This window comes from Paracoccus sp. M683 (assembly GCF_007096355.1).
Lineage (GTDB): Bacteria > Pseudomonadota > Alphaproteobacteria > Rhodobacterales > Rhodobacteraceae > Paracoccus.
The window spans coordinates 224855-449311 of the sequence record NZ_VKDF01000001.1 but is presented as its reverse complement, the minus strand read 5'-3'; the positions used below and the strand labels follow the sequence as shown (position 1 = coordinate 449311).

Below are 224457 nucleotides of genomic sequence, written 5' to 3'. Positions count from 1 at the left end.
AACGGTCGATATTCTCGGATGCGGGGATGCGAACGATATCCATGGCGCGGATGACCTTGGCGCGCCGCTCGGCGGCATTGCCGATGCCGTGGATGATCAGCGGCTCCTCGATGATCTGGCCGATGGTCAGGCGCGGATTCAGCGAACTGTAGGGATCCTGAAAGATGATCTGGGCCTGCCGGCGATACGCCTTCAGCCGGCGTCCCTCGACATGGGTGATGTCATCGCCGTCAAAGCTGATCTGCCCCGAGGTCGGCTGATACATTCGCACCAGCGACATCCCCAGCGTGGATTTGCCGCAGCCGGATTCGCCGACCAGCCCGACAATCTCGCGCGCGTTGATGGACAGGCTGACCCCGTCGACCGCCCGCGCCACCGCGGGCTTTGCGCCTGCCAGCGCGTTGAAAATGCCGGTGCGGCCCTGGAAATGGGTTTTCAGGTCGCGTGCCTCGATCACCGGGCGGGGGGTGGTCTGATCGGTCATCGTGATGGTTCCATGCTGCGCCATGTGTCGGGTTCGGCGGCGGCGACCCGAAACTGCGAGGCGCGCTCGACATAGTGGCAGGCCGCGGATTGCGCGCCGATCTGATAGGTCGGCGGCGCGACGCTGCGGCACAGATTGGTGGCAAAGGGGCAGCGCCCGGCAAAGCGGCAACCGGCGGGCGGCAGCAGCAGATTGGGCACCGTGCCGGGAATGGAAATCAGCGGCTTTCGCGGCTGCCCCCGGACCGGCAGACGTGGAAAGGCGTTTTGCAATCCCATCGTATAGGGATGCAAGGGCCGGTCCAGCACGTCCTGCGTCGGCCCGCTTTCGGCGACCTTGCCGGCATACATCACCACCACCGTTTCGCATGTTTCGGCAACAACGGCGATGTCATGAGTGACAAGGATCATCGAGCGGCGCATGTGATCATGAATGCCCCGGATGCGCGACATGATCTGCGATTGCATGATCGGGTCCAGCGCCGTGGTCGGTTCATCCGCCAGCAGCATCCCCGCATTCAGCGCCAGCGCCATGGCGATCACCGCCCGCTGCCGCATCCCGCCCGAGAACTGATGGGGAAATTCGCGCAGCCGCTCGGCCGGCAGCCCCACAAGCGCGAACATCTGTTCGGCCCGCGCCCAGGCCACCGTTTTGCCCACCGGCTCATGCGCCAGAATCGCCTCGCAGATCTGGTCGCCGATGCAATAGACCGGATCCAGAGAGTTCATCGCGCTTTGGGTGATCAGCGAGATTCGGTTCCAGCGCACATCCTGCAAATCCGCGTCCGACAGGCCCAGAATGTTCTGCCCGTCCAGCAGCGCCTGACCAGTCACCCGCGTCATCTCGGGCAACAGGCCCATCAGCGCCTTGACGACCGTGCTTTTGCCACAGCCGCTTTCACCCACAAGGCCAAGGTTGGTTCCGGCCGCGACCTCGAAACTGACATTGTCGACGGCGTTGAACGGCCCGCGCAGGGTCGAATAGTGGATCGACAGGCCGCTGACCTGCAAATGCGCGGCCGGCTTGGCGGCAAGGCGTTCGTTCAGTTGCCCAAGGGCGGTGGCCGCAGCCGGGCCGAGGGTTTGATGGCCTGTCATCAGCGCCTCCTCAGCCTTGGGTTGGTCTGTTCCTCATAGGCCCGGCCGATCAGGTAAAGCGATGACACCAGCAGCACCAGCGCCAGCGATGGCGGCACCACCCACCACCAGGCGGTCCGCAGGTTGCCGCTGCTGAAGGCGATGTTCAGCATCTGCCCCCAGCTGACCACCGTGGGATCGCCGAGACCCAGAAAGGACAGACTGGCCTCGGTCAGGATGGCGAAGGCGACCGACATGGTCACCCACAGGAACACGATCCGCACGATATTGGGCAGGATATGCCGCAGGATGATATGGGCATGCGAGGCCCCGGCCGCCCGCGCCCATTTGACATAGATCCGTTCCCTCTCGGTCAGGACGGCGGAACGGATGATGCGGGCGCCGTTGCGCCAGAACAGGATGGTGATGACCAGAATGATGTTCTCGATGCTTGGCCCCAGCAGCGCCACCGCGACAATCGCGAAAGGCAGCGTCGGGATCGACAGCGCGATATCGGTCAGCCGCATCAGCACATCGTCGACATAGCCACCGAAATAGCCCGAGAGGACACCGAACACGGTCGAGATGAACCCCACGGCCACCGCCGCCACCAGCCCCACGATCAGCGCGATGCGAAAGCCATAGAGGAACTGGCTGAGCACATCATTGCCAAAGGCCGTCGTGCCCAGCAGATGTTCGGCGCTTGGCGGTGCCAGCCGGTTCAGCCGGCCGGTTTCGGTCATCATCGCCTTGAACGGTTCATAAGGGGCAAGCCAGGGTCCGATCAGCGCCAGCAGCACGAACAGCCCAAGGATAAGCAAGCCGATGACGGCAAAACTGTCGGTCATCAGCAGCCGGACCGAGTCCCGCATCGCACTGAACAGCCCCCGGCCACGGATCGCGGTATCGTCGGTTGCCTGGGTCATTTGTAGACCACCCTTGGATCAAGTTTGCCATAGGCCAGATCGGCGGCAAGGTTTGCCAGCACGATCATCACGGCCAGAAGAAAGAAAGCAGCCTGCGCCAGCGGGTAATCCTGCCGTGTCACGGCCAGCACCAGCTCGCGCCCGACGCCGGGCCAGGAAAAGACGATCTCGATCACCACGATCCCGGCGATGGTCTCGGCCAGGGCGGGAAACAGCCAGGTGATCAGCGGCAGCATGGAATTGCGCGCCGCATGCCAGGCGACGCGGCGTTGCGGCACGCCCTTGGCGCGGACCAGTTCGATATAATCCTCGGTCCGGTTCTCGACCACGCCCGAACGCATCAGCAACAGGTTCTCGGGCAGGAAATAGATGGTGACGGCGATCAGCGGCAGCGCCAGATGATGCAGGAAATCCAGCGTGAAATAGCGCGCAAAGCCCGTGGTCGCGCCGGGATCGCCCATGCCGAAGCCCGGAAACCAGCCAAGCGTCGAGGAAAACACCGTCAACAGCGCGATGCCGATGACGAAATTGGGCACGCCCCGGATCACCGTGGCCAGAAAGATGCCGCTGCGTTCCAGCTTGCCACCGCGCGGTGCCCATCCGACGGCCGTGCCGATGGCCGCCCCCAGTGCCGCCCCCATCAGCAGGCCGGGGATCGCGATCCACAGCGTGTTGACGATCAGCGGGAACAGCACGTCCCAGACCGGCTTGCGATAGAAGAAGGAATTGCCGAAATCGCCCTGCGCAATGTTGCCCAGATAGGCGACATACTGATCCCACAGCGATCCGGTCAGCCCCCATTCTTCCATGAGGGCCAGTCTTGCCTCGTCGGACAGGCCGCGTTCCAGCAGGATGGCTGTGGGGTCGGCCGGCATCACCCGGAACATGAAGAACATGATCGTGGTGACGGCCCAGACGACCAACACGCTTTGGGCGAGGCGTCTCAGGATATACGCGCGCATGGTTCAACCTGGCTGATGATGCGGGATGTGGAAAGCGGGGTTGGTCACCCACCATGCGCCAGTGGTTCGCATGGTGGGTGATGGGGAACATGCCGGGGCGCGCGAAAGCCCCCGGCATGGTGGTGTCACTGCTTGGGATAATGCAGCCGGCCCTGATCGTCCCAGCCATAGCCGGCATCCTCAAGGATCTTGCGCGCGGCTTCGACGTCAAAGGCGATTTCGGGCAGGTCGGGATTATACCAGATGCCGATCTGTTTCGGCACTGGCCCCTCGCCTGCGGGAACGGCAAAGCCAAGCCATCCCTCGATCGCGGCCCGGTCCTTGGCGGTCGCCGCGCGCAGCGCCTTGCGGAAGGCGATATCGGTAAAGGGTGCCTTCTGGTTGTTCAGCCAGACCAGCATCGAGCCGTGCGACGGGATTTCAAGGAAATCCAGCTGCTCGTTCTGCGCGGCCAGATCGCTCATCGCGGCGACGGGCAGGACCATGGTGGCGATGTCGCCGGTGCCTGACAGCATGGCCGAGCGGATGGCATCGGCCTGTCCAAGCGCCAGCCGGCGCAACCCGTCATATTCGGCGGCGTTGAAATGTTCCTTGAAGGTGTCAAGCTCGTGCGTTTCGTTCACCCGCCAGCTTTTGAACTTGAACGGACCCGAGCCGATGACGGCACCGTCAGCCACCACATCGCGCGCGATCTTGTCGCCTTCGTAATTGGCCCAGACATGTTCAGGCATGATGAAGGCATAGGGCAGCACGGTGGTGACAAAGGACGCATCCGGCGCCTTCAGCTTTACATTGAAGGTCAGGTCGTCGATCTTTTCGGCACCCGCCAGATTGGCGATGCGTGACGACATGGCGGGCGGCTGCAATTCGACGACGGTGTTCAGCGTATAGACCGCATCATCGGCCGTGACCGGTTCGCCATCGTGGAAGGTCATCCCCTCGCGCAGGGTGATCTTGACGGTTTGCGGATCAGTGAACTCCCACGCGGTTGCGGCCCATGGGATCGTCTCGCCCGCCGAATTGTTCTTGGCAAAGGTGTCATAGACAAAGCGGATCCACCCCACCGCGCCTTCCTCGGCCATGGGGTTATAGGTGGTGACATCCTCGTAATGTGCCCAGTCAAGGATGCGATCATCGGTTTTCGGCTTGGCCGAAAGCCAGGGGTCGATCAGCCCCTCATGCGCGGCGACAGGGGCCGGGCTGGTCACATTGTCCCATTTGTCGCTGTTCCACAGAATGCCATAGACGGTGTTGGTCGCCGGCCACCAGGGCATCTGGTCATAGAAATACTGCTGCGCCTCATGGACGGCTTTCAGGCGCTCATCCTGATTGATCAGCTCGCGCTGTTTCTGGACCATCGCGGTATAGGTTTCGTCGCACCATTTGGCGCCGTTGCGGCGTGCCCCGCAGGCACCCAGATCGTGCAACCAATAGGTCGGGTCCACCCGGTCGGGGTCGGCGCCGACGGTAAAGACGGCCATATCCTCCAGCCCGCCGCCGACGACGATGTTGGAAATGAAGCTGCTGAACTGGACTGGCTGCAACTGGAACGACAGGCCAAGCTTGGCCCATTCCTCGCTGAGAACACGGGCCGATTGTTCATACATCGGCCCCATATCGGCAGCGTAATACGCAACCTGGATCTCGGGCACGATCTCGCCAAGATCCTGGGCCATGGCGGCCCCGTGAACGGCGGTAAGTCCGGCTGACAGGCAGGCAAAGCCGGCCATCATTCTGAAGGTGGCGGTCATCTTGTTTGTTCCTCCCAAAACGCCAAGCCGTCCCTTTTCTGTGGCAAGGCGGTTCTGCGCTTGCCTGGTTCCTCCTCTCAGCTGGCGTGAGATAAAGGTGTATACAGTATTGCTATCTGTCAAACATTTTTTGCTTGATTTTTCAGCATGACTGCAAAAAGTGAATGCAATCTGAGAGAGTGCCGGGATGTTGCGGCACAGATCCGCGGCCCGTCCGGGCGCGTGCAATCACAATCAGGAGGAAGCCATGCAACGTTCCTGGGTCGCGGGGGCCAATGCGCCGGGCGGGGATTTTCCGGTGGCAAATCTGCCTTACGGGGTCTTTTCAACGGCCGGCAGCGGCCCGCGCTGTGGCGTCGCGATCGGGGATCGGGTGCTTGATCTGGCGGCGATGACCGAAGCGGGGCTGCTTGGACGGGATGCCGGCGAATGGGGCTTTCACGAGGCCGGAATCAACCGGTTCATGGCCGCAGGGCCAGCGGCCTGGGCGTGGCTGCGCAGAAGGCTGACCGACCTGCTGGCCGAGGATGGCACGCCCGAACTGCGCGACGATCCTGCCCGCTGCGAACAGGCGCTGATTTCGATGGATGATGCCCGGAATCATCTGCCGTTCCGGGTCGCCGGCTATACCGATTTCTATGCCGGGCGACAGCATGCCTTAAATTCCGGTTCGATCCTGCGCGGCCCCGCGAACGCGCTGACGCCGAACTGGTCGCATATCCCCATCGGCTATAACGGGCGTGCATCCACGGTCGTCGTTTCGGGAACGCCGCTGCGCCGCCCGATGGGGCAGGTGCGGGACGATGACGCCGACGGCCCGGAAATGGTCGCCTGCCGCCGTCTGGATATCGAGGTCGAATTCGGTGCCGTCGTCGCCCTGCCGACCGAGATGGGGCAGAACCTGTCGGTGGCCGAGGCCTGGGAACATCTGTTCGGCTTCGTGCTGATGAATGACTGGTCCGCGCGTGACATCCAGCGTTGGGAAAGCGTGCCGCTTGGCCCGTTTCAGGCCAAGGCTTTTGGCACCACGATCAGCCCCTGGGTGGTGACCCGCGCCGCATTGGAACCGTTTCGCAGGGGCGCGCCGGAACGCGACAACCCCCTGCTGCCCTATCTGCACGAACCCGCCGATTACTTCTTTGACCTGACGCTAGAGGCGCATCTGACCCCCTCCAACGGCAACGCCAGCCGGATCGTCAGCACCAATACGCGGCATCTCTATTACTCGGCCCCGCAACTTCTGGCGCATCATGCGGTGGGCGGCTGCCGCATGGAAACGGGCGATCTGCTGGGGTCCGGCACGATTTCCGGGCCCGAGCGTCAGACATTCGGCTGCCTGATGGAACAAAGCTGGGGCGGGCGCGACCCGATCCGGCTGGAACAGGGCGGCAGCCGGACCTTCCTTGAGGATGGCGACAGCGTCACCCTGACGGGTTGGGGCCAGCTGGAAGGGCACAGGATCGGCTTTGGCCGGTGCGAGGGCACCATCCTGCCCGCATTGCAACAGATTGGGAGTGGAAAGAGATGAAACTGTGCCGCTTTGACGATAACCGCCTTGGCGTGGTCCGGGGGAATTGTGTGCATGATGTCTCGGATGTGCTGGGGGTGCTGCCGCAAGTCCGTTATCCGCTGCCGGACCATGATCCGCTGATCGCGGCGCTGGACCAGCTGCGCCCCCGGATCGAGGCATTGGCCGATGCCGCCGATCCGATCCCGCTGGACCGGGTGCGGCTGCTGCCGCCGGTGGCCTCGCCGCGCAAGATCATCGGCGCGCCGGTAAACTATCGGCTGCATCTGGACGAGGCGCTTGCCGATGAGACGATCCATCACGGCACCAATATCATGCCGATCGACAAGGCCGGGCTGTTTCTGAAAGCCACCAGTTCGCTGATCGGCGCGGCCGAGCCGGTGACGATCCGTTTCCCCGATTCGCGCAACGACCACGAGATCGAGCTGGTCGCCATCATCGGCCGCAAGGCTGACCGCGTGTCGCGCGCGGCGGCGCTGGATCATGTGGCCGGCTATGCCATCGGGCTGGATATGACGGTGCGCGGCACGCAGGAACGCAGCATGCGGAAATCCTGCGACAGCTATACCGTGTTGGGGCCGTGGATGGTCACTGCCGACGAAATTGCCGACCCTTCGGCGCTGGAGATGGAACTGCGGGTCAACGGCGCCGTCCGGCAAAAGGCGCGGACCTCGGACATGATCCGCGACCTTTCCACGCTGATCGAACGGGCCTCGGCCTTCTATACGCTGATGCCGGGCGATCTGCTGTATACCGGCACGCCCGAAGGCGTCAGCGAGGTAAAGGCCGGGGATCGCATGATTGCCAGCATCGAGGGCATCGGTGCGATGACAGTTGCGATCAACGGGCCGGAATAACGCGACGTCGGTGTTGGCTTGCGGCAGACCGCCATGACGGATCTGTCGCGGTGCCGGATGGTCGTGGGGGGGAATTGGTAGCGGAGGAGGGACTCGAACCCCCGACACGCGGATTATGATTCCGCTGCTCTAACCAGCTGAGCTACTCCGCCATAGGCTGGGGCGATTTAGGACGCCCGCCGCGTCGGGTCAAGCGGTTTTCTTGCGCTTTTCTGTTGCGATGATGATGGGGCGCGCGATTGCGGCCCGCGCCTTGCCTAGCGGCCGGGCTGGGCGCGGTTCCGGGCCAGCTTGCGTTCGATATATTCGCGCAATTCCTCGATCTCGGACCGGCTTTCGCGCAACCCGTCCATGGCGGCGCGCAATTCGGCCTCGGTGCCGATCAGCTTGGACCGCAGCTCGGCTTCGCGTTCTTCAAGCCGGGCGACGGCTTCGTCGCGCTGTTCCTCGGCGTCGTGCAGTTGCTGGGCCATGCGGTCCAGTTCGCCCATATCGGCGCGTGTGGGGCGGGTCAGCCGATGCAGCAACCAGCTGGCGAACCAGCCCAGCACAAAGGCCGTGAACAGGATGATGGCCGTAACGGTTATGAATTCGGTGCGGTTCATCGGGCCTTCACATGGGGTTAGTCGGCGGTGGCTGCCTGATCCTCGGCCTGATCCTCTGGGCGTGGCTGGGGCCGGGGCGTGTCATCATCGGGGGTCTGCACCGGTAGCCTAACGTTTTCTTCATCGGCGTCCAGCGCGGCTTGCCCGGCCCCGGTCACGATCTCGGTGGCGCCGACAACCGCCGGCGACTGGACCGAGGGACCGGCGGGCACCGGCGCTGCCTCGCCGTCTGTGGCTGGCGGCATGTCGGCAGGGGGCATGTCGGCAGCGGGCTGGCCCGCGCCATCCGCGTCATCGGCAGCGGCCGCCTGATCGGCCGCCTGATCCGCCGACGGCTCGGCACTGTCGGTCGATGCGGGCGTTTCGGTTACACCCGACACCACCACCGGCTCGGGCAGCGGATCGCGCCGGACCGGGGATTCGGACAGCAGCCGGAACTCGATCCGGCGGTTGGCTTCGCGGCCTTCTTCGGTCTCGTTGCTGGCGATGGGCTGGCTTTCGCCATAGCCGCGCGAGGTCATGTTGGCCGTGTCGATCCCGGCCCCGGCCATCGCGGTCAGCACGGCCTGGGCGCGGGCGCGCGACAGATCGGCATTGAAGCCTTCGGAGCCTTGCGAATCGGTATGACCGCCCAGCTCGACCTGGAAAACCGTGCAATTCGTCATCGCCTCGGACAGGCGCGACAGGGTTTCGGCCGGATCGCCGGCGATGACGGATTTGTTCGGCTCGAACCCGATGGCCGATTCCGCCATGATGGTGTTCAGCGACGCGACGCATTCGGCGCCACTTGGCAGCCCCAGCAGCGGATCAAGCCGCTCGTCATAGCGGATCGCCAGTTCATATTGCGCCCCCGCGCCAAGCCGGTGCGACAAAGAGGCCGCCGCCCGGTCTGAGGCCTGACGGTCGCCCGACGTGCCGGTGATCCGCATCATGTCCGGCGTGACGGTGACGGATCCGTTGGTCAGCGCCGTCATCGCCTCTAGCGCGGCGATGACGCGTACGGTCCAGCCGGCGGGCACGCTGTCATCGGTGCGCAGCGTGCTTTCCATCTTATCGAAACGGGCGCTGGCAAAGCTGTCGACGGCTTCGCGCATGCGTTCATCGGTGATTCGGCCACGCATGAAAAGCGTATGATCGGGCGCGACGCTGGCCAGGAACTCGGCCGGGCCGGCATCGGTATTCTGCGGCTGTTGCAGTTCAGCCTGAAGCGAAAAGACCGTGGGCAGGGCCTGCTCCAGCCGGCCAGCGGCGGCATCGAAGACGTCGCGATCGACCGAGGCCGGCACATATAGCGCGACATCGGCATCCGACAGGGTGACGGTGCCGGCGCCGATTTCCGCAACGGCGGCAATGGCGCTGACGGCTGCATCGGCCCAATCGGGCGAGGGCGAGCCAAGCCCGATGGTGCAGCCGGCCGGCCCGCCAACACCTGCGGCGCGCGCCGCAGCAAGGATGCGGTCGCGGCCTTCGTCATCCTCGGCGGCGCAGGCGTCAAACCGCGGGCCATCCTCGTCGATCAGAAAGCGCAGGGTAAAGGGGGCGATGACCGGGCGCGGGGCCGAGATCTTGCTGATCAGCACCAGATCCTTGGGCTTGATCCGCCGCAGCCCGGTTTCCAGCCGTGCCTTTTCGGCGGCGCTGTCGGTGATGGCATCCACAGCAACCCGCCCCGGCGCGACCGAGATCTTGGCCCGCCGGGCCAGTTGCGTGGCCCGCAGACCGTAATCCAGCGCCTCGGTCCAGCCTTCGGGCACGGGGAAATCGGCGGCCTCCAGCAGATCGGTGACCTGTGGCGCGGCGGTTTCGCTTTGCAGCAGGCGGACCACCGCCAGCCTGTCGGTTTCAGTGGGCACCAGTCCGATCAGCGAGATGCCCTCGTCATTGCGCAATAACTCGACGGCGAAATCGGGCGGCTCGATCGCATCGGGGCGGGCCACCTGCATCTCGTCCACGATGCGGCTTTGGTCCACGACGGCCGCGACCTGGGTGATGGCACGGAACCGCTGCACCTCGTTCGGGGCGGTGCCGGACAGCTGAACCTGCAAGCCGTTGGTGGCAACATCGGTCCAGTCATAGCCCCCTGCGCTCAATGCCAGGCTGACATCCTGCAACGATCGCTGTTCGATGAACCGCGCAGTCGCGGTCGCCGCCATCCAGCACAGCCCTCCGGCACCGGCAAGGACCACGATGGTAGCAAGGGCTGTCGAACGTCGATGCGGGTCGTCAGTCATATACGGGATTTCAGGCTGTTGCGGGATTTGCCCGGTCTAGCGGCAGGACCGGGTCTGCGCAATCAAACCAGCCCGGCAATGGCAAGAAACAGCGCAAGGATCAGCCCGGCATCGCGGTTGGACCTGAACAGCCGCAGACAGCCGGAATTGTCTTTGAGATCAAAGCGCCACCATTGCCAGGTCAGATGTGCGGCAAAGCCGGCAAGCCCGATCAGGCCGATCACCAGCCCCTCACCCGTCAGCACGATTGCGAGAGCCAGCAGCACGACCGCCAGCGATCCGAATCCCAGCAGGATGGTGGGGCTGTTGTCGCCAAACAGCCGCGCGGTGGATTTCACCCCGATCAGCGCGTCATCCTCGGCATCCTGATGGGCATAGATCGTGTCATAGAAGATGGTCCAGGCGATGCCGCCCAGCCAGGCGGCAAAGGGCGCCGCATCGACGCGGCCGGTATGGGCGGCATAGGCCAGCAGCACGCCCCAGTTGAAGGCAAAGCCCAGAAACACCTGTGGCCACCAGGTAAAGCGCTTGGCAAAAGGATAGATCGCCACCAGCGCCAGCGAGGCAAAGCCCAGCAGGATCGCCGTTCGCCCAAGCGTCAGCAGGATCAGAAAACTGATCCCGGCCTGCACACCCATCCAGATGGCCGCGCCCCGGACCGTGACCTGGCCCGACGGAATCGGCCGCGACCGCGTGCGTGCGACGCTGCCGTCGATGTCGCGGTCGGTGATGTCGTTCCAGGTGCAGCCCGCCCCGCGCATCAGCAGCGCACCGATGCCGCAGGCGATGGCGATCCACAGGTCGAACCAGCGCGGGCCTTCGGCCATCATCGCCAGCCCTACCCCCCACCAGCAGGGCAGCAGCAGCAGCCATGTGCCGATCGGCCGGTCGGCGCGTGACAGGCGCAGCCAGGGCCGCCAGGATTCGGGCGCATAGGCGTCGACCCAGTTGCCCGGCGGGGCATCCGCGACGAAGGCTGGTCTTTCCGGCTGGGTTTGCATAGCGTCTGCCCATCATGGCGAAGGTTCGACTGTTCATAGATCACCCGCTGGCAGCGGGACAACCCGTGCCGCTGGATGCGGCGCAGGCGCATTACCTTTCAGGGGTGATGCGCCTGGGCGCGGGTGACGAGATTGCCGTGTTCAACGGCAGCGATGGCGAATGGTCCGCGCGGATCACTCAGGCCGGAAAGCGCGGGGGCGAATTGCTGGCGCTGGCCCGGACCGCCCCGCAGCGGAATCCGCCCGATCTGTGGCTGCTTTTCGCGCCGATCAAGAAGGCGCGGACCGATTTCATCGTCGAAAAGGCGGCCGAGCTGGGCGCCGCGCGCATCCTGCCTGTGCAGACCGATTTCACCAATTCCGAACGCATCCGCCAGGATCGTCTGCAAGCCCATGCCGTCGAGGCCGCCGAGCAATGCGGTGGCACCTTTGTCCCTGCCGTCACCGATCTGGCACCGTTGTCGCGCCTGTTGGATGGTTGGGATCCTGCGCGGCGGATCCTCTGGGCTGACGAGGCCGCCGCCGGGCCGGCGGAATCCCTGGCGGGGCTGACACCCGGCCCCTGGGCGGTGCTGATCGGCCCCGAAGGTGGCTTTTCCGATGCCGAACGGGGGCGCCTGCGTGCCTTGCCTTACGTCAATCGGGTCAGCCTGGGGCCTCGGATATTGCGGGCCGATACGGCAGCCGTGGCCGCGCTGGCCTTGTGGCAGTCAGCGATCGGGGACTGGAAATCCTAGGAAATCAACCGCTTCCCGCAGCAGATTTGTTTGCGATAACGCTGCATCGCGGAAAGTTTAAACATATTGTAAACAGTTGTTTATGCGCTGTGTGCAAGGCGGCTTTGACGCGGTGTCTGTAGAACTGTGCAGGTGCAGCATTTATCTTTCTTCCTGTGAAAACGGCCCGACCCATCGGGACGCCACATCGAAGGACATAGACAGATGACAGCCATTGCCACGAATAACGGCGCCGCTATCGAGACGCTGTTCACCGAGATTGCCGCTCGCTTTCGCAGCTGGAACGCCCGTCGGCGCACGCGCGGCGAACTGAACCAGCTTTCGGAACGCCAGCTGGAAGACATCGGCATGTGCCGCGCCGATATCGACACGGTCGTGAGCGCCCTCTGACATGCGACCAGACGGCAGGACGACCAAACCCGACCGAACCCCCATCGACCGATAAGGCGTGGGGGTTTTTCTTTGCCCGTCCGGGTCTAGCCGGCAGCGGTGTTGCGGCCAGTTTCAAGGCCCGAGCGGATCGCGGCGCAGATGAAATCAAAGCTGGCGCGGGCAAGCGTGCTGGCATGCCGGGCGCGCAGATAGCCGTGAACCAGCTGCGCCTCGTTGCGCAGGATGGTGTCCACACCCGCCGCTTTCAGCCGGGCCGCATAGATCACCCCGTCATCGCGCACCGGATCCAGATCCGCAGTGATGATGACCGCAGGCGGCAGGCCCGCCAGATCGGTTTCCAGCAGCGGCACCAGATCCTTGTGCTTGCGCGCCAGTGAGGGATCGCCGCCGGTGACGGTCCGGGTGAAGTTGCGGCAATCCGCCGTGGTCAGCAATGGCCCGTCGCGATTGTCGCTATAGGATTGCGGCATCTGGTCGCCGGCCAGCGCATCACCAACCAGCCAGGGATAGATCAGCACCTGCGACAGCGGCATCGGCCCGCCCAGATCGCGCATTCGCAGGCACAGGCCGGCCGCAAGATTGGCCCCGGCGCTGTCGCCGATCACCACGCCGGTCCTGCCCGATGCGGTCAGCGCCATCCAGACGGCCTGTGTGTCATCCTGCTGGGCCGGATAGATATGTTCGGGGGCCAGCCGGTAATCGGCCGAAAAGACCTGTGCCCCGCTATCCGCCGCGATCTCGGCGCAGATGTCGTCATGGCTGTCCAGCGAGCCAAGGACAAAGCCGCCACCATGCAGATACAGCACAAAGGGCCGCGCCCCGGCATCGCCGCCCGGATCGTAGCAGCGCAGCGGCACGCCACTTGCCAGCCCGTCGGTGACTGTCAGGCCAGCGGGGCGAGGGGCGCGGAAAAGGGCGCACATGTGATTGTAATAGGTCCGGGTCTCGACCGGGCCGCCGGTCGCGGTCGCGGCTGCGGGCGGATAGGCGGCCTTGGTCCGGGTGACGAAGGCAAGAATTTCGGCGTCGGTCAGCGCGGTTTCGGTCATTCGCCACCCGCCTCGATCCGGCGATGGGCGACGACCTGCTCCAGCCAGCCGGGGCGCATTTCGGGGACCGAGCTTAGCAGCAGGTCGGTATAATCGTCGAAGGGCGGCGACAGCACCTGTGATTTCGGACCATAGCGCACGACCTTGCCGCGATGCATCACCGCGATGGAATCGGAGATGGCGCGAACGGTGGCAAGGTCGTGGGTGATGAACAGATAGGCGACCTGCCGATCCTTTTGCAGTTGCAACAACAGCTTCAGGATTCCATCCGCGACCAAGGGGTCCAGCGCGCTGGTCACCTCGTCGCAGATGATCAGCTTTGGTTCGGCGGCAAGGGCACGGGCGATGCAGACGCGCTGTTTCTGGCCGCCCGACAGCTCGGCCGGATAGCGGTCCAGAAAATCTGCGCCCATCTCGATCTGGTCCAGCAGCGCGACGACCCGGTCGCGGCGCTGGCGCCCCTTCAGGCCGAAATAGAATTGCAGCGGCCGGCCGATGATCGTCTCGACCGTCTGGCGCGGGTTCATCGCCACATCGGCCATCTGATAGATCATCTGCAACTGCCGCAGATCCTGGCGCGGGCGCTGGCGCTGTGCGGGCGTCAGGTCATGCCCGTCGAACCCGATCCTGCCTGAACGCGGTGGCAGAAGTCCGGTGATCACGCGCGCCAGCGTCGATTTGCCCGACCCGCTTTCGCCCACAATGGCCAGCGTCTGACCGGGCGACAGGGCGACATTGATGTCCGACAGCACGTCGTCATGCATGCCGGAATAGCGGGCGCTGATCCCGTCAACCGACAGCACGGGCGTCGGCGTGGGGGGCTGTTCGTCGTGGCGGATCTCGCGCACGGAAACCAGCGCGCGGGTATAATCCTGCCGGGGTGCGTTGATGATCTGATCGGTGGCGCCATGTTCGACCATCTCGCCATGGCGCAGCACCATGATGTCATCGGCGACCTGCGCGACAACCGCCAGATCATGCGTGATGTACAAAGCTGCCACCCCGGTCAGCGCGATCACGTCCTTGATTGCCTTCAGCACGTCGATCTGGGTGGTCACGTCCAGCGCCGTGGTCGGTTCGTCGAACACCACCAGATCTGGCTCGGGACACAGCGCCAGCGCGGTCATGCAGCGCTGCAACTGGCCGCCCGACACCTGATGCGGATAGCGCTGGCCGATCCGTTCCGGGTCGGGCAGGCCCAGCTTGCCAAACAGGTCGATCGCCCGGGCCTGGGCCTGTTGGCGGGTGAATTTGCCATGCAGGATGGCGGCCTCGGTCACCTGTTCCAGAATGCGCCGCGACGGGTTGAACGAGGCGGCGGCCGATTGCGAGACATAGGTGACCTCATTCCCGCGCAGGCGCCGCAAACCGGAATCGCGCAGCGTCAGCACATCGCGGCCATTGACCAGAACCTGACCGCCGGTGATGCGCACCCCGCCCCGGCCATAGGCCATCGCTGCCAGGCCGATGGTCGACTTGCCGGCCCCGGATTCCCCGATCAGCCCCAGCACCTTGCCGCGTTGCAGATCCAGATCGACGCCCTTGACGATCTGGATTTCACGGGCGGCTTCGCCGGGCGGATAGACCGTGGCGTCGATGCGCAGGTCGCGAATCTTCAGAAGGGGTTCGGTCATCCGCGGCCGCCTTTCAGGCTGGAGGTGCGGCTTAGCACCCAATCAGCGATCAGGTTCACGCTGATCGCCAGCGCGGCGATGGCCACGGCAGGCCACAGCGCCGCGCCGATGCCATAGACGATGCCATCCTTGTTTTCCTTCACGATCCCGCCCCAGTCGGCGGCGGGGGGCTGCACGCCAAGGCCAAGAAATGACAGGGTCGAGACGAACAGCACGATGAAGATGAAGCGCAGCCCCATTTCCGCCACCAGAGGCGACAGCGCGTTTGGCAGGATCTCGCGAAAGACGATCCACATCCGGCCCTCGCCGCGCAGGCGGGCGGCCTCGACATAATCCATCACGGCAATGTCGACGGCGACGGATCGCGACAGGCGGTAGACGCGGGTGGCCTCTAGCAACCCGATGACGATGATCAGAACCGGCATGGTGACCGGCATGACCGACAGGATGACCAGCGCAAAGATCAGCGGCGGAATCGCCATCAGCACATCGACACAGCGTGACATGACCTGATCGACCCAACCACCGACGGTCGCCGCCGTCAGCCCCAGAAAGGTGCCGGTGACAAAGCTGATCGCGGTGGCCAGCGTGGCAACAAAGATCGTCGTTCGCCCGCCGTAGATCAGCCGCGTCAACAGATCGCGTCCGATATTGTCTGTGCCCAGCAGGTGTTCGGCCGAGGCCGGTTCCCACACGTCGCCGACAATTTCCGACGGGCCATAGGGCGCGATCACCGGCGCAAGGATGGCGGCGGCGAAGAACAGGCCTGTGATCAGCAGACCCAGCAGCGCGGCAAGGGGGATCCGCCTCATTTCGGGTGCCTCAGTCGCGGATTGGCGATGATCGCGACGATATCGGCCACCATGTTCAGCAGGATATAGACCGAGGCAAAGATCAGCCCGCAGGCCTGCACCACGGGCACATCGCGCTTGGCCACGTGATCGACCAGGAACTGCCCCATGCCGGGATAGACGAAAACCACCTCGACCACGACGACGCCGACCACCAGATATGCCAGGTTCAGCATCACCACGTTGACCACCGGCGCGATGGCGTTGGGGAAGGCGTGACGCCAGATGATGCGGAACATGCCCAGCCCCTTCAGCTCGGCCGTTTCGATATAGGCCGACTGCATCACGTTCAGGATCGCTGCGCGGGTCATGCGCATCATATGGGCCAGCACCACCAGCACCAGAACCGCGACGGGCAGCGCAATGGCCTGCAACCGCGCCAGAAACGGCATGCCTTCGGTGACCATGGAAACCGAGGGTGCCCAGCCCAGCATCACCCCGAAATAGAACATCAGCACATAGCCGATCAGAAATTCCGGCACCGAGATCGCCGCCAGCGACAGCCCCGAGATCAGCTTGTCAGGCCAGCGATTGCGATAAAGAACCGAGATCAGCCCCAGAAATATGGCCAGCGGCACGGCGATGATCGCGGCGCATCCGGCCAGAAACAGCGTATTGCCCAATCGCTGCCCGATCGCCTGGGCAATGTCGCGGCCATTGGTCAGCGAGGTGCCCAGGTCGCCCCGCAGCACGCCCCCAAGCCAGTTCAGATAGCGGGTGTGGGCGGGCTGATTCAGCCCCAGTTCCTGCCGCAGGTTTTCCAGCGCCTGCGGCGTGGCCGAGCGGCCCAGGATCGACTGGGCCACGTCACCTGGCAGAATCTGCGTGCCCAGAAAGATCAGGATCGAGACCAGAAACAGCAAAAGCAGGCTCAGCGCAACGCGCTGAGCCAGGATCTTCAGGATAAGCGGATTCACTAGCGCGACCTGTCAGGCGAACCAGCATTTGCTGGGCGAAAGCCCGTTCATCAATTCCAGCACGCCGTTTTCTTCCCAGCCCTGAACATCGTCGCGGACGCCCTCGACGAAATCGTTGAACATGGGCAGGATCAGTCCGCCATCATCGCGCAGGATCATCGCCATCTGGCTGTAAAGCTGTTTGCGCTTGTCCTGATCCAACTCGCCGCGGGCCTCGACCAGCAGGCGGTCGAACTCGGCATTGTTGAAGCGGGTGTCGTTCCAGTCCGCCGTCGACAGATAGCCGGTCGAATACATCTGGTCCTGCACGGGGCGGCCGCTCCAATACGAGGCGCAGAAGGGCTGCTTGTTCCAGACCTCGGACCAATACCCATCGTCCGGCTCGCGCTTGATCTCGATCGGGATGCCGGCGGCGGCGGCGCTTTGCTGGAACAGCTGTGCCGCGTCGACGGCGCCGGGAAAGGCCGCCTCGGCTGTGCGCAGCACGATCGGCGTGCCGTCATGGCCGGACTTCTTGTAGAATTCGGCCGCCTGTTCGGGGTCATAGACGCGCTGCGGCAGGTCCGCGTCGAACAGCGGATAGGCAGCGTTGATCGGAATGTCATTGCCGACGGTGCCATAGCCTTGCAGGATCTTTTCGACCATCTCCTCGCGGTTGACGGCCAGTTTCAGCGCCATGCGCAGATCGGCATTGTCAAAGGGCGCGGTGTCGCAATGCATGACAAAGACGTTATGCCCGCGGCCGGCTACGCGCTTGACCTGCAAGCCGGGCGCGCGTGACAGCAGCGCCGCGACCTTGGGGTCGACCTTGTTGATGATATGGACCTGACCCGATTGCAGCGCCGCGTTGCGGGCGGTGGCATCATTGATGACGACCATTTCCACGCCCTCGAAATGGCCCCGGCTGTCATCCCAGTAATTCGCGAATTTCTCGAACACATGGCGCACGCCGGGTTCGTTCGCGGTGACCCTGTAGGCGCCGGTGCCGATGCCGGCGGCCGGGTCGTCCATGCCGCCATTGGGCTGGATGGCCAGCTGATAGGTCGACATCAGATAGGGCAGGTCGGCATTGGCCGTCGTGCTTTCGATGATGAAATTATCGCCATCGACGCGCATATCCGCGATGCCCTGCATCACCCCAAGCGCGCCGGATTTGGTGTTCTCGTCCGAATGCCGCCGCATGGTCGCCAGCACGTCATCGGGGGTCAGGGTCTTGCCGTCATGGAACTCTACCCCCTTGCGGATACGGAACACCCAGGTCTTTGCATCCGCGCCCGGCTCGACCGCCTCGGCAAGGCGGTAATCCAGGCTGCCATCGGCGTTGACATCGACCAGTGTTTCGCCAAAGCAGCGGGTAAAGTGGAAGGGCACCTGACTAAGCGCCGCCGCCGGGTCCAGCGAGTTCGTGCTTTCGCCGCCGCCCAGACCCATCTTCAAGACGCCGCCCTGCACCGGCTGCGCCCGCGCAACGCCGGCCAGCAACCCGTTGGCCGCCACCGCACCGATGCCAAGCGCGCTGGCACGGCCAAGGAAATCGCGCCGCGACATGCCGCCCAGGCGGGTCAGTCGGGCAAGGCGTTGTAGTTCATCAGTCATTTCGGTGGCTCCCTGAGATCTTGTTTTTTTATCTTGCCGCCCGGTTCCGGGCGTGGTGGCCAACAGTAATGCCGGGCATCTGCAAAGCAACCGTTTTAAGCGAATGCGTCAGGGAAACGCTGCGGCGGGTCTGTCAGAGACAGCGATACCTGCCGTTTTCGTCGCAAAGCCAAAGCACTTGCAGGTGCCATTGGCCGGCGGCACGAAACAACTCGTAAGTGTAGTCATGCGTGATGAAGTCAAACTTGCGATCCTGAAACCGGGTCCGAACTTCGGCGGTATCGCCGGTTTCATGGACGGAAATGATGGTTTCCTGATCGGGCGTGTGGTCGGCGTCGGACCCATAGGCAATGCCTTGATAGGTCTTGTCCGGCAGGCAATAGCGAGTGATCAGATTGTCATAGGCCTGACGCTGGTTCCAACGGGCCTCGGGATCGTCGATCTGGCTTTCTGCAAAAGCGTAATCGTTCCAGATTTCATAGTCCCTGATGAAGTCTTGAACCAGCGCGCTGGCGTCTGACCAGACCGGGCGGCCGTCGCGGGACATCGCGCGGGCCTCGTCGGGGAAGGTGTCGCCGACGATCCGGTGAAAATCCTGAACTGGGTTTTCCGTCAAAGGCAGGAATGCGCCCTGCACCTGATAATCAAGGCGCAGAACGGCCTTTTGGCCGCGCCGCCGGACGATGACGCAGGCCGATTTGAAGGTCTTGCGCCGGAACAGCCCCGATTTCTGGCTGGTCTGTCGCGCCAGCTGCGCAAACTGTTCGAACGGCGCCGCGCCTGCCTTCAATTCGGTGCGGATTTCCAGCCGGCGACCGCCGAAGATATAGGCGACGATCTTGTCCCCGTCCGGCATCAGCGCGGCGAATGTCCAATCGGGAAGCTTGTTTCGGGCGATAGCGATCGCGGCACCGCCCAGGGCCTGCACCAATTGATCCGATGACATTGCAAACCCTCAATACTGACAACCGGGAAAAACCATATCGGTCACGGAAGAATAACCGACCCAGAATGGCGGGTATCGTGGCCTTGCGCAATTGCTGCGGGCACGAAAGACCGGGGCGCCAGCGGCTGAAAGCCTTACCTCGACATTTCCCCGTAAATGTTCAAATAAGCGCCGCGCCGCCGTCCCGTCGGGCGGAATCGGGCGGAATAAAGTGGCGCGGGCCGCGTTGGCGTGCAAAACGGAGGACATCATGACCCGGATCGAAGACGAAGCCCGACATCTTGAAACGCTGGATCGCGACCTTGGGCGCTTTTCCACGCTGGAGGCCTCGGCCGCCTATGCCACCCGACCCCTGGTCGCGCCTGGTATCGCCTTTGTCTTTGTCGTGCTGGCGGCGCTGCTGGCGGCACTGTTTTTCGGACAGTCCGGCAATACGCTGATTGTCGTCGCAGCCGCAGCCTTTGGCGCCTATATGGCGCTGAACATCGGCGCCAATGACGTGGCCAACAACATGGGTCCGGCGGTGGGGGCCAATGCGCTGACGATGGGCGGGGCCATCACCATCGCCGTGATCTTTGAAAGCGCGGGCGCGCTGATCGCGGGCGGCGATGTGGTGTCGACCATCGCCAAGGGCATCGTCGCGCCCGAGGCCATGGCCTCGAACGAGGTTTTCATGTGGGCGATGATGGCGGCGCTGCTGTCCTCGGCGCTTTGGGTGAACCTGGCGACCTGGATCGGCGCGCCGGTGTCGACCACGCATTCGGTCGTGGGCGGCGTCATGGGGGCGGGGATCGCCTCGGCCGGGCTGGCGGTCGTCAACTGGTCGACGATGGGCGCGATTGCCGCCAGCTGGGTCATCTCGCCCTTGCTGGGCGGGCTGATCGCGGCGGGTTTCCTGTGGTTCATCAAGGCCCGGATCATCTATCAGGACGACAAGATCGCCGCTGCGCGTGTCTGGGTGCCGGTGCTGGTGGGCATCATGGGCGGGGTGTTCGCGGCCTATCTGGCGCTGAAGGGGCTGAAGCAGCTGGTGGATCTGTCCATGGGGCAGGCGCTGCTGGTCGGTCTGGTTCTGGGCCTGGTAATCTGGGCGGTGATGATCCCGGTCGTGCGCCGCCAGTCGGAAGGGCTGAGCAACCGCAACAAGTCGCTGAAAGTGCTGTTCGGGATTCCGCTGATCGTCTCGGCCGCGCTGTTGAGTTTTGCTCATGGCGCCAATGACGTGGCCAATGCGGTCGGCCCGCTGGCCGCCATCGTCCATGCGGCGCAATCGGGCAGTCATGATGGCGCGGTTGGCATTCCGGTCTGGGTCATGCTGATCGGCGCCTTTGGCATCTCGTTCGGGCTGTTCCTGTTCGGCCCCAAGCTGATCCGCATGATCGGCAACCAGATTACCAAGCTGAACCCGATGCGCGCCTATTGCGTGGCGCTGTCGGCGGCGCTGACGGTGATCGTGGCCAGCTGGCTGGGCCTGCCGGTCAGTTCAACCCATATCGCGGTGGGCGGCGTGTTCGGCGTCGGCTTCTTCCGCGAATGGGATGCCGAGCGGCGCCTGCGCATGGCCCGGCAGGCCGTGCCTGACCGGCCGGTGCTGGCCCCCGAGGAACGCCGCCGCCGCAAGCTGGTGCGCCGGTCGCATTTCATGACCATCATTGCCGCCTGGGTCATCACCGTGCCTGCCGCCGCGGGCCTGTCGGCTGCGATCTTTCTGGTGATCAACGCCATCGCAGGCTGATCCGCGCCGGGGTGACATTGCCTCCTGCGCTGCGTATAGGTCGGGCTGATCGAGTGACAGGTGAGATGCATGCAGATTGACCCGACCAGCCTTCCCGGCGTTCTGATCCTGACCCCGGCGCGTCACGGCGACGACCGGGGCTTTTTCTCGGAAAGCTGGAACCGCAGGACGCTGCGCGAGGCAGGCGTTGAACTGCCCGAATTCGTCCAGGACAATCATTCCCTGTCGCGCCAGACCGGCACGCTGCGCGGGCTGCACTATCAGGCGCCGCCCCATGCCCAGGGCAAGCTGGTGCGTTGCGGGCGGGGCAGCCTGCTGGATGTCGCCGTCGATGCGCGGCGGGGCAGCCCAACCTATGGCAAATGGGTCGGGGTCGAGCTGTCCTTCGAAAATGGCCGTCAGCTTTGGGTGCCCGCCGGTTTCCTGCATGGCTTTGTCACGCGCGAACCAGATACCGAAATCGTCTATAAGTGCACCGACCATTATGACCGGGCCAGCGATGGCGCTGTGCGTTGGGATACGGTCGGCGCCGATTGGGGCGTCGATCTGCCCTTTTTGTCCGACAAGGACCGCGACGCCCCCGCCTTCGATCAGTGGGAATCGCCCTTTGACTACAAGGATTTCCAATGAAACTGCTTGTTACCGGCGGGGCGGGCTTCATCGGTTCGGCCGTGGTGCGGCTGGCCGTTGCACGCGGGCACGAGGTCGTCAATCTGGACGCGCTGACCTATGCCGCCAATCTGGAAAACGTGGCCCCGGTCGCCGACAGCAACCATTACAGCTTTGAACAGGCCGATATTCGTGACCGTCAGGCGCTGGATCGGATATTTGCCGCCCATAACCCCGATGTGGTGATGCATCTGGCCGCCGAAAGCCATGTCGACCGGTCCATCGACGGGCCGGGTGCCTTTGTCGAAACGAATATCCTGGGCACCTATAACCTGCTGGAGGCCGCGCGCGCGAACTGGCTGGCACGCGGGAAACCCGTTGGTTTCCGCTTCCACCATATTTCGACCGACGAGGTCTTCGGTTCCCTGGGCGAGACCGGGCAGTTCACCGAAACCACGCCCTATGACCCGCGCAGCCCCTATTCGGCCAGCAAGGCGGGGTCGGACCATCTGGTCCGCGCCTGGCACGAGACCTATGGCCTGCCGGTGGTGCTGACCAATTGTTCCAACAATTACGGCCCCTACCACTTCCCCGAAAAGCTGGTGCCGGTGGTCATTCTGAAGGCATTGGCGGGCGAGCCCATCCCGGTCTATGGCGATGGCGGAAATATCCGCGACTGGCTGTATGTCGAGGACCACGCCGACGCGCTGTTGCTGGTGGCCGAAAAGGGCGAAACCGGCCGCAGCTATAATATCGGTGGCGAGAACGAGGCCACGAATATCGACCTCGTCCGTACCATCTGCGCGCATATGGACCGGATGAACCCCGCCGGCGCGCCGCATGACCGGCTGATCACCTTCGTCACCGACCGGCCCGGCCATGACCGGCGCTATGCCATCGACCCGACGCGAATCCGCGACGAACTGGGCTGGCGGCCCTCGGTCACGGTCGAAGAGGGGCTGCGCCGCACTGTCGAATGGTATCTGGCCAATCGCGACTGGTGGCAGCCGCTGCTGTCGCGTGATGGAGTGGGTAAACGTTTGGGGCAGGGCTGATGGACGGATTGCTGATCTTTGGCCAGACCGGACAGGTGGCGCGGGAACTGGCGCGGCTGGCCCCCGATGCGCGCTTTCTGGGCCGCGATCAGGCTGATCTGACAGACCCGGCGGCCTGTGCTGCGGCGATCACGGGCAGCGATTGCCGCGTGGTCGTCAATGCCGCCGCATATACGGCCGTGGACAAGGCCGAGGCCGATGCGGACACCGCGCGGCTGGTCAATGCAGCCGCCCCCGCCGCCATGGCCCGCGCGGCGGCGGCAAAGGGGGTGCCCTTCCTGCATGTCTCGACCGATTACGTCTTTGATGGCTCGGGCGATCAGCCCCGCGCCGAGGATGCGCCGACCGCGCCTTTGGGTGTCTATGGCGCAACCAAGCTGGCGGGCGAGGCAGGCGTGGCCGAGGCCGGCGGTCAATGGGCGGTGATGCGGACATCCTGGGTGTTTTCCGCCCATGGCGCGAATTTCGTGAAAACCATGCTGCGTCTTGGGGCGGAACGCGACCGGCTGACCATCGTGGCCGACCAGATCGGCGGGCCGACCCCGGCGGCCGATATCGCGGGTGCGCTGCTGTCCATGGCCGGGCAGATGATTGCCGACCCGGCCAAGGGCGGGCTTTACCATTTCTCGGGTGGTCCCGATGCCAGCTGGGCCGACTTCGCGCGTGCGATCTTTGACCAGCCAGGGCTGACCTGCGAGGTCGCCGATATTCCCAGCAGTGACTATCCGACACCTGCGCGCCGTCCGCTGAATTCGCGACTGGACTGCCGCCGCATCGGCGCCGATTTTGGCATCGACCGCCCCGATTGGCGGCAGGGTCTGGCCCGCGTTCTGACCGAACTGAAGGAAACGACATGACCGATCGCAAGGGCATCATCCTGGCCGGTGGCTCTGGCACACGGCTTTACCCCATCACCATGGGGGTCTCGAAACAGCTTCTTCCGGTTTATGACAAGCCGATGGTCTATTACCCGATTTCGGTGCTGATGCTGGCCGGCATCCGAGAGATCGCCATCATCACCACGCCCGAGGATCAGGCGCAGTTTCAGCGTCTGCTGGGCGATGGCACGCAATGGGGTCTGCGTTTCGAATGGATCGTGCAGCCCAGCCCCGACGGGCTGGCCCAAGCCTATCTGCTGGCCCGCGATTTTCTGGCCGGTTCACCATCGGCCATGGTGCTGGGCGACAACATCTTTTTCGGCCACGGCCTCAGCGAGGCACTGGCCGATGCCGATGCCAAGCAGGTCGGCGGCACGGTCTTTGGCTATCGGGTGGTCGACCCGGAACGCTATGGGGTCGTGGATTTCGACGCTGACGGCAATGTCAGGTCTATCATCGAAAAGCCGAAAGTTCCGCCCTCGAATTATGCCGTCACGGGGCTGTATTTCCTTGACGGCACCGCGCCCGATCGTGCGGCGCTGATCACGCCCTCGGATCGTGGCGAGCTGGAAATCACCTCGCTGCTGGAAACCTATCTGGCCGATGGGCTGCTGACGGTGCAGAAGATGGGGCGTGGTTATGCCTGGCTGGATACCGGCACCCATGGCAGCCTGCTGGATGCCGGGAATTTCGTGCGCACGCTGGAGCGCCGTCAGGGGTTGCAGACCGGCAGCCCCGAGGAAATCGCCTTCGAGCAGGGCTGGATCGACGCCGATCAACTGGCCGAACGCGCTGCGCTGTTCGCCAAGAATGAATACGGCGCCTATATGAACCGCCTGCTGGCCGAACGGCGCGAACACGAGTGATCGCAGCCTAGCCGCGCTGCCGCAACCGGCCCATGGCGGCGGCGGCCATCAGCGCCGCATTGCCGCCCGCCGTCTGCCGATAAAGACCCAGCCTGCGCAATTCGCGCAGGGCGGCAGGGCCGGGCAGATCCAGCATTCGCCTGAAACGCGCAAGAATATCGCGATTTTCGGGGCTTAGCAGGGGCGCGCCCTCTGTCAGCGCTGCGGTATTGGCGGTCAGCCAGTCGCCATATTCGCCCTGCATCAGCATTCCCATCCGCCGCAACATGCCGCGCGGAGTGTCATTGCGCCCCATCACATTATTGTCGTGCTGGCGATACAGCAGCACCGGCTCGGCATCGAAGATCACCGTGCCGCCCGCGCCGCTGACCAGCTGATAGGCCCACCAGTCATGCGCCGGCAGATCATGGCGCATGGCAGCTTGCACACCCCGCTTCAGCAGCGCGGCGGCGGCAAGGTTGAAGACGCTGCTGTTGCCGGGCGTGCAGGCCTGGACCAACGCATTCCTGAAGCCGTGGGGTCGCTTGAACAGGCGCGAGGGCTGGCGGTTCTGCAAGGCCTGATCGCAGATCAGCGTGCGGGCGCAATAGAGGGTTGGCCCTTCGGCATCTGCCAGCTGCGTCATGGCCCGCGTCATCTTGTGTGGCAGCCAGACATCGTCCTGATCCGAAAAGGCCAGCGGCACGCCATCGGGGGCCTGATCCACAAGATGCAGAAAATTTCGTGTCGGTCCGGCGCGCGGCCCGTCGATCAACTGCACCCGATCTGCCCCCATGCGATCACGGAAGCCCGCGCAGATCACCCTGCTGTCATCATCAGACCCGTCATCCGAGATGATCAGCCGCCATTCCCGATGATCCTGCATGGCGAAACTGTCCAACTGCTGGGCCAGATGCGCACCACCATCATAGACGGCCATGAGGATGGTAACGGGGGCAAGGTCGGGCATGGATAGAAGGTCCGCGATTTCTGACGTCCATTGCCCGTTCCCGGACCGATTTGCAATCAGGGCAGGGGATAATCGTCCCATGGCCCGACCACCTGCCGGAAACCGTGGCCCCCGGCTTACCTGTCCGAACGGGCCAGGTCCTCGATCAAAACGGCATGCGCATCGGCCCCTGCCACCTTGGTCGCCGTAGTCAGCAGCGATTCGCGCAACTGCTGCATCTTCGGATCAGCCGTGTAGTTCCCTGCAAAACCGCCTGTATTCGCGTGGATAATCAGGCTGCGCAGCAAGGCGTCGCGCAGCCGATGCTCTTGTGCCTCGATCGCGGGTTTGCCCTTTTCGGTGGTTTCGACCGTCAGCGTCAGTACCATCATGCCGTCGATCTCGCCGCGCCGGACGATAGGTACGAAGAACTGGTTCGGAAACTTGAACCAGGCTGCGGGGCTGACATCCTTTTCCGGGGCGCTTGCTGTCTTTTCACCCGTTTCACCATCAAGGGACGGGCCGTCTTCTGCATCCGCGGTCGCTTCGGGTTGGCGCACCATCAGGTTTCCTGCGGCCGCCCCGCCCAGCAGCGCAAGGACCGGCACGGCCCAGATCAGTCGCTTCGTGTTCATTCTGCCCCTTCCTCAATATGGCAGGACGATATCGGCGATCTGCTGACCATAGCGTGGCTGCTGCACATCGGTGATCTGGCCGCGACCGCCATAGGAAATGCGCGCACCGGCGATCCGGTCATAGGCGATCTCGTTTCGGCCGCTGATATCTGACGGACGAACAAAGCCACTGACCGTCAACTCGCGCAGTTCAAAGTTCACCCGCACTTCCTGGCTGCCCTGAATGTGCAGCACGCCATTGGGCAGCGTATCCAGAACGGTTGCAGCAACCCGCAGCGTCAGCTTGTCACGCCGCGAGATATTGCCTTCACCCGAATAGCTGGTCGAGGATTTGGCATCGACCATATCCGCCATGCTCGCACCTTCCGGCAGGCGCTGGTCGATACGCTGCGGCAGGCCGGCCAGCGCCGGGATGCCCACCTTGTCACCCGCACTGCGCGAGCGTTCCGAACTGTTCGAGATTTCGGCCCTGTCGTCGATTTCGATCACGACGGTCAGGATATCGCCCCGCATCGTGGCCCGACGATCCGCCACAAGCGAGGCCGATTGCCCCGACCACAGCGACGCCGCCGATTCCGGGCGCCCCGATGTGCGCGGCATGATCAATGGCGGCTCGGTCATGGCGACAAACTCGGCACTTTGGCGCGGCGGGCTGATTTCGGGGGCGCGGCCCAGATCGGCGGCGCGACCGCAGGCCGTCAATGCGATCAGCAGAATGACGATAGAAAGTTTTTTCATTGGATTCCTCAGCGGGTGATTCGCAGGGTGCCGTCGGGTGCGACCAAGGCGCTGACGGTCTGGCGCGAACTGAGATTCATGACCGGAATCATGTCGCCGGCCGAACCCTCGGACAGGGCGCGGCCGCTGATTTCGATGCGCAGCGACCCCTGACTGAAGACCAGCGGCACGATCTGGTTACGCGCAACCAGCCGCGGTGCCCGCAATTGCGTGGCCGCGACCGGCCTGCCGGCATAAATGGTGATGCGCGTTTGCTGGCCGATCAGCGCGTCGGCATCCGCCATATCGGCATCGGGAGGCAGGACCAGATCGGCAGGGCCGATGATCGTGCCCGCAGGCAAGGTGCGGCTGGCACTGACCGGGGCGGAAAGGGCCTGAAGGGGCCAGCACAGGGCGATGATAACGACGAGAAACCGCATCACCGCACCTGCACCGTGGCGCCCAGCATCTGATCGGCTGCGGTAATCACCTTGGCGTTCAATTCGTAGCCGCGCTGCGCCTTGATCAGCTCGGTGATCTCGCGCACCGCATCGACAGAGCTTTCTTCAAGATAGCCCTGCCGCAATGTTCCCAGCCCGTCCTGTCCGGGCGTTGCCACCGCAGGTGCGCCCGAAGCACCTGTTTCAAGAAACAGGTTCGAGCCGATTGCCTCCAGCCCTTTTTCGTTGGTGAAATTCGCCAGGGTGAACTGGCCCAGCAGTTCGGGTTCGACCTGATCGTTGAAATAGGCGTGGACTTCGCCAGCAGCATTGATGCTGATCGAGCGGGCATCGTCGGGAATCACGATTTCGGGGGCGACGGCATGGCCGTCCGAGGTGACGATCAACCCATCGGCCGAGCGTTTAAGCCCGCCATCGCGCGTATAGGCCGAGATACCCGAGGGCAACACCACCTCAAGATAGCCGTCGCCCTCGATTGCGACATCCAGATCGCCGCCGGTCGCCGTCAGCGAGCCCTGTTGCAGGTTTACGGTCACGGCGGTCGGGCGCACGCCCAGGCCCAGCTGAACGCCAGCGGGAATGACAGTGCCATCCGAGGCGGCGATGCTGCCGGGGCGCGTTGCCTGTTGATAATGCAGGTCCGCGAATTCGGCGCGGCGGGCGTTATAGCCGGTGGTCGACATGTTCGCGAGGTTGTTCGAGATCACCTCGACGCGGGTTTGCTGCGCGCTCATGCCGGTGGCGGCGATTTGCAATGCTCTCATGATGGGGCCTTTCAGCGGGACATGGCGGTGATGACCGAGCGGATCCGCTGATCCTCGCGGTCCAGGAAGGACTGGCCCAACTCATAGGCGCGCTGGACCTCGATCATGCGGCTGATCTCGAACACGGGGTCGACGTTGGATTCCTCAAGAAAGCCCTGGCGGACAGCGCCCTGTTCGGCGGGCAGCAACTCGCCCTGAAAGGCGAACTGGGTGCCGCCCTGATGGGTCAGGTCCGTGTTCTCGGGGGCGATGAAGACGCCAACACGCGCGAAGGGCTGGCCATTGGCCGACAGCGTGCCGTCGGCTCCGACGGCAATCCTGCCCGCGCCGGCCGGGATGATGATCGGCGCCTCGCCCTCATCCAGCAGGCGATGGCCATCGGCGGTCATCAACTCGCCCTCGGCCGAGGGGATAAAGGCACCGGCGCGCGTCAGGCGGTTGCCCTCGGGTGTTTCGACCATGAAGAAGCCTTCGCCCTCGATGGCCATGTCGAAATCGCCGTTGGTCTGGGTCATCACTGCCTGGCGCAGGTCGACCAGGCGTCCGCGCGCATCGGCCATCGACAGCGCCTCGCCCTGCCGGTCCAGGCGCGTCAGGTGCTCGGCAAAGATGACACCTTCGCGGCGAAAGCCGGTGGTATTGGCATTGGCGATGTTGTTGGCGACAACGCGCATTTCGCGCATCAGGCCGGATTGCCGCGTCAGCGCGGCATAGATGCCGTTATCCATGTATCAGCCCCCTGCAATCAGCGGGATGATCTGGCCGGTATAGAAATCGGACAGGGCCGTGGTCATGAAGCTCATCGTGACCCAGAAAACGGCCAGCATCAGCCCGACCTTGGGCACGAAGGTGATGGTCATTTCCTGCACCGAGGTCAGCGCCTGGAACAGCCCGATCACCACGCCGGCAACCAGCGCCACACCCAGCATCGGGGCCGAGATGCGAACCGCTACAAGCAGCGCCTGGCGCATCATGTCGAAAAGGATCAGCTCGTTCATGATCAGCCCTCAGACCGGCATCCGCAGGATTTCCTGATAGGCCTCGACGACCTTGTCGCGGATGGCGACAACGGTTTCCAAGGCCAGTTCCGCCTCGGCCAGCGATTGCACCAGCTGATGCGTTTCGACCTGGCCGGTCATCGCACCGGTCGCGGCGGCATCGCCCTTTTCCATCACCTGCACGAAATCCTGCGCCATGGCGGCGAAATCGGGCCCGTTCGCGGGCTGTGCAGGGCCCGCATTGCCAAGCGGCGAGATGGCATTGCGCGCGGCGGTATAGGCCTGGCTGGCCTGCAAATTCGTAATCATCTGAAATCCTTTCAGCGGCGCAGAATGTCGAGCAGGGTCGAGGTCATCTGTCGGCTTTGTTCGAACATGCGAAGATTTGCTTCATAGCTGCGGCTCGCTTCGCGCGAATCCGCGATTTCGACCACCAGATCGACATTCGACCCGTCGTAATAGCCGTTCTCATCGGCCATCGGATGCGCCGGATCGAAGATGCGCGGCAACGCGGTCTGGTCCAGCATTGCCGCCGAGGCTCGGACTTCACCCGTGGGCCGGCCGAAATCGGCCATCTGGTCAAAGCTGACCAGCTTGCGGCGATAGCCAGGGGTGTCGACATTGGCGATGTTTTCCGACACATGGCGCAGCCGATCAGCCTGGGCCTTCATGCCGGATGCCGCCAGACGCAGGGCAGAGACGGGTTCAGTCATGTCATCCCCCTTCAGGCCCGGCGGCCGATGCTGGTGCGCAGGATATCCAGCGCCGAGCGATAGATGCCGACCGACAGTTCGTGTTCGCCGCGCAGTTGGGCCGTCTTGACCATCTCGGCCTCGATCGAGACGCTGTTGCCATTAGGAGATGGCTGGGCGTCATCGACGGTCACACGCGCCTGGCCACCTGCCCCGAAGGGTGAGGTGATATGACGCGGATCGGTGCCGCGCAGCGCGACCCCGCCTTTGCGATATGTTTCGCTGAACGGCGTCACATCGCGCGCCTGAAAGCCGGGCGTGTCGGCATTGGCGATGTTCCCGGCGACAACCTTTTGCCTCTGGGCCGCGTGATCAGTCATGGCTCGCGCCATCCCGATCAGTTCGATTCGTTCAAACACTGAGGTTTCTCCTCTGTTCTGATAACCCGGTCTTAACCCCAATAGGTTTAGAAACCGTTTCAGCGAGGTCGGTCAGGACAGAAACAAGGGAACGGGGAATGAATAAAATTGACTCAATCATCATGCGGATGCGGCAGCAGCCCTTTGTCACGCATTACGGCCGTGTATCCGAGATCCGCGCCGGGATCGTCGGCATTTCGGGGCTGAGCGGTCGGGCGTCGGTGGGCGATCGCGTCTCGCTGGCGGTGGGTCGACGCCAGGTCGCGGGCGAGGTGGTGGCATTGGCGGCCGATCGCACCAGCGTCCTGGTCGAGGGCAATGTCGACGGGCTGTCAATCGGGATCGAGGCGGAATTGATCAGCGCCCCCGAGATCGCGCCGTGCGATGCATGGATCGGGCGTATTGTCGACCCTCTGGGGCAGCCGCTGGATGGTCGGCCACTGCCGCAGGGGCTGGAATCGCGGCCTTATCGCGCGGCTGCGCCGGCGGCGGCCGGGCGGCGCCGGCTTGGCGCGCGGCTGAAAACCGGCCTGGCGGTTCTGGATACGCTGCTGCCGCTGGTTCGGGGACAGCGGATGGGCCTATTTGCGGGGTCGGGCGTGGGCAAATCGACGCTGCTGTCCTCGCTGGCGCGTGGGGTCGAGGCGGATGTCGTCGTCATCGCCATGATCGGCGAACGGGGGCGCGAGCTGCGCGAATTTGTCGAGGAAACACTGGGCGCTGACGGCATGAAGCGGGCCGTTGTCGTGACGGCGACCTCGGACCAGTCGCCGCTGATGCGGCGGCGTTGTGCCTGGGCGGCCATGGCGGTGGCCGAACATTTCCGCGATCAGGGATGCCATGTGCTGTTTCTGGCTGATTCGATCACCCGCTTTGCCGAGGCACATCGCGAGATTGCCCTGTCGGCGGGTGAACAGGCCAGCGACCGGGGATTTCCGCCCTCGACCGCCAATATGATCATGGCATTGGCGGAACGTGCCGGCCCTGGACCCGAAGGTTCGGGCGACATCACCGGCATTTTCAGCGTTCTCGTCGCGGGATCAGATATGGAAGAGCCTATCGCCGATATTCTGCGCGGCGTTCTGGATGGACATGTCATCCTCGATCGGACCATCGCGGAACGCGGGCGCTTTCCGGCGATCGACGTGGTCCGTTCCGTCAGTCGTGCCTTGCCGGCTGCGGCCAGTGATGCCGAGAACCGCCAGATCGCCCATGCTCGCGCGGCCCTGGGGGCCTATGCCGAATCCGAACTGATGATCCGGGCAGGGCTGTATGCGCCCGGATCCGATCCCCGGCTGGACGAGGCGGTCAAGCTGTATCCCCGGCTTGACAGCTTTGTTGCCCTGCGTCGTGACAGCGTGGTCGAAAGCTTTGCGGCGCTGGCCGAGGCCCTTCGCCTGCCGGCCCGCGTCGGCGGCGCTTCGCGCGTCGGATAGGTGGCGGGAAACCCATGTCCGGGTCTGGTGGTTAATCAATGTTAGCTGTCTTTGCCGGGCCATTGCACCGGTCAGGGCGATTTGCAACTGTCCGCCGGTTCTTGAAGGGGGTCCGAATGGCCATCACCGAATATTTCATCCGCTATCTGCAACGGCGTGATGAAATTGGCGACAAAGACCTTGCCCGGCTTCGCGCGATGAAGACCGAGCATGTCAGCTTTGCCCCCGGCGAAGTCATCGTGCCCGTGGAACGGATCGCCCGCCGCAGTTGCATGATGCTGCAAGGCATGTCCGCGCGGTCGCATCAATTGGTCGGGCGCCCGAATGAGCGGGTGATCACGGCCGTCCACGTGCCGGGCGATTTCGTCGATCTGCATGGGTTTGTCTTGGCCGGGCTGGAACATTCGGTCGTCGCCCTTGGTCCGGCCGAGGTCGAGTTCGTCGACCATGATGAATTGATCGACATCACCGAGACCTATCCGCATCTGACCCGGCTGTTGTGGATGGCAACGCTGATTGATGCTGCGGTTCATCGGCAATGGCTTGTTGCGGCAGCTTCGTTGCGGTCCAGCGCGCATCTGGCGCATCTGCTATGCGAGATCTATACCCGGCTTGGTGCGGTGGGTGCGGCCGCGGATCTGCAATTCACCTTGCCACTGCTTCAGCGCGAACTGGCTGATATTCTTGGCTATTCGCCGATCCACATCAACCGGGCGGTGCGCGACCTCAGGGATCGGGGCTTCCTGCGCTGGACCGGAACCGAGGTCGAGATCCTGGACTGGGCCGGCATCAGCCGGCTGGCGCGGTTTGACCCGACCTATCTGGATATGGAGAAGCACCGGCGCTGATCGGGGCGGCGGCAAAGGCCCCATGGGCCGGTTATTGACACAGGCGCCAGCCGCCGTTTCGGGCGGCAAGGTCAAGATGCAGATGGTCGTCATGTGCGGCATTGCTGCCGGGGCCGAGAACGGTGGTGAAATGCAGGCAGGCTGCGCCCCTGATGGCGCGCTGGAATGCCTCGACCAGATCGCCAGAGTCCTGCCGCGGCTGGACCGGGATCGTCTCACCACCATCAAAGGCAAGACCCGCGATGTCGATGGCGTTGCCAAGGGCGTGTTCGGACAGTTTCGGCGCCTCGCCGGTGCCGACCCTGGCGCGGCAATCATAGGTCGTGCCCAGCTGAAGGCCCGAAAGTCGAGGCGATCCGGGCAATCTGCTGGCGGCGGGCTGGACAAAATCCTTCAGCCAGAAACCAAGCGCGCGGGCGGTATCACAGCGCATCGTTGCGCCACCTTCCAGAGCCACGCCCGGCAGAATCTGCGTCACCCGGATGGGCCGCGCGATGCCGCAATCGCCCCGATCGGCATCGGTCAGGGGGGGCAGTTCCTCGTATTCGGTGCCCAGCAGGATCAATGTCACGCGGCAAGCCGCATAGCTCAGATCCGATTCGCGCAAGAGAGGGCGGGTCACTGGCTCTGCGGATGGTGCCGGATCGCGATCCTTCGCGGGTAGTTCCTCTGCGGTGACGTTCCGGGGCCTGTCAGGTGCCGGGATCGGGGCCGGCACAGTCTGGTTCGGCGCGGTCTGTTCCGGCTTTTGGGGCGGCCGGGTCACCTGATCGACGATCCGGTCCTGAGCCGATACGGCAGTTGCCGTCAGGGCAAGTGCGGTTGCGGCCGCTGCAATCGCCGGAAGGATATTCACTGTCCTGCGGTGCCCGTCGCCGTCTGCGGAATCGTGCCGTCACTGAGCGCATTGGAAAGGGCTTCGCTCAGCGCGTCATCGCTGACTGATGCAGGGGCACCGGCGGGGGTGTCGGGTTCGGTCGTGTCCTCGCGGATGGCGGCGGCAGGCAGGGTGGTGGCTGTGACCGCTGCCGGGGCCGAGGTCGCCGTCTCGGTGATGGTGGCTGCGGTGGTGGTTGCGGTGGTCGATGCCGGCAGCATGGCGGGGGTTCCGCCGGTCACGTCGGCGATGGTCACGCCGGGTTCAAGAAACTCGACCGTGGTGACGCCGGGCTTGACCATATTGGCCAGTTCGCGCGCATCCCAGTTGGTCAGCCGCACGCAACCATTCGACTGATTGACGAACAGCTGCGACGGCGTGGGGGTGCCGTGGATGCCATAGGTCGGCTTGGACAGGTCGATCCAGACATTGCCGACAGGTCCGTTGGGGCCGGGCGGAATGGTCAGCACCTTGTCATTGCTGCCCTGTCTGAAATTGACCTTTGGATTATAGGTATAATTGGGATCAAGGGCGATGGTGACGACCCGATGGTTGCCCGCAGGCGAGGGCGTCGCATCCGAACCGACCGTGGCCGGATAGTCGACCACCATTGTCCCCGCCGCATCGTAACCGGCGACGCGGCGGGTGGTCTTGTCGATGATGATCCGCGTCACCTGCGCCTTGATCGGGCTTGCGGGCGCAGCGACCTTGATAGTGGCGCCGGGGGTCAGGGCGATGCCGGGATTCAGGAAGGCGATGAACTTTTCATCCATGTGAAACCGCTCGCCCAGCTTTTCGGCGACACTGGTATAGCCAAGCGTCGCCATCTGCGCCTTTTCGGCGTAATCGGCGGGGATGCTGGCCACCAGCCCCTCGGCATCGGCATGTGTAATGGTGTAGTCGGTGGTGATCGGCTGCGTCGCATAGGGCAGCAGCAGATCCCAGACCGCCGCATCAAGAACGCCATCCACCGGCAACCCGGCGCGACGCTCGAATGCGCGGATCGCGCTTTCGCTCATCCCGCCCTTGAAGCCGTCAATGACCCCCGGCGAGGTCCCCGAGCGATCCAGCAGGACCTGCACCTTGGCCGTCAGCGCCGATTGCCCGGCTGGCAGGTCTGTGCCTGTGAAAGTCGCCGCCTCGATTTCGGCAGTCCCGAATTTCTGGGCAGTGGCCTGCGTGGCCATGGCGGTGGTGGCCAGCAGGCCGGTGATCAGCGTGGCAAACAGAGAGGCAGGGCGCAGGGTCATTCAGGTCTCCGGTCTTGGCGGGCTTCAACATCGGCTTTTCGGCGTGATTTCACCAGTGGGCCCGATGTAAATTCTGGCGAGGTCGCGAAAGCGTGTTGGCGATCAGGCAATGCAGGTCGGCTGGCCCGTGACGATGGCGTTCCCCATTCTTGCCGGGCTTGCTTGTTTCGCCATGGTCGGCATTCTGGTGCTGATCGCCCCTATCGACCAGAAACGAGACGCCTGCATGACACAATCCCCCCGCCCGTCGAATTGCCCCGCCAGCAGGACCCCACGGCCATGAGCCAACTGATCCGTGATGAGACCGGGGCGCAGCGGTTGTTGGGCTATGTTCTGGATGTCGCACGCGGTGACGGGCGGGCGGCGTGCAGTCTGGATCTTGGGCCGCAGCATCTGAACCGCACCGGCATCCTGCATGGCGGGATCGCGACGGCCATGCTGGACAATGCGATGGGGGCCACGGCAAGCCTGACCGTGGACGAAACCGGTCGCCATCCGTTTTCAACCATCACGCTGACGGTGAACTTTCTTGCCCCTGGCCGGCCCGGCCGGATCGAGGCCCTGGGGCAGGTCACGGGCGGCGGTCGCTCGACCCTGTTTCTGGACGGGGTGCTGACGCATCAGGACGGCACGGTCATTGCCCGCGCAACGGGTGTTTTCCGAAAGACAAGGCAGGGCTGAGCGCCGCGCCGCCGCTTGGATGTCGCGGCTGCGGGGCTGCTGCTGCCTGCGTCAATCCTCGTAGACCAGCCGGTGCCCCGGAGGGAAGAACTGCCGGGAAAAGGCAAGCGGCGTCGTGTTGGCCCAATCGGTCCGCTCGATCGTCAGAACCGGCATTCCCTGTTGCAGTTGCATGGCCTCGGCACAGCGCAGCCCGATGGGCAGAGCCATGATCGAAATCCGGCTGTGACTGGGCCGCGCGACGTGGTCCAGCCATTCCTCGGCCGAGCTTTCGGACAGATCCACCTGCTCCAGCGAAGGCAGTGCCTTGGTATTCAGCCAGGTGGCAAGGCAGCAATAGGGTGCCTGATCGGCCAGGAACAGCCCCTGGACATGGTGGACCACATCGCTGTCCGACAATTGCAGTTGCCGCGCGATATCGGGCGGGGCAGCGACGGCTTCGCTGCGCAGCAGCCGATAGCCGAACTCGGCCCCTTGGGCGCGAATGTCGCTGCGGATTGTCGACACTTCACGACTTGCTTCCAGGCGGGGGGCGGCGGTGACGCGGGTGCCGACCTTGCGCCGCCGTTCGACGATGCCATTATCCGCCAGATCGCGCAGGGCGCGGTTGATGGTCGCCCGCGCACAGCCCCATTCCAGCGCCAGTTGCTTTTCGGTCGGGATCAGCGTCCCGGCCGGCCATTCCTGCGACCGGATACGCAAAAGAACCTCGTTCCTGACGGATTGCCAGGTCGTGGTGCTTCGCCCGGACTGATCCGGGCTGACGCCGCGCAGGCGCGCAACCGCTTTGTCTGACAGCCGACTCATCTGTTGACTTCTTTGTGGCATGGGGTGTTAAGGCCATTGTCCTGAAACCGCTCTTGGCTTGGAAGCTATCCAAAAGATCAGCCAGTCTAAACTTATTTGTTTAGATATGTCGGGACGGCGCCGGATTGGCAGAATGTTGCCGAAAAGCGTTTTCATTCCCCAACCCTGCTGTTAGTCAGCGGCTTACGAGGGGCAGATCCCTACGGGTTTTCCAATGGCAACGACCGGACCGCAGATAGGCGCGCAGGCGCAGGGCACCGCTTGGGCGGTTCTTTGCGCCGTCAGTCTGTGCCACCTGATCAATGACGTCATGCAGTCGATGCTGGCGTCGATCTATCCCTTGCTTCAGGTCGAGTTTTCGCTGGGCTATGCCCAGATCGGGCTGCTCAGCGCGGGTTTCCAGATCACCGCATCGCTGTTGCAGCCTGTGATCGGCGCGGTGACGGATCGGCACCCGCAGCCCAAGTCGCTGCCTTTGGGGATGATCGCGACCATGATCGGGGTCGTGCTGCTGGGCACGGCGCAGAATTACGGCATGCTGCTGACCGGCGCGATGCTGATCGGGGTAGGATCGGCGGTGTTTCATCCCGAAAGCTCGCGCGTGGCGCGAATCGCTTCGGGTGGACGGTTCGGCACCGCGCAGTCGCTGTTCCAGCTGGGCGGAAATTTCGGGCAGTCGATGGGGCCGTTGCTGGCCGCCTTCGTGGTGGTGCCGCTTGGTCGCCCCGCAGTTGCCTGGTTCGCCGTTGCGGCGGCATTGGGGGCGGCGCTGTTGTGGCGGATCGGCGATTGGGCCGAAGGTCGCCGCCGCGCGAACCGCGCCCCGGTCGAAACCGCGCTGCGCCTGCCGCGCCCGGTTGTCATCCGTGCGATCGTCGTGCTGGCGATCCTGGTCTTTACCAAGAATATCTACTCGGCCAGCATGAGCAGCTATCTGACCTTTTTCATCATCGACCGATTTGGCCTTGGCCCGCAGGGGGCGCAGTTGATGCTGTTCCTGTTTCTGGCGGGGATGGCGGCAGGCGTCATGCTGGGCGGGCTGGTTGGCGACAGGATCGGGCCGCTGCGGGTAATCTGGTTCTCGATCCTCGGCGTGCTGCCCTTTACGCTGGCGCTGCCGCATGTGGGGCTGGTGGCGACGGGGCTGCTTTGTGTCGTGATCGGGCTGATCCTGGCTTCTGCCTTCCCGGCCATTGTGGTGTTCGCGCAGGAACTGGTGCCGGGCCGGACCGGGACCATCGCCGGGCTGTTCTTCGGCTTTGCTTTTGGCATGGGGGGGATCGCAGCGGCGATGCTGGGCGTGCTGGCTGATCATACTAGCATTCGCATGGTCTTTCTTGTCTGTTCGGTGCTGCCGGTGCTGGGGCTGTTGACGATTCTGCTGCCGCGACTGCCCAGCCTGGAACGCGGTCGCCACCAGGTCTGAGGATGCCGGTTTTTCTGCATATCAGCCCGGATTGCTGCGGTGAACAGCGGCTGGCGCAGATGTTTCGTCAAAGCGGTTATCAGGCGCTGTGCCACGAAAAGGGGGCCTTGGCATCCGATATCCTGGTCGCGCGTGCAAAGGGCCGCAAACCCTTGCGCGGCCATGGGCAGGTGACGCTGTTCACCGGGCTGCACCGGGTGAACCTGTTCTGGCGTCCACCGCTGGAGGCGTGGCGTGACATTGCCTTTCTGGACCATCATTTCCCCAAGGCCCGCTTCATCCTGACCACACGCGATCCCGATGGCTGGATTCTGGACCGCATGACCGCCGGCAACGGCGCCACCGCGCGCTGCTATGCGCATCATCTGGAACAGCCGATCGAGGCGCTGCCGGATATCTGGCGCCGCGACTGGCAGAGCCATCTTGATGCCGTCGAGGCCCATTTCGGCGATGACCCCCGGCTGATCCGCGTGGATTTGGATCGCCAGAGCCCTGCCGCCTTCAGCGACCGGCTGTCGCCGCTGCTGCCGCGCCCGTTGAAGCGGGCCCCCGACCCCCAGCCCTGGCTGCCCCATCAAGGTGACACGTTGCAACGGCAGCTGGGCACCGCGCTGGATTTGCCACGCCCTGCGCCATCCCGCGACGATCCCGAACTGGTCGAGGATGTGGTTGCCTATTGTCTCAAGGGCGTGGCGGCCGGGGCTGACGGCGATGACCCGGTTCAGGGCGTGTCCGGGCTGTATTGCGAATGGGATGGCGGTGTGCGGGTCGTCACCCAGAATGGTCAGGTCTTGCCCTATGTGATCGGCCCGTTGCCGGGTCGCGACGGGCCGGTGGCGGTCCTGCCCCACCAGCCGGATTTCAAGCGCGCCCGTGCCGAGGGGGTGATCAACGACATCCTGCGTCTTGGTCGCGACGATCCGGTTCGCGTGGACATGCAGGATGTGCGGCGGATGGGATCGCCCGAGGGCAAGCCGATCGGCGTGCCGATCCTGTGCTATAATCGTCGCGCCGGCGCCCGGAATGTCGTGCTGTGGCCGCTGCCCGGCATGCACGAAATCGCCGCGCCGGGCCAGCCCAGTGCCGAAAGCAGTGACCTCATTCCCTTTGAACAGAAACAGGATCTGCTGGTCTGGCGCGGTAATATCTCGGGCGCGGCCGTGGAACGGGCCGGCCTGCGGCGTCAGCCCTCGCATCAGCTGCTGGATGAACTGCGCCAGGCGGGTGATGATGAAACCGCGCAGCAAGCGGCTTTTCGGCGGCTGTGCGACGTGCCGCGCATGGCTTTCCTGCGGCGCTGGATGGATCACCCGGATTTCGACATCGGAATGGTCCTGTCCTGGCGCTATCGCGATCTGACCACGCATCCGCTGCTGGCGCCCTATAGCCGGCCGCGCGTCGGCGGCGATTATTTCAGCCGCTTCCGCTATCAGCTGACGCTGGCGGGTTATGACCACGGATCGAATTTCATCGGGGCCATCAACAGCCAGTCGGTGCTGCTGAAGGAAGAGGACGGCTGGGAGGTCTATTATCTGGGCCGGTTCAAACCCTGGACACATTATATCCCGGTGCAGTTGCATTGCGCCGATCTGGAGGACAAGCTGGCCTGGGCCCGCGCCAATCCCGATCGCTGCATGCAGATGTCCGCCGCCGCGCGGGCCGAGGTGCTGCGCCTGGCCAACCCGCTGGCCCGCCGCCAGATCCTGACCCGCATTCTGGATGGCCTTGCCGCCGCCCGCAGACCCCAAGAGGAAACATGACCACGATCACCGCGCAACCGATCACCGCCGAAGCCTTTGCCCCTTACGGCGAATTGTTGATGCCCCGCGATCGTGCGGACAGGCTGATCAACGCGGGCCGCTGCGAACGCCATCACGCGCTGGCCATGGTCGAACGCCACGGCGGCGAGGCGATCATCTCGATCTTCCGGTCCGAGCCGGTCAGCCTGCCCTATGATTGCGCGCTGCTGGAACGGCATCCGCTTGGCAGCCAGGCCTTCATGCCGCTTGGCCCGGATGCCTGGCTGTCCGTCGTGGCCCCGGACGTGGATGGCAGGCCCGGCGCGCCGCTGGCCTTCATCGTGCCCGCAGGCATGGGGGTGAACCTGCGCGCGGGCGTCTGGCATGGGGTGCTGACGCCCTTGGACCATGCCGCCGATTTTCTGGTCGTCGACCGCGAGGGCGAGGGTGTGAACCTGGAAGAGGTCACCATCAGCCCGGTGACGATCACCGCATGAGCGGCCCGGATTTCAGCTTTGAACAGGCTGCGCTGGCGCGTGGTGCCCATCGCGTCGCTGGCGTGGACGAGGTCGGGCGCGGTCCGCTGGCCGGGCCGGTGACGGCGGCGGCGGTGGTGCTGGACTCCGGCAATATCCCCGAGGGCCTGAACGATTCAAAGAAGCTGACGGCGGCGCGGCGCGGTGCGCTGGCCGAATGGATCATGACCCATTGCGACTGGTCCGCAGCCCATGTCTCGGTCGAGGAAATCGACCGCCTGAACATCCTGCAAGCCTCGCATCTGGCGATGTGCCGCGCCATTGGCGGGCTGCGTCAACCGCCCGATCATGTGCTGGTCGATGGCAATCGCCTGCCACGCGATCTGGCCTTTCCGGCCGAGGCCGTGGTCAAGGGCGATGCCCGATGCCTGACCATCGCGGCGGCCTCGATCGTGGCCAAGGTGTTGCGCGATCGCATCATGGAGGATTTGGCGCAACAATATCCCGGCTATGGCTGGGACGTGAACGCAGGCTACCCGACGCCCGCCCATAAAAAGGCGCTGCTAGATATTGGCGTTACCCCTCATCATAGACGGTCGTTCAAGCCGGTGCACAATATCTTGTGTCGAGATGAAATCTTAACCCGTTGATTCAAAAAAGAATTTGACGCCGAATCGCCGCTGACTCATCATTGCCAACATACAGACCGGCACAAAGTCGGCAGGCAAGGGCAGAGTGATGACGACGACCAAAGACAAACGCGCGGCCTCCGCGCGACCGCTTCCGCTGAACCAGATTCTTGCGGGTGACTGCATCGAGATCATGAATTCGCTGCCCGAGGGCAGCGTTGACCTGATCTTTGCGGACCCGCCCTATAATTTGCAACTTAAAGGCGATCTGCATCGGCCCGACAATTCCAAGGTCGATGCTGTCGATGATCATTGGGACCAGTTTTCCAATTTCGCCGCCTATGACCAATTCAGCCGCGACTGGCTGGCCGCCGCGCGCCGGCTGCTTAAGCCCAATGGCGCGATCTGGGTGATCGGCAGCTATCACAACATTTTCCGCGTGGGCGCCGAGCTTCAGAACCAGGGTTTCTGGATCATGAATGACGTGATCTGGCGCAAGTCGAACCCGATGCCGAATTTCCGGGGCAAGCGCCTGACCAACGCGCATGAGACGATGATCTGGGCCAGCAAGTCCGAGGACAGCAAATACACCTTCAATTACGAGGCGCTGAAATCGCTGAACGAAGGCGTGCAGATGCGATCCGATTGGGTGATCCCGATCTGCAATGGCGGCGAACGGCTGAAGGATGCGCAGGGCGACAAGGCCCATCCGACCCAGAAGCCCGAGGCGCTGCTGCATCGCGTGCTGGTCGGCACGACCAATCCCGGCGATGTGGTGCTGGACCCGTTCTTCGGCACCGGCACGACCGGCGCGGTGGCCAAGATGCTGGGCCGCGACTTCATCGGGATCGAGCGCGAGGAGGCCTATCGCGAGGTCGCCCAGAAGCGCCTGTCCCGCATCCGCAAATTCGACAGCGAAGCCATTGCCACGATCAAGCCCAAGCGCGCCGAACCGCGCGTGCCCTTTGGCCAGGTGATCGAGCGCGGCATGCTGCGTCCGGGCGAGGAACTGTTTTCCATCGGCAACCGCCACAAGGCCAAGGTCCGCGCCGATGGCAGCCTGATCGGCAATGACGTCAAGGGCAGCATCCATCAGGTCGGTGCCGCGCTGGAAGGCGCGCCGTCCTGCAACGGCTGGACCTATTGGCACTTCAAGCGCGAGGGCAAGATGGTCCCCATCGACCTGCTGCGCCAGCAGATCCGCGCCGAGATGGAAGGCGACGAGACCCGCCGCCACTGACCCGATCCACACGTTTCGCCAGCGTTCCGCCCGCCAAGCCGCAGGGCAGGAACGACCTTGCCCCTGCCTCGCTTGTCGCGGCAGGGGCCTTTTTCTTGCCGGGCGGATATGTCTATCTCGGCCTTATGACACATCCCTATTCAGACCTGCCGGCAACGGCCTTCTGGCGGCCTTCGGTGGCCGAAACCCCGGCGGCGAATGTGGCGGGCATCTATCGCCCGAAATTCCCCTTGCCGGCCGATGCCGCGATCGCCACGGCCGGCAGCTGCTTTGCACAGCATCTGGGTCAGGCATTGCGCCGGGCCGGGCTGCGGGTGCTGGATGCCGAGCCGGCGCCGCGCGGGCTGCCCCCTCAGATGGCGCGACAGCACGGGTTTGACCTGTATTCCGGTCGCTATGGCAATATCTATACGGCGCGGCAGATGGTGCAGCTGCTGGACGAGGTGCAGCAGGGCCGGGCAGATCCTGACCATGTCTGGATGGCCGCCGATGGCCGCTATCGCGATGGCCTGCGTCCGGGGCTTGATCCCGAGGGTCTGGACAGCCCGGCCGAGGTTCTGGCCATCCGCCAGCGCCATCTGCAAAATCTGGCGCCAATGTTGCGGCAGGCAGATATATTCGTGTTCACACTTGGCCTGACCGAAACCTGGCGCTGCCGGGCGACGGGGCGGGTCTATCCCAGCTGTCCGGGGGTGATCGCGGGTCAGTTCGACCCGGCGCGGCATGAATTCGTGAATTTCCGCTATCCCGATGTCGCGGCGGATCTGGTCGCGATGCGGGCGGCGCTGCATCGCTTCAATCCCGATATGCGGCTGTTGCTGACCGTCTCGCCCGTGCCTTTGGCCGCCACCGCGACCGGCGGGCATGTTCTGCCGGCGACACAATGGTCCAAGGCGACGCTGCGGGCCGCTGCCGGCGATTTTGCCGATGCGCATGCGGATGTAGATTATTTCCCCTCATATGAAATCGTCACCAACCCCGCCGCCCGTGGCAGCTTTTTCGAACCGGGGCTGCGGCAGGTGACACCAACGGGCGTGGCCACGGTCATGGGGCTGTTTCTTGCCGCCCACGGGCTGAAGGCGCAGGGGGCGGCACAGGCGGCTGCCTTGGACGACCCGGATGAACTGATCTGTGAAGAGGCCCTGCTGGAGGCATTCGGCGAATGAGCATGGCACAAGCGCGCTCGGCGCCGCTGAGGCTGCTGGTGATTGGCAATTCGCATGCGGCCGCCCCGCGCATGGCTTATACCGTCGAACCGGATCGCTGGCCGGATTGCCAGATCGACTTTCTGGCGGTGCGAGGCGGCAATATCATCAAATTCGAACTGCGCGGCACGGTGCTGCATCCGACCGATGCCCGGACCACCGAAGAGATGCAGAAGTTCAACCGGGTCAAACAACTGGATCTGGCACCCTATGACCGGATCGCGCTGGTCGGAGGTTTTGGCTGGCCGAATATGGCCGGCATGTTCGACAGCCATCGCTGTGTCGATTTTCCCTCGGTCATCGCCGGGGATCAGGATGGTCAGCTGATCGGTCGGCAACTGCTGGATCTGGCATTGCAGGTGCGGGTGCGTCGCGGATTTTCGGTGCGGCTGATGCGGGTGCTGCAACCCCTGGGCAAGCCGATGCTGCTGATGCCGGAACCTTTGCCCTCGGGCGAATGCAACCTCGATCCGGATGGTTATGGCGATTATCTGATGATGGCGGCGCGAGGCGATGCCGGGCATTGCCGCCGCTTGCTGATGCGGGCCGCGCATGCGGTTCTGGGCGATCAGGCTGCGCTGCCCTTCTGGCCCGAGGCCGCCGTGCAGGACGATGCCTTTACCGCCCCGCATCTGATGCGCGGCTCGGCCCGGCTGTCCGCCGACGGGATCGCCGTGCATCCGGCAAGCGATTTCGCCCATGGCAATGTCGAATATGGCGGGCTGCTGCTGGACCGGATCGTTGCCGGCTTCGACCCGCAGCCCGCAACCCTATAGCGCGTTGCGGGGCATGGGCAGATCGCCCCGGTTATAGGGGCCCCAATCCTCGATTTCGGGATAGAATTGCCGACGCCAGGCGCGAACGCGGGGGTTCATGCGCCGCCGCCACAGCGGGGGCACCATCGCCAGAAAGGTCATCGCCGGATAACCGAGGGGCAGCTGCGGCGCCTCGTCCTCGCTATAGGTCTGCAACAGCGGATAGCGGCGGTCGGGCTTGTAATGGTGATCGGAATGGCGTTGCAGGTTGATCAGCAGCCAGTTCGTCGCCTTATGCGCCGCGTTCCAGGAATGGCGCGGCTTGACATGTTCATAGCGGCCTTCGCCCAGATATTTGCGCGTCAGGCCGTAATGCTCGACATAGTTTGTCAACTCCAGCTGCCAGATGGCGATGAACGCCTGCCAGATGAACAGCGCCAGCCCCAGCCAACCGCCCAGCCACAGCGCCAGCAGCAGCATCGCCCCTTGCAGCACGCCATAGCGCCAGAACGGGTTCTGCCGGTCGGTCACGGGGCGTTTGCCCCGCGCCAGCAGGTTGCGCTCGGCCCGCCATGCGCTGCCCGGCCCGTCGCGTAACACCCGCCAGAAAAAGCGGTGGAAGCCTTCGTTATAGCGTGCCGAAACCGCATCGCGCGGGGTCGAGACCCAGGCGTGATGCACCAGAAGATGTTCGGTACGGAAATGCGAATACAGCACAGAAGCCAGCAGCAGATCACCCAGCCACCGCTCGGACCGGTTGCGCTGATGCAGCAACTCGTGGGCATAGACCATGCCGATCGTGCCCGACATGACCCCGACGCCAAAGAACAGCCCAGCCAGCGCCCAGCCCGAGCGGCCAGCATCAACCTTGGTCACATACCAGATCGCACCAAAGATCACCGCCAGTTGCAGCGGGGGCCAGATCAGGGTGACGGCGCGATGCCAGAACAATGCGTCATCGGGTGTTTCGGTATCGGGATTGCGGTCCTCGGTTCCCAGAATGGCGTCAAGCCCGGTGGTCAGATACCAGGCATAGACGGGCAGCAGGATCCACCACCACCCACCCCAGATGACCGCCAGCATGGCCAGTGGCAAAAGCCCAAGCGACATCCAGAAGGGCAGGGCGGCGGGCAGGCCATTGCGGGTGGGTTTGGTCGTCATGGCCACATCCTATCGCTCGGCCTCGTCGCGCGCCATATCCCAGACCTTGCGCATCAGCCCCGGCAGGTCGGACCGGCGCAGATCGTGCAGCGGCAGCGGATTGCCGCGGTGGGGCTGGCCCGCGATCGGGGCGGCCATCACCGTCAGGATCAGATTGAAATGGGTAAAGACATGGCGCACCTCGCCCAGCTGTCGCCAATCGGCGGCTGCTGGAGGGGGCAGGTCGCTGCCATCCCAACCGGTCGAGGGAAAGGCCAGCGTTCCACCCAGCAGCCCCTTGTCCGGGCGCCTTTCGACCAGCACGGCGGCGCCGTCGAAGCCGACCCATGCAATGCCGGTTCGCGTGGGCTTTTCCGGCTTGGGCGCGCGGCGGGGCAGATCTGCGGCGATGCCTTGGGCGCGGGCGTCGCAATCGTCAATCAGTGGGCAGATGCCGCAGGCCGGGCTGCGCGGGGTGCAGATCGTCGCGCCCAGATCCATCATCGCCTGCGCGAAGTCGCCGGGTCGGGTCTGCGGCGTCAGGGTCGCCGCCAGGTTCCGCAGATGCGGTTTGGATGCGGGCATGGGCTGGGTCACGGCGAACAGCCTGGCAACGACCCGCTCGACATTGCCGTCCACCACGGTTTCGGGCTGGTCATAGGCGATGGCGGCGATGGCTGCGGCGGTATAGGGGCCAATGCCGGGCAATTCCTGCAACCCGGCGCGGGTCTTGGGAAAGCTGCCCGCCCGCGCCACCACGCGCGCGCAGGCCAGCAGGTTGCGCGCCCTTGCGTAATAGCCCAGCCCCGCCCATTCGCCCATCACCTGCGCATCATCGGCTGCCGCCAGCGCCTGAACCGTCGGCCAGAATGCGATGAAGCGCAGGAAATACTCTCTGACCGCTGCCACCGTGGTCTGTTGCAGCATGATCTCGGACAGCCACACGCGATAGGGGTCGGGCGCAGCGCCGCCGGGCGGCACGCGCCAGGGCAAGACCCGCGCATGCCGGTCATACCAGTCCAGCAGCAAGGGCGCGATCACCTGCTCGTCACGCATAATTCAGACTTGTTTCAGTGCGTTCCGCTTTCATCCGCGCCCCGGCGTCATTAAGCATGGGGTCGTGATAACCAATCGGACGCCGATGGCCCAGACCAAAGACAGCGCGAACCAGCACCGTCCCCGCCGCAAGCGCGGGTTCGAGGTTGCGGCCAAGCTGGTCGCCACGCCGGTCCAGCAGGTGTCCGAAGGCCGGGGCTTTGCCGTATCGCGCCTGCTGACCCATTGGCCCGAAATCGCGGGCGAGCCGCTGGCCGCGATGACGCGCCCGGTCAAGATCAGCCATTCGCGCGGCGGTTTTGGCGCCACGCTGACTTTGCTGACCACCGGCCCGGTCGCGCCGATGGTGGAAATGCAGCTGCCGCAGCTGCGCGACAAGGTGAATGCCTGCTATGGCTATAACGCCATCCAGCGCATCCTGCTGACCCAGACCGCACCCGAGGGCTTTGCGGAAGGCCAGGCCAGCTTTGCCCACAAATCTGCGATCCGCCCCGCGCCCGGCCCTGCCGACCTGGCACAGGCGGGTCAGGTTGCCGACCGCTTTGACGATCCCACGCTGGCCGCCGCGATGCGCCAGCTTGTCCTGAACCACACCGACAGACAGACACGGAAACGCTGAAAGGATTTTCCATGACCCTCCGCACCACTCTGACCGCGCTTGCCCTGCTGATGGCAACGCCCGTGCTTGCACAGACTGCCGCCGAAACCCCGGCCGAAACCCCTGCGGAACCCGCAGCAACCGAAATCCTGGCCGACATTCCGATGGGCGCCGAGGACGCGCCGCTGACCATCTATGAATATGCCAGCTTCACCTGCGGGCATTGCGCCAATTTCTACGAACAGAACTGGCCCAAGCTGAAGGCCGAATATGTCGATACCGGCAAGGTGCGCTTCATCCAGCGCGATGTCTATTTCGACGCGGTCGGCCTGTGGGCCGGCATCCTGGCCCGTTGCGGTGGCGACGACAAATACTATGCCGTCTCGGACATGCTGTTTGACGAACAGAAGAAATGGCTGGCAGGCAGCTCGGGCGATGAAATCGCGGCCAATCTGCGCAAGATCGGGCTGAAGGCCGGCATGACCGAGGATCAGATGACCGCCTGCTGGAACGACACCGCCAAGGTCGAACAGCTGGTCGCCACCTTCCAGCAGAACGCCACCGCCGACGGCATCGAGGCGACGCCGACCTTCATGATCGGTGGCGACAAGGTGCAGAACCAGCCCTGGGACGACATGAAGAAGATCATCGACGCCAAGCTGGCCGAGGCGCAATGACGCCTCTGGCCGGGCTGAAGGTCGTCGAACTGGCGCGAATTCTGGCTGGCCCCTGGGCTGGCCAGATCCTTGCCGATCTGGGCGCCACGGTCATCAAGGTCGAGGCCCCCGAAGGCGATGACACCCGCCGTTGGGGCCCGCCCTTCATCCAGCGCGACGACGACCGCAGCGCGGCCTATTTCCATGCCACCAATCGGGGAAAATCATCCGTCACCGCCGATTTCCGTACGCCCGAAGGGCAGCAAAAGGTCCGCGACCTGATCGCCGATGCCGATGTGCTGATCGAGAACTTCAAGGTCGGCGGGCTGGCCAGATACGGGCTGGATTTCGACAGCCTCAAGGCGGTGAACCCGCGCCTGATCTATTGCAGCGTCACCGGCTTCGGCCAGACCGGCCCCTATGCCCATCGTGCCGGCTATGACTATATCATCCAGGGCATGTCAGGGTTGATGAGCGTGACCGGCAGCCCCGACGACCAGCCGCAGAAAGTCGGCGTCGCCGTCACCGACATCTTCACCGGCATCTATTCGGCGGTCGGCATCCTTGCGGCGCTGCAACAGCGCCAGACGACCGGGCGCGGCCAACATATCGACATGGCGCTGTTCGACGTTGCGACCGCGATCATGGCCAATCAGGCGATGAACTACCTGGCCACTGGCACCGCGCCGCAACGGCTGGGGAATGCGCATCCGAACCTGGTGCCCTATGCGGTCTTCGACTGCGCCGATGGCTGGATCATCATCGCCACCGGCAATGATGCGCAATATCGCCGGCTCTGCGACACGCTCGGCCTGCCCGCGCTTGGCACCGCGCCCGATTACGCCACCAATGCCGACCGCATCACCAACCGCGATGCGCTGACGGCACAATTGTCGACCGTGACAAAGACCTGGAAACGTGACGACCTGCTGACGGCGCTGGAAAAAAAGGGCGTCCCCGCCGGCCCGATCAACGATATGGCCGATGTCTTTGCCGATCCGCAAATCATCGCCCGCAAGATGCAGATCGACCCCGAGGGCATCCCCGGCGTCCGACTGCCGATCACCTTCTCAGATGCCGAACTCGCCTTGGATCGCGCCTCGCCCCGGCTTGGCCAAAACGACTAGGCTCATCAGCCGTGCATAAATATCCCGCGGGGGTGCGGGGGCGCGAAGCCCCCGCCCCCGCCACCTATTCCGGGTTTCTTGGCTGCTGCCAGCCGCGCTCTACCGCCGGGCGCGCCTCGAACCGGTCCAGCCAGGCATTCACCGCCGTAAAATCCGCCAACCCGACCTGCGCCTCGGCCTCATAGAACCGGCTGNCCCCACCCCCCCCCCCCCCCCCCCCCCCCCCCCCCGCCCCCCCCCCCCCCCCCCCCCCCCCCCCCCCCCCCCCCCCCCCCCCCCCCCCCCCCCCCCCCCCCCCCCCCCCCCCCCCCCCCCCCCCCCCCCCCCCCCCCCCCCCCCCCCCCCCCCCCCCCGCCACCTATTCCGGGTTTCTTGGCTGCTGCCAGCCGCGCTCTACCGCCGGGCGCGCCTCGAACCGGTCCAGCCAGGCATTCACCGCCGTAAAATCCGCCAACCCGACCTGCGCCTCGGCCTCATAGAACCGGCTGATCGTGCGGACCCATGGCCCCGTGGCGATGTCGGCGATGGAATAGTCGCCTGTAATCCAGTCACGCCCCTGCAACTGCCGGTCCAGCACACCCAACAGGCGCCGGGCCTCGTTGTAATACCGCTGGCGCGGGCGCGGATCCTCGATTTCCTTGCCCTTGTATCGGTGGAAAAAGCCGACCTGCCCGAACATCGGCCCTACGCCGCCCATCTGCCAGAACAGCCATTGCAGCGTGTGCCAGCGTGCCGCGCCCGATTGCGGCAGGAAGCGATCGTATTTGTCGCCCAGATAGGTCAGGATCGCGCCGCTTTCCCACAGGCCCATCGGCTCGCCGCCCGGCCCGTCCGGGTCGATCATGGCCGGGATCTTGTTGTTGGGGTTCAGGCTCAGATATTCCGGGGTCAGCTGATCCTCGGGATCGCCGATGCTGATGCGATGCACGTCATAGTCGACGCCCAACTCCTCCAGCATGATCGAGACCTTGACCCCGTTGGGCGTGCCAAGGGAATACAGCTGTATGACATTCTCGCGGCGCGGGGGCCAGCGGCGGGTGATCGGGAAATCTGCCAGTTGCGTCACATCTTCACCTAAATATTTGTTCTGGGCCATATGGGTGTGGTAAAAGCCCCGTTAGCGCGCAGAAAGCGCGGACAGTTTAGCGAGGTATAGACGTGATTCAAGAATTCAAGGACTTCATCGCCCGCGGCAATGTCATGGACATGGCGGTCGGTATCATCATCGGTGCGGCCTTTACCGCCATCGTGACCTCGCTGGTCGGTGACCTGATCAACCCGATCATCGGCATCATCACCGGCGGCACCGACTTCAGCAGCAAATATGTCGTCCTGTCGGGCACCGCCCCAGAAGGTGCCGGCCTGCAAGCGGCCCGTGATGCCGGTGCGAACGTCTTTGCCTATGGCGCCTTCCTGTCGGCGGTGATCAACTTCCTGATCATCGCCTTCGTGGTGTTCCTGCTGGTCAAGGGTGTGAACCGCATCAAGGATGCCACCACCGCCAAGAAGGAAGCCGTGGAAGAGGCCCCCGCCGGCCCGACCCAGGAAGAGCTGCTGGCCCAGATCCGCGACCTGCTGGCCACCCGCGCCGCCTGATCCGCCGATCCGAAAAAGACCGAAGGGCGTGCCGCCGGGCGCGCCCTTTTCTGTTGCCTGTCAGGCGTGCGGCCCTGGCCCTCAGTTCAGCGCGACGATGATCGCGCCGATGGCGATCAGCGCCACCCCCAGCCAGGCGGCGGCCGACAGGTGCTCGCCCAGAAATGCCACGGCGATGATGGCCACGAAAACCACGCTCAGCTTGTCGATCGGTGCGACCTGCGCCGCCTGACCCAGCTTCAGCGCGCGGAAATAGCTGATCCAGGACAGCCCGGTCGCCAGCCCTGACAGGATAAGAAAGGTCCAGCTGCGCCCCGAGATCGTCGCCGGATCCTGCCAGTGGCCGGTTGCGAACACGATGCCGCCCGCTGCGACCAGAATGACGATGGTGCGGATGAAGGTGGCGAAATCCGAATTGACGTTCTCGACGCCGATCTTGGCAAAGATCGCGGTCATCGCCGCAAACCCTGCCGAAAGCAGCGCCCAAAGCTGCCAGCTGTCCAGGAATTTCATGCGCATCTCCGTCAGGACCGATGCGGCCATCATGCCATCGCCGCGCCGGGAAGCCAGCCCTGCTGAACGGCGCCTGCCGTTATCAGGCGGTCAGCAGCGCATCCGGGGTGATCGCCTCCAGCCCAAGCGCCTCGCCCACAGGAGGCGAGGTCAGCCGCCCCTCATGCGTCGACAGCCCGGCGCGCAGATGGGGATCGTCGATGATCGCCTGCCGCCAGCCCTTGTTGGCCAGTGCCAGCATGAAGGGCATCGTGGCATTGCCAAGCGCGATGGTCGAGGTGCGCGCCACCGCGCCGGGCATGTTGGCCACGCAGTAATGCATGATCCCGTCGACCTCATAGATCGGGTCCTGGTGGGTGGTGGGGTGGCTGGTCTCGAAGCAACCGCCCTGGTCGATGGCCACGTCGACCAGCACCGCGCCGGGCTTCATCGTGGACAGCTGCGCACGGGTCACCAGCTTGGGTGCGGCGGCGCCGGGGATCAGTACCGCGCCGACGACCATGTCGGCCAGGGTGATCTGCTCGGCAATATTCGCACCGCTGGCGAATTGTGTGGTGAAGGTGCCGCCAAAGGCATCGTCAAGATAGCGCATCCGGGGCAGGGACCGGTCCATGACCACGACATCCGCGCCCATGCCGGCCGCGACCCGCGCCGCATGGGTGCCAACGACGCCGCCGCCGATCACCACCACGCGCGCAGGCCCGACGCCCGGCACCCCGCCCAGCAGAACGCCACGCCCGCCATTGGCCTTTTGCAGCGTCCATGCCCCCATCTGCGGCGCCAGCTTGCCGGCGACCTCGGACATTGGCGCCAGCAGGGGCAGCCCGCCGCTGCGGTCGGTGACGGTTTCATAGGCGATGGCGGTGACGCCTGATGCCAGCAGGTCACGGGTCTGGTCCGGGTCGGGTGCAAGATGCAGATAGGTGAACAGCACCTGACCCTTGCGCAGCATGGCGCGTTCGCCGGCTTGCGGTTCCTTGACCTTCACGATCATCTGCGCCGCGTCAAAGACAGCGGCTGCATCGGGCGCGATCCGGGCGCCGGCCGCCGTGTAATCCGCATCGGCAAAGCCCGAGCCGATGCCCGCGCCCGCCTGGACCAGAACCTGATGGCCATGGGCCACGGCCTCGGCTGCGGCTGCCGGGGTCAGGCCGACGCGAAACTCCTGGGGCTTGATTTCCTTGGGGCAACCGATCAGCAATGCGACCTCCTCTGTTTGCTGTTTTGGTCCGATCTTGCCACGGATCGCGTCGAATATCCGTCGAAAGCCCATAGCGAATTTGCCAACGTTTCGAAGAAGCTGCTTCCCAAAGCGCCACAAATCGAAGAAATTGCGTGAATGAGCGAAATCGACGCAATCGACCGCCGCATCCTGTCCCTGCTTCAGCGTGATGGACGAATCAGCAATGCCGATCTGGCGGCCAAGGTGAATCTATCCGCCAGCGCCTGTCACCGCCGCGTTCGCCGGCTGGAGGAGACGGGGATCATCCGGGACTATGTCGCCTTGCTGGATCGCCGCCAGGTGGGACGCCCGACGATGGTTTTCGTCGAGATTACCCTGTCCGGCCAGGCGGATGAGGTGCTGGATGCGTTCGAGCGCGCCGTTCACGAAATTCCCGATGTGCTGGAATGCCATCTGATGTCGGGCGCGGCGGATTACCTGCTGAAGGTCGTCGCCAGCGACACCGAGGACTTCGCCCGCATCCACAGGCAGCATCTGGCCAAGCTGCCGGGGGTGGCGCAGATGCATTCCTCATTCGCGCTGCGCACGGTGTTTCGCACGACGGCCCTGCCGGTCTAGGCTGGGTCAGCCGGCCTCGCCCATGCGTTGAATGCGGACGATCAGCTGCTGGCACAGGTCAAGCGAGCGCGCCGTGGCTGACAGCATGCGCGGCAGGGCCAGCCATTCCAGCACCCAGGCCGCGCCGGATCGTTCCTGTTCATGCAGCATCGCCTGATGCATCAGCGCCACTTGCCCGGCATTGTCGCGCGCCAGGGTCACCAGCGTTTCGGCCCCGACCGGGTTCTGCTTGTGCGGCATGGCAGAGCTGGTGCCGCCGCCCGACAGCGCCACCTCGCCTGCCTGCGCCATCAGCGCCAGATCCTGCCCGATCTTGCCGGTGCTGCCCGTGACCAACGACAGCCAGCCCGCATATTCGGCGATACCGTCGCGCGCGCTGTGCCATTGATCCGGCGCGCGGTGCAGCCCAAGCCGGTCGGCCAGCGCATCGGCAATGGCATCGCCCTCTGCCCGGCCATCGGGGCCGCCGCGCAGGCCAACCGGGCCGCCATATTGCACCCGTTCCAACCGGGGGCGCAGCTGTGCCAGCCGCTCGCGGTGCCGGGGCAGGGGCGCGCGCCAGGCCGCCAACCGATCGGCGGCACGGATCGGCAGCGCCGCCTGCATCCGCGTTCGTCCCATCAGCGGCTGCTGCCCCAGGCGTTCGCTCAGATCGGCCAGCGCCGAATCCAGAGCCGTTACAGCCGCATCAAATCGATCATTCAGCCCGGCGAGCGCAAGCATCAGCGCGGTATCCAGAATATCCTGACTGGTCGCCCCCACATGCAGCGCAGGCCGCAGCGCCGGGTCGGCCGCAGCCTTCAGCTGGCGGGTATATTCGGGGATGGGCAACCCATCCTGCGCCATCCCGTCACGCAACCCGGCCATATCGGGACGAAAGCCCAGCACGACATCGGCGGCCTGCCGTGCCAGTTCGGCAGGCACCACACCCGCATCACCTGCGGCCAGCGACAGCGCGGCCTCTACTCGGGTGATCCGGTCCAGCCAGGCGGCATCGGTGAACAGCGCGGTGACCTCGGCATCGCCGGTCAGCGCGCCCATCAAGTCTGGTTCCGTCATCTCGCCCCCGGTTCTTTGACTTGGCCCGTTGTGCCGTTCCAACCGCCACGGGGTCAAGCCATCGCTATTCGGTTTACCCCCTCGCGGCGCTTGGCTAACCTGCCGCAACAGGGGGTAAAGGACGATGCGTCATCAGATCGTCATCATCGGCGGCGGGCCTTCCGGGTTGCTGCTGGGTCAGTTGCTGCACCGCCGGGGCATCGACGCCGTGGTGCTTGAACGCAAGACGCGTGCCTATGTGCTGGGTCGGGTGCGTGCCGGCGTGCTGGAAACCGGGCTGGTCAATCTGCTGGAAGAGGCGGGCGTCGCCAACCGGCTGCATGCCGAGGGCCATGCCCATGACGGCACCCAGATCGCCGTCGATGGCCAGATGTTCCACATCGACTTTCGGGCGCTGACCGGCAAGCCCGTCATCGTTTATGGCCAGACCGAGGTGACGCGCGACCTTTATGACGCGCGCGAGGCCGCGATGCTGCGCACCGAATACGAGGTCGATCACGTCACCATCCACGACGCCGATAACGACAAGCCCTTCGTGACCTATCAGCAGGACGGGCGCGATCACCGGATCGACTGTGATTTCGTGGTCGGCTGCGACGGGTTCCACGGTATCAGCCGCCAGACCATCCCGCTAAGCATCCGGCGCGAGTATGAGAAAACCTATCCCTTCGGCTGGCTGGGCGTGCTGTCGCGCACCCCGCCGGTTCATGATGAACTGATCTATGCCAATTCCGAGCGCGGCTTTGCGCTGTGTTCCATGCGCAACGACAACCTGTCGCGCTATTACATCCAATGCGCCCTGTCCGATCACCCCGATGACTGGAGCGACAGGGCCTTCTGGGCCGAGTTGAAGCGCCGCATCCCGGCCGATGTTGCCGAGCGGCTGGTGACCGGCCCCAGTATCGAGAAATCCATCGCCCCCTTGCGGTCTTTCGTGACCGAGCCGATGCGGTGGGGCCGGCTGTTTCTGTGCGGCGATGCGGCGCATATCGTGCCGCCGACCGGTGCGAAGGGGCTGAATCTGGCCGCAAGCGACGTGCATTACCTGTATCACGCCCTGCGTCAGTTCTATGAGGAACGCGATCCCGAGGGGATTGACCGCTATTCCGAACGCGCCCTGCTGCGTGTCTGGAAGGCCGAACGCTTCAGCTGGTGGTTCAGCGGGCTTTTGCACCGCTATCCGCATCAAAGCCCGTTCGACCTGAAAATGCAGCAGGCCGATATTGCCTTTCTGCGCGACAATCAGGCGCAGCAACTGGCCTTTGCCGAAAACTATGTGGGATTGCCTTACTGATGGTAGACGTTCTTGATCTGGGCCATGTGCGACTGCACATCGCCGACGAAGGCCCGCGCAATGCGCCGGCCGTGGTCTTTGCCAATTCGCTTGGCACCGATTTCAGGCTGTGGGATGCGATGCTGCCGCATCTGCCGGCCGGGCTGCGCCTTGTTCGCGCCGACAAGCGCGGGCACGGTCTGTCGCAGACGACGGGCGCCATCGGCATCGACGATCTGGCCGATGACGTGGCGGCGACCATGGCGGCGCTTGGGCTGGAACGGCCGGTATTCGTGGGTCTGTCCATCGGCGGGCTGATCGGGCAGTCGCTGGCGCTGCGCCATGGCGACAAGCTGGGCGGGCTGGTCCTGTCGAACACCGCCGCCAAGATCGGCGAAAGCTCTGTCTGGACCGACCGCATCGCCGCGATCCGGCAGGGCGGTGTCGCGGCCATCTCTGCGCCAACGATGGAACGCTGGTTCTCGCCCTCCTTCCGCGCCACCCCGGAATGCGAGGCCTGGCGGCTGATGCTGGAACGGCAGGATCAGGCTGGCTATCTGGCCTGTTGCGAGGCCATCGCCGGCGCCGATTTCCGCGAGGCTCTGGCCGCGCTGGACCGGCCGGTCCTGTGTATCGGCGGCAGTCTTGACGGATCGACCCCGCCCGAAGCGATGCAGGATCTGGCTGGCCGGATCAAAGGCGCGCGGCTGGAAATCATCGAGGACGCGGGCCATCTGCCCTGTGTCGAGGCGCCGCAGGAATATGCCGCGCTGCTGACCGGCTATCTGCGCGAGATCGGCCATATCTGACGCATCGGCAGGCCCGAAAGCGGGCCGCATCGCAAAATCGCAATGAAAATGGCGGCCGATGAGGGGCCGCCACGATCATTTCGGTTCCTGCACAGCCCTTAACTGGGGCAGGCCGCGCCTGTCTCGATCCAGGCGCGGGTCAGCTGGCCGAACAGCTCTTGCGAGCCGGGGGCGGGGGTGCGGCCTTGGCCCGGATCCCAGGCCCAGCCCACCAGACCGTCATTGGCGTGATGTTCCCATATCGCCTCAAGATCGCGGCCGCCATTGCGTTCGGGGTCTTTCATCTGGGTGCAGATATTGGCCAGAGACTGCCCGGCCCAGCCCATTGATTCGGGCGCCAGTTGCCAGGGCGAATGTCCGGGGATCGACCCCGTCTCGACCGAATAGGCAACGTTCTCGGCACCGTGACAGGTGGTGCAGGACAGGCCGTCCGGGCCGAAATCCGCCACACCGCGCACCATTGGCGGGCTGTGCGGGTGCATGTCGTCGCCCTGAGTCGGGCCGCCCGTGACCGGGTGGCAGTTCAGGCAGCGCGGATGGGTGATGACCTTGCCCATTTCCTGAAACAACGCGACGGATCGCGCCGTGTCATCTGCGCCGGTGATCGCCTCGGGCGCCTGCAATTCGGTGGCCAGAACCATCTGGCCCTCGGCCTGCCCGGCAATGGTGCTGCCCGATGCGGCGGCCTCGGGGGCCGGCGTAACCGGCGCCGCGTCGGCCGGGGCCATAGGTGCGGCATCGGTGCCGGTCTGCGCGGGTTCCGTGGTCGCGGCTTCCTGTGCGAAAACGGGTGCAGTCATCAGTAATGCCAGCGCCGAGACGGTGGCGGCCGTCAGTTTCAATCGTGTCATGGTCACACCGTCCCTTGCTGAAGCATCGGCAATCTGCGCACCGGCTGGCCGGTCAGAACCCGCCAGGCATTCGCCACCGCCGGCCCGATCGGCGGCACGCCCGGTTCGCCTACGCCGGTCGGATCGGCCGTGCTGGGGATGATTTCGACCTGCACATCCGGCATCTCGCCGATGCGCAACATGCGATAGCTGTCGTAATTGCTTTCCTGCACCCGACCGCCCTGACCCAGAGTAATCTGGTTGAACAGCGCCGCGCACAGGCCAAAGCCGACGCCGCCCTCCATCTGGGCCTTGATGATGTTGGGGTTGACCGGCACGCCACAATCCACAGCACACCAGACGCGGGTGACATGGGGGGCACCGCCGCGATCCTCGACCTCGACGATCTGGGCGACATAGGTGCCGAAGCTTTTGGCATAGGCCATGCCGTAAGCCTTGCCATCCGCGCCCTGCGGTCCCTGCCAATTGGCCATCTGGGCCACCTTTTCGATCACGGCGCGCGGGCGTGGATCGTCGGGCTTCAGCAGGTCCAGCCGGCCCTGAACCGGGTCTTTTCCGGCAGCGGCAAGCAACTCGTCCAGAAAGATCTCGACCGCGAAGGCGGTATGGGTTGACCCGACTGAACGCCACCACAGAACCGGCACGCCGGTCGTCGTCTGTTCCCACCCGATACGCCGCGCGCCCAGATCATAGGGCAGCGTCACCGATCCTTCGAAGGCGGTGGCATCCGGCCCGCCTTGCAGGAAGGGCTCCATCGGGGTGCCGGCCAGCAGGGATTGCGTGGCAACGACGTTTTCCCAAGCCGTTATCTTGCCATCCGCGTCCAGCGCGGCGCGGAATCTGTGCGCGCTCATCGGGCGGTAATAGCCGCCCTTCAGATCGTCTTCGCGCGTCCACATCAGCTTGTAGGTGCCATCACCGCCGGCCTTGGCGATTTCGGCAAGTTCCGCAGCCAGATGGGAATCAGCCTGCGCCCGTCGGCCGAAGGAGCCGCCCGCAAGCATGACATCCAGCGTGACATCGACCGGTTCCAGCCCCAGAACCTGTGCAATGGTCTGGTGGTCGAATGTCGGGAACTGGCTGCCATAGCTGGCATGGGCCTTGCCGCCGCCCGCCGTCAGCAGACCGTCCAGCGTTTCCAGAGGCGCATGGGCGAGGAAGGGAAAGTGGAACTCTGCCTCGTGCAGGGTTGCGCCCTCGGCCGCCAAGGCTGCGGCAAGATCGCCGCCTTCTTCCTCGACGGTCAGACCATCCTTGCGGGCGGCCTCGGCGGTCATTGCGCTTAGCGCGGCGTCGTCGCGGGTTTCGGCATTGGTTTCGTCCCATTCGACGATCAGCGCAGCCCGGCCCTTCAACGCGGCAAAGGTATTGCTGGCATAGACCGCGACGCCCTGCGGAATCTGGCGCACGGCCAGCACGCCCGGAACCGCCAGCGCGGCACCGTCATCGACGGATGCAACCGTGGCGCCAAAGGCCGGCGGATGGGCGACCACCACGGTCTGAACCCCATCGGGATACTGGTCCAGCGTAAAGATCGCCTGGCCGTCGGTCTTCTGATCGGTATCCAGCTTGTGCAGATCAGTGCCGATCAGTACCCATTGATCGGGCGTCTTCAGCACCGGATCGGCGGGCGGGGTCAGCGCCGCCGCTGCCTCGGCAAAGGCGCCGAAGCCCGATTCATTGCCCGAGGCCGCATGGCTGATCCGCCCCTTGGCCACGGTGATTTCCTCGGCCGGCACGCCCCATTCGGCGGCAGCCGCCTGCACCAGCATCGCCCGGACCGAGGCCCCGGCCTGACGCATGATCATGAAGCTGCTGGGCAGCGCGGTCGAGCCGCCGGTGCCCTGCAACCCGCCCAGGACGGCATTGCCATACCAGGCGGCGTTTGCCGGCGCCAATTCGCCCCGGATCTGCGACCAGTCGGCATCCAGTTCCTCGGCCGCCAGCGTGGCAAGGCCGGTCAGCGGACCCTGGCCGAACTCGATATGCTTGACGATGATCGTCACCGTGTCATCGGCGGCGATGCGGATGAAGGCATTGGGCGGAATCGGCGCCGGCGCGGCCGGCGCGGCGGCTTCCTGCGCCAGCACCCTTGCGCCCGGAACCGGCAGGGTCAGCGCCAGAACCAGTCCGGCGCCACCGGACAGGAAAGCACGGCGGGATGTGCGGATGTTCATGGATCAGCCCTCCAGCGTCTTGGCGGCGTCATGGATGGCGGCGCGGATGCGGTGATAGGTGGCGCAGCGGCAGATATTGCCGGCCATCGCGTCGTTGATCTGGTCGTCGGTCGGGCTGGGAACCATCTGTAACAGCGCCGTGGCCTGCATGACCTGCCCCGACTGGCACCAGCCGCATTGCGGCACGTCGATGGCGCGCCAGGCGGTCTGGATGGCGTCGAACTCGGCCCCCTCCATGCCCTCGATGGTGGTGACCTCAGAGCCGTCGATGCTGCCGATCGGGGTGACACAGGCGCGGCGCGGCATGCCGTCCAGCATCACCGTGCAGGCGCCGCATTGCGCCACGCCGCAGCCGAATTTCGTTCCCGTCAGGTGCAGTTCATCCCGCAATGCCCAAAGCAGCGGGGTTTCGGGGTCGAGGTCCAGCGTGACCTCTTGCCCGTTGATGGTGAGTGTCGTCATCTGTCTGGCCCTCCGGCTGGATACAACTTACAGGTTATCGCGAATTGCGGGTCGTGCAAGCGCCGCCCGTTGGTGCGCCCGCCGCCGATGATCTGCTGCCGGAAAAATTCCCGCCCCGGCATCTCGCCCATCCGCGCAGGTCTTTTGATTTTCCAGATGGTTGGCTGGTCTTTCGGCGGATTTCTGGCCGGCATGGTGATCTCGGGGTTGCGATGCGCGGGGTGGGGCTGATACCGGGCAGGAGAGGCAGCACGGGGAAGGCAGGCATGGCCCAGCACAGCGCAAAAGGATTCGTGTCGCTGGTCTCGTCCGGTCCGGGCGACCCCGAACTGCTGACGATCCGCGCGGCCGCCCGGCTGCGCGATGCCGAGGTGGTGCTGTATGACGACCTGTCCTCGGGGCCGATTCTGGAAATTGCCGGGGCGGATGCCGAACTGATCCCGGTGGGCAAGCGCGCCGGGCGACCCTCGGCCAAACAGGAACATGTCAACGCGCTGCTGGTGGAACATGCGCTGGCGGGCCGGCGCGTGGTGCGGCTGAAATCAGGGGATGCCGGTATCTTCGGCCGGCTGGAAGAGGAAATCATCGCCCTGCGCGAGGCCGGCATCGCCTTCGAGATCGTGCCCGGCGTGCCCTCGGCCGTGGCGGCGGCGGCGGCGGCGCAGATCCCGCTGACGCGGCGGCTGACAGCGCGGCGGCTGCAATTCGTCACCGGCGCCGATGTGACGGGGGCACTGCCTTCGGATATCAACTGGGCGGCGCTGGCCGATCCGGCGGTGACGACCGTGGTGTTCATGGGACAGCGCAGTTTTCCCGATCTGGCGCGCGGCTTGCAGGCCCATGGCCTGTCGCCCGACACCCCGGCCCTGTTCGCCGAGGCCGTCAGCCACCCCCATCAGCAGCTGATCAGAACCACCCTGGCCGAGCTTGCCGAAAGGCTGAAAGATGCGCCCGTCAGCCAGCCCGCGCTGATCCTCTATGGTCCGCTGGCGCAGGGTAACAGCGACTGAGGCCATCGCGCCGACCTTTCCAAAACTGCTGAAAATGCAAGGCATGGGCTAGCGATTCGCAGGCCGATGAGGTGTGCTTTCAGAACTGTTCGGGGGGACGGTGTTTGTTGGTTGAGTGTGGGGCCGGTTCGGCATGCGGTATGTCGCGACGATACAGGGCGATCAGGCGCAGTTTGTCCGCAGGATCGCGGATCTTTTTGCCGCCGATCTTGCGGGGAACAAGGTTCTGGTCAGCGCCACCTATGTCGGCGGCGGCCTGGCAAGCTTTGCGATCACCGATGCGGATCTGCCGGTCAGCCCGCAGGCGCAATGGGAATATGCCGCCAGCTTCACCCATATGGGCGAGCCTGAACTGACCTTGCTGACGGTCCGCGGGCAACCGATGCTGACGCTGGCCGGGATGGGGAATGCCGCGGGCCATGGCCTGCCGCTGATCTCTGGCGGCGGGCTTGGGCCGCTGACATCGCTTTATTCCGGCGTGCCACTGCCGGCTGATCTGACCCAGCTTGGCCAGGTGGCGACCGCCGCAGGAACCTTTCTTTACGCCGCCCGGCGCGGTGAGGTCGAGTTTACCGTCTATCGCGAGGACGCGCAGGGCCGGCTGGTGGCGGTCGACCGTTCGCTGATGCCGCTGGCGCCGACGATGCCCCATGCCTCGCTGGACAAGATGATCAGCGTCCAGATGCAGGGCGAAACGGTCATCGTGGCCATATCGGGCCTTGGGAATTTCCTGGCAAGTCAGCGGCTGGACGGGGCAGGGCGCATCATCCGCGCCGATTATATGACCGCCCAGGATGGCAGCGGGTTCAATTCGCCCAATGATGTTGCGGCGGTGACGGTGGGCGGTCAGGTCTATCTGATCGTCACCTCGGCGCTGTCATCGTCGATCACCACGATCCGGCTTTTGCCCGATGGCGGCATGATCCCGGTCGACCACGTCGTCGACGAACTGACCACCCGCTTTCAGGGCGCGACCGCATTGGCCACGGTCGAGGTCGGTGGGCGCGCCTATGTCTTTGTCGGCGGGCAGGACGATGGCATCTCGATGTTCACGGTCCTGCCCGACGGGCGGCTGCTGCATCTGGAAACGCTGGTCGATGACAATGGCATGGTGCTTGCCGATATCAGCGCCCTGCAAGCCATCGAGGTGGATGGAAAGATCGCGCTGTTCGTCACCAGCGCGACCGAGGCCGGGGTCGGGCAGATCGTCGTCGATCCGGGGCAGATCGGCATCATCCGCAAGAATGGCATCGGCCAGATCGAGGGCACGGGCGGAAATGACATGCTGCGCGCCGGGTCCGGCACGACCCATATTCGCGGCGGCGCGGGCGATGATATCCTGATGACCCATCGCGATCCTGTCATGTTGTGGGGCGGCGCGGGGCATGACATCTTTGTCGCCACCCCCGTGGCCGGCCGCATCCTGATCTGGGACTATGACCCGGCCGAGGATCGGCTGGACCTGACGCAACTGGGCATGATCCGCAGCATCTGGCAGCTAAGCTTTTCGCCCTTCGGCAAAGGGATCCGCATCCGCTTTGGCAACACCCTGATCGAGATTCACTCGGCCGATGGCGGCACATTGCTGGCAGATCTGTTCACCAACGAGATGTTTCCCATCACCCATTATGCGCCGCCCGATGTGGAAACCGTCATCCTGGGATCCGCGGCCGACGATCTGCTGAGCGCGACCCGAGGCGGGTCCGAGGTCTATGGTCTGGGTGGCAATGACGTCCTGCTGGGCAGCGCGGTCGAGGATGCGCTGCATGGGGGCGAGGGCAATGACACGATCTCGGGCGGGGCGGGCGATGACACGCTGCTGGGCGAGGCCGGGCATGACCGCGTGCGCGGCGGCGATGGCAATGACCTGCTGGAAGGCGGCGACGGCAATGACATGCTGATCGGCGATGGCGGCAACGATCTGCTGCAAGGCGATGGCGGCAATGATTCGCTGTTTGGTGGCGAGGGCGATGACAGCCTGAATGGCCTGGCTGGCGATGATTACCTGTCCGGCGATCAGGGCAACGACCTGCTGGATGGCGGTGCCGGCAATGATTCACTGTCCGGCGGCGATGGCAATGATCGCCTGACCGATAGCCTGGGTGACAACATCATGGCGGGGGGCGCTGGCAATGACACGCTGATTGCCGGCGCCGGCGCCGACAGGCTAAGCGGCGGTGCCGGCGATGACAGCGTTCAGGCCGGCAACGGCAACGATACCATCGAAGGCGGCGATGGCCGCGACCACCTGACCGGAGAGGCCGGCGATGACAGCATTTCGGGCGATGGCGGCAACGATACGATTCTGGGCGGCCTGGGTCATGACTGGCTGCATGGCGGCGACGGCGATGACCAGATCTGGGGCCATCAGGATGACGATGTGATCCATGGCGGTGCCGGTGATGACCAGATCTGGGGCGGCAGTGGCAATGACCTGATCCGTGCCGGCGACGGCAATGACACGGCATCGGGCGAGGCGGGCGATGATACGCTGATCGGCTCGGGCGGGCAGAACCTTCTGGATGGGGGAACGGGCAACGATCTGATCCATGGCGACGCCCTGGCCGACCGCCTGATCGGCGGCGGTGACAGTGACACGCTGTTCGGTCATGGCGGCTTGGACACTCTGGAGGGTGGCGATGGCGACGATCTGTTGCTGGGCGGCGAGGGTGACGATGATCTGGCGGGCGGCGCGGGCAATGACATGCTGCTAGGTGGCGAGGGCGGCGACAGATTGCAGGGCCAGGACGGCAATGACCACATGGATGGCGGCGAGGGTGATGACCTGCTGCAAGGCGGTCTGGGAAGCGACCTTCTGCATGGCGGCGAGGGCGACGATACATTGCAGGGGGACGCCGGGGCCGACATGCTGTTCGGTGGCCTGGGCGCGGATCGGTTCGTCTTTCGCGATGCCGAGGATTCCACGCCGCTTCAGACCGACCGGATCGCCGATTTCCAGCACGGTCACGACCTGCTGGACCTGTCCGCCCTTGGCCTGCAATTCATCGCCAGCGCGGGGTTTTCCGCCGCAGGTCAGCTGCGGGTGGTGAATGCGGGCGATCACCAGATGTTGCTGGCGGATCTCGACGGCGACGGTCAGGCCGATCTGGCCATCCGCGTTGACGGCGCGGCACCGATCCTGGCGGATGATCTGCTGCTATGGGGCGACTGCGGGGCCTAGCCCTGCGGGCTCATCGCCTTGCGCTGACGGTTCCGCTCCAGCCCAAGGCGATGCTCGCGCCAGATGATCAGCACCCCTGCCGCGATCACGATCGAAGCGCCGGTCAGCATCGTCGCGCTTGGCACCTCGCCAAAAATGCCATAGCCGATCAGCAGCGCGAACAGCATCGCCGCATAGTCGAAAGGCGCGACCAGCGAGGCATCGGCAAAACGATAGGCCGAGGTCAGAAGGATCTGCCCCAGCCCGCCCAGCAGCCCCGCCAGGATCAGCAATGCCGCCGTGTCGGGCGAGGGCAGAACCCAACCGAATGGCACGGTGAACAGCGCCAGCACGCTGGCCGTGACCGAGAACCAGAACACGATCGCGGCCGTCGTTTCCTGGCTGACCAGCTTGCGCACGAAAATCTGTGCCAGCGCGGCACACATCGCCCCCATCAGCGTGATCACGGCGCCCAGGGTCTCGGCCGTGGACAGCCCGTCACCCACCTGCCCAAGCCGCGGCGACAGGATCACCAGAACCCCGATCAGCCCCAACGCGACAGTTGCCAGACGAAAGGCCCGGACGTCCTCGCCCAGAAACATCGCGGCAAAGATCACCGTCAGCAGCGGCGCGGCAAAGCCGATGGCCGTCACCTCGGGCAGGGGCAGCAGGCCAAGACCGGCAAAGCCCAGACCCATCGCCGCCGTCCCCACAAGGCCGCGAAACACATGACCCATCGGGCGCGCCGTGCGCAGCCCGCGTGGAAACTCGCCCCGCCTGATCAGCCAGATCAGGATCACCGGAATCGCGAAGAAGGATCGGAAAAACACCTGTTGCCCGGCGGGAACCTCGTCGGCGGTAGCCTTGATCAGCGCCGCCATGACCACAAAGATGGTGACGCTGCCCAGCTTCAGAAGGATGCCGCGCAAAGGGTTCACAGCCGGGCCTCCAGCCGCATCGCGGCCCAACGCGCGGCGTCCGCGACCGCCGGATCGGCGTCCCCGGCCAGCCCCTGTGCCACCCCGCGCAATGCCGCAAGCCCGGAATTGCCGATTGCATACAGGACGTTGCGCACAAATCGGTCACGCCCGATCCGTTTGATGGGACTGCCCGAAAACCGTTCCCTGAAGCCCGCATCATCCAGCATCGCCAGTTCCGCCAGCGGCGGCGCGTCGATCACCCCGCGATAGCGCATCTCATGCGCTTCCTGGGCGAATTTGTTCCAGGGGCAGACGGCCAGGCAGTCATCGCAGCCATAGATCCGGTTGCCCATCAGTTCCCGCAACTCCTCGTCCACCGGTCCCTTGTGTTCAATGGTCAGGTAGGAAATGCAGCGCCGCGCATCCAGCTGAAAAGGCGCGGGAAAAGCCCTGGTCGGGCAGATGTCCAGACAGGCGCGGCAAGACCCGCAATGTTCGGGCTCAGCTGCGTCCGGTGGCAGGTCGAGCGTGGTGAAGATCGCGCCCAGAAAGAACCAACTGCCCAATTCGCGTGACAGCAGATTGGTATGCTTGCCCTGCCAACCCAGCCCGGCGGCCTGCGCCAGCGGCTTTTCCATCACCGGGGCGGTATCCACGAAAACCTTGATCTGGCCGCCATGCTGGTCGATCAGCCAGCGCCCCAGCCGTTTCAGCCGCTTCTTGACGATGTCGTGGTAATCCTTGCCCTGCGCATAAACGCTGACCGCCGCCAGATCAGGCCGTGACAGAACCGCCAGCGGATCGTGATCGGGGGTATAGGCCTCGGCCAGCATGACCACCGAACGCGCCTCTGGCCACAGCGCCGCCGGATCGCCCCGCCAATGGGTCCGCTCGGCCATCCAGCCCATCTGGCCATGCCGCCCGGCTGCCAGAAAATCCGCCAGCCGCCCAGCCAGTTCGGGCACGGCATCCGGCCGGGTAACGCCCATGCGCGCGAAGCCCTCGGCCTTCGCCTGGCGGGCCAAAGCCGCTTTCACCTGTGCTGAAATATCCTCTGGGGGTCCGGGGGGCGACGCGCCCCCGGACTCAGCCGAAATCGAGCTCGGCATAATGGGGGGCGGGATGGATGCCCGGCACCTGATCGGCCAGAACCCCGCGGAAGGCGGGGCGCGACTTGATCGTCGCATACCAGTTCATCAATGCCTCGGACCGGTCCCAATCCACGTCGGAAATATAGTCGAGACAGGAAAAATGCGCGGCGGCGGTGAAATCGGCCAGGCTCAGCGAACTGCCGGCCAGCCAGCGCCGCGTTTCCAGCAGCCCCGACAGATAGTCGATATGTTCCTTGATCGCGCGCAGTCCGGCCTTGACCGCCCGACTGTCGGGATAGCCCGAGCGGGTGATTTTTTTCCAGACCCGCTCTTCCAGGATCGGTCGTGTGACCTCGCGGTTGAACTTGTCGTCGAACCAGGCGCAAAGGCGCCGAACCTCGTGCCGTTCGGCCGGGGTGGCGGGCATCAGCGGGGGCTGGGGCACGGTTTCGTCCAGATATTCGCAGATCGCCTGGCTTTCCGCCAGAAGCCGCCCGTCATGGCGCAGAACCGGGACCATGCCGGCCGGGTTGCGGCGCAGCAATTCGGAATTGTTTTCCCAATAGCGATCCTCGACCAGTTCGACCTCGATCCGCTTTTCGGCCAGCACCAGCCGGACCTTGCGGGAAAAAGGGGAAAGAGGGGTGTGGTAAAGGCGCGTGGTCTGGCTGGAACTGGTCATATGTCGCTCGTGTCGCATCCATGCGGTGATACGCCCCCAAGCCCGGCGTTTCAACCGCGCCGCCAGCCTATTGGAAACAGTCCGCCCGTCCGTCGCGCAAAATCGTCTCGGCCCCGTCGGCGATGGCGCGGCTGCGCCGGCTTGCCTGGGCGGTGCCACGCGATTTCGGCGCCGGCAGCACAGCGGCCAGCCGGGCGGCCTGCGCGGGGCTAAGCGCATCGGGTGTGGTGCCGAAATGATAGGCCGAGGCCGCATGAACGCCAAAGATGCCCGGCCCGAACTCGGCCACGTTCAGATAGACCTCCAGGATGCGACGCTTGGACCAAAGCGCCTCGATCATCGGGGTAAAGGCGGTTTCCAGCACCTTGCGGGTCCAGCTGCGCTGTTGCCACAGATAGACGTTCTTGGCCGTCTGCTGGCTAAGCGTCGAGGCCCCGCGCGAACTGCCCGAGGCGATGACCTTGCGGATCTCGGACATGTCGAACCCCCAATGCAGGCAGAAATTCGCATCCTCGGCGGCGACAACGGATCGGGGCAGGGCGGGGGCCATATCCTCGATATCGGTCCATTGCCGGGGATAGGTCGCCTCGCGCGCGATGGTCCAGGTGGTTGGTGGGTTGATCAGCCCGTAAAAGCCGACCAGCGCCAGCATCAGCAGCAGGACCCGCGCACCGAACCAGCGCAGACCGCGCCAGATCGACCGAGCGCGGCGGCGCGGGCGGGGCGCGGGTTGGTCCGATGTGGCGGTGTTGCGTGCCATGGGCCGCGTTTGTCACGCGGCCCGGCGTCGCGTCAAGCGGCCTCAGGCCGAAGGCGGCGGGGCGGTTGCCGCTTCGCCGCTGTTTCCAAGCGCATCGCGCAGCTTCTGTTCCTGTTCGTTCGACAGCGAGGTGCGCAGCACGCGCCCGCCATGGCCGACCTGAGCCAGCCGTTCCAGAACCTTGTCTGCGGTCATCTTGCGCACCAGCACAAAGACCGCCGATCCGCCCGGCGGCACGGCCTTGGCCACGTCTTTCATGAAGTCGTCATTGATGCCGATATCGGTGAACCGCCCGGCCAGCGCACCCGATGCGGCACCCACGGCCGCACCAAGCAGCGGGTTCAGGAACAAAAGCCCGACCAGCGTGCCCCAGAAGCCGCCACCAATCGCGCCTGCGGCAGTCAGGTTCACGGCCTGATGCAGCTTGATGTCATCCTCGCCATGGCGGGTGACGACAACGACATCCTCCATCTCGATCAGATAATCCTTCTGCATCTTGACCAGTTCGGTCCGCAGATCGAAACCGGCGGCTTCGGTATCAAAGGCAATGACGATCAGTTCCGACATGACATTTCTCCTGGCGCGACTGTTAACATTTCACAACTGCGGCCGAAGCCGCGCGGTTCCGTGGCGATGGGCCAGCTACAACGAGATCGACCAGACCTGGTCGCCCTTGCGGTGCTTTTCGGCATAGCCGGGGACCTCGATCCGCAGGCGGTTGCCGATGCGGTTGAAGGTTGTCGTGCCCATCAGCACCTCGCTGCCGCCCCGGCAGTAACCATAGAAACCGATCCGCCCGTCCGCGGCCGGCTGTTCGGCATATCGGGTGACGCGGCGGGTGGCGCAGATCTGGCTAATGGCCTTCTCGACCTCGGCCGAGCTGAAGCCGGTGGGGTCATAGGTTCCCGTGATCCCGTCCTGGGTCAGCCGCGCATAGAAGAAATTCGGGCTTGAAGGGGCAGTGCCGACGTTGACCGTGCAAGCGCCCAGCACCATGCAGGCGGCAAGCAAGGATCCGGTCAGGGTGGCGGGGCGCGGTGTTCGGGCGATACGATCAGCAAGACGCATGATCCCTGTTCCTTTCAGGTCGATGGGTGGCGTCACAGGATCGCCATTTCCGTCAGTCAACCTTTGCGGGTCCGATTTGTCAATTTGACGGCCGCAGGCCCCGGCGCACCAGGCCGGCCAGCCATGAAAAAAGGCGGGGTGCGCGCGATCGCACCCCGCCTTTCCCTTGCTGTCACGCCCCGACTATTCGGCCGGAACGGCATCCAGATCGCCGGTTTCAGCCAGCGGATGTTTCAGATGGCCCAGCATTTCCTTTGGCGTGACCTGAAGGAAATTCGCCTTCTCTTCTTCCCAGTTCTGAAGGATGTCTTCGGCCCGGCGGGAATTGGTTTCCTTCAGGTGCCGTTCGATCATCCGCTTCAGCTCGGCCTCCCAATGGGGGTGGCTGATCGGGTTCATCACCAGCGATTCCGCGTTGATATAGTCGCGCGCCACGCCCTCGGGATCATAGAGATAGGCCATGCCGCCGGTCATGCCGGCGCCAAAATTGGCACCGATCCGGCCAAGGATCACCGCGACGCCGCCGGTCATGTATTCGCAACCATTGGTGCCGCAGCCCTCGATCACCACCTTTGCGCCGCTGTTGCGAACGGCAAAGCGTTCGCCTGCGCGGCCGGCCGCGAACAGATAGCCGGCGGTGGCACCGTAAAGCACGGTATTGCCGATGATGACGTTTTCGGTGGCGACCAGCGGGCTGATCATCGGCGGGCGCACGGTGATCGTGCCGCCCGACAGGCCCTTGCCGACATAGTCATTGGCGTCGCCGCTGACCTCCAGCTTCAGCCCCGGCGCGGCAAAGGCGCCAAGCGACTGCCCCGCGCTGCCGGTCAGGCGAACAGTAAGGTGATCGGGTTGCAGATTGTTCCGCATGCCGAATTTCTGCACGATCATCGAGGATGTGCGCGTGCCGATTGTCCGCAGCGTGTTGCGCACGGCATAGGACAGCTGCATCTTTTCGCCATCGCTGAAGAAACGTTCCGCATCGCGGATGATTTCAGCATCCAGCGTGTCAGGCACCGCGTTCCGAGGCTTGGAACGGTCATAGACGATCTTGTCGCTGCCATCGACGGTGATCAGCAGCGGGTTCAGGTCCAGATCGTCCAGATGCGCCGAGCCACGGCTTACCTGCGTCAGCAGATCGGCGCGGCCGATGATCTCGTCCAGCGAGCGGGCGCCAATCTCGGCCAGAATCTCCCGCACTTCCTGCGCATAGAAGGTGATCAGGTTCACCACCTTGTCGGCGCTGCCGGTGAACATCGCCCGCAGCTTCTCGTCCTGGGTGCAGACGCCCACCGGGCAGGTGTTCGACTGGCACTGGCGCACCATGATGCAGCCCATTGCGATCAGCGCGGCGGTGCCGATGCCGTATTCCTCGGCCCCCATCATCGCGGCCATGACGATGTCGCGCCCGGTCCGCAGCCCGCCATCGGTGCGCAGCGTGATCCGGTCGCGCAGGCGGTTCATGGCCAGAACCTGATGCGCCTCGGTCAGACCCATTTCCCAGGGCAGACCGGCGAACTTGATGCTGGTCGCCGGCGATGCGCCCGTGCCGCCGTTATGGCCACTGATCAGGATCACGTCGGCCTTGGCCTTGGCCACGCCCGCCGCAATCGTGCCCACGCCCGACGATGCCACCAGCTTTACCGTGATCTTGGCGCGCGGGTTGATCTGCTTCAGGTCATAGATCAGCTGCGCCAGATCCTCGATCGAATAGATGTCGTGATGCGGCGGCGGGCTGATCAGCGTCACGCCCGGCGTCGAGTGACGCAGCCGCGCGATCAGCTTGGTGACCTTCATGCCGGGCAATTGCCCGCCCTCGCCGGGCTTGGCGCCCTGCGCGACCTTGATTTCAAGCTCTTCGCAGGCGTTCAGATATTCGGCGGTGACGCCGAAGCGGCCCGATGCTACCTGCTTGATCTTGGCACTGGGATTGTCGCCATTCGGCAGCGGTGCGTGATGCGCCGGGTCCTCGCCGCCCTCGCCGCTGTCCGATTTCGCGCCGATGCGGTTCATGGCTATGTTCAGCGTCATATGCGCCTCGGGCGACAGCGCGCCAAGCGACATGCCCGGCGTCACGAACCGCTTGCGGATGCTGGTGATGCTTTCGACTTCTTCGATCGGCACTGGCTTGCCAAGCGGCTTGATGTCCAAGAGATCGCGGATATGGATCGGCGGGTTCGCCCGCATGGTCGCGCTGAACTGTCTCCACGTGTCATAGGACGCGCGTTCGCAGGCCAGTTGCAGCAGCTTCATGGTATTGGCTTCCCAGGCGTGCTTTTCGCCACTGCGGCGCAGCTTGTAGAAGCCGCCAACCGGCAGCAGATCGGCGTTTTCCGTGTGGAAGCCCTGCTGGTGAATGCCCTCAAGCTTGTCCTGAAGCCCGTGCAGACCGATGCCGCTGATGCGCGAATGCATGCCGGGGAAATATTCCGCCACCATGGCGCGGGACAGGCCCACCGCCTCGAAGTTCAGGCCGCCCCGATAGGACGACAGCACCGAGATCCCCATCTTGGCCATGATCTTCAAAAGGCCCTGGTCGATGGCATCGCGATAGCGGCGCATATTGTCGATCAGGCTGCCTTCCAGCAGGTTGCGGTCGATGCGGTCCTGGATCGAATCCTGCGCCAGATAGGGGTTCACCGTGGTTGCACCACAGCCGATCAGCACCGCGAAATAATGCGGATCAATGCATTCGGCGCTGCGCACATTGATCGAACAGAAGGTCCGCAGCCCTTTGCGCGTCAGCCAGCTGTGAACCGCGCTTGTCGCCAGGATCATCGGCATGGCGATGCGATCCGGCCCCTGCGCCTCGTCGGTCAGCACGATATGGCCCGCGCCCGAACGCACGGCATCCTCGGCCTCGGCCCGGATGCGGGCCAGACCTTCGCCAAGCGCGTCCTGCCCGGCGCCATCGGGGAAGGTGCAGTCGATGATCGTCACCGAACTGTCGAACATCTTCAGCATTTCGGCAAATTCGCCATTCGCGACGAAGGGGCTTTCCAGCAGCAGGATCTCGGTCTGGCTGCTGCTTTCGTCCAGCACGTTCTTGAGGTTCCCGAACCGCGTCTTGAGGCTCATCACCCGCGCCTCGCGAAGCGAGTCAATCGGCGGGTTGGTCACCTGGCTGAAGTTCTGGCGGAAGAAATGCGACAGCGGCCGATACTGGTTCGACAGCACCGCGGCGGGCGTGTCATCGCCCATCGAGGCCAGCGCCTCTTTGCCGTCCTCGGCCATGGGCGACAGGACATGTTCCAGTTCTTCCAGCGTATAGCCGGCGGCGGTCTGGCGACGACGCAGTTCCTCGCCCTTGAAGCGGGTGTTCTCGGGCAGCTCACGCATGATCGCGTTCAGATCGACCACCTTCTCGATCCATTCGCCGAAAGGCTGCGACCCGGCCAGCCGGTCCTTGATCTGGGTGTCGCGGTAAAGCTTGCCGTCCCACATATCGACGGCGATCATCTGCCCCGGCCCAAGCGCGCCCTTTTCGCGCACGGTTGCCTCGTCCGAGGGCACCATGCCGACCTCGGACCCTGCGATCAACAGGTTATCCCCGGTGATGACATAGCGCATGGGACGCAGCCCGTTGCGATCCAAGCCTCCACAGACCCAACGACCATCGGTCATGGCCAGCGCGGCGGGGCCGTCCCACGGCTCCATCACGGCATTGCAATAGGCGTACATGTCGGCCCAGGCCTTGGGCATGTCAGTCGTGGTCTTGGACCAGCTTTCAGGAACCAGCATGGTCTTGGTCATCGGCGCCGAACGGCCCGAGCGCACCATCACCTCGAACACGGCGTCCAGCGCGGCGCTGTCGGATGAACCGGCGGGCACGATGGGCTTGATATCCTCGGCCATCTCGCCGAATGCGCCCGAAGCCATGCGGATTTCATGGCTGCGCATCCAGTTCAGGTTGCCTTTCAGCGTGTTGATCTCGCCGTTATGGGCCAGCATGCGGAAAGGCTGGGCCAGCCACCATTGCGGGAAGGTATTGGTCGAATAACGCTGGTGATAGATCGCAAAGGCGGATTCGAAGCGTTCATCCTTCAGGTCGGGATAGAACTCGGCCACCTGTTCGGCCAGCATCATGCCCTTGTAGATGATCGAGCGGCAGGACAGCGAACAGAAGTAAAGCCCGCCCACCTGCGCAGCGATGGCCGCCTTTTCGATCCGGCGGCGGATGATATACAGCTCACGCTCGAACTGGACCTGGTCGATGTCCTTTTCACAGCGGATCAGGATCTGTTCGATTTCGGGACGCGTGGCATTGGCCTTGTCGCCCAGAACGGCGGTGTTCACCGGCACATGCCGCCAGCCATAGATATAATGGCCCATCCGCAGCACTTCGGATTCCACGATGGTCCGGCAGCGTTCCTGCGCGCCGAAATCCGTGCGCGGCAAAAAGACCTGACCGACGGCGATCAGCTTGTTGTTGTCAGGCTCGTGCCCGGTGCGGCGGACCTGATCATAGAAGAAGGGAACCGGGATCTGCACATGGATGCCCGCGCCATCGCCGGTTTTGCCATCGGCATCCACGGCGCCCCGGTGCCAAATGGCCTTCAGCGCGTCGATTCCGCTTTGCACGACCTTGCGGCTGGCCTTGCCGTCAATGCTGACGACCAGACCCACACCGCATGACGAATGTTCGTCTTCCTCGCGGTAAAGACTGTTTTCCGCCATGAACGCGCGGCGGGCTTCTTCAACAGCGGTCCAGTTTTCGTCAAACGCGGTCATGGCTTGCTCCTTGCTTGCTCGCTGTCCAGCAGCGGAAATTGGGCGACACAATCGGCCCGCGTCAGCAGCTTGCGGTTTTCGGAACCGGCATAGGCAAAGCTGTCGGGCTTGTGGTCGATATAGATTTCATGGGCGATGACGAAGCCGTTCGGATCGTCGAACAGCCCCAACGGAATGTCATAGTTGCCGGCGAAGTCATTTTCGCCGGTCATGCGAAAGAACAGGCCCGATCCGCATTCGCGACACCAGGCGCGCTCGCCCCATCCGCTTGTCTGGCGGCGGGCAATGTTGCCCTCGCCCTGCCAGTCCAGCTTGACCGAGATCATCGCCGCACCCATAGGCGCGCTGGCTTCGAAAACCCGGATATAGGGGCATCGCAAAGCGAGGTCGGGTTTTCGGTGTCGATCGGCGTTGTGCTTTCGCTGAACTGGTTCAGCGTCGTGTTCACCTGGTGGTTATTTTCCAGCACGAACTGCGCTGTAACCTCGCCTGACGCGGCATTCGCGGGCAAGGCCAGCCCGAAAAAGCCCATGCCGGCAGCCAATAGCAGCCCGCCAGCGGCTACGAGTGGCAGGCGGCTCATTCGGTCCACCCCGCCTTGTGGACGGCAAACAAGGGGGCGGTCTGCGCCACCATCATGTCGCAGTCATATTGCGGTTCGGTCGCGCCAAAGCCTGCCTCGCCCGGAAAGCTGAAGGTGACGGGGCTGTCATTGGTTTCGCGGGTCTCGCCGGTCCAGTCGCTTGACTGTTCGATCCCGCCATAGAAACGACCATTGGCGCGGTTGATGAACTGCTGGCCCTTGCGCTGGATCAGAACCTCGCCCGCCTCGTTGGATGTCGTCAGCTCGAACTGGGTCTTTTCCAGCTCGACCCCGTCGATGACCACCTTTTCGCCGGTCAGGACATCACGGCCGACATGGTGCAGACGTTCGCCAGTATTGGACTGGGTCCAGAAATCGAAGTCGTCCCGGCTGGTTTGCAGCAATTCGGAAAAGCTGGCGTGATCCTTGGCCGCGTCGACAAGCCGGTCGACCAGCCCGGTCTGGGGATCGCTGCTTTCGATCCAGCGGGTCTCGGCGTCGATGGTCGACAGATGGGTCAGCCCGTCCTGCCCGAAAATCGCCGAATGCTGCGTGCCATTCGGGTCACTTTCACACCGATAGATCTGCGTGACAGTGCAGCCCCGGCTTTGGATCGTCATTTCCAGCCGGCAGCCCTGAGGCGCCATGAAAGTGGCGGCCGGGGCGGGCAGTGTGGTCGCAATCAGCATCAGCAGACCCGCGCCCAGCAGGGGCAGGCTGCCGTGCCACAGCGCATCGCGAACGTCCGCGACTGCACGATTTGTCTGCACCACGCTTGGCTGTCCTGCCATGGCCCCGGTCCTATTCTGCCGCAACACGGGCAGCGCCCGTCAGATAGGTTTCAATCGAATCGGCGGCCTCGCGCCCGTCGCGGATCGCCCAGACCACGAGGCTGGCGCCGCGAACGATGTCGCCCACCGCATAGACGCCCGGAAGGCTGGTCACATGGGTGCTGAAATCGGCGCGGATCGTGCCCCACCGGGTCACTTCCAGCCCGTCGGTGCCCCACAGCTTCGGCAGATCCTCGGGCTCGAAGCCCAGGGCCTTGATGACCAGCTCGGCCGGTTCGTCGTAATCGGCGCCCTCGATCAGTTCGGGCGACTGGCGGCCGCTGACATCGGGGGCACCAAGGCGCATCTTCTGCACCCGGACCGAGGCGACCTGCGGCAGCCCGTCAACATCGCGTTCCTGCGTCTCGGCCGCCACGCCGGTGACATGGCCGGAAAAGGCGCCGGGGGCCGAAAGCCAAACGAATTCAACGCCCTCTTCCTCGGCGTTCTGCACCTCGCGCTGGCTGCCGGGCATGTTCGCGCGGTCACGGCGATACAGGCATTTGACCGATTGCGCGCCCTGGCGGATGGCCGTGCGCACGCAATCCATCGCAGTATCGCCACCGCCGATCACCACAACGCGCTTGCCCTTGGCGTCCAGTTCACCATCGGCGAAATCGGGCACGTCATCGCCGAAATCAATCTTGTTGCTGGCGGTCAGATAGTCGATCGCGTCGACGACGCCGCCGGCATTGCTATTATCCAGATCCAGATCGCGGGTCTTGTAGACGCCCGTGGCGATCAGCACCGCATCATGCTTGCCGCGAATGGCGTCAAAGCTGAGATCTTCGCCGACATTGCAGTTCAGCACAAACTCGACGCCGCCATCCGCCAGCAGCTTGTTGCGGCGCAGGACCACGTCCTTTTCCAGCTTGAAGCCCGGAATGCCATAGGTCAGCAGCCCGCCCGCGCGGTCGTAACGGTCATAGACCGTGACCTGAAACCCCTTGCGCCGCAGCGCATCGGCCGCCGCCAGTCCGCCCGGACCAGCCCCGATAATGCCGACGCTTTCGGCCCGTTCCTGACGCGGGGCATTGGGGCGGACCCAGCCTTCTTCCCAGGCGGTGTCGGTGATGTATTTCTCGATCGCGCCGATGGTGACGGTGCCGTGGCCCGATTGTTCGATGACGCAATTGCCTTCGCAAAGACGGTCCTGCGGGCAGATGCGGCCGCAGATTTCCGGGAAGGTGTTGGTCGACTGGCTGACGTGATATGCCTCTTCCAGGCGGCCTTCGGCGGTCAGGCGCAGCCAGTCGGGAATATTGTTGTGCAAGGGACAATGCGACTGACAATAGGGCACGCCGCATTGGCTGCACCGGCTGGCCTGCTCGGCCGCCTTGATCGCGGCGAATTCCTGATAGATCTCGCGGAAATCCTCGCTGCGCGCCGCTGCGTCCCGTTTTTCCGGCATCTCCCGCGGAGTCGAGACAAACTTCAGCATCTTCTGCGTGGCCATGGCTGCGCACCTTCTATTTTGCGGAAAATCCCCTGAATGCTGCAATAATAGAGCATCAGAGGGATTAAAAGTCAGCAATGCTGACCTAAATGCAAGATTTATGGCTGCGCGGCGAAAAAAGCGGCGCGCAAGACCTGTAAATAGGTCAGTCTTGCTTACATACCTACCGCCAGCGCCAGCAAGGCAAGGCTGCCGACGATGATTCGCCACCATGCAAACAGCCCATAACCATGCTGCGAGACAAAGCCCAACAGCCAGCGGACGACGAAGATTGCGCTGAGAAAGGCGCAGACAAAGCCGATGGCGATGTCGCCCAGGGCGGCTGCGTCCAGAATATCGCGATTCTTGTAAAAATCGTAGACAAAGGCGCCCAGCATGGTGGGCATCGACAGAAAGAAGGAAAATTCGGCGGCTGATCGCTTGTCGGCCCCAAGAAGCAGCCCGCCCACGATGGTTGCGCCGGAACGCGACACGCCCGGAATCATCGCAAGGCACTGAATCAGGCCGATCTTGAAGGCCATGGGCAGGGGAAAATCCTCGGCCTGATGATAGCGCGGATTGATGGCCATGCGATCGACGAACAGCAGGACAAAGCCGCCCAGGATCAGCATGACGGCGATCAGCATGGGGGTTTCGAACAGCACGGTCTTGATGATGCCATGGGCCAGCACACCGATCACCACGGCAGGCAGGAAGGCCAGCAGAACCGCCAGAATGAAACGGCGCGAGCGCGGATCATGCGGGGCGCTGCTGAAAATCCGCCACAGCCGCCCGGCATAGACCCCAAGGATCGCCAGAATAGCGCCCAGCTGGATCATGACTTCGAAAGCATTGCCTGGCGAGTCGAAGCCCAGGAAGTGCCCGGCCAGCAAAACATGGCCCGTCGATGAGACCGGGATGAACTCGGTCAGCCCCTCAAGCAGGCCGAGGGCGGCTGCGACAATCGTGTCGTTTGGCATCAGCTGTGGCGCAAATTCTTGGCGGAATCCTTGATCGCGTCATATTGCCCCGACGGGCGGAAGCGCCAAAGATAGCTGTCGATCACGGCCTCGGGGGCAGTGGGCTGGATGCCCAGATCGGAAAATCCCCGCGCGCCCTCGCTGACGATGTTGTCATGGCGCAGCAGGTGCAGTTGATCGCCGGTCAGGATCTTGTTGCGGATCAGCCCGCCGCTGACGACCTGCACCGCGTCCAGCACGCCGGCGGCGATACCGGCCAGCCAGAAGGGCAGGTTGACGACGGCGCGGCGGCGGTCGACCGCTTTCAGCGTCATCTGCATGATCTCGCCGACGGTCATGACGTCGGGGCCGCCCAGCTCATAAATGCCGGGCCCGGCCTTGCCTTCCAGCGCCGTGGCGGCGGCTTCGGCGACATCCTCGACAAAGACCGGCTGCATCAGGGTGTTCCCGCCGGCGATGCTGACCACGGGGCCAAGGCGTGTCATTCCGGCAAAGCGGTTGAACAGATGGTCCTCGGTCCCGAAGATGACCGAGGGGCGCAGCACGACCGCGTCGGGCCGCGCCTTCAGCACGGCGGCCTCGCCCCGCGCCTTGGCAGCGACATATTTGCTGGGGGATTGCGGATCCACCCCGATGCCCGAGATATGGACGATGCGCGGCACGCCCAGCTGGGCCGAGAGCCGGGCCACATGCGCGGCGCCGTCGACCAGCACGGTCTCGAACGTGCTTTTGCCCTGCTTGCCGGTCAGGTTGACACAGTTGATCACCGCATCGGCATCCTGCATGGCCAGCCGAACCGAGGCTTCGTCGCGAATGTTGCACAGGACCGGGATGACCTGCCCGACCGCGCCATAGGTGCGGGTGAACAGCGCCTCGTCCGGGCGCCGCACCGCGATACGAACGCGCCACCCCCGATGGGCCATCTCTTGCGCGACATAGCGCCCGACAAAGCCCGAGCCGCCATAGATCGTCACCAGTTTCGCCATGCGCTCGCCCCTTTTTCTTGTGCGGTGCCTATAGGTTCAATACCCAAGCCAGCCCCGCCCGACAAGACGCCGCTGCCTGGCATGGCACGGATTTGCGGGTTGGGATCGCGGCCTTGGGCGCCGACGACGGCCGGGGCGCGAATTTTTCGTTCCGGGCCATTGACACCCCCCGCGACTGTCCGTATTCACCCCGCTCACGACACCTGCCCAGGTGGCGGAATTGGTAGACGCGCACGGTTCAGGTCCGTGTGCCGCAAGGCGTGGAGGTTCGAGTCCTCTCCTGGGCACCAAGTCCTACGAAAAACCCCGGAAAGCTTTGGCTTTCCGGGGTTTTTCTTTGATTTGCCGCGATATTGACGGTGTCGGGCGATGCCGTTCCGGTTCCGCATATCCCCGCGCCAGGCGACCGGCCCTTACCTGATTCGACCGATATGGGCCGGCCCCTGCCGGTCAGATCAGGTCATCAAGACTGCCCTTGATCAATTGGCAATATCCGCTTTCAAGCCCGTCGCGGATAAAGCGATCATATTGCCCGCGCGCAAAGACGATGACGGTGTCGCTGAAATCGAACATGTTCTCGTCAAGCAGGGTTATCCCGAGATCCATGAAGAAATAGGATTCCTCGCCGGCGTGAACGATGCTTTGCGACATGTCCTTCAGCCGCAGGATATTGTCACGCGGCAGCCCGTCAAAGAACGGGATGCCGCCGATATTCAGCGTCTGGTGAACCTCGAAAAAGGTGAAGCTGACGGCGCTGTCGTCAAGATAGGCGACGGTCGGCATGGTCTTTTCGTAATCCTCGCCGCCATAGGCCCGAACCTCTTCATGCGAATAAAGGCCCTCATAATCCTCGGGTTCCAGAAAGGGGATGTCCTTGGCCTGGGTGATCGTCACGGCCGGCCCAAGCAGGCGCGCGACATTGGCCTGTGACATGCCGAATTTCAACTCGCCCACACCGAGATAGGGTGAAATCGTCCAATCCATCTGTCGCTCCATCTATCTTATTTCGCGGGCCCGTTGCAGGCAGGTGGCATAGGCCGCCGCCTCGGCCATGGCGGTTGTATATTTCCCCGGATGCATCAGCTCGATAAAGCCCATCTCGGCCAGCATGACGCCCATGAAGCCCCTTTGCTGAAGCTGTCCGGCTATCCTGTTGCGATAGTTCGGGCCTGCCCGGCCATGCCCCGGCGTGGCGATGTGGTCGGGGAAGTCCATCTGGATCGCGGGCCCGTAATGGCGCGACAGTCCGCCCATCCCGGCCGGGGGAATGTGGTGTCGTTCGACCACACCGCGCTGCGCCCCAAGCGTGCCATAGGCGCCACCGCGCGGCGGGTTCATCGTCGGTGGGTTGCCGCCCCCAAATGCGGCAGCACAGGTGGCCTTGTTCAGAAGGCAGGTCCTGCAGCGGCTGCGCCATTGCGCAAAGCGCTGTGATCCGGCCTGCGCGATTGATCTTGCCCTTGTCGCCGCCGTCGCGACCTGCGCCGCCGACAGGCCGCCACGGGCGGCGCCGCCCGCGATGGTGCGTCCGGCCGTGCCGGTGGCTGACCTGCCGCCGACACCGAACAGAACGCGTATGATCCCTTGGATTATCGGGCCTACTGCCATGGCGGAAAAAATCCCTACTCAATATCCACGTGATCGCAAGAAGCTGTCGACGTAATGTTCAAGCTGTTCGTCCGGGGTGCGCCGGGGTTGCGAAATCGCGGCCAGAACCTCTGGGTCGTCGGCGATCGCGCCGCCCGTCGCCATCATCAGATATGACCAGAAAAGATAGGAAAAATCTTCCTTGAAGCCGATGCCCTGACCGCTTTCGATGGACCTGATCACGATCCGGTCCATGTCCTCGGTGCTGTAGCTTGCATACATTCTGCCGTCCGTATCCTTTAGATAAGCCCGCAGCACGCCTTGCAGGCTTTCATCCGCGATCCCCGACATGGCATCTACGGTTTCGACGGACAGCGTCAACGGGCCGGGCGGCGGGTTGGGCAAAGCCGCCGGTTTCATCGCCCCGATCCAGTCGCGGCCGCCGGCCCAGTCAGGATCGGGCGCGAACAGAAGCTGCGAGGCCGGGCCGAAGAACCGCGCGGTTTCGGCGGCAGTCATCGCCGGCAGAGTCTGGGCGATGACATTGCTGTCGGCATGGCGAAACAGCACCAGCGTATGCGTCCCAGGATCATCGGCGGCCGGGCCGTCTTCGGGTGCCGGCTCTTCGAAATCTGGCAGGGCGGATTTCGGATAAAGCACCATGTTGATGCCGCGAAGGTGCCGGTACAGCGCATCGCCACCCGCCGGGCATTGCCAGAATACGGCGGCGGGGCGGCCGGCGATCAGGTTCAGCAGGGCGGGTATCGTTTCCTGCGGTGTCCTGCCGGTGACATTCTCGGTGCGCTCGTCCAGCCAGACCATGTGCGGGGCGGTGATGATCTGTTCGGGGTTGTTGTCCCCGCGATCCAGATAAAGCGGGCGGCTGACATAGCCGCCGATCAACAGCGCTTGCGGCAGATTGTCGAATTGTGCGCCATCAAGGACGGCAAAGGCCGGGGCTGCCCTGTAATCCAGTGCCAGAAGGGCCTGGGCAAGCGTCGCGGCGGGCTGATCGGCTTTTTGCGGGGGCCTGGGTGCAAGGGACCAGGGATCATCCTGCTGCATCGCATACCTCACTCGTCACGCGGTCGAAGCCATGGGATCGGCATTTGCCGGACCTGCCTTTGCCATCAACACTGACGGCAGGTCCGATAATTCATCAGCATATTGCGAAAGAATGCAACGATCCCGTGACAAGGCGGCTGTGTTGGCGAGCCGGCAAGACCGGCGCTGAAACAGGTGACGGGTGGACGGTGTCGTGATCACCCCTGCGATGTCGGCGCCCCGATCAACCCCGAGCGGCGCAGCGTGGCGGCCGGATAGTCGGGATCGTCCCGCAGCCGGTCGAAGGTGAAATCCGGTTCAAGCTGGATCAGCCGCGACAGAACCCGCTCGGCCTTTTCCGGCTGTCCCGCGGATTGATACAGAAAATACAGGCAACGCAGCGCCGTGCGGAAATTCGGGGCGCGGGCAAGGGTTGTTTCGAAATAGCTGCGGGCAAGATTGTCCTTGCGCATGGCCAGGGCAGACAGGCCGGCCAGGCTGTGCCACCACGGGCTAAGCGCCGATTGCCCGGCGATCGTCGCGCCCTGCCGCGCCGCGTCCAGGGCGCGGTCGGGCCGGTCGATGCGTAATTGCGCGCCTGCCACCGCAGAATAGCAGAACGGGTTATGCGGACTGGCCCGCATGGCGTCGCGGGCCAGGCAGATCCCGATATCGGGGTCGCCGTCCAGCATCACCCTGATCTGCGACACCAGCGCCAGAACCAGCGGGTTCTCGGCCGGAAACTCCATCGCCTTGCGCGCAAATTCATCGGCCTCGCCACGCATGCGGTGCCAGTCGGTCTCGATCCGTTCCACCGCCATGACCTGCCGCATATAGGCCATCCAGGCAAAGCTGCGCGGGTTGGGATGCAGGGAAATCGCCTCGGACATCAGCGAATCGGCCTGCCGCACGGACCGGCTGTCAAAGGCAAAGATCGAGCGGACGGCCTTGGCGGTCAGGAACTCGGCCCGCAATTCGGCCGCGCCGGTGCGTTTGCTGCCGGCCAGCGATTCACAAACGGCATCGGCGGCGCGAAAGACGATCTCTGGCACCTCCTGATCGCCGATGATGTCGGTTTCGTTGCCCTTGATGCTGGCGCGGCGTGACCAGAAGGTGCGGCCGCTGGCGCGGTCGGACAGGCCTATCAGCAGATGGGTCACACCCGGTTTGGCCAGCGTGTCGACGGTGACCAGATAGCCCTGTTCGGGCAGGTCGACGACGCTGCGGTCCGAGGACAGGATATAGGTGTCGATCTCGACGAACTCGCCGACCAGCTGGCCGATGGCATTGGCAAGCGCATGGCTGAGAAAACCCTCGGTCCGGTCGGTGCCGTGGACAGGCTTCAGCATCAGGGTCAGCCGTTCGGCGGGAAACACCTGCCTTGCGGTGGCCGGCGCCGTGTCATTGCTGCGCCGCATGCGTTCGTCGCGCAGCCAATCCTCGAATTCCTGATCGGCGACATCCATGCCTTCCAGAAACTCGCGGCCTGCCGCCAGCGCCTGCCGGTCCTGATCCTCGTCGATCACCAGATCGGTGATCGAGACGCTGTCGCGGTCGGTTCGCAGGCAATCGGCATGAGGACCAAGCGCCTTGCGAATCTCGCGAAGGGCCTGACGCAGGCTGCCCATGGCCTGTTCCTGCGCGCGATCCGACCACAGATGCGCCTCTAGCCAGCGGCGGTTGCGGCGGCAATCGCGATCCAGCGCCAGCATAGCCAGCATGGCCCGTGATTTGGCGCCGCGCGGCGTCAGATCCCGTCCTGCTTCGTCCCTCAATTGGAAGGCGCCGATCAGTCTGGCGTGCAGAGGCATGGTCGTTCAATTCCGATTGAAACACGATTCTTGCGTAGTTCTGCGTTAATTGCACGTGAATACATAGCAAATAGGTAGCGCAATGGTTGCCAAATCGGGATTTGCGCGCAGATCATTCAGAAAGAACAGCGGGAGCGCGGGAAAATGGGTATCAACGGTAATCACGGCAATCACGGTAATCACGGGAACAATGGCAATCAAGGGAACCAGGGAAATCATGGGAACAATGCGTCCCGAATAGCCGCGAATATAACCGGGGCGCATGCCGCCGGGGTTTCTGATTCGGGGCTGTCGGTGGCGATCATGCAATGCGCCGAGGCCCTGGCCGGCAGCTGGAACGGGCAAGAGCCCGGCTACTGGGACGGGCCGCAGGATTTTGGTTATGGCCAGCCCTATGACAAGCTGAGGCGCCTGCGCAGCCTGGATCCGTCGGTCATGCTGACGGTGCTGGGGGCCGAGGCCATCGCCATGTTTTCGGTCTCCGGCGACGGCCCGACCGGGCCGGACGTGATCGTGCAGGCCGAGGGGCAGGAAATTGCCCGCCTGGCCCCGCCCGATGCCGATATGGTGGTGTCGCAGCTGCCCTTCCTGCGCATGGGGGCGAAGCTGCGCGATGACCGCATGGCGGAAATCCTGTCGCAGCAGGGTGATATCCTGTCCTTTTTCGGGGCCCAGCAGCGGTTGGATGTCAATGCGCGGAAATGGACGATCGTGCTGATCCAGGCGTTCCATTCGGCGCTGGCGGCACATGAATATCGCGTGAAATACATGTGCAGCGTGCCGCGCCCTGTCGACCTGTCACCGCGCGTCCAGCCGATCATCCCGACGCCGGGACATTCCGCCTATCCCAGTGGCCATGCGACAGAATCCTTTGCCATCGCCACGGTTCTGGCGGCATTGCGCCATTTCGCCGTCAAGGACCCGGCCGATCCCCAAAGATTCGCCTCGGTCCTGCGCGACCAACTGGCAGTGCCATACAGCGAACAGGGCACCAATCTGGACCCCCTGACCCAGGAATCGGCGGTTGCGGTCCAGCAGCTTTACCGGCTGGCCAGCCGGATCGCTGAAAATCGCACCGTTGCCGGCGTTCATTACCCCGTTGACAGCGCCCATGGCGCCGCGACCGGGCTGATGATGGCTCTCAGCTTTGTCTGCTATTGCTCGGACGAGATGTATCACGGCGACCATGTCCAACTGGTCGGGAATGACTGGGGCCAGTTCGCCGTTGGCGGCAATGCGGCCGGCGATTTCACCCTGGGGATCTGGCGCGACTGGCTGGTCAACGGCTGGGCCGTCGGGGCGGGCGCGGGAACCAACCCGGGTGGCGGGCAGTCATGGGACCAGTTGCGGGCGGTCTGGGCCGGTGCCGTCGAAGAATGGAAGAACACTGCCTGACCGGGCAAGGGCCGGGCTGCACGATCGGCAGCCCGGCCCGCCGGCGGCCGTCAGATGTTGATCCGGTCGGCCGACTGGAACGGCACCTGACCAGGCACATGGCCATAGCCAAGCCTGCGATCCTTGGGCGGCAAGACCGTCGGCAGGAAGCTGGGCAGGTCCGTGCCGGGTTCAAAGGCCGGGCCGGTGGCGCCATTCAGAACCATCAGCGTCCAGCGCGCCAGCGCCGGGGCCGAGACCGAGGTGCCCGACAGCCGCGCTGTCGACCCTGACAGTACACCGCTGCCGCGCCGTCCCGGCATGTTTCTGCCATCATCGGCCAGCGCATTGCAGGTTGGCCCATCGGTTTCGTGGTCATTCGTCGCCGGTCGGCCCGGATCGGCACCCTCGGCGGAATAGAGCGACGGCCGGCGGGGATCGACTGCCCCCTCGGGCGCGGGATAAGAGGCCCCCGCAAACCAGACCGTCCCGCCCGCCGCCATGGCATGACCGACAGCCGTTCCCTGACGCGAAATCGGGCAGATCGCGAAATTATTGCCGGTGCCGGTCCAGTCGCGCGTTTCACCGTCCCATTGCCCGGAATTATGCTGGTTCAGCCAGGACTGCCGCCCAAGCAGCCGATACCCGGCCGGCGTATCGCTGCGCTGGACCCGTGCGGTGGCAAGGCACTTGTGTTTCTTGTCGGTCACGATCTCGACCCGCCAGGCCCGCGCGGGCGAGACGTCGCATTGATCCTGCTGGGCGGTTGGGGCAAGCGCCACCATCAGGGCGGTAAACTCGGATGGATCAGTCAGCCGATAGATCCCCGCGATGGGGCGATGCGCGCCGGGCAGCAGCTTCTTGTGCTGCAAGGGCAGATCCGAAAACCGCAGCTGAAGCGGCGCGATCGCCGTATCTGGGCAGGACAGAATCAACTTGCAATGCGCAGCGTGGTCCTTTTGCACGCGCAGTTCCAGATAGCTGGGGCTGTGATCGTCAGGCTGGATTCCCCAGTCGATCGTCAGCGGTTCGTCCTTGCTGATCATCCGGCGTGCGACCAGCTGTTCGCGCCGCGCATTGCCGTAAGAACAGCAAAGATAAAGCGCCGATGACGTAGCCTCTGTGCAGGTCGAGGTCTGCGTGCGGTCGAACAGCCAGCGATATTGATCGACCTCATAGGTCAGTGCCTCGGCGAAGGGCGCATGTTCATTGCCCGGCCCGGCCAGAGACCCGATGGTCAGCGAGGTGACGATATTGCCCGGCCATTTGCCGTTGCCAAAGGCCGCCAGCACCGCGCGATAGATGATCCAGCGCAGGCCCCAGATGGCAAAGACCTCGTTCTGCTGACCCGAGGTGTCGCGGATCGAGGTTGGCGGCAGCTGCACGGCCAGCACCGGCGTGTCGCGCATCGGATCGGTGGTGTCATCGGCATCAGCGCCGGTGGTCGCTTCAAGAACAAAGGCGCCGTGGCTGACGGCGTGGTCGCTGCTGGCCCTTTCGGTGATGGGCAGCAGCTTGGCATTGATGCGGCAATAGGTTTCGAACTCGTCCAGATGCAGCATGCTGTCGATATCGGCGGCATCAAACACGTCGCCCAGACCCGGAAAGCCGGGATTGGGCGGGTTGCACTGGCGCATATCCGTTTGCAGCCAGGTGGACAGGATGCGGGTTCTGGGCGGCTGGCCTGCCTCGAATTTCTGGAACCTGTTGCTGAGATAGGGCACGCAATCGTCGATGACGGCGGCGATCGTCGGATAAGACGGGACCGGCGGAAAGGGCCACAGATCGGGCAGTTTGACCGATTCAAAGCCGTCCTGATGGAAATGCGAGACAAGGTTCTGGGGCAGCGGCTGACCGCACATCAAGACGGTGAAACGAACCTGATAGACGGTATCGTCGTCGTTCGGCGCTGGCAGCTGACCCAATATGCCATGTTGCGCGATGCCACGTTCGGGATCGACGGGCATCAGGACCACGACGCGAAAGCTGGCATCGGGTTGCTGGCGTTGCCAGGCGCTTAGCACGTTGACTTGCAGATGGGTGAACTCGGCCTCATCGGCGCGGACCTGAATCGTGGGCTGCGCATCGGGGGCGTGAGGATCGGGGCCGTCGGGATCGGTCGGGCGGTCCGGCTTTGCCGCCGCGACGGCCTGCTTCTGTTGGCCGGGAACGCTCAGCATGCCACGGATGACATTCGCGAAATTCTCGCGCAGTTCTGGTCCGTTCTGGCTGTGCTGCATCCGCTCTAGCCAGTTGGCCCAATGATCGACCGTCAGCTTCAGATAGACGGGCACGATAACGTCGCCATTGCCGCAAGCTGACAGCTTGTCCTTGATCATTTCCAGCGCCCAATCGGGATAGCCGTATCCGGTGGCGCCTGCGGTTATGTTGTTCCAGTTCAATGTGGTGGTCATGTTTCGCCCCCTCGCCCTTCGCAGAATGGCACAGATTTTCCACCTATAAAGCCGCATGGCGCGGAAAACCGGCATTATTCACGCAGGTGGTATCCTTTCGGCGGGGCGATTCACGCTGTTTTGACGGGCAGCGGCAAGCTTGGGCAGACCGGTGCATTACCGCCGGGCATCAGCCGGAGAGAAGCCATGTCGTATCACAACACTCTTGTCCCGATCCCGCAGATACCTGGGTTCGACAGGCACGGATGCAATGGTGCCCTCAGCCCGTCGCGCAATCTGACCAATCTGGCCCTCATCGGCTCGCCCCGCGGCATTTATGGCCAGGACGGCGCCCTGCCTGAAAACCCGAATTTCACCGCCATGGTTGAACAGCATGATTTCGGCCCCTTCACCGCCGAGGGGCTGCGCCCCGCGATCCGGGCCTTGCAGCAGATCATGGACGAGGTCGCGGTCGAACACCCTGCGCTTTTCGGGCGGCTGGGCGCGGCCGAGATGCTGTGCTGCCGGCTGGTCCGGGGGTCTGACAGCGTGATTTCGGCCCACAGTTGGGGCACTGCGATCGACCTGACCATTGATGGCATTCAGGACAAGCCGGGTGACAACAATATCCAGCGCGGCCTGCTGGATCTGTGGCCGATCTTCAACCGCCATGGCTTTTACTGGGGCGTTGCCTTCCCACGCGAACATGCAATGCATTTCGAGGCTTCGGATCAGCTGATCTGGCAATGGGCCAATGACGGAGAGTTCGGCCAGCCCTCGGCCCGCAGGGTGCCAAAGGCCATGACCATAGGCGATCGCGGCTGTCAGGTGCTGGCGTTGCAACAGGCGCTGAACCGGGAACTCAGCCCGATGCTGATCATCGAGGACGGCACGTTCGGCCCCCAGACCCGTGCAGCAGTGCTGGAATTGCAGCGCAGGCTGGATCTGCCCAAGGACGGGACGGGCAGCCTGCGGGTCTTGCATGCCCTAAGCGTTTCGCCGGGCGACGCCTGACGGACATCGCTTGCGACGCTGGCTTTCTGGGTGGGCGGATGGGCGCGGCCTTCAACCCGGATGCGGATCAACCCCGGCTGTCTGGATCGTGGAACTGTCCGGCCGCTGGCACCAACCGGACAGGGCCGGGGGCGAGCAGGCCGCATCGACCTCTGGCCCGATGGGGTCGCGATGGCCCAGGGTCAGAATGCGGAAGCTGCGTTCGATATCCAGTGCCAATGCCTGCTGCGCCCCGTCCCGGTCCCCTTGCCGAAGTGCGACAACGATAGCGTGATGATGTTCGTTCTCATTCTCGCGGGTGGCGCTTGGGTGGTGGATGATCAGGTTCAGATAGGCCCCGTATTGGACCCAGAGCGCCTCGACCAGCGGCAGCAGGACCTCGGATCCGCTTTGGCGGTAAAGCGTGAAGTGGAAATCATAGTTCTGCCGCAGGTTGGGGGTGGTTTGATCGGGATCGCCATCGGTCGACAGAATGGCCTGCATGGCGTCGATCGTCCTGGCCGTCATCCGGTTAATCGCCAGATCCAGAATCAGCGCTTCCAGCACCAGCCGGGCCTTTTTCAGCTCGGTCATGCGGCTGGCATCGAAGGGCGGCACCATCAGGGTGCGCGTCGGCGTGTCGATCAAGGCCCCTTCGGCCACCAGCCGGCGGACGGCCTCGCGGATCGGGGTCATCGAGACGCCCATCTGATCGGCAAGATTGCGCAGGCTGATCGTGTCGCCGGGGGCGAACTGACCCAATGTGAAGGCGTCACGCAAAGCGTCATAGGCGTTCTCGCGCAGCTTAGACTGGTCGATCCTTGGGATGGAGATGGTTGTCATGGTCACTCTGGCAATTGCTATTTGATAAATTTGAGACGGAATTGTGACAGTTTAAAGAACAAAATATTGCGCGCAGGCGATGCAATGTGACCGAATATTTCGCAGACAGCGCATGGCGGCCGGCAGGCGGATACCAGCGCGTTGCGGCGCCCGTCCGTAACAAACACCGTTATGCAGTGACAGGTGATGGTGACAGGTGGCAGCCCGGCCCTAGTTTTCGGGTGCCCGCAGCGCAGCCAGCGTGCCATTATAGTGGTCGGCCAGCAATGTGCAGGCCAGGTCCGCATCCCGTGCCAGCACCGCATCAAGAATGGCCTGATGCTCGGCCGGGGCGCCTTCGCGTCGGGCCGGGCTGGCGTTGATATTCATCGAGATGTTCCGATAGCGCACGGCCTGATCCATCATCGTGGCGCAGAAACCTTGCAGCCATCTTGATCCGCAGCGGCTGATAAGCAGGCGGTGAAATTCGTTATGGCGAATGTCCCATTCCTCGGATTTCTCATGCGCGGCCTCGGGTGGCAACAGCCGCGAGGTGCGGGCCAGGCGGTGAAAGGCCAGGACCAGATCTTCCTCCCAATCCTCGCCGCCGCAGGCAATGGATTCGCGCAAAGCTAGCGTTTCAAGCTGGATCCGCGTTTTTACCAGTTCTTCCAGATCGTCGATTTCCAGCGGCGCGACAAAAAAACCGCGCTGGTTCTGGCGTTGCACCAGTCCCTCGGCGGACAGCCGGTTCAGCGCCTCGCGCACCGGGACCGCGCCAATGCCGTAACGCTCGGACACGGTCTCGATCCGCAGTTTCTCTTCGGGCATCAGAAAGCCAAGCAGAATATCCCGCCGGATCACGTCATAGGCTTGTTCCGACAGGCTGCGCGGCATGTCCGAGATCTGTTCTGTCATTCCGTCACCCGATCGCTCCGGTGCGTTCATCCTTGTTCCAGAACACGAATTTCCGCTGTGCCCAGACAACGACGAAATACAGAAGCAACCCCAGCAGGCTGAGATACAGGATCAGCGCAAAGACGCGGGGCGTGTCCATCTGGCTGGCCGATTGCCGGATCAGCGCGCCGAAACCCTTGCCGCCGCCCAGAAACTCGCCGGTGATGGCGCCGGCCATGACGCCAACAGCCGCGATCTTCAGCCCGGTGAACATATAGGGCAGGCCGGTCGGCAGCTTCAGCCGCAGCAGGGTCTGCATTCGCGTGGCCCCCATGGCCTTGAACAGCATGCGTTCGTTTTCCGATGCGGCGTAAAGCCCCGCCGCCGTGGCCACGACGATGGGAAAGGTGGCGATAAAGGCCGCCAGCGCGACCTTTGATGCGATGTCGAACCCCAGCCAGGCGATGAACAGCGGCGCAAAGGCCACCTTGGGCATGGTGTCGATGGCAACCAGATAGGGCAGCAGCGCGCGTTCGCCGAACTTGGTCTCGCCCACCAGAACGCCAAGGGTGAAGCCGATGGTCGTGGCGATCACAAAGCCCCAGAACACCGTGCGGGTGGTGGTCCACAGCGCCGACAGCATGTAGTCGCCCGAAATCAGGTTGCGACCGACGAAAATCAGGTCCTCCAGCGTTTCGCCGGGGCTTGGCAGGATGATCGGGGAAACCCAGCCCATGCTGGTCACGATTTGCCACAGCCCGACCACGGCGATGAACAGCAGGCTCATCGCCAGCCAGCGCGGGATCGCATCTATCAACGCGACCTGTTCGACCCAGACGGTATCGCCATCCTGTGCGTCGGGCGCGGCGTCAAAGCGGCTATCGGTCATCCGGGGTTTCCTTCCCTAAGCGCCTTCGCGATCCAGCAGGGCGCGGATATGGGCGACGATCCGGCCAAATTCCGGGGTGTTGATCATTTCCAGCCTGCGCGGGCGCGGCAGGTCGATGGTGACCTCTTCCTCGACCCGGCCGGGGCGGGGTTTCATCACCAGAACGCGGTCGGACAGAATCACCGCCTCGGCCAGCGAATGCGTGACCAGAAAGGCAGTGGCATTGGCCTCGCGGCAGATGCGCTGCAATTCCATGTTCATGTGGTCGCGCGTCAGTTCGTCCAGCGCCGAGAACGGCTCGTCCAGCAGTAGAACGGCGGGTTCGGAAATCAGCATCCGGCAGATCGAGGCCCGCTGCGCCATGCCGCCCGACAATTCGCCCGGATAGACATTGGCGAAATCCTTCAGCCCGACCAGCGCCAGCAGGTCATGGGCGCGGGGCAGGGCAGCGCGCGCCGCCGCGCGCCCTTGCCGGATTTCGATCGGCAGGACGATATTCTCGATCGTCGTTTTCCAGGGCAGCAGCGTGGCCTGCTGGAACATGATCCCGATGTCAGGGCGCGACCCGGTGACGGGCCGCCCCTCCAGCATCACGCGCCCGGCAGTGGGTGGCGAAAGCCCCGACATGATCTTCAGCAGGGTCGATTTCCCGCATCCCGACGACCCGACGACCGAGACGAACTCGCCCTCGCGCAGGGTCAGGTTCACATCGGCCAGCGCGACCAGCTGGTTGCTGGCATAGGTCTTGGACAGGCGGGCGATCTCATAGACCGGCCGCCCGACGGGATGGGCCTGCTGAAGGGGTCGGCGCTCTGCCATGGTTGTCATTCGTTCCAGCCGGGTACGAATTCATTGGTATAGACGGCGGCCAGATCGTCCAGCGGCTTTTCCAGTGCGCCCGAGGCAACGGCGGAATCGTGGATCATCTGCCAATGCTCGGGCGGCTGATAGCCATAGCCCTCTGCGATGAAGGCGTCGGTCGGTGTCATCCGATGAATGACGCCGGCCAGCAGGGCGGCGGCGAACTCCTTGTCCTCGCCCTCTTGCGGGTTGCCGGCGGCACAATGGGCCAGCACGGCTTCCTGATTGGCGGGGTCGGTGGCGAAGCGGGTGCCCCGGACCAGCGCGCGGCCGAATTTCGGCGCCAGATCGGGCATTGCCGCCATCTGACTGTCCAGCATCGCGATGCCATTGCCGAAAAAGCCCAGATAGGCATCGGGCGTGATTTCGCGCAGCTTCAGGCCGCGTGCCCCAAGGATCGCCGCATCCGAGACCGCCCCGGCATAGGATCCGACCTCGTCGCGAAGAAAGGCCACCGCCGCCGTGCCGCCATCGCCCACGGGCAGGAAGGTGTAATCCGTGCCCTCGGCAAGCCCCAGATCGGTCATGATCGCCTTGGTGAAAGACACCTCGGCGCCGTCCGCTGTTCCGACGCCGATGACGGTGCCTTTCAGGTCGGCAGGGGTCTGGACGGGGCTTTCGTCCTTCACCAGCAGGCCAAAGACGGATTTGGGGTAAAGATTATAGAGGAATTTGGCATCCAGCCCCCGCGCCCGTGCGCCCAGAACCGGCCCCGGTCCCGGCGCGCCGATCTGCGCCTGACCCGCCGACATGGCCTGCAACACCGCCGAGGATCCGTCGATTGCCTGTAGCGTTGGGGTCAGACCCTCTTCTTCGAAATAGCCTTCGCCCAGGGCTACCCAATAGGGCATGAAGGTCAGCGCCGAAGGGTTGGGCACCGCAAAGGTGATCGGGGTCTGGGCGCGAACCAGCGCCGGACGCCCCAGGGTAAGACTTGCGGCGGCCATCGCCGCCAGCCCGCCGAACTTGCGCCGGGAAATGCCATTTCCAACCGTCATCTGTTCTTCCTCCCTGATTGTCGGGGCCGGATCTGCTGTTGCCCCTGGTTCCCTGTGGATTACGCTATACGATTCTTTCGATATTGCAAAAATATATATGATATGGCTGTAATGGCGGCATGAATATCTGAAATACCCCTAGTTATCGGCGTCAGATCGCGTTGGACATGTGATGCCTCGCCGATACCGCACCCGTCCACGAGAAGGAGCAGTTCATGACATTCGCCCTGACGCCGCCGCAGCAGGCCTATCTGGACATCACCGGCAGCGATGAGAAATTCCCGGTGCGGCGGATCTACTGCGTCGGCAAGAACTATGTCGCCCATGTCATCGAGATGGGCGGCGAGGCTGACCGCGATCCCCCGGTCATTTTCCAGAAGCCCAACGATTCCATCGTCCGTAATGGTGGCGAGATCCCCTATCCGGTCTTTACCGAGAATTTCCATTACGAGGGCGAGCTGGTCGTGGCCCTGAAATCGGGGGGCTACAACATCCCGGTGGCGCAGGCAGCCGGCCATATCTTCGGCTACGCGGTCGGCCTGGACATGACCCGGCGCGATCATCAGGCGAATGCGCTGGCCAATGGTCTGCCGTGGGAGGTGACGAAGGCCTTCGACCAATCCGCCCCGATCGGCCCGTTGACCCGGATCGAGGACAGTGGCGAGCTGACATCGGGCGCGATCAGGCTGTCGGTCAATGGGCAGGTCAGGCAAGATGCCGACATCAACCTGATGATCTGGAAAACGAACGAGATCATTGCCCGGCTGTCGCAATTGTATCGGCTGCATCCGGGTGATGTGATCATGACCGGCACGCCGGCCGGCGTCGGGGCGGTCGTTTCGGGCGATGTGATTGACCTGCATGTCGATGGCTTGCACGATCTGCGGGTCAGCATCGGCGCGCGGGCCGGCTAGGCCGGACCGGCCGTCAAGGACCGCGGCAAAAAGGGGGCAGGACATGATCACGGGTATCGCCGGAACAGGGCGTATGGGCACGGCCTTTGCGCACCGGCTGATCGAGACGGGCCATTCGGTCCGGGTCTGGAACCGCAGCCCTGCCGGGGCTGGTGCCGCCGTTGCTGCCGGCGCCGAGCAGGTGGCCGATCTGGCGGCGCTGGCGCGGGCGGATGTGATCCTGATTTCGCTGACCGATGCGGCGGCGGTGTCAGCGGTTGTTGCGGGTTTGGCCGATGCCGGCATTGCCGGGCGGCTGCTGATCGACATGTCCACCACCTTGCCCGCCGAGGCGCAGGCGATTGCCGCTCAGGTCGCCGCCGCCGGCGCCGATTTCGTCGATTGCCCGGTCGGCGGCACCGTCGCCCCGGCGCTGAAGGGGCAGTTGCTGGGCATGGCCGGCGGATCCGCTGCCGCCGTCCAGCGCGCGCGCCCGGTGCTGGATCAGCTGTGCCGGCGGGTCGAGCATGTCGGCCCCGTCGGTTCAGGCGCGCGGATGAAGCTGGCCGTCAATCTGCCGCTGGCGCTGTATTGGCAGACCCTGGGCGAGGCGCTGGCCCTGCTGCGCGGCAGCGGCATCGCGCCCCAGACCGCGATCAGCCTGATCGCGGACAGTTCGGCCGGGCCGACCGTTCTGAAAAACCGCGCGCAGGTCGTCATCGACACGCTGAACGGCACCGACCAGCCCGGCACATTCGACATCGCGGGGCTGGACAAGGATCTGCAACTGGCCCTGTCTCTGGCGCATGCTCAGGGGATCGACCTGCCCGTGGCGCAGGCTGCTGCACCCCGGTATGCGCAGGCGCTGGCCTTGGGGCTGGGCGGGTTCGACGGGGCGTCACTGTCACGGCGGGCCGCAGAATGAGCCTGGCGGATCCTTCCGTCCTGATTCCGCTGGTTCTGGCGCTGGTCGTCTCTGGCGGGCTGATCGGCTTTCTGGCGGGGTTGTTCGGTATCGGCGGCGGCGCAATCTCGGTCCCGGTATTTTACGAGGTGTTCGGCATATTGGGCTACCCGCCCGAGGTGTCGATGCCCCTGGCCGTGGGGACCTCGCTGGCGGTGATCATACCGACCTCGATTACCTCGGTCCGGGGGCATTATCAGCGCGGCACCGTCGATATGGACCTGCTGCGGATCTGGGCGGTGCCGATCCTGATCGGCGTGCTGCTGGGTTCCGCCATTGCGCGCTATGCCCCGCCGGCGGTGTTCCAGATCGTCTTTATCTGCGTCGCCGCGGTCAATGCGGCAAAGCTGCTTAGCGGGGGAAAGGGCTGGAGGCTGGCCGATACGCTGCCGGGCAAGGCGGCATTGCGGGCCTATGGTGCGGTGATCGGGCTGGTCTCGGCGCTGATGGGAATCGGCGGTGGCGCGGTGTCGAACCTGGTGATGACGCTGCATAACGTGCCGATCCACCGGGCGGTGTCGACAGCGGCGGGCGTCGGCGTGCTGATCGCCATTCCGGGCACGCTTGGCTATATGGCGGCGGGCTGGGGGCGGACCGATCTGCCGCCCGATGCCATCGGTTTCGTCTCGCCCATCACCTTCGCGCTGACCATTCCCACGGCGTTGCTGACCGCGCGGTTCGGTGTGCGGCTGGCCCATGCGCTGTCGCGGCGCAGGCTTGAAACCTCGTTCGGGCTGTTCCTGGTGCTGGTCTGCCTGCGTTTCCTGTGGGATCTGATCGCGGGCTAACCGCTCGCGAACAGCTGCCGCAGCCCGCCCCAGATCAGCCTCAGCGACAGCAGGATCAGCACCGCGTCCAGCGCCAGCCGAAAGCGCCGGTCGTCCAGCCGGTTCAACAGGGTCTTGCCGACCAGCGTGCCGCAGAAACCGGCAGCGATCATCGCGCCGATAAAGGGCCACCACTCGGCAAAGGCAAAGCCAAGCAGGCCGAAGGCCAGCGTCTTGATCCCGTGCTGCACTGTCATCAGCGCGGCATGGGTGGCGACATGATCATGCCGGGGCAGGCGCTGCGACTTGGTGAAGATCGCCACGAACAGCCCGGTCGCGCCAAAGAACATCGTCAGAAAACTGGATACCGCCCCCACCAGCACCGGCCAGTCGCGCACATCGCGCGGCGGCTTGCCCAGCACCGACCAGATCACGAACGAGCCGACCCCGATCTGCACCCATTCGGGCGGCAGGTTGATCGCCACCGCCCCGCCCAGCCCGGCCCCGATGACCGAGCCGATGGCAAAGGCCGGCAGCGCGGGCCAGAAGATATGCCTGAACGTCACCAGCGCGCGGCCCAGATTGGACCCGATCTGGATCACCCCATGGGTCGGGATCAGTGCCGCCGGTGGCACCAGCGTCGCCATGACCGCCAGCAGCACGCCGCCGCCGCCAATGCCAAAGGCCACCGTGATCAGCGATCCGGCAAAGCTGGTTGCCATCAGCAGCAGAAACACCATCTCGGTCATGCCCTCGGGCAGCAGATATTGCGGCAGGCTCAGCATGGGCTTGCCCCGCGCGCGGCAGGCTGTAGCCTTGCATCCGATGACAGCGAAGGGCGGCGGTTGCGATGCGCGTGGACTATCTGGGGCTGGAGGCCTTTGTGGCGATCGCCGATTACGGCTCGTTCCAGCGCGCGGCCGAGGCGCTGAATCTGTCGCAGGCCGCGCTGAGCCACCGGCTGCGCAAGATCGAGGATGATCTTGGTTCCGCCCTGCTGACGCGGTCCAGCCGCGAGGTGTCGCTGACCCTGCTGGGCCAGGGCCTGCTGCCCGAGGCGCGCAGCCTGCTGAAGGCCTTGCAGGACGCCTATGAATCGGTGCGTGCGGGCGCGCAGCGTCAGGCGCGACGGCTGGCCTTTGCCTGTCTGCCCTCGATCGCCAATTCGGTCCTGCCTGCGGTCCTGCATGAAATGTCCGATCAACGCCCCGACATCGCCTTTGAATTGCTGGATATCCCGGTCGATCGGATCGCGGACGTGGTGCGCAGCGGCAGCGCCGAATTTGGCGTGACCATTGTGTCGGCCGAACTGTCCGACCTGCGCCTGCGCCCGCTGGTGGACGAGGAATACCGGCTGTTTCTGCGCCATGACCATCCGCTTGCCAGCCGGGCCGAGGTGACCTTGCAGGATATCGTGGGCGTCAAGCTGGCGCGGATCCGCTCGCAATCCAAGAACCGGCAATTGCTGGATGTGGCTTTGGGCGACATGCGCGACCAGATCACCTGGCGCTTCGAGGTGCAGAACGCCACCATGGCGATGCGGCTGGTGGCGCGCGGTGCGGCGCTGACCATCCTGCCCGAATCCGCGATCGCCATGGCGCCTGCCGTGCTGGTCTCGGTGCCCCTTGTGGGTGCCCGCTTGCAGCGCACGCTTGGCATCGTTTCGCGGCGTGGGGTGCCGCTGTCGGACAATGCGACCGATCTGCTGGGCCGCATCGAGACCGAGATGCTGGACAATTTCAAAGCCCATATTGCCCTTGGGGCCGAGCGTCTTTCCAGACCGAGGGATTGATCATCTGCTGCGGCGCACCCGCCGCATAGGCATTCACCAGCCCGAAGATGTCGGTGAACTGGCGATCCAGTTCCTCGCCGGTGACAAAGCCTATATGCGGGGTCGGGATCACATGGGGATGGCTGATCAGCGGATCGGCGGGGTCCAGCACGGGCTCGGCCGGGAACACATCCAGCGCGGCGCGGCCGATCCGCCCGGCCTCCAGCGCCGCAAGAATGGCGCCAGGCTGGATCAGCCCCGCGCGCGAGGTGTTGACCAGAACCGATCCGGGCCGCATCGCCATCAGGTCGGTGGCGGTAATCTCGCCCTTGGTCCGGGGCGTCAGGCGTTTGTGGATGCTGATCACATCCGACCCGGCAAAGAACGCCTCGCGGCTTGCGGCCACGGTCTCGCCATCGGCAATGGCGCGGGCGCGTCCTTCGTCCGAGGCCCACCAAAGGACCGGCATTCCAAAGGCGCGGGCGAAACCGGCCACGGTCCGCGCGATGCCGCCATAGCCGTAAAGGCCAAGCGTCTTGCCCGCCACGTTCCGGCCAAGCGGCGCCGCGCCCTGCCACGTCCCCGCACGGGCCGAGGCGATCTGATCGGGCAGATAGCGCAGCGCCGACAGCATCAGCGCGAAGGTCAGTTCCGCGGTCGAGGTCGACGGCCCATCCTTGGCCATATGCGAACAGAACAGGATGCCCCGCGCGGTCAGCGCGTCGACATCGACATGATTATACTGGCCGCGCATGGCGATCAGCCGGGGGCCGTCCAGCAGCGCCGCAAGATCCGGCGTGATGGCGGTTCGGTCGCGATACAGCACCACCGCATCCGCCGGCGCCAGCCGCCGGGCCAGCGCGGCCGGATCGGTCAGCCGGTCGGTCCAGACGGTGACCTCGTGCCCGTCCAGCAGGGCAAAGCCCGGCAGCCCGCGCAATGTGTCATACCAGTCGTCAAGGATATGAACCTTCACAGCAGCGCCCCTATATCGACCGGATGTTCGGTGCCCGAATGCCCGCCCGGATGGGCGCGGCGGATGACCGGCGAGGCGACGCGGTCCGAGACCGGAAAGTCCCAGACTGCCGCGCCGCCCCGACGGGCGAAATCGTCCACCAGATCGGGCACCCGTGACAGGTCGGTCACGCGCTGGCCGTCGATCCCGAAACCGCGTGCGATGGCGGCAAGGTCGGTGCGGCCAAAGACGGCGCCTTCATCCGACAGGCCTTCGTCGCGCAGCTTGTGGATCTCGGACCCATAGGCGCCGTCATTCAGCGCGCAGATCAGGATATTCAGCCCGTGGCGGCGGATGGTTTCCAGTTCCTGCACATGCATCAGCAGCGAGCCGTCTCCATCGAACATCACCACCGTATCGCCGGGCCGCGCGGCGGCCACGCCCATGGCATAGGAAATGCCGTTTCCGATGGCCCCAAACTCTCGGATCGTCAGGAACCGGGCAAAGGGGCGGTTCATATGAGCGAAGAAGAACGAACAATGCCCCGATGAATTGACCATCTGCCAATCGCCGGGCAGCGCTGCATCCAGCGCCGTCACCACATCGCGCGGGTCCAGCAGGTCCGGCTCGGGCGGGAAGGTTGCGGTGTCGGCGGGGGCGGCGGCGATGGCCTGCGCCAGCCTGTCGCTGCGCCAGCCGGGACTTTGGGGCAGGGTGCTGGCCAGCGCCTCGGCCGCAAGCCGCGCATCGGCGCGCAGATGCGAGCCGGCGGCGATGGCGCCCTGGCTGATGGTGCGCGGATCGGTGTCGATCTGGATGATCCGCGCCTTGGGGAACAGCTTGCCCTTGTCCAGATTGTGCTGGGTCAGCCGGCAGCCAAAGGCCAGCACCAGATCGGCCTCGGCCAGCAGCGCGCGTGCCAGGGGCGAGGAAAAGCCGCCCGCCACACCAATGGAAAACGGATCGCCATGAAACAGCCCCCGTGCCGGCAGGGTGGTGGCCAGCAGGGCACCCAGCCTGTCGGCCAGCGCCTGACAGGCGGGCGCAGCCCCGGCCGCCGCCGCACCCAAGCCGCCCATCACCACCACGCGCCGCGCCGCCTTGACCTGTTCGCCTATCGCGGCCAGTGCCTCGGGATGGGGCGGCATCGGGGCCAGATCGGGCAGGATGCTGGCCGATGGCGCGGGCTGGTCCAGCGGGGCCTCCAGCACCTTTGATTGCAGATCGAAGGGCACGCCCAGAACCACCGGACAGCGGGATTCGCGCGCCTCGACAAAGGCATCGCGGATCGCCCCGGCCATGCGCGGGACGTGATGCAGCGCGTGATAGCGGGCGCCCGTGGCGGTGATGAAGGGCGCCTGGTCGATCTGCTGGTTATACCATGCCGCGCCAAGCGGGGCTTCGCCTGCGAAAATCACCAGCGGAATGCCCGCCCGCACCGCCGCCGGCAGCGCGGTCAGCACCTGTGTCAGCCCCGGCCCGCAGGTGACGGTGGCGATCCCGGTCTGGCCGGTCTTGCGCGCATAGGCCGTGGCCGCCGCCACCGCGCAATGTTCGTGCCGGACATAGATCATCCGCACCCCGCGCCCGGCCAGCGCGGTCGCCCAGTTCATGTTCGCATCGCCCAGCAGGGCAAAACAGGTCGACACCCCCTCGGCGGCAAAGCTGTCGGCAAGCGATTCATAGACGTGATGGGCCATGCGGTTTCGGTCCTTCCGATCGGTTGTGGCAGATGGCGCAGGCGGGCCGTCAGCCCCCGTTGCCATCCCAGACCGCGCCCGGCACCATCACCTCGCCCCGCGCCAGCAGCCGCGCCGTGCGCACTACCCCGGCTGACCGCAGCGCGATGCCATCGCCTTGCTGTTCATAGTCCACCACCACCTCGAAAATACCCGATGGGTGTTCGATCCCGACCGTCACCGTCGAGGCTTGCCCCACCAGCCCCTGCGCCAGCCCATCGGCCAGCGTGCCGGGCAGGATGGCGCAGGCGGCAATGCATTGCGCACCCGTCACGGCCATCGAGGGATGGGCCGACCATGGCATCAGATAGCGGGTCGAGATCGAGCCGCCATTGCGCGGCGCGGCCAGCAGCGTGATCTTGGGCGTCACCGATTTCGACACATCGCCCAGGCCCATCAACTCGCCCGCCTTCAGCCTGATCTGCTCGACCCGGTCGAAGAAGGCACGGTTCTCGTCCAGCTCTTTCTGGGTTTCATAGCCGGTCAGTCCGAAATCGGCCGCGCGCGCGAACATCACCGGCATGGCGACATCCATGCAGGTGACCTCGATCCCGTCGATCACATCGCGCAGATTGCCGGTGGGCAGCAGCGCACCTGTGACCGAGCCCACCGTTTCCATGAAGCCCATGGAAACGGGTGCGGCACTGCCCGGAACACCGGCGATTTCGGTGTCGCCCTCATAGCTGACGCGGCCGCCCGGCGTCTGCACCCGCGCCTCGACGACGGCGCCGGTATTGACGGCATGGATGCGCAGCACGGTTTCGCCATCGGTGGCGGGCATCAGGCCCATCTCGATCGCGGCGGGGCCGACGCCCACAAGGATATTGCCGCAGGTCGGGCGATAGTCGACCTCGCGTTTCTCGACCGCGACCTGGGCAAAGAAATAGTCCACGTCGCAATCATCGCGGGTCGATGGCGCGGACAGCATGGCGACCTTGGTGGTCACGGCATTGCCGCCGCCGATCCCGTCGATATTCAGCGGATGCCCCGCGCCAACGGCCGCCATCAGCACCTCGGACAATGTGTCCTGATCCTGCGGCAGATCCCCGCGCCGGAAATAGGGCCCGCGCGAGGTGCCGCCGCGCAGGAACAGGTAGGGTATTGCAGTCTGGGTCATGTGATGTCTCGGGTCTTTGGTGTCAGGTCAGGGGCCAGGGAAGTTCGACGAGGGTTTGCAGATAGCCGGGCGGCAGATCGCGGCCCAGAATGCCGGCAAGCCCGGAAATGAAGCCCAGCCCAAGCGCCGTGGCAAGGATGGTGCGTGGCCAGTCAAAGCGGCCGCGGACCCGGAAGAAGGCCAGCAGGAAGATCGCCAGCGCCAGAAACAGGCCAAGCGTGAAGGTCAGCACCACCAGCGCAAGGAACCAGGCCAGCGTCGACCACAGCCCATGCGGGGCCTCGCCCTCGACGCCGCATTCAAGGTCGATGAACACATCGTCACTGGCCGGGTTGCGCATCATCCGCAGCAGCAGAAGCACCGCGCCCAGCAACGTGACCAGCCCGACGGTCAGCGGGAAGATCTTGTCCTGGAACCGGCTGATGCCCCAGGCATCCACGCAGGCGATCGCCAGATACAGCGCCAGCACGCCCAGAAAGATTGCGGGCGCGGTCTTGGTGCCGGTGGGCGCGTCGATATTCTCGCGGATGTTCTTCGAGGCGCGGATGCCGACGATGACCGATACCACCGTCAGGACCAGCAGTCCGATGGTGATTGGCGACAGCAGATAGTCCCAGCCCGCCTCGGCCGAGCGGCGGAAGCGCGCGCCGGCAATCTGGAAAGCCTGGTTGACGAAGATCTCGGTCTGGTTCGACAACACAAAGCCGATCAGAAAGGCCGGGCGCGAAAAGTCGAAGCGGCGCAGCAGGATGCCGATGAGGCCAATGCCCACCAGCGCGGCCAGATCCAGCGCGGACTGGCGCGACTGGAAGGCGGCAAAGGCGATGATCATGAACAGATAGGGCGCGATCACGGTAAAGCGGATCGTGGTCATCCGGGCGATATATTTCGACAGGATGATGCACAGGCCCGCACCAAAGACATTGGCCAGCGCCAGCGACCAGACGATCGTATAGGTGATGTCCAGATTGTTTCTGACCATCTGCGGGCCGGGCGTCATGTTCAGCAGCGCCAGCCCACCCAGGAAGATCGCCATCGACCCCGAACCGGGAATGCCGAAGATCAGCGTGGGCACCAGCCCGCCGCCCTCTTTCGCGTTGTTCGAACTTTCAGGCGCGATGACGCCGCGAATGTCGCCCTGGCCGAATTGCGATTTGTCCTTGGCCGTCTGCACGGCCGAGCCATAGGCCAGCCAGTCCACGACCGATCCGCCAAGGCCGGGAATGACCCCGACGATCACCCCGATCACCGCGCAGCGCAGCGACAACCACTTGTTCTGCCACCAGTCGCGAACGCCCTGTCCCCAGCCATCGCCAAGCGATCCGCCTTCGGCAATCGGCCGGTCCTGGCGCAGCAATGAGACGATTTCGGGGACCGCATAGATGCCAAGCCCCACGATCACCAGTTGGAAGCCATCGACCAGATAGGGCAGGTCATAGGTCGACATCCGCAGGCTGCCGCCGGCCGGGGCCGAGCCGATGGTGCCGAACATCAGCCCCAGACCAGCCGCAACCACGCCTTTCAGCGGCACCCGCCCGGCAAGGATCGCCACCATGGACAGGCCCAGAATGGTGATCATCAGCATCTCGGGCAGGCCGAAGGCAAGGATCAGCGGCCGCGCGATCAGGATGAAGAAGGACAGGATCAGCGCCCCGAACAGCCCGCCAAACAGCGACGAGGTAAAGGCCGCCGACAAGGCCCGTGCCGCATGCCCCTGCTTGGCCAGGGGAAAGCCATCCAGCACCGTGGCCTGACTGGCCGATGATCCGGGTATGCCCAGAAGCACGGATGAGAATGTGTCTGATGTCGGGATCACCGCGATCAGGCCGACCATCAGCGCCAGCCCCGAGACGGGCTCCATCCCGTACATGAAGGGCAGAACCAGTGCCAGGCCGGCAATCCCGCCAAGCCCCGGCAAGACGCCGATGGACAGGCCCAGCAGCACGCCGGCGATCAGATACATCAGTTGCGAGGGCTGAAAGATCAGGGTGAAGGCCTGACCGATATGGGGCAAGGCTTGCGCAAAAATATCCATTCCGCTCTCCGCTGGATGGGCTTTGGCTTGGCCCGCCCGGCAGGATCAGGTGCCGGGCGGGATCTGCGGTCGGGAAAGGGTCACTCCATCGTGACGCCGTAATCCTCTTTCAGCCAGTCCAGCACGTACTGCTTGGCCTCGGGCGTGATCGAGGTCGCCTGCCGTGTGGCCTCGATCGCGGCTTCGCCGGTCATCTGCGCATAGGCGCCCAGAACCTCGGTCGCGGATGCCTGGAAGCCCTCGGCGTCGATGATCTGATCCAGCGCGGCGGTATAGGCATCGACGATTTCCTGCGGCGTGTCACCCGGAACGAAGATGGTCTTCTGGTTGGCGAAGCCCGCCACGAAGAAGGCTTTATAGGCATCCCACGCCACGCCCTCGATCTCGCAGGCGGCGGTCGCCTCGCAGACCTCCTTGAAGCTGGGCAGGTCGGGGAAGGTCGGATCACGGACGATATTGCCGTCGTCATCCAGCGCGCCCCAGGTAAAGATCGGCACGGCCAGCCCGTCATCGACCAGCGGCTGCACATTGGCCAGATAGGCCGAGCTGGTCTGATAGTCGATATTGGCCTCGCCGCGTTCGAACATCAGCCGGCCATCGCCGCGCCCTTCGATGCCAAAGACCGGATCGACCGTCAGCCCCAGCATCTTGAAGGCCAGAAGCGGCACCAGGTCCAGCGTGGTCGCACCCTGGCTACCGTAAAGATAAGGCTCGTCCGCCAGGTCATCCATGTCGCCATCGAACCGCTCGCCCAGATCGGGCGGCAGATAGACCACCCCGCCCGTGGCCGAAGCCAAAAGTGGCGTCCAGTCGTTATACTGATAGCGCACGCGCGGATCGCCCAGCAGATACGGGAATTTGGTCGAGCCGGAATCGCCAAAGATGGTCAGCCCGTCGGTCTTGGACATCTGACCCTGAAACCAGTTCGCCCCCTCGGTCGAGCCGGCACCGGGGCGATAGCGAACCACCACGGTCGGCCCGCCCGGCAATGCCCCCGACAACAGCGGCGCATAGAAGTTGGCCCATTGCGACGAACCGCCCGATTCCGAGAAGGGAATAGTGTATTCGATGGTCTTGCCGCCAAAGTCCTGGGCGCTGACCGACTGCGCAAGGCCCGCGATCATGCCGGCCGCGATTATGGTGGTGAAATTCGGTTTCATATATTTCCTCCCTTTGGATCGCCGCGCGGTCCCAGATCATCCCCCGATCTGGTCGCGAATTTACCCGGCGTCACCAAAAACAATGTCAGCACAAATTTCATAAATCAAATTCATTTATGGAAACGTTTCATGCAAATTTCTTATTTTTGGCTGTCTATTCGCCGCGTTTTCCGCCGCGCAGGCCGAACAGCGCCGCGACCACCGGCGCACCCAGGATTACAAGGGTGATCCGCATCAGATGATGGACGACGACAAAGCCCAGGTCTGCGCCTGCGACGATGGCCAGCACTGTCATCTCGGCCTGACCGCCCGGTGCGAAGGACAGAAAACCCTCGATCGGAGAGGCAAAGCCAAGCTGCACCACGATCTCGGTAAAGATGAAGGCCAGCAGCGCCAGGATCACCACGAACACCAGCCCTGCCAGCACATCCCGGCGCAATTCATTCAGCGTGACGCCGACATAGCCCACGCCGATACCGATGCCGATGAAGAACTGCGCGATCAGAATTGCCTCGCGCGGGGGGCGGTGTTCGATCACACCTGACAGCGACAGGATGGCGGTCACGATCATCGGCCCCAGGATCGCGGCACCGAACAGGCCGACACGCTCGCCCAGTTTCCATCCGCCGATGGCTGCGGCGGCCATGATCGCCAGTTCCGTCCAGGGCAGATCGGCGGCGGCGGCCCCGATGGGCTGGGACAGCGGGTTGTCAAAGACAAAGATCAGCACCGCCGGCACGATGGTGACGATTACCAGCACCCGCGTGGCATGGATCAGCGACAGCGCGCGGACATTGGCCCCGGCCTCTTCCCCGAACATGACCATGTCCTGCAACCCGCCCGGCATGGCCGCGAAATAGGCCGTCGGCAGGTCATAGCCGCAAAGCCGGTGGAAATATGGCACGCCGACCAGACCGATCGCCGCGACATAAAGCGGCACGAAGGCGACCGATCCGATCATATCCGGCAATTGGCCGATGACTGCCGGGGTGATCGAGGCCCCGACCGCCACGCCAAGGATCGTCCGCGCCGCCTGTGACACGGGCTTTACCCCGCGCAGCGGCGCGCCCAGCAGCGCCGCCGCCAGGCAGGCGAACATCGGGCCGAACAGAAATGGCAGCGGCAGGCCCAGCCACCAGAAGACAGCCGTGCCCAGCCCCGCCAGCAACAGGGTCATGCCACGATGCAGAAGGGCGCGGCGGGATGATGAAAACGAATCTTGACGCATTTGTATCCGATTGTATACATCTGGATGCATGAAGGAAAAGAACAAAATCTCTGCCTCTGAAAAAGAATCGGCGCAGCGCCCCTTGCAGGGCGATACGGCCTATGAACGGCTGTGTGACGAAATCAGGCTGGGCAAGCTGCCGCCCGGCGCACGGCTGACCGAGACCGAGATCGCGACGCGGCTTGCCATCAGCCGCACCCCCGTGCGCGAGGCGATCCGGCGGTTAGAGGCCGACGGTCTGGTCGATCATCAGCCGCGAACCGGCGCCGTCGTGCGTAAGCTGGACTATCCCGAAATCATGGAGCTGTATGAAATGCGCACCGTGCTGGAGGGCACGGCGGCGCGGCTGGCGGCACGGGCGGCCTCGCCTGTCGAGTTGCAGGAATTGCAGGCGATCAACGACGAAATGGCGGCGGCCATGGATGATCCTGCCGCGCTGGTGCGGCTGAACCGGCAGTTCCATCTGCGCCTGCAAGACGCCGCGCGGAACCGCTTTCTGCTGAAATCCATGGCCTCGGTCGAAACGACGCTGATGATCCTTGGCCCCAGCAGCATGGAAACCCCGGACCGCGCCCGGCAGGCGCTGGCCGAGCATGACGCCCTGTTGCAGGCGCTGACTGCCCGCGATGGCGCCGCGGCCGAGGCTGTCATGCGCAATCACATAGAAAACGCCCAGTTGGCCCGGCTGCGCCTGTTGCGCCGCGCTGACAAGGAAACAGATGATGACAATTGACGATCCTGCGCGGCTTGGCGCTGAAACCTGGGATGTGGTGATCGCGGGTGGCGGCAATGCCGCGCTTTGCGCCGCGATCGAGGCCGCCGAAACCGGCGCTCGCGTGCTGATGCTGGAAGGCGCACCGCAGCCCTATCGCGGGGGCAATTCGCGCCATACCCGCAACTTTCGCTGCATGCATCACGGCGCGCTTGGCCCGTTGGTGGAAACCTATGACGAGGAGGAATTCTGGCAGGATCTGCTGCGCGTGACCGCCGGCAAGACGGATGAGGGGCTGGCGCGACACGCCATCCGCACCTCGGCCGAGTGCCTGCCATGGATGCAGGATCATGGCGTTCGCTTTCAGCCTTCGCTGGCTGGCACCCTGTCGCTGGATCGCACCAACGCCTTCTTTCTTGGTGGCGGCAAGGCGTTGGTCAACGCCTATTACCTGACGGCGCAGCAGCTTGGTGTGTCCGTCGTGTATGAGGCACAGGTTCGCCATGTGGGGATCGAGGGCGCGCGTGCCACGCATATGCAGGTCGAGATGGCGGGACAAAGCGTTCGGGTGGTTGGCCGCACCTTTGTTCTGGCCTCGGGCGGGTTTCAGTCCGATATCGACTGGCTGGCGCGGGCATGGGGGCCATCGGCGCGGAACTTCCTGATCCGGGGCACGCCGTATAATCGCGGTGTCGTGCTGCGCGATATGCTGGATCAGGGCGCCATCAGCGTTGGCGACCCGACGCAGTGCCACGCCGTCGCCATCGACGGGCGCGCGCCGCAGTTCGATGGCGGCATCGTCACCCGGCTTGATTGCGTGCCGTTTTCCATCGTGGTCAACCGCGATGGCCAGCGTTTCTATGACGAGGGCGAAGATGTCTGGCCCAAGCGTTACGCGATCTGGGGCCGGCTGGTGGCGGCGCAGCCCGATCAGGTTGGCTATTCCATCATCGACAGCCGCTCGATCGACCTGTTCATGCCCTCGGTCTATCCGCCCATCGCGGCTGACAGCATTGCCGAACTTGCGGGCAAGCTGGGCCTGCCGGTGGATGCGCTTTCCGCGACAGTGGCTGGTTTCAACGCCGCCTGCCGCCCCGGCGATTTCCACCCCCAGGAACTGGACGGGCTGGCGACCGAAGGGCTGGATCCGCCCAAGACGAACTGGGCGCGGCCCATCGAAAAGCCGCCCTTCTATGCCTATTCTCTGCGCCCCGGCGTGACCTTCACCTATCTTGGGCTGAAGGTCGATCAGCGCGCCCGCGCCACCGGCCCCGACGGGCCTTATGACAATATCTGGAGCGCCGGAGAGATGATGGCAGGCTCGATCCTTGGTCAGGGTTATCTGGCAGGGTTCGGGATGACCATCGGCACCGTCTTTGGTCGCATTGCCGGACAGGAGGCCGCCGCCCATGTCTCTTGACGTAACTTTGCAGACCGATCCGGGGGCGATCTCGACCGATCCGATCCAAGAGGCGCGGCGCCAGATCGAAATCTGTAACGCCTGCCGCTATTGCGAGGGGTTCTGTTCGGTCTTTCCGGCGATCACCCGCGACAAGGTTTTCGCCTCGGGCGATATAACCCAGCTTGCCAATCTGTGCCATAACTGCCGGGGTTGCTATTACGCCTGCCAATATACGGCACCGCATGAATTTGACCTGAACCTGCCGCGCGCCCTGGCCGCCGCCCGCGTGGACAGCTGGGAGCGTTTTGCCTGGCCGGGCGGGCTGGCGCGGCTGTTCCAGTCGCGTGGCGAGGCGCTGGCCGTCGCCATGGTCATGGGCTTTGCGCTGATGTTCCTGATCATCGCGGCGCTGCCGGGCGAAGGCGCTGGTTTCTATGCCTGGCTGGGCCACAGCGCCATGGTGGCGATCTTTCTGCCGGCATTTCTGCTGCCTCTGGCGGCCATTGCGATCGGGTTGCGGAAATACTGGCGCGAGGTCGGTGGCCAGCGGATTTCCGTGGCCGATGTAAAGGAGGCGCTGTTGTCAGCGGCGCAGTTGCGAAACCTGTCAGGCGGGCAGGGGCAGGGCTGCAACTTCGAAAAGGCCGAGGCTTTCTCGGATGCCCGGCGTCATTGCCATCAGGCGGTGATGTATGGCTTTCTGCTGTGCTTTGCCGCCACCTCGGCCGGGACGGTGCTGCATTATGTCTTTGCCATGCCCGCGCCCTATGGCTTCTGGTCGCTGCCCAAGCTGCTGGGCGTTCCCGGTGGCATTCTGCTGGTGATCGGCTGTGCCGGCCTTCTGGTGCTGCGCGCCAAGGCCGATCCAGACCTGGGTGCGCCGGGGCGCGCGTCTGGCGAGCGTGGCTTTATCTGGCTTTTGGGTCTTACCGGGCTGTCGGGGTTGCTGCTTTATGCCTTGGGCGGCACGGCGCTGACCGGCGTGATGCTGGCCTTGCATCTGGGCAGCGTGCTGGCGCTGTTCCTGCTGACGCCCTATTCCAAGATGGCGCATGGCTTCTATCGGCTGGCCGCGCTGATCCGCGAGGCGCAGGACGCGCGTGCAAGGGGGTAGGCGGAGGGCGGGGGGCGGCTACAATGCCTTGTAGATCAGCCCGGCGGCGATCACGAACAGCAGCACCATGATCAGCCGATCGAACAGCTGCGGTGGAACGTAACGCACCAGCCATCCGCCCACCGGCATCCCCAGAAACAGCGGGACACAGGCCGCTATGCTGATCAGGAACCGCTGCCCGTCCAGCACGCCAAGGCTGAACAGCGTGGGCAGTTGAACGATGGCCATCGCGCTGAACAGAACCGAGATGATGGCGATGAACTGCCGCCGTTCCAACCGCAGTGCGTGCAGGAAGGTCATCGAGACCGGCGCCGAGATCCCGGCCGAGCCCTGCAAAATACCGGCCAATACACCGACCGGCAGAACGATGCGCCGCGCCACCGCGAAATCCAGCCCCCAATCGGGCTTGGCCAGACGAAACCCGATATAGACCAGGGCCAGCAGGCCGACCGTGATCGACAGGATATCCGAGGGCAGATTGGCCAGCAGGACCGATCCGATCAGCGCCCCTATCCCCGCCCCAACGGCCAGTTGGATCAGAAAGCCCCGCTCGGGCAGGGCGGCGCGGTATTGCCAGACCTGCCAGATGTTCGACAACAGGGCCGGCAGCACAAAGACGGACACCGCATAGGGCACGCCGAAATAAATTGACAGCAACGGGATCACGACGACCGGGGTTCCGGCCCCGATGGCCCCTTTCAGAACGCCACCAAGCGCGAATGCGATCATCGCAACGACAAGGCTCTCGACCATTTTGCCTGTTTTCCCCCGTTTTCGACCTGCCGGGTGGGCCGGCATTGGGGATGGACTAGCGCCGGAAAGGGTGTGGGGGCAATCCCTTGCCGGCGATAAGTACAGATGTTCATTCAATATAAGAACTCTGCCACTTTTGTCTGATATTGCCTCGTTCCGGTGATCTGAGAATCTGTTGATCGACATGTAAGATAGTGAATTATAATCATTATATTTCACGGAAATTGGTCGACGCCTGCTGTTTGCAGCTATTCCGGGGCAGAAACAGATGCTGTATTGCTGTGCATTATAATAGCCAAATCTTATGAAGCGCCGTCAAATTTGAATATGCGAAGCGGAAACTGACCGACTAGGTTGCGCGGACCGTCCACAGGAATGGGGCTGATCCATTCGCCGGACAGCAGGGAGGAAGCTGACCATGATTTCGATCCGTGATCTGACCATCGCCGCCGGCCTGGCCGTCGGTATTGCCGCGCCGTCCGGTGCCGCTGCGCAGGAACTGAAATTCGCCAATTACACCGCACCGACCCACACCATCACCGCATCGGTGATCGACAAGCTGAACGAGGCCGTCAGCGCCGCCACCGATGGCGCCGTCACCGTTCGCGGCTATCACGGGGGCGAGCTTGGCTCGGGCCCGGCCGATCAATATGTGCGCGTGGTGCAGGGCGTGGCCGACATGTCCTGGGGGCTGCCCGGTTATACTTCGTCGCAATTCCCCAAGACCATGATCGTCGAAATGCCCGGCATATTGCCGCTGGACCAGCCGGCCTATCCGGCGCTGCTGCGCGCCTATGACGACAATCTCGCGGGCGAGTTCCCGGCCACCATTCCGCTGGCGCTGTGGGGATCCGAGCCGAATATCTTCATCATGAAATCGGCGCAGATTCGCACTCCGGCCGACCTGAAGGGCCTGAAGATCCGTGTTGCCGGCTCGACCGCGGGCGAGGCGATCAAGGCTTTGGGCGCGACCCCGGTGCAGATGCCGATGACGCAGGTTTATAACGGCTTGCAAACCGGTCTGATCGACGGCGCGATTTCGGGTGTTTCGACGCTGATCGACTTCAAGCTGGACGAGGTCGCAGACAGCCTGACCCTGGGTGCGAATATGGGCCGGCTGACCTTCTATACGGTGATGAGCCAGGCCAGCTATGACAAGCTGTCGGACGAGGCCAAGGCGGCGCTTGACGCCATCGGCGGCGAAGAACTGTCGAAATCGGCCGAGGATGCCTAGATGACCACCGCCAATGCCGCGCTGGAGGCCGCCCGTGCTGACAGCCGCAACACGGTTATCGACCTGACCCCCGAAGAGGTCGAGGCCTTTGCCGCCGTCCTGACGCCGGTGACCGACGCCTATGTCGAAGCTGTCGGCGGCGCTGATACGCTGACCGCGATCCGGGGCGAATGATGCTGCCCGCGCTGAGGGCGTTCACGGACAGGCTGATCAGCCTGTCCGCCTGGCTGGGCACGGTCGCGCTGCTGTTTCTGGTGGGCGTCGTGCTGGTGGATGTCGTCGGCCGGTCCTTTGGCAGCCCGCTTTATGGTGCGCTGGACATGGAGACCATGGCCTTCGTCATCGTCGTATTCGGCGGCATGGCGCTGTGCGACAAGCAGGGCGGACATATCTGTGTCGACCTGTTCGAACGCTATTTCTCGCCCCGGCTGAACCATCTGATCGACATCGTGGTCGATCTGCTGGGCGGGGTGATCTTTATGGTCATTGGCTATGCGGTGATCAAGGCCGCGCAGCTTAGCGCGATGCTGAACCTGCGGACCAACCTGCTGGGCCTGCCTCTGGCATGGTTCCAGTGGGCGCTGGTCGCGCTGGCCTTGATCACCGGCCTGGCGCTGCTGTTGCGCGCGGCCGAGTTCATCATCACGGGTCGGTCCGAACATGAAGTGAGGCGTGTTGAATGAGTCCCGTTGCCATTGCCCTGACCGGCGTATCGCTGCTGCTGATCCTGCTTGCCTTCCGCATTCCCGTGGCCTTTGCGATGTTCCTGATCGGGTTCGTCGGCATCTGGGCACTGAACGGGTTGAATGCGGCGCTTGGTCTGCTGGCATCCGAATCCTTTACCCTGTCATCGAATCCCGAACTGATCGTCATCCCGCTGTTCATCCTGATGGGCAATGTGGCCAGCATCACCGGGATGAGCCGCCGTTTATACGAGGCCGCCTATGCCATCATCGGCCAGATGCGTGGCGGGCTGGCTGCCGCCACGGTGATCGGCTGCGGCGGGTTTGCGGCGCTGTCGGGGTCGTCGGTCGCCTCGGCGCTGACGATGGGCAAGGTCTCGCTGGCGGAAATGGACCGCTATGATTACGATCCGCGCCTGTCCACTGGGGTGGTGGCGGCGGGGGGCACCCTGGGCATCCTGATCCCGCCTTCGACCGGCTTTGTCATCTATGCCATCCTGTCCGAACAAAGTATCGGCCGGCTGTTTCTGGCCGGGGTCATTCCGGGGCTGCTGCTGCTCAGCATGTTTCTCGTGACGATCTGGGTTCTGTGCCTGATCCGGCCGCAGATGGGGCCGCGTGGTCCCGCCACGACCATGGCCGAGAAAAGCCGGGCGGTGTTCAACGCGCTGCCGATCATCGTGCTGACACTACTGACCATCGGCGGCATCTATGGCGGGTTCTTCTCGCCGGTCGAGGCCGCAGGTGTGGGCGCCGGCGCGGTGGTGATCCTGGGCTTTGTGTCCCGCACCCTCAGCCTGGCGCAATTGTGGCAGGCGACGCGGGACAGCATCGTCACGACGGCATCGGTCATGCTGATCCTGATCGCGGCACATATCTTCAACCCGTTCCTTGCGCTTAGCCATATCCCTGATTTCGTCAAAGAGGTAATCACCTCGCTGCCGCTTGGGACCATCGGTACGCTGATCGTGATCCTGCTGATCTATATGGTGCTGGGGACCTTCCTTGAAGGTTTCGCCATGCTGGTGCTGACCCTGCCGATCTTCGTGCCGATCGTGACGGGTCTTGGCATCGACCTGATCTGGTTCGGCGTGCTGGTCGTGCTGACGCTGGAAATGGGGCTGATCTCGCCGCCCGTGGGGATCAACGTCTTTATCGTGAAATCGGTCGCGCCCAAGGTGCCGCTTGGCCAGATCTTCGTCGGCGTCATGCCCTTCTGGGTGGCGATGCTGGTGACGCTGGGGATTCTGGTCGCGTTGCCGCAGCTGTCGCTGTTCCTGCCAAGCCAGATGATGCAATGACCATTCGCCGCGCCGGGGCTAGTTTGCCTGTGGCGCGGCGGGCCGCAGATCTCCCAGATCGCCAAGTTCGCGCCTGAGGCCGATCACCACGCCCCGCATCCACTGATGCATCGCATCGGCATGAAAGCGCGGCGGCCAGACCAGCGTGATGTCGAATTGCCCACGCACCGGGCAATCGACGATCCGCAGCCCCTGACCGATCTGATGCGCCAGCCGGCGCGGCACCGTCGCCACCAGCGTCGATCCCTGGACCAGCCGCGATACCCCGGCCGGACTGGGCACCATCAGCGCCGGGCGCAGCCGGTGCCCCATGGCCTGCAATTCCGTGATATAGGGCGAGACCCAGTTTCCCTCATAGGTGATGTCGATCAGGTCCAGCGACAGATAGTCGTCGATGCTCAGCGCCGTGTCGGCCTTGGGATGGGCGGGGTCCAGCAGGCAGACATAATCCTCGCGGCACAGCCGGCTGACGTAAACGCCGGTCTGCACCGTGGGTCGCGGGCCGATCAGCAGATCGGAATCGCCGCGCAGCATACGTTCCGGCCCGGTGCCGCGCGCGTTTATCACCACCAGCTCGATCCCTGGCGCATGTCGGCGCAGCTCGCGCACCAGAAGCGGCACGATCAGCAACCGCTCGTAGTAATTGCAGGCCAGCGTCAACCGCTGGCGGGTGCGGGCCGGGTCAAATTCCTCGGGGCGGGCCAGGCGGTCCAGCGTCGCCAGCATCGGCCGCACCTGCTCGATGATCTGCCGGCAGCGATCGGTGGCGATCTGCCGCCCCTTCTCGCGCACGAAAAGCGGGTCGTGAAAGGCGCTGCGCAGCCGCTCGACCGTATAGCTGATGGCGGATTGGTTCACGCCGATCTCTTGCGCCGCAGCTGTGAACGAGCCGGAATCATGCACGGTGCAAAGCGTCCTGAGCGTCGCGAAATCCAGGCTGAGAGGGTCGGCGGCAGGGCGTGTCATCACGCTGTCCATCAATGGATTTGATGGGCATGATAAAATGCATCGCATTGATGCATAGTCAAGCGATTGCTAGCGTGAATCAGCCAGCGAGAGGGGGGAAATATGCCGCTAGCACCTGTGAATGACGACATCAGCTTTGATCAACTGACGCTGGATCCCTATCCGATCTATCGCCGCATGCGGGCCGATACGCCCGTGGTCCGTGTTCCGTCGGTCCATCGGACCTTTCTGGTCAAGGCGGCGGATACCAAGATGGTCAAGGACGACCCCGAGTTGTTCAGTTCGGACGATCCGCGCACGCCGATGCAGCCGGCCTTCCGTGCCCATACGCTGATGCGCAAGGATGGCGCCGACCATTTGCGCGAACGCAAGGCGATGATGCCCGCGCTGACGCCCAAGGTCATCCAATGCGAATGGGCCCCGCTTTATGAAAAACTGGCGGTCGAATATCTGGACCGGCTGCCCAAGGAAGGCCCGGCTGATCTGTTCACCGACCTTTGCGGCCCGGTCGCCGCGCGCATTCTGGCCCATATCCTTGGCATCCCCGAGGCGACGGATGAACAGATGATCCGCTGGTCGCAGAACCTGATCGACGGATCGGGCAATTTCGACTGGCGCCCCGAACCGTTCGAGGTCACCGACAGGGCCAATGACGAGATGAACGCCATGTTCGACAAGGTGGTCGACCGGGTGCGGGCCGAACCCGATGCCTCGGCTTTTTCGGTCATGGTGAATGCCGATGATCCGATTCCGCGCAGCCAGATCTATTCCAACATCAAGATCGCCATTGGCGGCGGCATCAATGAACCGCGCGATGCGCTGGCCACGCTGGTCTATGGCATGCTGACCAATCCCGACCAGTTGGAACAGGTCCGCGAGGGCGACGATTGGGGCAAGGCCTTTGAAGAGGCCGTCCGTTGGGTTGCGCCGATTCAGGCCAGTTCCCGTCTGGTGACGCGCGACACGCAGATCCGCGGCTTTGACATCCCCAAGGGCGACACGGTGATGACCATCCAGGCATCGGCCAATCGCGACGAAGAGGTGTTTGGCGACAATGCCGAGGATTTCATAGTCTATCGCGACAAGAACCAGCATCAGGCATTCGGCAACGGTCCACATCACTGCGCAGGTTCCCATACGGCGCGCCGCACCGTGGGCAAGATCATGGCGCCGCTGCTGTTCGAGCGGTTCCCGAACATGCGCCTGCCCGACCCTTCGGCGGTCATGTGGCGCGGATTTGGTTTCCGCGGCCCGATCAACATGCCGGTCATCATGGGCTGACCGGCCCTCAACCAGCCAGACTTAACGCCAGGGAGAGAACACCAATGGTGAAAGTGACCTATATTGCCGCTGACGGAACCGAAACCACGGTCGAGGGCGACGAGGGCAGCAGCGTCATGCATGCGGCGGTTGCCCATGATGTCGACGGGATCGTCGGTGAATGTGGCGGCTCGATGATGTGTGCGACCTGTCATTGCTATGTCGACGATGCCTGGATCAGCAAGACGGGCGAGCGTCAGCATGACGAGGATGACATGCTGGAAGGCGCCGCCAGCGAGGTGCGTGCCAATTCGCGCCTGTCCTGCCAGATCAAGCTGACCCCGGCGATGGACGGCCTTGTCGTCCATATGCCGGAAGAACAGTTCTGATCGGGGTCGGTGGCCATGCTGCAAGGACCGGTCGTTATCGTCGGTGCGGGGCAGGGCGGGCTTCAGGCCGCCGCCTCGCTGCGCCAGCTGGGCTATGGGGGGCAGCTGACGCTGATCGGGGATGAACCCGGTCTGCCCTATCAGCGCCCGCCACTGTCCAAGGCCTATATGCAGGACGGCAAGCCCGAGGCGCTGGCCCTGCGCGCGGCCGAGTTCTATGCCTCGAAGGATATCCGTTATCTGCCCGAAACGCGGGTGACGGTGATCGACCGGCAGGGCAGCCGCGTGGTGACCAGTGCGGGCGAGCTGCCCTATGAGCATCTGATCCTTGCCACCGGCGCCGGCAATCTGCGCCCGCCGATTCCGGGGCTGGACCGGGCGATGGATCTGCGCACGCTGGCCGATGCCGACCGGCTGCGCGACCGCATCCAGGGCAAGCGCCGCTTTGCCGTGATCGGCGGCGGCTTCATCGGGCTGGAATTTGCCGCCGTGGCCCGCAAGTTAGGGCATGATGTGACGGTGGCCGAGGCCGCGCCCCGGCTGATGTCCCGCGCCGTCTCGCCGCAGATGTCACAATTGTTCCTGGACATGCATCGCCAGATTGGCACCACCGTTCTTTTGGGCGATCCCTGTGCTGCGCTGGATCCGCGCGGTATGGCGCTGGCAGGTGGCGCGCTGCTTGAGGCGGATGACGTTCTGCTGGCCGCCGGTGTGCGCCCGCACAGCGCCCTGGCCGAGGCCGCGGGCCTGGCATGCGACAATGGCATTGCCGTGGATGAGCAGCTGCTGACTTCGGATCCGCAGATTTCGGCACTGGGCGATTGCGCCAGTTTCCCCGATGCCCGCAGCGGCCGGCGTGTCCGGCTGGAAAGCGTTCAGGCGGCCACCGATCACGCCCGCCACATCGCCGCCCGGCTGACCGGCGGAACGCCCGGCGCCTATGCCGCGCTGCCGTGGTTCTGGTCGGATCAGGCGGATTTCAAATTGCAGATCGCGGGCCTTGCCCAGCCCGAGGACCGGGCCGAGCAGATGGCGGATCAGATCGTGTTCCGTTTTGACGCCGGGGACAGGCTGACGGCGGTTGAAACGGTGAACAATGCCCGCGTGCATATGAAAACGCGCAAACTGCTGGGGGCCGGACAGCCCGTCACCGCCGATATGGCACAGGCATTGTTGGCCTGATCGGCTTGCCGGGTGGTCCTTAGACGACCATCCCGGCCCCGATCGCGGGCTGGCCGATCAGCTGTGCCAGCTGATCCAGCCCGTCTTCCAGATCGCTCCGGTCCAGCGCGACACCAAGCGAGACCCTGACGGCGTGGACGGGTTGTGCCCCGGTGGCAAAGGCCGCCGAGGACACGACCGAAACACCGGCCCGCACCGCATGGTCCGCGAAATCGGCTGCGCGCCAGTGATGCGGCAGGTGCAGCCACAGGTGATGCCCATGGGGGTCGGCGGCAAAGTCGCAGCCCGACAACACCCTGCGCGCCAGCCGCTGCCGGGCGACGTTCTCGGCCCGGACGGCCAGCGCGATCTGTTCAAGCCGGCCATCGACGATCCACCTGCCTGTCAGCGCCGCCATCAGCGGCGGCGCCATCAGCACGGTGGCGCGCAGTGTGGCGGCCAGCCGCAGGGCCTCGGTCGGGTTGGGGGCGACGACATGGGCCACGCGCAGCGTCGGCGTCACGCATTTCGACAGCGAGGCGATATGCCAGCACCGTTCTGGTGCCAGTTCGATCAGCGATGGCAACCGGGTGGGTCGCAGGGGCGCATAGGGATCGTCCTCGAAGATGGTCACCTGATGCTGCCGGGCCAGCGCGACCAGCGCGCGGCGGCGGTCCGCGGGCAGGGTGGCCGTTGTCGGGTTGTCGATGCTGGGTGTCACATACAATGCGCGAATTGTATGGCTGCGGCAGGCACGGTCAAAGGACTCGGGCAGCAGGCCATCCGCGTCCATGTCCAGCGGGACCAGGTTCAGCCCCTGCTGCGCGGCAATCGCCTTCAGCCCCGGATAGGTCAGCGCCCCCGTCGCGATTGACTGACCGGCGCGCAGCAGCGTGGCGCATAGCGCCGACAGCGCCCCTTGCGCGCCTGCCGTCACCAGCACCCGGTCGGCCGGGATCGGTCCGGTCCGCGTTTCCAGCCAGCGCGCGGCGGCCTGGCGGCTTGGCGGCGTGCCGGTGCTGTCCTGATATTGCAGCGCCATCAGCCCTCGGGGGGCATTCAGCAACGCCGCCAGATCCTGCGGGATCAACTTGCGAAAGTCGATGGATTCAGGCTGCGGCGGCACGTTCATGCTGAGGTCGATCAGCCGCCCCTCGCTGGCCATTTCCTCGCTGACAAAGGTGCCACGCCCTGCCTGCGCCGAGATCAGCCCGCGCCGCCGCGCCTCGTTGAAGGCGCGCGTCACCGTTGTCAGATCGACGCCCAAAGCCTCGGCCACGGCGCGCTGCGGCGGCAGGCGATCACCCGGCATGACCCGCCCGGCGCGGATATCGGCATCCAGCGCCTCGACGATGCCCAGATATTTCAGCCGCGCGGGCGCGGATCGCGGAACCCACATGTGATTTCTACCTTCTGCATATGCGTCTTATGTATTGTATGGGCATTGACATGTCAAATCCATACAATATATACCATACGCATAGCGAAAGCGATTCTTCGCCCCGATGGGCGAGCGCTGGCTGAGACGGGGGTTCAAATGGAAGCGACGATGACCGAAGAACGTGATATGGGCCTTGCGCTGCGCCGCGGCTTTTTCGGACGCTGCCCGACCTGCGGGCAGGGGCATATGTTCAAGGGCTATCTGGCTGTGGTTGACGAATGCGCGCATTGCGGCGAGCCATTGGGGGCCTATCCGGCGGCCGACGGGCCGGCCTTTTTCACCATCACAATCGTCATGCTGCTGCTGATTCCGATGATCGGCTTTACCTGGGTCGTGTTCCGGTCCGACCCGGTCACCATGCTGCTGGTTCTGGGGGGCATCACCACGGTGATGACGCTGGTGCTGCTGCGCTACGTCAAGGGCGCGTTCATCGGCTATCTGTGGGCCAAGGATGAACAGGACCAGGGCGCATAAGCCAGAGGGTCGCCCGACAGGCGGGCATCACGCCAACATCACGGCGCGCCTGCCCCTTTTCAGTCAGACCGCAGGGTCGGCACGCCCATGACGATCTTGCCGCCATGGGCGGTCTGATCACCGACGCGCATGACGCCGCGCCCGTTGATCTTGACGCTGCTGGATCCTTTCACCATCGGATCTGGCAGCGGTGGCGTGCCCGGACAGCCGCAATGCCCGCCCTCGACCGCCAGCGGAATGCCGTTGAACCTGACCAGAGTTTGCCCCGGATTGATCACCGGGCCGCCGCCATGGACCGGGCAGGTATGGGCATGGCCGACAAGGGCGATGGGCTTGGACATCTGGATCCTCGTTCACTGCAAGGCCGATCACCTCATCCATACAGCAAACCGCATCGCGCGAAAATACCCCCGGTCCTAGAACCTGACCGAGGCGCTCAGCACGGCGTTGAACGGCTCTGCGATCCGGTTGCCATAGGCGTTGGTGCCGATGGACGAGCTGTAATAGGTCCGGTCAAAGACATTTTTCAGGTTCAGTTGCAGGTCCACGGGGTTCCGCGCCTGAATGGTATAGGTCGCGAACAGGTCGACCACGCCATATCCCGGCAGGTCATAGTCATTGGCCGGCGTCGCAGTGCGGGCGCTGGCGCCACGGATGCCGCCCCCGATCTTCAGCTGATTGCCCGAGGCGCCGATGGCCCCGAAATCATAGGCCAGAAACACCGATCCGGTGTGACGCGGCACGTTGACCAAACGGTTGCCGGCATAGTCCGGGTCATCCTTGATCACCGCATCGGTATAGCTGTAGCTGGCGATCAGGCTTAGCTGGTCGGTGATCTGGCCGGCGATGTCGGCCTCGAACCCGCGGACGCGAACCAGGCCAGCGGCGCGAACCACGGTTTCGTCGCCCACAGTTTCGGAAAAGGCCACGTTCTTGCGGTCGGCGGTATAGATCGCGGCATTGGCGGTCAGCCCGTTTGCCAGTTCGGCCTTGGCGCCGATCTCGAAAGAGGTGCCGCGTTCGGGTTCAAGGGCGCCGATATAGCTGCCGACCGAGCTTTGCGGCCTGAAGGTCTTGCCGAAATTGGCATAGAGGGACAGCTGCGGCGAATGCTTGTAGACCAGACCCAGATTCGGCAGCCAGACATCGCCGTGATTGTCGGTATTGACGACGAAGGGGCGGCCCTTGCCTGCCATCAGGTCATAGTTCTGATAGCGCAGCCCGCCTATGACGATCCAGCGGTCGTTCAGATGGATGTTGTCCTGAACATAGATCGAGCCGGTGCGCAGCTGTTCTGTCTGATCGCTGTCGCTGTCCGATACCGTGGTGCAGGTGCCGACATTGCCATAGGCCGGATCATGGATGTTGAAGTCCCAAACCGGATCGCACCGGATCATATCGGTGCGCAGCGTATCCTCATTGTCATAGGACGCGCCGAACAGCAGTTCGTGCCGCAGCCCGCCCAGTTCGACCTGCCCTGAAATATCGGCCCGCAGCGCATGGGCATACATCGTCGATCCCTGCGTCGCGTCTATGCGGCGGCGGACATTGCCGGTCGCCGCGTCAAAGTCCAGAACGCGGGCCTGATTGTCGGAATAGGTGTTGCGGCTATAGGCATAGTTCAGCGACAGATCCCAGCCATCCGCCAGCTGATGCGCCGCCGTGATGGCCAGCCGGTCGGTCTTGCCTTCGGTGATGTTGAAAGGCTCGTCAAAGCGGATCGAGGGGTCGACGTCGACAAAGCGGCCGTTCACCTCGTCATAGATAGTCCCCCGGTCAAAGGGCTGGCTGTAATCCTGATGCAGATAGGACAGCGTGACCGAGCTTGTGTCATTGCGCCAACTGATCGAGGGGGCGATTGTCCAGCTGCGGCTGTTGCCGAAATTGCGCCAGTAATCCACGTCGCTATAGCCGGCGATCATGCGCCAGGCAAAGCCGGTGCCCTCGATCGGCGCGGTGTAGTCAAGGCTGGCCGAGCCGCCGCCAAAGCTGGAGCCGCTGACCGTGGCCTCGCCCTCGGCCGTGTATTCCGGCTTTTTCGTGATGACGTTCACCACCCCGCCTGGATCGAGAATCCCATACAGCGTCGAGGCCGCGCCTTTCAGCACCTCGACCCGTTCGGTCGTCAGGTTGAAGCTGCGCGGCAAGATGGATTTCAGACCATCGGTCAGGATCGAGCCATCGCGGTTGCCGCCAAAACCACGGCGAATGACGGAATCCTGCGTGCCGCCCAGGGTATTGGCCTGGGCGATACCGCTGATATTCGCCAATGTCTCATCCAGCGTGAATGCCGCCTGATCGCGGATGACGGTCTGACTGACGACATTGACCGCTTGCGGCAGGTCCAGGATCGGGGTTGGGCGCAATGTGACCGTGGCGCTTTCCAGCGGCTGATAGCCTTTGGTCGCCTGACCGGCGGCGTCGGCCGTCAGGGTCAGCTCCTCCAGCAGTACGGTTTGCTGGTCGGATTGCACAGCCTGGGCCCGCAGCGATGGGGAAAGCGCAAGTCCGGTACAGATCGCCAGTCCGCTTGCCATCAGGCATCGGCCCGACGAAACCTTGTGCGTCATTGTTGTTTTTCCTTGTCACAGCGATGTCATTTTGGTGACGACTCACATTCCCGACTGTAGTAGTAAAGAATTAAGTGATGCTGCGATGCCCAGAAATTGCTGCTGTTTCGGCCAGAAAGGCAGGTTTCACCCTCGGATCCGTGCCTGTCAGGCGGCTTTGCGCCGAAATTCCGACGAAAAAAGTTGACTACTACATCCGCGCTCTGTCTTTACGCCGTGATGTTGATTTTCGGAACCAGCCCATGACGATTCCCACCCCGCCCCTTGAGACCCGCGAACTTGGTGCGGGCTATGGTGGAACTGCGGTGCTGAAGCAGGTCTCGTTACTGGTCGCGCCGCAGCGGATGACGGTTCTGGCGGGGCCGAACGGATCGGGTAAGTCGACCTTGCTGACGGCCTTGGCGCGGCTGTTGCGGCCGCAAAGCGGCGCGGTTCTGCTGGACGGCCAGCAGATCGCAAGCCTGCCGACGCGCGCTGTGGCACAGCGATTGGGACTGTTGCCGCAGAACCCGCTGACGCCCGAGGGGCTGACCGTGCAGGATCTGGTTGCCCGTGGCCGCTATCCGCATCAGGGCTTTCTGCGGCAATGGTCCAAGGCGGACGAGGCCGCGGTCACCAGCGCCATGCGGATCACCGGGACGACCGAATTTGCCGATCGCCCCGTCGAAAGCCTGTCGGGTGGCCAGCGCCAGCGCGTCTGGATCGCCATGGCATTGGCGCAGGAAACCGGGATCGTGCTGCTGGACGAGCCGACGACCTATCTGGACCTGCGCTATCAGGTCGAGGTGATGGAGTTGCTGGCCAGTCTGGTCCATCACCATGGGCGCACCATCGTCACGGTGCTGCATGACCTGAATTTCGCCCTGCAATTTGCCGACCGGATCGCCTTTCTCAAGGATGGCCAACTGGCCCGGATGATCGAGGATCCGACCGATTGCGACGCTGATCTTGTGCGCGCCATCTTCGGCACCGAGGTCGTCGCGCTGCGCCATCCACGGACCGGCCTGCCGGTCTTTGTGCCCGCAGGCCGGATCGGATGAGACAGGCGCGCTCGCTTGGCCTGGGCCTTGGTTTCGGCCTGATGACGCTGGTTCTGGCTCTTGCCTGCCTGCGTGCGGGCATGGGGCCTCGCCCGGTTGCGCCGGGCGAGGTGATGCGCGCGCTGCTGGCCTTTGACGCGCAGAATTTCGATCATCAGGTGATCTGGCGGTTGCGGCTGGCGCGGATCGCGGCGGCCTTGGTGGTCGGAACCGCCCTGGGCATTTCCGGCCTGATCCTTCAGGCCCTGCTGCGCAACCCCCTGGCCGAGCCGCATGTTCTGGGACTGAATGCCGGCGCGGCGCTGGCCGTCGTGCTGGCCTCGTCGCTGCCGGCCGCGTTGCGTCCGGGTCTGGGCATGACGCTGATCGCCGCCTGCGGCGCGGGCATGGCCTTTGCGCTGGTCATGCTGCTGGCCTCGGCCGGGCGGACCGGGGTGACTTTGGCCAAGGTGACCTTTTGCGGCATCGCCGTGTCGGCCCTGGCCGGGGCCCTGACCTCGACCATCCTGATCTTGAACGAGGAGACGCTGGCCGAAATGCGGGTCTGGCTGGCCGGTGATCTTGCCGGCGCTGGTTTTGACCGGCTGATCGCGGCGCTGCCCCTGCTGGTGGCGGGGCTGGCGGCGGCGATCTGGCTGGGGCCAAAGCTGAATGCGCTGGCGCTTGGCGATGCCACGGCCAAGGCGCTTGGCGTGCCTTTGGGCTGGTCGCGGGCGGTGGGGCTGGCCGGGACGGCGGCGCTGTGCGGCGTGGCGGTATCCATTGCCGGTCCCATCGGCTTTGTCGGGCTGGTGGTGCCGGGCCTTGCGCGGCGGCTTGCGCGGGGGGATCTGCTGCGCGCCCTGCCGCTGGCCGCGTTGCTGGGCGCGGCGCTGCTGCTGGCGGCCGACATTGCCGCCGGCCTTCCAGGCACATCGCACGAGATGGCGACGGGCCTGATGACCGCGCTTGTCGGCGCCCCCGTTTTCATCGCCATCGTGTTGCGGGTGATCCGATGAGCTGGGTCATCCGCCAGGGCAGGCTAAGCCTGCGTCTGTCGCGGCGCCGGTTGCTGCTGGGGCTGGGGCTGGGCATCGGGGTTGCGCTGCTGGCTCTGGCCATGTTGCCCCTGGGCAGCCATCAGACCGGCCCGGCCGATCTGATGGCGCTGCTGCGTGGCACGGCCTCGGACACGGCTTCGGACACGGCGCGGATGATCCTTCTGGACCTGCGGCTGCCGCGCATTCTGCTGGCGCTGCTCAGCGGGGCGATGCTGGGATTGGCCGGCGCGGCCATGCAGGCGCTGACCCGCAACGGCTTGGCCGATCCGGGCTTGCTGGGCGTCAAGGACGGCGCGGCGGTTGCGGTGGTGGCGCTGATCCTGTTGGCGCCGCAGGCACCGATCGCATGGCGCCCGGCTGTGGGCATGGCTGGCGGGCTGGCGGCGGCGCTGCTGGTAGTGGCGCTGGCCCGGACGCTGTCGCAATTGCGCTTTGTGTTGATCGGGATCGGGCTGTCGTGGTTTCTGTCGGCGGGGCTGGCGGTGCTGCTGATGACCTCGGATATCCGCGATGTGCAGACCGCGATGATCTGGATGGCTGGCAGCCTGAACGCCGCTGACTGGCAGGCCGTGCACATTGCCGCCATTGCAGCGCTGGCCGGTGCCATGCTGCTGTTCGCGACCGCGCGCGATGCCGATGCGGCGGCGCTTGGCGATGCGGTCGCGGCCGGGCTGGGCGTGCGCCTGCGCCGGCTGGCATGGCTGCGTTTCACCGCACCGGTGCTGTTGACCGCCGCCTGTGTCTCGGTCGCGGGCGGGCTGGGTTTCGTCGGGCTGATCGCGCCGCATCTGGCCCGGCTGACACTGGGCGGAGGCCAGGCCGCCCATCTGGCCGCCAGCGGGATGATCGGCGCGGCGCTGGTCCTTGGTGCCGACAGCATCGGCCGGCTGGCCTTTGCCCCGCTGCAACTGCCCGCTGGCATCATCCTTGCCCTTGTCGGCGCCCCGATCCTTGTCGTGCTGCTTTGGGCACGCCGCAACCAGCTGTGAGGAAACATGAAATTCCTGATCGCCCTGATTTTCACCTGTCTGGCGGTGCCCGCGCTGGCGCAGGACATGCGCCAGATCACCGATGATGCCGGGCGCGATGTGGCCGTGCCGGTGCGGCCGCTGCGCATCGTCTCGATGCATGATCTTGACCTGACCATCCCGTTGATCGAACTGGGCGTCATGCCGGTGGCCAGCCATGGCCGCATGGGGCTGAACGGCATCGCCTATCTGCGGTCCGGCGCGATCCTGACCGGCGTGGATTTCGACAATTCCGACATCGCCTATATCGGCTCGGTCAATGCTGATATCGAGGCGGTTATCGCCGCCCGGCCCGACCTGATCCTGACCGAACCGGGCCGTGCAACCCCGGTCGAGCAGCTGGAAAAGATTGCGCCCACGGTGGTGATCGACAACACGCTGGACGGTGCACCCCATATCTATCGCCGGCTGGCCGACTTGACCGGGACCGAGGCGCGGCTGGCGGTCCTTGAACATCGCTATCAGGCGCAGATCGCGGCGTTGCAGGCGGCGGTCGACAGCCAGCAGATCAGCGTGTCGGTCATGCAGGCGCAAAATGGCAAGGTCGCCGCCTGGCACACCTATCGCGCCCTTGGGCGGGTGCTGCGCGACGCCGGGTTTCGCTTTCCGGCGCTGATCGACCAGATCCCACCCGGCGAGCGGATCGAGATCAGCGCCGAGCGTCTGCCAGAACTGGATGCCGACTATATCTTTGCCCCCTATCGCAGCGATACGGGCGGCAAGCCGGCCGATGAAATCGCCGCGATGGAGGCGCTGTTTCCCGGCTTCTGCCAATTCCTGTTGGCTTGCCAGGAGGGGCGTTATATCCTGATCCCACGCGAGGAGGCGATCTCGAATTCCTATGCGGGACTTGCGTTGATGGTGGCGGTGGTGCAGTCCCATATCGCCGGCAGGCCCCAGATCACCCGCCCCTAGCCGGACGGTGAATTCTGGTTTGGACCTGCGATGACCCAGAAAGAACTTCGCCCCAGGCGTCATCACGGCACCGACCGGTTTTCCGACCGCCTGCGCAAGCGCCGCGCCAGCCTGTCGCCCAGTCTGCTGAACGTGCTGGATTATATCGACGGCAATCGTCACGCCGTGCTGGGCAAATCCGCGCTGGAGATCGGCTTTGCCGCCGGCACATCGGATGCGACGGTGATCCGGGCGATCCAGACATTGGGGTTTCAGGGCCTTGTCGACCTGAAGGACACGCTTGAAGCCTGGCTGGGAGAGACAGATTCCCCGGTTGAAAAGCTGGCTTCGACCGCCACCGAGATCGGCCGCAATACCGATGCCGCGATCGACTTCGTGATCGCCGATCAAAGCCATGCGATCCAGGCGATGTCGACGGACCGCAACCGTGCGGCGATGGCCAAGGCGGTTGGGCTGCTGCGCGGCGCCCGGCGCATCGGCCTTTTCGGCATGCAGGCCTCGGGGATTCTGGCCAGTTATGCCGCGCGGATCTTTCAGCGCCACGGTTTCCCCAGCTATGCGCTGAATGCCTCGGGCATATTGCTGGCCGAGGAATTGCTGGAAATGCAGTCGGGCGATGTGCTGGTGATGTTGGCGCAAAGCCGCGCCCATCGCGAAAGCCAGACGGTGATCGCCGAGGCACAGCGGCTTTCGGTGCCCATCATCATGCTGCTGGGGCGCGAGGATTCGGTTCTTTGCAAGGATGCTGCCGTCGTGCTGATCGTCCCGCGCGCCAAACGCGATCAGTTCGCCCTGCATGCCCCCGCATTGGTCACGCTAGAGGCGATGGCCCTGGCGCTTGCCTCGGTCGAGCCGGACCGAACGCTTGCCTCGCTGCAACGGCTGGTCGACCTGCGCGGTCAGATTCGCCCAACCCGCCGTTAGGGTCGGGCGCCGCTGGCCCCGCCGTCAGGCCATCGGCAGGCTGATCTGTTGCAACAGCCCCCTGGGCGACAGGTTGCGGATGGCGATGGTGCCGCCGAACCGCTCGATGATTTCGCGGGCAATGGCCAGGCCCAGACCCGCGCCCGGCAGGGTCTTTGCGCGTGAGGGATCGACACGAAAGAACGGCTCGAACACCTGACCCAGCAGATCGGCGGGAATGCCAGGCCCCTGATCGCGGATGGTGACCTGCGCGTGATCGGCGGATTGTGACAGCGCGACCTGCGCGCCACCACCATGGGTGGCGGCGTTCAGGATCAGGTTGCGCAGTGCCCGCTTCAGCGCGATGGGACCGGCCCGGACCTGGGTTGCGGGCATCGGGTCCATCCGAAGGCGATGGCCCAGTTCCGCCATTTCACCGACGATTTCCGTCAGCAGGATGTCCAGCCGCAGGGGTTGGGTGTCGGCGGTGCTGGCTTCCTCGCGCACCAGCCGGATGGCGCTGTCGGCAATCTGGTCAAGCTCGGCCAGATCGGCCAGCCATTTGTCGCGGTCGGTGTCATCCTCGATGAACTCGGCGCGCAGGCGCATCCGGGTCATCGGGGTTCGCAGATCATGGCCGGCGGCGGCGACAAGGCGCATCCGGCTGTCCATCGCATGCGCCAGCCGTTCGGACAGGCGGTTCAGGGCCTGCGCGGTGGCCCGCACCTCGGCCGGGCCGGTTTCGTCCACCTTGGACAGCGTCGCATCGGCGCCGATCCGGCTGGCCGCGCCTTCCAGCAGCTCCAGCGGTCGGGTCAGCCGCCGCGCGGCATAGAAGGACAGCGCCCCAGAGCCGGTCACGATCACCGCAAGCCAGACCGCCAGGCTTCGCCATTGATTGTCGGGCGCGGCGGGGTCGGGCACCGGCGTGATCAGCCAGCCCCCGCCATCCAGCGCGACCGAGGCGGTCAGCGTGCCTTCGCTGCCGGTGCGGTTGACGATGGCGCTGCGCGGCGGCCCGGTCCGGTCCAGCGCGCGGGTCAGAAAGCGGCTCATCCGTTCCAGAACCTCGCCCCCGGCTGCGGGCTGGTCCTGCACCGTGCCGCCGGCCTGGCGCAGCGCCTGTGGCGCGGTCTGGGCCAGTGCGGCAAGCAGGTGGATCTGCCGGGCGATCGGCTCGATCGTGGTTTCGGGCGGGGGTGGTTGCAGCGCGCGACTGGCCGCGAAGGTGGCAAGCCCGACGACCGCCAAGATCGCCGCGATCAGCAGGGCCGTGATCCGGGCGCGCAGCGAGGTCATCGCGCCACCACGCTGGCCGTCACCGGCAGAACCAGCTGATAGCCGCCATTGCGCACGGTCTTGAACACCGGCACATCCGTCTTGTCGCCCAGCTTGCGGCGCAGCCGGCTCATCAGCACGTCGATCGAGCGGTCCAGCGGATCGCGGTCGCGGCCCTGCGTCAGATCCAGCAGCTGATCGCGTGACAGCAGCCGGCCGGGCCGTTCCAGAAACACCCGCAACAGGTCGAACTCTGCCCCGGTCAGCTCGATCTGGTCGCCATCGGGACCGTCGATGCGGCGCTGCTCGACGTCGATGCGGAAATCGGCCATGGCATAGCGGCGCAAGGGTTCGGTCTCGGGCGGCTCTTGCGTGGCGCGGCGCAGAACCGATTTGATCCGCGCCACCAGCTCGCGCGGGTTGAAAGGCTTGCCCAGATAGTCGTCGGCACCGATTTCCAGCCCGATGATGCGGTCGACATCCTCTTTCAGCGCGGTCAGCATGATGATCGGCAGCCGTGGATGGCGGGCCCGCAGGTCGCGGCAGATATCCAGCCCCGAGCCATCGGGCAACATCACGTCAAGCACGACCAGATCGGGCATGGACTGGGCGATCCGCGTTTCGCATTCGCGGCGGCTGGCGGCGGTTTGCACACGGAAGGACTGGCCCGTCAGATAGCGGGCGGTCAGGCTGCGGATTTCCTGGTCATCATCGACGACAAGGATCAGGGGGGCGATCTGCATGGCGGTGTCATTCCCGTTTTCCAGACTATAGCCGCATCGGACGCGCCCAAGGCAGGTAGATTTGTTGCCGAATGTTGCCGAAGCGGGGCCGGCAATCTTCGGATACAAAAAGGCCGGGGCTGGCAACCTTTCGATACCTCGGGGACCAATGCCGGATACGCAATGGCCCCAGTTTCGCCGCATCGACCTGACAGAAAAGGAATAGTTGCGATGAAACGGATGCTGACAAGCGGCCTGCTGGCCATGTCGCTGATCGGGGCGGTGGCTCTGCCGGCACTGGCACAGGATGGCCGCATGCCTTCTGCGCCGATGACCGTGGCGAACATCACAGAACGGCTGGCCGCGCAAGAGGCCCAGCTGGGCATCAATGCGGCACAGGCCCCGGCATGGCAGGCCTATCGGCAGACGCTGCTGGCCTTCGCCCAGACCGCCCCGCAACAGCCCGGAACCCGGCCGCAAAGGGCGCAGGGCGAACGCCCACCCGCGCCGCCGGCAGGCGCGCAGGCGCCCCGGCAGGGTCAGCCCCGCGCCTTGATGGCCGAGGTCATGGCCGGACAGGCCATCGCCCATGGCGCCAGCGGCGATGCGCTGCAACAGGCACAGGCGCTGCAAAAGGCGGCCGCAAACCTGCGAACCGTCCTGTCGGACGCGCAGCTTGCCCGGCTGATCCAGGCCGAGGCCCCGCCGGCCCCGCCTTCGGGTAAGGCCCCGCGCGGCTGAGCGGCCGCAGCGCCACCACGCGCCGGCCCTTCGGGGCCGGCACATCCATTCGAACGAGGAACCCGGAATGAACCGTCATATTGCCGCCATCAGCGCCACCCTGCTTGCCCTGATCTTTGCGCCCGCCGCTTTTGCACAAAGCCACACGCAACCCGCGTGCCATGGCAGCCGGCTGGACTGCGCCCAGCAGCAACCTGCCGCTAACACCAAAGCCGCCCATCCGAACGCCGCCCATCCCAAAACCGCCGCGAGGCCCGCGCCGCAAGAAAATCGGCCTCGGCAGGCAACGGTCCGGGCGAGTGCCCCCCGTGTCGGCGACAGCGGCAGGTCGGGCCAGCCGATCGAACGGGCGCGAAACAGCCGCTTTGACGCGCCTCCTCGTGGGCAGGAATATCGCGTGGTCGATGAACATCTGGTGCTGGTCGACAGCAACAGCAAGCAGATCGTGACTGTGTTGGGGCGGCTTGGTAATCTGCTGAAATAGCACGGAACCGTGATCCCTTGGGTCGGCATCCTGCCGGCCCGGCGGCTCGACATTGCCTGTCATTGCTGCTTTTGTGCCCGCCACGCTGATCGGTGCCACCCTTGGCTGGCTTCCCGCCGGATCACGATTGACGACACTGTGGACTTGCGGTCGACGGATCGCGCGCCAACCAATCCCCACAAAGACCCGGAGACCGTAATGATGAATCGCGCCAGCCGCCTGTTGACCGGGCTCGTGATGCCTTTGTGCCTGTGCGGCCTTGTTCTTGGTGCCCCGGCCATGGCGCAGACCCCGCCCGATGCGGGCGGGGCCGCTGCCCGCAAGGCAGGCGTCATTGCCCTGACCAGGACCGAGGTGCCGCTGAAGGTCGCGCTGACGGGGCAGGCGGCGGCGGTCGAGGATGCGACCGTGCGGCCGCTGGTCGGCGGCATCATCACCGGCATTCTGTATGAACCGGGTCACGAGGTGGAACAGGGAGCGCCGCTTTTCTCGATCGACGCGCAAAGCTATGAGGCCGCGCTGGCCTCGGCTCAGGCCAGTCTGCGCAGCGCCGAGGCGGCGGTGCCGGCGGCACAGGCCACGGTCGACCGCTATCAGAAACTGCTGGGCACGGGCGCGACTGGCGAACAGCTGGAAACCGCGCAGATGACCCTGGCGCAGGCGCAGGCAGCCGTCGCCGTGGCCGAGGCGGCGGTTCAGGTGGCGCAGATCGACCTGGACCGCGCCACGATCCGCAGCCCGGTCGCGGGCGTGCCCGATGTGCCCGGTGTGTCCATCGGCGACCTGGTCACGTCAGGGCAATCGGATGCGCTGACCACGGTGACGGCGCTGGACCCGATCAACGTGGACCTGTCCGAGGCCAGCGCCCGCATGCTGGAAATGCGCGCCCGCATAGAAAGCGGCGCGGTCAAGCCGGGCGACCGGCTGGAGGTGTCGCTGATGCTGGAAAACGGGCAGGTCTTTGCCGGTCAGGGGACCTTGTCCTCGGTCGGCAGCCGGGTCTCGACCTCGACCGGGACGGTTCGGGTTCGGTTTCGGTTCGACAATCCTGACCGGCTGATCATGCCGGGCATGTTCGTGCGCGCGACGCTGACCCTGGGCAGCACGCAAAGCTTTCTGATCCCGCAGATGGCCGCCAGCATTGGCGCCGATGGCGACCTGACCATCTGGACGCTGGATGGCGAGGATCGTGCGGTTGAAACAAAAGTGACACCCATCGGGTCCACCGACAGCGCCTGGATCGTGGCCGAGGGGCAGGAGGACGGCACCCGTCTGCTGGTCGACAATATCGAGAACATGACGGGCGGCACCCAGATCGACCCGGTCGCCGTGGCCGTTTCGGCGGCGGGGCTGATCGTCGATGATGTCGCAACGACGGGCGGGAACTGATCCATGGCGCGTTTCTTCATCTATCGCCCGGTTTTCGCCTGGGTGTTGGCCATCGTCACCATGCTGGGCGGCGTTCTGGGCATGCAAAGCCTGTCGATCTCGCAATATCCCGAGGTCTCGCCGCCCACTGTGCGCATCTCGGCCAGCTATAGCAGGGCCTCGGCCGAGGCGGTGCAGAACTCGGTCACCACGGTGATCGAGGATGCGCTGACCGGGCTGGAAGGCATGATCTACATGACCTCCAGCTCGGCGCGGGGCAGTTCATCGGTCAGCATCGTCTTTGAACAGGATGTCGATCCCGACGACGCGCAGACCGAGGTGCAGAACAAGATCCAGCTGGTCCTGACGCGCCTGCCCGATGCGGTGCAGGATGCCGGCGTCCGCGTGTCGCGGTCGACCTCGTCGATCCTGATGGTGGGGGCGCTGGTCAGCGAGGACGGCACCTATAGCTCGATCCAGCTTGCCGATATGCTGGAAAAAAGCGTGACCGGCGCCGTCCAGCGGGTCGAGGGTGTCGGCTCGATCAACACCTTTGGTTCCGGCTATGCGATGCGGATCTGGCTGGATCCGCAGCTGCTGACGCAATATGCGCTGGCGCCTTCGGATATCACCGCCGCCGTGCGGTCGCAGAACACCACCGTCGCGGTGGGCAGCCTGGGTAACAATCCGGCCGTCGAGGCGCAGCAGTTCACCGTCGACATCACCGCGCAAAGCCAGCTGAAAACCGTTGATGATTTCCGCAATATCCTGCTGCGGACAGGCGATGCCGGGGCGCAGGTGCGTCTGGGTGACGTGGCCCGGATCGAGATCGGGCAGGAAAGCTATGGCTCGGACAGCCGGTTCAACCGGCAGAACGCGGCCGGATTTGGCATCAACCTGGCAACCGGCGCCAATGCGGTCGAAACCGCCAGTGCCGTGCGTGCGATGCTGGACGGGATGGCCAATGCCTTTCCCGAAGGGGTCAGCATCGAATATGCCTATGACACCTCGCCCTTTGTCGAGCTGTCGATCGAAAAGGTGATCGAGACCCTGATCGAGGCGATCGTTCTGGTCTTTCTGGTCATTCTGATCTTCCTTCAGAACTGGCGGGCCACGCTGATCCCGACGCTGGCCGTGCCGGTCGTTCTGCTGGGCACTTTCGGGGTGCTGGCGGTGATGGGCTATTCGATCAACACGCTGACGATGTTCGCCATGGTGCTGGCCATCGGCCTGTTGGTCGATGACGCCATCGTCGTGGTCGAGAACGTCGAACGCATCATGGAAGAAGAGGGCCTTGGCCCGGTCGAGGCCACCGAGAAAAGCATGGGACAGATCACCGGCGCGCTGATCGGCATCGGGCTGGTGCTGTCGGCGGTGTTTCTGCCCATGGCCTTCATGTCCGGCTCGACCGGGATCATCTACCGGCAGTTTTCGGTCACCATCGTTTCGGCAATGGTGCTGTCGGTGCTGGTGGCGCTGGTGCTGACGCCGGCGTTGTGCGCCACGCTGCTGCGGCCACGCAAGCATGGCGGCGGGGTTGCGCCGGCACGCTGGTTCAACCGCAATTTCGACCGCATGAACAACGGCTATCAGCGTGTGAACCGGGGCATCCTGCGCCGCCCCTTCGCGGCCCTTGTGGCGCTGGCAGCCGTGGCGGGGCTGGTGGGCGTGCTGTTTCTGCGACTGCCCTCGTCCTTCCTGCCGCAAGAGGATCAGGGTGTGCTGATGACGATCATCGACCTGCCCGAGAATGCCACCACGCCGCAGACGCTGGCCGTGGTCAAGCAGGTCGAGGATTATCTGCTGGATCAGGAATCGGCCGGTGTTGACGCGACCTTTGCCACCCTGGGCTTTGGTTTCGGCGGCTCGGCGCAGAATACGGCCATGGTCTTTGTCCGGCTGAAGGATTTCGACCTGCGCGACGGCGACGAGACGCTGGCCGCCAGCGCCATCGCCGGCCGGGCGAACGCGCATTTCATGCAGACCATCCGGCGCGGCTCGGTCTTTGTGCTGCAACCGCCGGCGATTCAGGGCATGGGCACGACCTCGGGCTTTTCCATGCAGCTGATCGACCAGGGCGCACGCGGCACGGCCGCATTGAAGGCCGCGGCCGACGATCTGGTCGCCGCCGCCGAGGCCGATGGCCGCGTCACCAATCTGCGCGGCAATGATGCGACATCGAAAACCGCGATGCGCATCGACATCGACCGGCAGAAGGCCGACAGCTTTGGCCTGACCCTGTCCGAGGTCAATGCCATGCTGGCCACGATCTTTACCGGCACCGATGTGAACGACTTCGAGATGGAGGGCGAGCTGCGCCCCGTCATCGTGCAGGCGGACGCCCCCTATCGGATGCAGCCCGACAATGTCCGCGACTGGTCGGCCCGCAATGCCCAGAACGAGATGGTGCCCTTTGCGGCCTTTACCACGCTGAACTGGGAAACCGTGCCATCAAGCCTGGCGCGCTATGGCGGCACCCTGGCGATGGAAATTTCGGGCTCGGCGGCCAGCGGCACCAGCTCTGGCGCGGCGATGGACGCTATGGAGGAATTGGTCGCACAGCTGCCCGGCGGCTATGGCGCGGCCTGGACCGGTCTGTCCTATCAGGAACGGCTGTCGGGCAGCCAGGCGCCGATGCTGTATGCGATTTCATTGCTTGTTGTGTTCCTGTGCCTTGCGGCGCTGTATGAAAGCTGGGCGGTGCCCCTGTCGGTCCTGCTGGCCGTGCCGGTGGGGATCTTGGGGGCGTTGCTGGCGGCGCTGCTGTTTGGCCAGTCGAATGACGTCTATTTCAAGGTCGGTCTGCTGACGACCATCGGGCTTGCCGCCAAGAATGCCATCCTGATCGTCGAATTTGCCGAGGATCTGCAACGCGAGGGCCGAAGCCTGATAGAGGCCACCGTCGAGGCCGCCCGCCAGCGGTTACGCCCGATCCTGATGACCTCGCTGGCCTTCATCCTTGGCGTGGTGCCGCTGGCCACCGCAACGGGGGCCGGGGCAGGGGCGCAAAACGCCATCGGCATCGGTGTGCTGGGCGGGATGTTCTCGGCCACGGTTCTGGGCGTGTTCCTGATCCCGGCCTTCTATGTCTGCGTGCGGATGATCGTGCCGCAAAAGCCGCTGCGGACCACCCCCGCCGTCCAGCCAGCGCCTGACGCGGCGGCCTGACCCGGCCCGTCCGGCCGCCACCTTCTGCGGCGACCGGGCGGATTTCAGGCCGTCTTGCCCGGCTGTCCGGTGGTAATCAGGTCGGTGCGCACAAGCCGCTGGTGGTCGGCGGCACCGGATGCCTCGATCTGGCCCAGCAGCAGATCGGCCAGTTCCCACCCGGCCTGCCGGCGCGAGAAATGCGAGGCATGGACGCGGCTGCCGACATAGCTGGCCAGATTGGTGCCTGATCGCAGCGAAAAGCCGATCCGGTCGACGCCGTCCCCGATCCTGTCGCGGACACCCGCACGCGCGCCCAGAAAAGCCAGCTCGTTCGCGCAGACAAAGGCATCGGCGCCGTGATCCAGCAACGCACCCGCTGCCTTGCGGGCGGTATCGGCGGCCAGTTCGGCAAGCTGGCGCAGCGCGGGATCAGGGGTCAGCCCATATTCGCGCAGGGCCTGTTCATGGCCGCGGATGCGCTGGCGCACGAAGGTATGGCGCGGATCGCCGTCGATCAGTGCAATCCGCCGGTGACCATCGCGCAGCAGCGCATCGGTGCCCTGCCAGGCGGCAAATTCATTGTCGATGTCAAACCATGGATGTTCGGACAGCAGTTCCGTGCGCCCGAAGGTGACAAAGGGAAAGCCCACTTCCAGCAGGTATTTGACCCGGTCGTCCTGCAATCGGGTATGATCGAGGATCATCCCGTCGGCCAGCCTGCCGCGCACCACCTCTTGCACCTGTTCCAATGCCTGCGCCCCTGTCTCGACCGGCACGGCGCGGACCGCGTAATCGGTGCCGGCAAAGCGCCGGTGAATGCCGCTCAACAACCCGACCGAGCCGGAATCGCCCACCTCTTCTTCTTCCGAGAAGCCCAGGAAGGCCATTGCGACAAGCGTTTTTCCGGTTCGCAGCTTGGCCCCTTCCAGATTGCGGACATAGCCCATGCGGTCGGCCGTCTCGCGGACCTTGCGCACCATGTCCTGACTGATCTTGTGGCCATCCTTCAGCGCCCGCGCGACGGTCGTGACCGAGACGCCCATTTCGGCGGCAATGGTCTTTAACGTGACGGCTGCGCCCTGAGGTCGTGCCATGGTCATCCTTTCAGGGCGGCCACCTGCGGCGGTTGATCCGGCAGATGCGAGGCCCGGTTGCGCCGCGCGGTCAGCAGGCGCGGGCGGCCCGGCAACAGCGTGATGCAGTTGTCGGACCAGACTGTATCGCCTCCGTGGTCCCACGTCACCCACAGCGCAGGTCGGTCGCTGGACAGTTCGACCTGCGGGGTGCCGTCGCCGGCCTGTCGGGGAATGGCACGGATCTGTGGTTGGCCAAGGTCATAATCCTTGGGGCGTTTCGGCAGATAGTCGTTCTCGCCCTGATGCGCGGCCTCGGCATCGCTCCAGTCGAAATGCAAAAACGCATCCTCGGCCAGGGTGCCGGGCGCGAACCGCGCCACCTGGGTGGCGCGGTCGGTGGGGCAAAGGGTCTGCCAGGCGCCAAGCCGCGTCATCGCGCCGCCGAAGCGGACAGCGCGTGCCTGCACCTGGATCCGCACCGGCAGGGGCGTATCATTCACCGCCCACAGCACGATGTCGCCTGTGGCGGGGTCGGGCTGGGCGGTGACCAGCACTGGCTGATAGAAGCGCCGGGTGACATAATGCAGCGCCTTCCAGCCGCCGCCATATTCAAGGCTGGACCAGCTGGCCACCGGCCATGTGTCGTTCAACTGCCAATACAGCGTGCCCATGCAGCGCGGCTTGTTTGCGCGCCAGAACTCGATGGCGGTTTTCATCGCCAGCGCCTGACTGATCTGGCTAAGCCAGGCCATGTCCTGAAACCCGTCGGGAAAGCGGAAATAGCGTGCCAGCGTTTCGACGATGCGGCTGTTGCCGCCGGGATTGCGCTGATGCACATCCATCACCCGCGAGGATACGTTGCGGTCGGAAGGGTCGGTAAAGCTGTCGATCAACCGGTTCGAGGGGAAGGACTGGAAGCCGAATTCCGAACAGAAGCGCGGGCGGACATTGCGATACTGTTCGAAATCCCTGGCCGAATGCCAGACATCCCAGAAATGCATGTCGCCCGAGGTGTCGTCATGCCAGCCATCGGCAAAATTCAGCGGCCCGACCGAGGGGCTGGATGGCCACCAGGGGATATCCGGTGCCTCGGCCCGCATGGCCTGTTCCAGCGTGTGATTCAGCCGGTCATACATCGCCAGATAACGGTCGCGATCCTTCTTGCTTTCGTCGAACCAGGTCAGCGCGCCGAGCAGTTCATTGTCACCGCACCACAGCGCCACGCAGGGATGGGCCGACAGGCGGCGGATCTGCTGGCAGGCCTCGGCGCGCACCTCGTCCAGCCAGCTGCTGTCGGCGGCGGGGTAAAGGTTGCAGGCAAACATGAAATCCTGCCAGATCAGCAGCCCGCGTTCCGAGCACATCTGGTAGAACCAATCCGGCTGATAGGTGCCACCGCCCCAGATGCGCAGCATGTTCATGTTCGCCGCGACGGCGCTGTCCAGCAGGTCTGCCACAGCGGCGGGCGTCGCGCGGGCGGGCAGGGCATCCGCCGGGACCCAGTTCGCGCCCCGCATGAAGATCTCGCGCCCGTTCACGCGAAAGGCAAAGCGGTGGCCGATCTCGTCGGCATCGGTCAGAAGTTCGATCTGGCGCAAGCCGATGCGCAGGTCGCGCTGTTCATCCCCGATCTGCACCCGCAGGTCATACATCGCCTGCGCGCCATGGCCGGCTGGCCACCACAGGCGCGGATTGTCGATGGTCGCGGCCAGCGTCACGCGGGTTTGGCCCGGCCACAGCTGCACCTGGGTCGTGACCTGCTGGGCGTCGATCAGCAGCGCTGCCTGTGTGGCAAGCGGCTGCGCGGCATCGACGATCAGATCGACCTCGACCCGGACGCTTCCCTTGGCGTGATGCTGGCGGATCATCACGTCATCCAGCCGCAGGGGATCGGCCTGGCGCAGCCGGATACCGCCATAAACGCCAAGCGGGCTAAGCGCGATGTTCCAGTCCCAGCCCGCATCGCATTGTGGTTTGCGCAGGAAATTGTAATGCGGCAGCCGGTTGTTCCAGAAGATATGGGGCACCGGAAAGGGAAAGGCGGCGGCCTTGTCCCGCGCCGCGGCCGAGTTCGACAGAAACCGGATCGCCAGCCGGTTGCGCCCCGGCACCAGCGCATCGGTGACATCCAGATCATGCCGCAGGAAGCGGTTGCCCAATTGCCCTACCTGAGCACCGTTCAGCGTGACCAGCGCCTGACAATCGACGCCGTCCAGCACCAGCACATGCCGCCCCGTCACCGGACCGGCCAGGTCAAAGTCGCGCTCGGCCAGCCAGTCGCTTTCATGGACCCAGTCCAGCTCCGGCTCGCGGTCGCGCCAATAGGGGTCGGGGATCAGCCCGGCGGACAGCAGCGCCGAATGCACGTCGCCGGGAAAGTCGATCGTCAGCCGCTGGTCACCGCCGATGCGCGACAGGCGCCATCCGGTATCAAGCGCCAGATCGGCCGAGATGGACTGAATCTGCATGGCAATCTTCCCTTGGACTGGCAGGCACCGATCACGGCGTCGCGGCCAGACAGATGCCTGTTTGGCTGGACGTAATGCGGGTTCGGCGGTGTTGAGTAAGATACAACGATAAACCTTGAATACATGCCGCTTTCATTGTCTGTCAATCCAAAAAGTTTAACGTTGTATCTTCAGCCTTCCGGCTGGTTGCCAAAACTCTGGCCTTGGGCGATCAATATGGGCTGGTCCAGAGAAGGCCCCAGTCATGAGATTGAAAACCCTCGGCGTGCCCCTGGCGGATCGTTTCGGCGGCGCCACGGATCCTGCTTTGGCCAGGCGATATCTTAGACGCCGGCTTTCATATCTGCACCGATCGGATTGATGAGGACTGGCTGAGGCTTCTTGCCGATCAGGAACTGGCGACAGCATTGCGGCAACGCATGGCCCCGCCCGCCCGCGATTTCGTCAAGCTGGCCGAAAACCTGGATCGCGCCTGTTTCGACGCCGAAGATTCCGGGGATGAGGGCAGGTCGGCGATTTTCTTTGCGCTGGCCAGGCTGGTTTCGGCGCTGGCTTTCGCATCATCGGCCGTCACACCCGGCGATTATGCCGAGGCGACATATGAGGCACTGATGGCGATGCCGGATCCAGGACAGGCTGCGCTGGGCTTGCAGCGCGACCTTGATCGGCTGGCTTGATCCGATTGACCCGTCCGGGTTCAGTACATGACGCTATTCAGGGTGATCTCGACGGGCGAGCCGGCGTCAAGCTGGGCGCTGCCTCGGGCCAGCAGCCAGCCATCGCCGGGGCGTTCCAGCCGCGCAACGATCCGCAAGGTCGGCGAGGCGGCCGATGCGGTCAGGTCGGGCGAGGGGGCAAAGGTAAAGGCGATGGCCTTTGATCCGCCGTCGCTGTTCATTTGCATGGTGGCGTCAAGCTGACGGGCGCTGCCCTTGATAGCGGGATCCTCGACATAGATCTGGATCTCGCCTTTCGGAATGTCGGCGCCATCGGCAAAGACCACCGTGCCATGGATGTCGGGTGATTGTGCGGCGACAACGGTGGCGGCAACTGCCGCAGCAGCGGTTCCGGCAGCCAGCAGAATTGCGCGGCGATCGGTCAGACGTTTCATCACGCTTCCCCTTTCGGTTGCGCAGCCTCCCGGCGATCCGGGTGCAGGGCCACGCGGAAAAGGCGGAGGCGCGTGGCCGCGCCCCCGCCCGATAGTGTCAGACGATATAGAAGTCCTGCGCCGTCATATCCAGATTTCTGCCGACGATCGCGAACACGACGGCATCAATTTCACCTGAGCCATCGGCATCGTAAGACAGGGTGCCATCGGCCGAGTTATAGATGATGCGGTCGTCCTGATCATGCGCCAGGCCCGTGGTGTTCTTGTGGAACGCCTCGCGGGTCAGGGCGCCGGCGCCGCCCAGTTCGGCAAAGATCGCGTCGTCCAGCAGGATCAGATCGTCGGATGTATTGAAGTCCCGGATCCGGTCGATATTGCCATCCCCAAGCTCGGTCGAGAAGCGGAAGGAATCCTCACCCGGCCCGCCGATCAGGATGTCTGCCCCTAGCCCGCCATCCAACAGGTCGCTGCCATTGCCGCCGCGCAGCGTATCCGCGCCGGCCTCGCCGGGTTGGGCCGGTGCGGGCGGGAACTCGACCGAGACATTCAGCGTATAGGTGGAACCGGCGGGCACCGACTCGGACCAACCGCTGCCCGGCGCTGACGGTGACCAGCTGCCTTCGAGGATATAGTAGGTGCCGGTTTCCTGAACCACAAAGACCGTGCTGGAATCCCGCCCATTGGTCGAACCGGGATCGCCGCCGCCATCGTCGTTCTGGGCGACGACATTGCCCTCGCTGTCCAGCAGCCTGACCCAGCTGTCATGAACGTTGGGATCGGCAATGCCGTCGATGTCGATGGTGATGACGGTGCCAGCGGCCAGCTCGACCCGGTAATATCCGCCCTGGCCGTTGCCGGTGGCATTGACGGTCGTGTGCAGAACGGTGGTTGAATCGAAGATATTGGGATCCTCGGTCAGCGAGAAGTTGTTCGAGATGTCGAACGCCTCGTCGATAGAGTTGTTCGTCGCGTCAGCGCCAAGCGTGGCATAGCCGCTGCCCATGCCGGGCCGTGGCACGGCCTCGCCCTGATCGGCGAAATCACCGAACAGCGTATCATCGCCGCCGCCGCCGTTCAGATTGTCGGCGCCGCCCTGTCCGGTCAGCACATTGGCCGCGCCATTGCCCTTGATGTTGTCATCAAAGCCCGAGCCAGCCAGATTTTCGATCGAGACATAGGTGTCGCCGGCCGATCTGCCCTTTGCCAGATCCAGCCGGACCCCGGTGGTGGCATTGGCATAATCCGCGGTATCGCTGCCGGCCCCGCCTTTCAGCGTGTCGGCCCCGGCCCCGCCGGTCAGCGTGTCATCGCCCGAGCCGCCCGAAAGCTCGTTTGCCCCGGCGTTACCGATCAGGTGGTCGTCATGGAACGACCCCACGGCGTTTTCGAAATTCGCCAGGATGTCATGGCGGATCACCGTGCCACGGCCGACGATCTGCGCCGGCCCGTCGCCATCGCCGCCAACGGCGGTGCCATTTTCCAGGTCGATGGTCACGCCGGCCGAGCTGCCCGCATAAACGACCGTGTCGGTCCCGTCGCCACCATCCAGATAGTCCTGACCGGCACCGCCGATGATCGTGTCATCGCCGCCTTCGCCATACAGGATGTCGCCGTCATTGCCGCCATCCAGGATGTCATTGCCGCCGCGCCCGTTGAACACGTCACCGCCACCACGGCCAATGAAATGGTTCGCCGCCGCCGTGCCGATGAACCGGTCGATGCGGTCATCGGACCCGATCAGGTTCTCGATGCTGTAGAAAGTGTCGCCCGAGGCGGTGCCGCCATTGGCAAAGTTCCGTTCCAGGTTCACGATCAGCTGGAAGGGGCTTTCCATGCTGAAATCGACGGTATCAGAGCCCGCGCCGCCGATAAACACGTCGACGCCGTCCTGCCCGCGCAGCACATCATCGCCATCGCCGCCATCCAGCGTGTCGTCGCCGGCGCCGCCCATGATGGTGTCATTGCCGCGCCCGCCATACAGCGCGTCATTGCCGTCGTCGCTTTCGGTCTGATCCTCAAGATCCTCGACGTCGATGGTGTTGTTGATGTCGCGGCTGGCAAGGGAATCGCGGCCACCGATGATCAGGTCATCGCCGTCCAGACCAAAGATCCGGTCGCCACCGGCGCCGCCATCCAGCGTATCGGCGCGCCGGGTGCCGACCATGATGTCGGTCGGGGCGCTGCCGCCGGGCGTGGTCCCGCCACCGCCATCCACAGGTGGCACGCCCGAGCCGTCGACATAGATGATATTCTCGACATTCGCGATATTGCCGACATCCAGCCCCTCGGTCAGGACATAGACGGTATCATTGCCGCCGCCGGCCAGTTCGCGGACGACGTCATCGGCCGAGTCGACGAAATAGACATCGTCGCCGCCATTGCCGGCCATCCTGTCGCCACCGGCCCGGCCATCCAGGACGTTGTCGCCATCATTGCCGATCAGGATGTCGTCATGGCTGCTGCCGATCCCGGTCTCGATGTAATATTCCGTTCCGTCGGCATTGTGCCCGGCAAAGATCGCGACATTGTTGCTGTGGCCATTCACGCTGGAGAAATATCCGGCCCGCAAGTCAAGGATCGTGCCTGCGGTCGAGCCGGAAAAGTCGATCGTGTCATTGCCGCCGGTGTCGTGGATGACAAAGCCGATATCATGCTGCATCCCCGACGAGGTCAGCAGATAGCCATAGACCGTGCTGTTGAACCCATATGTGTCGTCGCCCGTATTCAGGTTGATCGTCTGATAGGTCCGCACGCCGTTTTCATCGACCGTCGAGAAGAACCGCCGGATCACCGCCTCGATATCGGCCATCAGCGGGGTCGAGGCCGACCAGCGCGTATCCTCGCCGACATCAATCCCGTCGAAATAGGACATGACGCTGTATTGCTGCCGGTCATAGGTCCATGTCGCATTGTTCAGATAGTTGATCTGCACGCCGCCGGGGCCGCTGTAATTGTAGAGGCCGGGGTGGTTCAGGCCAAATTCATGGCCAAATTCGTGAATGAAGCTGTCGAACACATAGCCGCCAATATCGGTCTTGTTCGGCTCGGTATCGTGGAATCGCTGGCCGACGCTGACATAGCGGTTGGCGGAATAGGCGCTGCCGTCGTCTTCCTCGCCCAGCTCGGGGCTGACGACCTCCATCCAGTCGGTTTCGGGGTCGAATGCGGTATCGTCGACAATTTCGAAGGTCAGCGGCGTGACCTGCGACCAGACCTGCAAGGCGCCGATGGCGGCGGCCTTGTAGTCGGGATGGTCGTTCAGCCCGGTGACATTGATCCGCAGCGTCCCTGCCGCGATCGCCGGCGTCAGGTCGCGGTTCAGGGCGCCGAGATAATCGAGGAAGGCGTCGTAGTCCTCGCTTTTGCCATAGGGGTTATCGGGCGTCTGGTCGTTGACCCACCATTGATCGGTGGTCTGCGTCGAGGATGGCATTTCGAGAACTCCCTATTGTAACAACCATAAGTAGTTATGATGGCACAGCTCTTTGGCTGCCGGCGGGGCGCCGGCATTGCATGTTCTGTCTGATAAGCTTGTCACCTGCGCCAATAATGGGATGGCATGTCAAACCTGTCCACGATTTTTCGGCGACCGATTTTTGATAAGAAAATACAATAAATCATGTGCTTATTTGAAATACAAAGACTCGAAGGCGGATTTCTGCTTATTTTCTGACGGTGCAGGTCAGGCCGTCGCCTGCAATCGTAAATACCGTGGTCCGGCCTGCGAGCCGCCGTGAAAATCAGGCCTGTTCGCTGATGAATCCGATCAACCTTGCGGTGAAAATTCGTGCTGTGGCGCATAATTGTCGGGTTGGTGCCGCATCGCGGGCAGGGCGGGGCAACGGCCTGGGTCCTGCCCGGCGATTCGATTCCGCAGATCAGCCGGAATCATCCGTCCTGCTGACAGAAAAACGCCTGCCGGGCAAAGGCTCGGCAGGCGTTGAGGGGTATCAGTGCAGGGTCGCGTCGGCCTTTGGCCCTTCGCCGACCGCGCCCAGCTTGCTGCCAGCGCGGCCGATATGATTGCCGACCAGCAGCCCGTCATCATTGGCGCTGACCTTGACCGTCTGGCCGTCCAGCACCTCGCCCGACAGCAGCATCTCGGCCAGCGGGTCTTGCAAGGCGCGCTGGATCACGCGCTTCAGGGGGCGGGCGCCATAGACCGGGTCATATCCCTCATTCCCCAGCCACTGCATCGCTTTTTCGTCCAGATCCAGCGTGATCTTGCGCTGTGCCAGCCGCTGTTCCAAGAGCCACAGCTGGATGCGGACGATGCCGTCCATGTTCTCGCGCGTCAGGCGGCGGAAGATGATGATCTCGTCCAGACGGTTCAGGAATTCGGGGCGGAAATGGCCGCGCACCGCCTCCATCACGTCCTTGCGGGCTTCGGTACTGTCGGCATTGTCTGGCAAGGTCGACAGCGCCTGCGAGCCGAGGTTCGAGGTCAGCACGATCAGCGTGTTCTTGAAGTCCACGCGGCGGCCCTGGCCATCGGTCAGTTGGCCGTCGTCCAGCACCTGCAACAGCACGTTGAAGACGTCGGGATGGGCCTTTTCGACCTCGTCGAACAGGATCACGGCATAGGGGCGCCGACGCACGGCCTCGGTCAGCACGCCGCCCTCGTCATAGCCGACATAGCCCGGAGGCGCGCCGATCAGGCGGGCCACGGAATGCTTTTCCATGAACTCGGACATGTCGATGCGGACCATCGCGTTCTGGTCGTCGAACATGTATTCGGCCATCGCCTTGGTCAGTTCGGTCTTGCCCACGCCCGTCGGCCCGAGGAACAGGAAGCTGCCAAGCGGCCGGTTCTCGTCATTCAACCCGGCCCGCGCGCGGCGCACCGATTTCGAGATGGCGGTGACGGCCTCGGATTGCCCGATCACGCGCTTGCCAAGGATTTCTTCCATCTTCAGCAGCTTCTCGCGCTCTCCCTCCAGCATGCGGCTGGTGGGGATGCCGGTCCAGCGTTCCACGACTTCGGCGATCTGCTCGGGGCGGACGGCCTCTTCGACCATCATGCCATCGGTGGCATCGCTGCCTTCGGATTCCGCCAATTGCTTTTCCAGACCGGGTATAACGCCATAGGAAAGCTCGCCCGCGCGGGCCAGATTGCCTTCGCGCTTGGCCTGGTCCAACTCGGCACGGGCCTTTTCAAGCTGCTCTTTCAGGCCACGCGCGCCTTCCAGCTTGTCGCGTTCGGCCTGCCAGCGGGCGGTCATTTCGGCGCTGCGCTGTTGCAGGTCGGACAGGTCCTTTTCCAGCCGTTCCAGACGGTCCTTGCTGGCGGCGTCATCCTCTTTCTTCAGGGCTTCGGCCTCGATCTGCATTTGCAGGATCTGGCGGTCCAGCGCGTCCAGTTCCTCGGGCTTGCTGTCGACCTCCATGCGCAGACGGCTGGCCGCCTCGTCCACAAGGTCGATGGCCTTGTCGGGCAGGAAGCGGTCGGTGATGTAGCGGTTCGACAGTTCCGCAGCCGCGACCAGCGCCGCGTCAGAAATGCGGACGCCGTGGTGAAGCTCGTATTTCTCCTTGATGCCGCGCAGGATGCTGATCGTGTCCTCGACCGTGGGCTGTTCGACCAGAACCGGCTGGAAGCGGCGGGCGAGGGCGGCGTCTTTTTCGATATACTTGCGGTATTCGTCCAGCGTGGTGGCGCCGACGCAATGCAATTCGCCCCGCGCAAGCGCAGGCTTGATCAGGTTGGCGGCGTCCATGGCGCCATCGGTCTTGCCCGCCCCGACGAGGGTGTGCAATTCGTCGATGAACAGGATGATTTCGCCGCTGGCGGCCTCGATTTCCTTCAGGATCGACTTCAGCCGTTCCTCGAACTCGCCGCGATATTTCGCGCCGGCGATCAGCGCGCCCATATCAAGCGCCATCAGCTTCTTGTTCTTCAGGCTTTCGGGCACGTCGCCGTCGATGATGCGCAGGGCAAGGCCCTCGGCGATCGCCGTTTTGCCGACGCCGGGTTCACCGATCAGGACCGGGTTGTTCTTGGTGCGGCGCGACAGAACCTGCATGGCGCGGCGAATTTCCTCGTCGCGGCCGATGATCGGGTCGATCTTGCCCTCTTCGGCGGCGGCGGTCAGGTCGCGGGCGTATTTCGACAGCGCCTCGTAACCATCCTCGGCACCGGCGGTATCGGCGGTGCGGCCCTTGCGGATGTCGTTGATCGCGGCGTTCAGCGATTGCGCGGTGACGCGGCCGGCGGCCAGCGCGTCCTTGGCATTGGTGTTGGTGATGGCCAGCGCGGTCAGGATGCGTTCGGCCGGCACGAAACTGTCCCCGGCCTTCTTGGCCAGGTTTTCGGCCTCGTCCAGCACGCGAACCATCGAGGGATCGACATAGACCTGACCATTGCCGCCCGACACTTTCGGCAGCTTGGCCACGGCCTGATCGACCGCCTGCTTGACGGCGCGCGCATCGCCGCCGGATTTGTTGATAAGGTTGGTGGCAAACCCCTGATCGTCATCCATCAGGGCCTTCAGCAGGTGTTCAGGCATGACCCGCTGATTTTCATCGCGAATCGCAATGGTCTGCGCGGCCTGCATGAATCCGCGAGACCGCTCAGTGAATTTTTCCATGTTCATGAGTGGAAGCTCCTTTCAAATGCCCCCGCAGTCGTGGCGCCCATATAGGCACGCCCGGTGGCGGGTCAGGTAACGGAAATGGGTCTGACAGAACGGGGTTTCAAGGCAGATTGTTCCGTCTTATAAGCGGTTCGTTTGAAAAAATTGGGGGCGGATATGGATGACCGGCTGATCGTGGCGCTGGACGTGCCGAATGCCATCGCAGGGCTGGAGCTTGCGGGGAAGCTGGGCGATGCCGTCAGCTTCTACAAGATCGGGCTGGGGATGCTGACCGGGGGCGGGCTGGCGCTGGCCAATGAGTTGAAGGAAGAACACGGCAAGCGCATCTTCCTCGACATGAAGCTGTTCGATATCGGCGCGACAGTCGAGGCGGCGGTTCGTGGCCTGGCCCAATTCGATCTGGATTTCCTGACCGTTCATGGTGATCCGCATGTCGTGCGCGCGGCCAAGGAAGGCGCGGCGGGCAGCAATATGAAAATCCTGGGCGTGACTGTGCTGACGTCACTGGACCGGGCGGATCTGGATGCCGGGATGATGCTGCCCGGCGATATTCACGAGATCACCGTGGAACGGGCGGCGCGGGCATTCGAGGCCGGGGCCGATGGCATTATCTGTTCCCCGCGCGAGGCGGCGGCCATTCGTGCCCTGCCCAATGCGCGGCTGATCGTGACGCCGGGGGTGCGCCCCGCAGGTGCCGATCTGGGCGATCAGAAGCGGGTGGAAACCCCGGCCAGCGCGATTGCGGCGGGGGCCGATCATATCGTTGTCGGGCGGCCGATCTGGCGGGCGCAGAACCCGCGCGCCGCCGCCGAGGCAATTCTGGCCGAGATGGCCTGAAATCCACGGCGTCCGGCCGGGATCTGGCCGGGCGCGGCTGACGCGGTTGCGATCAGGTGGCGATCAATCGGCAGCGTGGCCGTTATCGACCAGCCATTTCCGCATCATCTCGATCTCGGATTCCTGCGCGGCAACGACCTCTTCGGCCAGTTTGCGGATTTCCGGGTCCTTGCCATGTTCCAGCACGATCCGGGCCATGGCCACCGCGCCTTCGTGATGCGGGATCATTCCGCGGACGAAATCGACATCGGCATCGCCGGTCGGCTCGACCATCATGTCCTCGTGCATCTGGGTCATCGCCTCGGTATAGGCCGAGGTTGCATCGTCCGCCGCGCTGGTCATGTCTTGGCCGGCATCGCCACTGTCCTGGGCATAGGCGCCAAAGGCCAGGGCGAAGAGGATCGGGCTGAGGGTGGCGACGGCGGCGGTTTTGCGTTTCATGATCTGCCTCATGTTTTGACTGGCCCGAGATGAGCCCGGAACCCTCATCCGCGCAAGCCACAGGGCTGTCACGCAGAGTCACATTGCTGACATACGCGCCAGCGTCACCAACGTGTCGCCATATCGGCGCTGGTCGATTTGCACCAACGGGGCGGGGATGATGGGCGCGCGCGATTCCTCCCATACGATCAGGGCGTTGGGGGCGATCCAGCCGCCGGCCAGCGCCGAGGCGATGGCCTTTTCGCCCAGGGCCTGCCCATAGGGCGGGTCGAGGAAGATCAGCCCGTAAGGTGCGCCGCGATTCTCGCCCAGTTCGGTGGCGTCGCGTCGCCACAGGTCGGTGATGCCCATGGCTCGGGCTTTCTCGATATTGCTGCGGATCAGGGCGCGCGCCTTGACCCCGTCATCGACGAAGGCCACGCGGGAGGCCCCGCGCGACAGCGCCTCTAGCCCCAGGGCGCCGGTGCCGGCGAACAGGTCCAGCACGCGGGCATCGGGGATCGGGTTGCCATGGGTGCCGTTGATCAGCAGGTTGAAGATCGATTCCCGCACGCGGTCGGTGGTGGGGCGCAGATGGGCGCTGGCGTCGCCCTCGCCCAGTTCGGTCAGTTTCAACCCGCGCAGGGTGCCGCCGACGATCCTCATGGCCGATGTCGCCGGGGGGCAGTCTGCCCCCCAGCCCCTTTGGGGCTTCCCCCCGAGGATATTTGGATCAAAGCGAGGGTCATTTCAGCAGGGCCTTCAGGTCGGGGGCGGTTGCGATGGTTTCGGGCGGTGCGGTGCGGCCGGCCTCGATCAGGCGCTTGCCGACCATATAGGCGCGGGCGTCATTCAGCGCGTCGACGGCGATCAGCTGGCCTGCGCGGAAATACCAGACCGAGCCGGATTGGTCGGTTTCACCGGGGCGGGTGATGGTCTGGTCATAGCCGCTGTTGAGGCCCGCGATTTGCAGTTTGGCGTCGAACTGGTCGGACCAGAACCAGGGTTTTGCGGCATAGGGGGTATTGGCGCCCAGGATGTTGTCGGCGGCGGCCTCGGCCATGTCGATGGCATTGCCGACGCTTTCCAGCCGGATGCGATCGCCGTTTTGCGGGAAGCTGGCGCAATCGCCTGCGGCCCAGATATGCGGATCGGATGTGCGGCAATGGGCATCGGTGGCGATGCCGTTGTCGATCACGAGCCCGGCGGCGGCGGCCAGATCGGTGTCGGGGGTGATGCCGATGCCCTGGACGATCACCTCGGCGGGCAGGTGGCGGCCATCGGCCAACTCGACCCCGGTGGTGCGGTCGGTGCCGGTGATCCGGGTCAGGGCGGTGTTTTCCAGGATCGTCGTGCCATGGGCCTGATGCAGGGCCCGGATCATGTCGGCGGTCGGCGCGGCGGCGACGCGGCCAAGGATGCGCGGGGCCGATTCGACCAGTGTGACATCGAGGCCCAGCTTGCGGGCGACGGCCGCACCCTCCAGCCCGATATAGCCGCCGCCGATGACGATCATCCGCGCGCCGGGCCGGATCAGCGGGGCAATGGCGGTGACATCGGCAAGGCTGCGGATGGTGAATGTGCCCGGCAGATGGCCGCCCAACGCGGCGGGCAGGCGGCGCGGCGTGGCCCCCAGGGTCAGGGCCAGCGCGTCATAGGGGTGGCTGCCCTTGTCGGTGGTCAGGATCCGCTTGGCCGGGTCGACGGCGGTTGCGGTTTCGTCAAGGCGCAGGTCGATGCCGTTCTCGGGCCACCAGTCCTCGCCCCGCAATATCAGCCGGTCCAGCCCCATTTCACCCAACAGATAGGCCTTGGACAGCGGCGGGCGTTGATAGGGGGCGACGGGTTCGGTGCCGATCACCGTCAGAGGCCCGTCATGCCCCTTGGCGCGCAGCCGTGCCGCCATTGAGGCCGCTGCCTGTCCTGCCCCGACGATGACGATGCGCATGGTCTGCCCCTGCTGGTCTGATCCCCGGCCGCACCCTATAGTCGCCGCGAATCCGTTGCAATTCATGGAGAGAGCGCGATGACGATCAAAGCCGGTGACAAGCTGCCCGAGGGCGCCTTGATGCGTCTGGACCAGAATGGCCGCCCCGAAACGGTCGGGATGGACCAGCTGGCACAGGGGCGGATCGTGCTGTTCGGTCTGCCGGGTGCTTATACCGGCACCTGCTCGACAGCGCATATACCCAGCTTTATCCGCACGGCCGACCAGTTCCGCGCCAAGGGCGTCGAGCGGATCATTTGCCTGACGGTGAATGATGCCTTTGTCGCTGATGCCTGGGCCAAGGCGACGGGCGCAGACAAGGCCGGGATCGAGATTCTGGCCGATGCCGATGGCAGCGTGACCCGCGCCATGGGGTTGGCCTTTGATGCGCCGCCGGCGGGTCTTTATGGCCGTTGCCAGCGTTGCGCGATGTTGGCCACCGATGGCGTGCTGGAGGTGATCCAGATCGAGGATTCGCCCGGTCAATGCACCATTTCGGGTGGCGAGGCGCTGCTGGAACACGCCTGAGCCTGTCCACTGATCCAGGAAAGGCCGGCCGGTTTCGGCCGGCCTTTTTCATGCGTGGTTCTCAGTCGTTGTGGCGCTCCAGCGCGCGGCAGGCTTCGATGATGGTTTGGCGCAGCCAGCGATGTGCGCGGTCGTTGCGATAGCGGGGGTGCCAGCCGATGTTGATGTCGGGCGGGGTCTGCTCGAAGGGCAGGGGTGCGGCGACAAGCCCGGCCTTGTCATCGGTGGCAAGAATGCTGGGCAGGACGGCGATGAAATCGGATGATCGCAACAGCGCCGGCGCCAGCACATAGCTGGTGATCGAGACGCTGACGCGGCGTTTCCTGCCCAGATCGTGCAGCAGGCGGTCGACGGGGCCGGTAAAGCTGCCCTCGACCGGGGTGACGTTCAGCTGCGGCAAGCGGCAGAAATCATCCAGCGTGATGCGGTCGCCCAGGTCGGGATGGTTTTTGCGCCAGGCGACGCAATTCGGGCTTTGCAGCAGGCGCGTGGTCTGAAAGGCCGCCGGGATCCGGCTGGCGGCGGTGATGGCAAGGTCCAGCTTTCCGGTCTCGGCCTCGGTCACCATTCTGTCGTGATTCAGCGCGCCAGTGGTGATCCGCAGATGCGGCGCCTGCGTCGTGATCGCGTGAAGGACCGGCGGCAGGATCACGGCCAGCGAAACGTCGGTCGTTGCGATGTGAAAATGCCGATTGCTGGTGGCCGGGTCAAAGGCGGTTTCCGCAAAGATCAGGTCGGACATATCCTGCAACAGCATCCGCAGCGGCTGTTGCATGGCCTGCGCGCGGGGGGTGGGCACCATGCCATGCGCATTGCCCACCAGAATATCATCACCCAGCAGGTCGCGCAGTCTGGCCAGCTGTGCCGACAGGGCGGGCTGGCTGATGCCAAGGCGGCGGGCCGCCGCGGTCACGCTGCGTTCGCCAAGCAGCGCATCCAGCGACACCAAAAGGCCCAGATCAGCGCGTTGAATATCCATTCAGATTATCCTGACTATACTGGCAATCAATTTTCATTATGAACACAAAGCCCCTATTTCTCCAGCCATCGCAACATTGCACCTGAACCGGAGATCCCGATGTCCACCAGACTTGCCATTGCCGCTGTGCTTGCCGCCCTTGCCCCCGCCGCCGTTCTGGCCGACAGCGTCACCCTGACCGCGCCGAACAGCGGCGCGACCTTGCAGGGCGAGGCGGTCGATATGAGCGTTTATTTCACCGATGGGGCCGATGGCGCCTATGAGGTTGTCGCAACCTATGTCAGCGATGCGGCACCCGGCGAGCCGCAGCACCTGATCATGGCCTTGGGCGAGGGGGACGATGTCAGCTTTTCGCTGCCCGGCCATGCCGGGACGCTGTATAATTTCCAGCGTGACGGCGGCATTTTGACCGTGACCGGCCAGGCGACGACCTTTGCGCCGCTGAACGGCAGTTGAGCCCCCGCAAAGTCACCGAAAAGGCCCGCCAGATCGTCGTTGGCGGGCCTTTTCATCAGGTTACATACTGGCCAGTTCTGCTTTGGCAGCGGCGTATTCGCGGGCCAGGCGGTCGATCAGGGCGGCTGCGGGGACCACCTCGCGCACCGCGCCGATGCCCTGGCCCGAGCCCCAGATCGTGCTCCAGGCTTTTGGCTTGGACGAGCCCTGGGCGAAATTCATGGTGCTGACATCAGCATGTTCCAGATCGTCCGGGTTCAGCCCCGCATTGCGGATCGAGGGCGCGAGGTAATTCCCCGAAACCCCGGTGAACAGCGACGAGGTGACAATGTCCATCGCGCCGGAATCGACGATCATCTGCTTGTATTCGGGCTGGGCGTTCGCCTCGGTCGTGGCGATGAAGGGGCTGCCGATATAGGCCAGGTCGGCGCCCATGGCACGGGCAGCCAGCACCGCGCGGCCGGTGGCGATGGCGCCAGACAGCAGCAGCGGGCCGTCGAACCATTCGCGGATCTCCTGGATCAGCGCGAAGGGCGATTGCGGGCCGGCATGGCCACCGGCGCCTGCTGCCACCGCGATCAGGCCGTCGGCGCCTTTCTCGATCGCCTTCTTGGCAAAGACGTTGTTGATGATGTCGTGCAGCGCAATGCCGCCGCAATCATGGGCGGCGTCGTTCACCTCGGTCCGGGCGCCAAGCGAGGTGATCCAGATCGGCACGCGGTAGCGGTGGCAGATCTCGATATCGCGCTCCAGCCTTGCATTGCTGCGATGGACGATCTGGTTCACCGCAAAGGGCGCGGCGGGATGGTCGGGATTGGACTGGTTGTGGCGGTCCAGCTCTTCGTTGATGCGGGTCAGCCAGGCTTCCAGCTGGATGGGATCGCCGTCCTTTTCGCGGGCGTTCAGCGCCGGAAAGCTGCCAACGATGCCGGCCTTGCATTGCGCGATCACCAGATCGGGATTCGATACGATGAACATCGGTGACGCAACCACGGGGATGCGCAGGTTTTGCAGAATCGGTGGCAGCATGAAGTCCCTCCCTTGACGTTCGCGTCAATATGCGAGGGGCGCGCGCATTGGGCAAGGTGTGACGCAGGGGCAGAAAGACCGGCAATGCGCCACAAAATCCCTCAGCAATTGCCGCTGAAGATCCAGGTGTTTTCCAAGGTCCGCAGTTGCAGGTTGCTGGGCTCGGCACCGTCGCAGATCATCACCCCGATATTCTGGCGCAGATCGGCCTCGGTCAGCTCCATGCCGGCACTGCCGCTGAACCTGCCGCCGCCGTCATTGTCGATGTTCATCTCGTTCGCCGCAGGCGGCAAGGGCGCCAAGAAGGGCGAGGCAGGAAAGTTGTCTTGTCAGACGCATGGGGCGCTGCGCGTTGATATGCGCGATTAGCTTGCCAAGATTTTGCGGCTGGCAAGGGTGCAATGACTGGAATGGTTTCCGGCAATTGCCGCGGTTGTGGCGATTGGCAAGGCCGGCTGGCTGGGGCAGAGTGCCATGACACCGCGACCGGAGGATCCGATGACCACATTTCGTCACCCTGCATGGGCCGCCGCACTGATCCTGCTGGCCGGTCCGGCCCTGGCACAGGACAGCGCCCCTCGGATCGCCGTCATGTCGGCCTTTCAGCCAGAATGGGTCAGCCTTCAGGCGGATCTGGAAGGGGCCGAGCGACAGGTGATCAACGGCTCGGAATTTGTGACCGGGCGGTTGGGCGGCAAGGATGTGGTGCTGTTCCTCTCCGGCGTGTCGATGGTGAATGCGGCCATGACAACGCAGCTGGCGCTGGATCATTTCGACATCTCGGCCATCGTCTTTTCGGGCATAGCGGGCGGGGTCGATCCGGCGCTGAACATCGGTGATGTCGTGGTGTCCGAACAATGGGGGCAATATCTGGAAACCGTGCTTGCGCGCGAGACTGACGGCCAGTTCGCCATTCCGTCCTTCATGGAATCGCCCTTTCCCAATTACGGCATGATCTTCACGCGCGAGATCAGCGTTGCCTCGGATCGGGGCGAGCCAGAGCGGCATTTCTGGTTCCCCGCCGATGCGGCGATGCTGGAAACCGCGCGGGCGGTGGCGGCCGAGACCGATCTGGCCGAATGCAATACCGAGAATGCCTGCTTGTCGCAGCCGCCGCAGATCCATGTCGGCGGCAACGGCGTGTCCGGTTCGGCATTTCTGGACAATGCCGGGGTTCGCGACTGGATTTTCGGCACCTTCCAGGCGCAGGTGGTCGACATGGAATCGGCGGCCGTGGCGCAGGTCGCCTGGTCGAACCAGGTGCCGTTCATCGCCTTTCGGTCGCTGTCCGATCTGGCGGGCGGCGGCGAGGGCGAGAACGAGATGGGCGTGTTCATGTCGCTGGCCGCCACCAATTCGGCCGAACTGGTCAAGCGGTTCCTGACCGCGCTGCCAGCGGAATAAAGCGGGTGGCGCGGGCCTTTCTAGGCCCGCTCGGCGATGACGCGGATGGCGGCGTCGATCCCACCGGGGCCATGGGCAATGCCAAGCGCGGTCATCCCCGCCTGCATCGAGGCCAGCGTGCCCAGCAGCATCGGCGCGTTGGCATGGCCCATATGGGCCACGCGCAGCGCATTTGCGGGATCGGCCGCGCCCAGCCCGACGCCAAGCGTCACGCCAAGCCGTTCGGTCAGCCAGGCGCGCAACTCATCTGCCTGCGGCAACTGCACCGCCGTCACCGCATGCGCCCGGCATTCGGGATCGGCAACCACCAGCCGGATCGCCGGATTGCCCGCGCCCCATGCATCAAACGCCGCCCAGCAAGCCCGCGCCAGCGTTTCGTGCCGCGCCCAAGCGGCCTCCAGCCCTTCTTCCTCCAGCAACATCCGCAGCGCCTCGTCCAGCGCATAGACCAGCTGGACCGGCGGCGTTCCGCCCCAGAATTGCCAGGCGGCATCCGTCGTTGCACGGGGGTGCCAGTCCCAATAGGGCGTGGTCAGCCCCGTCCGCCCACGCCGCACCACCCGGTCCGAGAACCACGCAAAGCACAGGCCGGGCGGGCACATCAGCCCCTTCTGGCTGGCGGCGATCAGCACATCGACGCCCCAATCGTCCATTTTCATCGGCGCGCAGCCAAGCGAGGCGATGGCATCCACCACCAGCAGCGCGGGATGATCGCCCATCGCCGCCTTCAGCGCCTGAATATCGGCCCGCGCGGAACTGGCCGTATCGGTCTGGCAGACGCAGACCGCGACAATGCCGGCCGCATCGGGGCGGGCAAGGCGCTCGGCCAGGCGGGCAGGATCGGGCGGCGCAAGGCCGAAATCCATCGCCTCGACCGCCACGCCCTGCCGGGTCATCACATCGGCCCAGCTGCGCCCGAAATGCCCCGATTGGATCACCAGAACGCGGTCGTCGCGGTTGAACAGGTTCGACGTCACCGCCTCCCACCCGGCATGACCATTGCCGATATAGGGTGCGACATGGGCGGCGGTGCCGGCGAGTTGCTTCAACCTGGCCACAACGTTCTGAACGACGGCCAGCACTTCGGCCCCATAGATGTCGGGCGAGACCCGATGCATCGCCCGCAGCACGCGGGCGGGCACGGGCGAGGGGCCGGGAATGGCGATGATCGGGTGGCCGGCGGAAAGGCTCATGTCGGGGACCTGACTTGTTTCCGGCCATCGCTAAGCCTCGGGCGCGGCGGCGTCAACTTGTGGCGGACCACTGCTGCGGCGTGACCGTTGCGGTCCTTGCCACGAAACATCCGGCGCTTGGCGTGGGCCTTGCCTTGCCGCCATGCGCCTGCCTGCGCTAACAGAAGGGGCATCGCGTTTGAAACGGACGGGCATGAGCAGACGAACCGACAGAAAGCCCGGCCTGTTCGCCCGGCTGTGGCGCGATTATCTGCGCCAGCATCGCGGGGCGATGGCCCTTGCCTTCGGGCTGATGACAGTCGAGGGATCGACCCTCGCCCTGATCTCGTGGATGCTGAAGCCGCTGTTCGACCGGGTTTTCGTCGGCAAGGAAGCCGGTGCGATCTGGTGGGTCGGCGGCGCGATCTTTGGCATCTTCCTGCTGCGCGCCGTTACGTTGGTGGCCAGCCGGTCGCTGCTGACGCGGATCTCGCTTGGCATCTCGACCGAGATGCAGCGCGACCTGCTGGCGCATATCCTGACGCTGGACGGCAGGTTCTTCAGCCGCAACCCGCCCGGCGCCCTGATCGAGCGGATCCAGGGCGACACCATCGCCGTTCAGGGCGTGTGGTCGTCGTTGCTGACCAGCGCGACGCGCGATGCGATCTCGCTGGTGGGGCTGTTCGCGGTGGCCGTGGTGATCGACCCGCAATGGACGCTGGCGGCGCTGGTCGGTGTGCCGATCCTGATTTTGCCGGCGGCGGTCGTGCAGCGCTATGTCCGGCGCAAGATGCGCCAGAACCGCGTCAATGCCAGCGACCGCGCGACCCGGCTGGACGAGGTGTTGCACGGCATCAATGCCATCCGCCTGAACCGGGCCGAGCAGGCGCAGGTCGACCGTTTCGGCCAGATCGTCGGCCGCATTCGCCGCGCCGAGGTCAAGGTTGCGGCCACCAGCGTGGTCATCCCGGCATTGACCGATATCGTCACCGGCATCGGCTTTGTCGCCGTTCTGTTTCTGGGCGGCAGCGAGGTGATGGAGGGCGAACGCAGCATCGGCGAATTCATGTCCTTCTTTACCGCGCTGGCCCTGGCCTTCCAGCCGATGCGCCGGCTTGGCGCGACCGCAGGCATCTGGCAGACGGCGGCCGCCAGTCTGGAACGTATCTATCAGGTCTTCGACACGCCGCCGACGATCCGGTCCGGCCCGCGCATCGCACCGCCGTCCGATACCTCGATCACGCTGGAAGATGTGTGGCTGTCCTTTGACGACCAGCCGGTGCTGCGCGGCCTGACCTTCACCGCCTTGCCGGGCCAGACCACGGCCCTGGTCGGACCTTCGGGGGCCGGCAAGTCGACGGTGTTCAACCTGCTGACCCGCATGGTCGATCCTGACCGCGGCCAGGTGCTGCTGGGGGGCGTGCCGGTTCCCGAATACGACCTTGCCACGCTGCGCGACCAGTTCTCGACCGTCGCGCAGGAAGCCGCGCTGTTTGACGAAACCCTGCGCGAGAATATCCTGATGGGCCGCCCCGATGCCGGCGATCAGGACGTGACCCGTGCCATAACCGCCGCCCATGTGGCCGAGTTCGCATCGGGGCTGCCCGGCGGTCTGGACAGTCCCGCCGGGCCACGCGGCTCGAACCTGTCGGGCGGCCAGCGCCAGCGCGTCGCCATCGCCCGCGCCGTGTTGCGTGACGCGCCGATCCTGCTGCTGGACGAGGCGACCAGCGCGCTGGACACCGCCAGCGAACGGCTGGTGCAGGACGCGCTGGACCAACTGTCCCAGGGCCGCACCACGCTGGTCATCGCGCATCGGCTGTCGACCATCCGTCAGGCCGACAAGATCGTCGTGATCGAGGCCGGCAGGGTTGTCGAAGAGGGCACGCATGCCCAGTTGATGAACCAGGGCGGGGCCTATGCGCGGCTCGTCCGGCTGCAATTCGGAGAAGACTGACCGGCATGACCCGCACCATCATCCGCATCAGCGGCGAGGATCGCATCGAGTTTCTGCAAAACCTCGTCACCAATGAAATCTCGCACGGCCCCGCCTGGTCGGCGCTGCTGACCCCGCAGGGTAAATATCTGGTCGATTTCCTGACCGTCCCTGATGGCGACAGCCTGTTGCTGGATGTGGATGCCCGCCTGTCCGACGACCTTCTGCGCCGCCTGACGATGTATAAGCTGCGCGCCAAGGTCGGGCTTGAACAGACTGACCTGACCGTCGCGCGCGGCACCGGCCCCGCGCCTGACGGTGCTATAGCCGACCCGCGCCACCCGGCGCTTGGCTGGCGGCTGTATGGCCGCGCGGGTGATGACGGCAGCGATTGGGATGCGATCCGTGTCGCCAACACCATCCCCGAAACCTTGATCGAGTTGATCCCCAACGACACCTACCCCTTGGAGGCCGGTTTCGAGCGCCTGCACGGCGTCGATTTCCGCAAGGGCTGCTATGTCGGGCAAGAGGTCACCGCCCGGATGAAACACAAGACCGAATTGCGCAAGGGTTTGCGGACCCTGCGTATCGAGGGCGCGGCACCCGTGGGCACCCCGATCCTGATGGCTGACGGGCGCGAGGCCGGGACGCTGTTCACCCAATCCGGCGGTCGGGCCATTGCCTATGTGCGGTTTGATCGGTTGGGCGAGGGGATGCAGGCGGGCGAGGCACGGGTGCTGCCCGATTGACGGCGCCCACACCGCAGTGATTTGTGCGTCTTTCATGTCTTGCCATTGCCGGTTGGCCCTTCGATCATAACGGCAGCTTAGACACGGCTTGTTTTAAAGATTGGATCTTTCAGGTGGCACAGCGCATTGAACAGCCGCCCCAAGGGGTCGCTTGGCGCGACCTGGCGCGGGTTTCCCGTTATCAGTTCGTTATTGAGCTGGCATTGCCACTGCCTTGGCTGCTCGCCTCGATCTGGCTGTATTCCGGGCCGTTCTGGCCGCTTGGCCTGATCGCCAGCTTCTTCTTTTTCCTTTGCTGCCTGCGTCTGAATCACGAGGCGATCCATGGGAATCTGGGCCTTGCCCGGCGGTGGGATCATGCGGTGATGCATGGTCTCAGCGCGCTGATGCTGGGCTCGAACCACGCCGATGCCTTTTGTCACCTGCTGCACCACAAGGACACGCTTGGCGAGGGCGATCATGAAGGCCATTGCGCCGATATGCCGGCCTGGAAGGTGCTGCTTTACGGCCCTCGTTTTCCGGTGGACCTGAACCGCGCGGCCTGGCGGCAGGGTGGCGCGCGCTGGCGGCGGCGCGTCGTGATCGACTGGGTCCTGATCGTCGCATTTGCCGGTCTGTGTCTTGCCAGCGGCCAGCGTGGCTTGCAGTTTCATGTCGCGGCGATGGCGATCGGGCAATGTCTGACTGCCTTCTTCGCGGTCTGGATCACGCATCAGGGGACAATCGGCACTGGCCTTGCCGGCCGCAGCCAGCGCGGGCCGCTGGCATTTCTTGCCTATCACATGTTCTATCATCGCGAGCATCACCTGTTTCCAAAGGTGCCGGTCAGCCGGCTGCCCGATCTTGCCCGGCGGCTTGACAGCACCGTGGCAGGCTATGCGCAGCAGCGACTTGCGGTAGTGCCCTTGTCCCGCGAAAGCCGGCGTGGCCACACCCAAGACGGTGGCGGAAAGCTGTTGTAACATCGGCAAAGACGCCAATGATCGGCCTGCCAACCATGCCCGCTGACCAACCAGCCCACCGCAAGATCATCCATATCGACATGGATGCCTTCTATGCCTCGGTCGAGCAGCGCGACCATCCCGAGTTGCGCGGCAAGCCGGTCGCGGTCGGTGGGGCGGCGCTGCGTGGCGTCGTGGCGGCGGCCAGCTATGAGGCGCGGGTGTTCGGCGTGCGCTCGGCCATGCCGTCGGTCACGGCGGCGCGGCTGTGCCCTGACCTGATCTTTGTGCGCCACCGTTTCGATGTCTATCGCGCCGTCAGCGCCCAGATCCGCGACATCTTTGCCGACTATACCCCGCTGGTCGAGCCGCTGTCGCTGGACGAGGCCTATCTGGACGTGACCGATCACCTCTGGCCCGGCCAGACCGCCACGCAGGTCGCGCGCGAGATACGCGCCCGCATCCACGAAACCACCCGCCTGACCGCCAGCGCAGGCGTCAGCTACAACAAGTTTCTGGCCAAGCTGGCATCCGATCAGAACAAGCCCGACGGGCTTTGCGTCATCACGCCGGAACGCGGGCCGGATTTCGTGCTGGCCCTGCCGGTGGGCAAGTTCCACGGCATCGGCCCGGCGACGGCCGGGAAGATGCAGGCCATGGGCATTCAGACGGGCGCCGACCTGCGCGCGCAGCCGCTGGAATTTCTGCGCGCCCGCTTTGGCAAATCCGGGCAATATTACTGGAACATCTCGCGCGGGATCGACCACCGGCAGGTGCGGCCAGACCGTGTCCGCAAGTCGGTGGGGGCCGAGAATACCTATTTCACCGATCTGATGACGCTTGCCGAGGCGAATGACGCGCTGGTCCCGCTGGCCGACAAGGTCTGGCGTCATCTGGACGCCCGCGAGTTATGCGGCCGCACGGTGACGCTGAAGGTCAAGTTCGCGGATTTTCACCAGATCACCCGCGCCCGCACCCTGCCGCGCCCGGTCGCATCACAAGCCGAAATGCTGGCCATCGCGGGCGAGCTGGCCGCGATGGTGCTGCCCGATGCACGCGGCGTTCGGCTGTTGGGCATCACGCTGTCGGGTTTCGATCACGAAAACCCGGTCGAGCATGTGCAGCTGCGGCTGTTTGACGAATAGGCGGGCCGCCACAGTGATATGGGAACCCGTCAGGTTCAGGTGATCCGCATGAACAGACCAGCCATCAGCTTTGCGCGCTCTGCCAGGCTGTCGATTTCGATATGTTCGTCAAGGGTATGCAGCCCTTTGCCGCGCACGCCGATCGAATCCAGCGTGGGGATACCCATTGCTCCGGTGAAATTGCCATCAGATCCACCACCCGCGCTTGCCGCCGTCAGGTCAAAGCCGATCTCGGCAGCGATTTGGCGACCCAGATCATACAGCGCCATCGTGCCCGGCTGACCGGGTTCCCAGACCGGCCGCGTCACCCCGCGCGAAACGGTGAAAGTCACGCCGTTCTGTTCCCCTTGCAGCGCCTGAATGGCCGCAACGCCGCGATCCAGATCGGCTTGCGTCTTGGCCATGCTTAACGCCTCGGCCCGGCATTCGGAACTGACGCAGTTCACCCATTGTCCGGCATGGATCACGCCAACCGAAAAGGTGCAATCCTCGGTCGTCATCGCCTCTATTTCCAGCAACTTGCGGGCCATGGTGGCGATGGCGGAACGACCATCCTTCAGCGCCCAACCCGCATGGCTGGGCACGCCCTCGGTCAAAAGGTCATAGCGCGCAATGGCATAGCGGCCGATCACCGCGCCGCCGTCTTCGCGCGCGGGTTCGGGGACCAGAACGGCGCGTTGGTGCCGGGCCTCGTCCTCGATCAGGCCGCGCGTGGCGGGGGTGCCGACCTCTTCATCCGGGGTGAACAGGAAGGTGACGGGCAGCGGAGTTTGCGACCCGGCTCGCATGATCTGGCGCATCGCCTCCAGCGCGGCGAAATTACCGCCCTTCATATCCATGATGCCAGGGCCCCATGCGCGATTTCCCTCGCGCCGGAAGGGCAGCTTTTCCAGCGTGCCGACCGGATGGACCGTGTCGAAATGGCCCGAGACCAGAATCCCCGGCGCCCCCTGATCAGGATGAGGAAACCGCGCCCGGATCGAGGTGCCAAAGCCCTTGCTGCCGGGAACAGTCTCGACCGTGGCGCCGGCCTGCGCCAGATCGCGCGCGGCCAGTGCCATCATCCGGCTGACCGCCGCGCCGTCCCAGGTGGGGCTTTCGCATTCGACCCAGGGGCGCAGCCCTTCCAGCATCGCATCGCTGTCAAAGGGCAGGTTCAGCGGGTTCATGCGGCATCCTCCAGCGGCAGGCGCCGTTCGATGATGCGGGCATAGATCGAGGCACCGACCGGCAGCACCGCCGGGTCCAGCACAAAGCCGGGATTGTGCAGCGGCATGGTGCCGGAATGGCCGATCCGGCCATAGGCGCCGGGCACCACCTGCAACATGTCGGCGAAATCCTCGGACCCGGTCGCGGGCTCGTCATCGTCCGAGATCAGGTCAGCGCCGACCACGTCGCTGGCCGCGCCGATCCATTCGGTCGCCAGGTCGTCATCGTTCATCAGCACGTCAAAGACATTGCGCAGATCAACCTCGATCTCGACCCCGTAAGCCTGCGCCAGCCCGGCGCAAAGTTCCTTGATCCGGGTTTCGACCATGGCGATCACCTCGGGCTTGAAATAGCGGATCGTGCCGGCCAGCGAGGCAGTTTGTGGCACCACGTTATAGGCGGAACCGGCATGGATCTGGGTGACCGACAGCACGCAGGTATCCAGCGGCGGCAGGTTGCGGCTGATGATGGTCTGCAACTGGCCGACCAGCGAGGATGCGATCACCAACGCGTCGCGCGACTGATGCGGCATGGCGGCATGGCTGCCCCGGCCCTTGACGCTGATGTCAAAGAATGACGCCCCGGCCATCGCCGCCCCCCGGCAGATGGTGGCGCGGTTGACCTGCCCGGTGGGGGCGTTGTGCATGTCGTAAACCTCGTCGACGGGGAAGCGCTGGAACAGCCCCTCGGCGATCATGCCGCGCGCACCGCCCAGACCTTCCTCGGCCGGCTGGAAAATAAACACGGCGGTGCCGTCGAAATTGCGGCTGCCGGCCAGATATTGCGCCGCACCCAGCAGCATTGTCGTATGGCCGTCATGGCCGCAGGCATGCATCTTGCCGGGCGTCTGCGAGGCGTAATCCAGCCCCGACGTTTCGGTGATCGGCAGCGCGTCCATATCGGCGCGCAACCCGATGCGACGATTGCCCTGACCGCGACCGCGCAGAATCCCGACCACGCCGGTCTTGGCGATGCCTTCATGCACCTCGTCAAAGCCGAAATCGCGCAGCTTGGCGGCCACGATTCCGGCGGTGCGGCTTTCCTCGAAGCCGATTTCGGGATTGGCGTGCAGATCGCGGAAGATCGTTTCCAGCTGCGGGGCGGCGGCGTTGATTTCAGGAAGGACGGGCATTGGACACCTTTGTCATTTCACGGAAGTTCTGAAAGTCCCATTCGCGGCCGGGGGCGGCCTCGATCAGGTCGCTGGTATAGGGATCGGCGGGATGTTCCAGCACCTCGGCGGCGGGGCCTTGTTCGACGACCCTGCCGCGCTGCATCACGATCACATCGTCGCAGATCTGGGCGGCGACGCGCAGGTCATGGGTGATGAAGACGATGGCGATACCCAATTCGTCCTGCAACTGGCTTAGCAGGTCCAGCACCTGTGCCTGGACCGAGACATCCAGCGCCGATACGGCCTCGTCCGCGACCAGCACGTCGGGGCGCATCATCACGGCGCGGGCAATCGCGATCCGCTGGCGCTGACCACCCGAAAACTGGTGGGGATAGCGGCGCAGCGCGTCCTCGGGCAGGCCGACGACGCCCATCAGCCGGGCGGCCTCGGCCAGCGCCTCGGCGCGCGGTGTGCCATAGTTCACCGGCCCCTCGATCAGGCTGTCGGCGATTTTCCAGCGCGGGTTCAGCGACCGCATGGGGTCCTGAAACACCACCTGCAATTTCTTGCGATGCGGCCGCAGCGCGCCGCGCGACAGGGTGGCGATATCGGCACCGTCCAGCTCAATCCTGCCAGACGTCGGGTCGATCAGCCGCATGATGCAGCGCGCAACGGTGGATTTGCCCGAGCCGGATTCGCCCACGATCCCCAGCGTACGGCCACGGGCCAGCGTGAATGAGACATCCTTGGCCGCATGGGCCTGCGGCAGCTTTTTCAGGATGCCGCCACCGCCATAGATCTTGTTCAGCTTCTCGACCCGCAGCACCACCTGATCTGACCCAGGCCGTGGCGCACGCGGCGACAGGCTGGGAACGGATCGCAGCAATTCGCGGGTATAATCGGCGGTGGGGTGGCGCAGCAGCGTCTCTACCGGGCCGCTTTCGACGATCTCGCCATGTTTCATGACATAGACCGTATCGGCGATTTCGGCGACGACGCCCATGTCATGCGTGATGAACAGGACGGCGGTGCCGTGATCGGCCTGCAATTCGTCGATCAGCTTCAGGATCTGCTGCTGGGTGGTCACGTCCAGCGCGGTTGTGGGTTCATCCGCGATCAACAGAACGGGTTCCAGCACCAGCGCCATGGCGATCATGATCCGCTGGCGCTGGCCGCCCGACAACTGATGGGGATAGCTGCGGAAGATGCGTTCCACATCGGGCAGATGCACATGTTCCATGATCTCGATGGCGCGCTGGCGGCGCTGGGCGGCGGACATGCTGGTATGCAGTTCCATCACCTCCATGATCTGATCGCCGACCCGCAGAACCGGGTTCAGCGCCGTCATGGGTTCCTGAAAGATCATCGCCACACGGGCCGCGCGCAATTGGCGCATCTGCGCCTGAGTCAGGGGCAACAGGTTCTGCCCTTGCAGGTTGATCTCGCCCGCCGCGACCTTCAGCGCCTCGGGCAGAAGCCCCATGATCGCCAGCGAGGTCACCGATTTGCCCGAGCCGGATTCGCCCACAAGGCAGACCGTCTCGCCCTGCCGGATGGTGACGTTGATGCCCTTCAGCACCTGCGGCTTGCCCGGCGTGTCAGGCAGGTCGATGGTCAGATCCTCGGCCGAAAGGGCCACGGCGGCATCGTCGAAATTGCGCGTCTTGAACAGCATCTGCGTTATCCCGCCCGTTTTTGCAGGCGCGGGTCCAGCATGTCGCGTGCCGCGTCGCCCAATAGGTTGATGGACAGGATGCACAGCGACAGCATCAGGCCCGGCCACATGATCAGTTCCGGCTTGATGCGGAAATACATCCGTCCCTCGGCCATGATATTGCCCCAGGTCGGCGTTTCCGTGCTGACGCCGGCGCCCAGGAAGGACAGGATCGCTTCGGTCAGGATCGCAGAGGCGAGGATATAGGTGCCCTGCACGATCAACGGCGCCAGCGTGTTGGGCACCAGATGGCGGATCAGGATCTTGGGCATGGATGAGCCAAGCGCGATGGCCGCCTCGACATAGGGTTCCTCGCGCGCGGCCAGAACCACCGCCCTGACCAGCCGGACGACGCGGGGGATTTCGGGAATGGTGATGGCCGCGATGACCGAGCCGACCGAAGGCCCGTTCAGCGCCACCAGCGCGATGGCCAGAAGGATCGCCGGGATCGCCATCAGCGCATCCATCATCCGCATGATGATGGCATCTGCCGTGCGGAAAAAGCCCGCGATCAACCCGATGACCAGCCCCAGCAGAACGGATACGACAGCCGTGGCGATGCCGATGGCCAGCGACAGCCTGCCGCCGATCAGCACGCGCGACAGGATGTCGCGGCCGAAATTGTCGGTGCCAAGCGGGTGGCTCTCCATCGGGCCTTTCAGGCGCATCAGCGGGTTCATTGTCAGCGGGTCATGCGGCGCAAGCCACGGTGCCAGCAGGGTGGCGCCAATGATCAGCACCAGCACCACGGCGGCGATCTTCTGGCCAAGCCCCAGATGCGGCAGGCGCAGCACGCGCAGGACCGGCTGCATTGCCGAGGCGGGTTCGGGCGTCTGTGCCATCAGTAGCGGATCCTCGGGTCAAACAGGGAATAGCTGAGGTCGATCAGCAGATTGACCAGCACATAAAGAAAGCTGGTCAGCAGGATCATCGCCTGAATGACTGGATAATCCCGCGCAAGGATCGCATCGACGGTCAGCCTGCCGATGCCGGGGATGTTGAACACGGTTTCCGTCACCACCACCCCGCCGATCAGCAAGGCAAAGCCGGTGCCGATGACGGTCAGGATTGGAACGGCGGCGTTCTTCAGCGCGTGACGGAACAACACCCGACCCTCGGGCGCGCCCTTGGCGCGGGCGGTGCGGATGTAATCTTCGCCCAGCACCTCCAGCATGTTGGCGCGTGTCATCCGGGCGATCAGCGCGACATAGATCGTGGTCAGCGTCAGCGCCGGCAGGAAGGCGTTTTTCAGAAACGGGCCGATCCCGGCGCTGATCGGCGTATAGCCCTGAACCGGAAACCAGCCCAGTTTCAGCGAAAAGATCAGGATGAAGATATAGCCGATGACAAAGACCGGCACCGAAAAGCCCAGAACCGAAAAGGTCATCACCGCGTAATCGGCGGCGCTGCGGTGCTTCCACGCCGCCAGCACCCCCATCGGCACGGCCAGCGCGACCGACATCAGGATGGTCAGCAGCGCAATGGCCAGGGTCGGCCCCATCCGGTCCGCGATCATCCCCGAAACCGAGGTGCGCGAGATCAGCGAGGTTCCCAGATCGCCTTGCAGCAATTGCCCGACCCAGGTGAAGAACTGGATGTGCAGCGGCTGGTTCAGGCCCATTGCTTCACGGATACGCTCCAGCTGGGCGGGGGTGGCCATGTCGCCGGCGATGATGGCGGCCGGGTCGCCGGGCGTCAGTCGCAGCAGCAGAAAGACGAATACCGCGACCAGCAGCATCACCGGTATGACGGCCAGAACGCGCCGGATAAGATAGCCAAGCATCAGCAAAGGGCCCTTGTGTGATCAGGTCGGTGAGGCAAGCGCATGCGCCACGAATGGATGGCGGGCAGCGTCGGGCGACAGGGGGCGGTGCGACCGCCCCCTGATGGGGCCTGGTCACTCGGCCTTTTTCAGGTTCCAGAAGACCGGCACGGGCGAGTTGATCATGTCAGTGATCGTCGCGCGCCGGGCCTGGGGCAGGCTGTACTGTCCAAGCGGCACCAGCAGCACGTTTTCCAGCGCGCGTTCCTGCACCTGCTCGGCCACGGCCTTTTGCGCATCGGCATCGGCTGCGGCGATATAGTCACTCTTCAACTGTTCGATCGCCTCGTCGTTGGGCCAGCCGAACCAGGCATCATTGCCGCGTCCGTTCAGCATCGGGTTCGCGATCGGGTTCGAGATTTCCGGCACCATCCAGTTGGTGATGAACATGTTCCAACCGCCCTCGGACGGGGCCGCCTGACCGGCGCGGCGGGTCACCAGCGTCTGCCAGTCCATCGGCTGCATGTCGACGGTAAAGCCCGCATCTCGCAGCATCTGCGACACCACGACAGGCTGCGTCGCCAGTGCCACCAGGTCGGTGGGCGCCATCAGCACGACCGGCGTGCCGTCATAGCCCGCCTCGGCCAGCAGGGCCTTGGCCTCTTCGGCGCCGCCACCCTGGGTCAGGGTTTCGGCATCGGCCTCGCTGCCCAGGGGGGTGCCGCAGCCCAGAACTGCGCCGCAGATCTGGTAATATTCGGGATTGCCGATCATCGCCGCCAGAACCGGTTCTTGCGAAATCGCCTTCAGCGCCGCCTGACGCACCTTTTCATTGTCAAAGGGCGGATGCAGGAAGTTCATCCGCGCCATGGTCTGCATCCCGGTCGGTTCGCGCACCTCGACCGCGATATTGGGATCGCCCTCCAGCAGGGGCAGCAGATCGACCTGCATCTGTTCGATATAGTCGATTTCGCCACCAGACAGCGCGTTCACGGCGGTCTGGATGTCGGGCATGTTGACCCATTTCACCGTATCGACGTTGACGGTCTTGCCACCGGCCATCCAGTCAGCCGGTTCGCTGCGCGGCACGTAATCGGCGTTCTTGGCATAGGTCACGCTGATGCCGGGCTGGAACTCGGCCTCGACAAAGACGAAGGGACCCGATCCGGTATAGTCGGTGATGGCCTGATCGGCCGGGGTTTCGGCCACGCGCGCCGGCATGATGAATGGCGGCAGGGCCGATTGCTTGGACAGCACGTCCAGCATCGGCACGAAAGGTTCATTCAGGGTCCAGGTGACGGTCTTGTCATCCGTGGCCTCCAGGCTGGCGGTGCGGTCCATGATGACCTGGCCGCCGGCATCCTTCTGTGCCCAACGCTTCAGCGAGGCGACCACGTCGGTGGCGGTCACCGGCGCGCCGTCGTGGAATTTCAGCCCGTCGCGCAGCGTGAAGGTATAGGTCTTCTGATCGTCCGAAACGGCCCAATCGGCCATCTGGGGCTGTGGTTGGAACTGGGAATCCTGGGCCAGCAGCACATCATAGATCATATAGGCATGATTGCGGGTGATATGGGCGGTGGTGATCACCGGGTCCAGCACGCGCAGGCCGGAATGCATCACCGCGGTCACCGTGGTTTCAGCCCATGCCACGCCGGTCAGAACCGACGAGGCGACAAGGGCGGCAGTCAGTCGATTGAACATGGGAAACCTCTCTGTTGGGTCGTCCGGGGGGTGCGCTGGCCGATCTTGGGCGTCAGCCTGGCGCGGCAGTTGCGGGAATGGGGGTCGGCGGTGCGCCCGGTTCGGTCCGCAAGCCGGGGCGCAGGTGGCGGAAGGGCAGGGATGCGGGGCTGATCGGCATGGGGCCGGGGGCGATGCAGGTCAGGATCGTCTCGGCGATGCCCTGAAAATCGGCGCGGAAATGGACCGAGCTCTTGACCACGAGGATCGCCATCTCCTCGTGCGGGATTCCCAGAAAGCGGAACATCTGCCGATCGGCCATCTGGGCCTTTTCCGTGGTGACCGCGACGCGAACGCCGCCGATGCGCAGGCAGGCCGATGGCCCAAGCTGCAAATGCGCGCCGCCGTAAAAGGGGCCGGTTGCGTGGCAGGTGCCGTCCGACAGCCGCTCGACGGTGAAGCGCCCTGCAAAGGGCGCATCACCCGGAATGCCGGATTTGCCGCCCAGTTCGATCTGAATCTCGGCCCCCTCGCCGGCGGTATGGGCGGCGGCGGCGGCGGCCGGGTCGACGATCAGCCCGATAGCTGCGCGCGGCGCATCACAGGCAACCAGCGCCCGCAGCATGCCGGTGGTATCGGAATCGCCGCCCGCGCCGGGATTGTCCTGGGTATCCGCGATGACGATGGGGCGGCTGGCGGTCCGGGCCAGCCGCATCGCTTCGCGCACGCCGGGTTCGGGCTGGTAGGCGGTGCCGTTAAATTCGGGCTCGGCGGCCTCGACGGCGCGGGCGATCTGTTCCGCCGCCGCCCCGGCCTGTGCCGGCGTCGCGCCATAGGCCACGACCGATGGCCCGCAATCGGCGAAATCGGCGGCGGGAAAGCCCATGAACAGGGACGCGCTGTGAACCCCGGCGCGCGGCTCATCGGTCAGCGCATACAGCCGGCCACCGGGCTGACCAAGGGTCGATTGCCAGGCAATCGGGATCAGGAAATCCACCTGCCGGAAGGCCTTGGCATTGGGGGCACCGTCCAGCAAACGCTGCAATTGCTGTGCGGCGCGGGTGCCGGTTTCGGCCATATCGACATGCGGATAGGTGCGAAAGCCGACCAGAACATCCGCCGCGTCGACCATCTGGCGGGTGATATTGCCATGCAGATCCAGCGCCACGACGATGGGCACATCCGCGCCCACGGCCTGCCGCACCCGCGCGATCAGCGGCCCCTCGCCATCCGGGGCACACTCGGCGACCATGGCGCCATGCAGGTCCAGAAACACCCCGTCGACCGGACCGGCGGCGCGCAGCCTGTCGATGATCTCATCCGTGATCGCATGGTAGCATTCCGCCGTCACCGGGGCCGAGGGCACCGCGCCTGCCCAAATCAGAGGCACCAATTGCCAGCCCGCTGCCTCGCCAAAGGCGACGGCCCCGGCCACAGGCAGGTTCACGTCGCGGGCGCGGGCAAGAATCTGATCGCCTCGCGACAGCGGCAGATAGCCGCCACCCTGCACGAAGGCTGCCATATCCGCCGGGCTGGGCGCGAAAGAGTTGCTTTCATGCACAAAGCCCGCAATCGCGATCCGCGGCCCACCTTGGGGCGACCTGACGTCAGTTTTTGCCATGATGTATTGCGCAGTGATACAGTTGCATTGCATGGTGAGTTTATGAGCATGCATTTTCACCTGTCAACGCCGAGGTTCGCATGAGCGCGAAATCAGCCGGGCAAGCGCGCCGGGATTCCGAAGATTCGCTGTTTGTGCAGTCACTTGGACGGGGGATGCACGTTCTTGCGGCGTTTCGCGGGGCCGAAAGGCCGTTGTCCCTGGCCGAGATCGCGGCCCGCGCCGGCATCACCCGCAGCGCGGCGCAGCGAATCGTCCATACCTTTCGGCAGTTGGGTTTCATGCGTCCGGCCGATAACGGCCCCGGCTTCCTGCTGGATCTGGGCGTGCTGGATCTGACCTATGATTACCTGCGCCTGAACCCGCTGCTGCGAAAGGCAAGTCCGGTGCTGCTGGAACTGCGCCGCAACGTCCGCGAACGGATTGACCTGTCACTGTTCGATGGTCAGCGCATGGTCTATGCCGCCCGCATGCAAAGCAAGCGCGAGATGTTCTTTGCCACGCTGGTCGGAAACACGGTGCCGACCTACTGCACCTCGGGCGGATGGTCGGTGATGGCGATGCTGCCCGATGACGAGGTCGATGCCCTGCTGCGAAACGCCGATCTTCAACCGCTGACGCCGCGCACCCTGACCGACCCCGCCGCCATTCGCGAACAGATCGCCCTTGCGCGCGAGCGTGGTCACGCGCTGGCCGAGGAACAGATCCTGATGGGCGAGGTGGCGCTTGGTGTGGCCATCCCCGACACCGATGGCCGGCCGGTTGCGGCGATCCACGTCGCCGGCTCGCTGTCGGAATGGCAGCCCGAGGAATTTCGCCGCGTCGTTGCCCCCCTGGCGTCCGAGGCCGTGCGGGCGATCATCTCGGGCTGAAGCGGCGCTGAACCGTTCAGGTCAGCGGGTATTCCTCCAGCAGCGCGGCATATTGGGCGCCGTGCATGTCGCGATCGGCGGCCGAGCCCTGGATGACGGGACGGGGCAGGCTGAACTTGATGACGCGCAGATCGTCGATATCGAACCGCTTCAGCAACTGTTCCGGCACCTGATACAGCTGTGCCACCGTTGCGCTGGACAGCGTGTTGCGAACCCTGGCGAACACCTCGGGGCGGTCGCAGAAAATGTCGATGGTCACCCAGAACGGCCCGGCATTCTTGGACCGCACCTTCAGCACCAGATCGCCCAATGTGCCCTGATCTCGATTCTGCGTCATGCCGGCACCTCTGCCCCGATTTCCGTCAATTCGATGCGGAACGCCGTCATCGGGTCGTCCAGATGCATCACATGGTTCAGCGCGAATTCATACAGCGCACCGCGATCCGTGGTGGCCGGTGAATAGGGAAAGGCGAAGGTCGGCAATTCCTCGTCATCGGTCAGCGGATAGTGCAGCACGAAGGGGTTGATCAGCTTGCCGATCTCGCCGGCCTCGGCCTGGCTGCGCGCGGTGATGATGCCCAGAACGCCCAGTTCGACCGGGTCGCCCGTGCGATTTTCCAGCGACCCAAGCGCGCCACTCGCCCCGATCAGGCGAAATTCCAACTGGTAATCGGCGGTGGTCAGGCCCATTCGCGTTTCGATTTCGGCCAGCAGGAAGGCAGTCAGCCGGTCGATCCAGGCCTGGGCGTTGGCGACATAGTGCTGGTTGCGCAGGATGGCGAGGATTGTGGTCTGATAGCCGGCGATCCGCGCCCCTTCCAGCTTGACCGTATAGGGGCCGGGAACCCAGCTTGACCCCTCGACCCGCACCCGGCGGTCGTCCAGCGCGGAATAGCGCGCAGCCGTCACGTCCAGATACCCGCCCGGTTCATACAGGCGGAACGGGTCCGAGTTTTCGTAAAGCATATGGGCGGAAACCGAATGCGGTGTGCAGGCGGCGGTTTCGGCCATCGGCTCGACCGTAAAGCCGGTCTGGTCGAAATCGACCATGATGACGCCGGATGTCGGGTTGGTCGAACACAGCGCCCCGCATTCGGCGATCTTGGCGCCATGCCAGGCGCCGCCGGCGGCATCGCCGCGCGACAGGGGCAGGGCGGCGATGGTGGCGGTGTCGGTGGTGCGCCCGGCGATGACGATATCGGCGCCAGTGGCCAGCGCGGCCTGAATATGCTCGGCCCCCGCCAGCGCCACGATATTGCCCAGACGGTCCAGCTCGATTTCAGGGGCGGGGGTCAGGGGGTCGATGCGGCCATCTGCCAGGGCATCGGCAACGCGGGCGACGGGCTGGCTGGAATACAGCCGCGCGATCTTCAGCGACTGGCCCAACTCGCGCGCCAGTTCCACGGTGATCTCATACATCCAGTCGACGGTGGAATCGGTGCCGCAGGTGCCGGCGGTGCCGATGACCAGCGGCACGCCGGCCTGGGCACGGGCCTGCATCAGCGTCCGCCATTCGGATTTGGTTGCCGCGCGGGAATATTTCGACACCCCCGCGCCAAGGCTGAAGGGCCCACTGTCAGTGGACCCTCCGTCGATACAGATGATGTCGGGACGCATCGCCACCCCGCGCGCCAGCGCCTTGCGGTCGAAGCCCAGTCCAAGAACGCCCGAAGGCACCAGAACGCGAGTCGGCATGTCAGTCCTCGTTCAACGTAGGGTCGGTTTCCGGCAGCGCCGGCTTTTTCAGCACCCGGCGCAGGAAGATGGGCGCGACGAAACCCAGGATCGCGGCAATCCACAGCCCGATGGCGATAGGCGAACTGAACAGATAGGTCCAGTCCCCGTTCGACAACACCATGGCGCGGCGCAGGTTGTCTTCCATCGCATTGCCCAGAAGGATGCCCAGGATCACCGGCACGGTCGGGATATCAAGCTTGCGCATGATATAGCCCAGGACGCCGAAGCCCACCATCATCAGCATGTCAAAGCTGGACCCGGTCAGCGAATAGATCCCGACAAAGGCGATCATGGTGACGCCCGGCAGCAGGATCCAGGCCGGAACCGACAGGATGTGGACAAAGACCTTGACCATCGGCACGTTCATCAGCAGCAGAACGACGTTGGCGATCAGAAGCGAGGCGATCAGCGACCAGACGACCTCGGGCCGTTCGGTGAACAGCAGCGGCCCCGGCGTGATGTTCAGCGTCAGCAGCAGCGCCAGAAGCACCGCCGTCGTCCCCGAACCCGGCACGCCAAGCGTCAGCATCGGCACCAGCGCGCCACCGGCGGCGGCATTGTTGCCGGCCTCGGGGGCGGCCACGCCCTTGGGATTGCCCTTGCCGAAGGTGGATTTGTCGCGGGCCACCGATTTCTCGGCCATATAGGCCAGGAACGAGCCGAGCGAGGCCCCCGCACCGGGCAGAACACCGGCGAGAAAGCCGATACCCGTCCCGCGCAGCATCGCACCCGAGGTCTGCCGCAGCATCTTCCACGGCACCAGAATCTTGCCCAGCTTGACGCCGATGGCGCTGTCCTTGCCATGCGATTCGATGAACAGGAAAATCTCGGCCACGGCGAACAGGCCGACGATGGCGACCAGGAAGTCGATCCCGTCCATCAGATGCAGCTCGCCAAAGGTGAAACGCGGCATGCCGGTGGTCTTGTCCATACCGATCATCGCCAGCGCCAGCCCGATCGCGGCCGCCAGCGCCGCCTTGGCCTGGTTGTTCGATCCGATGCCGCCAAGCGTGCAGAAGGCCAGCATATACAGGGCGAAATATTCGGCCGGGCCGAATTTGAACGCGACGCGCGCCAGATAGGGGGCAAAGATCATCAGCCCGATGGTCGCCAGAAAGGCCCCCACGAACGAGGCCACGCCCGACACGACCAGCGCCTCGGCGGCCTTGCCCTGCTTGGCCATGGGATAGCCGTCAAGCGTGGTCATCATCGCCGGCTCATCGCCGGGAATGTTCAGCAGGATCGAACTGATCCGCCCGCCATACATGGCGCCATAGTAAACCGAGGTCAGCAGCACCAGCGCGGAAATCGCGTCCAGCCCCATCGAAAAGGAAATCGGGATCAGCAGCGCCACCCCGTTTGACGGCCCAAGCCCCGGCAGCGCGCCGATGATCGTGCCGACAAAGGCGCCGATGATCGCCAGCAGCAGCGTATAGGGCGAGGCGGCGATTTCAAAGCCCATCGCCAGATTGGAAAGAATATCCATGGTTCAGAATCCCCAGCCCTGGGGCAGGCCACGCAGGCTTAGCCCAAGAATGACACGGAACAACACCCACAGCCCGATCCCCAGCCCGACGCCGGTGATCGCGGCGCGCAGCGGATGGCCGCCGATCTGCCAGCTGAGGATACCGGCGGCGATGGCGGTCGGCAGGATGAAGCCAAGCGGCGTGATCGAATAGGCATAGGCCACCAGCACCACTGTCGCGATACCAAGCTGCACCAGCATCGGCCCGGCCGGCCATTCGGCCTCAGGGTCGGGACGCAGGATCATCACGATCGAGCACAGGATCATCACGCCGGCAATGATATAGGGAAAGACACGCGGCCCAACCGGATCGGACATGAAGCTGGTCTCGATGCCACTGGCGCTGAGGATATACCCCAGCGCCAGCACGATCATGACCGCTCCGAAGACACGGTCGCCACGGATCATTGCAGCAACCCGATCTCTTTCGAGATTTCCTGAATCTCGGCGATATTTTCGGCGACGAAGGTTTCGAACTCGGCGCCGTAAAGGTCATAGGGCTCCAGCCCGTTCTCGACCATCACGGCCTTCCACTGCTCGCTTTCGCCGACCTGCTTCAGCGTATCGACCCATTTCTGATACTGCTCGTCGGTGATGTCCTTGGGCACATAGATGCCGCGCCAGTTCATCGCGGTGATGTCGACGCCCTGCTCCTTGGCGGTCGGCGCATCGTCAAAGCCCGCGACACGTTCATCCGACAGCACCGCGATGGGGCGCACATCGCCTGATTTGATGAACCCGGTGATTTCGGACAGATCGCCCGTCATCGCCTGGGCAAAGCCACCGACCGTCTGGGTGATCGCATCGGCGCCGCCATCAAGGCCGATATACTTGACCTGACGCGCCTCGGTGAAGCCGGCCTTGTCCAGCATCATCAGCACCTTCAGATGATCAAAGCCGCCCACGGCCGAGCCGCCGGCAAAGGCAACCTTCGAGGGATCGGCCTTCACCGCCTCGACCAGATCGCCAAGCGTCTGGAAGGGGCTGTCCTTGGCCACGACGATGACGCCGGGATCGCCGCCGATGCTGCCGACCCAGCGAACCTGATCAGCGGTCGCGCCGGCAAAGGCGTTCTGTGCCAGCCGGGTCGTCGTCGCCGACGAGGCTGCGACAAACAGGGCCGGATCATCGCCGCGATTGCTGACGACCTGGGTAAAGGCTACGCCACCACCGGCACCTGCCAGGTTGGTGACCTGCACCAGGTTCGGGACGATGCCCAGCTCGGTCATGATCTGGCCGATCTGGCGGCAGGTGAAATCCCAGCCGCCGCCGGGGTTGGCCGGCGCGATGCATTCCTCGGCCACGGCAGGCAGGGCTGCGCTCATCATCAGCGCGGCGATGGCCGCACAGGTCCAGTTCTTCATAGAATCCTCCCATGGGATGCGCCAAAAGGGCGCAGTCTTGCGGGGGGCAGGATTTGATGAAAAGCTGACACGAACCTGTCATGGATTGCCGAAAAGTTGATCAGATGAGATTCCTGCTGGTCGAGGACAGCGATGATCTGGCCACCGCTGTCGCATCGCGGCTGGCCATGGACGGTCATGGCGTCGACCGCGCGGCCAGTCTGGGCGAGGCGAGGGATTTTCTGGCCGCCGCGCCTTATGACCTGATCCTGCTGGATATTTCGCTGCCCGACGGTGATGGTCGCGATTTTCTGGCGCAGGAACGGGGGGCGCGGCGCGATATTCCCGTCATCATGATGACCGCCAGCGCATCGGTCAGCGACCGGGTCGCCACGCTGGATCAGGGCGCAGATGATTTTATCACCAAACCCTTCGATTTCGCCGAGTTGCAGGCCCGCTGCCGCGCGGTTCTGCGTCGCCGTCAGGGCGTCGTGGACAGCCGCCAGCACTTTGCCGGGTTCATTTTCGACGCGCTGGCCGCGACCCTGACCGTGGGCGACGAGGTCCGCGAACTGCGCGCGCGCGAATTGCGCCTGCTGGAGATCTTGCTGTCGCGCCCTGGCCAGACCTATTCCAAACCGCATCTGATCGACCGGCTGTTTTCCTTTGACGAAGAGGTCAGCGACAATGCGATCGAGGTCTATGTCGGCCGGCTGCGGCGCAAGCTGGAGGGGTCGGGTGCGCGGCTGGAAACGCTGCGTGGCGTCGGCTACCGGCTGATCCCGGAATGAGGCGTGGCCCGCCCAGGGCGCAGCCGGCGCGGCTTTCTCTGCGCCGGCGTCTGGCCTGGCAATTCGCGGCGCTGTCGGCCTTGCTGGTCGTGGCGTTGTTCTTTTCCGTGCGTTTCGCGGCCGAACGCGCCTCGCGCGCCAGCCAGGATGCGGTGCTGGGGGCTGCGGTGATCTCGGTCGGGGACGGGATCAGGGCGCAGGATATGGGGCTGGCGCTGGACCTGCCCTATGCGACGTTTTCAATGCTGGGGGCGATGGGGGGTGAACGCATCTTCTACAGCCTGTCCATCGGTCCCCGGCTGGTGACGGGCTATCAGCAATTGCCCCAGCCCAGCCAGCGCCCCGGCGACCTGTCCCCGGTCTTCTGGAGCGCGGATTACCGCGGCAGCCGGCTGCGGCTGGCGGCAATCACCCGGCGCGTTCTGCTGGAAAACCGGATAGAGGAAATCACCGTCGTCCTGGGCCAGACCCGATATGGGCAGGCTGTGATTGCCCGTGATACGGCGCGCAGCGCGGTCTGGATCGGGTTGGCCATTCTGGCGCTGGCGGGGCCATTGGCGCTTTGGGCGGCGCGGGCGGTGATCCGCCCGGTCGACCGCCTGGCCGAGGCCGTCACCCGGCGCGGACCCCATGACCTGCGCCCCTTTCGCCATCCCGCGCCGCGCGAATTGCTGCCGCTGGTGGGCGCACTGAACGGGCTGATCGCGCGCCTGCGCACGGCCCTGCAACTGGCCGAAACCTTTATCTTCGAGGCCGCCCATCGCATCCGCACGCCGCTGTCACTGGTCAGGACCGAGGCCGAGATGGCGCTGGCCGAGACATCGGATCCGGGGACGCGGCAGCGGCTGCGCCGGATGATCCGGGCCATCGGGGAAAGCAGCCGCTCGGCCAACCAGATCCTTGATCATGCGATGGTGCTGTACCGCAGCGACCAGTTCGACGCCGCGCCGGTCGATTTCGCGGCTTTGGCGGGATCGGTGCTGCGCTCGGTCCAGCCGGTCGCCGAAATGCGCGAGATCACCATGCATGCCGAAGGGCTGGATCTGCCGCGCATGGTATCGGGCGACGGCCGCATGATCGAGGTGGCCTTGCGCAACATTCTGGACAATGCCCTGAAATACTCGCCCGACGAAGGTGAGGTCTGGATCAGGCTGGAGGCGACCGAGGACCGGATCGCCCGGTTGTCGGTCTGCGACCGGGGCAGGGGGCTGCCGCCGGATCAACCCGATCTGACGGCGCGTTTCCTGCGTGGCAGTAATGCCGGCGATGTCGTGGGGTCGGGTCTTGGCCTGACCATCGTGGCCGAGGTCGCTGCCGCACATGGCGGCAGCTTTTCCCTGCAACCCGGATCGGAGAAAGGCGCATGCGCAATCTTGTCCCTGCCGCTGTCGCAGCCCTGACGCTGACGCTGGCTCAGCTGATGTTCGCGGCACCCGCCCAGGCATTCGATATCGAGGAACGGCGGCTTTTCGGCAGCGGCGACCGCGAGATCGCCGTCTTGTCCACCACCGACCTGGCGGCCATCGACATGGTCTTGCAGGATTTCGTGGACGGCCATCCCGATATTCGCATCCGATATGATCAGGCATCCAGCATGCAGGTGTTCGGCGCCATTCATGATGAGGGCGCGATCTATGATCTGGTGATGTCCTCGGCCATGGATTTGCAGATGAAGCTGGCCAATGACGGTTTCGCCGCCCCGGTCCTGCCGCGCACCGGAAATCTGCCGCTGTGGGCGCGCTGGCGCGACCAGCTGTTTGGCGTCGCGCTGGAACCGGTGGTGACGCTGGCCTCTCGCCGGGGCTTGGGCGATCTGCCGGTGCCGCGCACGCGCCGCGACCTGATCGCCATGCTGCGCGAACATCCCGATCTGCTGGGCGGGCGCGTCGCCACATATGACCCGGTCACATCCGGCGTCGGCTATTTCCTGATCGCGCAGGACAGCCAGAACTTCGAGGGCTTCTGGCGCCTGGCCGAGGTGATGGGTCGGCTGAATGCGCGGCTGTTCTGCTGTTCCGTCGAGATGATCGACGAATTGCGCGAAGGCCGCATTACCATCGCCTATAATGTCGTGGCCAGCTATGCCGCCCGTTATACGCCCGAGGATCCAGACCTGATCCGGCTGGCCTTCGAGGATTACACCTTTGCCATCGTGCGCTCGGCCTTTGTGCCGTCAAATGCCCATAATGCGGCGGATGCGACGACATTGCTGTCCTATCTGCTGTCCGGCCCGGCGCAGCGCCAGATCGCGGCCAATGCCGGTGTGGCGCTGATACCGGGCACAGGCCCGGAACCCGGCCCGCATCTGCGGCCGATCCGGCTGGATACCGGGCTGCTGGTCTATGATGACCAGCTGCGGCGTGCCGGATTGATGGCCGAATGGAACGCTGCGCTGGTCCAGCCCTGACCGGATGGATGGCGGGCTGTTGCGGGCAGGCAGCCTATTGCGCGGCGGTGCTGGCGGCCTGGCCGCCATCCTGGCCGGTCAGCGCCTGCCAGGCATCGTAATGCGACAGAAACACCTGGCCGTTCAGCTGCGTCAGCAGATGCGAGCGTTTCAGCCGGTCCATGACAGGGCCTTTCACCTCGGACAGGTGAAAACCGATGCCCATGGCGCGCAGGCGTTGATTGATCGCCTCCAGGCTTTCCAGCGCGGAAAAGTCGATCTCGTTCATGGCCGAGCAGATCAGCACCACATTGCGGATCGCGCAGCCCTGCGTCACCCGGTCCTGAATCTGATCCTCAAGAAAGCGGGCATTCACGAAATACAGGCTTTCGTCGATGCGCAGGCTCAGCAGGTCGGGCCGTGTCTCGACCCTGTGGCGGTTGATGTTGCGGAAATGATGGGTGCCTGGAACCAGCCCGACCTCGGCCATATGCGGGCGCGAGGTCTTGTAAAGATGCAGCCCGACCGAGATCAGAACCCCCGCCGCGATCCCGATCTCGACCCCAAGGCCAAGCGTTAGCAGGATCGTCGCGGCGACGGCGGTGAAATCGGTGCGCGAATAGGCCCAGGTCTTGCGCAGGATCGAAAAGTCGACCAGCGACAGCACTGCGACGATGATGGTCGCGGCCAGCGTGGCATCGGGCAGGTAATAGACAAGCGGCGTCAGCGCCACGGCGGCGATGGCAAGCCCCATCGCGGTAAAGGCCCCGGCGGCGGGCGTTTCAGCGCCGGCGTCGAAATTCACCGCGCTGCGGGCAAAGCCGCCGGTCACCGGATAGCCGCCGGTAAAGGCCGCGCCCAGATTGGCGGCGCCAAGGCCGATCAGTTCCTGATTGGGGTCGACGCGCTGGCGGCGCTTGGCGGCCAGCGTCTGCGCCACGCTGATGGATTCGACGAAGCCGATGATGGAAATCAGGATCGCGGGCAGCAGCAGGGCGCGGATCAGGTCGGGTGACAGGCCTGGCATGGTCAGCGGCGGCAGGCTTTGGGGCACATCGCCCACGATGGACACGCCCCGGCCCGCCAACCCGAACCCCCAGACCGCCACGGTCGTCGCCACGACGGCGATGACGGGGCCGGCTCTGGTTGCGAGATCGGCGGCAAAGGCCGGCAGACCCATCCGGCGCAGGAATGGCTTCAGCCCCTTTCGCACCCAGAACAGGAAAGCCGTGGCCGCCACGCCGATGACCAGCGTGATGGGGTTGATCCGTCCCAGCCCGGCGAACAGCGAGGCCAGCATCTCGATCAGCGTATGCCCACCGGCCTCTACGCCAAGAATATGCTTCAACTGGCTGGTCGCGATCAGGATGCCCGATGCGGTGATGAAGCCCGCGATCACCGGATGGCTGAGGAAATTGGCCAGAAACCCCAATCGCAGCAGTCCCAGCAGCAGCAGGAACCCACCTGACAGAAATGCCAGCGTCAGTGCCGCCACCGCATAGCCCGCCGTGCCTTGCTGGGCGATCTGCCCCACCGCCGACGCCGTCAGCAGCGACACCACCGCGACCGGTCCCACGGCCAGCGCCCGCGAGGTGCCAAAGACCGCGTAAAGCATGATCGGCAGGATCGAGGCATAGATGCCGGCCTCGGCAGGCAGGCCCGCCAGCATCGCATAGGCCAGTGATTGCGGGATCAGCATGATCGTCACGATCACCGCTGCGATCAGATCGCTGCTCAGCGCCGATCGGTCATAGCGCCGCCCCCAGTCGAGGATCGGCAGATAGCGGGCGATTCGTTGAAACATGTCCCTTTGGTCTGTGGTTTCTTGGGTCCTGGTGGCGGGCTACAGCCCGTTGATCGGCACTTTCAGCATCGGCCGACCGTCCTTGTCGCGTGGAATTTCTCCGGCGCGCATGTTCACCTGAAGCGAGGGCAGGATCAGGCGCGGCATGTCCAGCGTGGCATCGCGTTCGGTGCGAAAGCGGACAAATTCGTCCCGCGTCTTGCCGGCGCCGACATGGATGTTATGCGCCTTTTCTTCGGCCACCGTTGTTTCCCACTGAATCTCGCGCCCGCCGGGGGCGTAATCGTGGCACATGAACAGCCGCATCTGGTCGGGCAGGGCCAGCACCCTCTGAATGCTGTCATAAAGCGTGGCCGCGTCGCCGCCCGGAAAATCGGCGCGGGCCGAGCCGCCATCGGGCATGAACAGCGTATCGCCCACAAAGGTCGCATCGCCCATCACATGCGCCATGCAGGCCGGCGTATGGCCAGGGGTAGCCATGGCGAAACAGTCCATCTGGCCGATCCGGTAGCTGTCGCCATCCTTGAACAGCCGGTCGAACTGGCTTCCGTCGCGCTGAAACTCGGTCCCTTCGTTGAAGATCTTGCCAAAGGTGTCTTGCACGACAAGGATCTGGTCGCCGATGCCGATCTGACCGCCCAGCCTGGCTTGAATGTAAGGCGCGGCAGACAGGTGGTCGGCATGGACATGGGTTTCGATGATCCATTCCAGCGCCAGATCGTTATCGCGGATGAAATCAATGATCAGGTCTGCGCTGTCATAGGTGATGCGGCCGGCGCTGTAGTCGATATCCATGACCGAATCGACCACTGCGCAGGCGTTCGAGCCCGGATCTTTCACGACATAGCTGATCGTGTTCGTCGCCTGGTCGAAAAAGGCGGTGACATCGGGCCGGATCGTCAGGTCGACGGGGTAGTTGCTCATCTTGCGGTTCCCTCGGATTGGCTGTGCAATAGCCGATGTTCAGCGGTGGCAGGTGCGGATGCCCAGGATTGTATAGACCGGGCAGCTGCCAAAGGCTGCCGTGCCCAGCAGAATGATCGCCACCACGATGGCCGTCCAGTGCAGCCAGCCCGCCGCAAGGCTGCCGCCGCCGAACGCCAGAACCAGCAGCACGATGCCGATGGTCGCGCGCAGCACGCGGTCGAGATTTCCCATATTTGGCGTCATCGCACCCTCATTGGCGAATCAGGATGATACCTTCATGCCACAAAGCAAGCGACCCGTCGGTGCCTTCGTCACATTTTGCCTGCCGCGAATATCGGTGTGCCCGCCTGCGCGTCGCCCGGATATGGCCGGTCAGGTCGGGCATGCAGCACTGGCAAATTGGTGTAGGGCTGGATTTGCGCGGCTGTTCGGGTCATAGGGAACGAAATTCGTGAAACGGGGCAGAGATGACCATCCATCTGTATCAGAACGATTTGCCGACCGGGCTGGATCTGGGGCCGGTGGTGGCCATCGACACGGAAACCATGGGTCTGGATCATCGCCGCGACCGGCTGTGTCTGGTGCAGCTGTCCTCGGGTGATGGCGATGCGCATCTGGTCCAGATCGCGCGCGGCCAGACCGAAGCGCCGAACCTGACTGCTCTGCTGACCGATCCCAAGGTCCTGAAGCTGTTTCATTTCGGCCGTTTCGACATTGCCGCGCTGGAAAGCGCCTTTGGCGTGGTCACGGCGCCGGTCTGGTGCACCAAGATCGCATCCAAGCTGATCCGCACCTTTACGGATCGCCATGGGCTGAAATACCTGCTGAGCGAGCTGGTCGGCGTCGATGTCAGCAAACAGCAGCAGACCAGCGACTGGGGCGCCCCTGACCTGAGCAATGCGCAGCGGGAATATGCGGCCTCGGACGTGTTGTATCTGCACAGGCTGAAGGAGGCGCTGGAAAGCCGGTTGCAGCGCGAGGGCCGGATGGGGCTTGCGCAGGCCTGTTTCGATTTCCTGCCGACGCGGGCGCATCTGGATCTGCTGGGCTGGGGGGATGAAAACGACATCTTCCATCACTAGATGGGGGTCGGATCTTTGCGGGCAGAACCGGGGGCGCTTCGCCCCCCGGACCCCCAGAGGATATTTGGATCAAAGCGAGGGGCCGCGATTTGGCTGACTATATCGAAACGGCGCGCCGGGTGATCGAGACCGAGGCCTTGGGGCTGGCGCAGCTGGCGCAGGGTCTGGGGTCTGATTTCGATCGGGCGGTCGAGCTGATCCTGGCGGCTAAGGGCCGGGTGATCGTGTCGGGCATGGGCAAGTCGGGGCATATCGGGCGCAAGCTGGCGGCGACGCTGGCCAGTACCGGGACGCCGGCGCAATTCGTGCATCCCGCAGAGGCCAGTCACGGCGATCTGGGCATGGTCACGCAGGGCGATGTGGCCGTGGTCCTGTCCAATAGTGGCGAGACGCCGGAACTGGCCGATCTGATCGCCCATACGCGGCGGTTTTCCATCCCGCTGATCGGGGTGGCCTCGCGCCCGGAATCGACATTGCTGCGGCAGGCGGATGTGGCGCTGGTTCTGCCGGCCGCGGCCGAGGCCTGTGGCACCGGGATCGTGCCCACGACCTCGACCACGATGACCCTGGCCTTGGGTGACGCGCTGGCCGTGGCGCTGATGGAGCATCGGCAATTCACGCCCGAACATTTCCGCACCTTCCATCCGGGGGGCAAGCTGGGGGCGCGGCTGGCCAAGGTGGGCGATCTGATGCATGCCGACATGCCTCTGGTATCCGAGGATGCCGCCATGGCCGATGTGCTGCTGGTGATGAGCCAGAAAGGCTTTGGCGTTGCCGGCGTCACCGATGCCGGTGGCCGATTGAGCGGGATCGTGACCGATGGCGACCTGCGGCGGCACATGGACGGGCTTCTCAGCCACAACGCCGCCGAGGTGATGACCCGCGCGCCCCGCACCATCGCGCCCTCTGCCCTGGCCGAGGCCGCGCTGGCCGAGATGCAGGCGCGCAAGATCACCTGTCTTTTCGCCGTTGAGGCCGGGCGCCCCGCAGGGATCGTGCATATTCACGACTGTCTGCGCGCGGGCATCGTCTAGGCCATGTCGCGCACTCGCATCGTTCGCTGGTTGCGTGTGCTTTTGCCGCTTGTCGCGTTGGTGATCCTGTCGACGCTGTTTCTGCTGTCGAAAGAGCCCGGCGATGAGCCCTCGATCCCCTATGCCGATGTCGATGCCGAGGACATGGCCCGCGATCCGCGCATGGTGGCGCCGGAATATGCCGGAGTGACCGCCGATGGCGCCGCCATCACCCTGCGGGCCGATCAGCTGCGCAGCGATCCGGACGGGCAAGGCGGGGCCGAAGGCGTGCGCATGACCTGGCGGGCCGAGGACGGGCTGGCCGCTGACATGACCGCGCCGGCGGCCAGCGTGGCGGATGGCAGCATCCGGTTAAGCGGTGGCGTGCGGGTGACGACATCCTCGGGCTGGGCCGTGACGACGCCTTTGGTCGACAGCGCCACCGATATGGCGCTGATTTCTGCACCCGAGGATGTGCAGGCCTTTGCGCCGCTGGGGCAGCTGTCTGCCGGGGCGATGCAACTGGCGCGCGATCCCGAGAATGGCGATCACGTCTTGAATTTCACCGATGGCGTTCGTCTGATATACCAGCCCTGACCTGCCGAGAGGATCCCGCCGATGTTGCGCCCTGCCCTGATCGCCGCCCTGTTGCTGAGTGCCGCCCTGCCGGTCGCGGCACAGAATGTCGCCTTTGGCGGGATGACGGCCGATACCAGCGCGCCTGTCGAGATGTCGGCCGATAATCTGAGCGTCAATCAGGCCGATGGCAGCGCGGTGTTTTCCGGCAATGTCATCATCGCGCAGGGTGAGATGAAGCTGAGCGCCACCGAAGTTACGGTGATCTATGCCGAGGGTGGACAGCAGCGCATTCAGTCGCTGCGGGCGACGGGCGGCGTCACGCTGGTCAGTGGGCCTGACGCGGCCGAGGCGCGTGAGGCCGTCTATCAGGTCGGCAGCGGGATCATCGACCTGTCAGGCGATGTGGTGCTGACGCAGGGTCAGAACGTGCTGACGGGCGATACGATGCAGGTCAGTCTTGCCGATGGCACCGCGCAGGTTCAGGGCCGCGTCCGCACCATTCTGCAACCGGGTGGCAATTGATGGATACGGGCGCAGTGGCGGGCATGAAAACCGGGCTGGTGGTCCGCGAATTGCGCAAATCCTATCGCAACCGGCCGGTGATCCGGGATGTCTCGGTCGATCTGGCGCGGGGTGAGGTGGTGGCGCTTCTGGGGCCGAACGGATCGGGCAAGACGACCTGTTTCTATTGCATCGCCGGGCTGGTCTCGCCCGATGCGGGGCAGGTGATCATCGACGGCAAGGATGCGACCGGGCTGCCGATGTTCCGCCGCGCGCGCATGGGCATCGGTTATTTGCCGCAGGAAATGTCGATCTTTCGCGGCCTGTCGGTCGAGCAGAACATCATGGCCGTGCTGGAGGTGGTGGAATCGGATGTCCACAAGCGCCGCATGCGGCTGGAGGAGTTGCTGGGCGATTTCTCGATCGGCCATTTGCGCAATGCGCCGGCGCTGGCCCTTTCAGGGGGCGAAAGGCGGCGGGTGGAAATCGCGCGCTGTCTGGCCTCGAACCCCAGCTTTCTGTTGCTGGACGAACCTTTTGCAGGCGTCGATCCGATTGCCGTGGGCGAAATCAGGGCGCTGGTCCATGATCTGAAATCGCGCGGCATCGGCGTGTTGATCACCGATCACAATGTGCGCGAGACGCTGGGCATCGTGGACCGGGCCTATATCCTTCATGATGGGCATGTGCTGATGTCGGGCACGACCCGCGAGATTGTCGAGGACCCGCGTGTGCGCGAGGTTTATCTGGGCGAAAGCTTCACTTTGGGGTGACCGGGTGCTGCGTTGCTGCCATCGCACCGGCCGGCTTTGCTTGTGCGGCGGCTGCGGGCAGGGATGACGCCATTGCCGGCGGCGAATATCAGCGGCCCCGTTGACAGCCGACGCGGAGTGTCACCAAATGATCTGATGGATGGCCATGTGTCATTCACTTTCGGCGCGGCCCGCTTCCCCGTCGGGGCGCAGGGTTCGCCGGATCAACCGGAGAGGAGCTATGATGCGCTATACCATCAGCGGAAAACATATCGACGTTGGCGAGGCACTGACCTCGCATGTCAAGAACGAGTTGGGCGAGGTGCTGGAGAAGTACTCGCAGCGGCCCACCGACGCGACGATCACCTTTTCCCGCGATGCGCATCAGTACCTGTGCGACGCTGTCGTTCACCTGTCCACAGGACTGACCGTTCAAGCCAAGGGCACGGCGACCGAAGTTTATGCCGCCTTCGATTCCTGCCGCGAACGCATGGATAAACAACTTCGCCGCTACAAGCGGCGGCTGAAGGACCACCACAAGGATCGCAGCGAGCCTGTTGAATTCGGGCAGGCGGGCATGTATGTGCTGGCCGCTGATGAGGATGAATGGGAATCGCAGGACAGTGGCCTGCAACCGATCATCATCGCCGAAATGGAAACGCGGGTGCCGACCCTGTCGGTCGGCGACGCGGTGATGCAGATGGAACTGGTGGGGACGCCCCTGCTGGTCTTCCGTAATGAAAAACACGGGGGCGTGAATGTCGTCCACCGCCGCGATGATGGGAATGTCGGCTGGATCGACCCCGGCAGCGGCAAATAGGGCCGCGACGACCGGCATGAACCCCTGGCCCGCACCTGCCTTGTGGCATGGTGCGGGCTGATCGCCCGAAAGGCAGGCCGAATGCAGATCAGTGACATTCTGAAACAGGGGGCCGTCAGGTCCCTGTCCCAGGTCACATCAAAGAAGCGGCTTTTCCACGAGCTGTCCGAACTGTCCCATACAGTTTATGGGCTGCCGGCGGCCGAGGTGCTGGACGCGCTGCAAGAACGGGAAAGTCTGGGGCCGACCGGGGTGGGCCATGGTGTCGCGCTGCCCCATGCCCGGCTGCATGGGCTGGACAAGGTGGCCGGGCTGTTCATCCGGCTGGACAAGCCACTGGATTTCGATGCCGTCGACCGGCAGCCGGTCGACCTGATCTTTGCCCTGCTGGCGCCGAAAAGCGCCGGCGTCGATCACCTCAAGGCGTTGGCTCTGGTGTCGCGCACGCTGCGCGACGGCGACCTGCGCGCCAAGCTGCGGGCCAATGACGATCCCATCGCCCTGCACGCCGTTCTGGCGGCGGCTCAGGGGATAAAGGCGGCCTAAAGGTTTGGCTCTGGTCCGATTCGGCCCTATATTGAGGGTCCAATCCATTGGAGGAGGGCCGAAGATGACCAAACATGTCGGCGATCAGCCACGCGATCATGGCACCGCGCGCCTGCGGGAATATACCCGGCAGGAACGCGAATCCGGGACGCATCCGGCTGTGGCCGCCCTGCACAGCCGTCCCAAGGACCGCAGCGGCGATGGCCGCAAGACCGCTGAATATGCGCGGATCGAGCGTGGCCATACCACCTGATCTGACGAGTCTTGATCAGCCGCTTCTGTCAGCCATGATTTTGGTTTCATAGCCATTTATAACCATGCTGCACCGACATTCCCGAATGGGATGTCGGTGTTTTTCATTGGCTATGCATCGCGACAGGGGCTGCCGCACATTCATGCGGGAATGGGCATCTCGGTGCCGGTCAACCGCACCGAAACCTGCCACAATCTGCGCCGCGCCGCCGCATCCTTCGCCTTGGGCGAGGCCTGTACCAGTTCGGGCGCGCCCTTTGCCTCGGTGCAGCCTGCGGGGCCGAAATATTCGCCGCCTCGCACGGCCGGATCGGTTGCCGCCCGCAGCAGCGGCAATGCACCCTCGGCTGCGGATTGGCCCACGATCCTTTCGATCAGATGCGAAACCGCCTGAAGGACGGGCTGGCCTGCGGGGCCGTTATTCATCAGGTCAGTGCGGGCGATACCCGGATGGGCGGCGGCGCTGATGACCGGCAAACCCTGCTGTTTCATCTGGGTGTCAAGTTCCAACGCGAACATCAATGTGGCCAGTTTTGACTGACCATAGGCCCCGGCGGGGCTGTATTTCCGCGCCAGTTGAAGATCATCGAAATTGATCGTTCCACGCTTGTGCATATTGCTGCTGAGGCTGACGACGCGCGGCGCCCTTGCTTTCAGCAACAGCGGCATCAGCCGCATGGTCAGCGCGAAATGACCAATATGGTTGGTGCCGATCTGCAGTTCGAAACCGTCCTGCGTTTCTTGCCGCTTTGGCACAATCGCGACGCCGGCATTGTTGATCAGCAGATCCAGCGGACGGCCATCATCCGACATCCGGCCCGCAAAGGCAGAAACCGACGCCAGACTGGCAAGATCGAGGCGTTCGAACGTGATTTTCGCATCGGGCGTGATGGCACGAATGCGCGCCAATGCCTTGGTCCCCTTGTCCGGGTTGCGCCCGGCCAGAACCACGTCGGCGCCCTTGGCAGTCAGCGCCCGTGCCGCCTGGAACCCAAGCCCGCCGGTTCCGGTGACGATCACCCGCTTGCCGTGCTGCGACGGTATGTCTTTCTCGCTCCAACCCATCATCCGTTCCTTTCGTGTTGCGTTTCTATTAGAGACCGACGGTCTGTTATTTGCGGCAAATAAAGAACCACCGGTCTCTTTACAAGAAGTATTTGCGATGAAATATGATCGGCATGGATTTTCAGCGCGCCAGAAACGACGAACAGCGCGAACAGCGCCGCCAGTTGATCCTGGCGAAAGCTGCCGAAATGCTTGCGGAAATGCCTGTCGCGGAACTCAGCTTGAATGAGCTGAGCCGTCAGGTCGGCCTCGCGAAGTCGAATGTTCTAAGGTATTTTGAAACGCGCGAAGCGATTCTGCTGGAGCTTCTGAGCGCGGAACTGAAAAGCTGGGCTGGGGTGCTGGACGATCTGCCCGTGACGGCCGGGGGAACACAGCGCCAGCGCATCGACCATCTGGCGAGCATGGTGACAGACAGCCTGACTGCGCGGCCCTTGTTGTGCGATCTTGCCAGTGCGCAGGCCGCGGTGCTGGAACGGAACGTTTCGATGACGGTCGTGCTGTCGCACAAGCTTGCGGTGCGCGCCGTGGTCGAGCGCGTCGCCGATACCTTCCGCCGGCATCTGCCCGAACTGACCCGCGAAGACGCGCTGCAAGCGATTTCGGTTGTGTTGCTGATGACGGCCGCAGCCTGGCCGCACAGCACCCCGACCCAAGCGGTTCTGGATGCATATAAGGCCGAACCAAGGCTGGCAGAACTGCATCTGGGCTTTGCCGACTATGTGCGCGGCACGCTTGAGGTCTTTCTGAGTGGAATTCTGGCAAGAAAGCCTGATGCGGGGCCGTAATCAGGCGGCATCTGGCTTGCCTTGCCAATCGCCTGCTGGACATGCCCCATAAGAAACGGCCGCCGGGCAAATGACCGGCGGCCGTTCGTAAATGCGTTTCTGGCTTATGAGCGGACCAGCTTTTCGTAATCTTCAGCAATCTCACGGGTCACGCTTCCGACCTGGAAATTATAGTCACCGATTTGCCCGACAGGCGTGACCTCGGCTGCGGTGCCCGTCAGCCAGCATTCGCTGAAATCTGCCATTTCCTCGGGCTTGATGCGGCGTTCATGCACGGTCAGGCCCTTGTCTTTCAGCATCTGGATGATGGTCTGGCGGGTGATGCCGTTCAGGAAACGGTCGGCCAGCGGGGTATGGATTTCGCCATCCTTGACGAAGAAGATATTGGCGCCGGTCGCCTCGGCCACGTAACCCTCCCAATCCATGAACAGCGCGTCGGAACAGCCCTTGGCCTCGGCCGCGTGCTTGGACATCGTGCAGATCATGTAAAGCCCGGCTGCCTTGGCGGCGGTGGGGATGGTTTCGGGGCTGGGGCGTTTCCACTTGGCGATGTCCAGTTTCGCGCCCTGCCATTTGGCGTCGCCATAATAGCTGCCCCATTCCCAGGCGGCGATGGCCATGCGCACCGGGTTCTTGCGGGCCGAAACGCCCATGTCCTCGCCCGAGCCGCGCCACATCACCGCGCGCACATAGGCGTCGGTAAAGCCGTTGGCGTTCAGAACGGCCTCTTTCGCGGCGTCGATTTCATCGGCGGTATAGGGTGAGGTCATGTCCAGCAGCCGTGCCGATTCGATCAGCCGCAGCGAATGTTCATGACTTTTGAAGATCTTGCCGGAATAGCAGCGCTCGCCCTCGAATACGGAACTGGCATAGTGCAGTGCATGGGTCAGGACATGTACCTGCGCATCGCGCCAGTCCACCAGCTTGCCATCCATCCAGATCTTGCCGTCACGATCGTCGTAAGCGCCTGCCATGTCATATCCTCGGGTTCAGCTTTGCGAATCTTGCGCGATCCTGACAAGTTTTGCCAATAAATTGCGCAAGACGGCTTGACGGCTAACAATCGAATCTTGGAAAGTCAACAAGACTGCCATATCGCTGCGGAACAAAGGGGTGCCCATGCAGGAAAAGGTGCGAATAGCCGGGCTGGGCGGCGAGAATCTGCTGTTTCTGACCGATGACCAGCTGCGCCGCGGGATCGAGGCGATGTTCTTTGCCTATCGCGCCTTCACCTCGGACCCCGATCTGATTCTGGTCGATCTGGATTACGGCCGCGCCCATCACCGGGCGCTGCATTTCATCAATCGCGAGCCGGGGCTGACGGTCACCTCGCTGCTGGATGTGCTGGGCGTGACCAAGCAATCGCTTAATCGCGTGCTGCGCACCCTGATCGAGGATGGACTGGTCGAAAGCCGCGTTGGCCGCCGGGACCGGCGCGAAAGGCAGCTTTATCTGACCGACAAGGGCACCGCGCTGGAACGCCGGCTGTCCGAATCGCAGCGGGCGCGGATGCGTGCGGCCTATCGCAACGCCGGGCCGCAGGCGGTGGCGGGATTTCGTCAGGTTCTGGAAGCGATGATGGACCCCGAGACGCGCTCGCAGTATCAGTCGATGAAGGACCTCACCGACGAGCGGAAATGACCAGCGCGGCCGACACCCATATTCTGATCGTTGATGATGACGAACGGATTCGCGCCCTGTTGCGGCGTTTCCTTCAAAAGAACGGCTTTTTCGTCAGCCAGGCCCGTGATGCACAGCAGGCGCGGCGGCTGCTGAAGGGGTTGGAATTCGACCTGATCGTGCTGGATGTGATGATGCCGGGCGAGGACGGGGTTTCCCTGACCCGCGATCTGCGCAAGACCATCGACACGCCGATCCTGCTGCTGACGGCCAAGGGCGAGATCGAGGATCGCATCACCGGGCTGGAAAGCGGCGCCGATGATTATCTGGCCAAGCCCTTCGAGCCGCGCGAATTGCTGCTGCGGATCGCTGCGATCCTGCGCCGGATGCCAGCGCCCGAATCCGCCGCACCGAAATTCCTGTCTCTGGGCTCGTTGCGCTATGACACCGAAAAGGGCGAGTTGTGGCAGGGCGACACGCTGCTGCGCCTGACCGGCACCGAGCAGGCATTGTTGCACCGCCTGGCCGCCAGCCGCGGCAAGCCGGTCAGCCGCGCCGAGTTGATCGAGGATCTGGGCCGGGGCGGCAGCGGCAATGGCAATGCCGACGAGGCCGAAAACAGCGAACGCGCCATTGACGTCCAGATCACCCGCCTGCGCCGCAAGATCGAGACCGATCCGAAGGAACCGCGTTTCCTTCAGACGGTGCGGGGCACTGGCTATATGCTGGTGGCGGACTAGCCGGCCGGCTATTCTGTTCCGATGACGGCGAATCCCACATATCTCGGTCACGATCTGACGCCCGAGGCCGCGCTGGCGCTGCTGGAATGGCAGATCGAGATGGGCGTGGACGAGCCGATGCTTGACGCGCCGGTTGATCGTTTTGATCTGCCCGATGCGGTCGAAAAGCCTCGGCGCCCGGCCGAAGCGGCTCTGCCGGGCATGGCGGCGGCCCCTGCGCCCGCGCCTCGCCCCTCGGCCGGCGAGGGGCCGGTGATCGAGGTGCTGGTGGCGCAGGCCGAGGCCGCCGCTGCGGCTGCCGACACATTGCAGGCGCTGGCCGATGCGCAAGAGCGATTTGACGGGATTGAACTGAAAAAGGGCGCCCGCAGTTTCGCCTTTGCCGATGGCAATCCCAAGGCTCGGGTGCTGATCCTGGGCGAGGCGCCGGGCGATGAAGAGGATCGCCAGGGCCGCCCCTTCGTGGGCCGTGCCGGGCAGCTGCTGGATCGGATGTTTGCGGCCATCGGCTTGGCGCGGGACGCGGTCGATGCCGAAAAGTCGCTATACATCACCAATGTTTTACCGTGGCGCCCGCCGGGAAATCGTGACCCGTCGCCCGATGAAATGGCGATGATGATGCCCTTCGTGCGGCGCCATGTCGAACTGGCGGATCCCGATTTCGTCGTGCTGATGGGCAATACGCCCTGCCAGGCTGCGCTGGGCCGTCGCGGCATTTTGCGGCTGCGTGGCCATTGGGCGCGTGCCTTTGACAAACCCGCCCTGCCGATGACCCATCCCGCCTATCTGCTGCGCAACCCGGTGGCCAAGCGCGAGGCCTGGGCCGACCTGTTGTCGCTGGCGGAAAAGCTGGACGCAGCGGGTGTTTAGGGTTCATTTCCTATTGATGGGTTAGTCCGGGCATAACGGACGGGTTTGACATGCGCTTTCTTCTACGCAGCCTTGGCGGGCTGTTCATCACCGCTGTGACCATCGGGCTGCTGTTTCTGGCAGCGTTCCAGATATGGGCGGCGCTGGAACAGGCGCGGACGGGCGGGCCGGGCGGACGGCCGATGCAGGAACAGGCCTTCACCGTCCAGCTTGTCACCCTGACGCCAGCGACGGTGCATCCGGTCATGCAGGTCTTTGGCACCGTCGAATCGCGACGCCGGCTGGAACTGCGCGCCGGCGCTTCGGGACGGATCACCTTCCTGTCGCCCGATCTGCACGAAGGCGGCCTGGTCGCGGCTGGTCAGCGGCTGGTCCAGACCGATCCATCGGCGGCCCAGGCCGCGCTGGATACCGGGCTGGCCGCGCAGGCCGAGGCACAGGCCGCGCTGGAGGATGCGCGCCGTGACGTGCTGATCGCCACCGACGATCTGGCCGCAGCCCGCATTCAGGCCGAACTGCGCCGCGCCGCCTTCGATCGCCAGCGCAGCCTGGCCGATCGCGGGCTGGGGACCAGCACCGACCGAGAAACCGCCGAGCTTGCCGCCTCTGGCGCCGAGCAGGCTGTGCTGTCGCGCCAATCCGCGCTGGCAAATGCGCAAAGCGCGGTCTCGACCGCCGAGCTGGCCGTCCGTCGCAACCAGATCGACCTGACCGAGGCCCGCAGGACGCTGGATCTGACCGAGGTGCGCGCCAGCTTTGCCGGGCGCGTCACCGATGTCGCCGTGGTCGAAGGCGGGCTGGTCAGCCAGAACGAACAGCTGGCCCAGATTCTCGACCCCGATGCGCTGGAGGTGCAGATCCCGCTGTCGCTGCAACAATATTCCCGGCTGGTGGTGGGGGATGCCGTGCTCGTGGGCACGCCCGTGCGGATCGTGCTGGATGGGTCGGCGGGGCGGATCGCAGTGGATGCGCATCTGGATCGTGCGGCCGCCTCGGTGGCCGAGGGCGCGGCCGGCCGCACGGTCTTTGCCCGGCTGGATCAGCCCGACCCGCGTTTGCGCCCCGGCGATTTCGTGACCGTCGAAATCGACGAGCCGCCCTTGGCCAATGCCGCGGTGATTCCGGCGGCGGCGGTTGGCGCGGATGGCGCGGTGCTGGTGGTTGGCGCGGATGATCGGCTTGGGGCCTATCCGGTCAGCGTGCTGCGCCGGCAGGGTGATGATGTGGTGATCGCGGTCAGCGCCGAACTGGTCGGCGCGCGGATCGTGGCCGAGCGTGCGCCGCAGCTGGGCACGGGTATTCTGGTCCGCGACGCCGCCGCGCCGCAGCCCGATCAGGGCGCGAGCCAACAGGCGCTTCGGCAGGGGGCGCAGGCCGATGGCTGAGGATGGCGGCAGCGGACGGGGCATTCTGTCGCTGTTCACGCGCCACGCCACGCTGGCCAATCTGGTTCTGGCGGTCATGGTCGTCGGCGGGCTGGTTGCTGCGCCACGGATGCGGGCGCAGTTCTTTCCCGATACGGTGATCGAGCAGATCAACATCTCGGTCCAATGGGACGGTGCCGGCGCCGAGGATGTGGACCGATCGGTCATCGCGGTGCTGGAACCGGCCTTGCTGGCGGTCGAGGGCGTCGCCGCCGAGGAATCGCGCGCCACGCAGGGCGCCGGACGGATCGAGCTGGAATTCGAGCCGGGCTGGGACATGTCCCGTGCCATGACCGAGGTGGAAACGGCGATTTCCACCGTCGACACCCTGCCCGAAGGCGCCGAGGACCCCGAAATCAGCCGTGGCGCCTGGCGCGACCGGGTGGCCGATGTGGTCATCTCTGGTCCGGTGGGCGTGGATCAGCTGGGCCGGCTGGCCGACGATCTGCTGAACCGGCTTTACGCGCGCGGCATCACCCGCGCCACAGTGTCCGGCCTGACCGCGCCCGAAACGCTGATCGAGGTCAGCATGGCCGATCTGGTGCGCCACGATCTGACGATGGAACAGATCGCACAGGTCGCGGCCGCTGCGGCCAGCGCGCAGCCGGCCGGGGATGTCTCATCGGGCGCGGCGCGGGTGCGCACCGGGTCCGAGGCGCGCGACCCGGCCTCGGTCGCGGCGCTGCCGCTGCGGCTGGCCTCGGACGGGACCGAGCTGACGGTGGGCGATGTGGCGCGCGTCACCTCGTCGGGGATGGACCGCGAGGTTGCCTTTTACGTCGGCAGTGATCCCGCCGTCGTCATTCAGGTGATGCGATCCGCCGCCGGTGACGCCATCGGCATGCAGCGCGAGGTCGAGGCCGCCGCCGCCGAGATGCGCCCGAGCCTGCCCGATGGGGTGGCGGTCGAACTGGTGCGCGCGCGTGCCGAACAGATCTCGGGCCGGCTGCAAATCCTTGTGGATAACGCCATCATGGGCCTGGGGCTGGTGGTCTGCCTGCTGTTTCTGTTCCTGAACGCGCGCACGGCGCTGTGGGTGGCGGCGGGGATTCCAGCCTCGCTGCTCAGTGCGATCGGGTTGATGTATCTGTTCGGCATGACGCTGAACATGATCTCGCTTTTCGCGCTGATCCTGACACTGGGAATCATCGTCGACGATGCCATCGTGGTGGGCGAACATGCCGATTACCGCGCCCGCAAGCTGGGCGAACGTGCGGTGGTCGCCGCCGAGCGCGCGGCCTATCGCATGGCCGCGCCGGTGGTGTCCTCGACGCTGACCACGATCATCGCCTTTGGCGGGCTGATGGCCATAGGCGGGCGCTTTGGCAATCTGATCGTGGATATTCCGCTGACCGTGATCATGGTGCTGGCTGCCTCGCTGATCGAGTGTTTTCTGGTGCTGCCCAACCATATGGCGCATGCGCTGACAAAGACCGCGCGGAACAATTGGTATGACAAGCCCTCGAAGGTGGTGAACCGGGGGCTGGACTGGCTGACGGAACGGTTTGTCCGGCCGGTGCTGGGCTGGATCATCCGCCTGCGCTATCCGGTGCTGGCGGCGACGATCGCGCTGTTCGGCTGGTCGGCGGCGGCGATGATTTCCGGGCAGGTGCCCTGGCGTTTCTGGGATTCGCCCGAACATGGCAGTGTCGCGGGCAATTTCGCCATGCTGCCCGGCGCCACGCGCGACGATACGATGCGCGTGCTGGGTCTGATGCAGGATGCCGTCGATGAGGTCGCTGGCAGGTATCAGGCCGAATACGGCACCAACCCCGTTACGCATGCCATGGCCCAGATCGGCGGCAATTCCGGCCGCCCGCTGCCGGGGGCCGATACCAAGGATGCCGATTTGCTGGGCTCGATCCAGATCGAGCTGATCGACGCCGATCTGCGCCCCTATTCCAGTTTCGATTTCGTCGCTGATCTGCAACAGGCGATGCCCGCCGATCCGCGGCTGGAAACGATCAGCTTTCGCGGCTTCCGTGGCGGGCCGGGGGGCGATGCCATTTCGGTGCGCCTGTCGGGGGCCGATGCCCAGCAGCTGAAAAACGCCGCCGAGGCGCTGAAGGCGCGGCTTGCCGCCTTTCCCGAGGTCTTGGCGCTGGAAGACAGCATGTCCTATGACAAGGAAGAACTGGCGCTGGAACTGACGGCGCAGGGCCGCGCCCTTGGCTTTACCACCGAGGGGTTGGCGCGCGAGTTGCGCCAGCGCCTTGGCGGGATCGAGGCCGCCAGTTTTCCCGTTGGCACGCGCACCGGCACGATCCAGGTCGAATTGCCGGAATCCGAGAGGCGCGGCGACTTTCTGGACCGGATGATGATGCGCGCCACATCGGGCCAATGGGTGCCGCTGGCCGATATCGTGACCGTGGGCAGCCGTGCGGGCTTTTCCACGATCCGGCGCGAAAACGGGGTTCAGATGATTTCCGTCACCGGCGATCTGTCCGAGGGCGACCCGGCACGCGCCGCCGAGATCACCCAGAACCTTGAAAACGTGATCTTGCCACAGATCGCCTCGGATTTCGGCGTCGATTACGAGGCTACCGGCCTGGCCGAACAGGAACGCGATTTTCTGGGCGAGGCGGCACTGGGTTTCGCGCTGGCCATGTTGGGCATCTATATGGTGCTGGCATGGATCTTTGCGTCATGGACGCGGCCGCTGGTGGTCATGGCGGTCATTCCCTTTGGCCTGATCGGCGCGGTCTGGGGGCATACGATCTGGGGCCTGCCCATGTCGATGTTCTCGATCGTCGGGCTGATCGGCATGTCGGGCATTGTGATCAACGATTCCATCGTGCTGATCTCGACTGTCGATGAATATGCCGCGAGCCGGGGGATGCGGCCGGCGATCATCGACGCGGTCTGCAACCGGCTGCGCCCGGTTCTGCTGACCACGCTGACAACGGTGCTGGGGCTGGCGCCGCTGCTGTATGAACGGTCCTCGCAGGCGCTGTTTCTGAAGCCCACCGTGGTGACGCTGGCCTATGGGCTGGGCTTTGGCATGCTGGTCGTGCTGCTGGTGGTGCCGGCGGCCCTGGGCGTGGGCGAGGATATCGCCCATGCGCGGCGGGGCCTGCGGCGCGGTCTGCGTGCCGGGCCGTTGCGGCTGCCGCTGACAGTCGGGGCGCTGATCGCCGCTGCGGGTTTCGTGACGCTGCTGCTGCCCGTGGCGCTGGCGCAGGTGTTGTCACTGCCCGGTTGGTGGCCGGTCGCGGCCTCGGCGGGGCAGGCGATGGCGTGGTATATGGCGGCGGTTGTGCTGGCAGTGGTGGTTGCGGGCGGGCTGGCGATTAGCCGGTCGGGTCGCAGCCCTGCATCTGCATCACCTGCTGATCACCGATCAGCGTGAATAACAGATCGGCCGGGTCCAGATCAAAGGGCGCGCCCTCGGGCGGGACCAGATCGGCACTGGCCGTCAGCCCGCCATCGGGGCCAAAGGCGGCATCGGGGACCGAGACCCAGACCTCGGGCCGGCCCGGAAACTCGACCGCCAATGCCTTGAATCCACCGGCATCGGCCAGGGTCACGTCGATCTGCATGCCGTCCTCGATCGGGTCCAGGCGGCAGCTTGGGCGCAGTGCGCTGTCGATGGGGCGCCGGTCCAGCGCGGCCTGGATCGCGGGGTCCGGCCGGTCGGCGGCAGGGGGCGCTTTCAGGGTCAGATTGGCGGGGATGCAGATGTTCTCGCACAGGCCGAATTCGACCGTGGCAGTCAGATTGATGGGCTGGTCCGGCTGTTTCGGGGTGACCTCGAAGGGCAGGACCAGCCGGTCATGAAAGCCAAAGCTGAGACTGCCGCCGGAATCAATCAGTTCGGGCGCGGGCCAGTGAAAGGTGACGTCGCCCAGATTGTCCGAGCCTTGCCAGTCAAAGCTGGGCGGGATGCCGCTGTCGCCGGGACTGCGCCAATAGGTTTTCCAGCCCGGTTCCAGCACCAGTTCAAGCGCGGCGATCCGGCGGCCCTGATCGTCTGTCCAGCCGGGCAGCAGCCGGGCCGAGGTCAGGCCGGGCGGCAGGGTCTGGGGCAGGGTCTGGGACAGGGTCTGGGGCTGCGCGATGGATGGGGCCGGCACCAACAGCGGCAGAAGCATCAGGGCGGCAAGGGTCGGGTGTTTCATGCAGGCAGGTCTAGGGTGGTTGCGGGTCTGCGCAAAGTCACATTCGCGCGCGGGGCTTGCAACAGCGGGCGCGGGTGACGATCATCATGAAGGACAGGAGAGACCATGACAGAACAGTGCACAGACCTGACCGGAAAGATCCTGATCGCCATGCCTGGCATGCTGGACCCGCGTTTCGAGCGTTCCGTGGTGCTGATCTGCGCCCATTCGGCCGAGGGCACGATGGGTCTGGTGCTGAACCGCCCCCTGCCCGAGATCGGCTTTCGCGATCTGCTGGGGCAACTGGGCATCGACACCGATGACCGCACGCGCGGGATCGAGGTCCGCTTTGGCGGGCCGGTCGAGCCAGGGCGGGGATTCGTGCTGCATCGCGTGCCCGAGGGCGGTGGCGATGTCGACGGCACGATGCGGATCGGTTCGCATCTGGCGATGACCACCACCCGCGATATTCTAGAGGATCTGGCGCAGGGGAATGGTCCGGGTGATGCGGTTCTGGCGCTTGGCTATGCCGGTTGGGGGCCGGGCCAGCTGGATGACGAGATGCTGGCGAATGGCTGGCTGACCGGCGAGGGCGCGGATGACTTGATCTTTGGCCATGACAATCAGGGCAAGTGGAATGCCGCGTTGCGGGCGCAGGGGGTTGATCCGTCGTTGTTGTCGGCTGCGGCGGGGCGGGCCTAGGGGGCTTTGCCCCCATCGCCTGCGGCGATTCCCCCAGGTTATTTGGATGAAGAAGAAGCCTGTCGCGGCGCGGCGGCGCGGCGCAGGCGGTCGTTGATTGCCGTGCCCAGCCCGTGATCGGGAATCGGGGCGACCGCGATGGCGCGGCCTTCGCGGTCGGCGCGGCGCAGCAGGTCGAAAAGGTGGGCGGCGGCCTCGGTCAGGTCGCCGGTGGGCGAGAGGCTGAAGGGGCCGGGCCGGCCGAAGGTGATATGGGTTTCGCCGGGCAGGGCGGTTTCGGCGTTCAGGCGCAGCGCGGCATTGGGGGCGTAGTGGCTGCTGAGTTGGCCGGGCGCGGTCGGCGTGTCGGGATCAGCCTGATGATGGTCGAGGCGGTGGCCAAGCGCGGCCTCGATCGCCTCGGCGGGGATGCCTCCGGGGCGCAGCAGGGTGGCGCGGTCCTGATGCCAGCCGATGATGGTCGATTCGACGCCGACCGGGCAGGGGCCGGCATCCAGCACGGCAGCAATGCGGGTATCGAGGCCGCCGTCCGGGTCGAGGACGTGATCGGCCGTTGTCGGGCTGATCCGGCCTGACGCATTGGCGGAAGGCGCCGCCAGCGGCCCGTCAAAGGCGCGCAACAGCGCCTGTGCCGCCTGGGCTGCGGGAACCCGGATTGCGACCGTATCCAGCCCCGCCGTGACCAGCGAGGCGATGCCGCTATCGGCCCGGAGCGGCAGCACCAGGGTCAGCGCGCCGGGCCAGAAGGCTTGGGCCAGTTCCATGGCCTGCGGGGGCAGGTGGGCGATGCGCCGGGCCGCCGTCAGATCGGCCACATGCACGATCAGAGGGTTGAAGCTGGGCCGTCCCTTGGCCGCATAGATGGCCGCCACCGCCGCCCCGTTGCGGGCGTCGCCAGCCAGGCCGTAGACGGTCTCGGTCGGGATGGCGACGGTCTGGCCCTGGCGCAGCAATTTGGCGGCCTGTGCGATGCCGGTTTCGTCTGAGGCGAGTCGGAGGGTCTGCATTCGTGACGCCGGGTTCGGGTTGCTGGATCCTTGGCGGGCGTTAATGTGACGCATGAAATTCGCGTGGATCGGCCCGGCCCAGTGCCTAGCCGAACGAAGGGGGAAAGACCATGAGCTATCGCGCACCTGTCGACCAGATCGCCTTTATCCTGAAAAATATCGTGCCGTTCCCCAGACTGGCCGATACAGAGCTGTTCGCCGAAGCCACGCCCGAGACGGTCGATGCGATCCTGTCCGAGGCCGGCAAGATGGCCGAGAACGAGATCGCCCCCTTGAACCGCAATGGCGACTTGACCCCGGCGCGGCTGGAAAATGGCAAGCTGCGGTCCTCGCCCGGATTCGATGCCGGGTTCCGCGCGATCGCCGAGGGCGGCTGGATCAGCCTTGCCTCGGACCCGGAATATGGCGGGATGGGCCTGCCGCAGGCGCTGAATATGGCGGTGGCCGAGATGTTGGCTGGGGCCTGCCTGTCGCTGCAACTGAACCCGCTGCTGACGCAGGGCCAGATCGACGCGTTGCAGCATCATGCCAGCGACGAGATGAAGGCCCTGTATCTGCCCAAGCTGAACAGCGGCGAATGGTCGGGCACGATGAACCTGACCGAACCGGGTGCGGGCAGCGATGTGGGCGCGCTGACCACCAAGGCCGAGCCGAATGGCGATGGCACCTATTCGATCACCGGGCAGAAGATCTTTATCACCTGGGGCGACAGTGACGTGACCGAGAACGTCTGCCACGCCGTTCTGGCGCGACTGCCGGACGGGGCCAAGGGCACCAAGGGGATCAGCCTGTTCATGGTGCCGAAATTCATCCCCGATGCCGATGGCAACCCTGGCGTGGCCAACAGCCTGAAGGTCGTCTCGCTGGAACACAAGATGGGCATTCATGGCAGCCCCACCTGCGTCATGAGCTATGAGGGCGCGACCGGCTGGCTGATCGGGCGCGAACATGGCGGGATGGCCGCGATGTTCACCATGATGAACGCCGCCCGTCTGGGTGTGGGTGTGCAGGGCGTCGGCGTGGCCGAGGCGGCCTTGCAGCAGGCTGTGGCCTATGCGACCGAGCGCAACCAGTTCGGCCCGATCATCCGCCATGCCGATGTGCGCCGGATGCTGGCCACCGCGCGGGCCGAGGTCTTTGCCGCCCGCGCCATCTGCCTGGCCACCGCCGCCACGGCGGATCTGGCGCGCGCCACCGGGGACGAGGGCTGCGCGGCCCGCGCCGCCTTCCTGACGCCGATCGCCAAGGCCCATGGCACCGATGTTGGTTGCCGCGTGGCAGATATGAACGTGCAGGTGCATGGCGGCATGGGCTTCATCGAGGAAACCGGCGCCGCGCAATATCTACGCGATGTGCGGATCACCCCGATCTATGAAGGCACGAACGGCATTCAGGCGATGGATCTGGTCGGCCGCAAGATGTCCGATGGCGGCGAGGCGGCGACGCGCCTGCTGGACGAGATGATGGATGCCGCCAAGGCCGCGCAGGCGCAGCTGCCCGATCTGGCGAGCGATGTCTGGCAGGCGGTCGAGACCCTGCGCGAGGCGACGCAGGCCATGCTGGATGCGGATCTTCAGGACCGCTTTGCCGGTGCCGTGCCCTATCTGGACGCCTTCGCCCGCGTGCTGGGGGCCTGGTTCCACCTGCGCGCCGCCCAGACCGGGGACGAGGGGCGGATCACTCTGGCGCGGATCTATATCACCCGGATCCTGCCGCGCTATGCCGCCGATCTGACCGAGGCGCAGGTCGGGCTGGCCGATCTGAACGCGATCAGCGACGACCAACTGGCGGGGGTCTTTGGCGCGTGATCCGCTATCCGCAGGAACAGCCCCCCGGCGAAGGCGAGGCCATCGCCATGGCCGAGGGCGTGCTGTGGATGCGACTGCCGCTGCCCATGACGCTGGACCATGTGAATGTCTATGCGCTGGATGATGGCGAGGATGGCTGGACCATTCTGGATACGGGGTTTGATTCGCGGCGCAGCCGCGCGATCTGGCAGGCGCTGATCGACGGGCCTCTGGCCGGGCGCCGGATCCACCGGGTTATCGGCAGCCATCATCATCCCGACCATATCGGGCTGGCGGGCTGGTTCATGGCCGATCACGGGGCCGAGCTGATGATCAGCCGCACCGCCTGGCTGACCGCGCGAATGCTGGTGCTGGACGAACAGGATCGCCCGACCCCGCAGGCGCTGGATTTCTGGCGTCGGGCGGGGATGCCGGCTGATCTGCTGGCGCGGCGGGCGGCGGAACGGCCCTTCAATTTCGCCGATGCGGTGCATCCGCTGCCTTTGGGTTTCACCCGGATCAGCGATGGCGACCGGCTGTGTTTCGGCGGGCGCGAATGGGCCGTGCATATGGGCGATGGCCATGCACCCGAACATGCGACCTTCTGGTCGCTGGATGACGATCTGGTGCTGGGGGGCGATCAGCTGCTGCCCTCGATCTCGCCCAATCTGGGGGTCTATCCGACCGAGCCCGATGCCGACCCGGTCGGCGAATGGCTGCGATCCTGCCGCCGTTTCGCGGAATTGGCCCAGCCACGCCATCTGGTGCTGCCCGGCCACAAGCTGCCCTTTACCGGCCTTCCCGACCGCTTGGGCCAGCTGATCGAAAACCATACCAGCGCGCTGGACCGCATGACCGAGGCACTGCGCCAGCAGGCGCGCACGGCGGTCGGCTGTTTCGACATCCTGTTCAAGCGCCGCATCGGTGAGGCCGAGTTCGGCCTGGCGCTGGTCGAGGCGGTGGCCCATGTCAACCACCTTCGCCATCTTGGCATCCTGCGGGCCATGGGCGAAAGCGATGGTGCCGTGCTGTGGGGGGCGTGACACGCCGCTCGCAATCGGCTATCGCAGGACCGAACCAGAACCGGAGGGGCGCATGGCCACGCATCACGAAGTTACTGAATACAAGCCGGGTGAAATGGACATCACCGAACATAAGAAGACCTTTGCCGGCTTCATCAAGCTGTCGACCTGGGTGGTTATCATCTCGCTCGGTGTGCTGGTTTTCATGGCGCTGGTGAACGCCTGATCCGTCAGGCTGATTGTCGGCAGGGTCATTTCTGACCGGCAGAGACGAATAACATGACGAAGACGGGCAGGACAGCAGCATGAAAAGACGGGCGTTTCTGGCAGGCGCGGCGGCGCTGCCCCTTGCGGCTTGCGGGGCTGATAATATCTGGGCCAGCGACGAAGCCGTGCGGGCGGCGCGTTTCGCGACGGGCGAGCCGCCCTCGGTTGCCCTGTTCACCGTCATTGGCATTCCCAAGGGCGAAGGCGGCCATTCGGCGCTGATGATCAATGGCAGTCATCGGGTGATCTTTGACCCGGCGGGCAGCTGGAACCATCCGCGCATCCCTGAACGCCATGACGTGCTGTATGGGATCACGCCGAATTTCAAGAACTTCTACATCGACTACCATGCGCGCAGCACCTATTGGGTTGCCGAAGATACGGTGCCGGTCAGCCTGGCTGTTGCCGATGCCGCCATCCGCTCGGCCGAACAGCAGGGCGCGGTCAGCAAAAGCTTCTGCGCCGTGGGCACGGGCGAGGTTCTGCGCCGGGTGCCGGGCTTCCAGGGGGCGCCCAGGGGGTTTTCGCCGATCAAGCTGCGGCAATGGTTCCTGACCCTGCCGGGCGTGACCTCGCGCAGCCATCGTGATGGCGATCCGGCGAATAACCACGATGTCCTTCTGCGTCAGAAGGACGGGGTGATCACCGGCTATCCCAGGAACTGAAGCATCGCGACCAGCGTGCCGGCGCCGGCAAGGATTGCGGCCAGCATGTTTTTCCAGATCATGCCGACGGCGACCGTGGCAATGGCCGCGACCAGCCGTGCGGGATCGGTCTGGCCCTCGGTCGCGGCGGGCCACATGACCAGCGGCGCGACCAGCGCGGGCAGCACGGCCACCGGGGTATAGCGCAGCAGCCGCAGCACCCAGGTTGGCATGACATAGCGCCCAAGCGCCCCCAGAAACGACCAGCGAATCAGGAACGTCCCGGCGCCAAGCGCCAGGATCACCAGCCAGACACCACTGTCGGAAAGCGTGATCATTGGGCTTTGCCTTTCTGCCGGCGTTCCATCCAGGCCTCGACCGCTGCGCCGGCGGCCATGCCGATTGGGGCGGCGATCAGCAGACCCGTCCCCGCCGGCATCCAGGCCAGAAGCAGCGCCATGATCACCGCGACCAGCGCCGCGACCTTATGCGCCAGCGTCCGCAGCATCGGCGCGATCATCGCCAGAAAGGTGATCGGGATCGCGAAATCCAATGCGATGCCATCGGGGATCGCCTGACCGACCGTCGCACCCACCACGCTGGAAATCGCCCAGGGAATGCACATCGCCGCCGCCGCGCCATAGAAATAGGCCAGCCGCTGCGCCAGGCTGAGGCGCGGGTTCATCTCGTAATGCTGGATCGCCAGTGCATAGGTCTGATCGACCAGCAGATAGGCCACCGCCGCCCGGTCCCGCCCCGAGGCCTTGCCCAGCCAGGGCACCAGCGAGGCCGAATACATCGCCATCCGCAGATTGACCGCAAGCGCCGACACCACCGCCAGCAGTGCCGGCACCTGATCCGACAGCAGTTGCACCGCGGTGAACTGCGAGGCGCCGGCCAGAACCAGCACCGAAAAGCCCAGCACCTGCGCCAGATCCAGCCCGACATCGCTGGCCAGCACCCCAAACAGCAGGCCAAAGGGCAGCAGCACGATCAGGAAGGGCAGCGACTGCACCATGCCATGCCGGAAACACTGTGCCGGGCTGCGTGCCAGAACGCGATCCAGCGCCGCGTCCTCGACGGGTGGGGGCAGGTCATGCGGGGATGTCGGGTTGGGGGACATGGTCAACTTGCAGAAACTGAATATTCTGCCTGAGTGTCACGCCCATCTGGCGCGCACAAGGGTTGTCTTCGCGGTTGTCTTTGCGCGCTGCCTGCGCCGGTCAGGGCCGTCCGGCCGGACCGAAGGCCCGATCATAGGCCGCGACCAGCTGCGCGGCCTTTCCCGCCACCATATCGGCACTGTCGCCCGGCCTGTAGATCGCCGAACCGATGCCGAAGCCGTCAGCTCCTGCCGCGCGCCATTCGGCCATGTTCTCGGCGGCGACACCGCCCACGGCAAAAAGCGGCACCTCACGCGGCAGAACCGCCCGCATCGCCTTCAGCCCGACGGGGCCGATCAACTCGCCCGGAAACAGCTTCAGCGCATCGGCGCCGGCTTTCAGGGCCGCAAAAGCCTCGGTCGGGGTCATCACGCCTGGATAGGACAGCAGACCGGCCGATTTCGTTGCCGCAATCACCGCCGGATCGCAATTGGGCGACACGATCAGCCGCGCCCCGGTCGCCCCGACCGCCACCACCTGAGACGGCATCAGCACCGTGCCGGCCCCGATCAGCGCCTGCGCGCCAAAGGCATCTTGCATGGCCGCGATGCTGGTCAGGGGATCGGGCGAGTTCAGCGGCACCTCGATCCGGGTGATGCCTGCCCCAATCAGCGCCTTGGTGACGGGCAGCGCCTGATCCGGTGCGATTCCGCGCAGGATGGCAACAAGCGCACGGCCGTTGTTGATCTGGTCACCTTTCATGTCGCCCCGATCTGCTGATAGGCCTGCGCCAACCCCGCCAATGCCATGCCGCCGCCATCGTGCCGGCTGGCCTGCACGCCCTGCGCCGCCAAAGCGGTGGCATAACGTTCGGTCAGCGTCGGCGCCCCGATCAGCGCGACCTGCTGGCCCAGCCACCAGCCCCGCATCGCGGCCAGCTCGGCCCCGATCAGCAGGCCCGACAGCCGCGCCCGGGCCGCATCGGGGGCCAGCCTGCCGGCCAGCCCTTCGGCACGCAACTGAAACAGCCGTGCCAGCAGCCGGTCGGCATCGCGGCGGCCCTCGGCCACGCCGTCCTGAAAGGCGGCCTCGTCCCAGCCTTCGCCGATCCCGTGCCGCAGCACCGAGGATTGCGACAGCAGCTGGAACATCTCGCCCGTCAGCGCTGTCTGAAAGCCCACGACCTCGCCCGCGCTGATCCGCGCCCATTTCGAATGGGTGCCTGGCAGCGCGATGACGCCGTCGAAATCGGGCTGGGCGGCCAGCAGCCCGGCAATCTGGGTTTCCTCGCCGCGCATCACATCGGCGGGATTGTCCTGGCGCATGCCCGGCATGATGCGCAACGTGATCCGGCGGTCCTGTACCGGCGCCGTGACCATCGCAGTGGGGGCCAGTGGCGCGGCGGGCACGTCGAGATAGGGGGCCTCGATCCAACCCTGGCGGCCGCCGACCATGCCGCAGGCCAGCACCGGCATCGGATCCCGGCCCTGACCCAGCCAGCCGCCGATCACCGACATCAGCGCGGCTTCGAAGGCGAGGGCACCCGAAAGCCCCGCCGCGCCAGGCCCTTCGGCCTTTGCAAGCACTGCGGTCGTGCCCCGCATGGCATAGGCGCGCAGGTTGGTGCTGCCCCAGTCCAGCGCGATCCAGTCCGGCATGGGCCGGCTGTCGGTCATCGGATCAGCCAAAGACATTGGCGGCGCGGCCCAGCAACATGAAGGCGCGGGCAGATCGGGTGTCGGCCAGCCGCGCCAGTTGCGCATCATCCAGCCCGCCGCCGATCCGGGTCAGCATCAGATCGAAATGGCGCAGGAAATGATGGGCGCTGTCTCGAAAGATCTCGTCGCTCTTCAGCATGGCCTGCACCAGATCCAGCGCGGCGGCGTCATGCACCGCACCCATGGCCTGAACGGTATCACCCCGCATCCCCTCGGCAAAGCGACGCCACAGCGCCGGGCGCGGGGCGTCGGGGACCAGATGTTCCATATACAGCCCGTTTTCGGCCAGCAGCGCCACCACATCCTGCGCCGAGCGGATGACGCGGGAACTGTCATGGTCGCGCAGCGCGGCCCGCAAGGCGGTGATGGTTTCCACATCATCCGGGCCTTCGGGAAAGTTCAGCGCCCGGATCAGATCGTCGGGATGAACGGCCACCGATACCGGGGCATCGAACCGCATCGCCGTCTGCCGGCCATCGCCGCCGGCCACGGGGCGCGGTGCAGCAGGCTGGGGCGCGGCGGCGGGGGCATGGGCGCGCCGGGGCGCCGCCTGGGCGGCTGCGGTCTGTGCTGCCGGTGCCGGTGCCGGATCAGTCGCCATCGCGCCGGCAGTCACGCGCCCCGCAGCATCGCGCATCTGGCCAAGCCGCAGACGCAATTCGGCGGCTTCGGCGCGCAGCGTGGCCAATGCGCCCGCCAGCCCCACGGCCATCCAGATCAGCACCACCGGCAGCAGCACCGCCAGCGCCGAGGCCAGCCGCAACAGCCCGCTGACCGGGGCATCGGCATCCGGCCCGAACAACCAGAACAGCCCGGCCATCAGCAGCCAGAGGGCGGTCAGGACAATGCCGATGGTCACGGCCTCGTCGCTGCCCAGGGCCGCGCCTATCCGTTTGCGCAAGCTCATCGGTTATTCGTAGCGGATGGACAGGATTTCATAGCTTTTCTGGCCGCCCGGCGTGACGACATCGACGCTGTCGCCCTCTTCCTTGCCGATCAGGGCGCGGGCCAGCGGCGACCGGATATTCAGCCGGCCGCGTTCGATATCGGCCTCGGGTTCACCGACGATCTGATAGGTCTTTTCCTCGTCCGTATCCTCGTCGACCAGCCCGACGATGGCGCCGAACTTGATTGCGCCGGACAGTTTCGAGGTGTCGATGACCTCGGCCCGCGACAGGATGCTTTCCAGTTCCTTGATACGGCCCTCGATGAAGCCCTGCTTTTCGCGTGCGGCGTGGTATTCCGCATTCTCGGACAGATCGCCATGTTCGCGTGCCTCGGCAATGGCGCGAATGACGGCGGGGCGTTCCTCGGATTTCAGCTGGCCCAGTTCCTTGTCCAGCGCCTGATGCCCGTTTCGCGTCATCGGTACTTTTTCCATCGTCGGCCTTTCACTCACCCAAAGCAATCAGATGCTAATCGAACGCCCCTGCCAACGGTGCTGGCAGGGGCGCATATTCAACGGCTACCCTGCATCCAAGCCAAAGGCGAATGCAAGCCCGGCCAAAGGAATTAGGCATGAATTGGCCATATGGCCCCCTGCGTCATGATTGCCCTATGCCATTTCGCGGGTTACTAGCTTGACCAGCAAATCTGAGGGAAGAGAGCCAGCCATGACGGATGAGACCCCGATCGAACGCGAGTCGATGGAATATGATGTCGTGATCGTGGGGGGCGGGCCATCTGGCCTGTCGGCGGCGATCCGGTTGAAGCAGATCAACCCCGAGCTTTCGGTCGTGGTTCTGGAAAAAGGTTCCGAAATCGGCGCGCATATCCTGTCGGGTGCGGTTCTGGATACCTCGGGGCTGGATCGGCTGATCCCGGACTGGAAGGCGAAGGGCGCCCCGATTTCGACCGAGGTGACGGACGACAATTTCTATGTGCTGGGCGAGGCCGGTCAGGTGCGCGTGCCGAACTGGCCGATGCCGCCCCTGATGTCGAACCATGGCAAATACATCGTCAGCATGGGCAATGTCTGCCGCTGGCTGGCCGAACAGGCCGAGGCGCTGGAGGTCGAGATCTTTCCCGGCATGGCCGCCAGCCAGATCGTCTGGGACGGCAACCGGGTCAAGGGCGTGGTCGCCGGCGAATTTGGCCGCAATGCCGATGGCAGCATTGGTGACGGCTATGAACCGGGGATGGAGTTGCATGGCAAATACGTCTTTATCGCCGAGGGCGTGCGCGGCAGCCTTGCGAAAGAGATCATCAACCGCCTGAACCTGTCCCAGGGCCACGAGCCGCAGAAATTCGGCCTGGGCATGAAGGAAATCTGGGAGGTCAAACCCGAGAAGTTCCAGAAGGGCCGCGTGGTTCACACGATGGGCTGGCCGCTGGGCAAGAACGCGGGCGGCGGCAGCTTTATCTATCACCTTGAGAACAATCAGGTTCTGGTCGGCTTCGTTGTGCACCTGAACTATCAGAACCCTTATCTTTATCCTTATATGGAGTTCCAGCGCTTCAAGCATCACCCGATGGTCGCGGACCTGCTGGAGGGCGGCAAGCGCGTCGCCTATGGCGCCCGTGCGATCAGCGAAGGCGGCTGGCAGTCGATCCCGGAACTGTCCTTTGACGGCGGCATGCTGCTGGGTTGCTCGGCCGGGTTGGTGAACGTGCCGCGGATCAAGGGCAACCACAACGCCATGCTGTCGGGCATCGAGGCAGCCGAAGCCGCCGCCCGCGCCATCGCCGAGGGCCGTGAAGGCGACCGGCTGACGGATTACGATCAGGCCGTGCGGACCGGCGAGATCGCCAAGGATCTGAAGCGCGTGCGCAACGTCAAGCCGATCTGGTCCAAGCTTGGCTTGTGGCCCAGCCTCGCACTGGGCGGCTTTGACATGTGGGTGTCGAACCTGACGGGCTGGAATCCGCTGGGGACGTGGAAACACGGCAAGACCGATGCGCAGGCGACCGGCAAGGCGCGCGATTTCCAGCCGATCGACTATCCCCGGCCTGATGGGGTGCTCAGCTTTGACCGGCTGACCAATGTGTCCTTCAGCTTTACCAATCACGAGGAATCGCAGCCCAGCCACCTGAAGCTGAAGGATCCCTCGATCCCGATCAGCGTGAACCTGCCCGAATATGCCGAGCCGGCGCAGCGTTACTGCCCGGCCGGGGTCTATGAGGTGCTGGGCGAGGGGGCCGAGGCGAAGTTCCAGATCAACTTCCAGAACTGCGTCCATTGCAAGACCTGCGACATCAAGGATCCGTCGCAGAACATCAACTGGACGACGCCGCAAGGCGGAGACGGGCCGAACTACCCGAATATGTGATCGCGGGGCCGGGCGGGGCGGCGTTGCCCCTCGCCAGCCCCGGCGTTACCTTGCGGCACAGCAGAACCATTCAGACGGAACGCGTGTTGACCCATTATCTGCAAAAGCTCTGGCTGACCTCGGCACTTGCCCTGCTGGTTTCATCTGCCGCCATCGCACAAGAGGCGCCTCCGCCGCCGCGCCCTGACAATCTGCAAACGGACGAACCGGCCGATGCCGCCGCGCCCGACATGCAGGATGTCATCGAGGGCGAGGCTGTCGCCGATGCGGTGCTGGAACCTGATGACGGCAAGGATGCGCCGCTGACCTTTGGTCTGGCAGGGCCGTATCTGGCCGCGCGCATTGCGTCGGTGGAAAATGATTTCATGGCGGCCGCACGCTATTTCCGGCAGGCCGTGGCCCACGATCCCGACGATCTGTATCTTCAGGATAGCGCGCTGGTCTCGATGATTTCGGCCGGCCAGATTGACGAGGCGGCGGAATTGGCCCGGAAGATGGCCGCGGCCGAGGATGGCGGGACCGAACTGGCCGGGCTGGTCCTGCGGGCCGATCTTGCCAAGGCCGAGGAATGGGCCGGTCTGCTGACGCTGATCCAGGCGGCCCAGCCCAACAGCCAGGCTGCACCGCAGGGCGGTCAGTTGCTGGACGGGATGCTTGCGGCATGGGCCAAGCTGGGCGCCGGCAATGCGACCGAGGCGCTGGCGGATTTCGAACGCTTGCGCCGCGTTCCCGGTGCCGCCGGCATGCTGGACTATCAGCTTGCCATGGCGCGCGCGCTGGTCGGCGATTACGAGGGGGCCGAACAATTGCTGTCCTCGGGTGCGGCGGGCCATTTGCAGGGTGATCTGGCCCATGCGCAGGTTTTGGCGCAGCTGGACCGCCGCGACGAGGCGCTGGCCGTGCTGGACGGCATGCCGGGCAATGGCTCCGAGCCATCTGTAGCGGCATTGCAGGCAGCACTGGAGAATGGCGAGGAAGTAAGCTTTGACGTGGTCGCCTCGCCCCGGCAAGGCATCGCACAGGTGTTTTTGACCTTCGCCACCGCATTGGCCAACGCCCCCGAGCCAGAGCCTCTGGCGCTGATCCATGCCCGGCTGTCGGGCTGGATCGCCCCGGAACTGGGCGATGCCCGTCTGGTGACGGCGCAGATTCTGCAAATGCATGACCAGTTCGATCTGGCCGAAGCCGAATACGAGGCGCTGCGCAATCTGGGCGAGGTTCGCCCGGTGGCTGAACTGACGCGGATCGACGCCTTGGCCCGCGCCAAGCGCTATGACGAGGCTGAAAAGGTCGCGCTGGCACTGACGGCCACCTATCCCGACCTCGCGCAGGCCTGGATCGCGCAGGGCGATCTGCTGCGCCAGCAGGACAAGTTCGGCGCCGCGGTTCCCGCCTATGACAAGGCGCTGTCGCTGATCGACGAAGCCGATGGTGATGCCCGCTGGTTCCCGCTTTATGCGCGCGGTATCGCGCTGGAACGCTCGGGGCAGTTCGACCGGGCCGAGGCCGATCTGAAAGCCGCGCTGGAGATTCGCCCCGAACAGCCCAGCCTGCTGAACTATCTGGGCTATTCCTGGATCGACCGGGGCGAGAATCTGGACGAGGCGCTGACCCTGATCCAAAAGGCGGTCGAGCTGTCGCCCGAGGATGGCTATATTCAGGACTCGCTGGCCTGGGCCTATTTCCGGCTGGGCCGCTATGCCGAGGCGGTCGCCCCGATGGAACAGGCGGCGCGAACCATGTCGGTGGATCCGCTGATCAACGATCATCTGGGCGATATCTACTGGATGGTCGGCCGCAAGCGCGAGGCTGAAATTCAATGGCATCGCGCCCTGTCGCTGAAGCCGACCGAGACCGAGGATGATGTCGATCCTGACCGGATCCGCGCCAAGCTGGAGCGCGGCCTTGACGCGGTGATGGCCGAAGAAGGCAGCCCCCCCGCGCCGCATCGGCCGGCTGCCCCATCGGATTCGGCCGATAATGGCAGCGCCGACGACGCCACGCGCAGCGAATGATCCAGCCGGCTCCGGCGAAGCTGAACCTTGCCCTGCATGTCACTGGCCGGCGGGCGGATGGCTTTCACCTGCTGGATTCGCTGGTCGCCTTCACCCGTATTGGCGATGATCTGCGCGTCCTGCCGGGCGGGCCGCGACTGACGATCGACGGGCCCTTTGCTGCGGGGCTTTCGGCGGACGATGACAACCTTTGCCTGCGCGCGGCTCGCGCCATGGGGACGGATGCCGATATTCACCTGACCAAGAACCTGCCCGTCGCCTCGGGCATTGGCGGCGGCTCGGCCGATGCAGCGGCGGTGATGCGCGCGCTGGCCGCGCAGGGCCATGCGCTGCCGGCTGATCCGGCGGTGCTGGGTGCCGATATTCCGGTCTGTCTGGCCGGAAGACCGGCGCGAATGCGCGGCGTGGGCGAGGTGCTGGACCCGGTTCCTCCCCTGCCTGCGCTGCCCGTGGTGCTGGTCAATCCAGGCATCCCCCTGCCGACGCCGGCGGTGTTTGCCGCGCTAATCCTGCGCGACAATCCGCCCTTGCCGGGCCCCGACTGGCACGATGCGGATACGCTGCTGAGCTGGCTGGCCGACACCCGCAACGATCTGCAAGATCCCGCGATCCGGCTTGCCCCGGTTATTGCCGATGTGCTGGCGGCGCTTGCCGGCCAGGGCGCCGGGCTGGCGCGCATGTCCGGTTCGGGTGCGACCTGTTTCGGGCTGTTCGAACATCTGGCCGATGCCACCCGTGCGGCCCGTGCCCTTTCTGCCCGGTCCGGCTGGTGGGTCGTCGCCACCGAACTGGCGCCGGCGCCCGCGCAGGGCTATGCTGGCCCGGAAACCGGCTGAAAGGACTGACATGCTGCGTCTCGGCGTCAATATCGACCACGTCGCCACAATCCGCAACGCGCGCGGGACGCCCTGGCCCGACCCGCTGCGCGCCGCCCGCATCGCCGAGGAGGCCGGGGCCGACGGCATTACCGCCCATCTGCGCGAGGATCGCCGCCACATCTCGGACAGCGATATCGACGCGCTGATGGCCGGCCTGCGCCTGCCCCTGAACTTCGAAATGGCGGCGACCGCCGAAATGCAGACCATTGCCCTGCGCCACCGCCCTCATGCCGTCTGCATCGTCCCAGAAAAACGTGAGGAACGCACCACCGAAGGCGGGCTGGACGTCGCGGGAAATGACGATGCGCTGGCCCGCTATATCGCGCCCCTGCGCGACGCGGGCAGCCGGGTCTCGCTGTTCATCGGCCACGAACCCCGCCAGATCCAGGCCGCCGCACGTATCGGTGCGGCGGTCGTGGAACTGCATACCGGCGCCTATTGCGATTATGACACCGAAGGCCGTCTTTCCGAACGCGATGCCGAACTGGCCGCCCTGCGCGAGGGCGCGGCGCTAGCGGCCTCACTGGGGCTAGAGGTCCATGCCGGCCACGGCCTGACCTTTGACACCGTCGGACCCATCGCCGCGATCCCCGAGCTGATGGAACTGAATATCGGCCATTTCCTGATCGCGGAATCGGTCTTTACCGGCCTCGGCCCCGCCATCCGCGAAATGCGCCGCCGAATGGACGAGGCCCGTGCATGACAGGCCGCGCATGACCCCGTCCGGCTTCTTTCTCGTCCAAATACCCAATCCGACCGGGCGGGCAGGCGCATGATCCTTGGCATCGGCACCGACCTCGCCAATATCGAGCGCATCCAGGGCACGCTTGACCGTTTTGGCGACCGCTTCCGCAACCGCGTCTTTACGCCGACCGAGCTTGCCAAGGCCAAGCGCCGCAAGGACGAGGCGGGCACCCTGGCCAAACGTTGGGCCGCCAAGGAAGCCTGTTCCAAGGCCCTGGGCACCGGGCTGGCCATGGGCATCAGCTGGCGTGATATGGCCGTCAGCAACCTGCGCACGGGCCAGCCGGTCATGCACCTGACCGGATGGGCCGCCGACCGGCTGGCGCAGATGACACCCGAGGGTCATGAGGCCATCGTCCATGTCACGCTGACCGATGACCATCCCTGGGCGCAGGCCTTCGTCGTGATCGAAGCCCTGCGACGCGGCGCCAATGCTTGACTTTGCCCCCGGCGGGGGCACATGAACGCGCCACCCGCGCATATGAGGAAGCGACGACATGGCCGATAGCACCGCCACCAAGAAAGACGGCATCTGGGAAACGATCAAGACGGTATTCTGGGCGCTGGTCATTGCGGGCGTCTTTCGCACCTTGTTCTTCCAGCCCTTCTGGATTCCCTCGGGGTCGATGAAGGATACGCTGCTGATCGGTGACTTCCTGTTCGTCAACAAGATGGCCTATGGCTATTCCGCCCATTCCTGCCCCTTCTCGATGTGCCCGATCTCGGGCCGGCTTCTGGGCAGTGACCCCGAACGCGGCGATGTCGTCGTGTTCCGCCACCCCACGCGCGGCGTCGACTTCATCAAGCGGGTGATCGGCCTGCCGGGTGATACGGTGCAGATGCGTCAGGGCAGGCTTTGGCTGAATGGCGAGGCCGTGCCGACCGAGCCGGCGGGCGATTTCGTCGAGATCAAGGAAAAGCAGGGGCCGCAGGGGCTGATCCCGCGCTGTGTCAACGATCCGGTTCCCGAGGGCGGCGAATGCATCAAGCAACGCTTTACCGAAACCTTGCCGGGCGGCGTCAGCCATGATGTTCTGAACATCGTCGATGGCTGGGTCGCTGATGACACGCCGGTCTTTACGGTCCCCGAGGGGCAGTATTTCTTCATGGGTGACAATCGCGACAATTCCGAGGATTCGCGGTTCAACCCGGTCACCGGCGGCCTGGGCTTTGTCCCCGCCGAATTCCTGATCGGCCGCGCCGACCGGATCATGTTCAGCTCGGCCGGGCGGTCGCTGCTGTATTTCTGGACCTGGCGCAGTGATCGCTTCTTCAAGGCGGTCGAGTGAAACCCTCGGCCGATATACGCGCCTTCATGGGGCGTTTGGGTCACGATTTCGCCCAGCCCGAATTGCTGGTCCGGGCGCTGACGCACGGGTCGATCGCCTCGGCCACGCGGCCCGATAATCAGCGGCTGGAATTTCTGGGTGATCGGGTGCTGGGCCTGGTGATGGCCGAGGCGCTGTTTGCCGCCGACAAGCAGGCCACCGAGGGCCAGTTGGCCCCCCGCTATAACGCGCTGGTGCGGGGCGAAACCTGTGCCGACATCGCCCGCGAAATCGGTCTGGGCGACGTGCTGAAGCTGGGCCGTTCGGAAATGATGTCCGGTGGCCGCCGGAAAGAGGCGCTGCTGGCCGACGGGATGGAGGCGGTTCTGGCCGCCGTCTATCTGGATGCGGGCTACGGTGCCGCGCGGGACGTGATCCTGCGGCTCTGGGCCGACCGCATCGACACCACGCCCGACGATCCGCGCGATGCCAAGACTGCCTTGCAGGAATGGGCGCAGGCGCAGGGCATGCCGCCCCCGGTCTATGACCAGACCGGGCGTACCGGCCCCGACCACGCCCCGGTCTTTCACATCACCGCCCGCCTTACCGATGGCCGCCATGCCTCGGCCAAGGGCGCGGGCACGAAACGCAGCATTGAACAGGCGGCGGCGCAGGCGCTGCTGGACCTGGTGGATTCCCAATCATGACCGAAGATACCGCACCTGACGCGACCCCGACTGGCCCGACCGGTCCCACCCGCGCCGGCTTCGTCGCCCTGATCGGCGAACCCAATGCCGGCAAATCGACGCTGCTGAACCGCATGGTCGGCGCCAAGGTCAGCATCGTGACCCACAAGGTCCAGACCACCCGCGCCCGCATCCGCGGCATCGCCATCGAGGGCGCCAGCCAGCTGGTCTTTGTCGACACGCCGGGCATCTTCCGTCCGCGCCGGCGGCTGGACCGGTCAATGGTCGCCGCTGCCTGGGGCGGGGCCTCGGATGCCGATATCGTGCTGCTGCTGATCGAGGCCCATCGCGGGCTGACCCCCGGTGTGCAGTCGATCCTTGCTGCGCTGAAGGAAAACATGTCGGGCAAGGCCAGGGTCGCGCTGGTCATCAACAAGATCGACCGCGTCAAGGCCGAGGTTCTGCTGGCCCTGTCGCAGTCGATGAACGAGGCCTATCCGTTCGCCCATACCTTCATGATCTCGGCCGAGCGCGGCCATGGCGCCGACGACTTGCGGCATTGGCTGGCCAATGAGGTGCCGCTTGGCCCCTGGCTTTACCCCGAGGACCAGATCGCCGACCTGCCGATGCGCATGATCGCGGCGGAAATCACCCGTGAAAAGCTGACCCTGCGCCTGCACGAGGAAATCCCCTATCAGCTGACGGTCGAAACCGAGATGTGGGAGGAACGCAAGGACGGTTCCGCCCGCGTTGATCAGATCATCTATGTCGCCCGTCCCGGCCACAAGGGCATTATCCTTGGCAAGCATGGCGAGACGATCAAGGCCGTCAGCCAGGCCGCCCGCGCCGAGTTGGAGGAGTTCATGGGCCGCAAGATCCACCTGTTCCTTCAGGTCAAGGTCCGCGAGAACTGGCTGGACGAGGCCGAACGTTTCCGCGAAATGGGCCTCGACTTCCGCGACGGCGATGCCTGAGCCGCGCCTCGCGGCGGGCATCTGGGTCTCGGCCTATCTGGCCCGGTTGGGGCTGGCCAATATTCCGGCCTATGTGCTGGCCCATGGCGATGACACGGCGGGCGCGGTGCTGGTGAAATGCGCTCGGCTGGACGGCACGGCCCAGCTATGGGCGCGGGAATGGGATTTCCAGACCGACACCCGTGACTGGCGCGTGACCGAGACCGGCGCCGAGCCTGACATTGATGCTTCGATCCGGCGCCAGCGCGGTTTTGACCCTGACCTTTGGGTCATCGAGGTCGAAAGTCGCGAGGGCCGCGTTCTGCTGGGCGAAGAGGGGCTGTAGCGGCCCCTAATTCTCGCGGAAGGCGCGGGACAGGCTGTCTTCGATCGGCTTGATCAGATAGCGGGCAAAGGTGCGCGCATTCGTTTCGATCATCACCTCGGCCGGCATGCCAGGCGTTGGCCGGAAGCCGGTGATGCGGTCCAACTCTTCGATTGGCAGGTCGATCCGCGCGACATAGACCTCTTGCGCGACACCATCGGTTTCGGTTTTCAGCGCATCGGCCGAAACATAGACCAGTTCTCCTTCCAGAACCGGGGTGGTCCGCTGGTTCAGCGATGTCAGGCGCACGGCGGCGCGTTGGCCGACCTCGACCTGGTCGATATCGGTGCGGGCGATCTGGGTTTCGATCACCAGCGGGGCATCCAGTGGCAAAATCTCAAGAATTGCCTTGCCTGGTTCGATCACCCCCCCGGCAGTGTGATAGTTCATCCGCACGATCGTTCCCGAAACCGGCGAGGTGATCAGCGACCGTTCCAGCACATCCTGCGCCTTCAGCGATTGTTCGCGAACGCTGTCCAGATCCGCCTCGATCCCCTGGCTTTCATCCAGCGCGGTCTGCATGTGCTGGGTGCGGGTCTGTTCGATCTGGCGTTCGGCCTTGCGGATCGCCTCGCGGGTTTCGGCGATCTCGGCGGTCAGGCGGTCGACCTCGCCTTGCGCATCGGCAATGGCACGCGACAGCATGTTGACCTCGCTGCGGCGCACCAGCCCGCGATCCAGCAACTGACTGCGGGCGGCGTGATCTTCGCCCAGCAGGCTCAGCTGGGTCTGAACGGTGGTCAATTGCCCGGCATAGCCATCGACGCGCGACTGCCCGGCGATGATGTTGCTTTCCAGCAGCACGATTTCGCCATCCAGCTTGCTGCGGGCGGCGCGGAAGGCGGCGTTCTGTTCGGCCATGATCGCGGCAAAGCTGGGATCATCCTGATGGCTGGTCAGATAGTCGGGAAAGGTCAGCGCCTCGATGCCTTCATATTCGGCGCGCAGCCTCGCGCTGATCGCCTCTAGCCGGGCGCGACGCAGTTCCAGCTCGCGGCGGTTGGCGATGGCGGCGGTGCCGTCCAGCCGGATCAGCGGTTGGCCAGCCGTCACCGCATCGCCTTCATTTATCAGGATTTCGCTGATGATGCCGCCCTCTAGATGCTGGACGATCTTGTTGCGGCCGGTGGCGACAAAGCTGCCGGGCGCCATGATCGCAGCAGCCAGTGGCGCCCGGAACGCCCAGGCCCCGAAACTGCCGAAAGACAGGGTCAGCAGGACCAGCCCGAAGATCAGATGCCTGCGCGCCGAGCGGGGCACCCTGGCATAAAGCGCGTCGTAATTGATCTGCTCGCTCATGCTGTTTCTCCTATGCGGGGGCGGCGGGGCCGGATGGCACGGCCCCGGCCGGGGCTGCGGGTGCCGCAACCGGAGGCCGGCTTCGGGCCGGCGGCTGGCTGCCTTTCGCCAGTTTCTCAAGCATCTGGTCGCGCGATCCGAACAGCGCGATCTGGCCATCGGCCAGCAGCATGATGTTGTCCACATCCTGCAACAGCGAGTATTTCTGGGTCACCACGATCATGGTGATGCCGTCCTGCTTGGCCAGCATCATCGCCCGCGACAGCGCCTGATCGCCCGCCGTGTCCAGGTTCGAGTTCGGCTCGTCCAGCACCACAAGGCGGGGGTTGCCGAAAAACGCCCTCGCCAGGCCGATGCGCTGTTTCTGGCCGCCAGACAGGGGCGATCCGTCGGCGGCGACGATGGTTTCATAGCCCTCGGGCAGCTTGGCGATCATGTCATGTACATCGGCCAGAACGGCGGCCTGATAGATGTCCTGATCACTGGCATCGGCGCGCATCCGGGCGATGTTGTCCTTGATCGTGCCGGGGAACAGCTGCACGTCCTGCGGCAGATAACCGATGCACTGGCCCAATTGCCGCTGATCCCAGTTGCGCAGGTCCATCAGGTCCAGCCGCACGCTGCCCGATGTGGGCAGGATCGACCCGACCAGCATCTTGCCAAGCGTGGTCTTGCCCGCGCCCGACTTGCCGACGATGGCCATCGAGGTGCCGGGGTTCAGCGAAAAGGTGATCGAGTTCAGCACCACCCGCTTGGTCCCGTTCGGCACATAAAGCAGCCTTTCGACATCCAGCCGCCCCTCGGGATGGGGCAAATGCAGCCGCTGCGTGTTCAGCGGCGAGGATTTCAGCAGCTTCGAGATGCGCCCATAGGCCGCGCGTGACAGCAGGACGTTGTTCCAGCCCTCGATGGCGCCTTCGATCGGGGCCAGCGCGCGGCCTGCGATGATCGAGGCGGCGATGACCATGCCGCCGGTGATCTCGCCCTTCAGTGCCAGATAGGCACCCCAGCCCAGCAGCCCCACCTGCGTCAGCAGCCGCACCCCGCGAGAGGCGCCGGCGAAGTAGATGTTGCGATCCTGCGCGCGGACCTGTGCTGCCATCGAACCGGCGGCGTCTCGGCCCCAGATGGTCACCGCCTCGGGGATCATCGCCAATGCGTTGATGATCTGCGAATTGCGGGCCATCGAATCCAGATGCAGGTTCGACCGGCTGAGATGCCGGTTCGCCTCGGCGAAGGATGCGGCGGTGGCGCGCTGGTTCATCATCGCGATCACCAGCAAAAGCAGCGCCGTTGACATCACGATCAGTCCCAGATGCGGATGGACCAGAAAGATCGCCAGAATGAACAGCGGCGCGAAAGGCAGGTCCAGAAAGGCCAGCAGCGTGCCCGAAACCAGAAAGCCCCGGATCTGCTGCAAATCGCCAAGCGTCTGATATTCCTGCCCATTGCTTTGCAGCGACGCACGGGCAGCGGCTGACAGGATTGGTGCGCCAAGCCGGGCCGACAGATCGACCGAGGTGCGCAGCAGCATTCCCCGCCGCAGGGCGTCAAAGACCACCTGCAACAGCACGGCGCCGACGATCACCACCGTCAGCATGACCAGCGTATCGGTGGACCGGCTGGTCAGCACCCGGTCCGAGATCTGGAACAGATAGACCGGGATCGCCAGCACCAGCAGGTTGGCAACGCCGCTGAACAGCACGACGCCAAGAATATTGGTCCAGATCTGGCGGAGGCTGGCGGAAAGCGCGCCCGAGATGTCGGGTTCACGAATCCGCTTGTGAAAGGCTTTGCCAACGCCGGCCTTGCCCTGCGCGGGAACGGGCGGCAGGCGGCCCGCCTGCTGGTCAATCGTTGGGCCCGTGCCCATGGGTTTCGGACTTGGCGGATTGGGCTTCTTGCCATTCTCCTGCCAGTCGACACGCATCTCTTGCTCCAGCCGGAGATGTTCCTTCGCGCTGTCTTTTGTCATGCAAGCACCGTTTCCATCGCATCGGCTGGCACCGCAGCATCCATGCCGATCGGCTGGAACAGGGCGTCATCGCCATCTTCACTCAGCATTCCGTCGGCCAGGAACAAAACGGCTTCGCTGGCCAAAGCCGATGCCCCATCGGGCATCAAAGGCGCATCGGTCGAAACCAGTTCGGCCTGAAGCAGCAGGGCGTCGGAATAGACCTGTCCCCCGACATGGACCATCGAGTCGACGCCAAATTCGGTGATGGTCGAGGCGTTGATCAGCACGTTCGAGCCGGTGATGATCTGGATCGTGCCCTCGGCGCTTGCCTTCAGCTGGTCCAGATAGACCTCGATCTGATCCGCATCGGCAAGAACATTGGTCTGCTTGACCATGTTGACCGTGACCAGATCACCTTTGATATGCAGAACGCGAATGGCGTTCAGGTCCGCGAATGCGGGATCGTCAAGCACCGACTGGGGCAGCGTGATTTCGCCATCGGCACCGGTTGCAGCCAGCGTGGCCTGATAGCCGCCGTCGGCCGGCTGATAACCCGAGGCGCCGACCTGCACGATGGTCGAGTCATTGATCAGCAGGTTGTCATCCGAACTGACCATGGCCCCGTCCGGCCCGCTGATCATGATGCCATCATCATCCAGCATCACATTGGTCTGCGTCACCGAATTGAGGTTGATGACATGGCCGTCAATGATGATCAGGTCATATTGCTGGCCAAGCTCGGTCAGCGAGACCTCGTTCACGGCGCCATTTTCGCCCATGATCAGAAAGGTCTGCTCGGCCTGGATCGTCACCGAGACGACCTCGTTGTCCGATACAAGGTTATATTGCTCGACCCAGTTGACGCTGATCAGGCTGCCTTCAATTGTGGCGGTCACCCAGTATTCGGGTGCCTCGCCATCGCCCTGCCGTTCGGGAACCGGATTCGAGAAGCTGGCATAGCTTGAATAATTCAGCCCGATCGTTGCATCGCCCGCGGCCGAGCCACCGGCGACCTGTCCCGTCACGGCGTCGACATCGCTCCAGATATTTGTCTGGCTGATGACGGTATAGCTGTAGACATCCGCACCGACCGCCACGACAGGCGCGGTGATCCAGGCCGAGGTGATGTTGGACTGGTTGACAAGGGTGTTGTTGCCCAGGACCAGTTCGTGCTGTGACTCGGGCTCGTCCTGTTCGGCTGTCTGGCCACTGACCGTTTGTGGCCCGTCGTGATCCGTGCCGGCGGATGCGGTTTCGTCCTCGTCGTTGTCCTCGTCCTCGTCCTCGTCCTCGTCGTTGTCCTTGCGGAACTCGGGCAGCAGGGCGTCGATGTCGGGGCGTTCCATCACCGGCACGCCGTTCAGATAATTGCCGGTGACCTGATCGCCTTGCTGGGTGAAGATTTCTGCGCCGTCGATTTCATGGACTGCCGGGTCGATCAATGTGCCCGATATGGCCGCCTGGTGAAACGCCTGTGCCATCGCCAGAAAGGCGCCTTCGCCTGACGGTATCGAAAGCGTCGGCCCTGCGGCCAGCAAATCTGCATGGGCCAGCATCCCATCCAGCTTGGCCATGATCTGTTCGGGTGTGGCAAGCGGGCCGGCAAAGGCTTCGGCATTCAGGCTGTCATCGTCGATCAGGATATTCTGCTGCACGATGACCACCGCGACCGAGCCGGGCGGGGGCAGGATCCACTTGATGATCGGGATCTCGGGCACCGGCATGTGCGGTGGGGGCGCGGGTGCCCATGATTGGGATGTTGGGGCAAGGTATGGCAAAACCGGCTGGCTGGCCGCCGCAGGGGCGGGAAGCCCAAGATCGGGGCCGCTGCGGATATAGGCCGCCTCGGTGGCCAGCCCGTCTTTGGCGACGGGCGGCGGCGTATAGCGAACCAGAGGGATATAGCCGTCCAGGACAAACGGGGCTTCTGTGGAAATGTCGGCTGGCTCGATCTGGCCGGGATCTGCATCGGCCTTCAATGCGGCCATCCGGTCATATTCGATCCGCATGCGGCCCTGTTCTTCGGCCAGCTGAAACAGCCCGATGAAATGCCAGATCGCCTCGTCTGCGGCATGAATTGTCAGCATCTGAACCACCTTAGAAATTAAAGTGCGTTCGGCCGCGGAACCGAGCGACGATTGGAAAACGTGATCCTGCGCGGGACGAACCCGCGCAGGATCATTTCACGGCTGTGCCTAGCTGAGGTCGTCGTCGCCCACGACCGTCGAGCTGAGATCGCCGCCGACCACGGTCATGTCGACCGTATTGCCCAGAATGTTGGCGCCCATCACGATGTTCTGGTTGAACGCCGTGGTGTCGACCAGGGCATCAGCCGAGGCTGACGATGTGCCGGTGACGTAACCGTCATCGCCATTCCCCGAACCCCAGCTGCCGGCATCGGCATAGCCGCCATCACCGGTCATGATCTGCCCGCCAGAACCGCCGTTCCCGCTGTCGGTGTTGATACCATCACCACCATAGGCGATCCCGCCAGTCGACCCGGCAGCACCACCGGCTCCCCCCGTCGTGGCACCGGTCGCGCCGCCATATCCGGCGCCGCCGGCTGCGTCACCGCTGCCTTCGCCTGCGCCATCGGCAGAACCACCTGCACCACCAAGTGCCGCGACAAGACCCAGACCGATGCCACCCGCATCGCCCGAGGTGCCGTCGCCGGCATTCGCTGCGGCGCCAGCCAATGCGGCGCCGATTCCTGCGCCCATGCCGCCGTCGCCGCCATCGCCGCCCGCGGCGCCGTCACCGGTATCGCCGGTCCCGCCGCCATCGCCGCTGTTGCTGCCATCGCCGCCATCGCCGCCCATGCCGCCATCGCCGCTGTCGCCGCTGTTGCCGCTGTCGCCGCTGGTGCCGCCATCGCCACCCTGGCCGAGGCCGCCGGTGCCGCCCGGTCCGCCCGGTCCGGTCGGTCCGGTCGGTCCGGTCGGTCCAGTCGCGCCGCCAGCGCCGCCCGCAGCGCCGTCGCCGCCATCGCCAGTGTCGCCGCCATCACCGCTGTTGCCGCCCGCGCCGCCGTCACCGGCATCGCCGGTGCCGCCGCCCGCGCCAAGGCCAAGCGCCGCAGCCAGGCTGCCAGCACCCGCATCGCCGCCTGCGGCATCGCCGCTGAGGCCTGCACCGACACCGGCAGCAAGGCCACCGGCATTACCGCCATCGGCCGAACCGCCGAGGCCGACACCAGCACCAAGACCCAGAGCACCGCCACCGGTTCCGTCACCGCCTGCGGCATCGGCATCACCGGCGTCGCCGCCCGTAGCATCGCTGCCACCGGCATAACCTTTGCCGCCATCGGCATGGGCATCGCCATCACCGCCATTGGCATCGCCTGCCGCGCCGCCATTGCCGCCGTCATTGGCCGCGTCGATGCCGCGTTCCGCCGTTGCCGTGCCGCCGTTGGCGCTGCCATTCTGGTTGAACGCTGCATTGTTCGAGACGGTCGGGCTGTCCAGCGTATCCTGGTCATCCAGATTCGACGACTGACCGATGACAAAGGCATTGTTGCCGTCACCGTTCATCGACTTGTTCAGCACGCCCGAGAAGTCCATGTCATGCGTGCCAATGTTCATGTTGCCGTCACGGTTGATCAGCAGATCGCCCATCGTGCCGCCGGCATTGTCCAGATCGACATCCGCGAAGTCGTCGTCCGATGGCTCCCAGCCATCAAGGTCCAGGCCGACGCTGACATTGGTTTCAACGTTGGTTTCGACATCGGTGCTGTTGTAGGATTCGTTGACGGCCTTGTTATAGGCCGTGTTATCAGCATCATTCGACGCATTGTTTTCCGCGTCATTGGCGGCATCATTCGAGGCGTTGTTGTCGGCCGCATTGGCCGCCGCGTTTGCAGCCGCGTTCGATGCATCATTGGCGGCCGTATTCTGCGCCGCATTGGATGCTGCCGTCTCGCTGCTGCTGCTGTTCGAGTTCGAATTGCCGTTCTCGTTGCTGTTCTCGTTGCTTTGATACTGTTCCTGGCCCTGACCTTGGCCTTGGCCCTGAAGCTGACCCTGGCCTTGCCCCTGACCCTGACCCTGACCCTGGCCTTGACCTTGGCCCTGACCCTGGCCTTGACCCTGGCCTTGATCCTGACCCTGGCCCTGGCTCTGGCTGTCATCCGCCGGGTCGGCGGGGACAACCTCGGACAGCAAGGCAAATTGGTTCATGTTACGATTGTCAGCCATTTACGTTACTCCCTTGTCCGGGCGGGTCCGGCCAATCATTCACAAGCACGCTTGCCCGCCCTGTTTGTCGATGGGGATCCAGCAAGCCGCCTTCGATCGCCGAGCAAATGCTCACCGTCAGAACGGCACGACCGTTATCGCCTTGCTGCTGAAACCGGACATCGTGCCCCATCTTGCGGCGTCCGGCCGTGCTGCCAGCGGAAGAACCCGCTTGAACGGCACCTTGACAGAATAGGTTAACGGGTCCGCCGGGGCATAGCCGCACAAAGAGGCTAGGCAGGCCGGGATCAATGGTCAGGGGCGACCTGCCACGCCAAGTTATCCCGCCATGGCCCAGAGGCTATATGGCGCTGGCCTTTGGGGTTAGCCCGTTCGGCTAGGTCAGCCAGGTCGATAGGATATGTAATCAAATAAAAATCTTCTGAATTAGAATAAAATATGCCTTTTTTCTTTAAATAATACGAAGACATGATATGGTTAGATAAAACATAAAACTTGAATGATCTGAGCGCGGCGTTTTTGGGTTGCCGATTCTTCATTGCCGCAGCTTGGCCAGCAGGGAAACCAATTATGTCCGTTATGCCCCTCGACGGTGATTCGCTTGCTTTATATGACAATCGCGCTGCTGCACTTGCCGAAGTGGTTTTTGTGGGAAGTCAGTTCAATTTCTCGGGCAGCCTAATTGCTGCCACCAGTCAGGAACTGGGACAGATCACATCGACGGTGATGCATTCATTCCAGGATTTTCGCAAAGCGGTGGACGAGGCAGAATCTCGCCCGGCAATCGCGATTCTGGACGAGCCGATGATGCGCGGGCTGGCAGAGGCTGATCTGGAGTTTCTTTTCGGCCTCGGCGACGTGACGCTTGGTTTGGCTTTCTGCAACGAATGCTACGCGGTCGACTGCTATCTTGACGATCGCATCCGGCTGCGGGCGACCAGCATCTTTCCGCTGAATGTGCGGTTGGATATCTGGCTGTCCATCGTCAAGCTGGTGGCGCATGGCGGGAACTACATCTGCCCCGAGGTGATCGCTGCCGGGCGGATCGCGCCGGCGACCGAATCAGTGGATGATTGCGGCCTGACACCCCGGCAGCATGATGTCTTGCGGCTGGTCGCCGACGGGCAGTCGAACAAGCGGATCGCGGCCGTGCTTGGCCTGTCGATCCATACGGTCAAGCTGCATCTGCACAATGCCAACCTGCGGCTTGGCGCCCGCAACCGGACCGAGGCGGCGATGCATTACCGGGCGATGTGCCCGTGACCGACCAATCCGCGTCACCAACGGCTGCGCCGGCGCCGGAACCCGGTCTGGATGCGATACTGCTGCGCGTCGGTCGGCTGAACTATGCATGGAGCAATACCGAAAGCCTGCTGGTTCATCTGCTTTCGGGGCTGACCGGCATGCAGAGCAACGCGGCAGTGATCGTGTTTCTGTCGATCAATTCGACCCGCGGCCGGATCGAACTGGTCGAGCGATTGGCAAAGCAGCTGCTGCCACAGGATGACAAGCAGCATCAGCTGCTGGACCTGATGGCGCGCTTTTCCCGGTTATCCGCGTTGCGCCACCGCTATAACCACAGCATCTGGTCTTTTCAGGAGGATGGGTCGATTTCGACCATTCTGATGCGAATTGCCGATCGGCGGGACAGGATCCGCATGGGGCGCAAGCAGCAATTGGATGACGATCAGCTTGCACAGCTGGATCAGGAATTGGAGATGATGTCAGTGCTGAACCGCGACATCTGGAAATTTTTGCAGCTGCACGCATATCCCGTCGAATGATCAATATGAAATTTCTGCCCGACTCGCCGAAATTGGTCAGGTAAAACTAATTCTGCCTTTGCGGGTCGTCGCGCGAAATAGTTGTTTCGCACTGGAATTGATCGCGCAGCGGTTGATTTTCACCCTCGCCAAATGGCTGGGCGCCGACTTGCAGATATAAGATATTCAGATTCTTCAAATCCGCAATTTCGGACTTGTTCCAGATTGCGACGGCTTGAGGGCGCTGGCCGAACGGCCTGAAAGCCGGTGGATGCGGCGGCCCCGGAATGCGATCCGGGGCCGCATGACATAGCGTTTCCTCAGGCTTCGGGGCGGCTGATAACGCGGTTCCAGCGGATCGAGGACCACAGCGAGATGCCGATCAGCGCGGCGCCACCCAGGCCGGTGATCACCTCGGGGATTTTGACGAAGGATTGCAGGAACATGATGACCGACAGCGCGATGATCGCGTAGAAGGCGCCATGTTCCAGATAGCGATATTGGGTCAGCGTGCCTTTTTCGACCAGCATGATGGTCATGGACCTGACATACATCGCGCCGATGCCCAGGCCGATGGCGATGATGAACAGGTTCTGGGTCAGCGCAAAGGCCCCGATCACCCCATCGAAACTGAACGAGGCGTCCAGAACCTCAAGATACAGGAACGCGCCCAGACCGCCCTTGGCGCCGGCTTGCAGCATCTCTTGGCTGCTGTCCAGAAGGCCGCCCAGAACCTCGACCAGAAGAAAGGTCACCAGGCCCCAGATCGCGGATTTGAAGAAGATCTGGGATTCGACAGGGTCAAGAAAGCGGGCAAAGATCAGCACGGTGACCAATGCGATGGCGGCCTCGATGCCGCGAATGGTGGCGTATTTCTGCATCCGGCGTTCCAGCCAGCGCACCCAATGCACGTCCTTCTCGTGATCGAAGAAGAAGCTGAGGCCCACCATCATCAGGAAGGTGCCGCCAAAGGCCGCGATCGGCAAATGGGCGTCATGCATGATGCGGGCATATTCCTCGGGCTGGCTGGCGGCCATCACCATGGCCTGCCATGGCCCGATCTTGGCGGCGATGACCACGATCAGAAGCGGAAAGACGATCCGCATGCCGAACACGGCGATCAGGATGCCCCAGGTCAGAAAGCGGCGCTGCCAGGCCGGTGTCATGTCCTTCAGCTTGTTGGCGTTGACGATGGCATTGTCGAAGGACAACGAGATTTCCAGAACCGCAAGCACCGCGCAGATGAAAAAGATCCCCAGCGTTCCGGTGACCGTGCCGGTCATCTGCCAGCCCAGAGCCACGCCAAGGGCAAGCCCGAGTGCCGTGACGATGAAGGCCCATTTGAAATAATGCATCATCCCATGTGCGGGTGCTGCGACGGATTGCGATCCGTTCGACATGTCGGAATCATCCCTGCGGCTTGTTCGAAAACAGTGCCGACATCACGGACGTGCCGCCACGTCCGCCAGAGGGGCCCGGTCACCAACCGTTATCCGCCAGATGCGGACGCGATCTACATACGCGATCGGGGCTCCGACTCAAGGTCCGGCGGTGCGGGGTTGCGAAAAAAGGGCGAAGGCAGCCCGCCGGCCTATTTCGCCAGGGGCCGGAACGCCTTGATCCGGGCAGGGTCTGTCTCTATCCGGGCGGCGCCCAGCAGGTCCAGACAATAGGGCACCGCGGCGAAAACCGCGTTCAGACAGGTGGCGATGGCCGATGGCTTGCCCGGCAGGGTGATGATCAGCGTCGCATCGCGGCTGACGGCCGTTTGACGCGACAGGATCGCGGTCGGAACCTCGGCCAGCGAGGCGCGGCGCATTTCCTCGCCAAAGCCCGCATATTCACGTTCGGCCACGTCCATCACCGCCTCGGGCGTCTGGTCGCGCGGCGCAGGCCCGGTGCCGCCGGACACAAGGATCAGGTCTGCCCCGCCCTCGACCAGTTCGCGCAGCTTGGCCGCAACACCCTGGCGACCATCCGGTATGATATGGCGGTTGATGTCCATGGGCGAGGTGATGACCTGGCGCAGCCATTCTTCCGCGCCGGGGCCGCCCTTGTCCTCATAGATGCCGCTGGCGGCGCGGTCGCTGACGGTGACGATGGCGATGCGGGCCGGGCGGGTCATGGGCAAGCCTTTCTGTGAGACAGGTGTATTCTGGGCAGACCGGGCGCAGAAGGAAAGGGGCAGGGGCGTGTCAGCCGGCGATCGCGCAAGATAGACTGTGTTGGCGGTTTGACCTAGGCTTCCCCTCGCCGTGGCATTCGGGTGAATGGTGGAAAGCCGCAAACGACGAGGACCATCATGACCAAACGCTTCAAGATCGGCGATCATGTCAGCTGGAATTCCGAAGCAGGCCGCGTTTCGGGGCGGATCATCGCCGTGCATACCAGTGATTTCGACTATAAGGGCTATACGCATCACGCCTCGGAAAGCGATCCGCAATACGAGATCAAAAGCGACAAGACGGATCACATCGCCGCCCATAAAGGTGGCGCGCTGGACTATGCCTGACGGTCGCGGGTGATGGCCCCGTTCTATACCGTCGGCCATTCCAACCGCAGCCTTCAGGAATTTATCGACCTGATCGCCAGCGCCGGGATCGGCTTTGTCGCGGATATCCGCAAGATGCCGATGTCGCGGGCCAATCCGCAGTTCAATCAGGACAGGCTGGCCGAGGCGCTGGATGGCCGGGGGATCGGATATGCCCATATCGCAAGTCTTGGCGGGCTGCGCGGCAAGGATTGGCAGGTGCCGTTTGCGGTTAATGCGCTGTGGCGGAACCGCAGCTTTCACCACTATGCCGATTACGCGCTGTCACCCGATTTTCGCGCCGGGCTGGATCAGGTGCTGGCGTTGGGTGCGGAGCGCAGCCTGACCGTCATGTGCGCCGAGGCCGTCTGGTGGCGCTGTCACCGCCGCATCGTCGCCGACTATCTGATCGCCGGCGAGCGTCCGGTGTTTCACATCATGGGTGTGGGGCGGGTTGATCCGGCGGCGCTGACGCCCGGTGCGGTGATCCGCCCGGATGCCAGCATCGTCTATCCCGCCGAAGCCGAGGCGCCGCTTACTTGAACCTGGCGTTCCGGTTCGCGACCAGCTTCAGCCGCAGCGCATTCAGGCGGATGAAGCCTGCCGCGTCCTTCTGGTCATATGCGCCCGCATCGTCCTCGAACGTCACATGCGCCTCGCTGTAAAGCGTGTGATCCGACCAGCGGCCGACGGTGCTGACATTGCCCTTGTACAGCTTCAACCGAACCGTGCCGGTGACATGTTCCTGAGACTTGTCGATCAGGGCCTGAAGCATCTCGCGTTCGGGGCTGAACCAGAAGCCGTTATAGATCAGCTCGGCATAGCGCGGCATCAGGCTGTCTTTCAGATGGCCCGCGCCACTGTCCAGCGTGATCTGCTCGATCCCGCGATGGGCCTCCAGCAGGATGGTGCCGCCCGGCGTCTCATAGATGCCGCGCGATTTCATGCCGACAAAGCGGTTCTCGACGAAATCCAGCCGGCCGATGCCGTGTTTGCGGCCATATTCGTTCAGGTCGGTCAGGATCGTCGCGGGCGACAGCGACACGCCGTTGATCGCCACAGCGTCGCCTTTTTCGAAGGTCACTTCGATATATTCCGGCGTATCGGGCGCATCCTCGGGGTTCACGGTGCGCTGATAGACGTAATCGGGCGCCTCTTCCGCCGGGTTTTCCAGTGCCTTGCCCTCGCTGCTGGTGTGCAGCAGGTTCGCATCGACGCTGAACGGCGCCTCGCCGCGCTTGTCCTTGGCGATGGGGATCTGGTTCGCCTCGGCAAATTCGATCAGCTTGGTGCGGCTGGTCAGGTCCCACAACCGCCAGGGCGCGATCACCTTGATCGAGGGGTCCAGCGC

General features: G+C 64.5%; 217 protein-coding genes and 2 tRNA genes (2 of these 219 only partly in view). 100 read left to right on the top strand and 119 right to left on the bottom strand.

What is annotated here, in order from left to right; translation table 11 throughout:
- From FNJ84_RS02120 to FNJ84_RS02100, 5 genes are all read right to left on the bottom strand, one after another.
- Positions 1-484 carry the start of an ABC transporter ATP-binding protein gene (locus tag FNJ84_RS02120; protein WP_143791252.1) on the bottom strand. Its footprint begins 611 nt before the window's first position, so the window shows 484 of its 1095 coding nt (coding positions 1-484); the start codon lies at positions 482-484; its stop codon lies beyond the left edge, outside the window.
- On the bottom strand, positions 481-1581 hold the full coding sequence (locus tag FNJ84_RS02115; protein WP_143791251.1) for an ABC transporter ATP-binding protein: 1101 nt from the start codon (positions 1579-1581) through the stop codon (positions 481-483). Before FNJ84_RS02115 ends, FNJ84_RS02120 begins: the two co-directional genes overlap by 4 nt.
- Complete coding sequence (locus FNJ84_RS02110; RefSeq protein WP_221931909.1) at positions 1581-2486, bottom strand: ABC transporter permease; 906 nt, start codon at positions 2484-2486, stop codon at positions 1581-1583. The genes FNJ84_RS02115 and FNJ84_RS02110 overlap by 1 nt, the downstream gene beginning before the upstream one ends.
- Positions 2483-3448, bottom strand: coding sequence for an ABC transporter permease (locus FNJ84_RS02105; RefSeq protein ID WP_143791250.1), 966 nt, complete (start codon positions 3446-3448; stop codon positions 2483-2485). The genes FNJ84_RS02110 and FNJ84_RS02105 overlap by 4 nt, the downstream gene beginning before the upstream one ends.
- Before the next feature lie 125 nt (positions 3449-3573).
- Positions 3574-5199 (bottom strand): ABC transporter substrate-binding protein, encoded by a 1626-nt coding sequence (locus FNJ84_RS02100; RefSeq protein WP_143791249.1) that lies wholly within the window; start codon positions 5197-5199, stop codon positions 3574-3576.
- Between the two features lie 247 nt (positions 5200-5446).
- On the opposite strand from FNJ84_RS02100, the gene fahA reads away from it, so the two are divergent.
- Both fahA and FNJ84_RS02090 read left to right on the top strand, forming a co-directional pair.
- On the top strand, positions 5447-6727 hold the full coding sequence (gene fahA, locus FNJ84_RS02095) for a fumarylacetoacetase (protein WP_143791248.1): 1281 nt from the start codon (positions 5447-5449) through the stop codon (positions 6725-6727).
- Positions 6724-7584 carry a fumarylacetoacetate hydrolase family protein gene (locus FNJ84_RS02090; RefSeq protein WP_143791247.1) on the top strand — a complete coding sequence of 287 codons (861 nt, stop codon included), beginning with the start codon at positions 6724-6726 and terminating at the stop codon, positions 7582-7584. Before fahA ends, FNJ84_RS02090 begins: the two co-directional genes overlap by 4 nt.
- Positions 7585-7659: 75 nt before the next feature.
- On the opposite strand, the gene FNJ84_RS02085 is transcribed toward FNJ84_RS02090, so the two are convergent.
- The 4 genes from FNJ84_RS02085 to ubiA form a co-directional block, all read right to left on the bottom strand.
- Positions 7660-7736 (bottom strand) — tRNA-Met (locus FNJ84_RS02085).
- Between the two features lie 105 nt (positions 7737-7841).
- Positions 7842-8189: a hypothetical protein gene (locus tag FNJ84_RS02080; protein WP_143791246.1), complete on the bottom strand. Its 348-nt coding sequence runs from the start codon at positions 8187-8189 to the stop codon at positions 7842-7844.
- A gap of 17 nt (positions 8190-8206) precedes the next feature.
- Positions 8207-10420, bottom strand: coding sequence for an OmpA family protein (locus tag FNJ84_RS02075; RefSeq protein ID WP_143791245.1), 2214 nt, complete (start codon positions 10418-10420; stop codon positions 8207-8209).
- 62 nt (positions 10421-10482) lie between these two features.
- Positions 10483-11421: a 4-hydroxybenzoate octaprenyltransferase gene (gene ubiA, locus FNJ84_RS02070; protein ID WP_143791244.1), complete on the bottom strand. Its 939-nt coding sequence runs from the start codon at positions 11419-11421 to the stop codon at positions 10483-10485.
- Positions 11422-11435: 14 nt separating this feature from the next.
- On the opposite strand from ubiA, the gene FNJ84_RS02065 reads away from it, so the two are divergent.
- Positions 11436-12158 carry a 16S rRNA (uracil(1498)-N(3))-methyltransferase gene (locus FNJ84_RS02065; protein WP_143791243.1) on the top strand — a complete coding sequence of 241 codons (723 nt, stop codon included), beginning with the start codon at positions 11436-11438 and terminating at the stop codon, positions 12156-12158.
- A gap of 204 nt (positions 12159-12362) precedes the next feature.
- On the top strand, positions 12363-12548 hold the full coding sequence (locus FNJ84_RS02060; RefSeq protein WP_143791242.1) for a DUF1127 domain-containing protein: 186 nt from the start codon (positions 12363-12365) through the stop codon (positions 12546-12548).
- A gap of 86 nt (positions 12549-12634) precedes the next feature.
- On the opposite strand, the gene FNJ84_RS02055 is transcribed toward FNJ84_RS02060, so the two are convergent.
- The 6 genes from FNJ84_RS02055 to FNJ84_RS02030 form a co-directional block, all read right to left on the bottom strand.
- Positions 12635-13600, bottom strand: coding sequence for an alpha/beta hydrolase (locus tag FNJ84_RS02055; RefSeq protein ID WP_143791241.1), 966 nt, complete (start codon positions 13598-13600; stop codon positions 12635-12637).
- A complete protein-coding gene (locus FNJ84_RS02050; protein WP_143791240.1) occupies positions 13597-15234 on the bottom strand; it encodes an ABC transporter ATP-binding protein in 1638 nt (545 codons plus the stop codon). The genes FNJ84_RS02055 and FNJ84_RS02050 overlap by 4 nt, the downstream gene beginning before the upstream one ends.
- Positions 15231-16046: an ABC transporter permease gene (locus tag FNJ84_RS02045; protein ID WP_143791239.1), complete on the bottom strand. Its 816-nt coding sequence runs from the start codon at positions 16044-16046 to the stop codon at positions 15231-15233. Before FNJ84_RS02045 ends, FNJ84_RS02050 begins: the two co-directional genes overlap by 4 nt.
- The gene (locus FNJ84_RS02040) at positions 16043-17002 is read right to left on the bottom strand and encodes an ABC transporter permease (RefSeq protein ID WP_143791238.1); all 960 of its coding nucleotides are present in this window, start codon (positions 17000-17002) and stop codon (positions 16043-16045) included. Before FNJ84_RS02040 ends, FNJ84_RS02045 begins: the two co-directional genes overlap by 4 nt.
- A gap of 12 nt (positions 17003-17014) precedes the next feature.
- Positions 17015-18598, bottom strand: a complete 1584-nt coding sequence (locus FNJ84_RS02035) for an ABC transporter substrate-binding protein (RefSeq protein ID WP_143791237.1) — start codon at positions 18596-18598, stop codon at positions 17015-17017.
- A gap of 133 nt (positions 18599-18731) precedes the next feature.
- The gene (locus FNJ84_RS02030; protein WP_143791236.1) at positions 18732-19544 is read right to left on the bottom strand and encodes a hypothetical protein; all 813 of its coding nucleotides are present in this window, start codon (positions 19542-19544) and stop codon (positions 18732-18734) included.
- A gap of 250 nt (positions 19545-19794) precedes the next feature.
- On the opposite strand from FNJ84_RS02030, the gene FNJ84_RS02025 reads away from it, so the two are divergent.
- From FNJ84_RS02025 to rfbA, 5 genes are all read left to right on the top strand, one after another.
- Positions 19795-21279 (top strand): inorganic phosphate transporter, encoded by a 1485-nt coding sequence (locus tag FNJ84_RS02025; RefSeq protein ID WP_143791235.1) that lies wholly within the window; start codon positions 19795-19797, stop codon positions 21277-21279.
- Between the two features lie 69 nt (positions 21280-21348).
- Positions 21349-21909, top strand: coding sequence for a dTDP-4-dehydrorhamnose 3,5-epimerase (gene rfbC / locus FNJ84_RS02020; RefSeq protein WP_143791234.1), 561 nt, complete (start codon positions 21349-21351; stop codon positions 21907-21909).
- Positions 21906-22943 (top strand): dTDP-glucose 4,6-dehydratase, encoded by a 1038-nt coding sequence (gene rfbB / locus FNJ84_RS02015; protein ID WP_143791233.1) that lies wholly within the window; start codon positions 21906-21908, stop codon positions 22941-22943. Before rfbC ends, rfbB begins: the two co-directional genes overlap by 4 nt.
- Entirely contained in the window at positions 22943-23800 is an 858-nt protein-coding gene (gene rfbD / locus FNJ84_RS02010) for a dTDP-4-dehydrorhamnose reductase (RefSeq protein ID WP_143791232.1), read from the top strand. Before rfbB ends, rfbD begins: the two co-directional genes overlap by 1 nt.
- Positions 23797-24687, top strand: a complete 891-nt coding sequence (gene rfbA / locus FNJ84_RS02005; protein ID WP_143791231.1) for a glucose-1-phosphate thymidylyltransferase RfbA — start codon at positions 23797-23799, stop codon at positions 24685-24687. The genes rfbD and rfbA overlap by 4 nt, the downstream gene beginning before the upstream one ends.
- A gap of 7 nt (positions 24688-24694) precedes the next feature.
- Here rfbA and FNJ84_RS02000 read toward each other — a convergent pair whose 3' ends face one another.
- The 10 genes from FNJ84_RS02000 to FNJ84_RS01955 all read right to left on the bottom strand — a co-directional run bounded on the left by FNJ84_RS02000 (position 24695) and on the right by FNJ84_RS01955 (position 30301).
- Positions 24695-25636, bottom strand: coding sequence for a glycosyltransferase (locus FNJ84_RS02000; RefSeq protein WP_143791230.1), 942 nt, complete (start codon positions 25634-25636; stop codon positions 24695-24697).
- A 116-nt stretch (positions 25637-25752) separates the two neighbouring features.
- Positions 25753-26250, bottom strand: a complete 498-nt coding sequence (locus tag FNJ84_RS01995; protein WP_143791229.1) for a hypothetical protein — start codon at positions 26248-26250, stop codon at positions 25753-25755.
- A gap of 12 nt (positions 26251-26262) precedes the next feature.
- Entirely contained in the window at positions 26263-26988 is a 726-nt protein-coding gene (gene flgH, locus FNJ84_RS01990) for a flagellar basal body L-ring protein FlgH (RefSeq protein ID WP_143791228.1), read from the bottom strand.
- An 8-nt stretch (positions 26989-26996) separates the two neighbouring features.
- Positions 26997-27407: a flagellar basal body P-ring formation chaperone FlgA gene (flgA, locus tag FNJ84_RS01985; RefSeq protein WP_143791227.1), complete on the bottom strand. Its 411-nt coding sequence runs from the start codon at positions 27405-27407 to the stop codon at positions 26997-26999.
- Positions 27407-28192, bottom strand: coding sequence for a flagellar basal-body rod protein FlgG (flgG, locus tag FNJ84_RS01980; RefSeq protein ID WP_143791226.1), 786 nt, complete (start codon positions 28190-28192; stop codon positions 27407-27409). Before flgG ends, flgA begins: the two co-directional genes overlap by 1 nt.
- 11 nt (positions 28193-28203) lie before the next feature.
- A complete protein-coding gene (locus tag FNJ84_RS01975) occupies positions 28204-28920 on the bottom strand; it encodes a flagellar hook-basal body complex protein (protein ID WP_143791225.1) in 717 nt (238 codons plus the stop codon).
- A gap of 3 nt (positions 28921-28923) precedes the next feature.
- A complete protein-coding gene (locus tag FNJ84_RS01970; protein ID WP_143791224.1) occupies positions 28924-29190 on the bottom strand; it encodes a flagellar biosynthetic protein FliQ in 267 nt (88 codons plus the stop codon).
- A gap of 9 nt (positions 29191-29199) precedes the next feature.
- A complete protein-coding gene (gene fliE / locus FNJ84_RS01965) occupies positions 29200-29499 on the bottom strand; it encodes a flagellar hook-basal body complex protein FliE (protein WP_143791223.1) in 300 nt (99 codons plus the stop codon).
- Positions 29500-29510: 11 nt separating this feature from the next.
- Entirely contained in the window at positions 29511-29903 is a 393-nt protein-coding gene (gene flgC / locus FNJ84_RS01960) for a flagellar basal body rod protein FlgC (protein WP_143791222.1), read from the bottom strand.
- A gap of 11 nt (positions 29904-29914) precedes the next feature.
- Positions 29915-30301 (bottom strand): FlgB family protein, encoded by a 387-nt coding sequence (locus FNJ84_RS01955; RefSeq protein ID WP_143791221.1) that lies wholly within the window; start codon positions 30299-30301, stop codon positions 29915-29917.
- Between the two features lie 98 nt (positions 30302-30399).
- On the opposite strand from FNJ84_RS01955, the gene FNJ84_RS01950 reads away from it, so the two are divergent.
- Positions 30400-31737 (top strand): FliI/YscN family ATPase, encoded by a 1338-nt coding sequence (locus FNJ84_RS01950; protein WP_143791220.1) that lies wholly within the window; start codon positions 30400-30402, stop codon positions 31735-31737.
- Between the two features lie 116 nt (positions 31738-31853).
- Positions 31854-32585 carry a Crp/Fnr family transcriptional regulator gene (locus tag FNJ84_RS01945; protein ID WP_143791219.1) on the top strand — a complete coding sequence of 244 codons (732 nt, stop codon included), beginning with the start codon at positions 31854-31856 and terminating at the stop codon, positions 32583-32585.
- Between the two features lie 31 nt (positions 32586-32616).
- Here the strand turns inward: FNJ84_RS01945 and FNJ84_RS01940 are convergent, their stop codons facing one another.
- The gene (locus FNJ84_RS01940; RefSeq protein ID WP_143791218.1) at positions 32617-33441 is read right to left on the bottom strand and encodes an extensin family protein; all 825 of its coding nucleotides are present in this window, start codon (positions 33439-33441) and stop codon (positions 32617-32619) included.
- Positions 33438-34712 carry a L,D-transpeptidase gene (locus FNJ84_RS01935; RefSeq protein WP_143791217.1) on the bottom strand — a complete coding sequence of 425 codons (1275 nt, stop codon included), beginning with the start codon at positions 34710-34712 and terminating at the stop codon, positions 33438-33440. The genes FNJ84_RS01940 and FNJ84_RS01935 overlap by 4 nt, the downstream gene beginning before the upstream one ends.
- A 279-nt stretch (positions 34713-34991) precedes the next feature.
- On the opposite strand from FNJ84_RS01935, the gene FNJ84_RS01930 reads away from it, so the two are divergent.
- On the top strand, positions 34992-35393 hold the full coding sequence (locus FNJ84_RS01930) for a PaaI family thioesterase (RefSeq protein ID WP_143791216.1): 402 nt from the start codon (positions 34992-34994) through the stop codon (positions 35391-35393).
- 51 nt (positions 35394-35444) lie between these two features.
- Here FNJ84_RS01930 and FNJ84_RS01925 read toward each other — a convergent pair whose 3' ends face one another.
- Positions 35445-36200, bottom strand: a complete 756-nt coding sequence (locus FNJ84_RS01925; protein ID WP_185968390.1) for a GntR family transcriptional regulator — start codon at positions 36198-36200, stop codon at positions 35445-35447.
- A gap of 214 nt (positions 36201-36414) precedes the next feature.
- On the opposite strand from FNJ84_RS01925, the gene FNJ84_RS01920 reads away from it, so the two are divergent.
- The 7 genes from FNJ84_RS01920 to FNJ84_RS01890 all read left to right on the top strand — a co-directional run bounded on the left by FNJ84_RS01920 (position 36415) and on the right by FNJ84_RS01890 (position 43691).
- Positions 36415-37626 carry an MFS transporter gene (locus FNJ84_RS01920; protein WP_143791214.1) on the top strand — a complete coding sequence of 404 codons (1212 nt, stop codon included), beginning with the start codon at positions 36415-36417 and terminating at the stop codon, positions 37624-37626.
- A 2-nt stretch (positions 37627-37628) separates the two neighbouring features.
- Positions 37629-39386 carry a glycosyl transferase family 90 gene (locus FNJ84_RS01915; protein ID WP_143791213.1) on the top strand — a complete coding sequence of 586 codons (1758 nt, stop codon included), beginning with the start codon at positions 37629-37631 and terminating at the stop codon, positions 39384-39386.
- On the top strand, positions 39383-39862 hold the full coding sequence (locus tag FNJ84_RS01910; RefSeq protein ID WP_143791212.1) for an ureidoglycolate lyase: 480 nt from the start codon (positions 39383-39385) through the stop codon (positions 39860-39862). Before FNJ84_RS01915 ends, FNJ84_RS01910 begins: the two co-directional genes overlap by 4 nt.
- Complete coding sequence (locus FNJ84_RS01905; protein ID WP_143791211.1) at positions 39859-40491, top strand: ribonuclease HII; 633 nt, start codon at positions 39859-39861, stop codon at positions 40489-40491. Before FNJ84_RS01910 ends, FNJ84_RS01905 begins: the two co-directional genes overlap by 4 nt.
- 88 nt (positions 40492-40579) lie before the next feature.
- Complete coding sequence (locus FNJ84_RS01900; RefSeq protein WP_143791210.1) at positions 40580-41710, top strand: site-specific DNA-methyltransferase; 1131 nt, start codon at positions 40580-40582, stop codon at positions 41708-41710.
- A 125-nt stretch (positions 41711-41835) separates the two neighbouring features.
- Entirely contained in the window at positions 41836-42876 is a 1041-nt protein-coding gene (locus FNJ84_RS01895; protein WP_143791209.1) for a GSCFA domain-containing protein, read from the top strand.
- The gene (locus FNJ84_RS01890; protein ID WP_143791208.1) at positions 42873-43691 is read left to right on the top strand and encodes a hypothetical protein; all 819 of its coding nucleotides are present in this window, start codon (positions 42873-42875) and stop codon (positions 43689-43691) included. The genes FNJ84_RS01895 and FNJ84_RS01890 overlap by 4 nt, the downstream gene beginning before the upstream one ends.
- On the opposite strand, the gene FNJ84_RS01885 is transcribed toward FNJ84_RS01890, so the two are convergent.
- The gene (locus tag FNJ84_RS01885; RefSeq protein WP_143791207.1) at positions 43686-44831 is read right to left on the bottom strand and encodes an alkane 1-monooxygenase; all 1146 of its coding nucleotides are present in this window, start codon (positions 44829-44831) and stop codon (positions 43686-43688) included. The genes FNJ84_RS01890 and FNJ84_RS01885 overlap by 6 nt on opposite strands.
- Before the next feature lie 9 nt (positions 44832-44840).
- Entirely contained in the window at positions 44841-45866 is a 1026-nt protein-coding gene (gene mutY / locus FNJ84_RS01880) for an A/G-specific adenine glycosylase (protein ID WP_143791206.1), read from the bottom strand.
- An 85-nt stretch (positions 45867-45951) separates the two neighbouring features.
- On the opposite strand from mutY, the gene FNJ84_RS01875 reads away from it, so the two are divergent.
- The 3 genes from FNJ84_RS01875 to FNJ84_RS01865 are packed head-to-tail and all read left to right on the top strand — an operon-like array spanning position 45952 to position 48247.
- A complete protein-coding gene (locus FNJ84_RS01875) occupies positions 45952-46485 on the top strand; it encodes a DUF721 domain-containing protein (RefSeq protein ID WP_143791205.1) in 534 nt (177 codons plus the stop codon).
- Positions 46486-46496: 11 nt separating this feature from the next.
- Complete coding sequence (locus FNJ84_RS01870; protein ID WP_143791204.1) at positions 46497-47141, top strand: DsbA family protein; 645 nt, start codon at positions 46497-46499, stop codon at positions 47139-47141.
- Positions 47138-48247 carry a CaiB/BaiF CoA-transferase family protein gene (locus FNJ84_RS01865; RefSeq protein WP_143791203.1) on the top strand — a complete coding sequence of 370 codons (1110 nt, stop codon included), beginning with the start codon at positions 47138-47140 and terminating at the stop codon, positions 48245-48247. Before FNJ84_RS01870 ends, FNJ84_RS01865 begins: the two co-directional genes overlap by 4 nt.
- A gap of 358 nt (positions 48248-48605) precedes the next feature.
- Here FNJ84_RS01865 and FNJ84_RS01855 read toward each other — a convergent pair whose 3' ends face one another.
- Complete coding sequence (locus tag FNJ84_RS01855; RefSeq protein ID WP_143791483.1) at positions 48606-49313, bottom strand: glutathione S-transferase N-terminal domain-containing protein; 708 nt, start codon at positions 49311-49313, stop codon at positions 48606-48608.
- Between the two features lie 92 nt (positions 49314-49405).
- Between FNJ84_RS01855 and mscL the strand changes: the two genes are divergently transcribed.
- Positions 49406-49843 carry a large conductance mechanosensitive channel protein MscL gene (mscL, locus tag FNJ84_RS01850; protein ID WP_143791202.1) on the top strand — a complete coding sequence of 146 codons (438 nt, stop codon included), beginning with the start codon at positions 49406-49408 and terminating at the stop codon, positions 49841-49843.
- Between the two features lie 81 nt (positions 49844-49924).
- Here the strand turns inward: mscL and FNJ84_RS01845 are convergent, their stop codons facing one another.
- Complete coding sequence (locus FNJ84_RS01845; RefSeq protein ID WP_185968388.1) at positions 49925-50356, bottom strand: EamA family transporter; 432 nt, start codon at positions 50354-50356, stop codon at positions 49925-49927.
- An 82-nt stretch (positions 50357-50438) separates the two neighbouring features.
- Positions 50439-51557 (bottom strand): alanine dehydrogenase, encoded by a 1119-nt coding sequence (gene ald, locus FNJ84_RS01840; protein ID WP_143791201.1) that lies wholly within the window; start codon positions 51555-51557, stop codon positions 50439-50441.
- Between the two features lie 138 nt (positions 51558-51695).
- On the opposite strand from ald, the gene FNJ84_RS01835 reads away from it, so the two are divergent.
- Positions 51696-52157 (top strand): Lrp/AsnC family transcriptional regulator, encoded by a 462-nt coding sequence (locus FNJ84_RS01835; RefSeq protein ID WP_143791200.1) that lies wholly within the window; start codon positions 51696-51698, stop codon positions 52155-52157.
- A 6-nt stretch (positions 52158-52163) separates the two neighbouring features.
- Here the strand turns inward: FNJ84_RS01835 and FNJ84_RS01830 are convergent, their stop codons facing one another.
- Positions 52164-53216, bottom strand: coding sequence for a 3-carboxy-cis,cis-muconate cycloisomerase (locus tag FNJ84_RS01830; RefSeq protein ID WP_143791199.1), 1053 nt, complete (start codon positions 53214-53216; stop codon positions 52164-52166).
- Positions 53217-53340: 124 nt separating this feature from the next.
- Between FNJ84_RS01830 and pobA the strand changes: the two genes are divergently transcribed.
- The gene (pobA, locus tag FNJ84_RS01825) at positions 53341-54510 is read left to right on the top strand and encodes a 4-hydroxybenzoate 3-monooxygenase (RefSeq protein ID WP_143791198.1); all 1170 of its coding nucleotides are present in this window, start codon (positions 53341-53343) and stop codon (positions 54508-54510) included.
- Positions 54510-55298, top strand: a complete 789-nt coding sequence (gene pcaD / locus FNJ84_RS01820) for a 3-oxoadipate enol-lactonase (RefSeq protein ID WP_143791197.1) — start codon at positions 54510-54512, stop codon at positions 55296-55298. The genes pobA and pcaD overlap by 1 nt, the downstream gene beginning before the upstream one ends.
- Before the next feature lie 98 nt (positions 55299-55396).
- Here pcaD and FNJ84_RS01815 read toward each other — a convergent pair whose 3' ends face one another.
- The 3 genes from FNJ84_RS01815 to FNJ84_RS01805 form a co-directional block, all read right to left on the bottom strand.
- Positions 55397-55939, bottom strand: coding sequence for an Isoquinoline 1-oxidoreductase subunit (locus FNJ84_RS01815; RefSeq protein WP_143791481.1), 543 nt, complete (start codon positions 55937-55939; stop codon positions 55397-55399).
- A 212-nt stretch (positions 55940-56151) separates the two neighbouring features.
- On the bottom strand, positions 56152-58326 hold the full coding sequence (locus FNJ84_RS01810; protein ID WP_143791196.1) for a xanthine dehydrogenase family protein molybdopterin-binding subunit: 2175 nt from the start codon (positions 58324-58326) through the stop codon (positions 56152-56154).
- Positions 58327-58329: 3 nt separating this feature from the next.
- Positions 58330-58788 (bottom strand): (2Fe-2S)-binding protein, encoded by a 459-nt coding sequence (locus FNJ84_RS01805; RefSeq protein ID WP_143791195.1) that lies wholly within the window; start codon positions 58786-58788, stop codon positions 58330-58332.
- Between the two features lie 266 nt (positions 58789-59054).
- Between FNJ84_RS01805 and cobA the strand changes: the two genes are divergently transcribed.
- Positions 59055-59798, top strand: coding sequence for a uroporphyrinogen-III C-methyltransferase (gene cobA, locus FNJ84_RS01800; RefSeq protein WP_143791194.1), 744 nt, complete (start codon positions 59055-59057; stop codon positions 59796-59798).
- 133 nt (positions 59799-59931) lie between these two features.
- Positions 59932-62979: a calcium-binding protein gene (locus FNJ84_RS01795; RefSeq protein ID WP_255471007.1), complete on the top strand. Its 3048-nt coding sequence runs from the start codon at positions 59932-59934 to the stop codon at positions 62977-62979.
- Here the strand turns inward: FNJ84_RS01795 and FNJ84_RS01790 are convergent.
- The 13 genes from FNJ84_RS01790 to FNJ84_RS01730 all read right to left on the bottom strand — a co-directional run bounded on the left by FNJ84_RS01790 (position 62976) and on the right by FNJ84_RS01730 (position 77024).
- Positions 62976-63896 carry a DMT family transporter gene (locus FNJ84_RS01790; RefSeq protein WP_143791193.1) on the bottom strand — a complete coding sequence of 307 codons (921 nt, stop codon included), beginning with the start codon at positions 63894-63896 and terminating at the stop codon, positions 62976-62978. The genes FNJ84_RS01795 and FNJ84_RS01790 overlap by 4 nt on opposite strands.
- A complete protein-coding gene (gene queG / locus FNJ84_RS01785; protein ID WP_255471020.1) occupies positions 63893-64867 on the bottom strand; it encodes a tRNA epoxyqueuosine(34) reductase QueG in 975 nt (324 codons plus the stop codon). The genes FNJ84_RS01790 and queG overlap by 4 nt, the downstream gene beginning before the upstream one ends.
- A gap of 97 nt (positions 64868-64964) precedes the next feature.
- On the bottom strand, positions 64965-65651 hold the full coding sequence (locus FNJ84_RS01780; RefSeq protein ID WP_255471006.1) for a glutathione S-transferase family protein: 687 nt from the start codon (positions 65649-65651) through the stop codon (positions 64965-64967).
- 67 nt (positions 65652-65718) lie between these two features.
- A complete protein-coding gene (gene mtgA, locus FNJ84_RS01775; RefSeq protein ID WP_143791190.1) occupies positions 65719-66411 on the bottom strand; it encodes a monofunctional biosynthetic peptidoglycan transglycosylase in 693 nt (230 codons plus the stop codon).
- A 42-nt stretch (positions 66412-66453) separates the two neighbouring features.
- Entirely contained in the window at positions 66454-66978 is a 525-nt protein-coding gene (locus FNJ84_RS01770) for a DUF1269 domain-containing protein (RefSeq protein WP_143791189.1), read from the bottom strand.
- Between the two features lie 75 nt (positions 66979-67053).
- A complete protein-coding gene (locus FNJ84_RS01765) occupies positions 67054-67479 on the bottom strand; it encodes a hypothetical protein (RefSeq protein WP_143791188.1) in 426 nt (141 codons plus the stop codon).
- Positions 67480-67662: 183 nt separating this feature from the next.
- Complete coding sequence (gene gltB, locus FNJ84_RS01760) at positions 67663-72210, bottom strand: glutamate synthase large subunit (RefSeq protein ID WP_143791187.1); 4548 nt, start codon at positions 72208-72210, stop codon at positions 67663-67665.
- Positions 72207-72548, bottom strand: a complete 342-nt coding sequence (locus FNJ84_RS01755; RefSeq protein ID WP_143791186.1) for a GFA family protein — start codon at positions 72546-72548, stop codon at positions 72207-72209. The genes gltB and FNJ84_RS01755 overlap by 4 nt, the downstream gene beginning before the upstream one ends.
- Complete coding sequence (locus tag FNJ84_RS01750) at positions 72533-72793, bottom strand: hypothetical protein (RefSeq protein ID WP_143791185.1); 261 nt, start codon at positions 72791-72793, stop codon at positions 72533-72535. Before FNJ84_RS01750 ends, FNJ84_RS01755 begins: the two co-directional genes overlap by 16 nt.
- Positions 72790-73584, bottom strand: a complete 795-nt coding sequence (locus tag FNJ84_RS01745; RefSeq protein ID WP_255471005.1) for a hypothetical protein — start codon at positions 73582-73584, stop codon at positions 72790-72792. Before FNJ84_RS01745 ends, FNJ84_RS01750 begins: the two co-directional genes overlap by 4 nt.
- A gap of 10 nt (positions 73585-73594) precedes the next feature.
- Entirely contained in the window at positions 73595-75079 is a 1485-nt protein-coding gene (locus FNJ84_RS01740; RefSeq protein ID WP_143791184.1) for an NAD(P)-dependent oxidoreductase, read from the bottom strand.
- 155 nt (positions 75080-75234) lie between these two features.
- Positions 75235-76038, bottom strand: a complete 804-nt coding sequence (locus FNJ84_RS01735; RefSeq protein ID WP_143791183.1) for an undecaprenyl-diphosphate phosphatase — start codon at positions 76036-76038, stop codon at positions 75235-75237.
- A complete protein-coding gene (locus FNJ84_RS01730) occupies positions 76038-77024 on the bottom strand; it encodes a complex I NDUFA9 subunit family protein (protein ID WP_143791182.1) in 987 nt (328 codons plus the stop codon). The genes FNJ84_RS01735 and FNJ84_RS01730 overlap by 1 nt, the downstream gene beginning before the upstream one ends.
- A 205-nt stretch (positions 77025-77229) precedes the next feature.
- Between FNJ84_RS01730 and FNJ84_RS01725 the strand changes: the two genes are divergently transcribed.
- A tRNA-Leu gene (locus FNJ84_RS01725) sits at positions 77230-77314 on the top strand.
- Positions 77315-77474: 160 nt separating this feature from the next.
- Here the strand turns inward: FNJ84_RS01725 and FNJ84_RS01720 are convergent.
- From FNJ84_RS01720 to FNJ84_RS22150, 5 genes are all read right to left on the bottom strand, one after another.
- Positions 77475-78008 (bottom strand): hypothetical protein, encoded by a 534-nt coding sequence (locus FNJ84_RS01720; RefSeq protein ID WP_143791181.1) that lies wholly within the window; start codon positions 78006-78008, stop codon positions 77475-77477.
- 12 nt (positions 78009-78020) lie between these two features.
- Positions 78021-78362 (bottom strand): hypothetical protein, encoded by a 342-nt coding sequence (locus FNJ84_RS01715; RefSeq protein WP_143791180.1) that lies wholly within the window; start codon positions 78360-78362, stop codon positions 78021-78023.
- Between the two features lie 288 nt (positions 78363-78650).
- The gene (locus tag FNJ84_RS01710; protein ID WP_143791179.1) at positions 78651-79676 is read right to left on the bottom strand and encodes a DUF4123 domain-containing protein; all 1026 of its coding nucleotides are present in this window, start codon (positions 79674-79676) and stop codon (positions 78651-78653) included.
- 197 nt (positions 79677-79873) lie between these two features.
- Positions 79874-81376, bottom strand: coding sequence for a hypothetical protein (locus FNJ84_RS01705; protein WP_143791178.1), 1503 nt, complete (start codon positions 81374-81376; stop codon positions 79874-79876).
- 135 nt (positions 81377-81511) lie between these two features.
- On the bottom strand, positions 81512-81730 hold the full coding sequence (locus FNJ84_RS22150; protein ID WP_221931908.1) for a hypothetical protein: 219 nt from the start codon (positions 81728-81730) through the stop codon (positions 81512-81514).
- A gap of 39 nt (positions 81731-81769) precedes the next feature.
- On the opposite strand from FNJ84_RS22150, the gene FNJ84_RS01700 reads away from it, so the two are divergent.
- Positions 81770-82861, top strand: a complete 1092-nt coding sequence (locus FNJ84_RS01700; RefSeq protein WP_255471018.1) for a phosphatase PAP2 family protein — start codon at positions 81770-81772, stop codon at positions 82859-82861.
- A 50-nt stretch (positions 82862-82911) separates the two neighbouring features.
- Here FNJ84_RS01700 and FNJ84_RS01695 read toward each other — a convergent pair whose 3' ends face one another.
- Positions 82912-85254: a hypothetical protein gene (locus FNJ84_RS01695; RefSeq protein WP_143791176.1), complete on the bottom strand. Its 2343-nt coding sequence runs from the start codon at positions 85252-85254 to the stop codon at positions 82912-82914.
- Positions 85255-85440: 186 nt separating this feature from the next.
- Here FNJ84_RS01695 and FNJ84_RS01690 point away from each other — a divergent pair, with 186 nt between their 5' ends.
- Positions 85441-86247 (top strand): M15 family metallopeptidase, encoded by an 807-nt coding sequence (locus FNJ84_RS01690; protein WP_143791175.1) that lies wholly within the window; start codon positions 85441-85443, stop codon positions 86245-86247.
- 51 nt (positions 86248-86298) lie between these two features.
- Here FNJ84_RS01690 and FNJ84_RS01685 read toward each other — a convergent pair whose 3' ends face one another.
- The 5 genes from FNJ84_RS01685 to FNJ84_RS01665 form a co-directional block, all read right to left on the bottom strand.
- The gene (locus tag FNJ84_RS01685) at positions 86299-87069 is read right to left on the bottom strand and encodes a GntR family transcriptional regulator (protein WP_143791174.1); all 771 of its coding nucleotides are present in this window, start codon (positions 87067-87069) and stop codon (positions 86299-86301) included.
- A gap of 210 nt (positions 87070-87279) precedes the next feature.
- Entirely contained in the window at positions 87280-87966 is a 687-nt protein-coding gene (locus tag FNJ84_RS01680; protein ID WP_143791173.1) for a GntR family transcriptional regulator, read from the bottom strand.
- Positions 87967-87970: 4 nt separating this feature from the next.
- Positions 87971-88834, bottom strand: coding sequence for an ABC transporter permease (locus FNJ84_RS01675; RefSeq protein WP_143791172.1), 864 nt, complete (start codon positions 88832-88834; stop codon positions 87971-87973).
- Positions 88835-88849: 15 nt separating this feature from the next.
- Positions 88850-89662, bottom strand: a complete 813-nt coding sequence (locus FNJ84_RS01670; RefSeq protein ID WP_143791171.1) for an ABC transporter ATP-binding protein — start codon at positions 89660-89662, stop codon at positions 88850-88852.
- Positions 89659-90693, bottom strand: coding sequence for an ABC transporter substrate-binding protein (locus tag FNJ84_RS01665; RefSeq protein ID WP_143791170.1), 1035 nt, complete (start codon positions 90691-90693; stop codon positions 89659-89661). Before FNJ84_RS01665 ends, FNJ84_RS01670 begins: the two co-directional genes overlap by 4 nt.
- A gap of 215 nt (positions 90694-90908) precedes the next feature.
- On the opposite strand from FNJ84_RS01665, the gene FNJ84_RS01660 reads away from it, so the two are divergent.
- The 3 genes from FNJ84_RS01660 to FNJ84_RS01650 are packed head-to-tail and all read left to right on the top strand — an operon-like array spanning position 90909 to position 93338.
- The gene (locus FNJ84_RS01660) at positions 90909-91607 is read left to right on the top strand and encodes a fumarylacetoacetate hydrolase family protein (RefSeq protein WP_143791169.1); all 699 of its coding nucleotides are present in this window, start codon (positions 90909-90911) and stop codon (positions 91605-91607) included.
- Positions 91555-92511: an NAD(P)-dependent oxidoreductase gene (locus tag FNJ84_RS01655; RefSeq protein ID WP_363323816.1), complete on the top strand. Its 957-nt coding sequence runs from the start codon at positions 91555-91557 to the stop codon at positions 92509-92511. The genes FNJ84_RS01660 and FNJ84_RS01655 overlap by 53 nt, the downstream gene beginning before the upstream one ends.
- Complete coding sequence (locus FNJ84_RS01650) at positions 92508-93338, top strand: sulfite exporter TauE/SafE family protein (protein WP_143791167.1); 831 nt, start codon at positions 92508-92510, stop codon at positions 93336-93338. Before FNJ84_RS01655 ends, FNJ84_RS01650 begins: the two co-directional genes overlap by 4 nt.
- Here FNJ84_RS01650 and FNJ84_RS01645 read toward each other — a convergent pair.
- Positions 93335-94102: a sulfite exporter TauE/SafE family protein gene (locus FNJ84_RS01645; protein WP_255471004.1), complete on the bottom strand. Its 768-nt coding sequence runs from the start codon at positions 94100-94102 to the stop codon at positions 93335-93337. The genes FNJ84_RS01650 and FNJ84_RS01645 overlap by 4 nt on opposite strands.
- A 65-nt stretch (positions 94103-94167) precedes the next feature.
- On the opposite strand from FNJ84_RS01645, the gene FNJ84_RS01640 reads away from it, so the two are divergent.
- The gene (locus tag FNJ84_RS01640) at positions 94168-95109 is read left to right on the top strand and encodes a LysR family transcriptional regulator (RefSeq protein WP_143791166.1); all 942 of its coding nucleotides are present in this window, start codon (positions 94168-94170) and stop codon (positions 95107-95109) included.
- Here the strand turns inward: FNJ84_RS01640 and FNJ84_RS01635 are convergent.
- The 6 genes from FNJ84_RS01635 to FNJ84_RS01610 form a co-directional block, all read right to left on the bottom strand.
- The gene (locus FNJ84_RS01635; RefSeq protein ID WP_143791165.1) at positions 95057-96064 is read right to left on the bottom strand and encodes an NAD(P)-dependent oxidoreductase; all 1008 of its coding nucleotides are present in this window, start codon (positions 96062-96064) and stop codon (positions 95057-95059) included. The two genes, FNJ84_RS01640 and FNJ84_RS01635, sit on opposite strands and share 53 nt — an antisense overlap.
- Positions 96061-97743: a thiamine pyrophosphate-binding protein gene (locus tag FNJ84_RS01630; protein WP_143791164.1), complete on the bottom strand. Its 1683-nt coding sequence runs from the start codon at positions 97741-97743 to the stop codon at positions 96061-96063. The genes FNJ84_RS01635 and FNJ84_RS01630 overlap by 4 nt, the downstream gene beginning before the upstream one ends.
- A 49-nt stretch (positions 97744-97792) precedes the next feature.
- Positions 97793-98899 (bottom strand): 4-oxalomesaconate tautomerase, encoded by a 1107-nt coding sequence (locus FNJ84_RS01625; protein ID WP_143791163.1) that lies wholly within the window; start codon positions 98897-98899, stop codon positions 97793-97795.
- Positions 98900-98921: 22 nt separating this feature from the next.
- On the bottom strand, positions 98922-100934 hold the full coding sequence (locus FNJ84_RS01620; protein ID WP_143791162.1) for a tripartite tricarboxylate transporter permease: 2013 nt from the start codon (positions 100932-100934) through the stop codon (positions 98922-98924).
- A gap of 80 nt (positions 100935-101014) precedes the next feature.
- Positions 101015-102094 (bottom strand): tricarboxylate transporter, encoded by a 1080-nt coding sequence (locus FNJ84_RS01615; protein WP_143791161.1) that lies wholly within the window; start codon positions 102092-102094, stop codon positions 101015-101017.
- Positions 102095-102248: 154 nt separating this feature from the next.
- Positions 102249-103271: an AbrB family transcriptional regulator gene (locus FNJ84_RS01610; RefSeq protein WP_255471003.1), complete on the bottom strand. Its 1023-nt coding sequence runs from the start codon at positions 103269-103271 to the stop codon at positions 102249-102251.
- A 79-nt stretch (positions 103272-103350) separates the two neighbouring features.
- On the opposite strand from FNJ84_RS01610, the gene FNJ84_RS01605 reads away from it, so the two are divergent.
- Genes FNJ84_RS01605 through tcuB form a run of 3 tightly spaced genes read left to right on the top strand, consistent with a single transcriptional unit; the run spans position 103351 to position 106550 of the window.
- Entirely contained in the window at positions 103351-104055 is a 705-nt protein-coding gene (locus FNJ84_RS01605; RefSeq protein WP_143791159.1) for a GntR family transcriptional regulator, read from the top strand.
- Positions 104045-105454, top strand: a complete 1410-nt coding sequence (gene tcuA, locus FNJ84_RS01600; protein ID WP_143791477.1) for an FAD-dependent tricarballylate dehydrogenase TcuA — start codon at positions 104045-104047, stop codon at positions 105452-105454. Before FNJ84_RS01605 ends, tcuA begins: the two co-directional genes overlap by 11 nt.
- Positions 105444-106550, top strand: a complete 1107-nt coding sequence (gene tcuB / locus FNJ84_RS01595) for a tricarballylate utilization 4Fe-4S protein TcuB (protein WP_143791158.1) — start codon at positions 105444-105446, stop codon at positions 106548-106550. The genes tcuA and tcuB overlap by 11 nt, the downstream gene beginning before the upstream one ends.
- Before the next feature lie 18 nt (positions 106551-106568).
- Here the strand turns inward: tcuB and FNJ84_RS01590 are convergent, their stop codons facing one another.
- Positions 106569-107303 carry a sulfite exporter TauE/SafE family protein gene (locus tag FNJ84_RS01590; RefSeq protein WP_143791157.1) on the bottom strand — a complete coding sequence of 245 codons (735 nt, stop codon included), beginning with the start codon at positions 107301-107303 and terminating at the stop codon, positions 106569-106571.
- 418 nt (positions 107304-107721) lie between these two features.
- On the opposite strand from FNJ84_RS01590, the gene FNJ84_RS01585 reads away from it, so the two are divergent.
- Genes FNJ84_RS01585 through FNJ84_RS01575 form a run of 4 tightly spaced genes read left to right on the top strand, consistent with a single transcriptional unit; the run spans position 107722 to position 110521 of the window.
- Entirely contained in the window at positions 107722-108537 is an 816-nt protein-coding gene (locus tag FNJ84_RS01585) for a TRAP transporter substrate-binding protein (RefSeq protein WP_255471002.1), read from the top strand.
- Positions 108538-108711: a hypothetical protein gene (locus FNJ84_RS22295; protein ID WP_255471001.1), complete on the top strand. Its 174-nt coding sequence runs from the start codon at positions 108538-108540 to the stop codon at positions 108709-108711.
- A complete protein-coding gene (locus tag FNJ84_RS01580) occupies positions 108711-109220 on the top strand; it encodes a TRAP transporter small permease (RefSeq protein WP_143791476.1) in 510 nt (169 codons plus the stop codon). The genes FNJ84_RS22295 and FNJ84_RS01580 overlap by 1 nt, the downstream gene beginning before the upstream one ends.
- Positions 109217-110521 (top strand): TRAP transporter large permease, encoded by a 1305-nt coding sequence (locus FNJ84_RS01575; RefSeq protein WP_143791156.1) that lies wholly within the window; start codon positions 109217-109219, stop codon positions 110519-110521. Before FNJ84_RS01580 ends, FNJ84_RS01575 begins: the two co-directional genes overlap by 4 nt.
- Before the next feature lie 18 nt (positions 110522-110539).
- On the opposite strand, the gene FNJ84_RS01570 is transcribed toward FNJ84_RS01575, so the two are convergent.
- A complete protein-coding gene (locus tag FNJ84_RS01570) occupies positions 110540-111487 on the bottom strand; it encodes a LysR family transcriptional regulator (protein ID WP_143791155.1) in 948 nt (315 codons plus the stop codon).
- A gap of 102 nt (positions 111488-111589) precedes the next feature.
- On the opposite strand from FNJ84_RS01570, the gene FNJ84_RS01565 reads away from it, so the two are divergent.
- From FNJ84_RS01565 to FNJ84_RS01555, 3 genes are read left to right on the top strand one after another with little or no spacing between them, the layout of a single operon-like run.
- Complete coding sequence (locus FNJ84_RS01565; protein ID WP_143791154.1) at positions 111590-112768, top strand: cytochrome P450; 1179 nt, start codon at positions 111590-111592, stop codon at positions 112766-112768.
- Between the two features lie 44 nt (positions 112769-112812).
- The gene (locus tag FNJ84_RS01560; RefSeq protein WP_143791153.1) at positions 112813-113136 is read left to right on the top strand and encodes a 2Fe-2S iron-sulfur cluster-binding protein; all 324 of its coding nucleotides are present in this window, start codon (positions 112813-112815) and stop codon (positions 113134-113136) included.
- Between the two features lie 15 nt (positions 113137-113151).
- A complete protein-coding gene (locus FNJ84_RS01555) occupies positions 113152-114318 on the top strand; it encodes an NAD(P)/FAD-dependent oxidoreductase (protein ID WP_143791152.1) in 1167 nt (388 codons plus the stop codon).
- A gap of 19 nt (positions 114319-114337) precedes the next feature.
- Here FNJ84_RS01555 and FNJ84_RS01550 read toward each other — a convergent pair whose 3' ends face one another.
- Positions 114338-115696: a PLP-dependent aminotransferase family protein gene (locus FNJ84_RS01550; RefSeq protein ID WP_143791151.1), complete on the bottom strand. Its 1359-nt coding sequence runs from the start codon at positions 115694-115696 to the stop codon at positions 114338-114340.
- 150 nt (positions 115697-115846) lie between these two features.
- Between FNJ84_RS01550 and FNJ84_RS01545 the strand changes: the two genes are divergently transcribed.
- The gene (locus FNJ84_RS01545; protein WP_143791150.1) at positions 115847-116212 is read left to right on the top strand and encodes a DUF983 domain-containing protein; all 366 of its coding nucleotides are present in this window, start codon (positions 115847-115849) and stop codon (positions 116210-116212) included.
- A gap of 59 nt (positions 116213-116271) precedes the next feature.
- On the opposite strand, the gene FNJ84_RS01540 is transcribed toward FNJ84_RS01545, so the two are convergent.
- The gene (locus FNJ84_RS01540; RefSeq protein WP_143791149.1) at positions 116272-116553 is read right to left on the bottom strand and encodes a PAAR domain-containing protein; all 282 of its coding nucleotides are present in this window, start codon (positions 116551-116553) and stop codon (positions 116272-116274) included.
- A gap of 75 nt (positions 116554-116628) precedes the next feature.
- Entirely contained in the window at positions 116629-118749 is a 2121-nt protein-coding gene (locus FNJ84_RS01535) for a TonB-dependent siderophore receptor (RefSeq protein WP_185968386.1), read from the bottom strand.
- A 275-nt stretch (positions 118750-119024) separates the two neighbouring features.
- Between FNJ84_RS01535 and FNJ84_RS01530 the strand changes: the two genes are divergently transcribed.
- The 5 genes from FNJ84_RS01530 to FNJ84_RS01510 are packed head-to-tail and all read left to right on the top strand — an operon-like array spanning position 119025 to position 123729.
- Positions 119025-119822 carry an ABC transporter ATP-binding protein gene (locus FNJ84_RS01530; protein WP_143791147.1) on the top strand — a complete coding sequence of 266 codons (798 nt, stop codon included), beginning with the start codon at positions 119025-119027 and terminating at the stop codon, positions 119820-119822.
- Positions 119819-120820, top strand: coding sequence for an iron ABC transporter permease (locus FNJ84_RS01525; RefSeq protein WP_143791146.1), 1002 nt, complete (start codon positions 119819-119821; stop codon positions 120818-120820). The genes FNJ84_RS01530 and FNJ84_RS01525 overlap by 4 nt, the downstream gene beginning before the upstream one ends.
- Complete coding sequence (locus tag FNJ84_RS01520; RefSeq protein WP_143791145.1) at positions 120817-121851, top strand: iron ABC transporter permease; 1035 nt, start codon at positions 120817-120819, stop codon at positions 121849-121851. Before FNJ84_RS01525 ends, FNJ84_RS01520 begins: the two co-directional genes overlap by 4 nt.
- 6 nt (positions 121852-121857) lie before the next feature.
- Positions 121858-122805 (top strand): ABC transporter substrate-binding protein, encoded by a 948-nt coding sequence (locus FNJ84_RS01515; protein ID WP_143791144.1) that lies wholly within the window; start codon positions 121858-121860, stop codon positions 122803-122805.
- A gap of 30 nt (positions 122806-122835) precedes the next feature.
- Positions 122836-123729 carry a MurR/RpiR family transcriptional regulator gene (locus FNJ84_RS01510; protein ID WP_143791143.1) on the top strand — a complete coding sequence of 298 codons (894 nt, stop codon included), beginning with the start codon at positions 122836-122838 and terminating at the stop codon, positions 123727-123729.
- 24 nt (positions 123730-123753) lie between these two features.
- Here FNJ84_RS01510 and FNJ84_RS01505 read toward each other — a convergent pair whose 3' ends face one another.
- Both FNJ84_RS01505 and FNJ84_RS01500 read right to left on the bottom strand, forming a co-directional pair.
- Positions 123754-125007, bottom strand: coding sequence for an ATP-binding protein (locus FNJ84_RS01505; RefSeq protein ID WP_143791142.1), 1254 nt, complete (start codon positions 125005-125007; stop codon positions 123754-123756).
- Complete coding sequence (locus FNJ84_RS01500; protein ID WP_143791141.1) at positions 125004-125729, bottom strand: response regulator; 726 nt, start codon at positions 125727-125729, stop codon at positions 125004-125006. The genes FNJ84_RS01505 and FNJ84_RS01500 overlap by 4 nt, the downstream gene beginning before the upstream one ends.
- A gap of 210 nt (positions 125730-125939) precedes the next feature.
- On the opposite strand from FNJ84_RS01500, the gene FNJ84_RS01495 reads away from it, so the two are divergent.
- The 4 genes from FNJ84_RS01495 to FNJ84_RS01480 all read left to right on the top strand — a co-directional run bounded on the left by FNJ84_RS01495 (position 125940) and on the right by FNJ84_RS01480 (position 131469).
- Entirely contained in the window at positions 125940-126449 is a 510-nt protein-coding gene (locus FNJ84_RS01495; RefSeq protein WP_143791140.1) for a hypothetical protein, read from the top strand.
- A gap of 67 nt (positions 126450-126516) precedes the next feature.
- The gene (locus FNJ84_RS01490) at positions 126517-126933 is read left to right on the top strand and encodes a hypothetical protein (protein ID WP_143791139.1); all 417 of its coding nucleotides are present in this window, start codon (positions 126517-126519) and stop codon (positions 126931-126933) included.
- A gap of 279 nt (positions 126934-127212) precedes the next feature.
- Complete coding sequence (locus FNJ84_RS01485; RefSeq protein ID WP_221931907.1) at positions 127213-128322, top strand: efflux RND transporter periplasmic adaptor subunit; 1110 nt, start codon at positions 127213-127215, stop codon at positions 128320-128322.
- Between the two features lie 3 nt (positions 128323-128325).
- The gene (locus FNJ84_RS01480) at positions 128326-131469 is read left to right on the top strand and encodes an efflux RND transporter permease subunit (protein WP_143791137.1); all 3144 of its coding nucleotides are present in this window, start codon (positions 128326-128328) and stop codon (positions 131467-131469) included.
- 44 nt (positions 131470-131513) lie between these two features.
- Here FNJ84_RS01480 and FNJ84_RS01475 read toward each other — a convergent pair whose 3' ends face one another.
- Entirely contained in the window at positions 131514-132545 is a 1032-nt protein-coding gene (locus FNJ84_RS01475) for a LacI family DNA-binding transcriptional regulator (RefSeq protein WP_185968385.1), read from the bottom strand.
- A 2-nt stretch (positions 132546-132547) separates the two neighbouring features.
- Positions 132548-134995 carry a glycoside hydrolase family 2 protein gene (locus FNJ84_RS01470; RefSeq protein WP_143791135.1) on the bottom strand — a complete coding sequence of 816 codons (2448 nt, stop codon included), beginning with the start codon at positions 134993-134995 and terminating at the stop codon, positions 132548-132550.
- A gap of 419 nt (positions 134996-135414) precedes the next feature.
- Here FNJ84_RS01470 and FNJ84_RS01465 point away from each other — a divergent pair, with 419 nt between their 5' ends.
- Positions 135415-135672: a hypothetical protein gene (locus FNJ84_RS01465; RefSeq protein ID WP_143791134.1), complete on the top strand. Its 258-nt coding sequence runs from the start codon at positions 135415-135417 to the stop codon at positions 135670-135672.
- A 20-nt stretch (positions 135673-135692) separates the two neighbouring features.
- Here the strand turns inward: FNJ84_RS01465 and FNJ84_RS01460 are convergent, their stop codons facing one another.
- The 3 genes from FNJ84_RS01460 to clpB form a co-directional block, all read right to left on the bottom strand.
- A complete protein-coding gene (locus FNJ84_RS01460) occupies positions 135693-136106 on the bottom strand; it encodes a hypothetical protein (RefSeq protein WP_143791133.1) in 414 nt (137 codons plus the stop codon).
- Positions 136107-136203: 97 nt separating this feature from the next.
- A complete protein-coding gene (locus FNJ84_RS01455) occupies positions 136204-139539 on the bottom strand; it encodes a M10 family metallopeptidase C-terminal domain-containing protein (RefSeq protein ID WP_143791132.1) in 3336 nt (1111 codons plus the stop codon).
- Positions 139540-140056: 517 nt separating this feature from the next.
- Complete coding sequence (clpB, locus tag FNJ84_RS01450) at positions 140057-142699, bottom strand: ATP-dependent chaperone ClpB (protein WP_143791131.1); 2643 nt, start codon at positions 142697-142699, stop codon at positions 140057-140059.
- Positions 142700-142855: 156 nt separating this feature from the next.
- Between clpB and pyrF the strand changes: the two genes are divergently transcribed.
- Positions 142856-143536, top strand: coding sequence for an orotidine-5'-phosphate decarboxylase (pyrF, locus tag FNJ84_RS01445; RefSeq protein ID WP_143791130.1), 681 nt, complete (start codon positions 142856-142858; stop codon positions 143534-143536).
- A 63-nt stretch (positions 143537-143599) separates the two neighbouring features.
- On the opposite strand, the gene FNJ84_RS01440 is transcribed toward pyrF, so the two are convergent.
- From FNJ84_RS01440 to FNJ84_RS01430, 3 genes are all read right to left on the bottom strand, one after another.
- Positions 143600-143977 (bottom strand): DUF305 domain-containing protein, encoded by a 378-nt coding sequence (locus tag FNJ84_RS01440; RefSeq protein ID WP_143791129.1) that lies wholly within the window; start codon positions 143975-143977, stop codon positions 143600-143602.
- A gap of 78 nt (positions 143978-144055) precedes the next feature.
- Positions 144056-144622: a 16S rRNA (guanine(966)-N(2))-methyltransferase RsmD gene (gene rsmD / locus FNJ84_RS01435; RefSeq protein WP_143791128.1), complete on the bottom strand. Its 567-nt coding sequence runs from the start codon at positions 144620-144622 to the stop codon at positions 144056-144058.
- Between the two features lie 79 nt (positions 144623-144701).
- Positions 144702-145904 (bottom strand): NAD(P)/FAD-dependent oxidoreductase, encoded by a 1203-nt coding sequence (locus tag FNJ84_RS01430; protein WP_143791127.1) that lies wholly within the window; start codon positions 145902-145904, stop codon positions 144702-144704.
- A gap of 78 nt (positions 145905-145982) precedes the next feature.
- Between FNJ84_RS01430 and FNJ84_RS01425 the strand changes: the two genes are divergently transcribed.
- Positions 145983-146471 carry a peroxiredoxin gene (locus FNJ84_RS01425; protein ID WP_143791126.1) on the top strand — a complete coding sequence of 163 codons (489 nt, stop codon included), beginning with the start codon at positions 145983-145985 and terminating at the stop codon, positions 146469-146471.
- Between the two features lie 61 nt (positions 146472-146532).
- Here FNJ84_RS01425 and FNJ84_RS01420 read toward each other — a convergent pair whose 3' ends face one another.
- Positions 146533-147450 carry a LysR family transcriptional regulator gene (locus FNJ84_RS01420; RefSeq protein WP_143791125.1) on the bottom strand — a complete coding sequence of 306 codons (918 nt, stop codon included), beginning with the start codon at positions 147448-147450 and terminating at the stop codon, positions 146533-146535.
- A 99-nt stretch (positions 147451-147549) separates the two neighbouring features.
- On the opposite strand from FNJ84_RS01420, the gene FNJ84_RS01415 reads away from it, so the two are divergent.
- Positions 147550-147906 carry a hypothetical protein gene (locus FNJ84_RS01415; RefSeq protein ID WP_143791124.1) on the top strand — a complete coding sequence of 119 codons (357 nt, stop codon included), beginning with the start codon at positions 147550-147552 and terminating at the stop codon, positions 147904-147906.
- Between the two features lie 60 nt (positions 147907-147966).
- Here the strand turns inward: FNJ84_RS01415 and FNJ84_RS01410 are convergent, their stop codons facing one another.
- Positions 147967-148935: a nitronate monooxygenase family protein gene (locus tag FNJ84_RS01410; protein WP_143791123.1), complete on the bottom strand. Its 969-nt coding sequence runs from the start codon at positions 148933-148935 to the stop codon at positions 147967-147969.
- Between the two features lie 101 nt (positions 148936-149036).
- A complete protein-coding gene (locus FNJ84_RS21895) occupies positions 149037-149207 on the bottom strand; it encodes a hypothetical protein (RefSeq protein ID WP_185968384.1) in 171 nt (56 codons plus the stop codon).
- A 226-nt stretch (positions 149208-149433) separates the two neighbouring features.
- On the opposite strand from FNJ84_RS21895, the gene FNJ84_RS01405 reads away from it, so the two are divergent.
- Positions 149434-150339 carry a 5'-methylthioadenosine/S-adenosylhomocysteine nucleosidase gene (locus FNJ84_RS01405; RefSeq protein WP_143791122.1) on the top strand — a complete coding sequence of 302 codons (906 nt, stop codon included), beginning with the start codon at positions 149434-149436 and terminating at the stop codon, positions 150337-150339.
- Between the two features lie 20 nt (positions 150340-150359).
- Here the strand turns inward: FNJ84_RS01405 and FNJ84_RS01400 are convergent, their stop codons facing one another.
- Positions 150360-151532 (bottom strand): alanine--glyoxylate aminotransferase family protein, encoded by a 1173-nt coding sequence (locus FNJ84_RS01400; protein WP_143791121.1) that lies wholly within the window; start codon positions 151530-151532, stop codon positions 150360-150362.
- A gap of 193 nt (positions 151533-151725) precedes the next feature.
- On the opposite strand from FNJ84_RS01400, the gene FNJ84_RS01395 reads away from it, so the two are divergent.
- From FNJ84_RS01395 to dinB, 4 genes are all read left to right on the top strand, one after another.
- Positions 151726-153468: an ABC transporter ATP-binding protein gene (locus FNJ84_RS01395; protein WP_143791120.1), complete on the top strand. Its 1743-nt coding sequence runs from the start codon at positions 151726-151728 to the stop codon at positions 153466-153468.
- A gap of 5 nt (positions 153469-153473) precedes the next feature.
- The gene (locus FNJ84_RS01390) at positions 153474-154196 is read left to right on the top strand and encodes a folate-binding protein YgfZ (protein ID WP_143791119.1); all 723 of its coding nucleotides are present in this window, start codon (positions 153474-153476) and stop codon (positions 154194-154196) included.
- Positions 154197-154309: 113 nt separating this feature from the next.
- Positions 154310-155158: a fatty acid desaturase gene (locus FNJ84_RS01385; protein WP_143791118.1), complete on the top strand. Its 849-nt coding sequence runs from the start codon at positions 154310-154312 to the stop codon at positions 155156-155158.
- Between the two features lie 17 nt (positions 155159-155175).
- Entirely contained in the window at positions 155176-156282 is a 1107-nt protein-coding gene (dinB, locus tag FNJ84_RS01380; RefSeq protein ID WP_143791117.1) for a DNA polymerase IV, read from the top strand.
- A 35-nt stretch (positions 156283-156317) separates the two neighbouring features.
- On the opposite strand, the gene FNJ84_RS01375 is transcribed toward dinB, so the two are convergent.
- The 7 genes from FNJ84_RS01375 to FNJ84_RS01345 all read right to left on the bottom strand — a co-directional run bounded on the left by FNJ84_RS01375 (position 156318) and on the right by FNJ84_RS01345 (position 165382).
- Positions 156318-157451, bottom strand: a complete 1134-nt coding sequence (locus FNJ84_RS01375; protein WP_143791116.1) for a M20/M25/M40 family metallo-hydrolase — start codon at positions 157449-157451, stop codon at positions 156318-156320.
- Entirely contained in the window at positions 157448-158623 is a 1176-nt protein-coding gene (locus FNJ84_RS01370) for a M20 aminoacylase family protein (protein ID WP_143791115.1), read from the bottom strand. Before FNJ84_RS01370 ends, FNJ84_RS01375 begins: the two co-directional genes overlap by 4 nt.
- Positions 158607-160280, bottom strand: a complete 1674-nt coding sequence (locus FNJ84_RS01365) for an ABC transporter ATP-binding protein (RefSeq protein ID WP_143791114.1) — start codon at positions 160278-160280, stop codon at positions 158607-158609. The genes FNJ84_RS01370 and FNJ84_RS01365 overlap by 17 nt, the downstream gene beginning before the upstream one ends.
- 5 nt (positions 160281-160285) lie before the next feature.
- Positions 160286-161161 carry an ABC transporter permease gene (locus FNJ84_RS01360; protein WP_143791113.1) on the bottom strand — a complete coding sequence of 292 codons (876 nt, stop codon included), beginning with the start codon at positions 161159-161161 and terminating at the stop codon, positions 160286-160288.
- Positions 161161-162102: an ABC transporter permease gene (locus tag FNJ84_RS01355; protein WP_143791112.1), complete on the bottom strand. Its 942-nt coding sequence runs from the start codon at positions 162100-162102 to the stop codon at positions 161161-161163. Before FNJ84_RS01355 ends, FNJ84_RS01360 begins: the two co-directional genes overlap by 1 nt.
- A gap of 114 nt (positions 162103-162216) precedes the next feature.
- Entirely contained in the window at positions 162217-163782 is a 1566-nt protein-coding gene (locus FNJ84_RS01350; protein WP_143791111.1) for an ABC transporter substrate-binding protein, read from the bottom strand.
- A 52-nt stretch (positions 163783-163834) separates the two neighbouring features.
- Complete coding sequence (locus FNJ84_RS01345) at positions 163835-165382, bottom strand: M81 family metallopeptidase (RefSeq protein ID WP_143791110.1); 1548 nt, start codon at positions 165380-165382, stop codon at positions 163835-163837.
- Between the two features lie 80 nt (positions 165383-165462).
- Between FNJ84_RS01345 and FNJ84_RS01340 the strand changes: the two genes are divergently transcribed.
- A complete protein-coding gene (locus tag FNJ84_RS01340; RefSeq protein WP_143791109.1) occupies positions 165463-166254 on the top strand; it encodes an IclR family transcriptional regulator in 792 nt (263 codons plus the stop codon).
- Between the two features lie 16 nt (positions 166255-166270).
- Here the strand turns inward: FNJ84_RS01340 and FNJ84_RS01335 are convergent, their stop codons facing one another.
- From FNJ84_RS01335 to FNJ84_RS01315, 5 genes are read right to left on the bottom strand one after another with little or no spacing between them, the layout of a single operon-like run.
- A complete protein-coding gene (locus tag FNJ84_RS01335) occupies positions 166271-166591 on the bottom strand; it encodes a DUF4387 domain-containing protein (RefSeq protein ID WP_143791108.1) in 321 nt (106 codons plus the stop codon).
- Entirely contained in the window at positions 166588-167949 is a 1362-nt protein-coding gene (locus FNJ84_RS01330; RefSeq protein WP_143791107.1) for an acyclic terpene utilization AtuA family protein, read from the bottom strand. The genes FNJ84_RS01335 and FNJ84_RS01330 overlap by 4 nt, the downstream gene beginning before the upstream one ends.
- Before the next feature lies 1 nt (position 167950).
- Positions 167951-169477 (bottom strand): tripartite tricarboxylate transporter permease, encoded by a 1527-nt coding sequence (locus FNJ84_RS01325; protein ID WP_143791106.1) that lies wholly within the window; start codon positions 169475-169477, stop codon positions 167951-167953.
- A gap of 3 nt (positions 169478-169480) precedes the next feature.
- Positions 169481-169924, bottom strand: coding sequence for a tripartite tricarboxylate transporter TctB family protein (locus FNJ84_RS01320; RefSeq protein ID WP_221931906.1), 444 nt, complete (start codon positions 169922-169924; stop codon positions 169481-169483).
- Positions 169921-170880, bottom strand: a complete 960-nt coding sequence (locus FNJ84_RS01315) for a tripartite tricarboxylate transporter substrate binding protein (protein WP_143791105.1) — start codon at positions 170878-170880, stop codon at positions 169921-169923. Before FNJ84_RS01315 ends, FNJ84_RS01320 begins: the two co-directional genes overlap by 4 nt.
- Positions 170881-170984: 104 nt before the next feature.
- On the opposite strand from FNJ84_RS01315, the gene FNJ84_RS01310 reads away from it, so the two are divergent.
- The 3 genes from FNJ84_RS01310 to FNJ84_RS01300 are packed head-to-tail and all read left to right on the top strand — an operon-like array spanning position 170985 to position 174057.
- Positions 170985-171650, top strand: a complete 666-nt coding sequence (locus tag FNJ84_RS01310; protein WP_143791104.1) for a response regulator transcription factor — start codon at positions 170985-170987, stop codon at positions 171648-171650.
- Positions 171647-173050 (top strand): sensor histidine kinase, encoded by a 1404-nt coding sequence (locus tag FNJ84_RS01305; RefSeq protein WP_143791103.1) that lies wholly within the window; start codon positions 171647-171649, stop codon positions 173048-173050. Before FNJ84_RS01310 ends, FNJ84_RS01305 begins: the two co-directional genes overlap by 4 nt.
- Positions 173014-174057 (top strand): ABC transporter substrate-binding protein, encoded by a 1044-nt coding sequence (locus FNJ84_RS01300; RefSeq protein ID WP_143791102.1) that lies wholly within the window; start codon positions 173014-173016, stop codon positions 174055-174057. Before FNJ84_RS01305 ends, FNJ84_RS01300 begins: the two co-directional genes overlap by 37 nt.
- A 34-nt stretch (positions 174058-174091) precedes the next feature.
- Here FNJ84_RS01300 and FNJ84_RS01295 read toward each other — a convergent pair whose 3' ends face one another.
- Genes FNJ84_RS01295 through FNJ84_RS01285 form a run of 3 tightly spaced genes read right to left on the bottom strand, consistent with a single transcriptional unit; the run spans position 174092 to position 177010 of the window.
- Positions 174092-175840, bottom strand: a complete 1749-nt coding sequence (locus tag FNJ84_RS01295; RefSeq protein WP_143791101.1) for a SulP family inorganic anion transporter — start codon at positions 175838-175840, stop codon at positions 174092-174094.
- A gap of 39 nt (positions 175841-175879) precedes the next feature.
- On the bottom strand, positions 175880-176764 hold the full coding sequence (locus FNJ84_RS01290; RefSeq protein ID WP_143791100.1) for an MBL fold metallo-hydrolase: 885 nt from the start codon (positions 176762-176764) through the stop codon (positions 175880-175882).
- A 39-nt stretch (positions 176765-176803) separates the two neighbouring features.
- The gene (locus tag FNJ84_RS01285) at positions 176804-177010 is read right to left on the bottom strand and encodes a DUF2892 domain-containing protein (RefSeq protein WP_143791099.1); all 207 of its coding nucleotides are present in this window, start codon (positions 177008-177010) and stop codon (positions 176804-176806) included.
- Between the two features lie 224 nt (positions 177011-177234).
- Between FNJ84_RS01285 and FNJ84_RS01280 the strand changes: the two genes are divergently transcribed.
- The 8 genes from FNJ84_RS01280 (at position 177235) to FNJ84_RS01245 (ending at position 182313) form a co-directional block, all read left to right on the top strand.
- Positions 177235-177849 carry a ribonuclease D gene (locus FNJ84_RS01280; RefSeq protein WP_143791098.1) on the top strand — a complete coding sequence of 205 codons (615 nt, stop codon included), beginning with the start codon at positions 177235-177237 and terminating at the stop codon, positions 177847-177849.
- 89 nt (positions 177850-177938) lie between these two features.
- A complete protein-coding gene (locus tag FNJ84_RS01275) occupies positions 177939-178883 on the top strand; it encodes an SIS domain-containing protein (protein ID WP_143791097.1) in 945 nt (314 codons plus the stop codon).
- Positions 178884-178886: 3 nt separating this feature from the next.
- Complete coding sequence (locus FNJ84_RS01270; protein ID WP_143791096.1) at positions 178887-179459, top strand: hypothetical protein; 573 nt, start codon at positions 178887-178889, stop codon at positions 179457-179459.
- A gap of 21 nt (positions 179460-179480) precedes the next feature.
- Positions 179481-179963, top strand: coding sequence for a lipopolysaccharide transport periplasmic protein LptA (lptA, locus tag FNJ84_RS01265; RefSeq protein WP_143791095.1), 483 nt, complete (start codon positions 179481-179483; stop codon positions 179961-179963).
- Positions 179963-180715 carry an LPS export ABC transporter ATP-binding protein gene (gene lptB, locus FNJ84_RS01260; RefSeq protein WP_143791094.1) on the top strand — a complete coding sequence of 251 codons (753 nt, stop codon included), beginning with the start codon at positions 179963-179965 and terminating at the stop codon, positions 180713-180715. The genes lptA and lptB overlap by 1 nt, the downstream gene beginning before the upstream one ends.
- 223 nt (positions 180716-180938) lie before the next feature.
- The gene (hpf, locus tag FNJ84_RS01255) at positions 180939-181514 is read left to right on the top strand and encodes a ribosome hibernation-promoting factor, HPF/YfiA family (RefSeq protein WP_143791093.1); all 576 of its coding nucleotides are present in this window, start codon (positions 180939-180941) and stop codon (positions 181512-181514) included.
- 81 nt (positions 181515-181595) lie between these two features.
- Positions 181596-182060 (top strand): PTS sugar transporter subunit IIA, encoded by a 465-nt coding sequence (locus tag FNJ84_RS01250; protein WP_143791092.1) that lies wholly within the window; start codon positions 181596-181598, stop codon positions 182058-182060.
- A gap of 64 nt (positions 182061-182124) precedes the next feature.
- A complete protein-coding gene (locus FNJ84_RS01245; protein ID WP_143791091.1) occupies positions 182125-182313 on the top strand; it encodes a hypothetical protein in 189 nt (62 codons plus the stop codon).
- Between the two features lie 140 nt (positions 182314-182453).
- On the opposite strand, the gene FNJ84_RS01240 is transcribed toward FNJ84_RS01245, so the two are convergent.
- Positions 182454-183377, bottom strand: coding sequence for an oxidoreductase (locus FNJ84_RS01240; protein ID WP_255471000.1), 924 nt, complete (start codon positions 183375-183377; stop codon positions 182454-182456).
- A 113-nt stretch (positions 183378-183490) separates the two neighbouring features.
- On the opposite strand from FNJ84_RS01240, the gene FNJ84_RS01235 reads away from it, so the two are divergent.
- Entirely contained in the window at positions 183491-184165 is a 675-nt protein-coding gene (locus FNJ84_RS01235; RefSeq protein ID WP_143791089.1) for a TetR/AcrR family transcriptional regulator, read from the top strand.
- Between the two features lie 104 nt (positions 184166-184269).
- Here FNJ84_RS01235 and FNJ84_RS01230 read toward each other — a convergent pair whose 3' ends face one another.
- A complete protein-coding gene (locus tag FNJ84_RS01230; RefSeq protein ID WP_143791088.1) occupies positions 184270-185139 on the bottom strand; it encodes a branched-chain amino acid aminotransferase in 870 nt (289 codons plus the stop codon).
- Positions 185140-185284: 145 nt separating this feature from the next.
- On the opposite strand from FNJ84_RS01230, the gene FNJ84_RS01225 reads away from it, so the two are divergent.
- Genes FNJ84_RS01225 through FNJ84_RS01205 form a run of 5 tightly spaced genes read left to right on the top strand, consistent with a single transcriptional unit; the run spans position 185285 to position 192168 of the window.
- Positions 185285-185806: a MarR family winged helix-turn-helix transcriptional regulator gene (locus tag FNJ84_RS01225; protein WP_143791087.1), complete on the top strand. Its 522-nt coding sequence runs from the start codon at positions 185285-185287 to the stop codon at positions 185804-185806.
- Positions 185803-186525 carry a response regulator gene (locus FNJ84_RS01220; protein WP_143791086.1) on the top strand — a complete coding sequence of 241 codons (723 nt, stop codon included), beginning with the start codon at positions 185803-185805 and terminating at the stop codon, positions 186523-186525. The genes FNJ84_RS01225 and FNJ84_RS01220 overlap by 4 nt, the downstream gene beginning before the upstream one ends.
- A 21-nt stretch (positions 186526-186546) precedes the next feature.
- Positions 186547-187395, top strand: a complete 849-nt coding sequence (locus tag FNJ84_RS01215; protein WP_143791085.1) for a uracil-DNA glycosylase family protein — start codon at positions 186547-186549, stop codon at positions 187393-187395.
- Between the two features lie 50 nt (positions 187396-187445).
- Entirely contained in the window at positions 187446-188780 is a 1335-nt protein-coding gene (locus FNJ84_RS01210; protein ID WP_143791084.1) for an efflux RND transporter periplasmic adaptor subunit, read from the top strand.
- Positions 188773-192168, top strand: coding sequence for an efflux RND transporter permease subunit (locus FNJ84_RS01205; protein ID WP_143791083.1), 3396 nt, complete (start codon positions 188773-188775; stop codon positions 192166-192168). The genes FNJ84_RS01210 and FNJ84_RS01205 overlap by 8 nt, the downstream gene beginning before the upstream one ends.
- Here FNJ84_RS01205 and FNJ84_RS01200 read toward each other — a convergent pair.
- Complete coding sequence (locus FNJ84_RS01200; protein WP_255470999.1) at positions 192110-192937, bottom strand: protein-disulfide reductase DsbD domain-containing protein; 828 nt, start codon at positions 192935-192937, stop codon at positions 192110-192112. The genes FNJ84_RS01205 and FNJ84_RS01200 overlap by 59 nt on opposite strands.
- A 105-nt stretch (positions 192938-193042) precedes the next feature.
- Between FNJ84_RS01200 and FNJ84_RS01195 the strand changes: the two genes are divergently transcribed.
- Entirely contained in the window at positions 193043-193618 is a 576-nt protein-coding gene (locus FNJ84_RS01195) for a YqgE/AlgH family protein (protein ID WP_143791082.1), read from the top strand.
- A gap of 38 nt (positions 193619-193656) precedes the next feature.
- On the opposite strand, the gene FNJ84_RS01190 is transcribed toward FNJ84_RS01195, so the two are convergent.
- Positions 193657-194625, bottom strand: coding sequence for an L-threonylcarbamoyladenylate synthase (locus FNJ84_RS01190; protein ID WP_143791081.1), 969 nt, complete (start codon positions 194623-194625; stop codon positions 193657-193659).
- Between the two features lie 110 nt (positions 194626-194735).
- Here FNJ84_RS01190 and FNJ84_RS01185 point away from each other — a divergent pair, with 110 nt between their 5' ends.
- From FNJ84_RS01185 to FNJ84_RS01170, 4 genes are all read left to right on the top strand, one after another.
- On the top strand, positions 194736-196433 hold the full coding sequence (locus tag FNJ84_RS01185; protein WP_143791080.1) for an acyl-CoA dehydrogenase: 1698 nt from the start codon (positions 194736-194738) through the stop codon (positions 196431-196433).
- A gap of 47 nt (positions 196434-196480) precedes the next feature.
- The gene (locus FNJ84_RS01180) at positions 196481-197455 is read left to right on the top strand and encodes an MBL fold metallo-hydrolase (RefSeq protein WP_143791473.1); all 975 of its coding nucleotides are present in this window, start codon (positions 196481-196483) and stop codon (positions 197453-197455) included.
- Between the two features lie 52 nt (positions 197456-197507).
- Positions 197508-197660 carry an aa3-type cytochrome c oxidase subunit IV gene (locus FNJ84_RS01175; protein WP_143791079.1) on the top strand — a complete coding sequence of 51 codons (153 nt, stop codon included), beginning with the start codon at positions 197508-197510 and terminating at the stop codon, positions 197658-197660.
- 79 nt (positions 197661-197739) lie between these two features.
- Positions 197740-198366 carry a hypothetical protein gene (locus tag FNJ84_RS01170; protein ID WP_143791078.1) on the top strand — a complete coding sequence of 209 codons (627 nt, stop codon included), beginning with the start codon at positions 197740-197742 and terminating at the stop codon, positions 198364-198366.
- On the opposite strand, the gene FNJ84_RS01165 is transcribed toward FNJ84_RS01170, so the two are convergent.
- The 6 genes from FNJ84_RS01165 to greA form a co-directional block, all read right to left on the bottom strand.
- Complete coding sequence (locus tag FNJ84_RS01165; RefSeq protein ID WP_143791077.1) at positions 198351-198683, bottom strand: AzlD domain-containing protein; 333 nt, start codon at positions 198681-198683, stop codon at positions 198351-198353. The genes FNJ84_RS01170 and FNJ84_RS01165 overlap by 16 nt on opposite strands.
- Positions 198680-199468, bottom strand: a complete 789-nt coding sequence (locus FNJ84_RS01160) for an AzlC family ABC transporter permease (protein ID WP_185968383.1) — start codon at positions 199466-199468, stop codon at positions 198680-198682. The genes FNJ84_RS01165 and FNJ84_RS01160 overlap by 4 nt, the downstream gene beginning before the upstream one ends.
- Before the next feature lie 100 nt (positions 199469-199568).
- Positions 199569-200210, bottom strand: coding sequence for a 2-dehydro-3-deoxy-6-phosphogalactonate aldolase (locus FNJ84_RS01155; protein WP_143791076.1), 642 nt, complete (start codon positions 200208-200210; stop codon positions 199569-199571).
- A complete protein-coding gene (locus FNJ84_RS01150) occupies positions 200207-201142 on the bottom strand; it encodes a 2-dehydro-3-deoxygalactonokinase (RefSeq protein WP_255470998.1) in 936 nt (311 codons plus the stop codon). The genes FNJ84_RS01155 and FNJ84_RS01150 overlap by 4 nt, the downstream gene beginning before the upstream one ends.
- Positions 201129-202073, bottom strand: a complete 945-nt coding sequence (locus FNJ84_RS01145) for a hypothetical protein (protein WP_143791075.1) — start codon at positions 202071-202073, stop codon at positions 201129-201131. The genes FNJ84_RS01150 and FNJ84_RS01145 overlap by 14 nt, the downstream gene beginning before the upstream one ends.
- A 3-nt stretch (positions 202074-202076) precedes the next feature.
- Entirely contained in the window at positions 202077-202547 is a 471-nt protein-coding gene (greA, locus tag FNJ84_RS01140) for a transcription elongation factor GreA (RefSeq protein ID WP_143791074.1), read from the bottom strand.
- A 232-nt stretch (positions 202548-202779) separates the two neighbouring features.
- Between greA and FNJ84_RS01135 the strand changes: the two genes are divergently transcribed.
- The 9 genes from FNJ84_RS01135 (at position 202780) to FNJ84_RS01095 (ending at position 211325) form a co-directional block, all read left to right on the top strand.
- A complete protein-coding gene (locus FNJ84_RS01135) occupies positions 202780-204435 on the top strand; it encodes an electron transfer flavoprotein-ubiquinone oxidoreductase (RefSeq protein WP_143791073.1) in 1656 nt (551 codons plus the stop codon).
- An 83-nt stretch (positions 204436-204518) separates the two neighbouring features.
- On the top strand, positions 204519-206450 hold the full coding sequence (locus FNJ84_RS01130; RefSeq protein WP_370454551.1) for a tetratricopeptide repeat protein: 1932 nt from the start codon (positions 204519-204521) through the stop codon (positions 206448-206450).
- The gene (locus FNJ84_RS01125; RefSeq protein WP_143791072.1) at positions 206447-207286 is read left to right on the top strand and encodes a 4-(cytidine 5'-diphospho)-2-C-methyl-D-erythritol kinase; all 840 of its coding nucleotides are present in this window, start codon (positions 206447-206449) and stop codon (positions 207284-207286) included. The genes FNJ84_RS01130 and FNJ84_RS01125 overlap by 4 nt, the downstream gene beginning before the upstream one ends.
- Before the next feature lie 10 nt (positions 207287-207296).
- Positions 207297-208031 carry a pyridoxine 5'-phosphate synthase gene (locus FNJ84_RS01120; RefSeq protein ID WP_143791071.1) on the top strand — a complete coding sequence of 245 codons (735 nt, stop codon included), beginning with the start codon at positions 207297-207299 and terminating at the stop codon, positions 208029-208031.
- Between the two features lie 69 nt (positions 208032-208100).
- Positions 208101-208511 carry a holo-ACP synthase gene (gene acpS / locus FNJ84_RS01115; protein ID WP_143791070.1) on the top strand — a complete coding sequence of 137 codons (411 nt, stop codon included), beginning with the start codon at positions 208101-208103 and terminating at the stop codon, positions 208509-208511.
- A 58-nt stretch (positions 208512-208569) separates the two neighbouring features.
- Complete coding sequence (lepB, locus tag FNJ84_RS01110; RefSeq protein ID WP_143791069.1) at positions 208570-209361, top strand: signal peptidase I; 792 nt, start codon at positions 208570-208572, stop codon at positions 209359-209361.
- A complete protein-coding gene (rnc, locus tag FNJ84_RS01105; RefSeq protein ID WP_143791068.1) occupies positions 209358-210047 on the top strand; it encodes a ribonuclease III in 690 nt (229 codons plus the stop codon). Before lepB ends, rnc begins: the two co-directional genes overlap by 4 nt.
- Positions 210044-211000 carry a GTPase Era gene (gene era, locus FNJ84_RS01100; protein ID WP_143791067.1) on the top strand — a complete coding sequence of 319 codons (957 nt, stop codon included), beginning with the start codon at positions 210044-210046 and terminating at the stop codon, positions 210998-211000. Before rnc ends, era begins: the two co-directional genes overlap by 4 nt.
- Positions 210993-211325, top strand: coding sequence for a DUF1491 family protein (locus FNJ84_RS01095; protein ID WP_143791066.1), 333 nt, complete (start codon positions 210993-210995; stop codon positions 211323-211325). Before era ends, FNJ84_RS01095 begins: the two co-directional genes overlap by 8 nt.
- A 6-nt stretch (positions 211326-211331) precedes the next feature.
- Here FNJ84_RS01095 and FNJ84_RS01090 read toward each other — a convergent pair whose 3' ends face one another.
- The 4 genes from FNJ84_RS01090 to FNJ84_RS01075 all read right to left on the bottom strand — a co-directional run bounded on the left by FNJ84_RS01090 (position 211332) and on the right by FNJ84_RS01075 (position 218813).
- Positions 211332-212663, bottom strand: coding sequence for an HlyD family type I secretion periplasmic adaptor subunit (locus FNJ84_RS01090; protein WP_143791065.1), 1332 nt, complete (start codon positions 212661-212663; stop codon positions 211332-211334).
- A gap of 10 nt (positions 212664-212673) precedes the next feature.
- Positions 212674-214638: a type I secretion system permease/ATPase gene (locus FNJ84_RS01085; protein WP_143791064.1), complete on the bottom strand. Its 1965-nt coding sequence runs from the start codon at positions 214636-214638 to the stop codon at positions 212674-212676.
- Positions 214635-216707, bottom strand: coding sequence for a hypothetical protein (locus FNJ84_RS01080; protein WP_143791063.1), 2073 nt, complete (start codon positions 216705-216707; stop codon positions 214635-214637). Before FNJ84_RS01080 ends, FNJ84_RS01085 begins: the two co-directional genes overlap by 4 nt.
- A gap of 108 nt (positions 216708-216815) precedes the next feature.
- Positions 216816-218813, bottom strand: coding sequence for a hypothetical protein (locus FNJ84_RS01075; RefSeq protein ID WP_221931905.1), 1998 nt, complete (start codon positions 218811-218813; stop codon positions 216816-216818).
- A 648-nt stretch (positions 218814-219461) separates the two neighbouring features.
- Here FNJ84_RS01075 and FNJ84_RS01070 point away from each other — a divergent pair.
- The gene (locus tag FNJ84_RS01070; protein ID WP_185968382.1) at positions 219462-220076 is read left to right on the top strand and encodes a response regulator transcription factor; all 615 of its coding nucleotides are present in this window, start codon (positions 219462-219464) and stop codon (positions 220074-220076) included.
- Positions 220073-220597 (top strand): hypothetical protein, encoded by a 525-nt coding sequence (locus FNJ84_RS01065; protein WP_143791061.1) that lies wholly within the window; start codon positions 220073-220075, stop codon positions 220595-220597. Before FNJ84_RS01070 ends, FNJ84_RS01065 begins: the two co-directional genes overlap by 4 nt.
- Before the next feature lie 299 nt (positions 220598-220896).
- Here the strand turns inward: FNJ84_RS01065 and FNJ84_RS01060 are convergent, their stop codons facing one another.
- Both FNJ84_RS01060 and mog read right to left on the bottom strand, forming a co-directional pair.
- Positions 220897-221976 (bottom strand): DUF475 domain-containing protein, encoded by a 1080-nt coding sequence (locus FNJ84_RS01060; protein ID WP_185968381.1) that lies wholly within the window; start codon positions 221974-221976, stop codon positions 220897-220899.
- 191 nt (positions 221977-222167) lie between these two features.
- A complete protein-coding gene (gene mog / locus FNJ84_RS01055) occupies positions 222168-222701 on the bottom strand; it encodes a molybdopterin adenylyltransferase (protein ID WP_143791060.1) in 534 nt (177 codons plus the stop codon).
- 177 nt (positions 222702-222878) lie between these two features.
- On the opposite strand from mog, the gene FNJ84_RS01050 reads away from it, so the two are divergent.
- Both FNJ84_RS01050 and FNJ84_RS01045 read left to right on the top strand, forming a co-directional pair.
- Positions 222879-223088, top strand: a complete 210-nt coding sequence (locus tag FNJ84_RS01050; RefSeq protein ID WP_143791059.1) for a DUF2945 domain-containing protein — start codon at positions 222879-222881, stop codon at positions 223086-223088.
- Between the two features lie 12 nt (positions 223089-223100).
- The gene (locus tag FNJ84_RS01045) at positions 223101-223649 is read left to right on the top strand and encodes a DUF488 family protein (protein ID WP_255470996.1); all 549 of its coding nucleotides are present in this window, start codon (positions 223101-223103) and stop codon (positions 223647-223649) included.
- Here the strand turns inward: FNJ84_RS01045 and FNJ84_RS01040 are convergent.
- Positions 223642-224457: the 3' portion of an argininosuccinate synthase gene (locus FNJ84_RS01040; RefSeq protein WP_143791057.1), read on the bottom strand. Its footprint extends 411 nt past the window's final position; the window shows 816 of its 1227 coding nt (coding positions 412-1227); the start codon falls outside the window, past its right edge; its stop codon occupies positions 223642-223644. The two genes, FNJ84_RS01045 and FNJ84_RS01040, sit on opposite strands and share 8 nt — an antisense overlap.

Coding starts and splice junctions, on each gene's coding strand:
- FNJ84_RS02115 (WP_143791251.1), bottom strand. CDS start 1,581: ATGACAGGCCATCAAACCCTCGGCCCGGCTGCGGCCACCGCCCTTGGG.
- FNJ84_RS02110 (WP_221931909.1), bottom strand. CDS start 2,486: ATGACCCAGGCAACCGACGATACCGCGATCCGTGGCCGGGGGCTGTTC.
- FNJ84_RS02105 (WP_143791250.1), bottom strand. CDS start 3,448: ATGCGCGCGTATATCCTGAGACGCCTCGCCCAAAGCGTGTTGGTCGTC.
- FNJ84_RS02100 (WP_143791249.1), bottom strand. CDS start 5,199: ATGACCGCCACCTTCAGAATGATGGCCGGCTTTGCCTGCCTGTCAGCC.
- fahA (WP_143791248.1), top strand. CDS start 5,447: ATGCAACGTTCCTGGGTCGCGGGGGCCAATGCGCCGGGCGGGGATTTT.
- FNJ84_RS02090 (WP_143791247.1), top strand. CDS start 6,724: ATGAAACTGTGCCGCTTTGACGATAACCGCCTTGGCGTGGTCCGGGGG.
- FNJ84_RS02080 (WP_143791246.1), bottom strand. CDS start 8,189: ATGAACCGCACCGAATTCATAACCGTTACGGCCATCATCCTGTTCACG.
- FNJ84_RS02075 (WP_143791245.1), bottom strand. CDS start 10,420: ATGACTGACGACCCGCATCGACGTTCGACAGCCCTTGCTACCATCGTG.
- ubiA (WP_143791244.1), bottom strand. CDS start 11,421: ATGCAAACCCAGCCGGAAAGACCAGCCTTCGTCGCGGATGCCCCGCCG.
- FNJ84_RS02065 (WP_143791243.1), top strand. CDS start 11,436: ATGGCGAAGGTTCGACTGTTCATAGATCACCCGCTGGCAGCGGGACAA.
- FNJ84_RS02060 (WP_143791242.1), top strand. CDS start 12,363: ATGACAGCCATTGCCACGAATAACGGCGCCGCTATCGAGACGCTGTTC.
- FNJ84_RS02055 (WP_143791241.1), bottom strand. CDS start 13,600: ATGACCGAAACCGCGCTGACCGACGCCGAAATTCTTGCCTTCGTCACC.
- FNJ84_RS02050 (WP_143791240.1), bottom strand. CDS start 15,234: ATGACCGAACCCCTTCTGAAGATTCGCGACCTGCGCATCGACGCCACG.
- FNJ84_RS02045 (WP_143791239.1), bottom strand. CDS start 16,046: ATGAGGCGGATCCCCCTTGCCGCGCTGCTGGGTCTGCTGATCACAGGC.
- FNJ84_RS02035 (WP_143791237.1), bottom strand. CDS start 18,598: ATGACTGATGAACTACAACGCCTTGCCCGACTGACCCGCCTGGGCGGC.
- FNJ84_RS02030 (WP_143791236.1), bottom strand. CDS start 19,544: ATGTCATCGGATCAATTGGTGCAGGCCCTGGGCGGTGCCGCGATCGCT.
- FNJ84_RS02025 (WP_143791235.1), top strand. CDS start 19,795: ATGACCCGGATCGAAGACGAAGCCCGACATCTTGAAACGCTGGATCGC.
- rfbC (WP_143791234.1), top strand. CDS start 21,349: ATGCAGATTGACCCGACCAGCCTTCCCGGCGTTCTGATCCTGACCCCG.
- rfbB (WP_143791233.1), top strand. CDS start 21,906: ATGAAACTGCTTGTTACCGGCGGGGCGGGCTTCATCGGTTCGGCCGTG.
- rfbD (WP_143791232.1), top strand. CDS start 22,943: ATGGACGGATTGCTGATCTTTGGCCAGACCGGACAGGTGGCGCGGGAA.
- rfbA (WP_143791231.1), top strand. CDS start 23,797: ATGACCGATCGCAAGGGCATCATCCTGGCCGGTGGCTCTGGCACACGG.
- FNJ84_RS02000 (WP_143791230.1), bottom strand. CDS start 25,636: ATGCCCGACCTTGCCCCCGTTACCATCCTCATGGCCGTCTATGATGGT.
- FNJ84_RS01995 (WP_143791229.1), bottom strand. CDS start 26,250: ATGAACACGAAGCGACTGATCTGGGCCGTGCCGGTCCTTGCGCTGCTG.
- flgH (WP_143791228.1), bottom strand. CDS start 26,988: ATGAAAAAACTTTCTATCGTCATTCTGCTGATCGCATTGACGGCCTGC.
- flgA (WP_143791227.1), bottom strand. CDS start 27,407: ATGCGGTTTCTCGTCGTTATCATCGCCCTGTGCTGGCCCCTTCAGGCC.
- flgG (WP_143791226.1), bottom strand. CDS start 28,192: ATGAGAGCATTGCAAATCGCCGCCACCGGCATGAGCGCGCAGCAAACC.
- FNJ84_RS01975 (WP_143791225.1), bottom strand. CDS start 28,920: ATGGATAACGGCATCTATGCCGCGCTGACGCGGCAATCCGGCCTGATG.
- FNJ84_RS01970 (WP_143791224.1), bottom strand. CDS start 29,190: ATGAACGAGCTGATCCTTTTCGACATGATGCGCCAGGCGCTGCTTGTA.
- fliE (WP_143791223.1), bottom strand. CDS start 29,499: ATGATTACGAATTTGCAGGCCAGCCAGGCCTATACCGCCGCGCGCAAT.
- flgC (WP_143791222.1), bottom strand. CDS start 29,903: ATGACTGAACCCGTCTCTGCCCTGCGTCTGGCGGCATCCGGCATGAAG.
- FNJ84_RS01950 (WP_143791220.1), top strand. CDS start 30,400: ATGAATAAAATTGACTCAATCATCATGCGGATGCGGCAGCAGCCCTTT.
- FNJ84_RS01945 (WP_143791219.1), top strand. CDS start 31,854: ATGGCCATCACCGAATATTTCATCCGCTATCTGCAACGGCGTGATGAA.
- FNJ84_RS01935 (WP_143791217.1), bottom strand. CDS start 34,712: ATGACCCTGCGCCCTGCCTCTCTGTTTGCCACGCTGATCACCGGCCTG.
- FNJ84_RS01930 (WP_143791216.1), top strand. CDS start 34,992: ATGAGCCAACTGATCCGTGATGAGACCGGGGCGCAGCGGTTGTTGGGC.
- FNJ84_RS01925 (WP_185968390.1), bottom strand. CDS start 36,200: ATGAGTCGGCTGTCAGACAAAGCGGTTGCGCGCCTGCGCGGCGTCAGC.
- FNJ84_RS01920 (WP_143791214.1), top strand. CDS start 36,415: ATGGCAACGACCGGACCGCAGATAGGCGCGCAGGCGCAGGGCACCGCT.
- FNJ84_RS01915 (WP_143791213.1), top strand. CDS start 37,629: ATGCCGGTTTTTCTGCATATCAGCCCGGATTGCTGCGGTGAACAGCGG.
- FNJ84_RS01910 (WP_143791212.1), top strand. CDS start 39,383: ATGACCACGATCACCGCGCAACCGATCACCGCCGAAGCCTTTGCCCCT.
- FNJ84_RS01905 (WP_143791211.1), top strand. CDS start 39,859: ATGAGCGGCCCGGATTTCAGCTTTGAACAGGCTGCGCTGGCGCGTGGT.
- FNJ84_RS01900 (WP_143791210.1), top strand. CDS start 40,580: ATGACGACGACCAAAGACAAACGCGCGGCCTCCGCGCGACCGCTTCCG.
- FNJ84_RS01895 (WP_143791209.1), top strand. CDS start 41,836: ATGACACATCCCTATTCAGACCTGCCGGCAACGGCCTTCTGGCGGCCT.
- FNJ84_RS01890 (WP_143791208.1), top strand. CDS start 42,873: ATGAGCATGGCACAAGCGCGCTCGGCGCCGCTGAGGCTGCTGGTGATT.
- FNJ84_RS01885 (WP_143791207.1), bottom strand. CDS start 44,831: ATGACGACCAAACCCACCCGCAATGGCCTGCCCGCCGCCCTGCCCTTC.
- mutY (WP_143791206.1), bottom strand. CDS start 45,866: ATGCGTGACGAGCAGGTGATCGCGCCCTTGCTGCTGGACTGGTATGAC.
- FNJ84_RS01875 (WP_143791205.1), top strand. CDS start 45,952: ATGGCCCAGACCAAAGACAGCGCGAACCAGCACCGTCCCCGCCGCAAG.
- FNJ84_RS01870 (WP_143791204.1), top strand. CDS start 46,497: ATGACCCTCCGCACCACTCTGACCGCGCTTGCCCTGCTGATGGCAACG.
- FNJ84_RS01865 (WP_143791203.1), top strand. CDS start 47,138: ATGACGCCTCTGGCCGGGCTGAAGGTCGTCGAACTGGCGCGAATTCTG.
- FNJ84_RS01845 (WP_185968388.1), bottom strand. CDS start 50,356: ATGAAATTCCTGGACAGCTGGCAGCTTTGGGCGCTGCTTTCGGCAGGG.
- FNJ84_RS01835 (WP_143791200.1), top strand. CDS start 51,696: ATGAGCGAAATCGACGCAATCGACCGCCGCATCCTGTCCCTGCTTCAG.
- FNJ84_RS01830 (WP_143791199.1), bottom strand. CDS start 53,216: ATGACGGAACCAGACTTGATGGGCGCGCTGACCGGCGATGCCGAGGTC.
- pobA (WP_143791198.1), top strand. CDS start 53,341: ATGCGTCATCAGATCGTCATCATCGGCGGCGGGCCTTCCGGGTTGCTG.
- pcaD (WP_143791197.1), top strand. CDS start 54,510: ATGGTAGACGTTCTTGATCTGGGCCATGTGCGACTGCACATCGCCGAC.
- FNJ84_RS01815 (WP_143791481.1), bottom strand. CDS start 55,939: ATGGTTCTGGCCACCGAATTGCAGGCGCCCGAGGCGATCACCGGCGCA.
- FNJ84_RS01810 (WP_143791196.1), bottom strand. CDS start 58,326: ATGAACATCCGCACATCCCGCCGTGCTTTCCTGTCCGGTGGCGCCGGA.
- FNJ84_RS01805 (WP_143791195.1), bottom strand. CDS start 58,788: ATGACGACACTCACCATCAACGGGCAAGAGGTCACGCTGGACCTCGAC.
- cobA (WP_143791194.1), top strand. CDS start 59,055: ATGGCCCAGCACAGCGCAAAAGGATTCGTGTCGCTGGTCTCGTCCGGT.
- FNJ84_RS01795 (WP_255471007.1), top strand. CDS start 59,932: ATGCGGTATGTCGCGACGATACAGGGCGATCAGGCGCAGTTTGTCCGC.
- queG (WP_255471020.1), bottom strand. CDS start 64,867: ATGGGCGTTACCCGGCCGGATGCCGTGCCCGAACTGGCTGGGCGGCTG.
- FNJ84_RS01780 (WP_255471006.1), bottom strand. CDS start 65,651: ATGACCAGTTCCAGCCAGACCACGCGCCTTTACCACACCCCTCTTTCC.
- mtgA (WP_143791190.1), bottom strand. CDS start 66,411: ATGGCACGCAACACCGCCACATCGGACCAACCCGCGCCCCGCCCGCGC.
- FNJ84_RS01770 (WP_143791189.1), bottom strand. CDS start 66,978: ATGTCGGAACTGATCGTCATTGCCTTTGATACCGAAGCCGCCGGTTTC.
- FNJ84_RS01765 (WP_143791188.1), bottom strand. CDS start 67,479: ATGCGTCTTGCTGATCGTATCGCCCGAACACCGCGCCCCGCCACCCTG.
- gltB (WP_143791187.1), bottom strand. CDS start 72,210: ATGACCGCGTTTGACGAAAACTGGACCGCTGTTGAAGAAGCCCGCCGC.
- FNJ84_RS01755 (WP_143791186.1), bottom strand. CDS start 72,548: ATGGGTGCGGCGATGATCTCGGTCAAGCTGGACTGGCAGGGCGAGGGC.
- FNJ84_RS01750 (WP_143791185.1), bottom strand. CDS start 72,793: ATGAGCCGCCTGCCACTCGTAGCCGCTGGCGGGCTGCTATTGGCTGCC.
- FNJ84_RS01745 (WP_255471005.1), bottom strand. CDS start 73,584: ATGGCAGGACAGCCAAGCGTGGTGCAGACAAATCGTGCAGTCGCGGAC.
- FNJ84_RS01740 (WP_143791184.1), bottom strand. CDS start 75,079: ATGGCCACGCAGAAGATGCTGAAGTTTGTCTCGACTCCGCGGGAGATG.
- FNJ84_RS01735 (WP_143791183.1), bottom strand. CDS start 76,038: ATGCCAAACGACACGATTGTCGCAGCCGCCCTCGGCCTGCTTGAGGGG.
- FNJ84_RS01730 (WP_143791182.1), bottom strand. CDS start 77,024: ATGGCGAAACTGGTGACGATCTATGGCGGCTCGGGCTTTGTCGGGCGC.
- FNJ84_RS01720 (WP_143791181.1), bottom strand. CDS start 78,008: ATGGATTGGACGATTTCACCCTATCTCGGTGTGGGCGAGTTGAAATTC.
- FNJ84_RS01715 (WP_143791180.1), bottom strand. CDS start 78,362: ATGAACCCGCCGCGCGGTGGCGCCTATGGCACGCTTGGGGCGCAGCGC.
- FNJ84_RS01710 (WP_143791179.1), bottom strand. CDS start 79,676: ATGCAGCAGGATGATCCCTGGTCCCTTGCACCCAGGCCCCCGCAAAAA.
- FNJ84_RS01705 (WP_143791178.1), bottom strand. CDS start 81,376: ATGCTGGCTATGCTGGCGCTGGATCGCGATTGCCGCCGCAACCGCCGC.
- FNJ84_RS22150 (WP_221931908.1), bottom strand. CDS start 81,730: ATGCGCCCCGGTTATATTCGCGGCTATTCGGGACGCATTGTTCCCATG.
- FNJ84_RS01700 (WP_255471018.1), top strand. CDS start 81,770: ATGCAATGCGCCGAGGCCCTGGCCGGCAGCTGGAACGGGCAAGAGCCC.
- FNJ84_RS01695 (WP_143791176.1), bottom strand. CDS start 85,254: ATGACCACCACATTGAACTGGAACAACATAACCGCAGGCGCCACCGGA.
- FNJ84_RS01690 (WP_143791175.1), top strand. CDS start 85,441: ATGTCGTATCACAACACTCTTGTCCCGATCCCGCAGATACCTGGGTTC.
- FNJ84_RS01685 (WP_143791174.1), bottom strand. CDS start 87,069: ATGACAACCATCTCCATCCCAAGGATCGACCAGTCTAAGCTGCGCGAG.
- FNJ84_RS01680 (WP_143791173.1), bottom strand. CDS start 87,966: ATGACAGAACAGATCTCGGACATGCCGCGCAGCCTGTCGGAACAAGCC.
- FNJ84_RS01675 (WP_143791172.1), bottom strand. CDS start 88,834: ATGACCGATAGCCGCTTTGACGCCGCGCCCGACGCACAGGATGGCGAT.
- FNJ84_RS01670 (WP_143791171.1), bottom strand. CDS start 89,662: ATGACAACCATGGCAGAGCGCCGACCCCTTCAGCAGGCCCATCCCGTC.
- FNJ84_RS01665 (WP_143791170.1), bottom strand. CDS start 90,693: ATGACGGTTGGAAATGGCATTTCCCGGCGCAAGTTCGGCGGGCTGGCG.
- FNJ84_RS01660 (WP_143791169.1), top strand. CDS start 90,909: ATGACATTCGCCCTGACGCCGCCGCAGCAGGCCTATCTGGACATCACC.
- FNJ84_RS01655 (WP_363323816.1), top strand. CDS start 91,555: ATGTCGATGGCTTGCACGATCTGCGGGTCAGCATCGGCGCGCGGGCCG.
- FNJ84_RS01650 (WP_143791167.1), top strand. CDS start 92,508: ATGAGCCTGGCGGATCCTTCCGTCCTGATTCCGCTGGTTCTGGCGCTG.
- FNJ84_RS01645 (WP_255471004.1), bottom strand. CDS start 94,102: ATGCTGAGCCTGCCGCAATATCTGCTGCCCGAGGGCATGACCGAGATG.
- FNJ84_RS01640 (WP_143791166.1), top strand. CDS start 94,168: ATGCGCGTGGACTATCTGGGGCTGGAGGCCTTTGTGGCGATCGCCGAT.
- FNJ84_RS01630 (WP_143791164.1), bottom strand. CDS start 97,743: ATGGCCCATCACGTCTATGAATCGCTTGCCGACAGCTTTGCCGCCGAG.
- FNJ84_RS01625 (WP_143791163.1), bottom strand. CDS start 98,899: ATGACCCAGACTGCAATACCCTACCTGTTCCTGCGCGGCGGCACCTCG.
- FNJ84_RS01620 (WP_143791162.1), bottom strand. CDS start 100,934: ATGGATATTTTTGCGCAAGCCTTGCCCCATATCGGTCAGGCCTTCACC.
- FNJ84_RS01615 (WP_143791161.1), bottom strand. CDS start 102,094: ATGAAACCGAATTTCACCACCATAATCGCGGCCGGCATGATCGCGGGC.
- FNJ84_RS01610 (WP_255471003.1), bottom strand. CDS start 103,271: ATGACCCTGTTGCTGGCGGGGCTGGGCACGGCTGTCTTCTGGTGGCTG.
- FNJ84_RS01605 (WP_143791159.1), top strand. CDS start 103,351: ATGAAGGAAAAGAACAAAATCTCTGCCTCTGAAAAAGAATCGGCGCAG.
- tcuA (WP_143791477.1), top strand. CDS start 104,045: ATGACAATTGACGATCCTGCGCGGCTTGGCGCTGAAACCTGGGATGTG.
- tcuB (WP_143791158.1), top strand. CDS start 105,444: ATGTCTCTTGACGTAACTTTGCAGACCGATCCGGGGGCGATCTCGACC.
- FNJ84_RS01590 (WP_143791157.1), bottom strand. CDS start 107,303: ATGGTCGAGAGCCTTGTCGTTGCGATGATCGCATTCGCGCTTGGTGGC.
- FNJ84_RS01585 (WP_255471002.1), top strand. CDS start 107,722: ATGATTTCGATCCGTGATCTGACCATCGCCGCCGGCCTGGCCGTCGGT.
- FNJ84_RS22295 (WP_255471001.1), top strand. CDS start 108,538: ATGACCACCGCCAATGCCGCGCTGGAGGCCGCCCGTGCTGACAGCCGC.
- FNJ84_RS01580 (WP_143791476.1), top strand. CDS start 108,711: ATGCTGCCCGCGCTGAGGGCGTTCACGGACAGGCTGATCAGCCTGTCC.
- FNJ84_RS01575 (WP_143791156.1), top strand. CDS start 109,217: ATGAGTCCCGTTGCCATTGCCCTGACCGGCGTATCGCTGCTGCTGATC.
- FNJ84_RS01570 (WP_143791155.1), bottom strand. CDS start 111,487: ATGACACGCCCTGCCGCCGACCCTCTCAGCCTGGATTTCGCGACGCTC.
- FNJ84_RS01565 (WP_143791154.1), top strand. CDS start 111,590: ATGCCGCTAGCACCTGTGAATGACGACATCAGCTTTGATCAACTGACG.
- FNJ84_RS01560 (WP_143791153.1), top strand. CDS start 112,813: ATGGTGAAAGTGACCTATATTGCCGCTGACGGAACCGAAACCACGGTC.
- FNJ84_RS01555 (WP_143791152.1), top strand. CDS start 113,152: ATGCTGCAAGGACCGGTCGTTATCGTCGGTGCGGGGCAGGGCGGGCTT.
- FNJ84_RS01550 (WP_143791151.1), bottom strand. CDS start 115,696: ATGTGGGTTCCGCGATCCGCGCCCGCGCGGCTGAAATATCTGGGCATC.
- FNJ84_RS01545 (WP_143791150.1), top strand. CDS start 115,847: ATGACCGAAGAACGTGATATGGGCCTTGCGCTGCGCCGCGGCTTTTTC.
- FNJ84_RS01540 (WP_143791149.1), bottom strand. CDS start 116,553: ATGTCCAAGCCCATCGCCCTTGTCGGCCATGCCCATACCTGCCCGGTC.
- FNJ84_RS01535 (WP_185968386.1), bottom strand. CDS start 118,749: ATGGCAAGCGGACTGGCGATCTGTACCGGACTTGCGCTTTCCCCATCG.
- FNJ84_RS01530 (WP_143791147.1), top strand. CDS start 119,025: ATGACGATTCCCACCCCGCCCCTTGAGACCCGCGAACTTGGTGCGGGC.
- FNJ84_RS01525 (WP_143791146.1), top strand. CDS start 119,819: ATGAGACAGGCGCGCTCGCTTGGCCTGGGCCTTGGTTTCGGCCTGATG.
- FNJ84_RS01520 (WP_143791145.1), top strand. CDS start 120,817: ATGAGCTGGGTCATCCGCCAGGGCAGGCTAAGCCTGCGTCTGTCGCGG.
- FNJ84_RS01515 (WP_143791144.1), top strand. CDS start 121,858: ATGAAATTCCTGATCGCCCTGATTTTCACCTGTCTGGCGGTGCCCGCG.
- FNJ84_RS01510 (WP_143791143.1), top strand. CDS start 122,836: ATGACCCAGAAAGAACTTCGCCCCAGGCGTCATCACGGCACCGACCGG.
- FNJ84_RS01505 (WP_143791142.1), bottom strand. CDS start 125,007: ATGACCTCGCTGCGCGCCCGGATCACGGCCCTGCTGATCGCGGCGATC.
- FNJ84_RS01500 (WP_143791141.1), bottom strand. CDS start 125,729: ATGCAGATCGCCCCCCTGATCCTTGTCGTCGATGATGACCAGGAAATC.
- FNJ84_RS01495 (WP_143791140.1), top strand. CDS start 125,940: ATGAAACGGATGCTGACAAGCGGCCTGCTGGCCATGTCGCTGATCGGG.
- FNJ84_RS01490 (WP_143791139.1), top strand. CDS start 126,517: ATGAACCGTCATATTGCCGCCATCAGCGCCACCCTGCTTGCCCTGATC.
- FNJ84_RS01485 (WP_221931907.1), top strand. CDS start 127,213: ATGGCGCAGACCCCGCCCGATGCGGGCGGGGCCGCTGCCCGCAAGGCA.
- FNJ84_RS01480 (WP_143791137.1), top strand. CDS start 128,326: ATGGCGCGTTTCTTCATCTATCGCCCGGTTTTCGCCTGGGTGTTGGCC.
- FNJ84_RS01475 (WP_185968385.1), bottom strand. CDS start 132,545: ATGGCACGACCTCAGGGCGCAGCCGTCACGTTAAAGACCATTGCCGCC.
- FNJ84_RS01470 (WP_143791135.1), bottom strand. CDS start 134,995: ATGCAGATTCAGTCCATCTCGGCCGATCTGGCGCTTGATACCGGATGG.
- FNJ84_RS01465 (WP_143791134.1), top strand. CDS start 135,415: ATGGCCCCGCCCGCCCGCGATTTCGTCAAGCTGGCCGAAAACCTGGAT.
- FNJ84_RS01460 (WP_143791133.1), bottom strand. CDS start 136,106: ATGAAACGTCTGACCGATCGCCGCGCAATTCTGCTGGCTGCCGGAACC.
- FNJ84_RS01455 (WP_143791132.1), bottom strand. CDS start 139,539: ATGCCATCCTCGACGCAGACCACCGATCAATGGTGGGTCAACGACCAG.
- clpB (WP_143791131.1), bottom strand. CDS start 142,699: ATGAACATGGAAAAATTCACTGAGCGGTCTCGCGGATTCATGCAGGCC.
- pyrF (WP_143791130.1), top strand. CDS start 142,856: ATGGATGACCGGCTGATCGTGGCGCTGGACGTGCCGAATGCCATCGCA.
- FNJ84_RS01440 (WP_143791129.1), bottom strand. CDS start 143,977: ATGAAACGCAAAACCGCCGCCGTCGCCACCCTCAGCCCGATCCTCTTC.
- rsmD (WP_143791128.1), bottom strand. CDS start 144,622: ATGAGGATCGTCGGCGGCACCCTGCGCGGGTTGAAACTGACCGAACTG.
- FNJ84_RS01430 (WP_143791127.1), bottom strand. CDS start 145,904: ATGCGCATCGTCATCGTCGGGGCAGGACAGGCAGCGGCCTCAATGGCG.
- FNJ84_RS01425 (WP_143791126.1), top strand. CDS start 145,983: ATGACGATCAAAGCCGGTGACAAGCTGCCCGAGGGCGCCTTGATGCGT.
- FNJ84_RS01420 (WP_143791125.1), bottom strand. CDS start 147,450: ATGGATATTCAACGCGCTGATCTGGGCCTTTTGGTGTCGCTGGATGCG.
- FNJ84_RS01415 (WP_143791124.1), top strand. CDS start 147,550: ATGTCCACCAGACTTGCCATTGCCGCTGTGCTTGCCGCCCTTGCCCCC.
- FNJ84_RS01410 (WP_143791123.1), bottom strand. CDS start 148,935: ATGCTGCCACCGATTCTGCAAAACCTGCGCATCCCCGTGGTTGCGTCA.
- FNJ84_RS21895 (WP_185968384.1), bottom strand. CDS start 149,207: ATGAACATCGACAATGACGGCGGCGGCAGGTTCAGCGGCAGTGCCGGC.
- FNJ84_RS01405 (WP_143791122.1), top strand. CDS start 149,434: ATGACCACATTTCGTCACCCTGCATGGGCCGCCGCACTGATCCTGCTG.
- FNJ84_RS01400 (WP_143791121.1), bottom strand. CDS start 151,532: ATGAGCCTTTCCGCCGGCCACCCGATCATCGCCATTCCCGGCCCCTCG.
- FNJ84_RS01395 (WP_143791120.1), top strand. CDS start 151,726: ATGAGCAGACGAACCGACAGAAAGCCCGGCCTGTTCGCCCGGCTGTGG.
- FNJ84_RS01390 (WP_143791119.1), top strand. CDS start 153,474: ATGACCCGCACCATCATCCGCATCAGCGGCGAGGATCGCATCGAGTTT.
- dinB (WP_143791117.1), top strand. CDS start 155,176: ATGATCGGCCTGCCAACCATGCCCGCTGACCAACCAGCCCACCGCAAG.
- FNJ84_RS01375 (WP_143791116.1), bottom strand. CDS start 157,451: ATGAACCCGCTGAACCTGCCCTTTGACAGCGATGCGATGCTGGAAGGG.
- FNJ84_RS01370 (WP_143791115.1), bottom strand. CDS start 158,623: ATGCCCGTCCTTCCTGAAATCAACGCCGCCGCCCCGCAGCTGGAAACG.
- FNJ84_RS01365 (WP_143791114.1), bottom strand. CDS start 160,280: ATGCTGTTCAAGACGCGCAATTTCGACGATGCCGCCGTGGCCCTTTCG.
- FNJ84_RS01360 (WP_143791113.1), bottom strand. CDS start 161,161: ATGGCACAGACGCCCGAACCCGCCTCGGCAATGCAGCCGGTCCTGCGC.
- FNJ84_RS01355 (WP_143791112.1), bottom strand. CDS start 162,102: ATGCTTGGCTATCTTATCCGGCGCGTTCTGGCCGTCATACCGGTGATG.
- FNJ84_RS01350 (WP_143791111.1), bottom strand. CDS start 163,782: ATGTTCAATCGACTGACTGCCGCCCTTGTCGCCTCGTCGGTTCTGACC.
- FNJ84_RS01345 (WP_143791110.1), bottom strand. CDS start 165,382: ATGGCAAAAACTGACGTCAGGTCGCCCCAAGGTGGGCCGCGGATCGCG.
- FNJ84_RS01340 (WP_143791109.1), top strand. CDS start 165,463: ATGAGCGCGAAATCAGCCGGGCAAGCGCGCCGGGATTCCGAAGATTCG.
- FNJ84_RS01335 (WP_143791108.1), bottom strand. CDS start 166,591: ATGACGCAGAATCGAGATCAGGGCACATTGGGCGATCTGGTGCTGAAG.
- FNJ84_RS01330 (WP_143791107.1), bottom strand. CDS start 167,949: ATGCCGACTCGCGTTCTGGTGCCTTCGGGCGTTCTTGGACTGGGCTTC.
- FNJ84_RS01325 (WP_143791106.1), bottom strand. CDS start 169,477: ATGGATATTCTTTCCAATCTGGCGATGGGCTTTGAAATCGCCGCCTCG.
- FNJ84_RS01320 (WP_221931906.1), bottom strand. CDS start 169,924: ATGATCCGTGGCGACCGTGTCTTCGGAGCGGTCATGATCGTGCTGGCG.
- FNJ84_RS01315 (WP_143791105.1), bottom strand. CDS start 170,880: ATGAAGAACTGGACCTGTGCGGCCATCGCCGCGCTGATGATGAGCGCA.
- FNJ84_RS01310 (WP_143791104.1), top strand. CDS start 170,985: ATGAGATTCCTGCTGGTCGAGGACAGCGATGATCTGGCCACCGCTGTC.
- FNJ84_RS01305 (WP_143791103.1), top strand. CDS start 171,647: ATGAGGCGTGGCCCGCCCAGGGCGCAGCCGGCGCGGCTTTCTCTGCGC.
- FNJ84_RS01300 (WP_143791102.1), top strand. CDS start 173,014: ATGCGCAATCTTGTCCCTGCCGCTGTCGCAGCCCTGACGCTGACGCTG.
- FNJ84_RS01295 (WP_143791101.1), bottom strand. CDS start 175,840: ATGTTTCAACGAATCGCCCGCTATCTGCCGATCCTCGACTGGGGGCGG.
- FNJ84_RS01290 (WP_143791100.1), bottom strand. CDS start 176,764: ATGAGCAACTACCCCGTCGACCTGACGATCCGGCCCGATGTCACCGCC.
- FNJ84_RS01285 (WP_143791099.1), bottom strand. CDS start 177,010: ATGACGCCAAATATGGGAAATCTCGACCGCGTGCTGCGCGCGACCATC.
- FNJ84_RS01280 (WP_143791098.1), top strand. CDS start 177,235: ATGACCATCCATCTGTATCAGAACGATTTGCCGACCGGGCTGGATCTG.
- FNJ84_RS01270 (WP_143791096.1), top strand. CDS start 178,887: ATGTCGCGCACTCGCATCGTTCGCTGGTTGCGTGTGCTTTTGCCGCTT.
- lptA (WP_143791095.1), top strand. CDS start 179,481: ATGTTGCGCCCTGCCCTGATCGCCGCCCTGTTGCTGAGTGCCGCCCTG.
- lptB (WP_143791094.1), top strand. CDS start 179,963: ATGGATACGGGCGCAGTGGCGGGCATGAAAACCGGGCTGGTGGTCCGC.
- hpf (WP_143791093.1), top strand. CDS start 180,939: ATGCGCTATACCATCAGCGGAAAACATATCGACGTTGGCGAGGCACTG.
- FNJ84_RS01250 (WP_143791092.1), top strand. CDS start 181,596: ATGCAGATCAGTGACATTCTGAAACAGGGGGCCGTCAGGTCCCTGTCC.
- FNJ84_RS01245 (WP_143791091.1), top strand. CDS start 182,125: ATGACCAAACATGTCGGCGATCAGCCACGCGATCATGGCACCGCGCGC.
- FNJ84_RS01240 (WP_255471000.1), bottom strand. CDS start 183,377: ATGGGTTGGAGCGAGAAAGACATACCGTCGCAGCACGGCAAGCGGGTG.
- FNJ84_RS01235 (WP_143791089.1), top strand. CDS start 183,491: ATGGATTTTCAGCGCGCCAGAAACGACGAACAGCGCGAACAGCGCCGC.
- FNJ84_RS01230 (WP_143791088.1), bottom strand. CDS start 185,139: ATGGCAGGCGCTTACGACGATCGTGACGGCAAGATCTGGATGGATGGC.
- FNJ84_RS01225 (WP_143791087.1), top strand. CDS start 185,285: ATGCAGGAAAAGGTGCGAATAGCCGGGCTGGGCGGCGAGAATCTGCTG.
- FNJ84_RS01220 (WP_143791086.1), top strand. CDS start 185,803: ATGACCAGCGCGGCCGACACCCATATTCTGATCGTTGATGATGACGAA.
- FNJ84_RS01215 (WP_143791085.1), top strand. CDS start 186,547: ATGACGGCGAATCCCACATATCTCGGTCACGATCTGACGCCCGAGGCC.
- FNJ84_RS01210 (WP_143791084.1), top strand. CDS start 187,446: ATGCGCTTTCTTCTACGCAGCCTTGGCGGGCTGTTCATCACCGCTGTG.
- FNJ84_RS01205 (WP_143791083.1), top strand. CDS start 188,773: ATGGCTGAGGATGGCGGCAGCGGACGGGGCATTCTGTCGCTGTTCACG.
- FNJ84_RS01200 (WP_255470999.1), bottom strand. CDS start 192,937: ATGAAACACCCGACCCTTGCCGCCCTGATGCTTCTGCCGCTGTTGGTG.
- FNJ84_RS01195 (WP_143791082.1), top strand. CDS start 193,043: ATGACAGAACAGTGCACAGACCTGACCGGAAAGATCCTGATCGCCATG.
- FNJ84_RS01190 (WP_143791081.1), bottom strand. CDS start 194,625: ATGCAGACCCTCCGACTCGCCTCAGACGAAACCGGCATCGCACAGGCC.
- FNJ84_RS01185 (WP_143791080.1), top strand. CDS start 194,736: ATGAGCTATCGCGCACCTGTCGACCAGATCGCCTTTATCCTGAAAAAT.
- FNJ84_RS01180 (WP_143791473.1), top strand. CDS start 196,481: ATGGCCGAGGGCGTGCTGTGGATGCGACTGCCGCTGCCCATGACGCTG.
- FNJ84_RS01175 (WP_143791079.1), top strand. CDS start 197,508: ATGGCCACGCATCACGAAGTTACTGAATACAAGCCGGGTGAAATGGAC.
- FNJ84_RS01170 (WP_143791078.1), top strand. CDS start 197,740: ATGAAAAGACGGGCGTTTCTGGCAGGCGCGGCGGCGCTGCCCCTTGCG.
- FNJ84_RS01165 (WP_143791077.1), bottom strand. CDS start 198,683: ATGATCACGCTTTCCGACAGTGGTGTCTGGCTGGTGATCCTGGCGCTT.
- FNJ84_RS01160 (WP_185968383.1), bottom strand. CDS start 199,468: ATGTCCCCCAACCCGACATCCCCGCATGACCTGCCCCCACCCGTCGAG.
- FNJ84_RS01155 (WP_143791076.1), bottom strand. CDS start 200,210: ATGAAAGGTGACCAGATCAACAACGGCCGTGCGCTTGTTGCCATCCTG.
- FNJ84_RS01150 (WP_255470998.1), bottom strand. CDS start 201,142: ATGTCTTTGGCTGATCCGATGACCGACAGCCGGCCCATGCCGGACTGG.
- FNJ84_RS01145 (WP_143791075.1), bottom strand. CDS start 202,073: ATGAGCTTGCGCAAACGGATAGGCGCGGCCCTGGGCAGCGACGAGGCC.
- greA (WP_143791074.1), bottom strand. CDS start 202,547: ATGGAAAAAGTACCGATGACGCGAAACGGGCATCAGGCGCTGGACAAG.
- FNJ84_RS01135 (WP_143791073.1), top strand. CDS start 202,780: ATGACGGATGAGACCCCGATCGAACGCGAGTCGATGGAATATGATGTC.
- FNJ84_RS01125 (WP_143791072.1), top strand. CDS start 206,447: ATGATCCAGCCGGCTCCGGCGAAGCTGAACCTTGCCCTGCATGTCACT.
- FNJ84_RS01120 (WP_143791071.1), top strand. CDS start 207,297: ATGCTGCGTCTCGGCGTCAATATCGACCACGTCGCCACAATCCGCAAC.
- acpS (WP_143791070.1), top strand. CDS start 208,101: ATGATCCTTGGCATCGGCACCGACCTCGCCAATATCGAGCGCATCCAG.
- lepB (WP_143791069.1), top strand. CDS start 208,570: ATGGCCGATAGCACCGCCACCAAGAAAGACGGCATCTGGGAAACGATC.
- era (WP_143791067.1), top strand. CDS start 210,044: ATGACCGAAGATACCGCACCTGACGCGACCCCGACTGGCCCGACCGGT.
- FNJ84_RS01095 (WP_143791066.1), top strand. CDS start 210,993: ATGCCTGAGCCGCGCCTCGCGGCGGGCATCTGGGTCTCGGCCTATCTG.
- FNJ84_RS01090 (WP_143791065.1), bottom strand. CDS start 212,663: ATGAGCGAGCAGATCAATTACGACGCGCTTTATGCCAGGGTGCCCCGC.
- FNJ84_RS01085 (WP_143791064.1), bottom strand. CDS start 214,638: ATGACAAAAGACAGCGCGAAGGAACATCTCCGGCTGGAGCAAGAGATG.
- FNJ84_RS01080 (WP_143791063.1), bottom strand. CDS start 216,707: ATGCTGACAATTCATGCCGCAGACGAGGCGATCTGGCATTTCATCGGG.
- FNJ84_RS01075 (WP_221931905.1), bottom strand. CDS start 218,813: ATGGCTGACAATCGTAACATGAACCAATTTGCCTTGCTGTCCGAGGTT.
- FNJ84_RS01060 (WP_185968381.1), bottom strand. CDS start 221,976: ATGTCGAACGGATCGCAATCCGTCGCAGCACCCGCACATGGGATGATG.
- mog (WP_143791060.1), bottom strand. CDS start 222,701: ATGACCCGCCCGGCCCGCATCGCCATCGTCACCGTCAGCGACCGCGCC.
- FNJ84_RS01050 (WP_143791059.1), top strand. CDS start 222,879: ATGACCAAACGCTTCAAGATCGGCGATCATGTCAGCTGGAATTCCGAA.
- FNJ84_RS01045 (WP_255470996.1), top strand. CDS start 223,101: ATGGCCCCGTTCTATACCGTCGGCCATTCCAACCGCAGCCTTCAGGAA.